The sequence below is a fragment of the Sphingomonas sp. LM7 genome, assembly GCF_002002925.1.
Lineage (GTDB): Bacteria > Pseudomonadota > Alphaproteobacteria > Sphingomonadales > Sphingomonadaceae > Sphingomonas.
This window is the reverse complement of record NZ_CP019511.1, coordinates 1,533,164-1,763,849: the sequence shown is the minus strand read 5'-3', so window position 1 is coordinate 1,763,849 and position 230,686 is coordinate 1,533,164. Positions and strand designations below refer to the sequence as shown.

The window sequence follows — 230,686 nt, the reverse complement described above, 5'->3', positions numbered from 1 at the left end:
CCGCGTGCCAGGCCATGCGGATGAAGAAGGGGCCGTAATGCCCGTAATCGGCCGGCCACCAGGGCTGGCTGTCCGTCATCAGCGCAGTCAGGTCCGCCTTGAGCGCCTGGTAGTCGAGACCCTTGAATGCCTCGCGATAGGCGAAGTCTTCGCCATGCGGATCCGGCGACACGCCGTTCTGGGTGAGAATCTCGAGGCTGAGCAGCTCGGGCCACCAGTCGCGATTGGTGCGGCCGAGCAACCTGCGCAGAGCCGCGGGCTGCTTCTGCGGATCGTTGATCGGGCTGCCTGTGGTCGGTGCGTCCATGGCTCGAATCCTTCCTGCAATGAGATTTGCAGGGAGGTAGGTCCGGATGCTGGACGACGAAAACGATTAAAACCGCTTGCTGCAAGCGCGAAAATCAATGACGCGCTGCGGTATCACCGCTTGGTCTTGGCGATCTTCATCACATAGCTGATCACTTCTGCGACGGCGGCATAGTGCTCAACCGGTATCGGGTGATCGATCTCGGCCGAGGCATAGAGTGCGCGGGCGAGGGGACGGTTTTCGACCATCGGGATGCCGTGCTCGCCGGCGACTTCGCGGATCTTCAGCGCGAGCGCATCGACGCCCTTGGCGACGACCACCGGCGCATTCATCGCGCCGTGATCGTACTGGAGCGCGATGGCATAGTGGGTCGGGTTGGTGATGACGACGCTCGCCTTGGGAACGTTGGACATCATGCGGCTGCGCGAGCGCTGCATCTGGAGCTGGCGGATCTTGCCCTTGATCTTGGGATCGCCTTCGCTCTGCTTATACTCGTCCTTGATCTCCTGCTTGGTCATCCGCATCTTCTTCATGAAGGCGAAGCGCTGGTAGACGAAGTCGAACAGGGCGAGCGCGCCGACCAGCATCGTGATCGGCATGAGCATGGCATAGACGATGTCGTTCGCCGCGGCGCCCATCGACACCAGATCGGCGCCGACCAGCTTGTCGATCCCCGAGGCATGCGGCCAGGCGATCCACGCGCCGATGCCGACGACGAGGCAGAGCTTGGCCAGCGTCTTGGCGAATTCGACCAGCGACTGCTTGCTGAAGGTGCGCATGAACCCGCTGACCGGGTTGAGCTTCGACCATTTGGGCTTGATGCGGCTCGCCGACAGCATCGGCCGGCCCTGCAGGAACCCGCCGAGCAGTGCGAAGCCGAACAATGCGGCGAGGATCGGGAAAAGCGTCGAGGCGATCGCGCCCATCAGCCCGGTGGCAAAGTCCTGCGCGCCGACCGGCTCCATGCGGAAATCGTCGGCGCTGCCCCATAGCCGGATGAACAGCGATCCCATCGTCTGCATCGTGTAGGTGCCCAGACCGCCCATAACGACCAGCGCCGCGACGAACATTGCGGCGTGCTTCATCTCGGGGGCCATCGGCACTTCGCCGCGTTCGCGGGCGTCCTCTAGCTTCTTGTCTGTGGGATCTTCTGTTTTATCTTCCTGATCCGTATCGCCCGACATCACCAGCCTCCCTGCATCGCGTCACCCATTGCGGTGGCGAAAACGGTGAGCATGGTGCCGACGGTGGCGGCGAAGATGCTGAGGCCGAGCAGGATGTTGAGCGGCTGGGCGATGAAGAAGACCTGGATCGCCGGGGCGATGCGCGCCGACAGGCCCAGCGCGACGTTGAAGACGATACCGTAGACGATCAGCGGCGCGGCCAGACTGATGCCGAGCGTCATCGAGCGGCCGACCGTGGCGATCGCGAGCTGGGCGAAATCCTGCATCGGCGGCAGGCCGCCGATCGGGAAGCTGTGATAGCTGTTGATGATCGCGCCGAGCCACAAGTGATGGACCTGCATGCCCATGCACACCAGGGCCGCGGCGATGCCGACATATTTGGAGATCAGCGGCGCCTGGCTCGACTGGGCGGGATCGAAGATCACCGCCGACGAAAGGCCGATCTGCATGCTGACGATCGAGCCTGCCATCGAGATCGCGAAGAACAGGATCTTGACGATCATGCCCATGGCGAGGCCGGTCATCAATTCGGTGATCAGCACCGCGGGCAGCACCGCACCGCCCTGCAGCGCGACGCGCGCCGGCTCGCCGAGCGCGCCATAGAGCGCCGCCGACATCGCAAAGGCGATCATCAGCCGGATGCGGCCCGGGATCGAATCCTCGCCGAACACCGGCAGCAGCATCAGCACCGCGCCCACGCGGGCGAACACGATGAAGAAGGCCGAGACCTGAAATTCGAGATCGGCAGGCAGGATCATCCGGTGATGATCAGGTCACTGATCTTGGACATGAAGCCCGACAGCGCCTGCCCCATGGTCGGTAGCATCAGCAGGAACACCACGCCCATCGCGAGCAGCTTGGGAACGAAGGTGAGCGTGGTCTCCTGGATCTGCGTCAGCGCCTGAAGCAGGCCGATGACGGTGCCGACGATCAGCGACGTCAGCAGCAGCGGGCCCACCACGGTGAGCACGAGCAGCAGCGACGCTTCGACCAGCTGGATGACCTGGCTCGGGCTCATCGTTCAGATCTGCATCCGCATGATGTCGGTATAGGCGCTGACGACGCGGTCGCGGACGGCGACCATCGTGTCGAGTGCAGTCTCCGCGGCGCCGATCGCCGTGACGACGTCGATCAGATCGCCCTTGCCGGCGACCTGCATGGCCGAGGCATGCTCGGCGGCGCGCATCTGCTGCGCGGTGCCGGTGACGAGATCCTCGACCATCGAGCCGAAGCCGCCGGCGCCGTCGGCCTTGCCGGCCGAGGGCGTGCCGAGGGCGCTGCCGATCCCTGCGACCTTGCCATAGGCAGAAGTCGCATCAAGTGCTCCGATTGACATGCAATTTTTCCCTTACTTGAGAAGGTCGATGGTGCGCATCGTCAGGCTCTTCGCCGCTTCGATGGCATTGAGATTGGCTTCGTAGCTGCGCTGTGCGGCCTTCATGTCGGCGCTCTCGACGAGGCCGTTGACATTGGGCTTGAGCACATAGCCTTCGCCGTCCGCGGCCGGGTGGCCCGGCTGGTAGACGCGCGTGAAATCCGACTTGTCGTTCTGGATCGACTGGACCTTGACCTCGGTGGCGCCGGTCGTGCGATCGACCTCCGCCTTGAAGCTCGCGACGCGGCGGCGATAGGGATCGCCGCCCGGGGTCTGCGCAACCGAGTCCTGGTTGGCCAGATTCTCTGCGATCACGCGCATCCGCAGCGACTGGGCGCGGAGCCCTGATGCCGAGACGCCGAGCGATGCTTTCAAGTCCATGGGTACGAAGCTCCAGATCGGCCGTGCGGCCATTTCCTCCATTGTAGGCAATTCTTGCCGGGGGTGGGTTCGGGACAGGGAAAAAACGTACCTAGGCAATTTTTGCCGGGTCCGGCGCCGGGGGAGCGGAAACGCTTCCTATAAGTCACTCAGAAAGGTGACACGCCCAATGTCCGTACTCGACGAAATCATGATCGACATGTCGATCGTCCTCGGCTCGGCCGAGGTTCCGATCCGGCAGATGCTCAAGATGAGCCGCGGGGCAATGATCCCGCTCGATTGCGGCCAGGACGATCCCAGCCTGGTCTATGTCAACGGCGAGCTGGTGGCCAAGGGCCGCATCCTCGTCGACGGCGACCAGATGTCGCTCGAAATCTCCGAACTCGTGAAGAAGCAGCGCCACTGATGGATATCCTGTCGATGATGCGTACCTTCGGTGCGCTCGGTCTGGTGCTTGGCATGCTCGCCGGTGCGCTCTGGCTGGTCCGCCGGTACGACATCAAGCTGCCCGGTCGCGTCTCGGGCGGCGGGCGCAAGCGCGTCGAGCTGGTCGAGCGGCTGGCAGTCGACGCCAAGCGCTCGATCGCGCTGATCCGCCGCGACGGTTGCGAACATCTGATCCTGATGGGCCCGGAAGGCCATATAACGCTGGAGACCGGCATCGCCGCGCCCGCGCCGGCGGTTGCAGCAGCCGAGGCGCCTGCGCCCGTCGCCGACTTCCAGGCCGATCTCGCCAGCTTCACCAATGGCTTCGGCAAGCTCGTCGATCTTTCGCGCGCCAAGATCGCCGCGGTGCGTGGCGCCAATGACGACGAAGCCGAGGTCGAACTCGAAGGCGAAGTCAATGCCGGCGACGAAGGCGACGACGACGACGGCGACATGGTCGAAGCGACCGACGCCGCGCCGGTCGCCGACCTGCCCAACGCCGCACCGCGCATCAAGCGCACCCGCCGTCCGCGCGATACCAAGCGTTGGAACCGTGCGGCGGTGCGCGAGGCGCTCAATGCGTAAATTCCTGATCGCGGCCGCCGCTGCGCTCGTGCTGCTGCCGGTGGCGGCGCACGCGCAGGCGGCCGGCGGCACGACCATCAACCTGGGCGGCGCCGGTGGCGCCGGCGACGGCCAGCTTTCGGCCAAGGCCATCCAGATGGTGCTGATGCTGACCGTGCTCAGCCTCGCGCCCGGCCTGCTGATGACGGTCACCAGCTTCACTCGCATGGTAGTGGCGCTGTCGCTGCTGCGCACCGGCATCGGCGCGCCCGGCGTGCCGCCCAACCCGGTGATCATCAGCCTTGCGCTGTTCCTGTCGTTCTTCGTGATGGCGCCGACGTTCGAGAAGTCGTGGAACGAAGGCGTCGATCCCTATACCAAGGGCAAGATCACCGAGGAGGTCGCGTTCAAGCGGACTGCCGAGCCGTTCCGCGTGTTCATGCTCAGCCAGGTGCGCGACAGCGACCTCAAGCTGTTCGCCGACCTGGCGAACAAGCAGATCGCGACGCGCGCCGAGACGCCGCTGACCACGCTGGCCCCGGCCTTCATGATCTCCGAACTGCGTCGCGCATTCGAGATCGGCTTCCTGCTGCTGCTGCCGTTCCTGATCATCGATCTCGCGGTCTCCGCGGTGCTGATGGCGATGGGTATGATGATGCTGCCGCCACCGACGATATCCCTGCCGATGAAGATCATCTTCTTCGTGCTGGTCGACGGCTGGGCGCTGGTGGCGGGGTCGCTGGTGAAGAGCTTCGCGACGTAGCGAGTCCCTCCGTTCAAAACGCAGAGGGCCCCGGTGTAAGCCGGGGCCCTTTTTACGTTCTAGCCCTCTCCCGCTTGCGGGAGAGGGTTGGGTGAGGGTGAAGCGTGTGCACCGGGAAGCGCCGTCAGCTGTTCGGAAACAGCGAGCAGAACGCCATTGAGATTCTCGATCAGCTCATTGTTCCAAAAGCGTTTTATTACATAGCCCCGGCTCTCCAGAAACGCGGAGCGTCGCCGATCGATATCCGGCGTATGCTGACCTCCGTCGAGTTCGACGATCAGTCGTTTTTCCGCACAGAGAAAATCTACGACGTAAGGGCCGATGCTTGCCTGGAAACGGAACTTACAACCATTGAGTCGCCGGTTGCGCACGGCCGACCAGAACTTGCGTTCGACATCCGTCGCTTCGCGACGAAGGCGCCTTGCATGGGGATTGGTTGGGCGAATTCGCGGCACCAGTATTGCGTAGCGCAGCACACACCCTCACCCAACCCTCTCCCGCAAGCGGGAGAGGGCTTTTGATCCGTTGCCGACCAATCAGCTATCGAGCGTGCAATGCTCTAGCCATGGGCCGAGATCGTTGTACGAGATCGGCTCGAGGAAGATCAGGCCGGCCTTGTCGTCGGCTGACCAGCGCGTCGTGCAGCGGCGCGAGGGGAGGCCGGGGACCGAGAGGATGATCTCGGTATCCTCGCGCGGGGGGCGGGGCAGGCGGATGCGTGCGCCGCTCTGCGAGACGTTTTCGAGCGTCACGTCGATATGGCGGCCAAAGCAGCTGATCCGCGCGGCGCATTCGACGTCGAAGCGCGGTGCGCGCGGCGCGGGGCCGCAAAATCCTTCGGGGCCTGCCTTTACCTGGGCGAGGATGTGATCGACGTCGATCGCCGCGGCGAACTCGACGCCGGCGCGGCCTTCGCTGGTCCAGACGACGTTGCCCTCCAGCCGATCGCCGCTGCGCAGCTCGACTGCCACCCCGCTGCCGAAGCCGAGCGGGTGGTGGGTTTCGAGCATCATGCCCGACATCGAGATGTTACGGATGCGGCAGAGGTGCTCGACCGTGCCGCGGCACAGGAGCTTGCCGACGAGCAGCGTGGTGACGGTGCGCGGCGCGCGATCGGCGGCCAGATCGGCTTCCGTGGTCTGGATCGGCGTCAGGTACATGACTGTCCCTCGTAGTCGAAGCGAACCCCTCGCCACCCAGTATAGGCATGACGAGGGTAGCGTTGTGGTCTCCGTAAAGTTCCGCTCCGGATCATGCCGGATTGGCCTGCGTCACTGCGACCTTCTTGAGCACGCCGGCGCCGAACGCTTCGGGCGCGGCCTGCATGACGACCTTGCGGAAGGTCTCGAGGTCGGGGATCAGCCCGTCCGGACCCGCGGCCATCGGGGTGCGATAGGTGCGCATGTTGATCGCGTGGAGCAGCAGCGGCATCCGCGCAGTGACGAACTCGGCCTTGTCGGTGGGCACTTCGAGCTGGATCTGGAACTGGACGTATCCCGACAGCCGGCCGTCGGCGAACACCAGGGGCGCGAGGATCTTGCCGGCGTCTACAAAGCTCGGCTCGACATCATCGTCATGCGCGCCGGCGGCCTTGGGTGCCTTGGGCCCGAGCATCAGCACGGTGGCATAGGCAGCGCCGCCGCCCAGGCCGAGACCGGCGAGGAGAACACCGAGCAGAAACAGGATCTTCTTCATGGTCTCTGCCTCAGAACTTGAAGCTCGAGTCGCTCGGCAGTGCCGACGCCTCGGCCTTGAGCACCACGGTGATACGGCGGTTCTCGGGACGATTGGGCTGGTCGGGATAGACCGGCTTGGTGGCGCCCATCGCGACGACTTCGGCGAAGCGGTCCGGCGTCATGCCCGATCCGATCAGCGCCTGGCGGGCGGCGAGCGCGCGCTCACCCGAGAGGCGCCAATTGGCGTCGCTCTGGACGCCGCCGGCGCCGTCGGTATGGCCCTCGATCGCGATCTGCGCGCCCGAGGTGCCGAGCTTCGCCGCGACCTTGGCGAGCATTGCCCGCGCATAGGGATTGAGCTCGGCGGTGTTGGCGCGGAACATCGATTGCTGATCGGTATCCATCAGCGTGATGCGCAGGCCGTCGCGGCTCGGATCGATCTGGACGTTCTTCTTCTGCCCTGAATCCTGCGACGAGGAATCGAGCGCGATCTGCAGCTCGGAAGCGAGCACGCGCATCGACGCGTCGGGGACGCTGGCGGTACCGCCGCGCGCCGCGCCGGCAACGGCGGCCTCGCTGGTCGGGGTGCCGTTAGCGGTGGTCCGGTCGGTCGAGTTCTTGCGCGAACGGCCGCCGGCGCCTTCGGACATGCCCTGCAATGGCGTGCTCGGCGCAGTTTCGCTGATCGTCGGCGAGAAATACTGGGCGAGGCCCTTCAACCGCTCCTTGTCAGGATTGGAGATCAGCCATAGCAGCATGAAGAACGCCATCATCGCGGTCACGAAGTCGGCGTACGCGACTTTCCAGGCGCCGCCGTGATGTCCGCCGGCAACCTTCTTGACCTTCTTGATGATGATCGGGCGTTCATTAGTCAGTGAAGCCATGCCATTTCCCCCCGATGTCCGGATTTCCAGTCAGCGCCTCACGAAGCCGGTTCTGAACTTCGGCGAGGCGGACATGGTTGACTGCGCTCATCGAGTCTTCGCCGCCGGCGATCCGCTCGAGCAGGTTCGCGCACTCGTCGGTATGCTGGATCAGATAGTCGAACGACTGCAGCTGCTCGATATGGGCATACGCGAACTGCTCATCGGCAACGAGCACTTCGGCGAGCTTTTCGAGCATGTCGCGCATCTCGCGCAGCTCGCTCGCAATCACGCTGTGGAGCGTGCCTGCGAACGGATCGTAGCCGGGAAGCGGCTCGACCGAAAGCGGCTGGGCGGGAACGGGCAGGCACGACATCAGAACAGCTCCAGGTCTCCGCCGACGGGCGGCAGGGCAACGGGGACAGGCGGGCGATCGGGAACGCGGTCGGCCACCTTGGTGCAGCGGCTCTTGCCCTCGTGCGGCAGGAACTCGATCTTGCGCGCCGACGTGCCGCCGAGATCGGCATGCGCCACCTCGATGCCTTCGTCCGCCATGAAACGGTGGGCGAAGGCGGCATTGGAGGACCCGATCGAGCCGAGGCCCGAGACGATGTTGGCGCCGCCATACAGGTGGGCGCGCAGCCGGGTGCGCACCGCGCCCCTGGCCATCATCCCGTTGATCAGCAATTCCATGGCGTGAATGCCGTAGCGCTGCATGTCGCCGGCCGAGACGCGGTGGTCCGCGCTCGGTTCGCCGAGGAGGAAGTGGTTCATCCCACCCACCTTGGCGACCGGATCGTAGAGACATGCGGCCACGCAGCTGCCGAGCAGCGTCGATATGACGACGTCCGGCTCCGCTAGAATTGCATTCTCGCCCTGGACGATCGAGACCCGTCGCATCAGGTGAGCTCGCCGAAAACGCGCTCGATCTTTTCCTTCAGCGCTGCGGGCGCGAAAGGCTTTACGACATAGTTGTTGACCCCGAGGGCCGCGGCCTTCTGGACGATCTCCTTGTCGGCCGAACCCGTGAGCATGATGAACACGGTCTTGCCGATCACCGGATCGTTGCGCACGGCTTCCAGGAACTGGAGACCGTCCATCTCGGGCATGTTGAAGTCCGAGATGACCAGATGGACGCGATCGCTCTTGATCGCCGACAGCGCCTCCTGGGCGCCGGGCTTGTCGCGGACGTCCTTGAAACCGAGATCCTGCAGCGCGCGACGGATCATCGCACGCATGCTGGTCTGGTCGTCCACGACCATCACCTTGATTGCTGCAGCAGCAGGCATCAGACGCTCCCAATCTTTTCACGGCATGCCTTGAGGATCGCCTCAGGCATGGCAGACAAACCAATTTCCTTCTCGACCGCGCCGAGTTCCATCGCCGCGCGGGGCATGCCCCACACCACGCAGGTCTCCTTGCTCTGGCCCAGCGTACGGGCACCTGCGCGGCGCATCGCCAGCAGGCCTTCCGCACCGTCCTGACCCATTCCCGTCAGGATCGCGCCGACCGCAGCGGCACCCAGCGGCGCCACCGAACGGAACAGCACATCGACCGACGGGCGATGGCCGGTGACGAGGTCGCCCTGGCGAAGCTTGATGTGCCCGGCGATGCCGCCGGCAAGCTCCATGTGCGTCTCGCCCCCAGGTGCAATATAGACGGTTCCCGGACGAATCTGTGCGCCTTCAGTCGCTTCCATCACGCGAACGCGACATTCCGAGTCCAGGCGCTGTGCGAAGCTCGCCGTGAAGCTCGCCGGCATGTGCTGGACGATCAGCACCGGCGGGCAATCGGCGGGCAGCGCCGGCAGCAGCGAAAACAACGCTTCGACACCCCCGGTGGACGAGCCGATCGCGATCAGCTTGCCCGCGCCGCCCCCGGCGACGCTAGGCTGCTGGGGCAGGCGGGTCGGTCCGGCACGCGCCACCGAGCGGGCGGCGGTCTTGACCTTCTCGCACAGCAGCGTCGCGTCGCGCTCGATGTCCTCGGGCGTGCCGCTCGGCTTGGTGACATAGTCGACCGCGCCGAGGCGCAGCGCCTCGATCGTCACTTCGGCGCCGCGCGCCGTCAGCGTCGAGCACATCACCACCGGCATGGGCCGGAGGCGCATGATGCGCTCGAGGAACGACAGTCCGTCCATCCCCGGCATCTCGACGTCGAGCGTCAGCACGTCGGGGTTGAGCGTCTTGATCATGTCGCGCGCCGCGAACGGCTCTGGTGCCATGCCGACGACTTCGATCTCGGGATCGGCTGAAAGCATGCGCTTCAGCGTCGCCCGCATCGATGCGCTGTCATCGACGATAAGAGTACGTACCGGTCGCATCATTGAGTCTCCGGCTTGGCGTAGATGGTGTGGCCGCACGACGTCATCCGGGTGGCCGCCGGACCGATCAGCCGCTCGGAATGGCCGATGTAGAGATGACCGCCGCTGGCGAGCTGGTTGACGAAGCGCTCTTCCAGCTCCTCCTTCGCGGGATCACCGAAATAGATCATCACGTTGCGGCAGAAGATCACGTCGTACTGGGCCTTTAGCGGCCACTTCTCGAACAGGTTCAGCACCCGCGCGGTGACCAGTTGGCGAGCCTCGTCGGCGACGGTGAAGCCGCCAGGCGCCGGGCGCATCCAGGCGCTGCGATACGGCTCGGGAACCCCCGCCGCGATGTTGTCCGCATAGAAGCCGCGTTGGACCGATTCCACCACATGCGGCGCGATGTCGGTCGCGAGCAGGCGGACATCGGCATGGCGCAGCCACTGGGCGGACGTGCGGTCCGGCCCGAGCAGGCACATGGCGATCGTATAGACTTCCTCGCCCGACGAGCACCCCGCCGACCAGATCCGGATCGGGCCCTGCTTGCGCTTGAGCACCGGCAGGACGTGCTGGCGGAAATGATCGAAGTGATGCGGTTCGCGGAAGAAATGCGTGTGGTTGGTGGTCAGCGCGACCACCATCGCATGCCGTTCCTGCGCGTCCGACTGGACCATCGCGACATATTCCGAGAAGCGGGCGAGGCCATGTTCGCGCAGCCGCCGCGCAAGGCGGGACTGGACGAGCGTGGTCTTGGCTTCGCTCAGCTCGATCCGGGCGTCGCTGTGCATGATCGCGGCGATCGCGGCGAAATCACGGGGCATCAGCTCCGCATTCGCTGCCATCATCGCGTTGCCGCCGGCGAGCGCCGCGGCGCCCCCGGCGGGGCTCACGCTGCGAGGTCCAGATGCTTGGTCAGGCTCAGCGCCTCGAGATCGAGCAGCAGCACCATGGTGCCGTTCTCGTCGCGGGTGCCGTCCTTGGCGCGCGTGGTGATGCGCACCAGACCGTCGATCACGCTCGATTCGATCGTCTCGACCTCGGGGGCCGGCTGGATCTCGCTGCGGCTGATCCCGACGATGTCGTTGACTTCGTCGACCAGGAAGCCGGCCTGCTTGCCGCCGATGCTGACGACCAGGATGCACGAGCGGGCATGGATCGCGCTCGGCTCCCAGCCCAGACGCTCGGCGAGGCCGACGACCGGGATCACGTTGCCGCGCAGGTTGCTCACGCCCTTGATGAAGGTCGGAACATTGGGGAGCGGGGTGGGCTCGTCCCATTCGCGGATCTCGATGAGCGCACCCATGTCGATCCCGAAAGTCTGCTTGCCGAGCGTGAAGGTGACGATCTTGCAGTCGCTCGCGGATTCAGTGTTGGTGGTCATGCGGCCAGTCCTTTGGGGGTGTAGCGGTTGGTCGAGGCGACGAGCGCTTCGATGTCGAGGATGAGCGCGATCGAGCCGTCACCAAGGATGGTGGCGCCGCCCAGCCCGCGGATCGGGTGGAGGTTCTGGTCGAGGCTCTTGATCACCACTTCGCGGCGGTCATCGATGGTATCGACGACCAGGCCGACCTTGCCGTGCTCGCTCTCTACGATCACGACCAGCGAGTCCTCGATCAGGCGATCGTCGTTGAGTCCGAAGATCTCGGTCGCACGCTTCACGGGGACATATTCGCCGCGCATGTCGATCACTTCGGTGTCGGGCGAAGTGCGCTTGACCTGGCCCGGCTCGGGCTGGACGGTTTCGAGCACATGCGCGAGCGGCAGGACGAAGCGCTGGCTGGCGAGGCGGACGATCATGCCGTCCAGGATCGCAAGGGTCAGCGGCAGGATCATCGTGAAGGTCGTGCCCTCGCCGGGAACGGAGTGGATCTCGACGCGGCCGCCCAGGGCTTCCACGTTCGAGCGGACCACGTCCATGCCGACGCCGCGACCCGAGATGTTCGAAATCGTCTCGGCAGTCGAGAAGCCCGGTGCGCAGATCAGCTGATCGATCTCTTCGTTCGACAGCTGTGCATCGGCGGGGATGATGCCCTTCTCGATTGCCTTGGCCTTGACGCGCTCGCGGTTGATGCCGCGGCCATTGTCCTGGACGCGAACGAAGATGCGCGCCCCCTTCTGCTCGGCCGACAGCTTGATCGTGCCCGCGGGCGACTTGCCAGCGGCGATGCGCTCTTCGGTGCTTTCAAGGCCATGGTCCGCAGCGTTGCGGATCATGTGCGTCAGCGGATCACCGATCTTCTCGATCACGCCCTTGTCGACTTCGGTCGTCTCGCCGACGGTTTCGAGCTCGATCTGCTTGCCGGTCTCGACCGAAAGGTCGCGCAGCATGCGCGGCACGCGGCTGAAGGCCTGCTTGATCGGCTGCGCACGCAGCGACATGACATTGTCCTGGATCTGGCGCGTCAGGCGGGCCAGCTCCGGGAGTTCGACGCGCTGGCGGTCGGCAGGCGACAGCCGGTCGGCGAGGATCGAGTTGCGGATCACCAGCTCGCCGACGAGGTTGAGCAGAAGATCGAGCTTCGACAAGTCGACGCGGATCGTCTGCGCGGCCTCGGTAGCCGGCTTGGGCGCCGCGCTTTCGACGACCGCCGGCGCGGGCGTCGGCGTCATTGGCGTGGCGGCGAGATCCGCCACCACCTGCTGGACCTGCGCAGTGAGATCATCGATCGAAGCCATCACCGGCACGAACGGGATAAGATCTTCCGCAGCCATTTCGGGTTCGGGCGCCGGAATGGGCTCGAACGCCGGGGCAGGGGCCTCGACTTCGTTGCGCGTCACTTCGACCAGCGAGTCCGGCGCGACGAAATCGAAGCAATCGTCGATGTCGCGCTGGGCGACGTCGCCTGGCATGCTGAGCACCCAGACGAGATAGGCGTCCTCGGGATCGAGGTCGCGCAGCGGCGGAACGTCCGATACGTCGACCGACAGGACCTTGGCGCCGAGCGTCTCGAGCTCACGGATGATGAGCAGCGGCTCGCCGGCGTTGGCGAGCGCGGCGCGCGACGGCTTGAAGCGGATCGTCCAGGTCGAAGCCGATGCCACGGGCGCGGCCGGCGCGTCGAAATCGTCGAGCGCGAAGGCGACCGGCGTGAAGCCGAATTCGTCCTCGGCCGGGGCGGCCGGAGCGGCAACGACCGGAGCGGGCGCAGGCGCAGGTACAGGTGCGGCAGCGGCGGGAGCGGCGCCGTCCTCGGGAACACCCCGGTCGGCGAGCACCTTTTCGAGCGCTGCGAGCGATGCGGCGTCGTTGGGACGCGGCGCGAGGCCCTTGGCGGTCTCGACGTGATCCGAAAGCACGTCGAACGAGCTCAGCATCACCTTGATGACGCCCGGAGTCGGCGCGATCTTGCCGCCGCGCACTTCGTCGAGGACGTTCTCGAACTTGTGTGCGAACGCCGTCAGATCGGCATGGCCGAACGCGCCGGCGCCGCCCTTGATCGAGTGCACCGCACGGAACACGCCCGCGATCGTCTCGGCGGAAACGTCGCCGCCCTGCATGGCCGAAAGGCCCTGCTCCGCGGTGGTGAGACCCTCAGTGCATTCTTCGAAGAAGATTGCCTGGATTTCGTCGAGTTCGTCGCTCACGGGCACACGCGGCGGATCGCCGCCCCCAGCTTGGTTGCCTCGAACGGCTTGGTGATCCAGCCGGTGGCACCGGCGGAGCGGGCGCGCTGCTTCTTCTCGTCCGAGAATTCGGTCGAGAGCACCAGGATCGGCGTGCCGCGGAACTGGCCTTCGGCGCGAACCGCCTCGATCAGCTCGAAGCCGTCCATCTTGGGCATGTTGATGTCGGTGATGAGCAGGTCGGGCTTCACCTCGTGCATGCGCTCGAGACCGTGCTCGCCATCGTTGGCGCTCTCGATGCGATAGCCCTGGGCGGTAAGCGACGTCTTGAGCAGCATGCGCATGCTCGCCGAGTCATCGACGGTAAGGATCAACTTGCTCACTGGACGTCTCCGGTTTCGAGGCCGATCGCGTCCGCCATACGGCAGCTGGTCACGCGCTCGACAAAAGCTTGGCTGGGATTTGCGATGCGGAAGCCCTGGCCGTTGGCCACCGCCTCGGCGCGCGCGGCGACGAGGAGCTGGAGCACGGCCTGGCCGACGCTCTCGACCTGCGACGCATCGACTTCGATCGTATCGTCGAGGTCGGCGGCGAGGACGAAGCGGACGCGCAGGTCTTCCGCAGTGACGGTGGTGCCGTGCGCAGGCAAACGCAGCGCGCGGTCATCCGCCTCAGGCAGTGGCAGGGTTAAGTCCATTTTTCGCCTCGTCGAGTGCAGTTTCGAGTTGTTGGAAGGTCGGCGCATAGGCCGACGGCGTCATGCGGCGGGCGATCTCGATCGCGACCTGAACCGGCTGGTTCTGGGCGTATGCGACGATCGCGGTCTTCACGATGAAGAAGGGCTTGGCGTCCTCCTCGATCGTTTCGAGCAGCTTGGCGGCAAGCGGGCCGACCACGCAGTAGCTGAGCAGAATTCCCAGGAAGGTGCCGACGAGCGCGCCGCCGATCATGCCGCCGAGGATCTCGGTCGGCTGGTCGATCGAGCCCATCGTCTTGATGACGCCGAGCACCGCGGCGACGATCCCGACGGCGGGAAGGCCGTCGGCCATGATCTGGAGCGCGTGCTGCGGATGGCCTTCTTCGTGGTGATGCTTCTCGATGTCCGCGTCCATCGCGGCATCGAGCTGGTGCGGATCCTCGAAGTTGACCGTCATCATGCGCAGGTAGTCGCAGGTGAATTCGATCAGGTGGTGATCCTTGAGCAGCCGCGGATAGGGCTGGAAGAGCGGGCTCTCCTCCGGGCTGTCGAGATGCGGCTCGAGTGCAGTGGCGCCGCCCTTCTTGAAGGTCGACAGCACGCCGAACATCAAGGTGAGCAGGTCCTTATAGTCCTGCGCCTTCCACTTGCTGCCCTTGAACGAGCGCATCAGGCCCTTGCCGGCCTTCTTCACCGTCGCCATCGAATTGGAGACGACGAAGGCGCCGAGCGACGCCCCCGCGATCGCCATCATTTCGTGCGGCAGCGCGTGGAGGATGATGTCCATCTTGCCGCCAGCCATGATGAAGCTGCCGAAGACGCATCCAAGGATGATGAGGAAACCAACGCCGTTCAGCATGGTGGGGCCGCTATTCTTTCTCTGGTGTTTCCAGAATTATAGGAAGATTTTGGCGGGCCGCGGTGTGCCGCGGCCCGAATTGTTCAGGCGGCCTGGCGATCCTGCCAGTCGATCACCGTCAGATAGTTGCGCAGGCGGTTGAGCTCGAGCGACGCCATCAGCGGATTGTCGTGATAGGGGTGGACGATCTGCGCGACATCGGCCGCCCAGGGCGCCGAGGAATCGAACACCACGCCGAGGCCGAACACCGCGGGGACATGTGCGAAGGCCAGCGGCCGTTCGTCGCTGCGGTTTGCGGCGAGGAAGTCCTCGACTGCCGTGAGCACGCCGTTGCGCGGGCCGCCCTCATGCGTGGCGAAGGCGAAATTGCCCATGCCGCGGAAGCCGCGATGCGGACGCAGTTCGGACTGGCCGATGAACGCACCGCCTTCGAAGCTGTGCGGGTGGCGCCATTCGGCCGGGATCCGCTCGGGCGCGTAATACATGTCGCGGCGGCCGGTGGGCCAGCTCACATCGTGCAGGAAGGCGAGCAGCGGGCGGCCGTCGCGCAGCGCCAGTTCGTTGGCGATGCGCAGCTCGTTCGACACCGTGTAGTAATTATGGTCGCCGTCGATCACCCAGGCGTCGACATCGGCGAGCGCGGGCATTGCTTCGAGGCTCGGCTGGGCGACGTGCGTCACCGTCGGGCAATTCTGTGCCCAGGTGATGAATTCGGCCTGCGGGGCGGGGTCGATGCTGGTCAAATGACCCTGCTTGACCTGTGCATAGGCGGCGAGCTGCTGCGACATGCCGCCGAACTCGGCGCCGACCTCGACAAGGTTGGACGCGCCGGCGGCGTGCATGCAGCCGAGGATGATGTCGGAGAATTCGGACATCGAATGGATCAACAGGCTCATGCGGAAGCTCCGGTGGCGAGGAGGGCGTTGTGCGGCGCGGCCGGCTTGGCCTCGCGCTTGGCGATCGGGCGGAAGACGACGGCGAGCATCATCTGGCGGTCGCCCTGCTTCGGCGGCGGGGGGACCATCATGAAGGCGAATTCGTCGGCGCACTTGAAGAGGTTGGGAGCGGCCTGCTCCATGCCTTCGAGCGAAGGCGTGGCCTCGATCTCGCGGTCACCCTGCAGCCCCTTGTCGCTCAGGAAGCGATCGACCGGCATGAAAGTCGCGCTCTCGACCTGGACATAGTCGAACAGCTGGCCGAACTGGATGCCGACCGAGAAGCGGCAATCGCCCACCGGGATCGGTGCGATGTAATAGCCGTCATGCGTCGGCGTCGCAGTGACGTTACCGGTCGAGACCTCACGGCCGTCCGCCACGATCAGCGGCAGCGAGATCGTCTGGTCGATGAAGTCGGCGTACTTGAGCGCCAGCCCGAAGCGCTTGTGCGCGAGCAGGCTGAGCTTGAGCGCAAGGCCCTCGCCCTGCAGCTCGGCGGGCAAGTACATGCGGTCGGCGCCCTTCATGTAGAACAGGCCGCGCTGGCGCAGGCCCTTCCGCGCGACTTCGCTGTCGAACAGTGCGACGGTGTTGTCGACGCCGAGGTTCACGTCGTGCTCGAACTGGCCGAGCACGGCGAGTTCCGCCGCAACCGGCATGTACATCAGCCGGCCCATCACTGCGGCGGCGCCGCGGCGCCACATCGCGGCGTCGTTGGCCGAGGCATTGCGGATCGTCACATCGGCCTGGGTACGGGCGAAGCGGATGGCGCCGGCCTGGATCCGCTCGCGGATCGCCGACTGGCGCGACTTGATGCTGTTGCCCTTGCGGATCGACGCGCCATCGGCGGCATAGTCGACCACCGAGCCCTGCGCGGCGGTGCACAGCTGCTCGAGCACGGCGACGTTGGTGCAGAGCGCCTCCAGCGTATAGCCGTCATAGTGATCGTGGCCGATAAAGCCCTTCTTGTCGTAGCCGGCGCGGAACTGCTCGCGGAGCAGCAAGTAGCGGCCGGCGACACGGACGCCGAAGCTGCGAACGAGCAGCGCTTCGATCTCGTTCTGGACCGAGCCGTTATAGCCCAGGTCGACCAGCATCAGCGTGTCGCCCGGCTGCGGATCGACCGTGCGGCGGACATGCGCGACCAGGCGCTCGGCAAAGGCAGTCGACGCCTTGACGATGCGGCGCATCCGTGACGGGGTGGTCATCGCGGTGGCGAAGGCACGGCCACGCGTTTCGGCGTCGGCGCGCGGCAGCTTGGCGAGAACAGCCGCGATCTCGTCCTTGGGCAGCAGCATCTGCTTGGCGACCACCGCGGGATCGCCTTCGACTTCGAGTTCGAGATAGCGGCGGACCGCTTCCTCATCGACGAAAGTCGAGGCAGTGGCGGTGAAGCGGCTGATCTCCAGCGCGTGACCGGCCTGGCCGCTGCGCGCCTGGTACATCAGCTGGGGCAGGTAGCCGTCGCGCATCAGGAAGACGTGGTGGACCTTGCCGCCATGCTGGGCCTGGAGCGCCTCGGACTCCTGCGCGAGCCAGCGGTCGTAGCCGTGAAGGACAGGACCCAGTGACGTGAAGCCGAATGCCTCGGCGCTGTCGGCGATGACCGGCTCTTCGAACGAGAGCGCAGCGCGATGTGGCTGGTGGCTATGGGCGATCTCGTCCGCCGCCGGATGAAGCATCGTGCCGACCGCGGCTTCGAGGCGCAGGCGCTGCTCGGTGCTTTCGGTGAATTGCTTGAGGTGGAGCGTGTGGACGCCGAACGGCGCGACACCGCCGACATCGGCCCGCTTGTTGTCGCCGATGTGAAGGATCTCGTGCGGCTGGACCGAGAGTTCCTTGAGGATGAACTCATAAAGCCCCTCGCTCTTCGCCTTGCCATAGGTGGCCGAGCAGAAGACGCGGTCGATCAGTCCGGCGACGTCCTCACCCGCAGCGGCGGCGATCAGGCCGCGCAACTGGTCGGGGTTGAGATAGGTGTCGGAGACGATGATGATTTCCATCCCGCGGCGCTTGGCGTCGCGCATCAGCTCGACGGTCGGGCGGAAGGCGAAGCAATGCGCCGCCTCGGCGTCGATCTCGTTCCGGACGCCGCCGGCGCGCGAGACCGCGCAGCCATTGGGCAGCAGTTCGCGATAGATTTCCTCGATGCTGACTTCGCCGCGCTTCTCGCGCAGCTCGGCGGCGAGGCGCGCGCGTTCTTCGGCCCATTGGCGCTGCGTCACCGTAGTTTCGGGCAGCGCGCCGAACAGGTCCTTGGGCGCATGCGTGTCGCGCCAGAGCAAGGTATCGAAACAGTCGAGCGAAAGCAGCTTGATGCCATCGCGGCCATTGAGCGCGCCAGCAAGCGCGTGCGGAAGTATTGTGTCGGTCAATGCAGTTTTCCCTGGAAATGCGTCCGCATCGAGTGACGCACAATTTCTTATAGGAAGGCCGCGGACCAACCCGGCAAAATCTTCCTAGAATGAGGGGTCTGCAAAGGAGCCCGCATGACTGTCACTGCCTACCAGACCGCCCGAAGCCGGGCGGAAACGCCGCGCTCGGCCGAATTCCGGCTGATAAGCGAGATCACCGGCGAGATGATGGATGCCGAAACCGCCGGAATGAAGGGTGCGATGCTGATGCCGTCGCTCCATCGCAACCGCCAGATGTGGTCGGCCTTCACCACCGATTGCGGTGCGACCGGCAACGGCCTGCCCAAGGAATTGCGCGCGCAGATCATCTCGATCGGCCTGTGGGTCGAGCGCTTCACCAGCGACGTCGTCGCCGGGCGCGAGCCGATCGGCGAACTGATCGCCATCAACCGCACGATCATGGAAGGCCTGCGCGGCCAGCGTCTGGCCGCCTGAACGTTCTTCCTCCCAATATCGAAAAGGGCGCCGCGGTCTGACCGCGGCGCCCTTTTTTCGTGCCCCGCGGCCAGGCTTGGTAATCGGGCTATCGGCAGATCGCCTCCAGCGTGGGACGGAGATTGCCCGGCCTTGCCGGTCGGCTGCTACCTAGCGTTCGGGATGACTAGTACCATCAGCCCGCTCGGTCAGGCTGTCGTGCCTCGTCGGGCCATTACGGAAGGCCGGGTCCGGCATATCGTAATCGATACCTGGATCCTTCACCGCTCAACGGAAGGTTCGGAAACGAAAAGGGGCGCCGCGGTGATGCCGCGACGCCCCATTTTTTCGTGCGACGAGAGGCTTAGAAGGAAGCCCAGTCATCCCCGCCGCTTGCCATCGCGGCGACCGGCAGCGCCTTGACCGGCGAGACATAGCCATGGGCCTTGGCCGGCGCCTTGACGGGCGTGGCCGGAGCGGTCGGACGCGTCGTCATGACACGCGCGCCGTTGCCGACGCTGAACCGCGAGGCCTGCTCGCTCAGCGCAGCGACTTCGCTGGTCAGGTTGCGCGCGGCGGCGGAGGTTTGCTCGACCATCGCGGCGTTCTGCTGAGTGGACTGGTCCATCGTCCCGATCGCGATGCTGATCTCGGTGATCGCAGTCGACTGGGCCTGATTGTCGCTCGCCATCTGGCCGAGCAGGCTGTGGACTTCGCCCACGTCGCCCGAGATGTCGGCCAGTGCGCTGTCGACCTTCTGGACCATTTCCACGGCCGCGACGATGTCCGTCTGGGTGGCTGTCAGCTGGTCGCGGGCGCGGGCTGCTTCCTCTTCCGAGCGCATGGCGAGTGCCGAGACGAGATCGGCGACGACCGCGAAGCCGCGGCCTGCTTCACCGGCGCGGCCGGCTTCGACCGCGGCGTTCATCGCGAGAACCCGCGTCTGGAACGCGATCTTGTCGAGACCCTCGATGACGCTGTCGATGCCCTTGGCGCCGTCGGCGACGCGGCTCATTGCCTGCACTGCGTCGTCGGCGATCGCACGACCACCGGAGACCGTGGCGATGGCGCCGTCGGCACGCTCGACGGTGCGGCCAGCCGAAGCCGCCGTCGCCTTGAGGCGGCCGTCCATCTGCGTAACCGCTGCCGAGGTCTCTTCGAGGCTTGCGGCATTGGCTTCGGTACGGCGCGCCAGATCCTCGGAGGCCTGGGCGATTTCGCCCGAGCCGGTGCGGATCGTCGATGCGCTCTCCATCACGGTGCCGATCAGGCTGCGCAGTTCGGCGACCGCGCCGTTGAAGTTGACCTTCACCGATTCATAGGTGGGCGAGAAGGCTTCGTTGATTTCGCTGGTCAGGTCGCCCTGCGCCAGCTTGCTCAGGTTCGATTCGAGCGTAGCGACCACGCGCTGCTGCTCGGCATCGGCGATCTTCTTGGCCGCATCGGCCTGTTCCTTCTGAACCGCGGCCTCGCGGAACACCAGGACGGTCCTGGCCATCGCGCCGACTTCGTCACCCCGATCGGTGCCGGGTACGTCGGCGGCGTTGTCACCCTCGGCGAGCTTCTGCATCCGCGTCTGGAGGTTGACCAGCGGCACGGTGATGCCGAGCCGCGAGACGAGCAGGCCGACGCCGATCGCGATCGCGATCGCGACGACGCTGACGACCAGCATCGTGGTCGATGTGCTGCTGGCTGAAGCGGTGAGCTCGTTCGACAGCGCCTGGGCGCTGGCAACGTCCTCGTTGTTTGCCTTGGCGAGTTCCTGCGACAAGAGCTCGAGGGTAGAATCGACTTCGGCGAGGATCGCGCGCGCCGCATCGTTCTCGTCGCGCATGCCATGGCTGATCGCCTCCTGGGCGCGCTTGTGGATCGAATCGACCTTGCTGCGATAGGAATCGACCTCGGCTTTCATCTCAGGATCGATCTGCGCGATCTCCTCGAGCACCTTAACCGCGTTGTCGTAGGACTGGCGCTCCTGCTCGGCGGCTACGCGCCCGCTGGCCGATCCACCCGGATACGCCATCACACGGTAGCTCGCGTACAGCATCTGGGTGACGAAGCGATTTGCCCGGGCAAGCTTGGTGGTGATCGGAAGCCTCTTGTCGACCAGCTGTTCGTACGCTGCATCGGCGCCGACGAGGGCGCGCGAGCCGTAGAACGCCACGCTGAGGGTGATCACGCCGAGCATCAGCAACAGGCCCATGATCTTTACGGGAATTTTGATGCGGGCGAGGAGGTCCGCCATGACAGATACCTTTTCGGGTCAGGCACGACAGGATCGCTGCCGTGCTAATGGATTCAGTATCTTATAGTAAATGCTGCGATACGGATTGGTCTTGGCCCGTTGAGCGAGGCCTCCGGACTTTTACGTAGCGGCGGATTTTCGGGTGAATTTGAGCCGTGGCCCCGAGGGCCAATTCCGGAATATCCACTAGGTACAAGACCTAACTGCTTCGGCGCTGCGCACCGGCCTAGCCTCTGTTGCCCGCGAACTGTTCGCGGGGCCTGGTCGGAGGGGCATGTGCCCGGGATCGATCCGCTTCTCGTGCTGATCCTGCGGGAGGCTGCCATCCGCAGCACGCTGGTCGCGCGCCTGGCGATGGGCGGTGCCGATACTTGCACCGCGCAATATTTCGACGAAAAGCGCCCGGCATCGGCGCGCGGCGCGGCGGCGGTGCTGGTCACCGACCAGGAGGCCGTAGATGGCCACCCGGGCGGAACCGCTGCACTGCTCCGCGATCCGCAATGGCGCATGGTCATCGTTCTCGCGCCCGCCGCCGCGCCAGGCGGCGGCGATCCGCGGCTGATCCACCTTGCCCGCGGCGATGCCGCAGTCGGGCTCACACGCTTGCTCGCCGAGTGGCGGAGCGCGGCAGAACTGGCCTAGTTCTTCGGGAACAATCCGGCTGCGAACGCGATCCTGAGCGCTTCGGACAGACTGCGCACCTCCAGCTTCTCCATCAGGTTCGCGCGATAGATTTCCACCGTGCGCGGGCTGATGTCGAGCTCATAGGCGATGATCTTGTTCGAACGGCCTTCGATCAGCCCCTTGAGGACATCGGTCTCGCGCGGGCTGAGCTTGGCGATCTTCGCCTCGGCCGCGCCGACGCGATTGGCGGCCTCATTATCCTCCTCCAGCCGGGAAAAGGCATTGTCGATCAGCTGGAGCAGCGTATCGGCTTCATAGGGCTTTTCGACGAAGTCGAGTGCGCCGGCCTTCATCGCCTGCACCGCGAGCCCGACATTGCCCTGGCCGGTGAGCACGATCGGCACGAAGCGCGGACTGTCGTCCAGCGCGATCAGCACGTCGAGGCCGGTGGCGCCGGGCATGTGGAAATCGAGCAGCAGCACGCCGGGATCGAGTTCTTTCACGTCCTGGAGGAAGGCATCGCCCGAGCGGAAGCCGCGGACGATCAGATCCTGACGTACCGACAGCAAGCTATGGAGCGACGCACGGACGGCGTCATCATCGTCCACAATGTAGATCGTCCTGCTCATCCTATTCTACACCCTCCTCTACGGCGGGTAGGGTGAAGCGGAAGCTCGCTCCTCCCTCGGGCCGGTTTACAGCACTCAATGTCCCACCATGGGCCTCGATGATACGCTTGCTGATCGAAAGACCAATACCCATTCCGCCTCCGTTACCTTTTGTGGAGGTAAATCGGGTGAATAGTTGGTCCAACACATGAACGGGAATTCCGGGTCCAGAATCGCTCACCGCCATTTCGATCATCTGATCATTCAAAGGATGCGAAGATATAGTGATGTGTCGGTCCTGGGTTCCCGAAGTCCGCAAAGCTTCCATGGAGTTGCGGAGAAGGTTAACGAGTACTTGCTGTACTTGAATCCGGTCGGCGAAAATAAAGGGCGCTTCCGGATCAAGGTCGTAGCTCACCCGGATGTGGAACTGTCCGGTGCCGACGAGCACGAGATCAACCGCGTCACGCACCGTCCTGTCGACTGACTCGGTGCGCATCTCGACTTCGCCGCGTGCCATAAAGGCACGCATCCGGCGGATGATTTCGCCGGCGCGCTGCGTCTGTTCCGATCCCATCCGGAGCAGATCGAGGATTCGATCGGTGCCTTCGCCGCGTTCGATCAGCATCCTCGCCGCGGCGAGGAAGTTGGACGTGGCGCTGAGCGGTTGGTTGAGCTCGTGCGCCAAGTCGGCGGCGAGCTCGCTCATCGCGCTCTGGCGCGAGACATGGGCGATCTCTGCGCTCAGCTCGCTCAGCCGCTCCTCGGTGGCAAGCTTCTCGGAGAGGTTGCGCACGAAAATGGTCAGCAGGATCTGGCCGTCGCTGCGCGCCACGCCCGTGCGGATCTCGATCGGGAATTTGCGGCCGTCCGCGGCCTCGGCGGTGCTGGTCAGCACTTCGCCGATGATGCCGGTGCCGGTCTTGAGGAAGTGGTTCATCGTTGAGAGATGCGCCGCCCGTCGTTCCGCGGGCACCAGCATCGTCGCCGAACGGCCGAGAACGTCGGCGGCGCGATAGCCCCACAACGCCTCGGCGGCGGCGCTGAACTGGAGGATCACGCTGTTCTGGTCGATCACCACCATCGCGTCGGGGACCGTCTCGAGCACCGAGCGGAGCTGCGCCTCGCGCCGCCGCAAGGCCGCTTCGCGCTCCTCGCGCTCGGTAACGTCGAGGATGACGCCCACGGTGCGCATCAGATTGCCGTCGGCGTCGTAAAAGGCGCGCGACGACCCTTCGACGGCGCGAACGCCGCCCTGCGGCTGGAGGAAGCGATAGCGGAAGCTGAACTTGTCGGCGCGGTCGCGGACGGTGCGCGCGATCGTATCGAGGATGTGCTGGACGTCCTCGGGCTCGACTTGCGCGCGCCAGGCTTCGAAGTCGGTGATCGTGCCCGACGTCAGGCCGAGCCGCTGCTCGGTTCCCGGCGACCATTCCAGCTTGCCGGTCCGCACGTCCCATTCGAACACGCCGAGCTCGTGCGCAGAGGTCGCCAGCGCGAGCCGTTCCTCGCTCACCTTGAGTGCCTCGATCGCCGCGACGCGCTGGGTGATGTCGGTGACCTTGAGCACCTGCACCGGGCGCCGGCCGGGGCTCCTTACCTGCTCGATCTGCTCCAGCACCGAAAGCTCCCGGCCGTCGCGGGTGAGCTCTATCAGTTCCAGCCCGTTCTCGCTGCGCACGCCGCGGGCGCCCTGCGCGAGCTGGCATTGCGATCGGAGCAGCATGTATTTATTCTGCCCAAGCGCTTCTTGTGCGCTCCAGCCATAGAGCTGCTCGCACCCGCACGACCAATGAGTGATCTCGCCCTCGGGATTGGTGAGGACGACGGTGGTCTGGTCGAGCGCCTCGCTGAGTTCGACCATCGTCGCCTGGCCGCGGGCGACCCGGATCACGGCCCAGGCGGCGATCAGCACGGCAATCAGGATGTTGGCGAGCGTCACCAGCGCCTGGATCGTCATCGGCGGCAGCGTGGCGTGCTCGGCGGCCATGCGCTCCAGCACCGCGGGAATGATCGGCAGGATCACCGCGGCAGGCAGCAGGATGCGGATGGTGCGCCAGTCGCCGCTGCGCATGGTGAGCGAGCGCACCCATTCCAGCCGGCTATGCATGACCAGATAGGCCAGCGCCACCGACGATGCCGCGATCGCCGCGGGCAGCGACACCGAGAACAGCCGCGTCCCGATCCGCCCCGGCAGCGAGAAGATCGTCAGGACGACGGCGACGGCAACGAGCGCCAGCGAGGCCGCAGCGAACAGGCTGCTGGCTTCGCCCGACAGCCATTTGCGCACGCGCGCGCCATAGCCGGCCATCGCGAGTAGGAGGAAGATCGTGCTCGAGCTGAAGCTGGTTCTGCCGGGAAAGGACGCCTCATAGCCGGAAACCAGCTTGCCGAAGAATAGAAGGTCGATGCCCAGGTCGATCGACAGCAGATTCTGTGAGAGCGAGGCGACCGCCAATGCGACCGGGACCAGCCACAGAAGCGAAGCGATCGCGTCCTTGTCGCGGATCGACGCGAGATAGCCGAGCGATAGAAAAGCATAGCCGATCGCAGTGAGCGGCCAGATCGGCGATTTGTCGATTCCGAAGCCACGCAGCGCAGGGATGTCGAGCACCCATCCGGCGAAAGACGCCAGGCTGCACAACACCGCCAGCGCAACAAGAGCTGTCGCGACGTTTCTTTTGGGGGGTGGCTGCCTCTCGGCTGGCGCACCCAAACGGTTACTCACTCGCAAAATACCTGCCCCTGTACAGGGTAAAGTGCAGCGCCCCTGCCTTAACACCGAATAATTCGTTGTGGAAAGCTCCGTACATCCACTGTGAGCGGTAATTGTGGCCTTCCAATTTTTCCGTGGTATTTCAATGGCGAAGCTGGCGCTTGCTAAATTTTCTGTTTGCCACGATCAAGGCGCGGCGCCGCGAGCGCAACGAACAGGGAAGGAATCGCGCTTGTTTCGACCGGTCTTGATCCTCGGCGCCGCGCTGGCGCTGGCGGGATGCGCGGAGAATGCCAGCAGGGCGCAGACCAGTTCCGCCGAGCCGGCGGCGTCGGGTCCGGGCAAGGGCAGGGGCTATTCGCACGATCCCTTCCCCTCGACCTATCGCACTTATCCCGGCGCACCGACGCTGGTGAACAACGTCACGGTCTTCGACGGCGAAGGCGGGCGGATCGACGGCGGATCCGTGCTGTTCCGCGACGGCAAGATCGTCGAGGTCGGCCAGACGATCGAGGCGGGGGCAGGCGTCACCGTGATCGACGGCCGCGGCAAGTACGTCACCCCCGGCGTGATCGACATCCATAGCCATCTGGGCGACTATCCTTCGCCCGGCGTGGAAGCGCTGTCCGACGGCAACGAGATGACCGGGCCGGTCACTGCCGAAGTCTGGGCCGAGCATAGCGTCTGGCCGCAGGATCCGGGTTTCGCGCGCGCACTGACCAATGGCGGCGTCACCACGCTGCAGATCCTGCCGGGCTCGGCAAACCTGTTCGGCGGGCGATCGGTGACGGTGAAGAACGTCTATGCCCGCACGATGCAGGGGATGAAGTTCCCCGGCGCGCCCTATGGCCTGAAGATGGCGTGCGGCGAAAACCCCAAGCGCGTCTATGGCAGCAAGGGCCGGTCGCCGGCGACGCGGATGGGCAACATCGCCGTCGATCGCCAGACCTGGGCCAAGGCAGTCGAATATAAGCGCCGCTGGGACAAATATGAGGACAAGGGCGGCGAACCGCCGACCCGCGATATCGCGATGGACACGCTTCGCGGCGTGCTGGAAGGCGAGATCCTCGTCCAGAACCATTGCTACCGCGCCGACGAGATGGCCGTGGTCATGGATATGGCCAAGGAGTTCGGGTACAAGGTGACGGCGTTCCATCACGCCGTCGAGGCGTACAAGATCGCCGACCTCCTCAAGGCCAACAACACCTGCGCCGCAGTGTGGGCCGACTGGTACGGCTTCAAGATGGAAGCCTATGACGCAGTCAACGAGAACCTCGCTATCCTGGAAAAGGAAGGCGCGTGCGCGATGATCCATTCGGACGACCAGAACGGCATCCAGCGGCTCAACCAGGAAGTCGCCAAGGCGCGCTCGGCAGGGCGCAAGGCCGGCTTCGACATCTCCGAGGCGGCGGCATGGCGCTGGCTGGCGATCAACCCGGCCAGGGCGCTGGGCATCGCCGACAAGACCGGCAGCCTCAAGCCCGGCAAGATGGCGGACCTCGTGCTGTGGAACGGCAATCCGTTCAGCGTCTACACGCGGCCTCAGATGGTGTGGGTCGACGGCGCGTTGCTCTACGACGCCAGCAACCCGAAGCTACGGCCGGTATCCGATTTCGAGCTGGGCCAGCCCGGCGAGGGAGACGTGAAGTGATCAGGACGCTGCTCCTCTCGGCGAGCGCGATGCTCGCCATCGCCTCGCCTGCCGCCGCGCAGACCGTGGTCATCACCAATGCCAAGCTCGTGATCGGCGACGGCACCGGACCGTCCGAGGGCGGCACGGTGGTGATCCGCGACGGCCGCGTCGTTGCTTCAGGTGCCGGGGTTGCCGCGCCGGCGGGCGCGCGCATCGTCGATGCCGGCGGGCGCTGGGTCACGCCCGGCATCTTCGCCGGCTTCACCCGGATGGGCATCGTCGAAGTCGATGCCGTTTCGGGGACCAACGATACCGCCGCGGGAAGCTCGCCGTTCAACGCCGCGCTCGACGTGGCGCCGGCAGTCAGTCCGAAGAGCAGCCCGCTGGCGATCAACCGGCTCGAAGGCGTCACCCGCGCCGTCGTGGCGCCGGACAACAGCAACGGCTCGATCTTCGCCGGGCAGGGTGCAATCATCGATCTGGGCGCCGACATGGGCGCAGTCGCCAGACCGCGCGCTTTCCAGTTCATGGAATATGGCGAGGCCGGCGCACGCGCCGCGGGCGGGAGCCGCGCCGCGGCCTATGCGATGCTCAAGAACGCGCTGTTCGAAGTGCGCGACTATGTCCGCAGCCCGGCGAGCTTCGCCGATCGCGGCAAGGACGCGCTGCTGACCCGCGCCGATGCCGAGGCGCTGGTGCCAGTGGTGCAGGGGCGGATGCCGCTGCTCGTCCATGTCGAGCGCGCTTCGGACATCCTGGCGATGCTGGCGCTCAAGCGCGAGGTGCCGACGCTGCGGATGGTGCTGGTGGGCGCGGCCGAGGGCTGGACGGTGGCGCGCGAGATCGCCGCGGCAGGCGTGCCGGTGATCGCCTCGGCGCTCGCCGACTTGCCCGAGAGCTTCGAGCAATTGGCAGCCACTCAATCGAACATCGGCCGGATGAAGGCCGCGGGCGTGCTGGTCGGCATCGGCACGATCAACCAGGACGAGGCTCGCCAGGCACGCTGGGAGAAGCAGTTCGCCGGCAACCTCGTCGCGCTGGGCAAGATGCCCGGGGCGAGCGGGCTCAGCTGGGGCGAGGCGTTCGCGACGATCACCTCGCGGCCGGCCGAGGCGTTGGGGATGGGCGACGCATTCGGCTCGCTTAAGCCCGGCCGGCATGGCGACGTGGTGATCTGGGACGGCGATCCGCTCGAGATCGGCAGCTCGGCGGTCAGCGTGTTCATCGACGGCGTCGAGCAGCCGATGACCAGCCGCCAGACCCGGCTGCGCGACCGCTACTGGGATCCCAAGGAGGGGCCGCTGCCCAAGGCTTATCAGCACTGAGCGACATTTCGTTGCGGAACCTTCACGACCGGTTCGGCATTGCCAGTGCAGCGACATGAATCCGGTGCGCCCCGCGGCGCCCGGCAGCCTGGAGAGATGCGGATGAAGATGGTCATGTTCTTGCCGACGATCGCAGCGCTGGCGCTTGCCGGGTGCGGACCCGCCGCGGAGCGGAACGAGACGGCGAACAGCGCCGTCGCCGAGCCCGGCAATGCCGGTGCGGAGGCGAATGCGACCGGCAACGATGCTGCGGCGGGCAATGCGCTGGAGGCAGTGCTCGCCATGTCCGACCGTCAGCGCAACGTGGTCTTTATCCGCGCGCTGATGGACGCAGGGATCGACTGCCAGTCGGTCAACTCGTCGGTGCGGCTGCCCGATCAGGACGGCAAGCCGCTGTGGCGGGCCAATTGCCCGGGCGGCGTGGCGCACATGATCAGCATCACGCCCGACGGCACGGCGAATATCGTGAGCCGCACCGACCGGTAGTTTGGAAGCCCGACACGCTTTTTTTCAGTCACGCCGGCTTTGAGTCGGGATTCCCACTTCTTCTTCCTGATCGTTGAAGGCAGCGGGCCCCTGGCTCAAAGCCGGGGTAACGAAGGAAGGAATGGTCGTCAGGCTGAGCACCTTCATGACAATAGCAAGCCGGAAGCTGAGCCCCTTCGCCAGTCTGCACCTGATTGGAAGCGCTGGCTGGTCGAGGCGAGAGCTGCGCAGCGGGGGCATTGCGAAACCAAAGGTCACACTAGGGTCACACTATCGCGCACGTTCCAGCGGCAGCGGAGCCACGCGGAAAATTGCAAAGACTGAGCCCAACGCGCGTTTGCGTTCTGGCCGGGACCGACGTCGTCAAAGAGCGAGGGCCAAGTGCCCAAGCGTCGATTTCAGCAGGCGAAATCCTACACTCAAGCCGTTGTCACGCCGCAGCCAGGCGCGCCTCGGGGGCCAGCTGCATCCGACCCAATTGGATTAGACCTTGGGCTGCCGACTGCGCAAAGAAAAGGGGAGGCCCCTTGCGAGACCTCCCCCAAGTCGGGCGGGAAGGTTCAGAGGGCGACGACGCCGCCGTCATTCTTGGTGATCACGGCGACGGCCGAGCGCGGACGGACGCTGGCGCCCGCCGTGCCGGTCGCCTGGCTGTCGGGCCAGTGGCCGCCCGGCGCGGCGACGGTGCCGCCGTCACCTGGGTGCTGGATCCCGACGAACAGCGTGCGGCCGTCCGGCGTGGTGTCGACGCCGGTGATCTCGCAATCGACCGGGCCGACGAGGAAGCGCTTGAGCGTCGCGGCGGTTGCCGTGGCGCCAACGCGGGTGGCCTGGGTGGCCGTCGCACCGCCGACCGCAGTGTTGGTGATCGTGCGCGCGCCGCCGTCGCCCACCGATCCCGGCATTGCCGCCAGCATCATGCAGTTGGTGACGTCGGTATAGGCGCCGTCGTCGGTCTGCAGCCACAACAGCGGCTTGCCCTGGCCCGAGGCGTTGCTCGACCGGCCGAACCACAGGCCGTCGGGGCTCGAGAAGTCGTTGTCCGCGGTGAGGCCGGAGAGGTTGATGTTCGCCGCGTCGAGATCGACGCCGGCACCGAACAGATAGATGTCCCAAGTGAAGGCAGTCGCTTCGGTGGTGTTGCCGGTCTCACGCAGGCGGATGACGTGGCCGTTGGGATTGCCGGTCTGCGCCGCGGCGCCCTTGGGATCGTTATAGTGGCGCGGATTGGCGGCGTCGGTGGTGGTGATCGAGCGGCTGCTGTTGTTGGTCAGCGTCAGATAGACTTCGCCGGTCACCGGATTGACTGCAGTCCATTCCGGCCGGTCCATCGGCGTCGCGCCGACGACGTCGGCGGCGAGGCGAGGATGGACCAGCACATCGGCCTGATCGGCGAAGGCGTAGGTCGGGTTCGCCGCTGTGATGCCGTTCTGGCCGAACACCAGCGGGATCCAGCTGCCGCTGCCATCGGCGTTGAACTTGGCGACGTAGAGCGTGCCGTTGTCGAGATACTTGTCGCCCATCGCGAGGCGATCGGTGGCGTTGGCGTCGGCAGCGACCCAAGGCGTCGCCGAGACGAACTTGTACATATATTCGCGCTGCGAATCGTCACCCATGTACCAGGCGGGCTTGCGGCCGGCGACGAGCAGGCCGGGCCAGGCGCCCTCATGGCCGAGGCGGCCGAGCGCCGTGCGCTTCCGCGGCGCCGCGGAAGGGCTGTACGGATCGATCTCGACTACCCAGCCGAACTGGTTGGGTTCGTTGCGGAAATCGTCGGTTGCCGAGGCGCCCGTCGCGCGCGCATCCCAGCGGCGGAAGCGCGTGTCGGCACCATCGGCGGCAACCACGGTGGCCCAGCCATAGCTGCCGCCCGCGGTTGCCGAGACGCCGTAACGGCTGAGCGCGGTGGTTTCCTTGGGCGTGCGGGCGACGTCGCCGCTGCGGCGGAAATAGCCGGCCCAATTCTCTTCGCAGGTCAGGTTGGTCGCCCAGGGGGTGACGCCGTTGGCGCAATTGTTGATCGTGCCGCGGCCGGCGGTGCCGGCAGGCGAGTAGACCGTCTTGAGATAGTCGGTGCCCCGGACCGGGCCGTTGAACACCATCGGGGTGTTCGGAGTGATGCGGCGGTTGAAGCTGCTTGCCTGCACCACGGTCCAGGCGCGGTTGGCGCCTTCGTTCAGCTCGGTGACGCTCACCCCGTGGCACTCGATCTCCTTGATCGCCTCGGCTTCCGGACGCGGGCTGCCCGAGGCGCCGGCGGCGTGAAGATATTTCTGAGTGATGTTCTCGTGGTTCTGGACGAGCAGGCCGCGCGTCGAGCCGAGATCGTCGCGGGCGCCGGCGGCGCTGAGGCCGAACCAGCACAGGGCATCGCCATGATCGCCGATGCGCTGGGCGAAATTGGTGTCGGTGCCGTCGTTCTTGTAGGCCGCGACGCCGGCAGCGATCGGATCGCCGAGGCGGTTGACCACCTGCACGCTATAGCCTGCGGGGACGCTGACCACGTCGAGCTTGTTCTTGGCGACGGCAGTGAAGCCGAGCTGGGCGGGGTTCACCGTCACGGTGGTGGTGGCGCTTGCCGCGGTCTTGCCGTCCGACGCCGCGAACTGGAAGGTGAGCACGGTCGCGCTGGTGACGCTGGGTGCGAGGAAGGTCACGGTGTTGCCGGTCGGGCCATTGAGCGCGACTGCGGTGCCGCCGGTCTGCGTCCATGCAACCGCGCCGCTCGAGCTGGCGGTGCCGGTCAGCGTCACGACGCGGCCGGAGCTGGTGGTGCCTGCGGCGCCGGCGCTCACGGTTGGGGCGGGATCGGTCTCGACGGCGTTCGAATCGCAGGCGGCGAGGAGCGAGCCGCCCAGCGTCGCGGCGACGATCGCCGATCCGCCGCGCAGCGTCTGGCGGCGCGACAGGCGCTGTGCGGCCAGTTCGTTGAGCGTGACGGTGCTGCTGTGGTTGGTGTCGACATCGCCGTCGGTATAGCCGAAGGCCGTGGGCGTCAGATCGTTCATGGAAATCCCCCAGGATCATCCGGGTCCTTGGCGACCCGGGTCGCACTGCCCTTTGCGAGGGGCGCTTTACGGCGTGATGCCATTGGGGTTGCGGGACGATGACTCTTCGCGGACGCGATTGTGACGCTTTGCCCTTGGGCGCCGCAGCGGCTAATCGGCAGGCGTCATGCAACTCGGCAGCCCAGATCCCGAACCGACCGCGCCGGCGCCGAGCCTGGCGCACCGGCTGGTCGCGTTCGCGAAGCGCCGGCCGGCGGTTGCCGCCGTGCCGGAGGGTGTAGCGAAATGGCCCGAGGGTAGCGTGGCGGCGCTGGTTGCGGTGCTGATCGCGGCGGGGCCGTTGACTACGATCGCGGGAGCGAAGCTGCTCGCGGCGCAGCAGCGCGCGGCGGCCGCCGATCTCGCAGGGGACGCGTCGCCGCGGATCGAGGCGGCGCGTACCGCCGATGAAGCGCGGGGGCAAATCGACGCAGTGCTGCGCCGGATGCCGCTGGGCGCGACGCTGGAAGCGCTGGCGCGTGCGCTGCCGACGGATGCGACTCTGGTGCGGGTCCAGCGATCGGCGCAAGGGGTTCTCGAGATCGATGTCGCCGCGGCCGATCCGGACCGGCTGCGTGCCGCGATGCGCCGGGCGCCTGCGCTCGCCCGGCTGCGTAACACCGGCCAGCGCCAGGCCGATGCGCGGATGATCGTCACTTTTGCGGGGACCACGCAATGAGGGTGCCGCGGCTTGTTCCTGGCGTCGGGGCCGGGCTGCTGGCAGTCGCGCTGCTGGCCCCCGCGACGGGGAAGGCGCTGGGGCAGTTGGCCGCGGTGCGGGCCGAGCGGGAGCGTTTGGCGCAGGCCGCGGCGATGCCCGAGCGGCGCGTGCCGATCCTTACGGAGGAGCTAACGCTCGGCGTCGGCGAGGCCGCGGCGGGGCGTGCGGCGATGATGGCGCGCGTCCAGCGGCTCGCCAAGGCGGGCGGGGTGCTCGTCGAGGAGACCAGCGCCATCGAGGCGTCCGAAGGACTGGCGGCGTTGCGGATCCGTGCCTCGGGCGCCGAGAAGGCAGTGCTGGCGCTCGCCGACGCGTTCGAGCGCGAACGGCCGCTGATGCGCTTGCGGCGCTGGTCGGTCGAGCCGGTGGCGGGGGGCGTCCGGCTTACCGGCGAAGCGGTGGCGGTGCCATGACCGTGCGGGCGAACCGGATCGCGATCGGGCTGGCCGGCGGCTTCGCCGTGCTAATGCCGCTGGCGCTGCTGATGCCGCGGGGAAGCGGGGGGAAGACGGAGCGGGCTGCGCCGCCTGCGATGCCGCTTGCCGCTCCCTCGCCTTTCGCGCCGCTCGCCGCAATGTACGAGCGGCCGTTGTTCGGCGTGGCGGGAGAGGAGGCCGAGGCAGCACTTCCCGGGGATGCGCCGGCGCTGGTCGGGATCGTCGGGCGGCTCGGCGCCGATGCCGTCGCGCTGGTCCGCACTGCCGATGGCACGCGCGCGCTCCAGATCGGCGAAAGCGTAGAGGGTTGGCAGCTCGCGAGCCTAGCGATCGACGCAGCCTTTTTCACGCGCGGCGCGCAGCGCGTCCGGGTGCCGCTGCCTACGGACTAATAGATCCCGTCGATCTCAACGGTCAGCCGCGGCGTCGGCGGGGCGAGCAATAGGCTGGAGCGGCGGGTGTTGGCGATTTCCTCTGCGCGAAGCCGGGCGTATTTGTCCTTGGCCGCGGCGGCGGCATCGGCGGGATCGCGCAGGATCGTCGGCTTGAGGAAAATGAACAGGGTGCGCTTCTGGCGGGTTTCGCGGCGGCTCTTGAACAGTTCGCCGACGATCGGGATGTCGCCGAGGATCGGCACTTGCTGGCGGGTATCCTCGCGATCGTCGGTGATCAGGCCGCCGAGCACGATCGTCTGGCCGTTGTCGGCGAGCACCGTGGTGTTGATCGCGCGGCGATTGGTGACGAGGTCCGACGCGGCGCTGGTCTGCGCGGCGGCGATCGACGAGGCCTCCTGATTGACCTGCAGCCGGATCGTGTCGCCGGCATTGATCCGCGGGAGGACGCGCAGGGTGATGCCCACGTCCTTGCGCTCGATCGTGGTGTAGGGCGCGACCGAGGTTGAATCGGTCAGCACCGATCCGGTGACGAACGGCACGTTCTGCCCAGACACGAACTCGCCCGCGACATTGTCGAGCACGGTGATCTGCGGAGTCGAGAGCAGGTTCGCGCGCGTCGAGGTGCCCAGCGCCTGAACAAGGATCGAGAAATTGTCGCCGATCGCGAGGTTGCCGGTGAAGCCGTTGCCGATCAGCGCGCCCGCGGGCACGCCCAGCGCCTTCAGGATGCCGCCCAGCGAGGCGCCCGCCTGATCGAACGACGTGCCGGCACCCTCGACTTGAGTCAGCGCAGCGCCGCTGGTGCCGAGCTGGACGCCGAGTGCCTCGGCATCGTCGCCGGTGATTTCGGCGATCGCGGCCTCGATCAGCACCTGCGGGCGGCGCACGTCGAGATCGGTGATCAGGCCCTCGATCGACGCGATCGCGGTGGGCGTGCCGCGTACCACCACGGCGTTGAGTTCGGGCGCGGGCTGGACGGTGATGTCGGGCGTCGAGAAGCCCTGCGGAGTCTGCGCCGGCTGGTTCTGCATTACCGGCTGGGTGGCTGCGTTCGCCGCCTGCATGGCATTGCCGAGCCCACCGCCTGTGGAAGCGGCGCTGTTCGAAAGCGCCGAAATGCCCTGCGTCGAATTGCTCAGCCGCGCGAAAGGGTTACTGGCCGAGCCCGACAGGCTGCGGGCGACCGGATTGTCGGCGCTCTCGCCCTGGCCGAGCACGCCGCGCAGCACTTCGGTCACGGTCTCGGCGTCGGCATAGTTGAGGCGGAACATCCGGGTGATCGGCGTGGCGCCGCCGGGCTGGTCGAGCGATGCGGCGATGCGACGCGCCTCGGCGACCGCGGCCGGTGTACCGCGGATGATGACGGTGTTGCTGCGCGCATCGGCGGCGACGCGCGCGCCGGTGCCGCCCTGCTGATCGCCGAGCACGGTGGTGAGCGACTGGGCGACATCGGCGGCATTGCCGTTGCGCAGCGTGATCGTCGCGAAGCTGGCGCCGCTGCCCCCGTCGAGCTGGCGGGCGATCGCCTCGACGCGGCGGACATTGTCGGCATAGTCGGTAATGACGACGGCGTTGGGGCTGGTCAGCGGCTCGACGCTGCCGAAGGTCGCGACCAGCGGGCGGACGACGCGGGCGACATCCGCTGAAGGCACGTTGGCGAGCCGGACCATCCGCGTGACGAGTTCCTGGCCGCCCGCCGCGCGGCTGGGCACGCCGCCGTCGCGCACGGCATTGGCGGCCGGGACGATCCGCCACGCGCGGCCCGAGCGCACTGCGGAAAAGCCATTGGCGCGCAGCACCGACTGGAACAGCTCCCACACGCCCGAAGGCGAGAGCGGCGTCGCCGAAGTGACGGTGACTACGCCCTTCACCGCGGGATCGAGGATCAGCGTGCGGCCGGTGATCCGCGAGATCTGGTCAGCGACGTCGGCAAGCTCGACTCCGCGCATGTTGATCACGATGTCGCCCGGCTGGGCCTGCTCGGCGGTCTGCGCGAAGGCGACGGCATCGAGCGCGATGCCGGCGAGCGCGAGAGCAGCGAAGGTGGCGCGAATCTGGTTCACTATGGTCTCTTTAGCGAAGCGGCACGGTAAGCGTCAGCCGCTTCCCGTCGCGGAGGATCTGGATCTGGGCGGAGCCGCTGGCCTGGGCGGAGGCGAAGGCGGCGTTGGCGGCGTTGGGATCGCCGAGCGAGGTGCCGTTGACCGACTGGATGACATCGCCCGCGACCATGCCGGGCGGGCCGTTGTCGCCGATGCGGAAGCCGCCGCTGACCGGGCTCGCGTCGAACCGCTGGAGCAGCGCCGCTGCCGCCGCCGCGGGCGGCGCGGAGGGGGGCGGGGGGGCTCCGGGGGCGGGCGCCGTGACCGGCTGCTGCGTGGTGGCCTGTGCAGCCTGATTCTGTGCCGCCTGGCGCTGCTCGGGCGAGAGAGTGGGGTCGGGGAAGGCGAGGTATTCGCTGCGCCCATTGGCTGAGAGGATCACCCGATCGCGCAGGATCGACTGGATCGTGGCGCCGTTGACCACCTCACCGACATGGAAGGGCGCCGCGGCTGCACCGCCGACCGCAATGAAGGCCGTGGAAAGCTCGGCGGGCACTGCGGCGATCACGCCCTTGAGCTCAAGCGGCAGGCTGGTCGGCTGTGCGGCATCGGCCGTGGCGACCTTGCCGAACGGCGCCAGCGCGATCACCGGGGCGATATCGGGCGCGACGGCCGGTCCGCTACGGCCCGACGGAATGGTGATCGCGCCGGTGCCGGCATGCCCCGCCAGCCGCCAGGTCAGCCCGGCCAGCGCCACTGCGACCGAGATCACGACGAGCCCGGTGAGCAGGTCTAGCCCGGTGCGCGCCTGGCGCGGCGTGAGGGAAAGCAAAGCCGTCATCCCCTGCGTCCGTCCACGAAGCCGTCGAGCGATGCAAGGGGCGTGGTCTCCTGCGCCGGATATACCTTGATTCGCACGCGCTGGATCTCGGGATCGTCGGTGCCGCGGCGGACGACTGCGATTCGCCATATCTGGCCGAGCATCTCGACTTGTTCGGCGTCGGCGGCGGGCGCCCTGGCTTCGAGTTCGGCGAGTTTGTTCTCGGCGACCCACATCGCGGCGGTGCGCCGTTCGAGGCCACGGGTGGAATCGATATGCGATTCGACGGTGCGCATCAGGCCGACGGTGGCGATGGCGAGGACTGCGAGCGCGACGAGGGCTTCGATGAGGGAGAAGCCGTCTTCTCCCGCTCGCCGGGCACGGGATGGGGAGGACTTCATGCCTTGGGCACCGGCGCCGGGGCCGCGCGCGCGGTCAGGCCGTCATAGGTGACGACCCAGCGTTGCGTGCCGCTTTCGACCACCGCGGAGAGCGGCCGGCCGGCGCCGTCGACCCCGAGGATCACCGGCGGGCGCACGCTCAACGTCACCACCATCCCGCCGGGCAGGCGGTGGAAGCCGAAGGCGTCGTCGGTTCGCGCGACCATCTGGCCACTCGCGCCGATCGTAGCAAAGCCATAGCCGTGCTTCTCGACGGTGAAGGCCATCATCCGGTCGCCGAGCATCGCATCGTCGGCAGCCGCCTGGAGCCGGGTGGCGAGGCGTCGCGCTTCGGTCTCGACGCTGGGCGCGCGGGTGACACTGCCGATGCCGAGCGTCACGGCGCCCGCCATCACGGCGATGACGACGAGCACGATCATCATTTCGAGCAGGGTGAAGCCTGCTTCGCGATTTCGTTCGTGCCGTGGTGCCCCCCGCACCCGCGTCAGCCCTTGCCGTCGATATCGGCGTCGACTCCTTCGCCACCCGGCTTGCCGTCGCGACCGAGCGAGCGGATCGTGAAGGTCATGCCATCCGACTGATAGTCGTACGGCTTTTGCCAGGCGTCGAGCGCGGGTGCCGAGAGATAGCCTCCCTGCGCCCAGCTGCCTGGGACCGGTGCCGTCGTCGGCCGCTCGACCAGCGCCTTCAGCCCTTGCTCGGTCGTCGGGTAACTACCGCTGTCGAGGCGGTACATCTTGAGCGCCGCGCCGATGCTGCTGATGCTCGATTTGGTGGTGGTCGCCTTGGCCTCGTCGGGCCGGCCCATCACGTTGACGGTGATCAGCCCGGCGATCACGGCTATGATCACCAGCACGATCATCATCTCCAGCAACGTGAAGCCTGCTTCGCCGTTGGGAGTTGTGCGGCGCTTGCGGTTCTGCCTAAGCAGTGCGATGTCACTAAACTGTTTCAAAACTATGCGCATCCCCGCCCCATGCGTCCTTCCCATGAAGCAAATGTGACAGCCTCCGGTCGTGCCATAGGAGCGCCCGACGCGCCGGAACCACTCGCCGCGGGTGTGTGGACGCTGGCGGGCGGCAGGCTGATCATAGCCGAGCCGGGAGGCCCTGCAACCGTGCTTGTGCCGACCGAGCAGGTACGGCTGCTCGCAGTCGACTTGCCGCTGCCGAATCGCACCAAGCGTCTGGAAGCATTGCCCTTTGCGATCGAGGACCAGATCGCCGAGCCGGTCGAGAGCGTCCACCTTGCATTGGGCGCCGAGATCGCGCCGAAACGCTATCTGGTGGCCGTGGTGCGGCACGACGTGATGGCCGGCTGGATCGACACCGCCGATGCCGCCGGGCTCGGCCATGCCGCGATGGTCCCCGATGCGCTCGCGCTGCCGCGTCCGGATGCGGGCACATGGGCAGTCGATCTCGCGGCTGACCGCGCAGTGGTGCGCGCCGGCGACGGCACCGGTTTCGCGGTTTCGCCGGCGATCCTGCAGGCAGCGTGGCAGGGGGCAGGGCGCCCGCCGGCGCTGGCATATGGCGCGCCGCTTCCGGCGGAAATGGCGGCCGGCGGCTCGACGCTGGCGCCCGCGGCACTGTCCGAGCGACTGCTCGCGCCTGCGCTCGACTTGCGCCAGGGCCTGTACACACGCCGCCGTACGGCGTTGCCGAACATCTGGCGGCGGCTCGGCTGGATCGTCGCGCTGGGCGCGGCGGCGCATGTCGTAATCGCAGCTGCGGACACAGTGATGCTGCGGACGATCGCCGATCGCCGTGAAGCCGATACCCGCGCGCTGGTCGCAGTCGCTGCACCGGGCGCCAATTTGAGCGGCGACCTGGCGGCGAGCGTCGCCGATCTGTTGCCCACGGGCGGCAGCGCGCCGCCCGATATCTTCCTGCCGCTGCTGACGCGCATCTCGGGCGCGCTCGGGCCGCTTACGGGTGCGATCACCATCCGCGCGATCAATTATCAGGCCAATGCGCTGACGCTCGACCTGGACGGCAGCGATCCCGCGCTCGTCAGCCGTATCGAAGCGGCGCTGCGCGAATCGCGCGTGCCGGGAAGCGTGACTCGCTCGCCCGACGGCAGCATTCGCATTACGGCGAGCAACGCATGAGAATCCTGATCACCCGGATGCCCGCGCTGGATGCCGCCTTGCTCCGCTTCGACACCTGGTGGGGCGGGCTCAGCCGGCGCGAGCGCGTGCTGGTTTCGGTGCTCGGTACACTGCTGACCGTTGCGGTGCTTGTCTTCGGCGTGATCAAGCCGCTCCAGGCCGCGCGCGCCGACGCGCTCGCCGACATCCGCACCTATGAGACGCTGAGCGCGCGGGTTCGTGCCGCGGGCACGCTGACTACCGCGCAGGCGCCGCGCCGCCAGGGCCCGGCGGCGCAGGTTGTGACCAGCTCGGCTACGACATTCGGGCTGGTCGTGGCGCCCGAGGCGATCCCCGGCGGCATCCGCGTCACCCTAACCGATGCGAGCTATGACTCGCTGATGGCGTGGCTCGCCGACCTCAGCGCGTCGAGCGACTTGCGGGTGCGCCGCCTCTCGATCCAGCGCCGCCCGAGCCCGGGCCGCGTCTCCGCGAGCGTGGATTTCTAGATATGGAAGAGACGCTGATCCTCGTCGACGACGCTCCGGCGACCTTGCCCTACAGCTTCGCGCGGCGGAATGGCGTGCTGCTGCGCGCTGGCGCGGAAGGTGTCGAATGCGTCCACCGCACGGGCGTTGCGCTCGACGCCTTGCTGGAGGTGCAGCGCATCGCCCCGGGCGCCAGCTTTGTCGAACTGAGCGACGAGGGTTTCGACGCGGCATTGAGCGCCGTCTATAGCGGCGGGGCAGGGGCCGCGGCCGATTTCGACCTGGGCGACATGGACCTGGCTGCGCTTGCCGACAGCGCCGCGTCGATCGACGATTTGCTCGACACGCGCGACGACGCCCCCGTTATCCGGCTGATCAATGCGCTGCTGCTCGAAGCGGTCAAGGAAGGCGCGTCGGACGTTCATATCGAGACGCAGGAGAAGCGGCTGGTGGTGCGCTTCCGCGTCGATGGCGTGCTGCGCGACATGATCGAGCCGCCGCGCGCGCTGGCGCCGTTGCTGGTCAGCCGCATCAAGGTGATGGCCAAGCTGGACATCGCCGAGCGGCGGGTGCCGCAGGACGGGCGCGTGACGCTGCGCATCGGCGGCCACGATGTCGACGCGCGCGTCTCGACGATCCCGACCCAGCATGGCGAGCGCGTGGTGATGCGTCTGCTCGAAAAGGGCTCGCTGCGGCTCGACATGGAAGTGCTGGGCATGAGCAAGCGCGACCGCGACGTGTTCAATCGGCTGCTCGAGCGCCCGCACGGCATGCTGCTCGTCACCGGGCCGACCGGGTCGGGCAAGACCACATCGCTCTATGCGGCGCTCAATCGCTTGAACGACCGCAAGCGCAATATCATGACGGTGGAAGATCCCATCGAATATGAGCTTGCCGGCATCGGCCAGACCCAGGTCAATCCGCGCACCGACATGACCTTTGCGCGGGGGCTGCGCGCGATCCTGCGCCAGGACCCCGACGTCATCATGGTCGGCGAGATCCGCGACCAGGAGACCGCTCAGGTCGCGGTGCGATCGGCGATGACCGGACATTTCGTGCTCTCGACGCTGCACACCAACAGCGCGATCGGATCGGTGACCCGGCTAATCGACATGGGGGTGGAGCGCTATCTGCTCGCGCCGATGCTGGTCGGGCTCGCGGCGCAGCGGCTGGTGCGGAAGCTATGCCCGAGTTGCCGGCGCGAAGACCGGGCGACCGACGCGGACTCGATCCTGCTTGGCGGCGAGATCCGGGCGGGCGAGACCTTGTGGCGTGCTGAGGGCTGCGCCGATTGCCACCAGGAAGGCTATCGCGGTCGCGCCGGGCTGTACGAAGTCGTCGCGCTGGATGACCGGCTGCAGAAGATGATCCATGACGGGGTTTCGGAGGCCGAACTCGAAGCGCAGGCGCGCAAGGACAATCCAAGTTTGCTCGACGACGGGATCGCCAAGGTTCGGGCCGGAGTGACGACGGTGGACGAAGTCGCGCGCGTCGTGAGGGACGAGGCGTGATCCTTCCCAGGCCGCGGAGGAGCTAGTGCCCGCTTATTCCTACCGCGCCGCCGACCGCACCGGCGCCAAGCGCAAGGGCGTCATCGAGGCGTCCTCGCCCGCCGCCGCTCGTGCGTTGCTTCGCGAGCAGGCGTTATTGCCGCTATCGGTCGAGTCGGCAGGCGAGCGAGGGCGATCGATCGGCAGCATCGAATTGCCCAGGCTGCGGCGCGCGGGCATCTCGCCAAAGGCGCTGGCCACGGTGACGCGCCAGATCGCCACACTGGCCGGATCCGATATCGCGATCGAGGAATCGCTGCGTCTCGTCGCCGCGCAATCCGAACAGGCGCAGGTCAGTTCGGTGCTGCTCGACGTCCGCGGAGCGATCCTCGACGGGCGCAGCTTCGCCACGGCATTGTCGCAGCATCCCAAGACATTCCCCGAATTCTATCGCGCCTCGGTGTCGGCGGGCGAGGCGTCGGGGCGGCTGCCCGACGTGCTCAATCACCTCGCCGAGTTCGTCGAGAACCGTCAGGCCAATGGCCAGAAGCTCCAGTTGGCGCTGCTCTATCCGGCGCTGCTCGCGCTGGTGTCGGTGGGGATGATGGTGCTGCTGCTGGTCTATGTCGTGCCCGACATCGTCCGCGTTTTCGTGTCGCGCGGCGCCGATCTGCCGCTGCTGACGCGGATGCTGATCGCGATCAGCTGGTTCCTGCAGAATTTCGGGCTGTATCTGCTGCTTGCCCTGGCGATTGGCGCGTTGTTCGCGCTGCGCTGGACGCGCGTGCCGGCGAACCGGCTGCGGCTCGACCGCATGTTCACCGAGCGCCGCCCGTTCCGCCGCTTCAGCCGCCAGATCAACGCCGCCCGCTTCGCCGGGAGCCTAGCGACGCTGGTCGGGAGCGCAGTGCCGCTGGTCGAGGCGCTGCACGCTGCCGCGGCAGTGACGCCCAATCGCTGGGTGCAGCAAAAAGCGCTCGGCGTCGCCCAGCGCGTGCGCGAAGGCATCTCGCTGCGCGCGGCGATGCACGAGGCGGCGGTGTTCCCGACGATGCTGGTCGCGATCGTCGCCAGCGGCGAATCGAGCGGGCGGCTGGCGCCGGCGCTCGGCCGCGCGGCGCACGAACTCGAACGCGAGCTCGATGCGCTGGTCTCGACGCTCGTTGCGCTCGTCGAGCCGCTGGTGCTGCTGGTGATGGGCGGACTGGTGCTGCTCATGGTGCTCGCGATCCTGCTGCCGATCATCAACCTAAACAACCTTGTTACACTTTGAAGCCGATCGAAGCGCAATGACCCCTGCCGCGCGACTGAGAAGCGGGGAGAGCTTGGGCGACCGTGTCATGAAGGTCGATCACGCCGGCGAGCATGGCGCAATCTGCATCTATCGGGCGCAACGCTGGTTCGCGCGATGGCGCGCGCCTGAAATGGTCGCCGAGCTCGATCACTTCCTCGAGCATGAGCGCCGGCACCGGGCACGCTTCGGTGCTGAACTTGCGCGCCGAAACCGTCGTCGTTGCCGTAGCTATTTCTGGTGCGGCGCCGGTGGGTTCGCCCTTGGCGCGGTCACTGGCCTTGCCGGACGGCAGGCGATCGCGGCCACTACCGTCGCGATCGAGAGCGTAGTCCTGCGCCACATGCAGCAGCAAGTCGAAGCGCTCGATGCAATCGACCAGGAGGCCGTCGCCGCCTTGCGGGAGATAATCGCGGAGGAGCAGGAACATCACGACCTGTCGATGGCTCGCGTGCCAAAAAAGGGCTTCTGGCCGGCGCTGATGAGCCCCGTGGTATCTACGTCGACCGAAGCGGTCATCTGGCTTGGAATGCGTCTCTAGCAAGAGCGCTCGTAATCACCTCGCCGCTACATCTGCCCCTGGATCCGCGCGCCTGCCGGTAGCCCGAGGAACGGCATCATCGTTGCGCCGTCGGGGGTTATCGACAAGTCGAGCGTGCCGTTTTCCTCCAGCTCCAGCGTCACCAGCGTGCGGCGGCGCTGCGCCATCGGGGCGATGCGGATCAGGGTGCGCGTGCCGATATGCTCGGCAGTGAAGATCAGCGCAGGGAGGGCGGAGGCCGCGCCGCCGGTCTTCGGGCGGCAGCTGCCGGGATCGCTGGTCGCGTTGCCGCTCAGCATGCGGTCTCCGCCGCCAAACGCGATGCGCTCCATTTCGATTTGCATCGTCAGGTCGCAGGTGAAGGGAAGGTTGGGCTGGAGGCCCTGGAGCAGGCTGCCGTCGGCCGACCCGCTGACCTTGTCGAGCACCGTCCGTCCGCTGAGATGCGCGAGGATGCGGCCGCCGAGATCGGTATTCGGCCCCGTCGCCTTCCAGTCCGCGGCATAAGCAAGGCTGGTCAGCGCGCGTAGCGGGGCCATCTGCCATTCGAACCGGGCGCCGCCGGCGACGCCGACCTCGCCGTTCCACACCGTCCCGGCCACGCCGGTGCGCCATGGCCGGTTCTGGAGCACTGCGCTGGCGGGCAGCGTGACCAGCAGCGCGATCAGATAAGCCGCTATGCCGAGCCCAGTGAAGACGATAATAGGCCGGCGTGCCACACCCCCCCACTCCGGAGTCGGCAATGGACCGGCGGTCCCTGCTGCGGTTGCTGCAATCAGGCCTGGTCGCGTCAGCGGCATCGGTCGTGCTTCCCTCGCATGCTCTTGCAACAGCCGAGAAGAAGGACAAGCGCCCGATCGCCCTGCTGGTGCCGCTCACGGGACCGCGAGCGCGGCTGGGTCTTAGCATGCGGCAAGCGGCGTTGCTCGCCGAAAACAGCCAATACGTGCTGAGCTTCGACACTGGCGGAACTGCCGCAGGCGCCGCCGCTGCTGCCGGGCAGGCGCTGCGCCGCAAGCCCGCGTTGATCCTGGGACCGCTGCTGGCCGAGGAAGTCCCCGCGGTGAGCGGCAGCGTTGCCGGGCGGGTGCCGATCATCGCGTTCAGCAACGACGCGGTGCTGCGCACGCCGGGCACCTATATCTTCGGAATCACGGCGCGGCAGCTGACCAGCGCGGTCCTGCGCTACGCCCGGTCGCGCGGCATCAAGAACGTCGCGGTGATCGACGACGGCACGCCGTGGAGCGCCGCGGCGTCGCTGGCGGCGGGGCAGATGGAAGCCGAGCTCGGACTGCGCCTGCGCGTGATCGAAGTGAAGACCGGCCAGCCGCTTCCCGCGGCGGGCGATGCGCCGGACGCTGTGCTGCTGCCCGGCAGCGGCCCCGCAGTACTCGCGGCGGCGCGCGGGCTCAAGGATACCGGCATCCAGCTGCTCTGCACGCTGCAGGGAATCGACAACCGGCCCGAGGCGCTGGAAGCGCTGGACGGGGCATGGATCGCCAGCCCCGATCCGGCCGCGTTCGGCACGTTCGCGAGCGAGTTCGCTGCGCGTAATGGCGGCGATGCGGGCACGATCACGGCGCTTGCCTATGACGCCGCGGGGATCGCCAACACGTTGCGCGCCGCCAACACGCTGAACGGGCAGGGCCTGCTGGACGGCAAGGGCTTTCGCGGCGTGACCGGCCCGGTGCGCTTCCGCACCGATGGTTCGGTCGCACGCGACTTCGCGATCCTTGTGGCGCGGCCGCACGGCTATGAACCGGTGGCGGTGAGCTCGGGGTCGTGAAGCGCGGCCCCGGAGCCGGCGAGACCGGCTTCACGCTGATCGAGCTGATGATCTCGATGGGGCTGTTCGCATTGATCGCCGTGGCCGGGCTGGCGCTGGTCGACGGCATCATCAACGTCCAGGGACGTACCGAGAAGCGCTTCGATAGGCTTGCCGACCTGCAGCGCACGATGTTCATCGTCTCCAGCGATATCGAGCAGATCGCCGGTGGCCCGATCTCGGGAAGCGGCGCCACTCTGAGCTTCACCCGCGCGGCACCCGGGATGGGCGGCGCGGCGATCAAACTGCGCTATGGCGTCGCCGGTGGTGCGCTGGTGCGCTCCGTCGGGCCCGCGCCGCAGCTGGTGCTCGCGGGCGTGGCCAATGCGCGCTGGCGCTTCTGGGACGGGGCGTGGGTCGATCGCTGGCCGGTGAACGACGAGGGCAAGGAGCGCTGGCCGCGCGCCGTGGCGATCGAGATGCAGGTCGCCGGGCCGGGCGGCACGCCGGGCTCGCTGCGCCGGGTGATCGCGCTTCCTGCGCGGCCCGAGGAGCCCGGGCAATGAAGCGCGGCGAAGAGGGCATGATCCTGGTCAACGTGCTGATGTTCGTCGCGATCGCCGCGGGGCTGGTCGTTCTGATGATCAACCGCGAGGAACTGGCGCTCGACCGTGGCCTGCGCACCCGCGAGGCGGCGCGCGCGCAGGCAATCGTGCGCGGCGGCGAACTCTCTGCGCTGATCGCGCTGCGCCGCGATTCCGAACAATCGCCCGAAACAGATCATGCCGGCGAGGCCTGGGCAAAGCTTTCCGAAAAGGGCGCGCCGATCGAAGGCGGCACCTTCGACCTTGCGATCGCCGATGCCGAGGGACGCTTCAACATCAATTCGGTGCGCACGGGTGAAGTCGCTTCGACAATCCTGTTCCAGTCGATCGGCAACGAAGTGGGCCTCAAGCCCGAGCAGATGGTCGCCGCGGTGGAATATGTCCGGCTGAACGGGCCAGTGACCGACCTGCGCCCGCTGCGGCTTGCCGGGGTCGAGCCCAAGGTCGCGGATCGGCTGGAGAAGCTGGTGACGGCGCTGCCGGGCAAGACCGGGCTCAATCTCAACGCGGCCGGGCAGGAGATGCTGATGCTGCTGTTCCGCGATCCGGTGGTTGCCCAGCGGCTGATCGCCGTGCGCGAGCGGCAGGGGTTCCTGACCGTCAAGGACCTGACCGACCAGAATGTGACGTTGCCCTGGGGCACGTCCTTCCGCTCGAACACCTTCTGGGTGCGGACGCGCGCGACGATCGGCGGCACCAGCCAGCAGGCGGCGACGCTGATCCAGCGGCGACGGCTGCCGGACGGCAAGGTCGAAGTCGTGCCCGTCGAGCGCTGGCGTAATGCCGCCGTGCCGCCGGGGGCACCGCCGTTGCCTAGCGGCACCTAATTCCTCCCTCGCGCAGCGCGGGAGGGAGGCCGGCGAAGCTGGTAGAGGTGATCTCTCCACGAGCGAGGTACCAGCGGACAGGCCCCCTCCGTCGCCTTCGGCGCCACGAGGGAGGAATTGCGGGTCTCTACAACACGATCCGGAACAGCGCGCCGCCGGCGGGCGCATCGGTGACGTCGATCGCGCCGCCATGCGCGATGACGATCTGGCGGGCGAGGTTGAGGCCGACGCCGGTGCCGGCCGCCCGGGTGGTGAAGAAGGGCAGGAACACGTCCTGGCGCAGGCTGTCGGGAACGCCAGGGCCGTTGTCCTCGACTTCGATCAGTGTGGCCTGCGCATCGCCGAGCAGCCGGAGCGTGAGGCGCGGCCGTTCGATCGCATCCACCGCCTGCGCGGCGTTCTGCATCAGGTTGATCACCACCTGTGCAAGCAGATCCGGATCGGCATCAAGCGCGAGGCTTTCTGGAACCACATCTACGTGCAGCGGCACGCCGGCCGCCTTCGTCGCGAAGATGCGCGCGAGTTCGCCTGCCCACGGACGCGCGGCGAAGTGCCGGCGCTTGATCTCGGGAGTCTGCGCCACGGCGCGATAGGCTTCGATGAAATTGCTCAGTCCCTGTGCGCGGCGGGCGAGCGTCTCGACGGCAATGCGGGCGTCGCCGATCCGCGGATCGGCGGAGAGACCGGCGTCGCCGAGCAAGTCGGCGGCAGTCGATGCTAGTGACGTGACCGGGGTGAGAGAATTTAGGATTTCATGCGTGAGCACGCGGACAAGATCGGTCTGCGCAGCCATCTCTACTGCGTCGAGCGTGCCCTGAATCGGCTGGATGCTGACTGCGCGGGTACGCCGGCCGAGGCGCTCCAGCGTGGCGGTGCGAACCAGCACCCGCTGGGGACGGCCGTTGATAGTGAGTATCAATAACTCTTCGTTCTGCGAATCGCTCGCAAGACGACGGGCGAAGGTCGCGCCATATCCGACGAAGTCCTCGGCGAGGGTGCCGTGCTCGCCGTTGAACAGGCGCCGTGCCGCCTTGTTGGCGAGCGTGACATGGCCCTCGGCATCGACGGTGAGCACCGCGACGGGCATGTCGTCGATCAGCGCGTCGAGATATCGCAACTCGCCCGCGACGCGATCCTGCTCGGCGCGAAACCGGGCGAGCACCTGGTTGAGCGACACTCCCAGTTCGCCGAAGCCCGCGCCGCCCTGTGCATCGAACTGGATCGCAGTGTCGCCGAACTTGAGCGCTTCGATGAACCGCGCGACGGTGCGGTTGGTGCGAGTGATGTGCCGCCACAGTCCGGCGAAGGTGGCGGCGGCGATGCCGACCGCGACGATGCGCGCGGCGCCGAGCCCCGGCGTCAGGAACGCGGCAATGCACGCCAGCAGCGCGGCCACCAGCGTGACGATCCAGGCGACCAGCCCGATCGTGAAGCGCTGGTCAAAGGCCATGCTTCTCCATGCGCCGATAGAGCGCGGCGCGCGACAGCCCGAGTTCGTTTGCCGCGAGCGAGATGTTGTAGCCGTGCTTCTTCAGGGCTTCCTCAACCAGCCGGCGCTCGACGCGTTCGAGATTGAGATCGTCGGCCGGCCGCGGCGCGACCACTGCCGAGGACGCGATCCGCGGCGCCATGGAGACCAGCGCGAAGTCCTCGGGTTCGAGCGGTTCTTCGCGCGCAAGGATCACGGCGCGTTCCAGCGCATGGCGCAGGGCGCGGACATTGCCCGGCCAGTCATGGCTGAGCAGCGCCGCGCGTGCCGCGGCGCTGAGCTGCGGCAGCGGACGGCCGTAGCGACGGGCATAGTGATCGAGATAATGCTCGATCAGTTCGGGCACGTCTTCCAGCCGCTCGCGCATCGGCGGCAAGTCGATCTCGACGGTGTTGAGCCGGAATAGCAGGTCCTGGCGGAAATGGCCTTCGTCGCGCAGCTTATCGGGCGGCAAATTGGTTGCGGCGACGACGCGGATGTTGACCGGCACCGGCTTGTTGGCACCCACCGGGGTGACTTGGCGCTGTTCGAGCACGGTCAGCAGCTTGGGCTGGAGGCGCAGCGGCAGGTTGCCTATCTCGTCGAGGAACAAGGTGCCGCCGTCCGCCGCCTGGATGCGCCCGACGCGATCGGCGCGCGCATCGGTGAAGGCACCCCTCACATGGCCGAACAGCTCGGAATCGATCAGATCCTCGGAAACCGCACCGAGATCGACGGTGAGCATAACCTCGTTCGCGCGCAGCGACTGGCGGTGCAGCTCGCGCGCCACCAGCTCCTTGCCGGTGCCGTTCTCGCCGAGGACCAGGACGTTGGCATCGGTCGGCGCGGCGCGGGCGATCAGCGAATGGACGCGCGCCATCGCTGGCGACTTGCCGAGCAGCGCCGACCCGGCGACCACCGATGCAGCCGGAACGGGTGCCGCGCCCTTCGCCACCGCCGCCGTTCGCGAACGGCGCAGTGAGGCGGCGGTGCGCACGGTGGCGAGCAGCTTTTCGTTGGACCAGGGCTTGGAGACGAAATCGGTGGCGCCGCGCTTCATCGCCGCCACTGCCACCTGCACTCCGGCATGTGCCGTGATCATCACCACCACCATCTCGGGATCGAGCCCGAGCAGCTTCTCCAGCCAGGCAAGGCCCTCGGCAGCGTCGGTAGCTCCGCGTGCGAAATTGGCGTCGAGCAGCACCACGTCGGGCGTGCGCGCCTGGATCAGCGGAAACGCCTCGTCGGGGCTCCGCGCCGTCGCGACATCGCCGAATAGCCGGCGCAGCAACAGCCGCGACGCCATCAGGATGTCGTCGTCGTCGTCGATCACGACGCAATAGTCGAATTCGGGCCCACTCCCCATGCCGTCCACTCCCGTACAGCGCCTGTACGTTTCCGGACAATCAATTTGCGTGCCAAGCCGATCTTGTCTTCGCCTCGCCGACGAAGGGATGCCCTGGTCCCCGTTCGTGCTGAGCCTGTCGTTCTTGACTTCTCTCCGAGACAAGAGCGGCCTTTTCGACGGGCTCAGGCCGGACGGGGGAAGCCGGCAATCACCGCAATAATCCCGTTTGGCATGCCTTGTGCTCATGCTTCTCCGGATTGTTCGGAGCGGGGATCACGCGAGTGTCTGGGAACAGGGCCGGAAAATTGGTGCGAAATGCCGTCCTGCTGGGTGCGTTCGCCTGCGTGGTCCTCGCCTTCTCGGGCAAACCGCAGGCCGTGCTCGACATCGCGGTGCGCGGGCAGCGCGGGCACGCGCTGCTGCAGCTGGGTTCGGCCTCGATCCGCGTGGCGTTCGATTTCGGACAGAAGTGTTCGAAACCGGACGCTTGTGTGGGGGCAATCCTGTGATCAGTCTCGCTGCCGTCTGGAGTGCCCGCCTTGGCACGGGGGTTGCTCGGGCATGACCATGGGTGTCGTTCGGATGCAGAAAAATGGGGGAGACCGTCCGGTCACCGGCAGCGGGATGGACGCAGTCGTCGAGACGCGGAAGCTGTCGACCAGGATCAAGGCCGCGATCGGCGCGGCGGTGGTGCTGCTCGCCGCGGCGCTGTTCTGGTGGTTCGCGCCATCGGGTTCGAGCCAGACGGTGGGTGCCGACCATGTGACGGTGTCGAGCGTGACCCGGGGCACCTTCGACGACTTCATTCCGCTGCGCGCCCGTGTCACGCCGTTGCTCACCGTCTATATCGACGCCGTGGAGGGCGGCCGGGTCGAGAAGATGCTGGTCGAGGACGGCGCCACCGTCGCGCAGGGCCAGCCGATTGCACTGCTGTCCAACGCGGAGCTTCAGCTCTCGACGCTGGCGCGCCAGACCGAAGTCGAGCAGCAGATCAACAACATGCGCAGCCAGGAACTGGCGCTTGCCCAGACACGGCTTTCGAACGAGCGCGCAGTGCTCGAGGCGGGACTCGCGCTCGACAAGACGCGGCGTCAGTATGAGCGCGAAAAGCCGCTCGCCGCGCGCGGCTTCGTTACTGCCAAGCAGTTCGACGATACTCAGGCCGATTACGAATATCGTCAGCGCAACTATGCGGCGCTCCGGCGCAGCCAATCGACCGATGCGCGGCTCCAGACCAGCCAGCTCTCGCAGCAACAGGCGGCAGCACAATCGATGCAGTCCGGCCTGTCGATCGCCCGTGCGAACCTCGACGCGCTTCAGCTCCGTGCGCCGGTGGCAGGGCAGCTTTCGGGCTTCTCCGTGCAGGTCGGCCAGTCGCTCCAGCGCGGCGAGCGGGTGGGGCAGATCGACAGCCCGGGCCGCAACAAGTTGATCGCCGGGGTCGATGAATTCTATCTTGGCCGCGTCCAGCTCCAGCAGCGTGCCAGCCTCGATTTCGGCGGCAAGCGCTACGACGCCAAGGTCACCAAGATCTACCCGCAGGTCCAGAACGGCCAGTTCCAGGTCGATCTGCAGTTCGTCGGGCCCGAACCGGCCAACATCCAGCGCGGGCAGACGATGCAGGCGCGGCTGACGCTTGGCGATCCGGCGCCGGCGCTGCTGGTGCCCACCGGCGCCTTCTACAACGAGACCGGCGGCAACTGGATCTTCGTGGTGACCCCCGACGGCGGCAGCGCAGTTAAGCGCAACGTCCGTCTAGGCCGCCGCAACGCCGAGTTTATCGAAGTGCTCGAGGGGCTTCAGGCCGGCGAGAAGGTGCTGACCTCGCCCTACACCGGATACACCGACAAGACTCGGCTGGACTTGTCCAAATAATTAAAAGGAAAGGGAATTTCATGCTGACGATGCGCGAACTCTCCAAGGTCTATCGCACCGACACGGTCCAGACGACGGCGCTCGACGCGATCGATCTCGACATCGCCGAGGGCGAGTTCGTCGCGATCATGGGGCCTTCGGGGTGCGGCAAATCGACTTTGCTCAACATGATCGGGATGCTCGATAGCCCGTCCAGCGGCAGCTATGTGTTCAACGGCAAGGAAGTCGCCGGGCTTTCCGAGAGCAAGCTCGCAGATGTGCGCAAAGAGAGCATCGGCTTCATCTTCCAGAGCTTCAATCTGGTCGATGAGCTGAGCGTGCGCGACAATGTCGAGCTCGCCTTGCTCTACCACAATGTCTCCGCATCCGAGCGCAAGCGCCGGGTGGACGAAGTGATGGACAAGGTCGGGATCGCGCACCGCGCCAAGCATCGTCCGAGCCAGCTCTCGGGCGGCCAGCAGCAGCGCGTCGCCGTGGCCCGCGCGCTGGTCGCCAACCCCAAGCTGATCCTCGCAGACGAGCCGACCGGCAATCTCGACACGCATCATGGCGAGGAAGTGATGCGGATGCTCCAGACGCTCAACGGCGAGGGCTCGACGATCGTGATGGTCACCCACTCGCCCGCGCACGCCGATTATGCCGGGCGGATCGTGTCGATGCTCGACGGCCGCATCCTGCAGGAACGCCGCCGCGCGGCCTGATCGGTAAGGAGGGGGATCGGCCGCATGTGGCGTAACTATCTGACGATCGCGCTGCGGCTGCTGGCGCGTAACCGCGTCTATGCCGCAATCAACATCGGTGGGCTGGCGCTCGGGCTCGCCGGGTGCCTGCTGATCCTCAACTATGTCCGCTACGAGCGCGCATATGATAGCTGGATGCCCGACAGCAGCCGCGTCTATCAGGTCCAGTCGACGCTCCATCCGCCGGCCCAGCCCGCGGTGCAGCTCCAGTCGAGTTCGTACCCGCTCTACGAGCGGCTGCCCGCCGGCTTCCCGCAAATCGAGGCGATGACTTCGCTGGCCGCTGGGAAGACCGTCACCGAGCGCGACGGCCAGCCGGTGTTCCTCGACGCGACTACAGTGGATGCGGGCTTCTTCACGGTGTTCGCGCTGCCGTTCGCACAGGGCTCGGCAGCGACTGCGCTTCCCGACACCAATTCGATCGTGCTGACGCAGCGCGAGGCGATCCGCCACTTCGGCACCGCCGAAGCGCTGGGCAAGCAACTGAGCCTCGGCGCCGGTTCGGGCAAGCGCGACTACCGCGTCACCGGCGTGCTGCGCGATCTGCCACGCAACACCAGCCTGCGCCTCGCCATCCTGTTCCGCCGCGATCCCAACCAAACTCCCGCCGAGCTTCGCGGCTGGGGCAATTTCAACCAGCACCATTATATCAAGCTGCGCGCCAATGCCGACGTGGCCGCGATCAATGCCGCGCTGCCTGGCTGGGAGAAGCGCGCGATCCCCACCGAAGTGATCGACGGCAAGCCGGCGGCGATGTCCGACTTGATCGACCTCCATCTGGTGTCGCTGACCGATCTCCACCTCGGCGGCACGCAGGAAGGCGCGCTGGCGCCCGGCGGCGATCCGCGCACGCTAGCCACCTTTGCGATCGTCGCGCTGCTGACGCTCGGCATGGCAGTGATGAACTTCGTCAACCTATCGACTGCGCGAGCCGCCCAGCGGGCGCGCGAAGTGGCGCTGCGCAAGGTGCTCGGCGCCTCGCGCAGACAGCTGATTGTACAGTTCCTCGGCGAAAGCCTGGTGATGGCGGGAGCGGCGATGCTGATCGCGCTGTCGATCGTCGAGCTGGCCACGCCCTGGCTCGGCGCCTGGATCGGCGCGGACATCCGCATCGCCTATACCGGCCCGGGCGGGATGCTGTGGCCGGCGCTCGGGCTGTTCGCCGCGACCGGGCTGCTCGGCGGGCTCTATCCGGCTTTCTATCTCAGCCGCTTTCAGCCGGCCGAAGTGCTTCGCGCCAATCGCGCCTCGGTCGAGACGCCAGGTAATGGCCGCTTCCGTACTGCGCTGGTCGTGGTCCAGTTCGCCATCGCGATCGGGCTGATCGCCAGCACCATCGTCATCGTGTCGCAGACCCGCTTCGTCGAGCGCGTCGATCCCGGCTATCGGCGCGATGGGCTGGTCCAGATCGACAATGCCTGGCGCTTCACCCAAGGCTCCGAATATGAAGCGGCGCGCGCCGCGATGCTGGCGATTCCGGGGGTTGCCGGGGTGGGCCGCACCGAACTCGGGCTGGGATCGACGCAGAAGACGCTTCGGCTGATGCAGCTGCCCGGCGCCACCGACTATATCTCGATGGGGCTGTACGGCATCGACGCGGACCTGCTTCGGACGATGGACGTGAATCTCCTCGCCGGGCGCCGGCTAGGCGATCGCTTTGCCGCCGATCGGGTCGGCGGGTCGGAGGCGGATCTGGTCTCGCGCGGCATCAACGTGGTGGTCAACCGGGCCGGCGCGGCCAGGCTCGGCTATCGCACGCCCCAGGCGGCGATCGGACAGAGCGTGCGCGTCGCCGCCTATGGCCTCGTGCTGGTGCCGTCCATGATCGTCGGCGTCGTCGAGGATACCCGGTTCCGCACCGCACGCGACGCGATCGAGCCGATCGTCTATGTCTATGCCCCCGAACGCACGAGCCAGGTGCTGGTCCGCTACGCCGCCGCGCGTCCGGCCGAAGTGATGGCGGCGCTGAACAAGGTCTGGCGCCGCTTCGAGCCCGAAATTCCGTTCGAGGCGCGTTTCGCCGACGATATCGTGCGCGAGATCTATGCCGCCGATCGCGCCCGAGGTGCGCTGTTCGCGAGCTTCTCCGGGCTCGCCGTGCTAATCGCCTGCCTCGGGCTCTACAGCCTCGCCGCCTTCGCGACCGAGCGGCGGACCAAGGAGATCGGCATTCGCAAGGTGCTCGGCGCGAAGGTGCGCCACATCGTGCGGCTGCTGGTTTGGCAGTTCTCCAGGCCGGTGGTGCTTGCCAATCTGTTCGCCTGGCCAATTGCCTGGTGGGCGATGCGCGCATGGCTCAACGGCTTCGACGTCCGCGTGCCGCTCGGCCCGACGCCCTTCGCCGTTGCCGGGCTGCTGGCGCTCGCCATCGCAGTCGCCACCGTCGCCGGCCATGCCATGCGCGCCGCCCGCGCCAATCCCGTCCACGCGCTTCGCTACGAATAGGAACCAGACCATGTGGCGCAATTACGTGACCGTCGGCCTGCGGGCCCTGGCCAAGAACAAGGTTTATGCCTTCATCAACATCTTCGGGCTGTCACTCGGCATCGCCGCGTGCCTGCTGATTCTCACCTATGTGCGCTACGAGTCCAGCTATGACGACTGGATGCCCGAGGCCGAGCAGGCATATCAGCTCCAGGATTTCTACAAGCCCACGGCTGATGGCGGCGAGGAATATAAGCTGCAGATGTCGAGCTTCGCCTCGGGCATCGCGCTGCAGAAGGATTTCCCCCAGATTCTCAAGCGCGTCTACCTCGCCGATCGCGGCATCAACGTCGTCTACAAGGGACAGGCATTCCGTCCGCGCGACAGCTATTTCGCCGACGGCAACATCTTCGAAATCCTGCCGATCTCCTTCGTCCGCGGCGATCGCGCGCATGCGCTGGACGACCCGCATGGCGTGGTGCTGAGCGAGAGCGAGGCGAAGAAGTATTTCGGCAATGCCGATCCGGTCGGGCAGACAGTGACGCTGATAAGCGACGAACTGCGCGAGGATTACCGCGTCACCGGGGTTTTCGCGGACCTGCCGAAGAATAGCCATTTGCGCCTCGACATCGTCGCGCGGTTCGATCCGCAGACCTATTACCGCAACAACACCAGCATGCTGACGTCGTGGAACGCGCAAGGCGGCTATGTCTATGTGAAGGTCCGCCCGGGCACCGACGTGGCGCAGATGGAGGCGCAGTTCCCCGCCTGGGAGAAGCGCAACATCCCAAACGATCCTGCCGATGGCGGACCCGTCACCAATCCGGGCACCGACCAGGATTTCCGGCTGACCAACGTCCGCGACGTGCATCTGGGCGAGGCACAGCAATCGGGCTTCTCGCCCGGTAGCGACAAGCGGACCATCTTCACCTTCGCTGTGGTGGCGCTGATGATCCTGGGGATGGCATGCATCAACTTCACCAATCTCGCCACGGCACGGGCATCGCAGCGCGCGCGCGAAGTGGCGCTGCGCAAGGTGCTGGGCGCGACCCGCAAGCAATTGATCGTTCAGTTCATCGGCGAATCCGTGCTGGTGGCGGGGATTGCAACCCTGGTCGCGCTTGCCTTCGCGGAACTGGCGCTGCCGCCGCTCAACACCTTTCTGGATGCGACGATGCAGATCCGCTATTTCGGTGCGCACGGCATTCTGCTGCCAGTCGTGCTTCTGGCGGTGATCGTCGGGATCGCAGGGGGCGCCTATCCGGCGCTGTATCTATCGCGCTTCCAGCCCGCCGTCGTGCTCAAGGCCAACAAGTCGGCCGCCGATGCCGAGGGCAATGGACGACTGCGCAACCTGCTCGTGGTGGGGCAGTTCGCCGTCTCGATCGGTCTGCTCATCTGCACCGCGATAGTTTATTCGCAGACGATCTACGCGCGAACGATGGATGCGGGATATCGCCGCGACGGGCTGTTGCAGGTGCTGCGTCTCAACACGCCGCAGGCGGAAGCGGTGTCGCGTGCCTTTATCGAGGAGGTCCGGCAAGTGCCCGGCGTCTCTTCGGTCGCGCGCACCTCCATCGGGGTCAATCCCGGCAACAACTCGATGACCTCGGTGCGCCTGCCGGGCCAGACGCGCAACGCGCAACTCGGCATCTACGGCATAGACCCCGGGGTGATCGACACGCTGGGGATGAAGCTGCTCGCCGGACGCACCTTTTCGGAAGCGGTGGCGATGGACGATGCCACGACGCCCTCGCCGGTCGATATAGATGCCGAGCGGGCGCTGGCGGCGCGCGGCATAAACGTGATCCTGTCCGAGATGGCGGCCAAGCGGCTCGGCTTCGCGACGCCACAGGCAGCGATCGGCAAGCAGCTACAGGCTGGCCTGACCATCAGCGAGGCCGGTACCTGGGTGCCGGCGACGATCGTCGGCGTGGTCAGCGACGTGCGGTATCGCAGCGTCCGCGAGCCGCTCCAGCCAATCCTCTATTTCTATCAGACGCGCGGCTATTCGACATTGCTTGTCCGGCATGCTGGCGAAGCGAGGCCGGTGCGCGACAAGGTCGAGGCGATCTGGAAGCGCATGCTGCCCGAGATCCCGTTCGAGGCGCGTTCGGTGACCGACATCGTACACAACCTGTACCGTCGTGACGAAACCCGCGCCCAGCTGTTCGGGATGTTCGCGATCCTCGCCGCGGTGATCGGCTGTCTCGGGCTGTTCGGTCTCGCGGCCTTCACTGCCGAGCGCCGTACCAAGGAAATCGGCATCCGCAAGGTGCTCGGCGCGCGGACCCGCGACATCGTGCAGCTCCTCGTCTGGCAGTTCAGTCGCCCCGTGCTGATCGCCAATCTGATCGCGTGGCCGGTGGCGTGGTGGGTGATGCGCGACTGGCTCAACCAGTTCGACGTCCGCATCGGCCTGACGCCCACGCCCTTCGTGGCGGCGGGGCTGCTTGCGCTGCTGATCGCCGTCGCGACGATCGGCGCGCATGCCTTCCGCGTCGCGCGCACCAATCCGGTCAATGCCCTGCGCTACGAGTAGGCGCGTCAGTTCAGGGCCGGGCGGGCGGGCGAGGGGTGAGCAGGTGATCTGCGTAACCTCTCGCCCGTTTCGCTCAAGTAATGGCGACGAAAAAGGCTATCCTCGTCTGGAGCTCAGAATCGCATGTTGGGGCCGCTTTCATTGGCCTACGCTGAAATACTTGCTTGCGGGACGATGGTCTGCCAGCTTTCCGGTCGATCGTCGCAGCGGGGCAGGTCGTGGCGGAAGAACAGGAAGTTGTTCGCCAGTACCGTGCGTTTCTAAGCTACAGCCACAAGGATGCGGCGGTGGCGCGCCTGGTGCACAAGCGGCTCGAATCCTTTCATATGCCACGCCGGCTGATCGGCAAACGCGCAACGGGGGCGCTCCCGGCAAGGCTGGCGCCGATCTTCCTCGATCGGGAAGAACTGTCCGCTGGACATGATCTCAGCGCAAAGGTGCGGTCGGCGCTGGCGGGATCGCAGAGCCTTGTCGTCCTATGCTCCCCGGACAGCGCCGCCTCGATCTGGGTGCGCAAGGAAATCGAGACGTTTCGCGAACTGCACCCCGACCGGCCCGTGCTGGCCGCGATCGTCCGCGGCGATCCGGTCCTGTGTTTTCCGGAGGCGCTTTCGGCCGGGGGTGTCGAGCCGCTCGCCGCCGATCTGAGAAAGGAGGGCGACGGCCACCGCCTCGGCCTGCTCAAGCTGGTCGCCGGGCTGTCGGAAGTCGATCTCGATGCCCTTGTCCAGCGCGACGCGCAGCGCCGCATCCGACGCGTGATGGCGGTCACGGCGGGCGCGCTCGCCGCGATGCTAGTCATGACGGTGTTGACGAGCTTTGCCCTGACCGCCCGGCGCGAAGCCGAGCGCCAGCGCGCCGAGGCGGAAGGGCTGGTGGAGTTCATGCTGACGGATCTGCGTGACCGGTTGCGGAAGGTGGGGCGGCTCGACACGATGACCGCCGTCAACGCCCGCGCGCTGCGATATTATGGCGGGCGGAACGACGTGTCGGGGCTTCCGGACGAGTCGCTGGTGCGGCGCGCGCGCATCCTTCAAGCGGTTGGCGACGACTTGCTTGTCGAGGGCAGGGCCCGGAGCGCACTCGCCGCGTTCGACGAGGCGCGACAGACCACGGCCGAGCAGGTCCAGCGCGGAGCGGGCGATCAATATCTGCTCGCGCACACCAAGAGCTTGATGGGAATCGGCCGCGTGTACGAGGAGATGCGCGATTGGCCGCGGGCGCAGGCGCAATACGCCGCTGCCGCTGCGACGGCCGACCGTCTGGCCAGGGCGACGCCGACCGAGCCCGAGCCTCTGATGAAAGCGGCTTCGGCTTCGATCAATCTCGGCAATGTCCAACTCTACGGCACGCGGGACTATCGGGCTGCGCAGCGTTCCTACGACCGCGCGCTGCTGATGCTGGCCCGCGCGTTGCGGCTCGCGCCCGGTGACGAACATATCCTGCTGAGCCTGGCCAACGCTTATGGCTATCTCGCCGACAGCTTCTACATGCGCGGGCTCTGGGCGCGCTCGCGCGACGCGCGCCTGCGGCAGCATGCCATCATCGCGCCACTCGATCGGCCCGACAATCTGGATGTCCGGTTCCGGCTGGCGGCAGCGCGCCGAGGCCTGGCACTTTCCCTGTTCAGAAGCGACGACAAGGCCGGCGCGCGTGCGCGGCTCAAGCAAGCCCGCGAGGCGGTCGATTTCCTGACATCGCGAGACCCGCAGAACAGCGACTGGTTGGCGCTGAAGCGTAAGCTGCAGAGCGATCAGCAGGGATGGGGACGGAGAAGCCCGTTGCTAGAGCCGCGGAGTGACGATGGCCGCCGTTCGGCGTGTGAAGGAGAGTGAATAGCGTAAGCCACTATGTCGAGGGAGGGTAAGATGAGCGCAGGTTCGGAGCCACGCGACAGCGGAAACGCGGTAGTCGTGGACGAGGCAGGGGAACAGACGCGCGCCGGTTCGGCGCCCTATGCCTATTTCTACTATGTGACACCGGGCCAGACGATGCACGGTTATCACGGCAAGGTAGAAGCTTTTTTGATACATGCGGGTGATGTCAATTCATCCGCCAAAATTGAAGACCTGATTCCGATCTGGACGAGTGAGATTAAGAGCGGGGCCAGAAAGCCGGTGGGTTGGGGACTTGGCGATTTGAAGTGGCGCTGGAAGAGCTATCTCGTGGTGGTCCTGGACGCGCCGGGATATAAATTCGGTTCCGCGGAGGGCCTCGTAATTACGGGCGGGCGCCACACGTTCACAGGCAAGACATTGACCCAATTTACCACGACGGACGGCTCGAAGGTGCAGGCAATATATTGCATCAACCATGTCAAGAAGAAGAATGGAAAGCCGTGGAAGGATGCGGAACTCGAGACGTTCTATCCCCTGAAGCTGGATGTGCTGCGCGGCCCCTCGGTCCACCCGTTTTTCTCGCACGATGACACCGGCACCAATACCGGGCCGCCACCACCGTGATGGCCGATAAACGCATCGAGCGTCACAAAGATAACCGACGCGGAGTTGCACCATGAGCAGTTCGTCTCCCGCTGCCATCATCGCGCTGGCTCGTGCCGGGGCGATTGATGAGGCGCTTCGCCGCTTTGCCGCGGCGGACGCTTCGCCCGACGACGTGGCGATGCTGATCGTCAAGGGGCGGTTGCTGAAGGATCTCGCGCTCCGTTCGTCTGCGCAGGAGCGGCAGCTTCTCTATCGCGAGGCTGCCGCCGCCTACAGGCGCTCGGCGGAATTGCAGCCGGCGACATATCCGCTGATCAACGCGGCGACATTGGCGGCGCTGGGCGGCAGCGTCGACGAGGCGGAGAGCCTGGCGCTGGAGGTGCTCGGCAGCATCGATGCGCATCCCGACGAGCCCGAAACGCCCTATTATCGCGCCGCTACCCGCGCCGAGGCGCTTCTGCTGCTGAACCGGCACGACGAGGCGCGCGCGGCGTTCGCCGAAGCCATCGCGCTGGCGCCAAAGGCTTGGGAAGATCATGCCACCACGCTGCGCCAGTTCAGGCTGGTTCTCACGGCGCAGGGGCGGGACGCGTCCTGGCTCGACGCGCATCGGCCCCCGCGCTCGCTCCATTTCGGCGGACACATGTCGTTCGATTCCGACGCCGTCGGCCGCAAGGATCTGGACCGGGAAATCCTGGCCTTGCTGGAAGAAGAGAGGATCGGCTTCGGCTATGGCGCGCTGGCAGCGGGCGCCGACATCCTCATCGCAGAGGCGCTCCTCGCGCGCGGAGCGCAGCTGCACGCCGTGCTCCCCGGGGGAGCAGCAGCCTTTGCATCGGTATCGGTGGACCCGTTCGGTGCGGCGTGGCGGCGGCGGTTCGACGCCCTAGTCGATCAGGCGGAGACGGTGCGGGCCGTCCGCCCGTTCGGATCGCCGCCGGGAACGGTGACGATCGGGCTTGCCGACGAGATCGCCATGGGCGCGGCAGTGCTCAACGCACGCCAGCTGGAAAGCGAGGCGACCCAGCTGCTCGTGGTCGCCGGCGACGATGCTGCCGCGTCCGGCGCCAGCGCGACGCTCCAGGCGCAAGACATCTGGGCGGCGAGCAATCGGCGCCAGCGGATCGTGCAGGCGCCACGCGAGACCGCGGGTGCGTCCCAGGTTGCGGAGACGCTGGAGGCGGAAGCACGCGCGGCGCTCGCGGTGATCGCGATCATGCCTGCCCAGTCCGCAAAGGCCGACACGATCGAACGATGGCTGGCAACGGTCGGCGAAGCCATTACGAGGGTATCCGTTCCCGTCGTCGCGCCGTATCTGTCGGGCGAGCGGGTGCTGCTCGCACACAAGAATTTGCAGGATGCGGCTGACCTGATCCTCGCACTGGCTCGCGACGGTCATCGCGTGGGGGGTGATTTTTGCGCAGTCGTGCCCTTCGAGGACCCCTTCTCGAACGCGCTGCGGTTGCCGGCAGAAGCGACCAGCCCTGCGGAAGCGGCGGCGGCATCGACGCCCGCGGGCTCCGCCTGCGTCACCCAGGACTTTGCGGCGGCGCTGGCGGCAAGGGGGAGCGACGGCGTTCGCGCCGATTATGTCGGCGAACTCGAACCGCACGCAGCAGAGCCGCCGATCGGGCTCTACGCGCTCAAATGATCAGCGCCTCCAGCCGGTGCGGCGCCACCACCGTCAGCGAATATGCGTCGCGGCGGATGATGCCCCGGCGATCCAGCGCATTCACGGCGCGGGAGGCCGTCTCGCGCGTCGTCGCCACCCGAAGCGCAAGTTCCGACAATATCGGCGCAGGGCTGATCCGGAGATCGGGTGCTCGCCGTGCCTCTCGCAACAGCTCGGCATAGACACGGCCTACCGCCGACAACGCGGCGCGCTCATAGATCCGCCCGGTCATCTGGCGAAGGCGCGCCATCAGCATGCGCGACAGGGCTAGGCCGATGGCGCCGTGCTGTTCCGCCAGCCGGGCGAGTTCGGCCGCTTCGAGCACGAACGTCTCTACCGGGTCCAGCGCGACCACATCGGCGTCCTGGCGAACCGAGTCGATCTCACCGATCGCGCCGAACAGGTCTCCGGACCGGAAGTCGTGGAGCAAGATGATCTGCCCGTCGGCGCCGTACAACAGCGCCTGTGCCCGGCCCGAGATCAGCAGATAGGCGAGCGTGAGCCAGTCGCCCTGCCGCAGGATGATCGCCCGGTCCCCGAAATGGCGCAGGCGCCCGCGCCGCACGACCTGTGCGGCGATGTCGGCCGAGCAGGCAAACGCCTTCGCCACGAAGGGGAGGGGATATCCGTCCTCCTGCTGCTCTGCGGGCGCCATCGGGGTCACTCGCGAAGTGAACCCCAATGACGGATATTTGACAACTGCCACCGCGCGGCCTCCGCTGCGCTAATCAGCGCGGCAGCTTCTCGATCAGCTTCACGGCGACCGCCTGAGCGATGGCGCGCTTCTCTTCCTTCCTGATCAGCGGATAGCCGCTGTGATTCGCCGGATCGTGCATCAGCGGCGGCGTCACCTCGACGAACGCATCGCCTTTGCGCACCGACAGTGTGTCGTTTGGCCCCCACACGGCTTCGTCGCCGAGCGCCGGGACGGCGCCCGTGTCCTTCTTGAGCATCTCGGCGACATCCGCGCCAGCACCGCCCTTGTCAGCGACTGTGCCGCCCATGCCGCCCAGCAGCTCGGCGGAACGGTGCACCACTTCCATCGCCTTGGCGCCGCCGGTGGCGCGGACGGTGATCTGGACGCCGTCATTGGGCTCGCTTCGATAGGTGCAGGACACGCCGTCGCGATTGGTGCCGGTCACCTTGTCGGTGGTGATCGCAGTCATTTCCCGGGGCGTGATCAGCGTGCAGGGGTCGATGTCGTGACCGCCCCCAGCCGCACCGCCGCCGGCAACGGCAGTTTCGCCGTTCTCCGCAGTCTGGCGGCCGCCGCAGCCGGCCAGCGCCAACCCCGCAACCACCACTGCCGTGCACATCGTCATCGCGTGTCGCATGATCATCCTCCCTTTTGAACCCCATTGCCGGGCTAGACGGCGGCGGCGGATCGAAGCGGACATGCAGCGCCCGGCTCACGAGAAATTTGCCGGCGATGTCCGTTTGCGCCGCAAACCGCCGTCTTGTCCTGAGCAGCGACAGGGAGGTGGGCGATGCGTGAACGGGCTTTGGGAATTTCGGGTCTTCGAAGGAACCGCGCGCGCTGGGGCTGCGCGCTGGCGACGCTGGCGCTGGGCGCCTGTGCGTCGCAGCCTGACGAAACCGCGAACGGCATCGCCGCCAATGTCATCGAGAACGCTACCGTGATTGCGAATGTCGGCGCGCCAGCCGGCGCAGTCGCGGCGGCGCCGGCTGGCTTCGATCCGGCCAGCGCGCCGATGGGCAGCGCACCGGGTGGTGCTTGGCCCTATTTCAGCCTGATGGAAGGCTATGAGCCGCTGTCGCTCAAGAACCGGCCGGGCGATTCCTCGCGGGAGCTCCAGCATGACGTCGCCTATGACCGCTACGAATTCTTTGACGGGAAGAAGGTGATCCCCGTCGAGGGGCAGCTCTACACGAGGCGCGCGCTCGGCAAGGGCGTGTCGATCTTCCAGGCGCAGAAGACCTATGAGAAGCTCGTCAAGGATCTGGGCGGGGGCACGGTCTGGGAGGGCTCCGGCAAGGAGATCACCGACGCCAAGCTGAAGTTCGCCGACAACCGCCACCGCGGCCTCTACAATCTGGGTGCCGAGAAGGGCGGCACCTATATGGTCCGTACGCCGGCCGGTGAGATCTGGGTCGAGGTGTGGAAGCGCTGGCAGGACGAGGACGACAGCTACTGGCTGACCATCGTCGAGAAGAAAGCGCTGGAGATGAAGGCGAAGCTGCTCGACGCGGAGCAAATGAAGGCCGCGCTCGACGCGCAGGGCCATGTGGCTCTGTACATCAACTTCGATACCGACGCGACGGCTATCAAGCCGGATTCGCAGCCGATCCTCGCCGAGATCATCAAGCTGCTCAAAGCGCATCCCCAACTCAGGCTCGAGGTTCAGGGCCATACCGACAATTCGGGGGCCGCCGCGCACAACCAGCAGCTGTCCACCGGTCGTGCCAGCGCCGTGCTCGGCGCGCTGCTGGCACAGGGCATCGCAATCGATCGGCTGACCGCCAAAGGCTATGGCCAGACCAAGCCGGTCGCCGACAACGCCACCGACGACGGCAAGGCGAAGAACCGGCGTGTAGAACTGGTAAAGCGCTGATCTGCTGGCATTGCGTGCAGTATGGCTGGCGATTTGATGGCCTTGTGATGTGCCGCGTGTCGAGTTCGCACTTGCGTTCGTCGGGCCTGCCCGGGATGCTGTAGCGATGCAGTCGTCCGAGGAACTGATTCGAGTCCTGTACGACGAGCTGCATCATATCGCGCAGCGCGAGCATCGTCGCGCCGGCAGCCCGAACACGATCCAGGCCACTGCGCTGATCAGCGAAGCCTATCTCAAGATCCGCCAGCGCGAGGATTGGGACAGCGACCGCCATTTCCTCGGCTGCGCGGCGACGGCGATGCGCCACATCATGATCGACGCGGCGCGCGCGCGGCTGGCCGGCAAGCGCGCGGCGGAAGTCCATGGCTATACTCGCGCCATCGAATCCCAGGCCGCCACCGCGGCGGACGATGAGGAGCTTGCCGGGCTGGGTGACGCGATGCGCCGGCTGGCCTTGGCCGATCCGCGGCTGGCGCAAGTGGTCGATTGCCGCTTCTTCGCCGGGCTCGACGAGCGCGAGACCGGGTTCGTGCTGGGCGTCACCGATCGCACCGTGCGCCGGCTATGGGTGCAGGCGCGTGCAATACTCTATAGCGGACTAGCGATCGCCGACTGACGCTCAGGGAAGCGCCGCGATCCGCCGCTCGATCGTGGCGATCGACGTCAGGCCGAAGCTGCCCGCCGGCCCCATCGCCGCAAACGCGGACCGCGCGCGCGCTGCCGCTGCCTGCGCCTGCGGCTTGTTGCCGGCCTTGAGTGCCACCACCGCTTGCGTCATCGCATATTGGCCGGTGAGCGGATTGGGCGTGGGCAGCGGCGCCATTGCCTTTGCCGCCTCGGCGAGCGTCGCGGTTGCCGCCGCCACATCGCCGCGTTCCGCGCGGGTCTGCGCCAGCGCGAGCTTGATGACGATGGTAGGCAGGGCCACCGGCCCGAGGAAGCGCACCGCGAGCGTTTCGGACTCGCCCAGCGCCGTCTCGGCACCGACGAAGTCGCGCTTGGCGATCCGCGCCTTGCCGAGCTGCATCAGATCGGTTGCCAGGCCCGCGCTCTCGCCGAACAGGCGACGGCGGCGCTCGGCGGCGGCGGTGACTGTCTGCTCGGCAGCCGCCGGATTGCCCTGACGCAACTGCCAGGTTGCGCGCAACTGATCGATGTTGAACGCCTGGATCACGTCGCGCGCGCCAGGATGGGCGAGCGTCCGGTCGATCCGTTCGAGCAGCGGCGGGATCTCATCGCCGCGATTGGACTCGATCAGATACACCAGCATGTTGTTGTAGCGCGTGAGCAGCGCGCTGTCGTTCGCCGCGAGCGCGCGTTCGGCACCGGGAAGGTCGGCCATCAGTATCCCGATCGCAGTGTCGTAATCGCCCTTGCGCCGGGCGATCGCCGCGCGGGAAAGCAGGGTCTGCTGGAGATCGACGGCGTAGCGCTGCGGGTCGGTGCGGAATACCTGGTCCGCCTCGTCGAGCAGCTTCGGAGCGATCTCCCCCTGGCCGACCGATATCCCGGTGTCGGCGAGGCCGGCGCGCAGGCGGGCGGTCCAGATCGAGCTGTCGCGGCCGATGCCGCGGTCGAGCGCGCCCCTGTAGAGCACGAAGGCGCCCTTTGGGTCTTGGATGTTGACGAACAGGTCGCCCATCGCGGCGATGGTCTGTCCCGAGCGTTCGGAGCCGTCGAGCCGCGCGAGCATCCGCGCTGCCGACTGGTCGAGCGCCTGTTTCAGCGTCAGGTCTGCCGAACTCGGAGTGGTGCCCAGCATCAGCGTCAGCGTCTGGACGATGGAATCCGATCGGCGCGCCTCGGCGCGGGCGAGATCGCGCTCGACTCCGGTGCGCTGTGCCTGAATCGCGAACGCCACCGCGCCGAGCAGCACCGCGACGATCACTGCAGCGACCGCCGCGATCGGAACGCGGTTGCGCCGCACGAACCTGCCAAAGGCATAGCGCCGTGATCCCTGGCGAGCCTGAACCGGACGAAAGCTCTGGGCGCGTTCGATGTCCTCGCTCAGCGCCTCGACCGTCGCATAGCGCTGGAGCGGCTCCTTGCGCATCGCCTTGAGCACGATCGCATCGAGATCACCCTTGAGCCGCACGGGCGGCACGGGCGCATGGGCGAGAGTGGCGGCGACCTTGCTCGGCAGCGGCGGTTCCTCTGTCACCACGCGGCGGACGATCGTCGGCAGCGATCCGCCTGATTGCCAGGGCCGCCGTCCGGTCAGCAGCTCGAACAGCAAGGCCCCGAGCGCGTGCACGTCGGTGGCCGTCGTCACCGGGCCGGAATCGAACTGTTCGGGGGCGGCATAGTCGGGGGTGATCAGCGCCTGGGTCTGGGCGAGCGCGTCGCCGCCGTCCGCGAGCAGCTTGGCGACGCCGAAATCGAGCAGATGCGCGCGGCCGCTGGCATCGATCATCACGTTCGACGGCTTGAGGTCGCGATGGACGATCAGATTGGCATGCGCATGGGAAACGGCTTCGCAAATCTGCGCGAAGATGCGCAGCCGCGTTTCGAGCGTCGGCGTGTTGGCTTCGCACCAGCGATCCAGCGGCTCGCCGTCGATATAGTCCATCGCCATCCAGGGACGGCCTTCGGGCGTGATCCCGCCGTCGATCAGCCGCGCGATATTGGGATGGTCTACCTGGGCAAGCAGCCGACGTTCGCGCGCGAAGATCTCGGCGCTGAGCATCGAATCGATGCGCAGCAGCTTGATCGCCACGCGCTGGGTAAAGCCGGCGTCCTGGCGCTCGGCGAGATAGACTTCACCCATGCCCCCCATGCCGATCGACGCAATGATCTCGAACGGGCCGACGCGCGCGCCGGGGACGAAAGAGGAGCCCGGCGCGGGCGCCGTTGCGGCCTCGAATTCGGGCGTCGGACCGTCCAGCACGCCGCGCCGTGCGGCGCCTTCCAGCAGCGCGCGGACCTGTATGGCAACTTCGGGAGGCGTGTCGGCAAGCCGGGTCTCGCGCCGGTTTGAGTCCAGCGGCTCGAGTTCCTCGAACAGCCTCACGGCAACCATCAAACTGCTGTCCAACACGCCCACCCCCCGGTTTCGTCGAGCACACCATATCTGCGCCCGCGCGCAGGTGAAGTGGTTTTCCGCGATGTAGGGTGGATCGCGTTTATTGCGCCTTGAGCTCCGGCCGGTTCAGATCGAGCGCTGCGATCGGGATCACTTCCAGCTGCGGATAGCGTTCGCGCAGCTTGTCGACGAACAGCTTGGCGTCGCCGACGATGACGATCGTCGCGCCGTCCGCGGGGATCGTCCGGCGCGCGGCCGCAGAGGCGGCGTCCGGGGTCACCGCGCCGATCCGCGTGCGCAGCTTCGCCGCCTCGCCAGGCTCGACGCCCTGCAGGACGAGGCCCGCCAGCGCATTGGCGAACCCAGCGCTGGTCTCCGACTGGCGCGACACGCCGCCCTGGAGGAAGGCGACGCGCTGCGCCACGGTATCTGAATCGAGCGGCTCGCCGGCCAGCCGCGCGAGCTCGGCGGCGAAGATTGCGGCGACATCGGGTGCGCTTTCGTTCTTGGTCTGAGCGGTGGCACTCATCGTTCCCGCATCGGCACGCGCCGACAGCGCACTATACGCACCATAGGACAATGCCCGCTTGACGCGGACTTCCTGGAACAGGCGACCATTCGATCCGGCGCCGAGCACGGCATTGGCGATCATCAGGTCGGGATAGGCGGCGTCGCGCCGCGCGGGGATGCGCAGCCCCGCCGCGACTGCGGCCTGGCCGGCACCAGGCATGTCGATCACGATCACCCGCGGTTTGCCCGCGTTGCCCGCCGCATCGGTGGGAGCCGCTGGTGCCGGTCCGCTTGCCCGCCAATCGGCGAACAGTGTGTCGCCGATCCGCCGTGCCTCGGCGGGCGTGATGCCGCCGGTAACGATCAGCGCGGCATCGTCGGGCCGCCACCAACGGCCGCGCTGCGCCACCAGCGCATCGCGACCGATCGCGCCCAGCGAAGCCGGCGTGCCAACTCCGCCATAGGGCGCAGCGCCGTAGATCGCGCGCTGCATCACCATGGTGGCAAGCGGGCCGGGGGTCTTCATCGACACTTGCAGCCGGTCGATCGTGCGACGGCGTTCCTGCTCGAACTCATCGGCGGGGAAAGATGCATTGCGCGCCACATCGGCGAGCACTGCACCCGCCGCCGCCAGCGCGGCCACGGGCGCGGTGACGCTCAACACCGTCCCGTCGGGCGCTGCATCGGCGGAGATCGTCGCGCCCAACGCCTCGAGCTCGGCCGCGATCTGCTTTGCCGAGCGCGTCGCCGTGCCCTTGGTGGCAATCAGCGCGGTCATTTCGGCGAGGCCGGCACGGCCGTGCGGATCGGTGGCGCTGCCGCCCTTGAACACCAGGGTCAGCGTGGCGATCGGTACGCTGCCGGTGCGCGCGGTCACGAATCGCATGCCGTTGGCGAGCCGCGCTTCTGCGATCACCGGATCGGTGACCGCCACAGCGGCAGAAGGTGCGGGCGGCTGTTCGCGTTCGCCTTCGGGGGCCAGGGTCAGCGGCGCACGGGTTGCGGGGGGCACCGTCGCCCAATGCGGCATCGGCACTGGATTCCGCCAATCGTCCTTCGTGTCGGCAGGGCGCTTGGATTCGTCGAGATAGCGGAAGTCCACGCGCGATTCGGGCTTCAGGTACAGCTGTGCCACACGCCGGACGTCGGCAGCGGTGACCCGGTTGATCGCCGCGAGCCGCTTGTCCGCCGCCTTGGGATCGCCGGTGCGCACCAGCGCCTCACCCAGCGCGAAAGCCCGGCCTGACGCGGTTTCGCGCCCGGCCAGTGCCTCGGCCATCAGTTCGTTGCGCGCCTCGGCCAGCTCCGCCGCGCTCACCGGTGCGTCGCGCAGCCGCGCGATCTCGGCAGCGAGCGCCGTCTCGGCCTGCTCTACCGTCGCTCCGGTGGCGAGCGTCACCACGGGTGCGAGAAAGCCATTGCCCTCGACATCGTTGAGATTGGTACTTGCGGCGCTGGCGATCGGCCGGTCGAGCACCAGCGCACGCTGGAGCCGCGAATTGTCGCCATTGGCGAGGATCGCGTCGAGCACCACCAATGGCGCCATGTCTGGATGCGCCGATCCCGGGATGCGCCAGCTGCTCGCGATCAGCGGCAGCGGCACGTTGGGCGCATAGACCGTCACCGTCCGCGGCGCAGTGCGAGGCTTTTCGCGCGCCGTGATCGCCAGCGGCAGCGCCGATTTGCGGCGCGGGACCGCGGCGAAATAGCGATCGACCAGCGTGTCGAGCCGCGCGGGATCGAAATTGCCCGCGACGATCAGCGTCGCGGTGTCGGGCCCGTAATAGGCTTCATGAAAGGCAAGCGCGTCCTCCAGCGTCGCGGCGTCGAGTTGCTCGAGGCTGCCGATGCCTGCGCGCCGCTCGGGCACGCTGTCATGGCTGTTCTCGTCGAGCGCCAGCCGCAGCCGGCCGTAGGCGGGAGCGAGGATGCGCTGGCGGAACTCCTCCTTCACGACATTGCGTTCGGTGTTGAACACTTCCGCGTCGATCACCGGGCGCGCCATGCGCTCGGCATGCGTCCACAGCATCGTCTCGAGATATTGAGCAGGGACGGTTTCGTAATAATTGGTGCGATCGAACCAGGTTGAGGCATTGCGCACCCCGCCGACATTCTCGGTCAGCCGGTTGATCATGTTGTAGGGCATGTTGCGTGTCTTGCGCGACAGGATGTGCTCGAACAGATGCGCGAAGCCCGAGCGGCCGTCCGGATCGTGCTTCGACCCGACATCATACCAAACCTGCACGCTCACGCTGGGCGTGGCGGTGTCGCGGATCGCGATCACGCGGAGCCCGTTGGGCAGGGTGCGTTCGGTGAAGGCGATCGGCGGGACGGCGATGCTGCGCGGCGCGGCAGGCGTCTGCGCCTTTACGGCGGCGGGGGCGGCAACGCCGGCGAGCAGGGTTGCGGCGATCAGACGGCGAGCCAGTTTAGCGTGCAAAAATGGTATCCTTCGCAACGAGGTGCGGCAGGATGTAGACCTATCCGTTGCCCGACAGCAATGCGCGGCCGACGCCATTTTCCGTTCGCGGATGCGGCGTTCTATTCGAGGTTGCGAATGTTCTGGCGGCCGGCAGCTTGGCAAGCCTCCGCGTCATCGCCGCGTCACAACAAGAGCGTTGCGCATTATTTGCGCGATACTGTCCCAACTCGATCCACTTCGGCTTGAAAACTTCACGGAGTCGAAGATAGGTTGTCCATATTCGGTGTTTGGGGCGGACACGAATGGCCGGGGGACAGCAATCGAAGCGCGGCGGAAATCGCCGGAAGATCGCGGCGGACCTCGCCGCGACCCCGCTTGGCCGCGCGCTGTGGCTGGTCTGGGCGATGAGCGTGCTGTGGGTCGCCTGCTTCGACCCGTTCGGTCTCGACTCGCGTGTCGAATCGATGACCGATTCGGTTGCGCAGCGATTGTTCGCCGGGCGCTATCCCGACGCGGCGGCGCGCCATATCGCGCTGATACAAGTGGGGGCCGCAGATCTCGACCATCCGAGCCTGGAGCTAGGCTTCCCGCTCTCCTCGCAAGTCCAGGCCCAGATCGTGCGGGTGCTCATCGCGGCGCGTGCGCGGGCGATCTTCATCGATAGCGAGTTCCGCAATCCCGCCCGCCCGCCGCGCGACAGCGCCGAGGATCTCTTCGCAGAACCGGATGCGAGCGTGCCGGCTTCGGGCGGCCATGATGCGTTGGTGGAGGCGATCGCCGCGGCGCGCAGTGCCGGAATCCCGGTGGTCACGGGCCCGATCGGCAGCCGCGCTGATCTTTCCTCGCTGAAGCGGGTTGCGATCGAGGCTGGGGTCAGTTGGAACGCGGACCATCCCGGCGACTATTCGCTGCGCAGCGATGACCGCGATATTGCGGCGGCGTCGCTCTATCGGCTCGTCTGCGCCGGCACGGCGCCGCTGCCGGGCTGCGCATCCGGGCTGTTGCAACGCATCGAGCGCGGTGACGCGCGGCCGATGGTATTGCGCTTCGGCGGCAGCTACCCCGCGGAGCAATGGCGCTTCTCCGGCTCGGCAGAGGGCGTCGGGTGCCGAACCCGCACCATGCTCGCCACCTTGCGGCGCGAATTGCTTGGCAGGGACGCGGAGCCGCCCTGCACCCACCATCTCGTTATTCCTGTATCGTGGATGCTGCTCGCGCAGAACCAGTTCGGCGAACTCGCTGCTATGCTCGAGGGGCGGGTGGTGATGATCGGGGCGGGCGCCGGCATGGGTGACGATCATGTCGTGCCCGGTGTCGGCAAGCTGCCCGGCGTCGCGATCCATGCAATGGCGCTGGATAATCTGCTCAGCTGGGGCGGCGCCTATCCGCGCTGGCCGGAAGACTTTGCCGACGGACCGAAGATCGGCCTCGACGAGTTGCTCAAGCTGTTCGCGCTGCTCGTCCTGCCCTGGCTGCTGTCACGCGCCGCGGCGCACCTGTGCCGCACGCGGGCGACGCACCGTGAGATCGCGCTGCGCACCGCCGCGGTGGCGTTCGCAGGATCAGTCATGCTGGTCGCGGTGGCGATGCTCTGCGTCGTGGCGTTCGCCTGGCCGATCTCCGTGGCGCTCACGCTCGCGGGCTTGTCGACGGTGGTTGCCGGCATCCTCTCCGGCCCAGACTTCCACCACGCGCTCCAGCCCTTTTCCGGGCGCCGCAGTGCGATAGCGCTGCTTGCCGTGCTGGGAGTTGCGGGAATCGCGCTCATCGCCCCGTATCTGCTCCTGCTGCTGCCGCTCGCCGCGCTCGTGCTGGGGGCGCTTCAACTTCACCGCTGGCTCGCCTTCCGCGCGGCAGCCCCCCTCGACGATCAACCGGAGAATGCGACATGACGCCGTTGTTGCTGCTGCTCGGCCTTGCCGGAGCAGAACTCGATTGCGGGGGTGCAGTGGTGAGCGGCACCGGCTCCATCGTGTCGCTGTACGATAACACGGGCGCCAAGGTCGTGGACCTCAAGGTCAAGGACAACAGTCTTGCCGAGCCGCTGCCGATCATCCGCTGCTCGGCGACAATGATGCTCGTCAACTACAAGGGCCGGCAGCTGCGCGCGGACCGCTATCAGGTCGTCACACGCGATGCCATCGAAGGGCCGCCCTGTACCCGCAGTGGCGGGGATCTGGAAAGCCGGTCGAGTGCGCGGACCATGAACGGGCTCGCGCGGCTTTCTTGCCCCGACACCAAGCCGACGCCCGCCGCTGCGCCTGCTCGCAAGCCCGCACGAAAGGGCAAGCGATGATCCAGGCGACAATCAGCGCGCTCGCCGCACTTTCGCTCTTGCTGGCACCCGCCTCCGCGGTGCCGGCGCCGCGCACAGCGGCGTTCGAGACCGGACAGGACTCCCGCGCCGCCGAAAAGGCACGCAAGAAGGAGGAAAAGGATCGCCAGAAGCGGGTCAAGAACATGTCGTTCGAGCAAAAGCTCGATGCCGGCGAGGTCGAATTCGCCTCGGATCCGCTCAAGCCGCTCACGCCCGAGCAGCTTGTTGAATTCGACATCATTCGCGACCCGCTCATGGAAACCGCGGCAATCGATATCCTTCGGGAATTGATTGCCAAGATGCCGAACATTCCTTCGGCGCTGTCCTTCTATGTGATCGACGGCGACGACATCAATTGCTCGACGCTGGCCACCGGGGCGGCGATATTGTGCACTCGCGGAGTATTCGACCAGCTCGTCGCTGCGGGAGATCGCGGCCGCGATCAACTGGCATTCCTGCTCGCGCACGAACTCGCGCATGTCACGATCGCCGATCACCGCAAGCGGTTCGGCAAGAGCGACAAGCTCAAAAAGGATCTTCTGACGCTTGGCGTCGGCGCGTCGCTGATCGGCCTGGCGGTGTTCAGCGACTGGAAGAAAAAGGGCAACAGCTGGGAGATGGAGGCGAACAACAAGTCGCGCAACGTCTTCTTCGTCGCGCTCGGCACCGGGCTCAACCTGAGCGAATTCGCCAACGGCCTCGTTGCGCCGTCCTGGGCCAAGGAGGATGAGGAAGAGGCCGACGCGTTCGCGCTGATATTGATGCACAAGGCCGGGTTCGACATCCACCAAGGCCCGCAGTTCCTCGACAGCGTCGATCGCATCCTGCGCAAGAACAACATGCGCACCACCGCGATGGGCGCGATCCTGAAGGGGGCCGGCACGCACGGCCTGTTCCAGGGACTGGTCAGCGAGGGCGACACCGCCAGCGTGCTGATCGGCGCGATCGGCGGCGCCTTTTCAGGCTGGGCGCAGGAAGGCACCAAGGCGCATTATCACCGCCGCCCGGACAAGCGCGCCGAAGTCGCCGCGGAATACGTCAAGGCCAGGGATCAGGCGCTGCGCCTCGCCTCTGCCACAAACGAATCCGACTTGCTGTTCAACCCGCCGGCACCGCCCGTCGCGGTTGCCGCAGCGCCCACGCCCGCGCCCAAACGGGGCCGGGGACGGGCGCCGAAGGTGCTGGCCGCCGTAGCCGCGACGCCGCTCAACAGCTGGCAGCGCTTCCTAGCTTCGCCGGGACCTGTGGCGCAGGCGATACTCGCCAACCATGTCCGCGATCTGATCGCCGACGGCCAGGGCGAGCAGGCTGCCGGCCTGTGCCCGATACGCCCAACGCTCCAGCGCCTCGCGCTCGCCTGCGGCATGGCCTATGCCGTCGCAGGTTATACCGACGATGCGGAGCCGCTCCTGGCTCAGGGGCTTCAGGACCCAGAGGCGACATCCGAGACGTATCGCCGCGTCGCGCACACCCAGGCATCGATGGGCCGGATCGAGGCGGCGTTGTTCACCACATCGGCAGGACTCCAGCGCTTTCCCGAGGGCGCGCTGTATCCCGACGACATGATGATCCGCGCCGTGAGCGGGGACATGCCGGGCGCGCAGAAAACCGCGCAGACCTGTCAGGTCAAGGCGATCCAGGAGTTCAAGAACGCGTGCCGAAACGGCTGGGCTTCGCTCCAGACCCAAAACGCAACTACATAAGCTGCGCTGGTGATGCGAAAATGGTCGGGAAGAGAGGATTCGAACCTCCGGCCCCTGCCTCCCGAAGACAGTGCTCTACCAGGCTGAGCTACTCCCCGACGGAGTATCGGTCCGGCGCCGCGAGTGGGCGAACCGATGCTGGAGCGGGGCCTATAGCCACGCGAATCGAGTCGCGCAAGCGTCCGCGATCAGGGATTTTTGGCGGCCAGCATCGCCTCGACGCTGGTGAATTTCTCGCGCGGCGCGCCCGTCCGCGCCGCCGCGATTTCGGCAGCCTCGATCTTCTGCCAGTCGCGGAAAGTCACGACATCGACGCCGCGGCCGGCGAGCAGTGCGTCGAGCCCGGCGCGGCCCTGCTTGTCCGAACCTTCGCCCAGGTCGGCGGCGATCTTCTCGGCGATCGCGAAGCCGTCGGGACGGTTGGTGCCGATCGTCCCGGTCGGGCCGCGGCGGGCCCAGCCGACGGCGTATAGACCCGGCAGCACGCGCCCGTCCTCGTTGGCGAAGCGTCCCGAGCGGTCGTCATAGGGCACGCCTTCGATCGGCGGGGTGCGATAGCCGATACAACTGACCACCAGGCTGGCGGGCAACTCGTAGCGTTCGCCAGTGCCGCTGGCATTGCCGTCAGAGTCGAGCGCGGTCCGCTCGACGACGACGCGCTCGACCTTGCCGTCGCCCTCGATCGCGACGGGCATCGCGAAGAAATCGAAGACGATCCGGATCGGCTTGTCCGAGCCTTGGGCTACCGCAAAGTTGCGCAAATGCGTGACCGACTTGCGCTGACCGGGATCGAGCGCGGCATCGAATTCCGTGCGCGGCAGGTCGCCGGGATCGACGATCGGCACCGCGCGCTCGAGTTCGCCGAGTTCGCCGAGTTCCTTGGGCGTCATCGCGATCTGGTGCGGCCCGCGGCGGCCCAGGATAGTGATCGTGTCGATATGCGCGTCCTGCAGCGCAGTCAGCGCATGGCCAACGATGTCCGACGCGCCGAATTCCGCCTCGGACTTGGCGAGGATCCGCGCCACGTCGATCGCGACATTGCCGTTGCCGATCACCACGGCGCCGGGGCCGTCCAGCGGCGGAGCAAGCTCGGCATAATCGGGATGGCCATTATACCAGCCGACGAATGCGGCCGATCCCACTACGCCGGGCAGCGTCGCCCCAGGCACGTCGAGCGCGCGGTCATGCGGGGCGCCGGTGGCAAGCACAACGGCGTCGTACAGGGTGCGAAGCTCGTCGATCGACACGTCCTGGCCGATCGTGACGTTGCCCACGAAGCGGACCGTGTCGGTCAGAGCGACGGCGGCGTAGCGCCGCGACACGCCCTTGATCGACTGATGATCGGGCGCGACGCCGGTGCGGATCAGCCCGAACGGGACCGGCAGCCGATCGATGATATCGACGCGAACGCCTTCGCCGAAAACCTTCTGACATGCCTCCGCCGTATAATAGCCGGCTGGGCCTGAACCGATCACCGCGACATGGCGCATTGCTGTCCTCTCGCATTTTGGGACAGCGTAGCGCGACAATTCCGCAGGGCAAGCCACTCGACCCCTGTGCAATGTTGCTGCTAGGCGTCTGCGGGTGAGCCCGATCGAAGCCGCCGCCACCCTGTTCGGGCTGATCAACGTGACGCTGGTGGCCCGGCGGAGCATGTGGAACTACCCGTTCGCCCTCGTAATGGTGTCGCTCTACGCGTGGATATTCTTTCACGAGAAGCTCTACAGCGATGCGCTGCTCCAGTTCTTCTTCATCGCTGTGAACCTCTATGGCTGGTGGAACTGGGCGCGCGCCCGCGCCGAGACCGGCGAAGTCCGGGTGGAGCAACTCGGGCATGCAGCACGGCTCGGGTGGCTCGCGGGCGTGGTTGCCGCATCGGTGGCATGGGGTGCGCTGATGCATCGCTACACCGATGCTGCGTTTCCGTGGTGGGACGGCAGCATTGCGATGACCAGCATCGCTGCGCAGATCCTCCAGTCGCGGCGCCGCTGGGAAAGCTGGGTGCTGTGGATCGCCGTCGATCTAGCCGCGGTGCCATTGTTCGCCATAAAGGGGCTCTGGCTCACCGCCGGGCTCTATCTCATATTCCTTGCCCTGTCCGTCTGGGGCCTGATCCATTGGACCAAAGCCAAAGCATGAATCCGCGTACCATCTGCCTCCACGGCCCCGAGAGCGTGGGCAAGACCACGATCGCCAAGCGCCTCGCCGAGCATTTCGGCGGCGAGGTGCTCGACGAATATGGTCGCGATTATGCCGAGACCCACGGGATCATGTTCACGATGCGCGATCTGATCGAGATCGCGCAGAATCATGACGCAGGCACCAGGATGATGCTTGCCGAGGGCGCGGATCCACTGATCCTCGACACCGATCCGCTGATGACCGCAGTGTGGGCCGACATGTTGTTCGGCAAGCGCGATCCGTGGTTCGATGCCTGGACGGGCACCGCCGACTTCTATCTGCTGTTCGATATCGACTTGCCCTGGGTGGCGGACGGCACGCGCATCTTCGGCACCGCCCAGCTGCGCCAGCGCTTCTTCGATCTGTCGAAGGCCGAGCTCGAGCGTCGCGGCGTGCGCTGGGCGCTGATATCGGGGCAGGGCGACGCGCGGTTCGAAGCCGCGGTCGCCGCGATCGAGGCGGCGGGGGCGGACTAGGCCGCGCGAAGGTCGCCGAGCAGCCGCTCCATATTCTCGCTGAGCGCCTTGGCGCGGTCGTCGAGCAGCCGTGCCAGCTCGGACGCGTGCGCCGCGAGATCGCGGTTCTGATCGACTGCATCGCCGATGATCCGGCTGCGCGCATCGGTGTCGCTGACATCCGCCATCACCGCGTCGATCGCTTCCGAGATCGCCTCGATCGCGCGACGCTGTTCGTCGACCGCTGCCGATACGGCCCGCGCCGATCCGCTCGCCGCGCCCATCCGCGACGTGGTGCCCGAGACGATGTCGCCGAAGGTGCGCGCCGCCGTGCCGATCAGGTCGAGCTTTTCGGCGATCTGGCTGGTCGCCGATGCGGTGCGCGCGGCCATTTGCTTCATTTCGTGCGCGACCACACCGAAGCCGAGCCCGGCTTCGCCGCTGCGCGCGGCCTCGATCGTGGCGTTGAGGGCGAGCAGATTGCTCTGCGCGGCGATCTCCGAGACGAGGTCGAGGATGCTGCGCGCGCCGTCGATCTGGCGAGTCAGCTCGATCATGCGGGGTTCGAGCGCCTCGACGGTCAAGCTGGTCTCATTGACGAGCGCGTTGGCGCGCTCGGCATTGTCGCCCGCCTGATAGGCTGCCTGGCTCAGTTGCGTCGCGCCGGCGGCGACGAGCGAGGCATGGGTCAGCGACTTGTCGCTGGCGACGCGCAGATGGGCATATTCGTTGGACAGGCGGCGGGCGATGCCGTCGAGCGCGTTCTCCTGCCCCGAAAGCGTAGCGGCGGCGGCGCGGAGTTCGGTCGCCAGAGCGCGCACCCGCTCCTCGATGTCCGCCGAGATTGCGGCGCGGCGGCCGTCGAGCGATTCGGCCAGCGCGCGTTCCGCGGCCTTGCGCTCGTGCAGCCGCTGCTGGCTGAGTGCTTGTGCGCCCCGCAGGTCATGGAGCGCGGTCTGCGCTTCCTGCCGTGCCGTCTCGGCCTCGCGCCGTGCGGAATCGGCGATTTCGCGGGCCTTGTGGCTGCGCAGGATCAGGTGCTGGATGCGCTCGGTCGTGAAGATCAGGATCGCGGCCTCGCCGACCACCAGCCCGCCATGGAGCAGCACGCGGCCGATCGAGCCCGATCCCGGGAACACCCATTCGGGCAGCGCCCACGAGAAGATCAGGTGATGCGCTGCGGTGATCGCGGCGAAGGCGACCATCGGGCGCCAGTCGCACAGCAGCAGCAACATCGACATGCTGACGAAGAAATACATGTGCAGGTCCATCTGCCACGGACGGCCCGCCGACAGCGCGACGAACAACGCGGGGAAGACGGATGCGGCGATGCCGAGTGCGCAGCGCGCCGCGGCGTCGTGCGAGCCGCGGCGGAAGTTGATGCTTGGCACGATCAGCACGGCAAGGCCGGCGATCAGCGAGATGGCGAGATTGGCGCTGCCCAGCATCAGCGCGACCGGAGTCAGCATCAGCCAGTTGAGCCATAGCAGCGCGAGCAGCGCACGCACGCCACCTGCACGGAATGGAGCGAAGATCGAATCCTGGTTCATCGGCCGGCTCCGCACGCGGCGGGTGGGGCCGCGACGATCAGCGTGGCATGGCGCAGTGCGGCGGCAGCCAGCGTCGCAGTTTTTCCCTGTACCGTGAGCGATCCGGGCAGCGGCCCGCGTCCCACGATTCGCGCACCCAGCGCGGTTGCCCATACGGTGGCGCTATCGGCATTCTGGCCCGCGAGCGGCACCAGCAGCAATTCACCCTCGGCTGGCGGCGCGAAGGCGATGGCGGACAGGGCCGTGCTCGCACCAAGCAGCTGGAGGGGCAATCCGGAAAAAGTGCGCGACATTGCGGGTGCCTTGTCGCGTGCACGGTGAAGATCGCGTTAAGCCCTGCTTCCGCACTTCCCGCTCGCGCCCTCTTCGCATCGCGCGCTGCCCCTGCTAACGCCGCGCGATCATGGCCACCGAACTATCCAAGATCCGCAACTTCTCGATCATCGCGCATATCGATCACGGCAAGTCGACTCTCGCCGATCGGTTGATCCAGCGCACCGGGGGACTCACCGAGCGCGAGATGTCGAGCCAGGTGCTCGACAATATGGATATCGAGAAGGAGCGCGGCATCACCATCAAGGCGCAGACCGTGCGCCTCGACTGGAAGGGTCACATCCTTAACCTCATGGACACGCCAGGGCATGTCGACTTCGCCTATGAAGTCAGCCGCAGCCTCGCTGCGTGCGAAGGCGCGCTGCTCGTGGTCGACGCGGCGCAGGGCGTCGAGGCGCAGACCCTCGCCAACGTCTATCAGTCGATCGAACACGATCACGAGATCATTCCGGTGATCAACAAGATCGATCTCCCCAGCGCCGAGCCTGAAAAGGTGCGGCACGAGATCGAGGAGATCATCGGCATCGACGCCTCGAACGCAGTGCTGGCCAGCGCCAAGTCCGGCATCGGTATCGAGGAAATCCTCGACGCGATCGTCGAGCGTATCCCGGCGCCTAAGGGCGACGCCGATGCCCCGCTCAAGGCGATGCTCGTCGACAGCTGGTACGATCCGTATCTCGGCGTGGTCATCCTCGTCCGGGTGATCGACGGGACGATCAAAAAGGGCCAGCAGATCAAGTTCATGGCCGCGGGCACGACGCATCTGATCGACCGTGTCGGCGCGTTCCGCCCCAAGATCGAGCAACTGCCGGACCTCGGCCCCGGCGAAATCGGCTTCATCACCGCGCAGATCAAGGAAGTCGCGCAGGCGCGCGTCGGCGACACGCTCACCGACGCCAAGCGGCCGACCGCGCAGGCGCTGGAAGGCTTCAAGGAAGTCCAGCCGGTGGTGTTCTGCGGGCTGTTCCCGGTCGATGCCGCCGATTTCGAGAAGCTGCGCGAGAGCATCTCCAAGCTGCGGCTCAACGATGCGTCGTTCAGCTTCGAGATGGAAACCAGCGCGGCACTCGGTTTCGGCTTCCGTTGCGGGTTCCTCGGGCTCCTCCATCTCGAGATCATCCAGGAGCGTCTGACACGCGAATATGATCTCGATCTGATCACCACCGCGCCTTCGGTGGTCTACAAGATCAAGCTCACCCACAATGGTGGCGAGATCGAGCTGCACAACCCGGCTGATATGCCCGATCCCAGCAAGATCGAGGAGATCGAGGAGCCGTGGATCCAGGCGGTGATCTACGTGCCCGACGAATATCTCGGCTCGATCCTCAAGCTGTGCCAGGAACGGCGCGGCATCCAGAAGAACCTGACCTATGTCGGTGGCCGCGCGCAGGCGACCTACGAGCTGCCGCTCAACGAAGTCGTGTTCGACTTTTACGACCGGCTGAAGTCGCTTTCGAAGGGCTATGCCAGCTTCGACTACGAACAGATCGGCCACCGCCCGGGCGATCTGGTGAAGATGGGCATCCTGGTCAACGAGGAGCCGGTGGATGCGCTGAGCATGATCGTCCACCGCGCCACCGCCGAAGTGCGCGGACGCGGCATGGTCGAGCGGCTGAAGGAACTCATCCCGCGGCATCTGTTCAAGATCCCGATCCAGGCGGCGATCGGCGGCAAGGTGATCGCCCGCGAGACGATCAGCGCGATGCGCAAGGACGTCACCGCGAAATGCTATGGCGGCGACGCAACCCGCAAGCGCAAGCTGCTGGAAAAGCAGAAGAAGGGTAAGGCGAAGATGCGCGAATACGGCAGCGTCAGCATCCCGCAGGAGGCCTTCATTGCCGCGCTTCGGATGGGCGACGATAGCTGAGCGCAGCCCTCCGTCGTGGGAGGAAGCGGTCGCGCCACGCGGGTGGGTCGACCGCTATGCTTCCCGCCACTCGCCTGGCGGAACGTCGTCGAGTGACCATTCGCCGATCCGCCAGCGCACCAGCCGCAAGGTAGGGTGCCCCACGGCCGCAGTCATGCGGCGCACCTGGCGGTTGCGGCCTTCGCGAATCGTCAGTGTCAGCCAGCAATCGGGCACCGTCTTGCGGAAACGCACCGGCGGGTCGCGCGGCCACAGGTCGGGCGCGTCGATACGCTCGGCTTTGGCGGGGCGCGTGGGGCCATCCTTGAGCTGCACCCCCGATCGCAGCGCCGCCAGCGCCGCTGTATCGGGTTCGCCTTCGACCTGCACCAGATAGGTCTTCGGCATCTTGAATTTGGGGTCGGCGATCCGCGCCTGCAGCCGGCCGTCGTCGGTGAGCAGCAACAGCCCCTCGCTGTCGAGATCGAGCCGTCCGGCGGGATAGACGCCAGGCACGTCGACGAAATCCGCCAGCGTCGGGCGGCCCGACCCTTCGTCGGTGAACTGGCAGAGCACGCCGTAGGGTTTGTTGAAGCGGATCAGCGTCATCGCACGTGCGACCGCGCCAGCGCGATCCCCGCGAGGTTTTGCGAGCGCTTGATATAACGGACACGCGCCGGGCTCCCGGCCAGCGCGCGGAAGCGTTTCAGATATACGCGGCCGGCATCCCGGCACTTCACCGCGCCGTTCGCCTTCCCGATGATGTCCGCGGAGTCGCCGAGCAGCACGAAATCGGTGCCGAGCGTCAGGGCGATCGTCAGCGCGTGGATCAACGCCAGCCACTCGGCATCGCTGCTCGTTCCTTGCCCCAGGTCGCGCAGGATCGTGGTTTGCCCTGCCGCGACCACCGCAACTTCCATCGTGCCCGGATTGGGCCGACATCCGCCGTCGAAATAGATCTTCACCCGCGTCGCCACGCTAGCGGCCAAGGCTCAGCGCCACGGCTTCGGCGACCTTGATCCCGTCCACCGATGCCGAGAGGATGCCGCCGGCATAGCCTGCGCCTTCGCCGGCGGGGAACAGCCCGGCGGTGTTGAGGCTCTGGAAATCGTCGCCGCGCGTGAAGCGCACCGGCGAGGACGTGCGCGTCTCGACTCCGGTCATCACGACATCGGGATGATCGTAGCCCGGAATCTGCCGCCCGAAGACCGGCAGCGCCTCGCGCATCGCCTCGACGACAAAATTAGGCAGGCACTGCGTTAGGTCAGTCGGGGTCACCCCCGGCCGATAGGAGGGCATGATCGAGCCCAGCGCGGTCGAAGGCTGCATGGCAAGGAAATCGCCGACGCGCTGCGCGGGCGCCCGATAGTCTGATCCGCCCGCAATGAAGGCCGCCGATTCAAGCCGGCGCTGCAGCGCGATCCCGGCGAGCGGATCGCCGGGATAATCGCGCTCCGGGTCGATCGCGACGACGAACCCGGAATTGGCGTTGCGTTCGTTGCGCGAATATTGGCTCATGCCGTTGGTCGCGACGCGTCCCTCCTCAGAGGTTGCCGCCACCACGGTGCCGCCTGGGCACATGCAGAAGCTGTAGACGGTGCGGCCGTTCTTGCAGTGGTGCGAAATGTGATATTCGGCCGCGCCCAGGATCGGATTGCCCGCGTCGGCACCGAACCGGGCCTTGTCGATCCACGATTGCGGATGCTCGATCCGCACGCCGATCGAAAAGGGCTTGGCCTCGACATGCACGCCTGCCTCGACCAGCATCGCGAAGGTATCGCGCGCGCTGTGCCCGATCGCCAGCACGACATGATCGGCCTCGAGATATCCGCCGCCGTTCAGGTGCAGCCCGCGGATCTTCCGCTTGCCCTGCGCATCGGCGGCAACGTCGAGCCCGTCGACGCGGGTGGAGAAGCGATATTCGCCGCCCAGACCCTCGATCGTCTCGCGCATGCTCTCGACCATCGTGACGAGCCGGAAGGTGCCGATATGCGGATGCGCTTCGGTCAGTATCTCGGGCGGGGCGCCGGCCTTGACGAACTCGGTCAGCACCTTGCGGTCGAGGTGGCGATTGTCCTTGATTCGGCTGTAGAGCTTGCCGTCGGAAAAGGTGCCCGCGCCGCCCTCACCGAACTGAACGTTGCTCTCCGGGTTGAGCACGCTGCGCCGCCACAGGCCCCAAGTGTCCTTGGTCCGTTCGCGCACCACCTTGCCGCGGTCGAGGATGATCGGGCGGAGACCCATCTGTGCGAGGATCAAGCCAGCGAACAGCCCGCACGGCCCGGCACCGATCACCACGGGGCGCGGTGATCCGCCCGGCAGCGTCTGCGGCACGATCTTGTAATGGGTGTTGGGCGTGCGCTGGACATTGCGGTCCTTGCGGAAGCGGGTGAGCACCGCATCCTCATCCTTGACGTTGACGTCGACCGAATAGACCAGCCGGATGTCGGTCTTGTCGCGCGCATCCGCGGCGCGCCGCGCGACGACGCAGCGGACCAGTTCGCGCGGGCTGATGCGCAGCCGCTTGCAGACCGCGGCGGGCAGCGCTTCCTCCGGATGATGGAGAGGCAGCGTCAGTTCGGTGAGGCGCAACATGCTGGCAGCTCTTCAGGCGATCGCGGCGCGGAGCTCGGCCATGCGCGCGTCGATCGGGTCCAATCGGCGCTGGTCCTCGGCGCTGAACAGCGGCAGCACGTCCATCCCCGGTTCCCAATAGGTTCGGGTAATGTCGCCGCGCTGGGCGACCAGCGCGATATATTCGCGCACGTCCGCGCTGTCGCCGTCGGGTGCCATGATGTTGGGGCGGAACGTGCTGGGATCGTAGGGTGCGCTGGGATCGGGCAGGAACAGCACGCGGACGGGATCGCCGGCCTGCGGCGTGACGTCGAGCAGGTCGCCATCGGGGCTGCGCCACACGGCGTGGTGCTCGGCCTCGAACCACCGGCCCGGCCAGTGCCAGATCGCCCAGCCATAAACCGCTTCGCCGCCATTCGCTTGTGCATAGGTGACTGAGTTGTCGAAGCAATATGCGGGTTTGGATGCCGGTGCGGGCCGAACCGGCACATAGAACGGGGTTTCGGGCGAGATGGTCGCGCAAAAGGCGCGAGTGGCCGAATCGATCTGTTCTGGTGGGCCGAGAATCATCGTTCCGCGCTAGCCTGTGCGTGGCCCCGCGTCCATGCGGGCGCCGTCGCGGATAGCTTTACGAAATGGAAGGTTCGGCGCGGCTAGGTTCGTCCGACGAGTGCCGGTGCGTCCGGCCGGGACCGAAGCTGGAGAGAGTTTATGGATCGGCTGCCGCTGATCGCGCCGTGCCCGCCAAAGCTGAGCCAGATGGGCGATGCGCTGGCGCAGATCGAGGCGCGCGGCGTCTATTCGAATGGCGGGCCGGTGGTGCGCGGCTTCGAGGCCGCGGCGACTGCGAAGCTGTTCGGCGGGGTAGGGGACTGCCTTGCGGTAGGCAACGCCACGCTGGGGCTGATGATGGCGACCCGCCATGCCGCGGGGCCGCGCGCGGGCAAGGGTAATTTCGCGCTGATCCCGGGCTTCACCTTCGCCGCAACCGCGCATGCCGCGGAATGGGCAGGGCTGACGCCGTTGCTGTGTGACATCGACCCCGAGGATTGGGCGGCAAGCGCCGAGGCCGAGGCGCGGGCATTCGAGAAATATGGCGATCGCATCGCCGCGGTGGTCCCTTATGCCACGTTCGGCGCGGGCATCGATCTGGCGCGCTACCGCGGCTATGCCGAGCGCGGCGTGGGCGTGGTGATCGACGCCGCGGCTTCGCTCGGCGCGCTGGATGCGGACCGCGGCCAGTTCGGTGCCGGCGCGCCCTTCGCGATCGTCTATTCGATGCATGCGACCAAGGTGTTCGCCACGGCAGAGGGCGGCCTCGTCCATTCGGGCGACGCCGATCTGATCGCGGCGCTGCGCCGGATGAGCAATTTCGGCTTTGCAGGCGGGCGCTCGGCCGAGGGCCCTGGGTTCAATGCCAAGCTTCCCGAAGTGCTCGGCCTTGCGGCGCGCGCCAAGCTCGAGGAAATCGAGGGCATTGCGGCGCACCGGATGCAGCTCGACGCCGTCTATCGCGAGATGCTGGGCGGGTTCGCCGCCGAGAAAGGGTTCGAGTTCCAGGAGTTGCGCGGATCGCGCCCGGCGCTGCAATTCCAGTCGCTGCTGTTGCCGCGCGCCTTTGCCGGGCACCGTCGTGCGATCATCGATACGCTCGCCGAGCAGGGCATCGGCGCGGCCAGTTACTTCAGCCCGCATCTGGGCGAGCAGCCCTGGTTCCGCGCGCACGGCGTCAGCGAGCCGATGCCGGTATGCGACGATGTCGGCGCGCGCATCCTGTCGCTGCCGGTCACGGACGGGATGTCGCAGAGCGATGTCGAGCGGGTGTGCGGGGCGCTGATCGATGCCTGCGCAGCCTCGGGGCTCAAGGGGCTGGTCGGGTCGGAGCGGCGCGGCAGCCATCTCCATTCGGCGCTGATCGTCGGCGGCGGTCCCGCGGGAACCGCGCTGCTCACGGCGGCGAGCAAGAGCGATGCGCTGGTCCGGCTGGCCAATTCGGGACTGGCCGTGGTTGAGCGCGATGCGGTGCTCGGCCGCGGCGAGATCGGCACCTATGCGATCACGTCGGACAGTACGGCGGAGACGTTCCTGACGGCGGTCAAGGGCAATGCCAATGACGGCATCGCTGCGCTCGAAGTGCATAGCGCGGGCCAGGAAATCGCCATGCATGTCGGTAAGCTGGGCGTGCCGCTGGCACGCGCCACGCCGTTCCTCGAAGCGACCGGCGCGCAACTCGCGACGATCGTAGCGGGGCAGGGCGGCACGGTGGTGACCCGCAGCGACGTGGTCGAGGCGCGGCGCACCGCCGACGGCGCCTGGGCAGCACGAGTGCGTAACCTCGTCACTGGCGAAGTGCGGGTGATGCGCGCGGAGAAGCTCGTGATCGCGACCGGCGGCTATCAGACCCGCGCCAATGTCTATGCCGAACCGGTCGCCGGGGTGGCGCTGGGCACGCTGGCCGGCGAGCGGCTGATGGCGGGCGACGAATTCCTCCGCATCGGCGGGCTCGACGCATTGCGCGCGCGGATCGCGGGCGTGCCCGCGCCGCGCATCGCGATCGTCGGCGGATCGACCAGCGCGCTTGCCGCGGCGGCGCTGCTGCTAAAGGCGGCACCGGCATTGGCGCTGGGGGCGGGGGCACTGGCGCTCTATCATCGCCGGCCGCTACGGCCCTTCTATCCGTCGGTCGAGGCGGCGCGTGCCGACGGCTTCACCGACTTCGGCGCGCAGGATATCTGCCCGGTCAGCGGGTTCGTCTATCGGCTCGCCGGCTTCCGGCTGGAGGCGCGCGAGCTCGTGCTTCGCATGCTCGGCGTCGGCGGCCGCGCGCCCGATCCGCGCATGGCGCTGCGCCGGATCGGCACGATTGAGGATTCCGCGGTCCGCGCCGAGATCGAAGCGGCGGATATCGTCATCGGCGCGCTCGGCTATCGCCCGCGCGCGCTGCCGCTGTACGATCTCGACGGCAATCGCATCGCGCTCGCTGCCGACGCACCAGGGCGGCCGCGCCTCGTTGACCAGCAATGCCGGGTGATCGATATCGAGGGCCGGCCGGTGCCCGGCGTTTTCGGGATCGGCCTCGCCTCGGGGCATGTTCCCGATGGTCGGCTGGGCGGAGAAGCGAGCTTCAGCGGCAAGGCCAACGGCCTGTGGCTGTGGCAGAACGACATCGGCCACATGATCGTGGACCAACTGCTCGACCTGCAGGCACAGGCAGTCGCATGAGTGCGGCGCCGACCGTCTCCGTCATCATGGCGGTATACAACGGCGCGGTGCTGCTGCCCGCAACGCTGGCAAGCCTGCGCGCGCAGACGCTGACGCACTGGGAGTTGATCGCCGTCGACGATTGTTCGAAGGACGACAGCGTCGCAGTGCTCGAACGGCTCGACGATCCGCGGGTCCGGGTCATCCGCGCAGAGGTCAATGGCGGCCCGGTGGTGGCGCGCAACATCGCCTTCGCCGCGGCGCGCGGACGCTATGTCGCGGGGCTCGACCAGGACGATATCAGCCTGCCTGAGCGCTTCGCGCAGCAGGTCGCCTATCTCGATGCCCATCAGGACGTCGCGCTGGTCAGCAGCGCGACCGACTATCTGATCGACAACAAGCGCCACCCCGGCAATTGGCCACGTCCGTTGACCCCGGTGCTGATCGACTGGCTGATGCTGGTGCAGAACCCGATCGCGTGGTCCTCGGTGATGTTCCGCGCCGATGCTGCGCGGCGGCTCGATCCGTTCGAGCGGCCCGAGATGCGTTATGTCGAGGATTTCGACCTATATCAGCGACTGCGCCCGCACGGCCGCGTCGCGCAGATCGACGAAGTGCTGATGCTCTATCGCTGCCATGCCGGCGGCGCGTCGCAAGTGTTCAACGGCACGATGCGCGCCCACGCCGAACTGCTGCTGCGCGAGCGGCACCAGTCGCTGCTCGGCGACGGCGCCCCGGATATCGCCGCGCTGCTGGTCCGCCACGTCATGGCGCGCGAGCCGGTGCCCGATATCGAGACGCTCAACCGGCTGTTCAGCGGCATCGCCGTGCTGCGGCAGGAATTCGGCGCACAGCATCGGGAGGATCTCACGGCGGTGGACAGCGAGATTTCGCAGCTCTGGTGGCGGGTTTGCCGTGCCAGTGTGCGTTCGGGCTCGCTGCTGCTGCATCGCACGCTCGGCAGCCAGCCGATGCCGCTCGGCGCGGCGGCGGACCTGCTCACCAGCCAGGTGATCGGCGGGATGCGTGCCGTGAAGCGCGGCCTCTCGCGCCTCGGCTGACCGCGGAGTCCTTGCCCTGGATGCTGCGCCTGCGTCATAGCGGACCGGCAGGAGACGAGGCATGCGGTTGGACCGGCGCGAATTTCTGATCGGTGCGGCCGCGGCGTCGCTGCCGTCCGCGCGTGCGCTGGCGGCGCAACGCCCGCCGCTGGTGCTGGCCGCCGCCAGCCTGCAGGAATCGATGAACGCTGCGGCGGATGTCTGGGCGCGGCTCGGCCATGTCCGGCCGGTGCTGTCCTTTGCCGCTTCCTCCGCACTCGCGCGACAGGTTGCGGCGGGTGGGGCGGCGGACCTGTTCTTCTCGGCCGACGAACCGTGGATGGACGATGTCCAGCGCCGCGGGCTGATCGTCCCGGGCACCCGAGCCAATCTGCTCGGCAACCGCCTGGTGGTCGTACAGCCCGTCACCGCGCGCGCCGCGACCGCAAACATCCCGCTGTCGCGGTTGCTGGCGAGCGGCCGGGTGGCGCTGGCCGATCCGGCTTCGGTTCCCGCCGGCCGCTATGCGCAGGCGTCGCTGCAGAAACTGGGCTTGTGGAACGCAGTCGCGCAGCGCGTGGTGCGCGCCGAGAATGTCCGCGCGGCGCTGGCGCTGGTCGAGCGCGGCGCGGCGGAATGGGGCGTGGTCTATGTTACCGATGCGCGCGCCTCGCGCCAGGTGCGCGCGGTGCGGATGCTCCCGGCAAGCAGCCACCCACCGATCCGCTATCCGCTCGCGCGGCTCAAGGCGTCGACCAGCCCCGACGCCGAGGGACTGCGCCGCTTCCTGCTGTCGCCTGCGGGCAAGGCGATCTTCGTGCGGTTCGGCTTCCAGGCGCTGTGAGATGCTGACGCCCGAGGAATGGGGCATCGTCGCCTTGTCGCTCAAGGTCGGCGGCGTCGCGGTGCTGGCAAGCCTGCCGCTGGCGTTCGCGCTGGCCTATCTGCTCGCCCGCGCGCGTTTTCCCGGCAAGGTGCTGGTGGACGCGCTGGTGCATCTGCCGCTGGTCGTGCCGCCGGTGGTGACCGGCTGGCTGCTGCTGCTCGCCTTCGCCCCGGCAGGGCCGATCGGGGCGTGGCTCGAAAGCTGGTTCGAAGTCAGCGTGCTGTTTCGCTGGACCGGTGCGGCGGTGGCGGCGGGCGTGATGGCGCTGCCGCTGATGGTCCGCGCGATCCGGCTGTCAATTGAGGGCGTCGATCTGCGGCTCGAACAGGCGGCGCGAACGCTGGGAGCAAGCCGCTGGCGCACCTTTCGCACCGTGACGCTGCCGCTCAGCCTGCCCGGAGTTATCGCCGGGGTGGTGCTCGGCTTCGCCCGCGCGCTCGGCGAGTTCGGCGCGACGATCACCTTCGTCTCGAATGTTCCCGGCGAAACCCAGACGCTGCCACTGGCGATCTATGCCGCGCTGCAGACCCCGGGCGGCGAGGCGCTGGTATTGCGGCTGGCGGGGGTATCGGTGCTGCTGTCGCTCGTCGCGCTTATAGCCTCGGAGATGATCGCGCGGCGCGCGGGGCGGGGGCTGCATGTCCTTTGACATCGATGTCGCCAAGCGGCTGGGCGACACCGAGATCGCCTGCCGGATCGCGGGCGGCGACGGCCTGACCGTGCTGTTCGGTCCCTCGGGAGCAGGCAAGACCAGCGTGCTCGGCATGGTCGCGGGGCTGGTCGAGCCCGATCGCGGGCATGTCCGCATCGGCGACGAGACCCTGTTCGACGCCGCCCTCGGCCTCGACGTGCCGCCCGAGCGCCGCCGCGCCGGCTATGTCTTCCAGGAGCCGCGGCTGTTTCCGCACAAGCGCGTGCAGGCCAATCTTCTATATGGCTGGCGCAGCGGCGAAGGCGCCGTCGATGTCGACGAGACGATCGCACTGCTTGGGCTTGCCGGGCTGCTCGATCGCTGGCCGCGCACGCTTTCGGGCGGCGAGGCGCGGCGTGTGGCGATCGGGCGCGCGCTGCTCTCCAACCCGCGCTTCCTGCTTCTGGACGAGCCCTTGTCCTCGCTCGACCGCGCTCGGCGCGAAGAGATCATGGGCCTGATCGAGCGGCTGCGCGACGCGCTGCGCCTGCCGATCCTGATGGTCACCCACGACCGCGCCGAAGCCGAACGGCTCGGCAGCCGGATCGTGGAACTGTAAGATATTCCCCGCAGGGGGGCTATTTTTGGCTCGCCGCCAGCAGCGCCGCCATCGCCGCGTTCAACGGCGTCGCGATCCCGTGCTTCGCACCCAGCCGGACGATCACGCCATTGCGCGCATCCAGCTCCATCGGGCGCCCGGCGACGAAATCGGCATGGAGCGAATTGACTGAGTCCGGATGCGCCTTGCGCGTCCATTCGACGACCTGGTCGGCGAGCTTGTCCGGCAGCGTCGCGCCTTCGGAGCGGCCGACTGCGATGCACTCGCGCACCAGCTCGCGCATCACCTCGGCGACGGCTTCGTCGTTGGCGACTTCGGCGGCGCGCCGCGTGATTGCGCTGACGATTCCCGAGCAGTTGATCGCCAGTTTGCGCCACGCGGCAGTGACGAAGTCGGGCGTGGTCTTCGCGTCGATCACCGTATCGGCGAACAGCGCCACCAGCGCCGCGCCCGTCTCGCCGTCGGGGACCAGGATCGTGCCGTCGCGGCGCTGGACGATCCGGCCTGGCGCAGTGCGCTCGGCCGGCAAGTCGATGATCACCGGCACCGTGCGTTCGGCGGCCACCATCGGAAAGCGATCGCGCTGTTCGACGCCGTTCTGGATCACCGCCAGCCGCGTCTCGGGTCCCATCAGCCCCGGCAGCCACGCCGCGGCGGCGGCGCAGTCATAGGTCTTGGTCGTCGCCAGTACCCAGTCGACCGGCGTGGCTTCGGCCGGATCATTGAGGATGCGCGGAGCGGCGCGGATCGTCCGTTCGGGGGTCACGATCTCGAGATCGGCGAGCGGCGCGCGCGCGCACACCGTGACGTCATGCGCCTGCGCGAGCCAGGCGGCAAGCGTGCCGCCGATCGCGCCGGCGCCGATGACTGCGATCCGGGTCAACCGATGCCGCCCAGATAGTCCATCTTGCCGAGTGGCACGCCGTTGTGGCGCAGGATCCCATAGGCGGTGGTGAGGTGGAAATAGAAATTGGGCAGGGCGAAGCCGAGCAGATAACCGCGGCCCTTGAACTGGAAGCTGCGCGAAGGGGTCTTGAGTTCGACATCGGCATCCTCGCGCCCGTCGATGGCGTCGCGCGGGATGCTTTCCAGAAACGCCACCGTCGCGGCGATCCGCGCTTTCAGTTCGTTAAAGCTCGCTTCGGTGTCTGGTATGGCCGGCGCCTCGATTCCCGCAAGCCGCGCGCCGGCGAACTTGGCCGCGTCGCTCGCGCGCTGCACCTGCGAGGTGAGCGTAGCCATGTCTTCATAGAGCCGCGCCGTCAGCAGATCGACATGCGGAATTCCTTTGGCATCGGCATGCGCGCGCGCCTTTTCGAGGAACGCTGCCATTGCCTTGAAGCCGCGGAGGAAGGCGGGGACCGTGAGGTCGTAGAGTTCGGTGGCCATGGCGCCCGAATAGGGCGCGCGGCGGGGCTTGGCTAGCGCAAGCCCGCAAGTCGGCGCCGCCCGCAAAAGGAATTGTCGGACCACGATCCGCTTGGTCGCGCGACCGTCTATAATTGAGCTGGGGATCAGCATCGAAGAAGGCGTGCGACATGCGGGTCCCCCCGGCGAAACTATCGGCTATCCTGTTGGCGACCGCGTTGCTCGCGCCCGCGGCGCATGCGCAGGACGGTGTCGATCTGTCTGCCTCTTATGTGATGGACATGATCGCAATCGGCGCCGGGGGGCGGCCCGCCAAGGTCTATTGGCTCGACAATCTCGATCTCACTGCCGATCTCGAACTCGAAAAGCTTGCCGGGTGGAACGGCGCGACGATGCATGTCGACGTGCTGGTCAATATGGGCGGGATGCCCAACGATCGCGCCGGCACGCTGCAGGGCGTGGACAATATCGAAGTCGCAAGCCACCGGCTACGGCTGCTCGAAGCGTGGATCGAACAGAAGATCGGCGAGCGCAGCACGCTGCGCGCCGGCCTCTATGATCTCAACAGCGAATTCTACAGCAACGATTCCGCCGGGCTGCTGCTCGCGCCGGCGTTCGGCGTCGGCTCCGAAATCGCCGCGACCGGACCCAACGGACCGTCGATCTTCCCGTCTACGGCGCTGGCGGTCCGCATCGACCATCAGTTCGGCAGCGGCGGCTTCGTCCGGGGTGCGGTGCTCAACGCCGCGGCCCGCACGCTGGGCGATCCCGGCGGCGTCAACCTGACCTTCGACGATGGCGCGCTTCTCGTCACGGAGGCCGGGGTCGCCGGTAGCGGCGGCAAGGTCGCCATCGGCGCCTGGGGCTATACCCAGCGCCAGGACGATGTGTTCGCTCTCGATGCCTCCGGCGATCCGCTGCAGCGCCACGCCCGCGGGGCCTATTTCGTCGCGGAGCGGCCGTTCACCGATCCCGAAGGACCCCGCGCAGTCGCTGGCTTCGTCCGCGCCGGCCTGTCGGACGGCAAGACCACCCCGTTCAAGGGCGGCTGGCAGGCAGGCGTCCTCGTCGGCAAGCTCTGGGAGGGCCGCGACGACAGCCAGGTCTCGATCGGTTTCAACCAGGCCCTGCTGTCCGATGGCTATCGCCAGGTCCTGCGCGGCGACGGCACGCGTGCGGCCGCAGCGGAAAGCGCGATCGAAGTCACGTATTCGGATCGTATCGGCCCGCTGACGCTCCAGCCGGATCTACAGCTGGTGTTCGACGCCGGCGGCAATGCCGATGCGAAGCAGGTGATTGTCGGAGGGCTACGCGTCTCGCTGGAATTCTGACGCAGACGCTTCGGTGAACTTTCGCCCCGGAAGGACGGGCGCTGCGCGGCCCATCCCGGTTGCGCGGCATGATACGCAACCGGGTCTAGGCCAGATGCTGAGACGCTAGTCCATAGCGATCCATCGATCCCGGACGAGGCGCGCCGTTGGCGTACCCAGGCATTTCAGACGGGTATTTCGATCGTCCCGGTCCTCGAACGACGTCCTGGCCCTGTACTGATAGGTGATCTGATACGCCTGCTTATCGGTGACGAGCGGCGAATGGCACCGGTGATGCGGTCCGCCGCTGGTCTTACGAACATCGAACCCGATCGACTCCGGGTCGAACCGCCAGCCCTCGTTCGTCAGCGCTTCGCTCAGCTGCGCCGTGTGGGTCACCGTGACGGTATGCTGCTCCCGGAACAGACTACGGTACGCATTGTCACTGGCGCTGAAAATATGTGGCCGGGAGGATACGGCGTGCCGGAGGCGCTGGGGCAGATAGGCATGCGCGCCGACCCCGCGATCAGTGTTCAGCGAAACCGCGAGCGTACGCGTGGCGCTATCGAGTTGCAGATTCACCTCACACGTGCCCTCCGTGATGCGATTGGACGCGAGCAGGCAGTGCTGCCCGCTCATCACGGTAACACCGGCGGGAAGGACGATGTTGTCCCGAAGATGGGCATCAGGAAATCCCGTCGTTGGGTTTCCCACGCGGCCCGGCCGCCACGAGATGAGCAATAACGCCTCTTTAGCGCTATGGACAACGAAACGCGCAGTCAGCCCGCCCGGACCATTGTCCATACAGCGCGACCACGCACTGACGATCGTCGGATCGCCCGAGCTCAGCAGAGCCGAAAACTCGCGGTCCTCGGAAATCCAGTCGAAGCGCGATGTGTCCGACGTACTCGCGTTGGTGGTGCGATAATTGCCGGTTCCGCTGGCGTTGAACGGAACACCTTCGATCGGGATGCCTACGTCCGCCGACGTCTCGACATCTTCGGTCCGCCGACGGGTTCGCTGTTCTCGCGATGCACGGATTTGCTGAAAGTAGCGATTGTCCTGGATCTGCGTGGTTTGCAGCGTTCCATTGCGCAGGATGTCGCTGCAAGTATCGCTTCCCGATTGAGCAGCTGCGGGCATTGCCCAGACCGCGGCGGCAATACCGGCGCTCGCGATAGCGATAATCCATTTCATCAAGCTCTCCCCCTAAAAGCAAGACAAGGTTACCGAAAACAAAGGCACGATCAACAGCTAGTCCCGGCCGCGAATTTGCCACCGGTCTCGTTATGGTATCGGGGCCAGGGCCCCTAGATGCCTTTAGTTATGAGCCGCGCCAATCACCGCTCGACAAACAGCTGTAGACCGGCACCGCACCCACCGAACGCGCAAAGAAAAAGCCGCCGTCCGGTATCCCGGACGGCGGCTTTTCATTTGTCAGCGCCGGAGCGCCTGAACGCGAGCGATTACTCGCTCTTGTTCAGGTAATCGCCGGCGTCCGCATCGGTGCCGTGGCCCGAGGGGACCACGCTGGCCAGCGCGTCGTCGCCGGTGCCGCCGGCGTCGCGCGTGGAGCGGGCCAGTTCGGCGTCATGCTCTTCCTTTGCCGAGTTCGGCGCGATCAGCGTGGCTTCGTTCATGCGGCGCTGGGCCACCCGAAGCGCCGCATCACGCGACGAGGCCGCGACACGCAGGCGGTTCATGCCTGCGCCGGTGCCCGCCGGGATCAGACGACCGACGATCACATTCTCCTTGAGGCCGAGCAGGGTGTCCTGCTTGCCCTGCACGGCTGCTTCCGTGAGAACGCGGGTGGTCTCCTGGAACGACGCCGCCGAGATGAAGCTGCGGGTCTGCAGCGACGCCTTGGTGATGCCGAGAAGGATCGGCTTGCCCTGTGCGGGGGTCTGACCCTTTTCGAGCTTGGCGTTCTGCTCGTCCATCTCGTCGCGGTCGAGCTGCTCGCCCACCAGCAGGGTGGTGTCGCCGGACTCGATGATCTCGACCTTCTGCAGCATCTGGCGAACGATCACCTCGATGTGCTTGTCGTTGATCTTCACGCCCTGGAGACGATAGACCTCCTGGATTTCCGACACGAGATATTCCGCGAGCGGCTCGATGCCGAGCACTTCGAGGATGTCGTGCGGATCGGGCGAGCCGCCGATCAAATTGTCGCCACGCTTGACGTAGTCGCCTTCCTGGACGTCGATCACCTTCGACTTCGGCACCAGATACTCCACGACCTCGCCGCCGTCCTCGGGCATGATCCCGATCTTGCGCTTGGCCTTGTAGTCCTTGCCGAAGACGACGCGGCCCGAGACCTTCGCGATGATCGCGTTTTCCTTGGGCTTGCGGGCTTCGAACAGCTCGGCGACGCGCGGCAGACCGCCGGTGATGTCGCGGGTCTTGGCGGACTCGCGGCTGACACGGGCGAGAACGTCACCCGCCGACACCTGCGCACCATCCTCGACCGAGAGCACTGCGCCCGGTGCGAGCATGTAGCGGCCTGCCTCCTCGGCGCTTTCGCCGGTGAGGGTCAGGCGCGGACGAAGGTCTTCCTTCTTGGCGGAGATGCCACGGTTCTCGGTGATGACGCGCTGGGCGATGCCCGTCGCTTCGTCGACCTGCTCGGTCATCGTCTTGCCTTCGATGACCTCGACATACTTCACGATGCCGGGGTTCTCGGTGATCACCGGCATGGTGAACGGATCCCACTCCGCCATGCGGTCGCCCTGCGAGACGATGTGGCCATCGTCGAACAGCACATAGGCGCCGTACGGGATGCGGTGCACCGCGAGCTCGCGGCCGTCCATGTCGACGATCGCCAGTTCGGCCGAACGCGAAGTCACCACGCGGCGGCCACGCTGATCGACGATCATGCGGACGTCGCGGAATTCGACCTTGCCGTCCGACGGCGCTTCTAGGTTCGACTGCTCGTTGAGCTGCGCCGCGCCGCCGATGTGGAAGGTCCGCATCGTCAGCTGGGTGCCCGGCTCGCCGATCGACTGCGCCGCGATGACGCCGACCGCTTCACCGATGTTCACCGGAGTGCCGCGCGCGAGGTCACGCCCGTAGCACTTGCCGCAAACGCCGATCCGCGCCTCGCAGACCAGCGGCGAGCGGATCTTCATCCCCTGGATGCCGATGGCTTCGATCTGCGTGATCATCGCCTCGTCGAGCAACGTGCCCGACGGGATGACGACGTCGTTGGTCTTTGCATCGACAACGTCTTCCGCAGTCGTACGACCCAGAATACGCTCGCCGAGCGACGCGATGGTCGAGCCGCCCTGAACGATCGCACGCATTTCCAGGGCGCGCTCGGTGCCGCAATCCTCCTCCATGATGACGCAGTCCTGCGACACGTCGACGAGGCGGCGGGTGAGGTAGCCCGAGTTGGCGGTCTTCAGCGCGGTATCCGCGAGGCCCTTGCGGGCGCCGTGGGTCGAGTTGAAGTATTCGAGGACGGTCAGGCCTTCCTTGAAGTTCGAGATGATCGGCGTCTCGATGATCTCGCCCGACGGCTTGGCCATCAGGCCGCGCATGCCGGCAAGCTGCTTGATCTGCGCCTGCGAACCACGAGCACCCGAATGGGCCATCATGTAGATCGAGTTGATCGGAGCTTCACGGCCGTTGGGCAGCCGCTTCACCGCCTTGATCTCGTCCATCATGGCGCCTGCCACCTGGTCGCCGCAACGGCTCCAGGCGTCGATCACCTTGTTGTACTTCTCCTGCTGCGTGATCAGACCGTCCTGATACTGCTGCTCGTAATCCTTCACGAGTGCCTTGGTCTCGTCGACCATGCCGACCTTGGCGTCCGGGATGATCATGTCGTCCTTGCCGAACGAAATGCCCGCCTTGAACGCGTGACGGAAGCCCAGTGCCATGATCGCGTCGGCGAACAGCACGGTCTCCTTTTGGCCGGTGTGGCGATAGACCTCGTCGATCACGTCGCCCACGTCCTTCTTGGTGAGGAGGCGGTTGACGGTCTCGAACGGCACCTTGTGCGACTGCGGGAGCGTCTCGCCGAGCAGCATGCGGCCCGGCGTCGTCTCGTAGCGCTTGAGGTACTGCTTGCCCTCTTCGTCGGTCTGCGGAACGCGGCTGGTGATCTTGGTGTGCAAGGTCACCGCACCGGCGTTGAGCGCCTGGTGGACTTCGGACATGTCGCCTAGCAGCATGCCTTCGCCCGGCTCGCCGGTCTTCTCCATCGAGAGATAGTAGAGACCCAGCACCATGTCCTGCGACGGCACGATGATCGGCTTGCCATTCGCGGGGCTGAGGATGTTGTTGGTCGACATCATCAGGACGCGCGCTTCCAACTGCGCTTCAAGCGACAGCGGGACGTGGACGGCCATCTGGTCACCGTCGAAGTCGGCGTTGAATGCCGAGCAGACCAGCGGGTGGAGCTGAATCGCCTTGCCTTCGATCAGGACCGGCTCGAACGCCTGGATGCCAAGACGGTGAAGCGTCGGCGCGCGGTTCAGCAGAACCGGGTGCTCGCGGATCACTTCGTCCAGGATGTCCCAGACTTCCTTGCGCTCCTTCTCGACCCACTTCTTCGCCTGCTTGAGGGTCATCGAGAGACCCTTGGCGTCGAGGCGGGCGTAGATGAACGGCTTGAACAGCTCGAGCGCCATCTTCTTGGGCAGGCCGCACTGGTGCAGCTTGAGCTCCGGACCGGTGACGATGACCGAACGGCCCGAATAGTCGACGCGCTTGCCCAGAAGGTTCTGGCGGAAGCGGCCCTGCTTGCCCTTGAGCATGTCGGACAGCGACTTGAGTGGACGCTTGTTGGCGCCCGTGATCGTGCGACCGCGGCGGCCGTTGTCGAACAGTGCGTCGACGGCCTCCTGAAGCATGCGCTTCTCGTTGCGCACGATGATGTCCGGCGCACGCAGCTCCATCAGCCGCTTGAGGCGGTTGTTGCGGTTGATCACGCGGCGATACAGATCGTTGAGATCCGAAGTCGCGAAGCGGCCGCCGTCCAGCGGCACCAGCGGGCGCAGCTCGGGCGGGATGACCGGAACGACATCGAGGATCATCCACTCGGGACGGTTGCCCGAATCGATGAAGCTCTCGACGACCTTCAGCCGCTTGATGATCTTCTTGGGCTTGAGCTCGGACTTGGTGACCGCGAGCTCGTCGAGCAGCTCCTTGCGCTCGCCCTCGAGGTCGAGATCCATGAGCATGATCTTGACGGCTTCGGCGCCGATGCCGGCAGTGAAGGCGTCCTCGCCATATTCATCCTGCGCGTCGAGCAGTTCGTCCTCGGTGAGGAGCTGGAACTTTTCCAGCGGAGTCAGGCCCGGCTCGGTGACGATGTAGCTCTCGAAGTAGAGCACGCGCTCGAGCTGCTTGAGCTGCATGTCGAGCAGCAGGCCGATGCGCGACGGCAGCGACTTGAGGAACCAGATGTGCGCGACCGGGGCGGCGAGTTCGATGTGGCCCATCCGCTCGCGGCGAACCTTCGAGACGGTCACCTCGACGCCGCACTTCTCGCAGACGATGCCCTTGTACTTCATGCGCTTGTACTTGCCGCACAGGCACTCGTAGTCCTTGATCGGACCGAAGATGCGCGCGCAGAACAGGCCGTCACGCTCGGGCTTGAACGTGCGATAATTGATGGTTTCCGGCTTCTTGATCTCGCCGAACGACCACGAGCGGATACGGTCCGGGGACGCGATGCCGATCTGGATCTGGTCGAAGGTCTCCGGCTTGGCCACCGGATTTGCGAAGTTGGTCAGTTCATTCATGTCGTTTTCCCTCAGGAGGGTAAAATCTTGTCGTCGGAGGGGAGGGCGCTACCCGACGGCAGCGCCCGAACCCTTTATTCCGCCGCGATCTGGACGCCGTCGTCGTCGAAGCCCGGCTCGTCGTTCTTGAGTTCGACGTTGAGGCCCAGCGAGCGCATTTCCTTGACGAGAACGTTGAAGCTCTCCGGGATGCCGGCCTCGAAGGTGTCGTCGCCCTTGACGATCGCTTCGTAGACCTTGGTGCGGCCGACCACGTCGTCCGACTTCACCGTCAGCATCTCCTGCAGGGTATAGGCTGCGCCGTACGCCTGCAGTGCCCAGACCTCCATCTCACCGAAGCGCTGGCCACCGAACTGCGCCTTACCACCCAGCGGCTGCTGAGTGACGAGCGAGTAAGGCCCGATCGAACGCGCGTGGATCTTGTCGTCGACGAGATGGTGAAGCTTGAGCATATAGATGATGCCCACGGTTACCTTGCGGTCGAACATGTCGCCCGTGCGTCCGTCGAACAGGTCCGACTGGCCCGACGTATCGAGACCGGCCAGTGCCAGCATTTCGGAAACGTCGGCTTCGCGTGCGCCGTCGAACACCGGAGTCGCCATTGGCACGCCGGGCTTCAGGTTGCCGGCCAGTTCGATGATCTGGTCGGACGTGCGCGCTTCGATCTCGGCGAGATAGTGATCGCCATAGACTTCCTTGAGCCGCGTCTTGACCGCATCGGGCATGTCGCCGCCGACCGCGTCGGGATTGGCATGACGCCAATCTTCCAGCGCGACGCCGATCTGCTGGCCGAGCTGACGCGCAGCCCAGCCGAGATGGGTCTCGAAAATCTGCCCGACGTTCATGCGCGAAGGCACGCCCAGCGGATTGAGCACGAGATCGACCGGCGTACCGTCGGCGAGGAACGGCATGTCCTCCGCCGGCAGGATGCGCGAGATGACGCCCTTGTTGCCGTGACGGCCGGCCATCTTGTCGCCCGGCTGCAGCTTGCGCTTCACCGCGACGAAGACTTTGACCATCTTGAGCACGCCCGGCGGCAGCTCGTCGCCGCGCTCCAGCTTCTCGCGGCGGTCGTCGAACTTCTCCTTGATGCGCTTCACTGCCTCGTCATACTGGGCCTTCACCGCTTCAAGGTTCGACTGCATCGCGTCGTCCTGGACCGAGAACCTCCACCATTCGTGACGATCAACGCTGTCGAGCAGGTCGGCGTCGATGGTGGCGCCCTTCTTGAGGCCCTTCGGCGTCGCAGTCGCAACCTGGCCGAGGAGCATTTCCTTTAGGCGCGACCAGGTCGCACGGTTGAGGATGTTGCGCTCGTCGTCCGAGTCCTTCTTCAGGCGCTCGATTTCCTCGCGCTCGATCGCCATCGCGCGCTCGTCCTTATCGATGCCATGGCGATTGAAGACGCGGACGTCGACGATCGTGCCGGCAACGCCCGGGGGCAAGCGCAGCGAGGTGTCGCGCACGTCCGAGGCCTTTTCGCCGAAGATCGCGCGAAGCAGCTTCTCTTCCGGCGTCATCGGGCTCTCGCCCTTCGGCGTGATCTTGCCGACGAGGATATCGCCCGGCTCGACCTCTGCACCGATGTACACGATGCCCGCTTCGTCGAGATTACGGAGCGCTTCCTCGCCGACGTTCGGGATGTCGCGCGTGATGTCCTCCGGTCCCAGCTTGGTGTCGCGGGCCATCACTTCGAACTCGTCGATATGGATCGACGTGAACACGTCGTCCTTCACGATCCGCTCGCTGATGAGGATCGAATCCTCATAGTTGTAGCCGTTCCACGGCATGAACGCGACGAGCGCGTTGCGGCCGAGTGCCAACTCGCCGAACTCGGTCGATGGGCCGTCGGCGATGATGTCGCCGGCGTTGACCACGTCGCCCACCTTCACCAGCGGACGCTGGTTGATGCAGGTCGACTGATTCGAGCGCTGGAACTTCATCAGCGTGTAGATGTCGACCCCGCTGGCGGTTGCCTCGACGTCGCCCGATGCGCGGATGACGATACGCGTCGCGTCGACCTGATCGACAATGCCCGAACGGCGTGCGCCGATCGCTGCACCCGAATCGCGGGCGACGGTCTCTTCCATGCCGGTGCCGACGAACGGCGCTTCGGCCTTCACCAGCGGAACGGCCTGGCGCTGCATGTTCGAGCCCATCAGCGCGCGATTGGCGTCATCGTTTTCCAGGAACGGAATGAGCGATGCGGCGACCGAGACGAGCTGCTTGGGGCTGACGTCCATCAGCGTGATCTGCTCGGGCAGCGCCATCAGGAATTCGCCTGCCTGACGCGACGAGACGAGGTCCTCGGTGAAGCGGCTCTCGCCGTCGAGCTCTGCCGACGCCTGCGCGATCGTGTGCTTGGCCTCTTCCATCGCCGACAGATAGACAACGTCGTTGGTCACCTTGCCGTCGATGATGCGGCGATAGGGCGTCTCGATGAAGCCGTACTTGTTGACGCGCGAGAAGCTCGCCAGCGAGTTGATCAGGCCGATGTTCGGGCCTTCCGGCGTTTCGATCGGGCAGATGCGGCCATAGTGCGTCGGATGAACGTCGCGGACTTCGAAGCCCGCGCGCTCACGCGTGAGACCACCCGGCCCGAGCGCCGAAACGCGACGCTTGTGCGTCACTTCGGAGAGCGGGTTGGTCTGATCCATGAACTGGCTGAGCTGCGACGAACCGAAGAATTCGCGAACCGCGGCAACCGCCGGCTTGGCGTTGATAAGGTCGTTTGGCATCACGGTCGAGACGTCGACCGAGCTCATGCGCTCCTTCACGGCGCGCTCCATGCGGAGCAGGCCGACGCGATACTGGTTCTCCAGCAGCTCGCCCACCGAACGCACGCGGCGATTGCCGAGATTGTCGATGTCGTCGACTTCGCCCTTGCCGTCCTTGAGGTCGACGAGGGTCTTGACCACCGCGAGGATGTCCTCGGTGCGCAGCGTCGTGACGGTGTCCTCGGCGTCGAGGTCGAGGCGCATGTTGAGCTTGACGCGGCCCACGGCCGACAGGTCGTAGCGCTCCGGATCGAAGAACAGGCCGGCGAACAGCGATTCCGCGGTCTCGAGCGTCGGCGGCTCGCCGGGGCGCATGACGCGGTAGATGTCGGACAGCGCCTGCTCGCGCTCTTCGGCCTTGTCGACCTTGAGCGTGTTGCGGATCCACGGACCCGTCGAGATGTGATCGATGTCGAGCAGCTCGAGCTTCTCGATGCCCGCCTTGTCGAGCAATTCGAGATTCTCGGCCGACACTTCGTCGCCGGCTTCGATGTAGATCTCGCCGGTCGACTCGTTGATCAGGTCATAGGCGCTATAGCGGCCGAAGATTTCCTCGGTCGGGATCAGCAGCGTCTCGAGACCGTCCTTGGCCGACTTGTTTGCGGCACGCGGGCTGATCTTCTGGCCGGCGGGGAATACGATCTCGCCCGACTTGGCGTCGACGATGTCGAACATCGGCTTGGCACCGCGCCAGTTCTCGGCGGCAAACGGAATCTGCCAGCCGCCCGGACCGCGGACATAGGTCACGCGGTTGTAGAAGTAATTGAGGATGTCCTCGCTGTTCATGCCCAGGGCATAGAGCAGCGACGTCACCGGCAGCTTGCGCTTGCGGTCGATGCGGACGTTGACGATGTCCTTGGCGTCGAACTCGAAATCGAGCCAAGAGCCGCGATACGGGATCACGCGGGCGGCGAAGAGATACTTGCCCGACGCGTGCGTCTTGCCGCGGTCATGATCGAACAGGACACCCGGCGAGCGGTGCATCTGGCTGACGATGACGCGCTCGGTGCCGTTGATGAAGAAGGTGCCGTTGCCCGTCATCAGGGGCATGTCGCCCATGTAGACGTCCTGCTCCTTGATATCGAGGACCGAACGGGCTTCCGTATCGGGATCCACCTCGAACACGATCAGGCGAAGGGTAACGCGCATCGGCGCTGCGTAGGTGATGCCGCGCTGACGGCATTCCTCGACGTCGAACTTGGGGTTCTCGAGTTCGTAGTTGACGAAGTCCAGCTCGGCGGTGCCGGCGAAGTCGCGGATCGGGAACACCGACCGGAGCGTCTTCTCGAGGCCCGAGACATAGCCGATCGAAGGATCGCTGCGGAGAAACTGCTCGTAGGATTCGCGCTGAACCTCGATCAGGTTCGGCATCTGCACCACTTCGTGGATGTTGCCGAACACCTTGCGGATGCGGCGCTTCATCGTGCCGCCTTCGATCGCTTTGGTTGCCATGGGTGAAATTTGCCTCGTCAGCCGTAATTGCGTGCCCCTGATCCGGGGCCGGGACGTGCGAAAGGACGCGAAAAGGCCGCACGACTCCCTTTCGGGTTTCGGCAGCTTTCAGCGTCCTATGAACCCCACAACGCCAATTCGCACGATGCACTGCGCGACGGTGCATCATTTCCCGGTGCTGTGGTGTGAAGGCGATATAGGAGCCGGGTAGCCTCGTGTCAATTTCGGCGAGAACCTTTTCCGCTTTGGCAAGTGCGGAAGTGTCCGTTCCGCACTCTCAACGCCGCACAAGCAGTACCCCACCGACGATCAGGGCAAGGCCGATCACCCGAGTCAGCGTGACGGCATTCTTGTCGAGGCCCAGCACGCCGAAATGATCGAAGATCACAGCCGCGGTCAGCTGCGCGGCGATGGTCAGCGTCAGGGTGACCGCCAGCCCGAGCCGCGGTGTGGCGAACGACACCGCCGCCACGAAGAACGCGCCATACAGCCCGCCCGCCCAGGCCCAGGGCGGCGCCTGGCGCGCCGCGGCGAGCGGCGTCCGGTCGAGCAGCGCCCAGATCGTCAGGATCGCCGCGGTGCCGCCGACAAAGGAGATCGAGGCGGCGAGCCATAGCGATCCCGATGTCCGGGCAAGCGTCGCGTTGGTCGGCGCCTGCACCGCGACGCACAGTCCGGCGATCAGCGCGACGAGTATCGGAAGCACGGCCTGCATCTGGGATTTCCTAATTCGACGGGAGCAGGATGCTCGACGCGGCGCTCATATTCCTTCGAGCCGTTTGCGCCAGTCCTCGACGGTTCCCGAGCGAAGTCGCCGTGCCGCGGTTTCGCGCCAGCGCTCCGGAAGCAGGGGCAGGGCGGCGATCGCCGCCAGGCTCTCGCGGTCCATCACGTCGACATAGAGGACGTGGCGCAGCCGATCGATCGTCCATTCGGGTATCGGCCGCTCGAGGACTTGCAGCGCATCGCCGGGGCCGACATCGCCTTCCTCGATCACGCGATAATACCAGCCGGTGCGTCCGCTCCGCTGCGTGCGCAGCGCCATGTCGGCAACCTCGAAGCGGAGATTCAGCCGAAAGCAGGGCTGGCGGCCTTGCGACACTTCGATCACTGCTTCACCCAACCGGAATCGATCGCCGATCGCGACGTCGGCTTCGGTGAGGCCGGTCATGGCAATATTCTCGCCGAACGCGCCGGGGTGGTCGAGCAGCGGATGCGCGCCAAGCTCGGCCCGCCACGCCGCATAATGATCGATCGGATAGTGGTGCACGGCCTTGTCCGGGCCGCCATGATGCCGCGTATCGCCCTGCTTGTCGCCGGCGAACCCCGTGCGCGACAGGCGCAGCGGCCGATCGTGCGGGTGCTTGGCGATGCCGCTTGGCACCTGCCGGGGTCCTAGCGGCCGCACTGTGCCGGTTAGCAATGCCTCGACCACGAGGCTCACAGGGTGTCCAGCGGAAGCGGGGTGGGGCGGAGCGTCGATGCGACAGCGGCCAGTTCGGCGAGCTGCGTCTCGATCGGCATCTCGCTCCACGGCGCCTCGGGCGTCGCCTCCAGCATCGCATAGGTTATCGACACCGCCGGCGCTGCCGCATCGACCACGAATGCGCCCGCAGCGACTCTCGCGACCAACATTCCGGTGAACAGGTCGCCGGTTCCCGCAGGTCGCACCGACAGCCGCGGCGTCGTGAACGCCCAGCCGCTCAAGCCCTCAAGAACCAGCTTTCGAAGCGCGTCGCCGCTCGATTGCCCGCCAGTGATCACGATATCCGCAGGCCCGATCCGGCGCAGGGCGAGGAGAAGTGCGGCCGGCTCCGCCGCCGCGAGCCCGGTGATCGCCGCTGTTTCCCGCGCATCGTCGGATAATGCGGATGGTTCGAAAGAAGGGTGGTCGGGATTTCGGTCACCTGCGCGCCGAACAGCCGCATCGCCGGCTCCGCGCCGAATTGCCGACATGCCCGTGCAGCACTGGCTCTGGATCGAGAGGATGCGGGGCGCGTCCACGCTGGTCAGGCCTCCAGCGCGGCGAGCCACGGCGTCAGCACCCGGTCGGCGACCTGCGTCAGGGACGCGGCGTGCAGCTTGGCACCCTGTCTCAGGGTTTCGGGATCCAGTCCGGCACTGGCGATCTCCCCGGCATGGCCAGTGAGCCACCGCTCGATCCCGGCGCCGGCCTCTAGATGGAATTGCAGCGCCAGCACGTTCGCGCCGATCGCAAAGGCCTGGTTCGCATAGGCATCCGTCGATGCGAGCAACGTCGCGCCCTCGGGCAAGTCAAACGTGTCGCCATGCCAGTGGAGGACTGGCTGGTCCGGTGCGACGTACCCGAGCGGCGAAGCGGCGCCTTCTGACGTGAGGGAGATTGGCGCGAAACCGATTTCCTTGGCCGGCCCCGGATAAACCCGCCCGCCCGCCGCCCGCGCGATCAACTGAGCGCCCAGGCAGATGCCCAGGATCGGCTTTCCCGCGGCGATCCGCGTCGCGATGAGTTGCAACTCCTGGGTCAGGAAGGGATGGATATCTTCCTCATAGACACCCATCGGTCCGCCCAGCACAACGAGCAGCGGCGTCGCCAGCGGGTCAATCGTCGCCAGGTCGTCCGTGCCGGCATCGTAATAGCGCACTGTATAGCCCGCGCGCAGCAACGGCGCTTCGAAGAAGCCGAGATCCTCGAATGCGATATGGCGGATCGCCGCCACAGTCTTCAGCATGATCCGGCTCCTACTTCGCAGCGATCTCCCGGCGCTTCTGTCGCCGGCTCCTGCGCCGCAGGGGCGGCCTCGCCGGCATCGCGGAGCAGCGCCATGATTTCGGCGCCCAGCTCTAGGTCGGGCATATGGCCGAAGACCTGCTGGCGCAGATTGCCCGCGGCGTCGATCAGCATCAGCGTCGGCGTCCCCTGAAACCGGTAGCGCCGCATCGTGACAGGCAGGGGATCGCCAGCCACGTGCCGGTCGACGCCGACCGGGAAGCGGACACGATATTCGTGGAGGAATGCCTTCAGGCTGGGTTCGCGCATCGCGTCATGGTGCTCGAAGACGCTGTGCAGGCCAAGCACCATCACGTCCTTGCCGAAGCGCTCGTGGACCTTGAGGAGCTGCGGGATCGTGTGCGCCACGCAGCCGGGGCAGAGCATCTGGAATGCAGCTGCAACGATCGGCTTGCCGCGCAGCGCGGCGAGCGAGAGCGGCGCGGGTGTGTTCAGCCAGCTGGAGCAATCCCATTCGGGGGCAGGGTGAAATGAGGCCATGACCAAAGTCTCCTTGCGATTACTGTCATAGGACATTAATTCCGCATTCATGAGACATAGATATTTGTGCGGCGCGAGCGCAGTCAAGATCGCCGAGGCAGTCGAAGGTGCAATTCGTGAAGGAAAATTGGCCGAGGGCGAGCGGATCGAGAGCGTACGGGCGGCTGCGGAGCTGCTAGGGGTCAACCGCAACACTGTCGCGCGCGCCTATCAAAGCCTGCGCGATCGCGGGCTGCTCGTTGCATCGGGCGGCCGCGGCGGGATGCATGTCGCGCGGACGGGCACGCTGGAGGCCCGGGCAACGCGCTTCCCCGCCGGGATCTGCGATCTCGCATCGGGTAACGTCGATCCCGGCTTCCTGCCCGATATCACTCCTGCACTCCAGTCGATCGGGCGTCCGCCTTCAGGCTATGACGATGCTGGCGACGATCCGGCGTTCTTGGCCTTTGCCCGGGCGCGGCTTGCCGAGGAGGGGCTGGACGTCCGCCATCCATGCCTGGTGTCGGGTGCGCTGGATGCCGTCGAGCGGGCAATGCGCGCGCAGGTCCGTCCGGGCGCCACTGTGCTGGTCGAGGATCCCGGCTACCCCCCGCTGTTCGATCTCTTGCGCTCGCTGGGTCTGCGACTGCGCCCGCTGGCGCTCGACGATGGCGGCCCGAGTGCCGATGCGCTGGAGCAGGGCTTGGCCGCGGGCGCGCAGGCCGTCGTGCTGACGCCGCGCGCGCAGAACCCGTTCGGCTGCGATATCGGCCGCCGGCGCGCTCGCGAATTGGGCGACGTGCTGGAACGCTATCCAGATGCCTTCCTCGTCCTCGATGATCATTGGGGGCCATTGGCGCAGGGGCCACTGGAGATGAAACCCGGGGGCCGGCGGCGCTGGCTATTCGTACGGTCGGTCTCCAAATTCCTCGGGCCCGATCTCCGCCTCGCGGTCGCGCTGGGCGACGACGTCACGATCGGCCGGATGAAGCGCCAGCTCGGGCTTGGGCCGCGCTGGGTGAGCGGGATACTCCAGCGGCTGGCGCATGCATTATGGGAATCGGGCGGGACCGATCGCCTGTTGGACGCCGCACGCCGCCGCTACAGTGAACGCAGGAACGCGCTGGTCGAAGCTCTCGTCCGGCGCAACATCGTGGTGCACGGGCGCTCGGGGATTCATTTATGGCTTCCGGTTCGCAGTGAGGCCGATGTGGCGCAGGCGCTGCTTGCGCGTGGCTGGGCGGTCCAGCCGGGCGAGCCTTTTCGACTGGCGGCCGGACCTGGCATCCGCCTGTCGATCGGCATGCTGGACGAGGACCGGGCCGAGGCGCTGGCACAGGACATCGCCGAATGCGTCCGCCATACCCGGGCGCGCATCGCCTGAGCGAGTGGGAGCAGTCGCTGTAGTGCGGCCCAAAGGGCAACTTGCTTGCGGTGCGGGGGCGGACGCCCCTATCTAGCCGCATGCATGTGACATCCGATACGCTGGGCCTGATCGGCAACACTCCGCTGGTGCGGCTCAAGGGGCCAAGCGAGGCGACCGGCTGCGACATTTTCGGCAAGTGCGAGTTCGCCAATCCGGGCGCGTCGGTCAAGGACCGCGCCGCGCTGTTCATCGTCCAGGACGCCGAGGAGCGCGGCCTGATCGCGCCGGGCGGGACGATCGTGGAGGGAACCGCGGGCAATACCGGCATCGGCCTCGCACTGGTCGCCAATGCCAAGGGCTACAAGACGATCATCGTCATGCCCGAGACGCAGAGCCGCGAGAAGATGGACACGCTGCGCGCGCTCGGCGCCGAATTGGTGCTGGTGCCCGCCGCACCCTATTCGAACCCCGGCCATTTCGTGCACACGTCGCGCCGCATCGCCGAAGAGACGCCCAACGCGATCTGGGCCAACCAGTTCGACAATATCGCCAATCGTCGCGCGCACATCGTCGGCACCGCCGAGGAGATCTGGAGCCAGATGGACGGTCGGATCGACGGCTTCACCTGCTCGGTGGGCACCGGCGGCACGCTGGCGGGCGTCGGATTGGGGCTCAAGGCCAAGGACGAACAGGTCTGCATCGCGCTCAGCGATCCGCACGGCGCCGCGCTCTATGATTATTATGCGCATGGTGAGCTCCGCTCCGAAGGCTCCTCGGTCGCCGAGGGGATCGGGCAGGGGCGGATCACCAACAATCTCGAAGGTGCGCCGGTCGACACTCAGTTCCGCATCTCCGACGAGGAGGGCCTCGAATGGGTCCGCCGCCTGCTCGCCGAGGAAGGGCTGTGCCTCGGGCTGTCGTCGGGCATCAACGTTGCCGGCGCAGTCCGGCTGGCGCAGCAGCTGGGGCCGGGCAAGCGCATCGCGACGATCCTGTGCGATACGGGCTTTCGCTACCTCTCGACGCTCTACAATGGCGCCTGGCTGCGCGACAAAGGGCTCCCCGTTCCCGAGTGGCTGGACGCTGCCTGACACCGTGCCTCGACAAAGTCCCGTCAAGGCGTTACATTTATGCCACAGCTTATGAAGCCGGGATCGCAAGACTCAGAACAAGCGATGCAGCGTGTCCGGGTCGGTATGACCGGGCTGGCGATGGTGCTGGTCCTGATCGGACTGGCCAGCGCGATCTTTTCCTCGGCCAATCGCGACGAGCCGGTTTCGGCGATCGGTGCGCCGAATGCCTCGGTGGTCGCCAACATGACCAGCGCGCCGGGCAATACCGCCGTCGACAAGGGCAAGGACGAGCCGCTCGCCGAGCTGGGCGTGGCGCCGAGCACCTCTTCGACCGGCAGCCCCTCCGGCGGGCCGCAAGGCGACACGCCGCAGCAATAAAGCTCTGACGGGACGCGCCGGGAAATCGCTTGCGCACCGTCCAATCTGAATCTTGCTGTTCCGCGGCGAGGGCCGGGGCCAGTTGCGATGTGGTTCGATAGGGCTGTCTCAACGCGCCGGGTTCGTCGAGCCGGGCCCCGGCCTTCGCCGGGGAGCAAATCACCTCAAACTGCTCGCCTGCGTTTGGTGTGAACCTGCCGCCAAACCCCGAGGCAACCACAAATCGGGTTGGTAACGCTCGGCTTTGCCCGGCTCTGCACCCGCGCGCTTGGCGGCTGGTGGAACTTATCTGGAACGTATCATGACTCAAAGTAAAACGTCATGAATTTGACGTGGAAAGTGGGGCAAATTCCCGCGTGATCCCCACTTTACCCGTTGTATCCCGGCAGAGTTTGTGATCAAACAAGATGCTTAAGGGGGCACGAACCCTTTCACCGTGAGATCAAGCGCCGGGAAGTGGCCGGGAAACCGCGATTCCGGAGACGGGGAAGGCGTGCCCAAAAGGGGTTTGGGCGTGGCGGACAGGGAGCTCTTCGAGGGATTTGCGCTCCAGGCGGTGGACCAGAAGGGCCGCGTCGCCATTCCCGCAGACCTGCGCGCCGCCGCCGAGCGCAATTCCGATATCCGCCAGATCGTCGTCGGCCTCCACCGGGAGGATCCGTGCCTCTCCGCGCATGACCTGAGCTGGTCGAAGGAAAAATACGATCGTCTCGACCGCAAGGAGCAGGCTGCCGAGGAGCGCGGCTCAGACGTCGACAGCCGTGCCAAGCGCCGCGCCTTCGGCCTGGTCGAGAAGGCGCCGTTCGATGACAGCGGCCGCTTCGTGATTCCGCCCTTCTTCCGGATGAAGGCGAGAATCGGCAAATGGGCATTCTTCAACGGCAGCGGCGAGACGTTCGACGTCTGGGCGCCCGAAGTGCTGCTCGCCGACGACAACGCCGATCCCGGCCTGCGCGAGATCTGTGCGTTTCTCTGCGAGTCCAAGGGCGTGAAGCTGTGAACGCCCCCCATATCCCCGTGCTGCTCGATGAAGTGATCGACGGCCTCGCCATCGTGCCCGGCGAGCGTCATGTCGACGCTACTTTCGGAGCAGGCGGCTACACCAACGCCATCCTCGAGCGGGGTGCCGAGGTGGCCGCTTTCGATCGCGATCCCAATGCGATCGAAGGCGGCCAAACTCTCGTGGCGGAATCGGGTGGGCGGCTGACCTTGATCGAAGCGCCGTTCAGCCAGCTGGAAGGCGAACTGACGCGCCGCGGGCTCGTGGCGGTCGACGGCGTGACCATGGATATCGGCGTTTCGTCGATGCAGCTCGATGAGGCCGATCGCGGTTTCTCGTTCCAGAACGACGGTCCGCTCGACATGCGGATGAGCCAGTCGGGGGTCACCGCCGAGGAGTGGCTGAACACCGCAGACGAGGAAGAAATCGCTAACGTTTTATTTAACTTTGGCGAGGAGCCGAAGTCACGCCGAGTCGCCCGCGCGATCGTCTCCGCACGACCCCTTAAGCGGACTTCCGAACTCGCCAACGTGGTTAGAAAATCCTTAAACCATAAACACTACGACAAGAAGGACCCGGCCACCCGGACCTTTCAGGCGATCCGCATCCACTTGAACCGCGAGCTCGATGAACTCGCGGAAGGGCTGGCTGCGGCCGAGCGCGTGCTCAAGCCCGGAGGCAGGTTGGCGGTGGTCACGTTCCACTCGCTCGAGGACCGCATGGTGAAGCGGTTCCTGCGCGAACGGAGCGGCAGCGAACCGGCAGGCTCGCGGCATCGTCCGATGGCAGGCCCCCGGGCCGAGCCGAGTTTCGAGACCCCCGCCAAGGCCGTCCGGCCCGGCGAGGAAGAAGTAGCGCGTAATCCTCGCGCCCGGTCTGCGACGCTGCGTGTGGCGCGTCGAACGGCTGCGGCGCCCTGGGGCAGTGAGGGAGTGAACTGATGGCAGTGCAGGGCTTCAAGGGACTGGGATGGTTCCTGTGCGGCGTTGTCGTGGCGCCGGCATGCTACCTCGTCAATTCACACGGCGCCGCCGAACAGGCGCGCCTCAATTCTACCAAGTCGGCGATCCTTCAGGCGAAGCGCGACATCCGCAGCCTCGAGACCGAGTTCAACACGCGCGCCAACCTCGCCCAGCTCGAGCGCTGGAATGGCGACGTGCTTGCGCTCGCCGCGCCCGCGCCGCAGCAATATCTCGCCAACGAGATGGCGCTGGCCAGCCTCGGCCAGCCGACCGCCGACATTCAGGTTGCCGCTCTGATCGTTCCGACTGGCGCAACCCCGAGCCAGGCCGCTGCGGCGGTTGTGGCGCCCGCTGCCGATCCAGTGCAGGCCGCGCCGCGTGCCGCTGCGCCCGTCAAGAGCGTGGCACAGCAGGACGTGGAGCTGCGCAAGCTGATGAAGAAGGCCGACCGCCAGGCGATCGCTTCGATCGACAAGGGCGTGCTGAGCGCCTCGACGATCGACGACCTGCAGAAGCTGGCGAAGCGCGAGAAGCTCGCACTCCGGTGATCGTCGTCGTCGCCCCATCGGCTCGCAAGGGCCGCTCGGGTGGGACCCGCCAGGCACTCGTCGCCGTCGCCCAGGTACGGCTGATGATCCTGTCGCTGCTGTTCGGCGCCGGCATGCTGGTGGTGATCGGCAAGCTCGCCTTGCTGGCACTGTGGGCCGAGCCCGCCACGGCGCGCGACATCGCATCGGTGCTGGTGCCGCCGCGCGGCGATATCGTCGACCGCAACGGCGCGCCGCTTGCGCGCAGTATCGACGCCTGGTCGATCGCGGTGCATCCCAACCAGGTGATCGGCGACAAGGCCGCGCTCGCGCAGAAGCTTGCCGAGCTGATCCCCGAGCAGACCGCAGACCGCTATCTCACTATTCTCAATTCGGGCGGCAGCTTCGCCTACCTGAAGCGCCGGGCGATGCCCGAGCTGGTGACCGCAGTGAATGCGCTCGGCGAGCCGGGCATGGAATTCCAGCGCGAGCCCGACCGGCTCTATCCGCAATCGACCATGGCGGCGCACATCCTGGGCTTCCTCGATGCCAAGGGCGTTGGCGTTTCGGGCATGGAGAAAGTGCTGGAACCGCATCTGAGCGATCCCGCGCGGCGCGGCGCGCCCGTGGCGCTGTCGATCGACACGCGCGTCCAGGCCGCGCTCGAGAACGAACTGGGCCGGGCTATGATCGACCTGCAGGCGCGCGGCGCCGCGGGAGTGATCCTCGACGTGCGCACCGGCGAGATCCTGGCGATGACGTCGCTGCCGAGCTTCAATCCCAATGCGCTGCCCGGTGCTGCGCCGCCCAACAACGTCACCCAGAGCGTCTATGAGCTGGGCTCGACCTTCAAGCCGCTCGCGGTCGCCGCCGCGATCGATACCGGCGCGATCAGCAACATGGCGCGCCGCTTCGACGCTACCAAGCCGCTCCAGGTCGGCCGCTTCAAGATCAGCGACGATCCCGGCGACGAGCAGTTCCGCTGGCTCAACATTCCCGAGACGCTGATCTACTCTTCGAACATCGCCACCGCGCGCATCGCCGACGAGCTCGGCGCAGAGCGCATGCAGGACCTGTTCCGCCGGCTCGGCTTCGACAAGCGGCCGGCGATCGAGCTGGGCGGCGCCAAGCCCCTCTGGCCGGCCTATTGGGGCCGGGTGACGGTGATGACCACTGCCTATGGCCATGGCATCGCAGTGACGCCGCTGCATCTCGCCAATGCCTATGCGGTGATGGTCAATGGCGGCATCCTGCGCCCGACGACGTTGCTCAAGGTCGATCCGAACCATGTTCCCCAGGGCCAGCGCGCGTTCAAGGAATCGACCAGCGCGCGAATGCGTCAGCTGCTCCGCCTGATCGTGCTCAAGGGCACCGGCAGGAAAGCAGACGCGCCGGGCTTCCGTCTCGGCGGCAAGACCGGCACCGCCGAGGCCGCTTCGGCGGGCGGATACGACAAGCATCGCAACGTTTCGACCTTCGCGGCGGCTTTCCCAATCGACGCGCCGCGTTATGTGGTGGTCGCCATGCTCGATTCCCCCAAGGCCAATGCGAACACGCCTCGCACCACCGCCGGCTGGACCGCCGCTCCCATCGTCGGGCGCGTCGTCAGCCGCACCGGCGCGCTGCTCGGCGTCACCCCCGACAATAATCGCGACATCGACGAGAGCGACTTGCTCCCGCTGATCTGGGCTGGGCCGGAAGCGCCGAAGGCAGGCCGGTGAAGCTGGGCGCGCTGACCGGCGGGGACGAGGCCGCTGCGATCACCGGCTTCGCGATCGATCACCGCAAAGTGGCGCCGGGAACGGTGTTCGGTGCCTTTGAGGGCGCACGGGTCAATGGCGAGGACTTCATTCCCGCCGCCGTGCAGGCGGGTGCCGTCGCGATCGTCGCGCGGCCCGAGGCCGTGGTCGAAGGCGCGCTGCACATCGCCGATTCCAATCCGCGCGAGTGCTTCGCCCGGCTCGCCGCGAAGTTCTTCGCGCCGTTCCCGGAGACGGCGATCGCGGTGACCGGCACCAACGGCAAGACCTCCACGGTTGAGATGACGCGCCAGCTGTGGCGCATGGCCGGGCATCACGCTGCGTCGATCGGCACGCTGGGCGTGACCACGTCCGACGACACGGTCTCGACCGGTCTGACCACCCCCGATGTCGTCACGTTCCTCGCCAATGTCGCCGGGCTTGCCCGAGAAGGCGTGACTCACGTCGCGTTCGAGGCCTCGTCGCACGGCCTGTCGCAATACCGGACCGAGGGGCTGCCGGTGCGGGCGGCTGCGTTCACCAACCTCAGCCGCGATCATCTCGATTATCATGGCGACATGGCGGCCTATTTCCACGCCAAGCTCCGCCTGTTCGCCGACGTGCTCGACATGGACGGCGCCGCAGTGGTCTGGGCCGACGATCCGCACGCGATGCGCGTCGAGGAACTCGCCCGGATGCGCGGCAACAAGCTGATCACCGTCGGCGAGCATGGCGAGACGCTCAAGCTGACCGAGCGCGATCCGACCTTGCTGGGGCAGGGGCTCACCATCGAAGCGGGGGGCAGGACGCACAAGGTGATGCTGCCGCTGATCGGCGCATATCAGGCCGCGAATGCGCTGACCGCGGCGGGGCTGGTGATTGCGACCGGCGGCGATGTCGCCGCGACGATCGCCAATCTGGCGCGGCTCCAGCCCGTGCGCGGCCGGCTCGAACGCGCAGTGATCACGCGCAGCGGCGCGCCGGTCTATGTCGATTACGCCCATACCCCCGATGCGCTGAAAGCGGCGATCGCGGCGCTCAAGCCGCACACCAGCGGCAGGCTGATCCTCGTCTTCGGCGCAGGCGGCGACCGCGACACCGGCAAGCGCGAGCCGATGGGGCAGGCCGCCGCGGCGGGTGCGGACGTGGTGATCGTCACCGACGACAATCCGCGCGGCGAGGATCCGGCGGCGATCCGTGCCGAAGTGCTCAAGGGCGCCCCCGAGGCCACCGAGATCGGCGGCCGCCGCGAGGCGATCGCCGCCGCGGTCACGATGGCGCAGGCGGAGGACATCGTCCTGATCGCCGGCAAGGGCCATGAGCAGGGCCAGATCGTCGGCGACCGCGTGCTTCCTTTCGACGATGTCAGCGTTGCCCGGGAATGCGCTGCGTGACGTTCGACTATCTTCTGTTCCCCTTCCGCTTGCGGGAGGGGCTAGGGGAGGGGATGTCCTCACCTAGCGCTTGCTCCGATCCGCTCCTCCTGCAAGCGGAAGGGGAGCGATGAAATCGTTGTGGACTTCGGATGAGATCGCACAGGCGACCAACGGCAGTGCGTCGGCCGATTTCGGCGTCACCGGCGTCACCTTCGACTCGCGAGAAGTCGGGCCGGGCGACCTGTTCCTCGCACTGACGGGTGAAACTACCGACGGCCATCGCTTCCTCGGCCAGGCGTTCGCGCAGGGTGCGGCGGGCGCCATCGTCTCGAGCGAAACCGGGCACCCCAACGTCCATGTCGCCGACACCACCGCCGCCCTCGACGCACTCGGCAAAGCGTCGCGCGTGCGGATGCACGGCAAGGTGATCGGCGTCACCGGCTCGGTCGGCAAGACCGGCACCAAAGAAGCGCTGTTCGCCGCGCTCGATCGCGTCGATCCCGGCTGCGCGCACCGCTCGGTCAAGAGCTACAACAACCATACCGGCGTGCCGCTCAGCCTCGCTCGCATGCCCCGCGACACGCGTTTCGGCGTGTTCGAGATGGGCATGAACCACGCCGGCGAACTCGCCCAGCTCACCCGGCTGGTCCGCCCGCACGTCGCGCTCGTCACCACGATCGCGCCCGCGCATATGGGCTTCTTCGCCAGCGAAGCGGCGATCGCCGATGCCAAGGGCGAGATCTTCCAGGGCCTCGAGCCCGGCGGCACGGCTATCATCCCGTTCGACAGCCCGTACCGTGACCGGCTTATCGCCGCGGCCAAGCCGCACGCAGCGAAAATCCTCACCTTCGGACTTCACGACGGCGCCGATTTCCGCGCAGTCGAGCGGATGCGCACCCGCACCGGCGGCACCTTCATCACGGCACGCTTCGATGCGCGCGAGCTGAGCTTCACCATTTCGCAGCCGGGCGAGCATTGGGTGTCCAATGCGATGGCGATCATCGCCGCAGTCGATGCTGTCGGCGGCGACCTTGAAATGGCCGGACTCGCGCTTGCCGAGATGGGCGGCCTTGCAGGGCGCGGCGCGCGCTTCATGGCCGAGCTGCCGAACGGCGAGGCGCTGGTCATCGACGAGAGCTACAACGCCAATCCCGCCTCGATGCGCGCGACGCTGGCGGTGCTTGCCAACGAGCATGGCCGCAAGATCGCCGTGCTCGGCGAGATGCGCGAACTGGGCGACCATTCCGACAGCTTCCACGCCGACCTCGCCGAGCCGATCGAGGCGGCCGGCGTCAGCCACGCGATCCTCGTCGGAGAAGCGATGCGGCCCCTCGCAAAGGCGCTTGAGGGCAGAGTCGAATTCGTCCATGTGCCCGACGCCGCAACCGCGCGCGAACGGCTATCCGCCGTGCTGGCGCCGGGCGATGCGGTCCTCGTAAAAGGCTCTAACGGCGTGCGTCTGTCGACGGTCGTGGCGGCATTGGCGGAAAGGGCGATGGCCTAATGCTCTACTGGATCGCGGAACAGCTGGGCTTTCCCGGCATCCTCAATCTCTTTCGCTATCTGTCGTTCCGCACCGGCGCGGCGGTGGCGACGGCGCTGCTGCTCGGGCTGATCATCGGGCCGAGGTTCATCGGCTGGTTGCGCGTTCGCCAGGGCAAGGGCCAGCCGATCCGCAGCGACGGCCCGCAGACGCATCTCGCCAAGCGCGGCACGCCAACGATGGGCGGGCTGATGATCCTTACGTCGCTGATGGTCTCGCTGTTCCTGTGGATGAACCTCGCCAACCCGCTGGTGTGGGCGTGCATGTTCGTCACCTTCGGCTTCGGCGCGATTGGCTTCCTCGACGATTACGACAAGGTGAAGAAGGCGAGCACCGCCGGAGTATCGGGCAAGGTCCGCCTGCTCGCCGAGTTCGCCATCGCCGGCATCGCCAGTTGGGTGATCATCTCGCAGACCGGCACCTTGCTCTACGTGCCGTTCTTCGCGTGGATCCACCCGGATCTCGGCTGGTTCTACATTCCCTTCGCCGCCTTCACGATCGTCGCGTTCGGCAACGCCGTGAACCTCACCGACGGGCTCGACGGGCTCGCGACGATGCCGGTAGTGATCGCCAGCATGGCGTTCATGCTGATTGCCTATGTCGCGGGCAACAAGGTGTTCGCGACCTATCTCGGCATCCCCCACGTCCCCGGCGCAGGCGACCTCGCGATCTTCTGCGGCGCGATCGTCGGCGCAGGGCTCGCCTTCCTGTGGTTCAACGCGCCCCCGGCGGCGGTGTTCATGGGCGATACCGGTAGTCTGGCCCTTGGCGGCGCGCTCGGCGCGATCGCGGTGTCGTCGCAGCATGAGCTGGTGCTGGGCATTATCGGCGGACTGTTCGTGGTCGAAGCGCTGAGCGTCATCATCCAGGTGTTCTTCTTCAAACGCACCGGCAAGCGCGTCTTCAAGATGGCGCCGATCCACCACCATTTCGAACAGCTCGGCTGGTCGGAGCCGACGGTGGTGATCCGCTTCTGGATCATCGCGTTCGTGCTGGCGCTGGCAGGGCTCTCCACGCTGAAGCTGCGGTGATCACGGGTATTGCCTGGCGCGGCAAACGCTATGCGGTGCTCGGGCTTGCGCGGTCGGGGCTGGCGACGGTGCACGCCTTGCTGGCTTCGGGTGCGCGCGTGGTAGCGTGGGACTCCAACGAAACGGCTCGGGCGGCGCTGGGCGAGCGGCAGGGTGAGGAACTCGCGCTCGTCGACCCGCTGGAGATTGACCTAAACGCCTTCGAAGCCATCCTGGTCTCCCCAGGCGTACCCCTCAACAAGCACCCGATCGCGGCCAAGGCGCGCGAAGCCGACGTCCCCGTCATTGGCGACATTGAGCTCTTCGCCCAGGCACGTGCCGACCTCCCGCGCCACAAGGTCGTCGGCATCACCGGCACCAACGGCAAATCCACCACCACCGCGCTGATCGACCACATCGTCCGCACCGCAGGGCTCCCCAGCCTCGCTGGCGGTAATATCGGCCACCCGATCCTCGGCAGCGATCCGCTTCCCGAGGGCGGGGTCTATGTGCTCGAACTGTCGAGCTACCAGATCGACCTGACCCTCAGCCTCGATTGCGACGTCGCGGTTCTGCTCAACATCACTCCCGACCATCTCGACCGTTACGACGGCTTCGAAGGCTATGCCGCCTCGAAGGCGCGCCTGTTCGAAATGCAGTCCACCGGCCATGCCGCGGTAATCGGCATCGGCGACGCGACTTCCGCAGCCATCGCGCGGCAAGTCGCCGTGTCAGGACGTAGCGAGGACCTTCACAAGATCGCTCCCGGCATCTGCATGGACCAGACGCGCTGGCCCGCGCTGCAGGGGCCGCACAACGCCCAGAACGCGCTCGCCGCGATCGCTGCGTGCGAGGCGCTCGGCATCGATACCGCAGCGATCGACCAGGGCCTCGAAACCTTCCCCGGCCTGCCGCACCGCATGGAGCGCATCGCCACCAAGAATGGCGTGCTGTTCGTCAACGACAGCAAGGCCACCAACGCCGATTCGACCACCCCCGCGCTCTCAGCCTATCCGCGTGTCCACTGGATCCTCGGCGGGCTCGCCAAGACCGACAGCCTCGAAGCATGCCGTCCCGGCTTCGGCCATATCGTCAAGGCCTACACGATCGGCGACGCCGGTGCGCTGTTCGCATCCCTGCTCGAAGGCGAGATGCCGGTCGAGCGTTCGGGCACGCTCGAAGCCGCAGTGAAGAGCGCCGCCGCCAACGCAAAGCCCGGCGAGGCCGTGCTGCTTTCCCCCGCCTGCGCCTCGTTCGACCAGTTCAAGGATTACGAGGCGCGCGGCCAGGCGTTCCGCGATGCCGTGGAGGCGCTCGGGTGAGCGACGCCACCGAAACCGAGAATGCGAATGGCGATGTCCGCCGCCGGGTGAGCAAGCAGCTTGGCCGCGCCAACACGACGCGCGCCGGCATGTGGTTCTGGGAAGTCGATCGCGTGCTGCTGCTGCTCGCGATGCTGCTGATCGCGATCGGCCTCGTCGCCGTCGCCGCCGCATCGCCCGCGACCGCAAAGCGCTATTCGGACGCGACGCATATCATGCCCGCGATGCACTATTTCTGGCGCCAGCTCGTCTGGGCGTGCCTGTCGGTGCCTGTACTGATCGGCGTCTCGATGCTGCCGATCACCGCCGCGCGGCGCTTTGCCCTGTTCGGCGCGGCATTCTTCCTGCTGCTGCTCGCGCTCGTGCCGCTGGTCGGCTCGGAAACCAACGGCGCGCGGCGCTGGCTCGATCTCGGCATTTCCGATCTCCAGCCCTCGGAATTCCTCAAACCCTTCTTCATCGTCTCGACCGCGTGGATGCTGTCGTTCCGCGCCAAGGATCCCGAGCTTCCGGTGCTGTTCATCACCGGCGGGGTGACTGCGGTGATCGCAGTGTTACTGATGCTCCAGCCCGATTTCGGCCAGACCATGGTGTTCGCGATCGTCTGGCTGATCCTGCTGACCATTTCGGGCATCTCGACCGTGGCGATCGGCGGATTGTTCGGCGTCGCAGTCGGGGGCGTCGTCGCCGCCTACATCTTCTACGGCACTGCGCGCACCCGCATCGACAATTTCCTGTTCCCCACCAAGGAAGCCGCGCTCGCCGACCGCTACCAGGTCGATATGGCGCACCAGACGCTGAGCGCGGGCGGCCTCACCGGCGCGGGCCCCGGCAGCGGCCAGATCAAGTTCAAGCTGCCCGAGGCGCACACCGACTATATCTTCTCGGTGATCGGCGAGGAATTCGGGCTGATCTCGTGCGCGGTGATCGTCGTCCTCTATGCTGCGATCGTCATCCGGGTGTTCATGAAGATGCTCGACGAGGAGGACGCCTTCCGCCTGCTCGCCGCCTCGGGCCTCGCCGCGCAGTTCGGCGTCCAGGCGCTCATCAACATGGCGGTCAATACCGGCATCGCGCCGTCCAAGGGCATGACCTTGCCCTTCATCAGCTATGGCGGATCGTCGATGATCGCGCTTTCGGTCGGATACGGGTTGCTGCTCGCCTTCACGCGCCGAAACCCGTATCTGAAGCGCTCGCCATATACGGGTCGGTGGAGCAAGGGATGACGAAGTCGCGGAGCTATGTTCTGGCAGCAGGCGGGACCGGGGGGCACATGGTCCCTGCAGCGGCGCTGGCGGCCGAGCTGGCCAAACGGGGGCACAAGGTCGCGCTGGTCAGCGACGATCGCGGCGTGCGCTTCCCCGGATTGTTCGAGGGAATCGATACGCATGTGCTGCCCGCCGGACGGCTGGGCGGCGGACCGCTCGGCTATATCCGCGCGGCCGGTCGTATCATGGCGGGACGATCGATGGCGCTGCGGCTGTTCAGGGAGCTGCGTCCCGCGGCGGTGATCGGCTTTGGCGGCTATCCCGCGCTGCCGACCCTGCTCGCGGCGTTCCGCGCCGGCGTGCCCACCGTGATCCACGAGCAGAATGCCGTGCTCGGCCGGGTCAATCGCTTCGTTGCGGGGCGGGTGAGCGCAATCGCCACTTCCTATGACGCGGTCGAGCGGATGAAGCCGCGTTGGGAGGCCAAGACCCATCTGATCGGCAATCCGGTCCGCGAGGCGGTGCTGACGCTGCGAGATCGGCCCTATCCCGTGCTCGACGAAGACGGCATCTTCCGCGTCCTCGTTACCGGCGGCAGTCAGGGTGCGACCGTGCTGAGCAAGGTGGTGCCCGACGGGCTGGCGCTGCTCCCGGTGCACTTCCGCCGCCGGCTTCAGGTGACGCACCAGGCGCGCATCGAAGATATCGACGCCGTCCGCGCCAAATACCAGGCGCACGGTATTCCGGCGGACGTCTCAACCTACATTACCGACATGCCCGAGGCGCTGGCTTGGGCGCATATCGTCATTGCCCGCGCCGGCGCCTCGACGATCGCCGAGCTGACTGCGGCGGGCCGTCCCGCAATCCTCGTGCCGCTGCCCAGCGCGACCGACGATCACCAGACCGCCAATGCCCGCGAGATCACCAATGCCGGTGGCGCGCGCACGATTTCGCAGCGCGCGTTCAACGCCACCGAGCTCGCCAAGCAGATCCAGAAGCTCGGGCTTGACGGCCAGGCGCTGGAGAATGCGGCGGCGCGTGCGAAGAGCGTCGGCCGTCCGCACGCGGCGACCGACCTCGCCGATCTCGTAGAATCGATTCACGCTCCCACGGCACCGATCAAGGTGCGCCGTGCGGCCATCCAGGGAAGGCTCGTCCACGCATGAAGGGAGTCGCAACCGACATCGGCACGATCCATTTCGTCGGGATCGGCGGCATCGGCATGTCGGGCATCGCCGAGGTGATGCACAATCTCGGCTACAAGGTGCAGGGCTCGGACGTCGCCGAGGGCTATGTCGTCCAGGGACTGCGCGACCGCGGCATCCCGATCGAGATCGGGCACAAGGCCGAGAATATCGGCAACGCGGCGGTGGTGGTGGTCTCCACCGCGATCGTCCGGACCAACCCCGAAGTCGAGGCTGCCTATGCAAACCGCGTGCCGGTGGTGCGCCGCGCCGAGATGCTCGCCGAGCTGATGCGGCTGAAGTCGACCGTCGCAGTGGCGGGCACGCACGGCAAGACCACGACCACGTCGATGGTCGCTGCGTTGCTCGACGCGGGCGGAGTCGATCCCACCGTGATCAACGGCGGCATCATCAACCAATATGGTTCCAACGCGCGGCTGGGCGACAGCGACTGGATGGTCGTCGAGGCTGATGAGAGCGACGGCAGCTTCCTGCGCTTGGACGGCACGATCGCGGTGGTCACCAACATCGATCCCGAGCATCTCGATCACTACGGCTCGTTCGATCGCGCCAAGGACGCCTATGTCGAGTTCGTCGAGAACGTGCCTTTCTATGGCGCGGCGTTGCTCTGCCTCGATCATCCCGAAGTCCAGGCGATCATCCCGCGCGTCCGCGACCGCCGGATTATCACCTATGGCTTCGCTGCCAGTGCCGATGTGCGCGGCGTCAACGTCACCCCGCATTCGGGTGGCAACCGCTTCGAGGCGATCATCCGCAACCGCGACGGCACCGTGCGTTCGATCGAGAACATCGAGCTGCCGATGCCCGGCCGGCACAATGTCCAGAACGCGCTCGCCGCGATCGGCGTCGCGCTCGAGCTCGGCATTCCCGACGTGACGATCCAGAAGGGCTTTGCGCGCTTCGGCGGGGTCAAGCGACGCTTTACCAAGGTCGGCGAGACCCAGGGCGTTACTGTGATCGATGATTATGGCCATCACCCGGTCGAGATCCGTGCGGTGCTCGCCGCCGCGCGCGAGAGCGCCGAGGGCAGGGTGATCGCAGTGGTCCAGCCGCACCGCTATTCGCGGCTTGGCAACCTGATGGACGACTTCGCCCAGGCCTTCAACGACGCCGACATGGTGCTGGTCACGCCGGTCTATGCCGCGGGCGAGGAGCCGCGCGAGGGCGTCAATGCCGAGTCGCTGGTCGACGGGATCCGCCGCCGCGGGCATCGTTCGGCCGACGCCATAGCCGACGCCGAGGCGCTCGCGCGCCGCCTCGCCGAAGTGACCGTGCCGGGCGACATGGTCGTCTGCCTCGGTGCCGGAGACATCACCAAATGGGCCGCGGGCCTCGCCCCGGCGATCGAGGCCGCGCGGCAGGGCGTGCCGGCATGAGCGACTGGTTCTCCACCGCCGTCGAGATGCAGCGCGAGATCCTCCGCGCACAGAAGGCGCAGATGGATGCCGCGCAGAAGATGCTCGACGCTGGCAAACAGATGACTGCGCTCCAGGAAGCCGGGCAGAAGGCCGCCGAGGCGAACCTCGAAGCGTGGAAACAATGGTCCAAGCTTTGGGGCTGGAAGTGAGCGCGGTCTGCTACGCTCTCCCTCCCGTTCGCGGTAAACTGACCCACGGCGCGCCGCTCGCTCCGCTCGTTTGGTTCAAGAGCGGCGGCGCGGCGGAATGGCTGTTCGAGCCTGCCGATGCCGACGATCTCGCCACCTTTCTCTACGCGCTCGATCCCGCAGTGCCCGTCATGGGTCTCGGTCTGGGCTCGAACCTGATCGTCCGCGATGGCGGCGTGCCCGGCGTCGTGGTGCGCCTCGGCAAGGCGTTCGCCAGCGTTGAGCAAGTCGATAGCACCACGCTGCGCTGTGGCGGCGGCGCCTCGGGCATCCTCGTCTCCTCCAGGGCGCGCGATGCGGGGATCGGCGGCGTCGAGTTCCTGCGCTCGATCCCGGGAACGGTCGGCGGGTTCGTGCGAATGAATGGCGGCGCTTATGGCCGCGAGACCAAGGACGTCCTGGTTGAGTGCGAGGTCGTCCTGCGCAATGGCGAGCGCAAGACGCTGCAACTTGCCGAGCTTGGTTATACCTATCGCCACAGCGAATTGCCCGCGGGCGCGATCGTCGTCAGCGCGACCTTTTGCGGCCAGCCCGGCGATCCCGCCGCGATCCAGGCCGAGATGGACCGCATCGCCGCGGCGCGCGAGGAATCGCAACCGTTGCGCTCCAAGACTGGCGGCTCGACCTTCAAGAACCCGGACCGACACAAGGCCTGGGCGTTGATCGACGCCGCAGGCTGCCGTGGATTGCGACGGGGCGATGCGCAGGTCAGCGAAAAACACTGCAATTTCCTGCTCAATCTGGGCAATGCTGCATCCGCCGACATCGAGGCGCTGGGCGAAGACGTCCGCACCAAGGTGAAGGCGCAATCCGGGGTCCAGCTGGAATGGGAAATTCAGCGCGTAGGGGTGAGTAAGTGAGCAAGTTGCACGTCGCCGTTCTGATGGGCGGGTGGTCCGCCGAACGCGAGGTATCGCTGTCGTCCGGCGAAGGCATCGCCGACGCGCTCGAAAGCCTGGGCCACCAGGTCAGCCGCATCGACATGGAGCGCGACGTCGCGGTCAAGCTCGCGGCGCTCCAGCCCGACATTGTGTTCAACGCACTCCACGGCACCCCAGGCGAGGACGGCACCGTGCAGGGCACGCTCGACCTGCTCGGCCTGAAATACACCCACTCGGGCCTAGTCACTTCGGTGATCGCGATCGACAAGCAGCTCACCAAGCAGGCGCTGGTGCCGCACGGCATCCCGATGCCCGGCGGCCGCATGGTTCGCACCGAGGAACTGCACGCGCGCGATCCGCTGCCGCGGCCCTATGTGCTCAAGCCCGTCAACGAAGGTTCGTCGGTGGGCGTGGCGATCGTCACCGACGAAGGCAATATGGGCAACCCGATCAGCGCCGACGTGGCGGGCCCGTGGCAGGAATTCGACGAGCTGCTCGCCGAGCCGTTCATCCGCGGGCGCGAACTGACCACTGCGGTGCTCGGCGACCAGGCGCTTGGCGTCACCGAGCTGATCGTCCGCAACGGCTTCTACGATTACGACGCCAAATATACCGACGGCCTGACCGAGCACGTATTCCCCGCCGACATTCCCGAAGACGTCGCCGAGGCCTGCAAGCGCATCGCGCTCGACGCGCACCGGCTGCTCGGCTGCAAGGGCTGTTCGCGCTCGGACTTCCGCTGGGACGACAGCCAGGGCGCCGACGGCCTCTTCCTGCTCGAAGTGAACACCCAGCCGGGGATGACTCCGCTCAGCCTCGTTCCCGAACAGGCGCGCCATCTCGGTATCTCCTATCCAGAACTGGTCCAGCGCATCGTGGACGAAGCGCTTTGAGCCGAAGGCCCACCCAGCGCACTGCGACCAGACGCGGCGCGGCGCCCAAGAAGAAGGCGAACGGGCGTCGCCCGAAGCGGCCGAGCCTGCTCGACCAGGCCGTCGCCGCGCTGCCGTTCAGCCAGGCGACGCTTACCCAGATCGCGACCTGGACGATCGTCGGCTCGGTCGGCGCCGTCGCGCTCGCGGTGGCGACTTGGTTTGGCGTGCCGGCGATGGCCGGCGTCGCGGTCGCCGATGTCGTGGGCGAGGCCGGGCTCAAGGTCGATGAAATCCAGATCGATGGCATCAAGCGCATGGACAAGATGACCGTCTATACCCAAGCGCTCGACCAGGATTCGCGCGCGATGCCGCTGGTCGATCTCGCGCTGGTCCGCGAGCGGCTGCTTAAATATCCCTGGGTCAAGGACGCGCGCGTCTCGCGCCGCCTGCCCAACACGCTGCGCATCTTCATTATCGAGCGCGAGCCCGCGGCGATCTGGCAGAGCCATGGCCAGCTGCTGCTGGTCGATCCCACCGGGGTTCCGCTCGAACCGGTATCGACCGATGCGATGCCCGATCTGCCGCTGCTGATCGGCGAGGGCGCCAACGCGCAGGAGCCCGCGCGGCGCACACTGATCGACGCGGCGCCGTCACTCAAGCATCTGGTCAAGGCGGCGACCTGGATCGGCAACCGCCGCTGGGACCTCACTTTCGCCAGCGGCGAAAAGCTCCAGCTTCCCGAAGGCGAGGAAGAAGCGGCTAAGTCCTTACGCAAATTCGCAGAGTTGGATGCGGCCCAAGGTCTGCTACGTAAGGGCACGATACGCTTCGACATGCGCGTGCCCGGGAATATGGTGATGCAGCGGCCGATGGGGCAATCGGCGACGACCAGCGTTGAGACAGGGGAATAAGACGATGGCCAAGGCAGTACCCGAAGGACTGATCACCGCGCTCGATGTGGGATCGTCCAAGGTCTCGGCGCTGATCGCGCAGCGCTCGGATGACGGGCAGCTCGTCGTGCTCGGTACCGGCCAGCGCGAGAGCCGCGGCGTCAAGCGTGGCTATGTCGCCGACATGCATGCCACCGAGCTTGCGATCCGCGAGGCGGTCGAGCAGGCCGAACGCATCGCCGGCACCAATATCGAAGACGTCTGGGTCAGCTTCTCGGCAGGCGGCCTACTGTCCGACGTCGTCAAGCTCGAAGCCGATCTCGGCGGTCACCGGGTCGAACAGGCCGATATCGACGAATTGCTCAAGGCCGGCCGCGACGCGATCGATCCGCAGGGCAAGATGGTGCTCCACGCCCAGCCGACCTGCTACACGATCGACGGCCTTGCCGGGGTCAAGCGCCCGCTCGGGCTCCATGCCGACCGTCTCGGCATCGACATCCACGTCGTCTCGACCGAAGGCTCGCCGGTCCGCAATCTCGATCTCTGCGTGCGCTCGGCGCATCTCGAGGTCCGCTCGATCATCGCGGCGCCGGTCGCTACCGGTCTCGCCTGCCTCACTGACGAGGAGCGCGAGCTTGGCGTCGCTTTGGTCGAGATCGGCGCAGGCGTGACCAACGTCTCGGTGTTCGCCGGCGGCGTGCTTGCGGGACTCGCCTCGATCCCGATGGGGTCGGCCGACATCACCGACGACATCGCCTCGGCCTTCGGCACCGCGCGCACCTGGGCCGAGCGCACCAAATGCTTCCACGGCTCGGCGAACCTGTCCCCGCGCGACAATCACGAGATGATCGACGTCCAGCCGGCAATCCCCGACGAAGGCGCCGAGGGGCCGCGCATCACCAAGGCGCAGCTCAACGCGACGATCCGCCAGCGCCTCGAACGGCTGATGACCGAGATCCAGAAGGAGCTGAAGAAGCTCGGCTTCCAGGACCCGATCGGTCGCCAGATCGTCCTCACCGGCGGCGGCGCCGAGCTGAAGGGCATCGCCGATTATGCGCAGCAGTCGCTGGGCAATGCCGTCCGCGTCGGCCGTCCCAAGGGGCTGATCGCGCTGCCGGAAGCGCATGCCGGCCCGGCCTTCGCGACGCTCGCCGGTCTCGCGCGCTTCGCCGCGATGGACCCGATCGATCTGCGCGCGCTGGAAACCTCGAGCCACCAGATGGTCACCAAGACCAGCCCCGGTGCGCTTCTTCAGCGGCTGATGACGGCGTTTCGGTCGAATTATTAAAGAAATACGACCGGCAGGTCTGTTTACACTAGAGTCGGTCGGGCCCTTGGTGCATCACGGGGCTCAAGGGTGCCGCCCCCGGAGCGTGGCGGCGCCAGGGAGAATATGGAATGAGCATCGAATTTCTTCCGGCTGACGTCGACGAGCTGACGCCCAAGATCACCGTGATCGGTGTGGGTGGCGCTGGCGGCAACGCGATCGCGAACATGATCCGCGCCGACGTCCAGGGGGTCGAGTTCCTCGTCGCCAACACCGACGCACAGGCACTCAAGCAGTCTTCGGCCGGGCATCGCATCCAGCTGGGCGCGAAGATCACGCAAGGCCTGGGCGCAGGTTCGCGTCCCGAGATCGGCCGCGCTGCTGCCGAAGAGACGATCGATCAGGTGCAGAAGGCGCTTGAGGGCGCGCATATGTGCTTCATCGCAGCCGGCATGGGCGGCGGAACCGGCACCGGTGCGGCACCCGTCATCGCCAAGGCGGCGCGTGACATGGGCATCCTGACCGTCGGCGTCGTCACCAAGCCGTTCGCCTTCGAGGGCCGCCGCCGCGCACAATCGGCGGAATCGGGCATCGAAGAGCTGCAGAAATATGTCGATACGCTGATCGTCATCCCCAACCAGAACCTGTTCCTGATCGCCAACGCCAACACGACGTTCAAGCAGGCGTTCGAGATGGCCGACGAGGTGCTCCAGCAGGGCGTCCGCGGCATCACCGACCTGATGGTCATGCCCGGCCTGATCAACCTCGACTTCGCCGACGTCCGTTCGGTGATGCAGGAGATGGGCAAGGCGATGATGGGCACCGGCGAGGCGGACGGCGACGATCGCGCGCTGATCGCGGCGCAGAAGGCGATCGCCAATCCGCTGCTCGACGGCGTCTCGATGAACGGCGCCAAGGGCGTGATCGTCTCGATCACCGGCGGCGAGGACATGCGCCTGCTCGAAGTCGACGAAGCCGCGAACCATATCCGCGAGCTGGTCGATCCCGATGCGAACATCATCTGGGGTTCGGCGTTCAATCCCGATCTCGAGGGCAAGATCCGTGTGTCGGTCGTCGCGACCGGTATCGATGCCGATGCTCAGGCCCGCATCGTGCCGGCGCCCGAGCAGACCCGTGTCTTCTCCTTCTCCACGCCGCGCCGCAGCGCCGCTGCCGAGCCGGTCGCACCCGCTGCCGAGCCGGGCTTCTCCGAGCCGAGCTACGAGACCGAGGAAGCGCAGGAAGCCGAGCCCGCCGTGGTTCTCGAGGCGCCCGACGCCGTCGAGCCCGAGCCGCAGGCAGAGCCCGTGACCAGCTATGACGAGCCCGGCGAATCCGACGAGCTGCTGCTCGGCGAAGGTAGCGCGATCGAGGAGCCTGCTCCCGAGCCCGAACCGGCGCCCGCACCCGAACTGACCAGCCGTCGCCGCTGGCTGACCGGCGGTGCGGACGAAGAGCCCGCACCTGAGCCCAAGCCAGCCGGACGTCGTGCCGGCGGCACCTTGTTCGAGCGCATGGCTTCGCGCGGCGCGTCGAAGACGACCGACGACGACGACAAGGATCCGCTCGATATCCCGCGGTTCCTGCGCAGCCAGAACAACCAGTAAAGGCGTTCGTCGCCGGCGGATCTCGCTTTGGCGAGCCGCCGGCGATGCGTCATTGGCGGTTCAGCCAATCGCGCCTCTAGCTGATCCCGAATGAAGCAGATTCGCTCCCTCGGTGGCATTGCGCTGGCATTGGCCGTTGCCGCCGGCGCCGGTGCATCGCCGGTCCCCGCATTCGCCCAGACCGGACTGATGCCGGCGCCAAATCCGCTTGCCGACCAGCTTGCGCAGGAAATGCGCGTGCTCGCCGCCAATCCGCGCGACGTGCGCGCGCTGCTCGAAGCCGGCAATCTTAGCGCGCGGCTGGGCGATACCGCTGCGGCGCTCGCCTTCTTCGCGCGTGCCGAGACGATCGACGTCACCAATCCCGGCATCCTCGCCGGGCGCGGATCGGCGTTGGTGCGGATGGAGCGCCCGGGCGAGGCGCTGCGGCTGTTCCAGACTGCCGAGGCACGCGGCCTGCCGGCGCGCGACTACGCCGCCGATCGCGGCTTCGCCTATGATCTGCTCGGTCAGCCGCTGCTCGCCCAGGCAGATTACAAGCTCGCATTGCAGCGCGAACAGGACGACGAAATCGTCCGGCGATACGCGCTGTCCCTCGGTATCAGCGGCAATGTCGATGAATCGATGCGCCAGCTCGATCCGCTGCTGCGCAAGAGCGACCGGGCGGCATGGCGCGCGCGTGCCTTCGTCCTCGCGATGAACGACGACATGCCCGGCGCCGAGCGGATCGCGGCGAGCATGATGCCCGGCAATATGGGTTCCTCGCTCGCGCCGTTCTTCCGCCGCTTGGCCAATCTCGCGCCCGCCGACCGCGCCTTCGCCGTGCATTTCGGCCAGATCTCGCCGACCGCGGCGCGCCTTGCCGATGCGCGCCAGGCGCCTGTGCTGCCGCGCTACGTCCCAGCGACGCGACCGGTGCAGGTCGCGCAGGCACAGCCTGTCCGCTCCCCGGCAGCCGCCGCACCGAAGGGCAGGGACCGCCGCTCGCGCCGCGAGCGCGAGCGCGAGCGCGACGAGCGCCAGCTCGCTCCGGCCGCGCGCCGCACCGCGCCGATGCAGACCGCCGCCGCGGCGCCGCTGCCCGCGCCACCGCCGCTACCCGCTCCGCCGCCGCAGGTGACGATGCGCGAGGCAAGTCCGATCGTGCAGCCGCTGCCTGCGCCCAAGTCGGAGGAAATCGACGGGCCGGTGCGTGAGGCCGCTGCGCCCGTCCAACTGGCAATCCGCGAAGCGCCGCCGCCCGAGCGCAGCGCGATCGCTCCGCCCACGCAGGGCCCTGCAGCTGCGGCTGTCGGCGACACCGCTCGAACCGCGCCGACGCCGGCGCCGCAACCGACGACACTGCCCGCCAGTGCCCGTCCGGATGCGACGCCCACGCAGCCCGAAGCTGTAGCCGCCAAGCCTGAGCCGACGCCGCCCGGCCCTGTCCGCGTGGGGCAGGAGGATTCGGTCCTTGCCTCGATCGTCGCCGGCATCACCATTCCCGCCGAGGAACTTCAGGTCGTCACTGCGGTCCCGGTCGATCCGGTACCCGAGCCGGTCCGCGTCGCTGCCGCTGAGACGCCGCGGCCTGCGCCGAACCCCGAAGCGGTAAAGCCTGCGCCGCCAAAAACGGCAGCCAAGTCCAAGCCCGAACCAACCAATTCCCAGCCTGCCAAGGGCAAGAAGGCCGAGCCTGCCAAGTCCGATCCAAAGGCGAAGAAGCTCGAACCCAAGCCCAAGGGTGAGGCCGCCCGAATTTGGGTCCAGGTCGCCGGCGGTGCCAATGAAGCGAGCTTGCCCAAGGCGTGGAAGGCCGTGACTGCCAAGGCGCCGGCCGCGTTCAAGGGCAAGTCCGGTTGGTGGACGCCGCTCCGTGCCACGAATCGCGTCCTCGCCGGGCCGTTCAAGACCTCAGCCGAGGCGCAGACCTTCGTCAATTCGCTCGGCAAGTCCGGCGTATCGGGCTTCGTCTTCACCAGCGAGGCCGGCCAGAAGGTCACCAAGCTCGCGGATTAAGTCTCGCGCGTCGGATATGGCTATCCTGAATTCATTGCCGCAGCGGCGACGGTTGCAACTACGATTATTTCGTAGAGATGCAGCCCGTTGTCGTCGGTGACCTGAACGCGCCAATCCTTATCATATACTTCGCCGTCGATCTTGGCGAGCATTTCGCTGGCGAACTTGACGCTTTCTTTCCGCGCTGCGTGTAGATTTTCCAGATCAAGAGATTCGCCTTGCCCTTGCGCGCCATCTTCCTGAACGTAGAAATAGAAGCGCGTCATGGAATTTCTCCTGTGGCTCGGAATCGCAACGTGCCTAGAGGGCGGACGATCCGGCCATACCGCGATCTTTAAGATATGTTTTTGCTCGCGTGTCCCGGTCCTAAGCCTTCGACAAGCGCGCCACGACCCGCTAGGGGGGCCGGTGTGAGAGCGACTTCCTCCTGGGCGAGCACACCGGAACGGAGCCGCGGCCGCTTTCACGAAGAACAAAGCGGGACTGCCCGCGGACCGCGCGACGCCTTTCAGCGCGATCGTGACCGGATCATCCACTCGATCAGCTTCCGCCGCCTTCGCCACAAGACCCAGGTCTTCATGGCGCCCGATGGCGATCATTTCCGCGTGCGGCTCACCCACAGCCTCGAAGTCGCGCAGATCGGCCGGACGATCGCGCGCACCCTCGGCCTCAACGAGGACCTCACCGAGGCGCTCTGCCTGGCGCATGATATCGGCCATCCGCCCTTTGGTCATGCCGGCGAGGATGCGCTGGAGGCGGCGCTAGTGGGCCAGGGCGGGTTCGATCACAACGGCCACACGCTGCGTACCCTTACCGAGCTCGAAAAGCCCTATCCGGCGTGGAGCGGGCTCAACCTGACCTGGGAAACGCTCGAAGGGCTCGCCAAGCACAATGGTCCGATCGCAGCCCCGCAATGGGCGCTCTTGGCTGCCGACAGGCAATTCCCGCTCGAACTCGGCCACTGGCCCTCGCTCGAAGCACAGGTCGCCGCGCTTGCGGACGACATCGCCTATGACAATCACGACATCGACGACGGCCTCCGCGCCGGACTGCTCAGCCTCGACCAGTTGATGGCGTTGCCGATGGTGGCGCGGGGCTGGGCGCGGGTGGAAGCCAAATTCCCCGGCGTGCCGGCCAAGCGGCTGGTTGGCGAGCTCATCCGGTCGCAGATCGGCGAGATGGTCAACGATCTCATCGCCTCCACGCAGGCGCAGCTGGGCGAGGGGCGAATCGAGACGGCGGAGGACGTGCGCGCCGCGGGCCGCTGCTTGGTCACCTTCTCGGAAGAGATGCGCGAGGCCGAACGCGGTCTCAAGCGCTTCATGTACGCCAATCTCTATCACCATCCGAGCCAGATGGCGGCGGCCGAGGCGGCGCATGGCGTGGTGGCGGGGCTGTTCGCGGCCTATGCCGCCGATCCTGCACTGATGCCCCTGGAATGGCGCGAGGCTCTACCCGCCGAAGATCCGTGGCGCAGCCGCCACATCGCCGATTTCATCGCCGGCATGACCGATCGCTACGCGATCACGCGCTACGAGCAAGTGGTCGGCCCGATCAGTCTGCCCGAAGGCTTCTGATACGAGAAAGGGGCCTCCGTAGGGAAGCCCCTCTAACTACTCAGCGCTGTGCGACGAGGATCGCCCCGGCTTCTTCGCGCTTGGGTGCGCGGAACGAGACACGGGCGCCGCCGGCATAGCCGTTCACCCAGTCGCCCTTGACCACGAGGCGGAACTTGCCGCCCTTCGAGGCCGAACCTTCGAGGACGAGCTGGTCGCCGACGGGCTTGGCGGTGTAGGCATAGGTCACGCCCTCGTGCGTGAAGATACGCTCCTTGGCGATGGCGGGGGCAGCGAAAGCGATGGTGGCGGCAGCGGCCGCAATGAGAAGCTTGGTCACGATCTACTCCTTCAAGAATTCGAAAGAGCCAGACCGGCATCCTGTGTCTTGTTCTGTTCTTGAAGCAAGATTGCTGCAGCGCAACAAATTCCACAATCGCAAAGCGCGTCAAAGGCAGTTGCAATCCGTGCATCAATCGCGCCGAACCGATCGAGCGACAAACTTCTGCGACAAGTCGGGCGTATAGACAGGGCAGGAAGGATCACCGCCATGGCCAAGGCAAGTGTCGCGCTCAATCGGTTCGGTCTCGGCGCCCGCCCGGGAGACGCGCCGGGCGCGGATTCGGCGAGCTTGCCGACTATCAACGCGCCCTCCGCAAGGCCCGGCGCGACCAGCGCGCCGGCCCCGCCCCGAAACCCGAAGTCGATACCGAACCCGCGATGCGCGGTTCGACGATGCAGCCGATGCCAGAGCAGCAGGTGCCCGAAACGCCGGTCGAACAGGTCCGCCGCGCCGCACGCCTCCAGGTGCGCGATCACTATGCGGCCGCGGTCTCGGCGCGGGCGCTGACTGCAATCAATTCACCGGCGCCCTTTGCCGAGCGGCTGGTCCATTTCTGGGCCAATCACTTTGCGGTTTCGGCGGACAAGCTTGAGATGATCGGTCTCGCCGGCAGTCTCGAATTCGAAGCGGTGCGCCCGCATGTGCTCGGCAGCTTCGGCGACATGCTTCACGCCATCGAGCGCCATCCGGCAATGCTGGTCTATCTCGATCAGGCCCAATCGGTCGGCTAGAACAGTGCGCTCGGCCAGGCGACCGCTCGCCGCGGACAAAAGGCCGGGCTCAACGAAAATCTCGCGCGCGAAATCCTCGAGCTCCACACGCTCGGGGTGCGCACCGGCTACAGCCAGGCCGACGTCACCGAATTCGCTCGATGGCGCTGCGCGGACCGGTCGAAGTGGCGAGCTATGCGCCTTCGGCGTTGCCCGATGCCTCGGACGATCTGCTCGCGCGGATTTCGGCGATGTACCGCGAAGACCCCCAGCTCCACGCGATCTGGGAACAGGCGATAGCGACGCGGACGCTGACCAGCGATCTCGCGGGGGACAATGGCCGCAACGCCGCCGCGACGGGCGCGCTCGCCGCGCGGCTGCTGACGGCGGAGAGCGGCGCCCGGATCGCGATGATCGAGACCGGCGGCTGGGACACCCACGCCCAGCAGCGCGGCCGTCTGGCCGGGCTGCTCAAGGGGCTCGCCGCGATGATCGGCTCGATCCGGCAGGGGCTGGGGCCACTCTGGGCCGACACGATGGTCGTGGTCGCGACCGAGTTCGGGCGGACGGTCAAGGTCAACGGCACGCAGGGCACCGATCACGGCACCGGTTCGCTGGCGATGCTGATGGGCGGCGCGGTCAATGGCGGCCGGGTGGTGGCCGACTGGCCGGGGCTGGGCGATGCCGCGCTCTACGAGGGGCGCGACCTCCGGCCCACGACAGGGCTCGACACCTTGCTGAGCAGCGCGGTCGCCGCGCATTTCGACCTGACCGCGGCGCGGACCGCGCAGAAGCTGTTCCCCGAAATGAAGCGCGCGGGCATGGTCAAGGATCTGGTGCGCGCCTGAATCGGGGCGGCCAGACGTTGCCTGCTTTACTCGGCTACGCCCGGATTGTGCCGACAGGTTTCGCCTTGGTAGCGATCGTTCGGCGAGATGATCGCCGATCGGCCCCGAAGGCACCTTCCAATGGTTCAGCAGCGACCAACAGGAGTACCCCCGAATGCACGAGGTCCAACGCGGCACCGGCCGCAAGCTGCTACTTGTTCACGGCCTCGGCGGAAGCTGGCAATCGTGGAACACCATCATAGGGGCCCTCAGCGCCGAGCGGACCGTGATCGCGATCGACCTTCCCGGACATGGCGCCACTCCGGCGGAGCACGATAGCGGCACCTTTGACGGCCTTGTCGGCAGCGTCGAGCGTTATATCGCGGAGAAGGGAATCGACGGGATCGACGTCGTCGGCAGCTCGATGGGTGCCCGGATCGTGCTGGAACTTGCCCGGCGCGGCCGCGTCGGCAACGTCGTGGCGCTTGATCCCGGCGGCTTCTGGCGCGGTTGGGAGCGCACCTTCTTCAAGGCGACCATTGGCATTTCGGGGCGGCTGGTTCGAGCAATCCGGCCTTTCTTGCCGACGCTCAGCAAGAACGCCGCAACCCGCACCGCGTTGCTGGCGCAGCTGTCCGCGCGTCCCTGGGCGCTCGATCCGAAAGTCGTTGCCACGGAGCTGGCAAGTCTCAGCGCGACACCGACCTTCGACGCATTGGTTCGCGACCTTGCGGGCGGGCCTGAGCAAGCGGGTCCGGCCGCCGGCGCCGCGCGTCGGATTGTGATCGGTTGGGGCCGCCATGATCGGCTGTGTCTGCCGAGGCAGGCAGCGCGGGCAAAAGTCGCCTTCCCGTCCGCCAATCTGCACTGGTTCGAGGCCAGCGGTCATTTTCCTATGTGGGACCAGCCGGACGAGACCGTTGCCGTGATCCTGGCCGCAACCCAGTGAGGTGTTCGCCACGCAGACCAAATTGGCAAAAAGGGATAACGGCTCAGTGCCGGAAGGGGCAATCCCGGCCCCCAGTGCCAATTGTCCCCACGCGCCCCATCCGCTAAGGCGCGCGCTCTCGTTCACTGTTGGAAGCCCGATGACTCTCTACGTCCGTTTTGCCGCGCACCTTGATGCCGCTCTCGACGCGCTCGTCGCCGCCGGCGACTTGCCTGCCGGGCTGGAGCGACGCGCGGTAACGGTCGAGCCGCCGCGCGACGTGACCCATGGCGATCTGGCGACCAATGCGGCAATGGTGCTCGCCAAGCCGGCGGGGACCAATCCGCGCGCGCTCGCCGAGAAGATAGCCGTCGAGCTGGAGAAGATCGATGCGGTATCCGCCGTCTCCGTGGCCGGTCCCGGGTTCATCAACCTGACCTTGACTGACGACACCTGGCGCGGCGAACTGACCGACATCCTCTCGGCAGAGGGCGACTATGGCCGCTCGACGATCGGCGAAGGCGCGACGGTCAATGTCGAATATGTCTCCGCCAACCCGACTGGCCCGATGCATATGGGCCATTGCCGTGGCGCAGTGGTTGGCGACGCGCTCGCCTCGCTGCTCGAATTCGCCGGGCACAAGGTCGTGCGCGAATATTATGTCAACGACGCTGGCGGGCAGGTCGATGTCCTCGCCCGCTCGGCGCACCTGCGCTATCGCGAGGCGCTCGGCGAGACCATCGAAATCCCCGAGGGGCTGTATCCGGGCGAGTATCTCAAGCCGGTCGGCGAGAAGCTCGCCGCCGAACATGGTGATGCGTTCGTCGACAAGCCCGAGAGCGAATGGCTCGACCTGTTCCGCAAGGAAGCCGTCGCGTCGATGCTGGTGATGATCAAGGCCGATCTCGCCTTGCTCGGCATCCATCACGACCTGTTCTCGTCCGAGGCCGAGCTGCAGGCGGCAGGCAAGCCTGAGGCTGCCGAGGTATGGCTGCGCGAGCGCGGCTACGTCTATGATGGCGTGCTCGAAGCGCCCAAGGGCGAGACGCCCGAGGATTGGGAGCCGGTCGAGCTGCCGCTGTTCCGTTCGACGCAGTTCGGTGACGACCAGGATCGCCCGATCAAGAAGTCGAATGGGCAATGGACATATTTCGGCGCGGACCTCGCCTATCACTTCCAGAAGGCGCAGTCGGCTGACCAGTTGATCGACATCTGGGGCGCCGATCATGCCGGCACGGTCAAGCGGATCGTCGCCGCAGTGCAGGCGCTGACCGACGGCAAGACCAAGTTCGACGTCAAGCTGGTCCAGATGGTGCGGCTGCTGCGCGCGGGCGAGCCAGTGAAAATGTCCAAGCGTTCGGGCAACTTCGTCACGCTTGCGGATGTCGTGAATGAAGTCGGCAAGGATGTTGTCCGTTTCACCATGCTGACGCGCAAGGCCGATGCCCAGATGGACTTCGACTTCGCCAAGGTCGTCGAGGCGTCGAAGGACAATCCGGTCTTCTATGTGAACTACGCGCATGCCCGGATCGCGTCGCTCCACCGCAAGGCGGCGGAGGCAGCCATTTCGTGCCTAAGCGCCGATCTGTCCCTGCTTGATACGGAAGAGCTGGCGCTGGTGAAGCTCGCAGCGCAGTTTCCGCGGGTCGTGGAGGGTGCTGCGCTGGCCCGAGAGCCACATCGAATTGCGTTCTATCTCTATGACTTGGCAGCGTCTCTCCATGCCCTCTGGAATGTCGGGAATGACCGTCCCGATCGCCGCTTCCTGCTCCCCGATCAGCCGGGGCTGACCTGTGCGCGGCTTTTCTTGGCGCGCGGCGTTGGACAGATTATTCGTAACGGATTGGGTCTCATGGGTGTCGAGGCCGTGCAGGAGATGCACTGAGATGAACTTGGGCCAGGGCTATGATGAGCAGGATCGCCTGCCCTGGCTGGAGACAGTCGAGGAGGACTATCCGCAGGACCATTCGGTCGCGCGCTTCATGCTGCTCGCGGTGCTGGCGCTCGCGGTGGTCGGCACCGCCGCGCTCGGCTGGTTCTGGTATCAGCGCCAGGCCAATCCGGTCAGCGGCAATGGCGAACTGATCAAGGCGCCCGCCGGCGACTATAAGGTCAAGCCCGACGAGCCGGGCGGCATGAAAGTCGAAGGCGAGGGTGATACCGTGTTCGCGACCAGCCAGGGCTCGGCGAGCAATTCGAGCATCAATGTCGGCGCGATCGCCGAGGCCCCGGTGCAGGGCACCCGCGCGGCCGAGCCAGGCAGCAAGGTGCCGGGCACCAAGAACGCCAAACTCGCGATTCCAGGGCCCACAATCGTCGGATCGAACGCACCCGTTGCCGGCCCGAAGCCTGCGCCGGCGCGTCCGGGCTCGGGTTCGCTGATCCAGCTGGGCGCGTTCCCGAACGAAGCCGGGGCCAATACCGCCTGGGCGCGCCTTTCCAAGCGCTTCTCCTATCTCGCTTCGCTCGGCAAATCGGTCGAGCGCGGCGAGGTGAACGGCCGCGCCGTGTGGCGGCTGCGCGTCAATGCCGGCAGCAATCCGCAGGCACGCGAGCTTTGCGGACGGCTGAAGGTCGCGGGCGAGAACTGCTTCATCGCGAATTGAGGTCGGGGGCCTTTCCGCCCGGACGGTGGCTGGGCTAAAGCGGTGGGATGAAACCCGTCATCTTCGGCGTCTCCGGCCACGAACTGATCTCCGACGAGCGCGCCTTCTTCAAGGATGCCGATCCGCTCGGCTATATCCTGTTCAAGCGCAATTGCGGCGATGTTGCGCAGATGAGGGCGCTGACCGACAGTCTGCGCGATCTTTCCGGGCGCGCCGACGTGCCGATCCTGATCGATCAGGAAGGCGGACGCGTTGCGCGGATGCTGCCCCCGGTCTGGCCAGCTTTTCCGGCGGGCGCGGCGTTCGATGCACTCTACGAAATCGCGCCGATCTCGGCGATCGAGGCGACGCGGGCGAGTGCCCAGGCGCTGGCGATGATGCTCGCCGAGGTGGGCGTGACGGTGAATTGCGCGCCGTTGCTCGACGTACGCCAGCCCGAAGTGACGCCGGCGATCGGCGACCGTGCGTTCGGCGGCGATCCGATGCGTGTCGCGGCGCTGGGGCAGGCAATGCTCGAAGGCATGCGCCGCGGCGGCGTGGTCGGTGTGGTCAAGCACATGCCCGGCCATGGCCGCGCGCTGGTCGACAGCCATTATGACTTGCCGCACATCAAGGCGGACGATGCGGCGCTGGAGATCGACCTGGAGCCGTTCACGCGCCTCAACGACGCGCCGATGGGGATGACGTGCCACGTCGTGTTCGAGGCATGGGATGCCGAGCGTCCGGCGACGCTGTCGCCAGTGGTTATTCGCGACGTGATTCGTGGCCGGATCGGATTCGACGGGCTGCTGATGACCGACGATATCGACATGAAGGCGCTGTCGGGCACCGCGGGGCAGAAGGCATCGCAGGCGCTCGCGGCGGGATGCGACGTGGTGCTCGATTGCTGGGCGCGGATGGACGAGATGGTCGAGATCGCCGAATTGATCGGTGAGGCTACGCCGGAATGTGTCGCGCGACTGGAGCGGGCGATGGCAACGATCGCGCAGGGTAGCCAAACTGCCGATTATGAAGGGCTGATCGCCAAGCGGGACGAACTGCTGGCGCTCGTCTGAGGGCTCTGCTTAACTCGCCACGATGAGCGAGGATGCGACACTCCAGATCGATATCGAGGGATGGGAAGGGCCGCTCGACCTGTTGCTCGCGCTCGCGCGGAACCAGAAAGTCGATCTGCGGCAGCTCTCGATCCTCGATCTGGTCGAGCAGTATCTGACCTTCATCAACCAGGCCCGTGAACTCCGGCTGGAGCTGGCGGCCGATTATCTGGTGATGGCGGCGTGGCTGGCCTATCTCAAATCGGCGCTGCTGCTGCCGCGCAATCCCGAGGAGACGCCGAGCCCCGAGGAACTCGCGCTCAGGCTGCAGCTGCGGCTCGAACGGCTCAATGCGATGCGTGAGGCGGGCGCGCGGCTGGTGGCGCGCGATCGGCTGGGGCGCGACGTGTTCCTGCGCGGCGTGCCCGAGGGTCTGCGCGTTGTCCGGCAGGCCCGCTACTCGGCCGAAATCTACGACCTTATCGCCGCCTATGGGCGAATAAGCGCGCGTACCCGCCCGGTGATGCACGTCGTCGCGCAGCGCGACGTGATGACGCTGGAGGAGGCGATCGACCGCGTCTCGGCGCTGATCGGCGCGCGGATCGACTGGAGCACGCTTCAGACTTTCCTTCCCGACGGCGCCACCGGCACCTATCGCAAGTCGGCGCTGGCCTCTTCGTTCGTCGCGGCGCTCGAACTGGCGCGGCAAGGGCGGCTGGAGCTCCGCCAGCATTCGGCATTCGCGCCGCTGTATCTCAAGGCGAGCGCGTGATTCGCCAGGACGATCTCGGCCGCGCCGTGGAGGCAGTGCTGTTCGCCTCCGAACAGCCGATGAGCGTCGAGGAGATCAAGGCGCATGTCGGCGCGCAGGCCGATGTCCGCGGGGCCCTCGCGGCCCTGGAGACCCTTTATGCAGGTCGCGGCATCGAGCTGGTCCGCCGCGGCGAGCGCTGGCATTTCCAGACTGCTGCCGATCTCGCGCACCTGCTTCGCCGCGACCGCGAGGAATCGCGCAAGCTCAGCCGCGCGGGTATCGAGACGCTGGCGATCATCGCCTATCACGAGCCGGTGACGCGCGCCGAGATCGAGGCGATCCGCGGCGTCCAGATTTCCAAGGGAACGATCGACGTGCTGATGGAAGCAGGCTGGGTGCGCCCCGCCGGGCGGCGCGAAGTGCCGGGCCGTCCGCTCACCTACGCGACTACCTCAGGGTTCCTCAGCCAGTTCGGCCTCGCTAGCCGGCGCGACCTGCCGGGGATCGACGATCTCAAGGCTGCCGGGCTGCTCGATCCGGTCGATCTAGCTTTCGAGGCGGAGGCGAGCGAAACTGTCATGGAAGACGAATAGGGCCACAATCCATCAGGGTACGGTGCAAGCCGTTGCCCCGGGCGCGCGCCGCGCCTAGATAGACCCCGATACGAGGAGAGTTCCCATGGGTAGCATGAGCCTGATGCACTGGCTGATCGTCGGTGTCCTGGTCATTTTGTTGTTCGGCGGCAGCCGTTTCTCCAACATGATGGGCGACGTCGCCAAGGGCATCAAGCAGTTCAAGAAGGGCATGGCCGAGGACGACGAGGCGGAGACGCCCGCCAAGCCGACGCGCATTGAGGGCAAGCCCGCGCCGACGCCCGACGCGAGCTTCCAGACCGAAGCCGAGCGTACCCGCGAAGAGCGCTGAGCTCCGATTCATCCACCGTTGTTCCGCGCCTCCTGGTGAGGCGCGCCCGAGGCAGTGCCGAATGTTAGACGTAGCGCCGACCGAGTTGCTGCTTGTGGCCGTGGTGGCGCTGCTGGTGATCGGACCCAAGGATCTTCCCAAGGCGATGCGCTTTGTCGGCAAATGGGTCGGCAAGGCGCGTGGCGTGGCGCGACAATTCCGCTCGGGCTTCGACACGATGATCCGCGAATCCGAGCTTGCCGAGATGGAGAAGCAATGGGCCGCGGAGAACGAGCGCATCATGCGCGAGCATCCGCCCACCGCCGCGCTTCCCGCGCCGCAGCCCGATTCCTTCGCGCATGATCCGGCAATCGCTGCCGATATTGATGCCGATCCGGTGATGGTCGAGCAGCCCGCACTGTTCCCGGCGCAGGACGCGGCCGAGCCCGACGCCGCGGCGAAGCCCAAGCGGACCCGCAAGCCCAAGGCCTCAGCCCCGGACGAGCCGCAATCGTGAACGAAATCGACGACACCCAAGCGCCGCTGCTCGACCACCTGATCGAGCTCAGGCGCCGTCTTCTCTGGTCGCTCGCCGCGCTGGTAGTGGCGTTTGCGGGATGCCTGTATTTCGCGCGGCCGATCCTCGCCGTCCTCGTCGCACCGCTCAAGGCGGCGGGGCAGGTGACGATAATCAACACCGCAGTGACCGGCGGGTTCATCGTCGAGCTGAAGGTCGCGTTCTTCGCGGCGCTGATGCTCGCATTCCCGGTGATCGCCAACCAGCTGTGGCAGTTCGTCGCGCCGGGGCTCTACCGCAAGGAAAAGCGCGCGCTGTTGCCATTCCTGCTCGCGACGCCGGTGCTGTTCATCGCCGGCGCCTCGATGGCATATTTCATCGCGATTCCCGTGGCGCTCAAATTCCTGCTCGGCTTCCAGGGCGAGCTTGCCGGCGTGCAGCAGACGGCGATGCCCGAAGTGAACGAGTATCTGAAGTTCGTGATGCAGTTCATCTTCGGCTTCGGGATCTCGTTCCTGTTGCCAGTGCTACTGATGCTGCTCGAACATGCCGGGATCGTGACCTTCGAGCAGCTGCGCGGTGCATGGCGCTATGCCGTGGTCGGGGCGTTCGCCCTGTCGGCAGTGCTGACGCCGCCCGACGTGGGATCGCAGCTGCTGCTGGCAGTGCCGCTATGTGCGCTGTATTTCCTGGCGCTGGTCGCAATCTGGTTCACCCGGAAGCGGCGCCAGCGCGCCGAAAACGAAAGCGAAGTCGCTTCCTGATACGAAAAACCCCTCCCGGGACGGGGAGGGGCTTCGCAGACAATCGACCGAAATTCGGTCGGCGATTACTTCGCGTCGTCTGCAGTCTTCGCGACAGTGTCGCCAGCCGACGAAACGTCACGGCCAACGCCTTCAACGGTGTTGCAGGCCGAGACCAGGATCGCGCTCGCGAGCGCGGCACAGGTGAAAATCTTGCGCATTGAAACTCTCCAGCTTGGGACGAGGAAGAAATGCCCGGACAGCCGAAATCGTTCCGCGGCGGGCATGAAGCTGCCGGAGGCGGGATCGGATCTTTCGATGTCGGGAGAAAGTGTTAGGCCCGGAAGCATCACCGGGGGGGGGAGGGTTGATGCTTCCGGGCCCATGTCTTGGATAGCGAGAGCGGGGGGGCAAAAGGTCACTATCCGAATATCAAAACGAGCATTTCGGAACAGGGTTCCCGCCTCGGCACATTTTTTTTGAAATTATTTTGAAGAGGGTAAATTAGCCGGTGGGGCCACAAAAGCCCTTTCCCTGGGGCAGAGGACTGTCACGATTCCGAAGCCCGCGTAGCGGGTGGTGGAGGGCGCGTAGCTTGCGACCAAAGCACCTCAGGCCTGCCTGCACTCCCTGCGGAATGGGGAGGAGCTTGTAAATCCAGCTAGGGGCGTCCGGTGATCGCGATCGAGGCTTCATAGGCGCCGACCAGCGGGTCGTGGTGAAGCCGGGTACGCAGCTGCCGGGCGAGCCCGGCGATGATGCGGCCGTAGCGATTCTCGAGCAGCGCTTCCATTTCGGCGCTCTCCACCAGCGAAGGCGAATTGACGCGCAGGATCGCACGGTCGGGCTCGTCGCCACCCTTGATCGAGATGCGCACCTGTGCAGAAGGATTGCCGTTGACGGCGAGCTCGACGATCTCGGTGATCAGGAAGGCGACGGCGATCGCAACATCCTGGTTGACCAGCAGCGGCTCGATCTCGAGCGTGATGCCCAGCCCGGCGGCGCGCTCGGGCGCGGTGGCGCGGATATTGGCGGCAAGCTCGCCGATGATCGAGCGCAGATCGAGCCCGCGATTCTCCTCCAGCTCGGCATAGTGGTGGCGATGGACCACCGCGAGCGCATCGACTCGGCGCTGGATCGAAGAATAGGCCTCGGTCGCCTCGGCGCTCTTGGCGCCGCGCGCGTGGAAGTTGATCAGGCTGGAAATGACCTGCAGGTTGTTCTTCACCCGGTGATGGACTTCGCGGGTGAGCTTGGTCTGGCGCACCAGCCCCTCGGCCAGGTCCGATTCGTGCGCCTGCACCGTGCGGGTGATCTGCTGGAAGGTCTCGCCCAGCTCGCGGATTTCCTGCGCCGGGATCGCGCCGAAGCGCTTCATGTCGAGCACTTCGCCCGGCTGGTACTTGCCGACGCTGGTGCGCAGCCGGCGCAGCGGGCGGATCAGCAGGATGTCGACGACGAACCAGCTGATCGCCGCGGCGACGATCCACATCAGCACGAGCAGCACGGTGGTGAGGATCAGCGGCGAAGTGATCGGCGCTCCCGGCATCGACATTTCCAGCCCGAGCCGGTCGAGCGCGAGATCGCTGCGCGCGGTCTCGCGGCGGCCGAGAGGACCGGCAGTGCCGATCTGGCGCAACACCAGCCGCTGGTCGTTGCGGACCAGCGCGGCGCCGTAGTCGGGGACGAAGCCGCTCGGTCGGGCAAGCGCCGACAAGGCCGAGACAGGATACCATGCAGTCGCAGTCATGCCGCCATTGCCGCCGACGCGTATGGCAAGGCCGTCGGTGAGAATCGACACGCGTACTTCCGCCGGGCGAAGCGCGCCCGTCACCGGCAGCGTAAAGCGCTGGCCGCACAATACGCGGCCGCGGGAATCGACGATAGCGAAGCGCACACCACCCTGCGTCGCGAATCCGCCGGCGAGGCGGGTGCAGCTGTCGGCGTCGTGCGGATCGCGCTCCAGCGCACCGAGCGTGCCGCGCAGCTCGCTCGCTTCGTTGGTGAGAGCGTTCTCGACCACGCCCGAACTCTCGTCGGTGATCGCGCTGAGCCGCGCGCGTGCCTCGGTGTCAGCGGTGCGGGTGGTCTGGATCGTGATGAACAGGGCGATCAGCGCCAGTGGAAGCAGCGCGCCCACGAGGATCAGGAACAGCTTCGCGCCTGTCGGCATACGCGTCAGCGCCGCCGCGACACCCTTGGCACGCGGCTCCAGATCCGTACTGTCCATGATGCTTGGCTAGTCGAGCTTCTTCAGAAGGTCGAGAAGATCGTCGGGCACGGTCTCGCGAACGGCCTCGTCATAGGCTTGGCGCAGCGCATCGCCCAGGTTGCGGCTGGGCTTGCTGCTCTCCGTCCCGCCCTTTGACTTGGGCGACCCCTTTTTTTCATCCTTTGCCGAACGCACCAATTTCCCCCGTAAGGACCCGAGATGTCCGGGACCCGGACTGTTGAATACGCATGAGCACTCAGGTGCCCGATTAACGTCATGACGCCAGAGCGCAAGCATCCCGTTTATCGAGTGCGCGAGCGCCCTTGTGGCGCGCAAAACACCACATGGCTTGGGCGATGAAACCAAATAGCGCGTCGATTGTTCCACAGGCGATGCGAAATCCGGGGAGGGGCTCCTTCGGACAGCAGAAACGATTGCAATGCAGGCGTCGGGGCGCGAAAAGCGGCCCGCGCACTCGATGGAGAAAATTTCCCTTATGTCGCTTGGACAGCAACTCGCGCCGCACCTTCCCTTGCTTCGCCGCTATGCGCGCGCACTCACCGGCAGCCAGGCCGAAGGCGACCGTTATGTACGGGCCGCACTTGAAGCCATCGTCGCCGCGCCGGACCAGTTTCCCCGCGAAGTCGATCCGCGGCTCGGCCTCTATCGGACCTTCCAGGCGATCTGGCAGTCCACCCATCTCGAGGAAGAGGACATCATCGAGGATTCGTCGAACGAAGCCGAGATGATTGCCCGCAAGCGCCTCGCCCGCCTTACGCCACTGTCGCGCCAGGCGCTGCTACTGACCACGGTCGAGGGCTTCAGCATCGAGGATGCCGGCTATCTTATCGAAGAGGATCCCGCGCAGGTGTCGCAGCTCGTCGCCGATGCAGTCGCTGAGATCGAGCGTCAGACGCGTACCCGCGTGATGATCATCGAAGACGAGCCGCTGATCGCGATGGACCTCGAGCAGATCGTCCGCGATCTCGGCCATGAAGTCACTGGCGTCGCCGTCACGCGCGACGAAGCGGTGGCATTGGCGATGGAGGACCGTCCGGGCCTCGTCCTCGCCGACATCCAGTTGGCCGACGACAGTTCTGGTATCGATGCGGTCAAGGACATTCTGGCCGAGTTCAGCGTGCCAGTGATCTTCATCACGGCGTTCCCGGAGCGCCTGCTGACCGGCGAGCGGCCCGAGCCGACCTTCCTAATCACCAAGCCCTTCCAGCGAGAGACGGTGAAGACGACGATCAGCCAGGCGCTGTTCTTCGATCAGGCGACCGTGCCCGCTACGGCCTGAAAAAATCCGGCGCGGGTTCCACACGATACGGACCCAAAACGGTTTTCGTGGGTTGAGACTGTATGGCTGAGAACGACGAAACCATCCATGTCTCCACCGATCGCGCCCGCGCCGGTACAACGCCGCACATGACTCGCTATGTGCTGGGCTTCGGCCTGGCGCTGGTGATCATCGCCTTCGCTATCATTCTCTGGTCCTGACCTTTCTGGGCCGTTTCTGAAAATGCTGGCAATCGCGCCCGCGGCGCCTATCTCCAATACACGCGGCCTTTCCGCACGCGTAATTGAACGGGATCGAATGACTGAGTCCGAACAGCCTGACGATCGCGACGACGACGCGGCAGCCGAGCCGCCTTACGTCCACGTCGCGCTCTCCGATCCGGAGTTCAAGAAGCAACTGGCGACGGTAATTCCGCATCTGCGCGCCTTCGGGCGTTCGCTGTCGGGAAGCCGCGATCTCGCCGATGATCTGGTGCAAGAGACGTTGCTCAAGGCCTGGGCGGCGCGTCAGCGCTTCCAGGCGGGCACCAATATGCGCGCCTGGACCTTTATCATCCTGCGCAATCTCTATCTCTCGCAGATGCGCCGCGCGCGCTTCAAGGGCGAGTGGGACGATCTGGTCGCCGATCGGCTGCTGGCTGCGCCCGCCAGCCAGGATCGCCATGTCGAACTGAACGACATGCAGCGCGCCTTGCTGCACTTGCCACAGCCCCAGCGCGAGGCGCTGATCCTCGTCGGTGCGGGCGGCTTCGCCTATGAAGAGGCGGCCGAAATCTGCAATGTGGCAGTCGGCACGATCAAGAGCCGCGTTGCGCGTGGCCGCGTCGCGCTCGAATCGTTGCTCACCGAGGGGCAATTGCCGTCGCGCCGCGACAGCCTGCCCAATCCCGGTGGCAAGAGCGCGCTCGACACGATCATGGGCGAAGTCGACGACCTCAGCCGCGACCGCTGAACTTCCCCTAATTGCGATGTCGCAGAAGCGCGCTTTGCTCGCGCGACGAATTCCGCGTGGTCAGATCAATACCGGACCGAAATCTCGTGGCGGTTGAGGCGGTGCAGCAGTGCCGCCATATCGTCGGGCACGCCGGCTTGGCGGTCAAACGCATCGCGTAGCGACAGCCCAATGGCATCGCTGGCGCGAGGGCCCTCGACGCGATAAGCGCGGAGAGGAGCCTCGGGGGCGGAGCAGGATGAAGAGCGGGTCACGATACAAAAACGCCTCAGAAACACATTTGTTGCTTGACATTGCTGAATGTGTTGTTCGCGATGCGTATCGACAAGGGGTTTCGCTGTGATTTCCCGAGACTTGCAGGATGCGGTCGATCGCGCACGCGGGCATTCTACATTCCTCGCAATGTTGCTGGAACGCGAGTCGCATCTGCTCGGCGACCTGGAGCAGGCACTAGACGATCCGCTGGCGGCTGCGCGTAGTTTCGATGCCGAAACCGCTGAATCGCGCAAGCTGCGGCTGTCTCGGCGGCGGCTGGCGCTACTCGTCGCGCTGGGCGATCTCGCGGGCCGGTTCGATCTGACCAAGGTCACCGGCCTGTTGAGCGACTTTGCCGACGATGCGCTGGACCGGGCGATTCGCGCGGCGATCGGCGAGCGGACGCCCGATGCCGAGCCGGTCGGGTTCGCAGCGATCGCGCTGGGCAAGCAGGGCAGCCGCGAGCTCAATTACTCGTCGGATATAGATCCGATCCTGATCTTCGATCCGGCGACGCTGCCCTGCCGACCACGCGAAGCGCCCGAGGATGCGGCGGTGCGGATCGGCCGGCGGGTGATCGAATTGCTCCAGTCGCGCGATGCTGACGGCTATGTCATGCGCGTCGACTTGCGGCTGCGGCCCTCGCCCGAAGTCACGCCGATTGCGTTGCCGGTAGAGGCGGCGATCTCATACTATGAATCGCAGGCGCTGCCCTGGGAGCGCGCGGCATTCATCCGCGCACGGGCCTGCGCCGGCGATGCCGGGCTGGGCGAATATTTCCTCTCGGCGATCCGGCCGTTCGTGTGGCGTCGCGCCGTCGATTACGGCACGATCCGCGAGATCCGCGACATTTCGCGCCGGATCCGCGATCATTACGCCCAGGCCCAGGCGTTCGGCCCCGGCTATGATCTCAAGCGCGGCCGCGGCGGCATCCGCGAGATCGAGTTCTTCGCGCAGATACACCAGCTGATCCATGGCGGGCGCGATCCTGCACTGCGCGTGCCGGCGACGCGCGACGCGCTGGCAGCGCTCGCCGCCGACGGGCGGATCGATGCTGGGGATGCCGCGGCGCTGACCGCCGCCTATGTCGAGTTCCGCACCATCGAGCACCGGCTGCAGATGGTCGATGACCTACAGACCCACACGCTGCCGTCGAACCCGCAAGCACTCGACAATGTCGCGGCGCTGCACGGACTGGCGAACGGCGCCGCGTTGATCGAGCAACTGCGCCCGCATGTCGAGCGCGTCGGCACGCGCTATGACTCGCTCGCCGGCGACGAAGAGCCGCGGCTGCCTTCCGATTCCGAAACGCTGGAGGCGCGGCTGGCGGCGGCGGGGTTCGCGAATGCCGCCGGCGCGCTGCGCATTGTCGAGGGCTGGCGCGGCGGCGGCTATCCGGCGTTGCGCAGCCCCCAAGCGCGCGAGGCGCTGGAGGCGCTACTGCCCGGGCTGGTCGATGCCTTCGCCCAGGCGCCCGACAGCACGCATGCGATCACTCGTTTCGATGCGATGCTGTCGCGCCTGCCGAGCGCGATCAACTTCTTCCGCCTGCTCGAAGCGCAGCCTGGGCTGCGCCAGTTGATGAGCACGATCCTGTGCCACGCGCCGACGCTGGCCGAGCAATTGGGCCGCCGCGCCGAGCTGCTCGACGGCCTGATCGACGCCAGCGCGCTCGATCCCGTTGCCGAGATTCCGGCGCTGATCGCCGAGATGGCCGCATGCGAGCGCGGCGCCGACTATCAATGGCAGCTCGAGCATGTCCGGCGGCTGGTGGGCGAGAAGCGTTTTGCGCTCGGCGCGCAGATTATCGCCGGGGCCAGCGATCCGCTCGACGTGTCGCACGGCTATGCGCGGATCGCCGAAGCCGCGATCGAGGTCCTCGCCGCCGCGACTGTGGCGGAGTTCGAGCGCGCGCATGGCCGGGTGCAGGACAGCGAGCTCGTCATCCTCGCGCTCGGGCGGATGGGCGGGCAGGCGCTCACCCATGCCTCCGATCTCGACCTCGTCTATCTGTTCACCGGCGACTATGCGGCGGAGTCCGACGGCCCCAAGCCGCTGGGCGCGGTGATCTATTATAACCGCCTCGCGCAGCGGGTGACCGCCGCGCTGTCGGTCGCCACCGCCGCGGGCCCCCTCTACGACGTCGATACCCGGCTGCGGCCCTCGGGCGCGCAGGGGCCGCTCTCGGTCTCGCTCGATGCGTTCGCGCGCTACCAGCACGAGGACGCCTGGACCTGGGAGCATATGGCGCTCACCCGCGCGCGGCCGGTATTCGGCTCGATCGCGGCGCGGGCGGCAGTGCAGGCTATCGTCGATGATGTGCTGCAAGGCGCGCGGCCGGAGCGCGACATCCTCGCCGACGCGACCAAGATGCGTGAGGAGATGGCGTCGCACAAACCGCCTGCGGGGCCGCTCGACGCCAAGCTGCTGCCCGGTGGGCTCGTCGATCTCGAATTCGCGGTCCATGTCCTCCAGCTCCAGCACCGCACTGCGTTCGATCCGCGGCTTGGCAAGGCGATCGACATGCTGGTGGCGCAGGGGCTGCTCTCGCCGGCGATGCCTAGCGCCTATGGCTTGCTCTCGCGCTTGCTGGTGACGTTGCGGCTGGTCGCGCCCGATGCGCAACCGCCCGGCGAGGCGAGCCAGGCGCTGATCGCTCGCGCCGTGGGGCTCGAATCCTGGGGCGGCGTGGTTGCCTCGCTCGAAGCGACCCGTCAGGAGGTAGGCGCGTGCTGGGCGGCGATCCGCGCCGGCGACGGACGGAGACCAGGATGATCAATCAGGGCGACAGACTTCCCGCAGTCGAGCTGGAAGGGGCCGACGGGCCGTTCCGGCTCGCAGACCATCAGGGCCCGTTGGTCCTCTATTTCTATCCCAAGGACGACACGGCCGGCTGCACTCGCGAGGCGCAGGACTTCTCGGCGCTGCTGCCCGAATTCGCCGCGCTCGGCGTCGAACTGCTCGGGGTGTCGAAGGACAGTGCTGCCAAACACGGGAAATTCGCGGTCAAATACGACCTGACCGTGCCGCTCGCCACCGATGCCGAGGGCGTGGCCATGGAGGCGTTCGGCGTGTGGGTGGAGAAGCAGCTCTACGGCCGCCGCTATATGGGCGTCGATCGTTCGACCTTCCTGTTTGCGGCCGACGGCACGCTGTTCCGCGCATGGCGCAAGGTGCGCGTTCCCGGCCATGCCGAGGCAGTGCTCGCGGCGGCGAAAGCGATGCTCGCCGCGTGACCCGCAGCGTCGCCGAAGCAGTGCGCGCCGTATCGGATGCGCGCGCGCCGCTGGCGAAGATCAAGGCGGCGCGGGCGGCGGCGCGGGATTGGCGGCTGGGCCGGCTCGACCATCGCTTCGATGTGGCGATGCCTGATCGACCGGCGCGGCCGGAACATCCCGAGCTGCTGCCGCCGAACCGCATGCCAAAGCGCCGCAAGGGCGGCTCCGAGCGTGGCCGGATCGCGATGATCCATGCGCTGGCGCATATCGAATTCGCCGCGATCGATCTGGCATTCGACGCCGTCGGGCGGTTCGGCGGTCAGTTTCCGCGCGGCTTCACCGATGACTGGATGCAGGTCGGTGCCGACGAGGCGATGCATTTCGCGCTGCTCGACCGGCGGCTCAAGCAGCTCGGCAGCCATTATGGCGCGCTGCCGGCGCATGACGGATTGTGGGACGCCGCGGCTGCAACCGCGCACGATGCGCTGGCGCGGCTGGCAGTGGTTCCGATGGTGTTGGAGGCGCGCGGCCTAGACGTCACGCCGGCCGCGATCGGGCGGTTCGAAGCCGTCGGTGATACCGCTACCGCGCGCATTTTAACACGCATTTTCAACGACGAAATCCGCCATGTCGGAGCCGGCACGCGCTGGTTCGAATCGCGGTGTGATGAACAAGGTTTTAACCCCGAAACGACGTGGCACGACCTCGTCCGCACCCATTATCGGGGTCTGATTAAACCTCCATTCAACGACTCGGCGCGCGACTCAGCCGGTCTGACGCGTGGTTACTACGCGCCTATTGCAGTGCCCTGATTTCTCAGGCCAAACCCCACAACGTCCAAAATGCGGAGGGGCTGCTGCTTGGACATCGTTATTTTTGGAAGCCGATCACCGGGTCGCATCGGTGCGTGCTTGCCTGACTTGCCGGGGACTCATGGCTGACGCTTCGAACAAGAATAATGCGAACCTGAGCCAACGGTTCCGCAAGTTTTTCACCACCCGCGATTTTATTTTCCATGACGGTCGCGATCTGCGCCGCTTCAGCGTCGCCGGCCGCACCCAGGCGCTGTTCGCCGGCGCTGCCGCGATCACCGTGCTGTTCTCCGGCTATGGCGTGTCGCAGGCGATGGCCGGCGCGATCGCCGTCAGTGGGGTCACCGCAGTGCCCGGCTCGCCCGAGGCGCAGGTCGCTCAGATGCGCGCGCAGGTGAACCGCATGCAGGCCGAAGTCGCTGCCGCCAAGGAAGCCGCCAAGCTCCATGCCGCCCGGGTCGAGCAGCGCCAGGCGCTGATCTCCGCGGTGCTCTCGGGCAAGACCGATCCTGGTGCGCTCGATCACGCGCTTCCCGCTGTCGCCGGCAAGACGAGCGGCGTTGCTGCCGAGATGCTCGCTCCCTTGCGCGAAGTCGAGCAGCGCCAGGTCGCGCTGGCCGGCAAGGCCCGCGCTGCCGGTGAGGCCCGCTACCAGCAGACTGCCGTACAGTTCCGCCGCCTCGGCCTCGCGCCCGAGCGCTATGTCCGCATCGTCAGCGGCGCGATGGGCGGCCCGTTCGAGCCGCTTGACGCCAACGACACTGCCGCTGGTTCGGATTCGGCCGAGAGCGCCGACGCCCAGTTCCGCGCGCTGTTCTTGACCTGGAAGAAGCTCGACGCGCTCGAGCAGACGGTGATTTCGATCCCGTCGATGCAGCCGGTCGACAAGCTGCTCTTCACCTCCAGCTTCGGCGTCCGCTCGGATCCGTTCCGCGGCACCGCGGCGATGCACGCTGGCGTCGATATCCCCGGTGCGATCGGCACGCCGATCTATGCCACTGCCGATGGCGTGATCAGCCATGCCGGCCGCCAGGGCGGCTACGGCAATCTCGTCCAGATCAACCATGGCCGCGGCATCGAGACGCGCTACGGCCATCTCTCCAAGATCCTGGTGGCCGACAACACCCGCGTTCGCCGCGGCCAGATGATCGGCCTGATGGGCTCGACCGGCCGCTCGACCGGCAGCCATCTCCATTATGAAGTTCGCGTCGACGGGAAGGCAGTCAATCCGATCCCGTTCCTGCAGAGCGGCGAGTATCTCGCCTCTGCCCAGGATCGCGCGGCGGGCGGCGTAGGCGGCCCCGCCAAGTAAGAGGCAGGAGAGGAGAGGGGCCGTCCGTGAGGCGGCCCCCACCCTCACGCCTCTTTTCTGCGAGAGCCGACAGGTATATCCTGCTGCCATGGCCAAGCTTTCCCCATCGCGTCGGAATTCGTCACGACCGGAGGCCGACGCGTATGACGCCTGGTTCCGCGCCAAGGTTAAGAAGGCGATGAACTCTAGCGAGCCGTCAATTACCCATGATGAGGTGATGCGCGAGATGCGCGCTATCATTGATAGCTATCGCAATGCCTCCGATACGCTGGCGTCCTGAGGCGCGCGCCCAGCTTTCCGCCATCACGCATTATATCGCTCGGCGAAGTCCCGCACCGGCAGGGCCTCTGTCTGCTGCGATTGCACATATCGCGTCGCAACTGCCTGCGCACCCTCATATATATCGGCCCGGTCACATCGCTACAGCGTCGGGGACACGATCGAGTTTCTATCCGTTCTCCACGCCCGCCAGCAATATTCCTGAATCCCGCGCTTGCATTGCCCTTCGTCGCGCTGCGCCCTATCTCGGCCACATGGCAACCATTACCCAGCCTGACATCGCACTCACGCCCGCCGCTGCGGCGCGCGTCGCTGCGATTGCCGCGAAACAGTCCAAGCCGGCGATCCTGCGGCTTTCGGTCGAGGGTGGGGGTTGTTCGGGCTTCCAATACAAGTTCGGCATGGCCGAGGCGCCCGAGCAGGACGACCTTGTCGCCGAGACCGACGGCGTCCTGCTGGTGGTCGATTCGATCAGTCTCGATCTCGTCCGCGGTGCGCAGGTTGATTTCGTCGACAATCTCGGCGGCGCGCATTTCGCGGTGACCAATCCCAACGCGGCGTCGGGCTGCGGCTGCGGCACCAGCTTTTCGGTCTGACTGCTTTGAAAATCGTCAGCTACAACGTCAACGGGATCAAGGCGCGCATGGAGCGCCTGCTCGAATATCTGGACGAGCAGAGGCCCGACGTGGTGTGTCTTCAGGAGCTCAAGGGCGCTGACGAGACACTGCCGGTCAAGGACTTCGAGGCCGCGGGCTATGGCGCGGTGTGGCATGGGCAGAAGGGCTTCAACGGCGTCGCCGTGCTGGCGCGCGATGCCCAGCCGATCGAGCGCCAGCGCGGCCTCGCGGGCGATCCCGAAGATGCGCATAGCCGCTATATCGAAGTCGAGATCGGCGATCTGGTGGTCGCCTCCATCTATCTGCCCAACGGCAACCCGCAGCCCGGTCCCAAGTTCGACTACAAGCTCAAATGGATGGACCGGTTGGCTGACCGTGCGCGGGCGTTGCTTGCCGAGGAGCGGCCGGTAGTGCTGGCGGGCGACTATAACGTCATCCCCAATGACGACGATACGTTCTCGGTACGCGCGATGGCGAGCGACGCGCTGATGCAGCCCGAATCGCGTGCACGCTATCGCAGCTTGCTCGCCCAGGGCTGGACCGATGCGCTGCGCACGCGCTTCCCCGCCGGCGGAATCTGGACCTTCTGGGACTATCAGGCCGGCGCGTGGCAGCGCGACGCGGGTTTCCGCATCGATCACCTGTTGCTGAGCCCGCAGGCAGCCGATCGGCTGGCTGGTGCCGGCGTCGACAAGGACTATCGCGGCCGCGAGCGCGCCAGCGATCATGCTCCGACCTGGGTAACGCTGCGCTGAGCTGCGCGGGGCCGGACGCCGAATTCGGCTCTGACCGCTTCCGGACAGTCGCCACTGTCCCTTTCCGAACACCGTTTGGGGCAGGACGCCAATTCTTGGCGTGTATTGCCGTGTTATGGCGGTGACTTGTGAGTGTCACAATGCCAAGTGTTTGAGACTGCACGATAGTTCATTTTGGCACGGTGGGTGCAATGCTTGGGAGGCAGGCGGAACGAGGGAGCGCCTGGTGTCCACAAGTACAAGGAGTAGAGGGAAATGACTTTCAATCGCACCACCGGCCGCGTCTCCAGCGTTGCCGCCGCCATGATCGCTGCAGCCGTTCTCGTCGCGGGCGCCACCGCACCGGCTTATGCCGCGGATCCGACCACCGGCGCCGGCTCGGCCGCACCAGCCAAGGTCGAGAAGTCCGAGCGCTACTGCGTCGTCGAGACGCCCACCGGTAGCCATCGCCGCCAGAAGATCTGCCGCACCCGCGCCGAATGGATCGCGCGCACCGGCCACGATCCGGTCAACGAAGTCCGCAAGTAAGCAGTAAGGGCCCGCGGCGGCAGCGCTCCCGCCGCGGGCCTGATTCTCAGAGCGCTTTCTGGTAGATCACATATTCGCGGTTGATGCGGCTCTCGATGGTTTCGGCGATGGCGATCATCCCCTGATTGTCGTCGAGCACCCAGCCGATCTCGCCGCGGCTCGCCCCATAGATCGGGACCGCGGCGCGGCGGATATATTCGATCATCATGAAGGCCAGCTGGCTCGCCATCCGCGAGCTCTGCAGCCGTTTCACCACGCCCATCAGCGGCACACGCATCGTCCGCACCTTCGGCTTGCGCAGCCATAGCAGCAGCTTGGCCCAGCCGAAGGGGAACAGGCTGCCCTTGAGGGGCTGGAGCGCCTCGTTGAAGTCGGGGAGGGTGATCATGAACGCCACCGGCTCGCCATCGAGCTCTGAGATCATGATCAGATCCTCGAACACCAGCGGCTTGAGCTTCTTACCGACGTCGTCGATCTCAGGCTGGGTCAGCGGCACGAAGCCCCAATTGTCCGACCATGCATCGTTGAGGATGCCTAGGATGATCGCGGCTTCCTCGTCGAAGCGCGACTTGTCCACCTTGCGCACCCGGATCCGCGCATTCTTTTCGCCTGCGGCGATGATGCGCTGGACGATCGGCGGGAATTGCTGGGTTATGTCGAGGTCGTAGGTCAGCAGCTTCTTGGCGGGCGCATAGCCCAGCGCCTCGATCCAGCCCTGATACCGCGCGGGATGATGCCCCATCAGCACCGTTGGCGCGTGATCCTGTCCCTTCACCAGCAGCCCGGGCTCTTCCCAGATCGACAGGCTGACGGGACCGAGCGCGCGAGTCATCCCTTTGTTGCGCAGCCATTGCTCGGCCTGCGCGATTAGGGCGACAGCAGTCGCTTCGTCTGCGGCCTCAAACAATCCCCAGAAACCGGTGCCGGGTCCGAAGCCCTGCTCGGGCGGCATTTCCAGCGCAAGGCGATCGATATGTGCCGAAATCCGCCCCACCGGCTTGCCATTGCGCTCGGCGAGGAAAAGCTGCGCCTCGGCATGGCTGAACCAGCCGTTCTTGCCGGGAGAAATCGTCGCCTTCACTTCGCTGCGTAGTGGCGCGACCCAGTGCGGATCGTCGCCGTTCAGCTGATACGCGAGTTCGACGAAAGCGTTGATGTCCGCCTTGTTGACGACGGGGCGGATCGCGGGTGCGGGCATGAAAACGGGCCTTTGCGAGAGTTGCGCCGAAGTCCCGCTAGAGGGCCGTGCTTGTCAAGCACAACCTGCCGCGCCGCGGCATCCCCCTGTTATTGCCCATATCTAGCCACTATCTCAGGGCAATGGACATACCCATGAACAGCTCTATCGCACTGGATTTGCGCGAGTCCGCCGCGCCGGCCGCGCGCGTCGCGGAGCGCATCGCCGACGACAAGGCAATGCTGCGCGCCGCCGCCGAGATCGCGCGTGACCTGCACAAGCCCAACAAGGCGATCTTCTGGGCCGACATGCTCGGCTCGGCCGCGCTCGGCTATGCCGCGCTCGCCGCGACCATTCTCGCGCCGTCGCTCGGCTGGGCGCTGGTCGCCGGTTTGGTCGCCGTGCTTGCGCTGTACCGCGCGCTGCTTTTCATCCACGAGATCAGCCATCTCAAGCACAGCAATCTGCCGGGTTTCCGCCTCGCGTGGAACGCGCTGGTCGGCGTGCCGCTGATGGTGCCGTCGTTCATGTACGAGGGTGTCCACAACCTCCACCACAACCGTACCCGCTACGGCACGGCCGAGGATCCTGAATATCTCCCGCTGGCGCTGATGAAGCCCTGGTCGCTGCCGCTGTTCGTGCTGATCTCGGTACTCGCGCCGATCGGGTTGCTGCTGCGCTATGGTGTGCTTTCGCCGCTGTCGCTGGTGGTGCCGCCGCTGCGCACCATCGTGCGAGAGCGCTTCTCGGGGCTGGTGATCAACCCGTCCTTCCGCCGCCGCCCGGCCGAGGGCGCCGATCGCACCCGCTGGCTGGCGCAGGAAGTCGCCGCCAGTGTCTGGGCGATCGCGCTGATGGGTCTGACCGCCGCCGGCGTGATCCCGCTCAAGGCGTTCCTGATCTTCCTCGGCGTGATCAGCGCAGTGACGGTGATCAACCAGATCCGCACACTGGTCGCGCATCTCTGGGAGAATGAAGGCGAGGCGATGACGGTGACCGCGCAGTATCTCGACAGCGTCAACGTGCCCCCGCCGAGCCTGCTGCCTGCGCTATGGGCGCCGGTAGGCTTGCGCTACCACGCGCTGCACCATCTGTTGCCGAGCGTACCCTATCACAACCTCGCCGAGGCGCACCGGCGCCTGACCGCGCTGGTCGATCCGGAATCGCCCTATCACAAGGCGAGCTATGCCGGGCTACCTGGCCTGGTGACGCAGCTAGCGCGCAGCACGATGGGCGTGCGCCGCTAAAAAACGATCCGCTCCATTGCAACAATATCGGGCCGGTCCTTCGCGGGGCTGGCCCTTTCATTTTGAGGGCGTGCTTAGCCGGGAGGGGTTGAGGAGGGAAGGTGGGACGGTGTCGCAGGCGAGGCGTCTCAGTGAAGCCCGCAGGCCCCGCTTTCACCATCGAGAAACAGCAGGCCAATCCAACCAAAAGATTGGCATCGTCGGAACCACTGGCAACAGCCTGACCTACTCCTCGGTTCGCAGCAGCACGGCCTCGCCGATCATCAGGAAAAGCAGGAACGGCGCCCAGGCCGCGAGGAACGGCGGGTACGCGCCGAGATTGCCCATCGCCAGCGCGAAATTGTCGGCGACGAAGAACAGGAAGCCGAGCGCCATGCCCATCACCGCGCGGACGAACAATTTGCCCGATCGCGCGATGCCGAAGGCAGCGACTGCGCCGAGCAGCGGCATCAGCACCGAAGAGAGCGGCCCCGACAGCTTGTGCCACAGCGAGCCTTCAAGCGCCTTGGTCGGGCGACCGGCGAGCTTGAGATCGTCGATCACTTCGCTGAGCGCCCCGAACGACAGCCCATCGGCATTGATGTGGCTGAGCGTGAACTGGTCGGGGCGCACCCCATCGGCGATGCGGCGCGGCGGCAGCGGCAGGATTGTGCCCGCGCCGACGTCGAAGCGCTGCACGCCGTCGATGCGCCAGCCCTGGCCATCGCGCGCGCCGTGCTTGGCGGTTATGATCCCACGCAGCGACTGGCCGGTACGCTCGTAGACCGTGACGTTATAGAGCTGGGCCGCGTCGCCCTTGCCGCGAATCTGGTCGACCACGATCAGATTGTCGCCGTCCTTTACCCAGACGTTGGAACGGTCGCCGCGATCGATGGGCAAAGGGCCGTAATCGACTTTCTTCCATTGCTCTAGCGTCGAGGTGGCGCGCGCAACGATGCGGTCGTTGAACGCGAACGACAGGGCCGCGACGCCGAACGCCGTAAGCAGCAGCGGCGCCAGCACCTGATGCGCCGACAGGCCAGACGCCTTCATTGCGATGACTTCGCTGTTCTGGTTGAGCTGCGACAGCGCCAGGATCGTGCCGAGCAGCACTGCGAAGGGCAGGAAGGTCGCGATGATCTGGGGCGTGCGCAGGCCGACATAGCGCAAGACCTCGGCATCGCCATTGCCGGCATAGGCCATGATCTTCCCCGATTCGCTCAGCAGGTCCAGCGACTGCAGGATGAGCACCAGCCCCGCCAATATGGCGAAGGTGCGCACCAGGAACATCTTGCCCATGTAGAGCGACATCGTCCGCGACGGGAAGAAGTTGACGAGATTCATGCCGGAATCTCGGTGGTCTTGCGGCGCCGGCCGGGCAGGCGCTTGCGGATCGCCGTCCAGATCTTGGCGAACATCTTCTCCAGCCCGCCGATCGGCTGGCCGCCTGGGACATAGGCGACCGTATAGTACATCCACAGCACCAGGCCCGCGAAGAACGCGAATGGCACCCACAGCGCCAGGATAGGATCGATCCGGCCAAGGCTGCCGATCGCCTGCCCATATTCGTTGATCTTGTGATAGGTCACGATCATCACGATCGACAGGAACACGCCGAGCGCCGATGTCGATCGCTTGGGCGGGATGCCGAGCGCGGCGGCGAGCATCGGCAGCAGGAACATCGATATGACTTCGGCGAGGCGGAAGTGGAACGCTGCGCGGCTGGTGGCGCGCAACTCGTCGGGGATCGCATGATCCTTGCCGAGCACCGCAAGCTCGGGGAGCGTACGCTCGAGGCTCTTGTCGCCGCGCTTGCGGAACTGCTCATACTTCGGGAGCGGGATCGGCAGATTGTGCGTGTCGAAGGTCAGCACCCGCGGCACCGCCGAACCCTGGGCAGTGTGGACCAATGTGCCCTTGGTCAGCCGGAAGATGATGGTGTTGGGATCGTCGGCGCGCAGGAACTGGCCCTTCTCGGCGGTCACCGCCACCGGGCCGTCCTTGGTCGTCATCCGCACGAAGATGCCAGAGAGATCGCGGCCCTCGTTGGCGCTGCTTTCGATCCGCAGCGTCATCTGGCTGCCGAAATTGGTGAACTCGCCCACCTTGATCGACGCGCCGAGCGCGCCCGAGCGCAGCTCGAAGCGCAGCTGCTCGTAATTGTAGCGCGCGCGTGGCTGGACATAGCCGACGATTACGAAGTTCAGGATCGCCAGCCCGATCGCGTACATGAAGGGCACGCGGAGCAGCCGGGTATAGCTGATCCCGACGGCGCGAAGCACGTCGAGCTCGGACGAGGTGGCAAGTCGGCGAAAGGCGAGCAGGCAGCCGAGCATCAGCCCGATCGGGATGCCGAGACCCAGATATTCGGGAAGCAGATTGGCGAGCATCCGCCAGACGACGCTGACCGGGCCGCCTTCGGTCGCGACGAAGTCGAACAGCCGCAGCATGCGGTCGAGCACAAGCAGCATCGCCGCGATCAACAACGTCGAGATCAACGGAACCGCGATCAGCCGCGCCATGTAGCGATCGATCGAATTCATGAAGGTGGCGAGTGCCTGCTCCGTCGTGGCCGACGCGAGACGCGCCGCTCAGTAAAGCAAGAGCCTATACCCGTGGTTCCGCCATGCGCCACCCCCAAACGACGGAGCGCCCGAGATGGGGTGACGGATTGGCGGTAACGTCTATATGACGCCCCATGCATTTTCTGGATCAGGCGAAGATTTTCGTGCGCTCGGGCGCCGGTGGACCCGGTGCGGTAAGCTTCCGGCGCGAAAAGTTCATCGAATATGGCGGCCCCGACGGCGGCAATGGCGGCAAGGGCGGCGACATCATCTTCGAGGCGGTGGCAGGGCTCAATACCCTGATCGACTTCCGCTACACCCAGCATTTCCGCGCGCCGCGCGGGCATGGCGGCTCGGGCTCGAACCGGACCGGTGGTGGCGGCGACGATCTGGTGATCAAGGTGCCGATCGGCACCCAGGTCCTCAGCGACGACGATGACCGCACGCTGCTCGCCGATCTCACCAAGGAAGGCGAACGCATCGTCTTCCTGCGCGGTGGCGACGGCGGCCGCGGCAATGCCAGCTACAAGACCTCGACCAACCGCGCGCCGCGCCAGCACGGCACTGGCTGGCCGCATGAAGAGGCATGGGTGTGGCTCCGCCTCAAGCTGCTCGCCGATGCGGGCCTTGTCGGGCTGCCCAATGCCGGCAAGTCGACCTTCATCAACGGGGTCACCAATGCGCAGGCCAAGGTCGGCGCCTATGCCTTCACCACCACCCGGCCACAGCTGGGAGTCGTGCGGTACAAGCAGCGCGAATTCGTCGTCGCCGACATTCCCGGGCTGATCGAAGGCGCGGCGGAAGGGGCGGGGATCGGCGATCGCTTCCTCGGCCATATCGAACGCTGCCGGGTGCTGCTCCATCTGGTCGACGCTAATGATCCCGACGTCGCCGAAAGCTATCGCATCGTCCGCGACGAGCTGGAGAATTACGGCGCCGGGCTCACCGACAAGCATGTCGTCGTCGCGCTCAACAAGATCGACACGCTCGACGACGAGCTGATCGCAGCGCTTTCGGCCGAGCTCGAGGAAGCCAGCGGCGCGCAGGTGATCCCGATCTCCGGCGCGAGCGGCGTGGGCGTCGACTGGGCGCTCGACAAGCTGCTCGAAGCGATCGGCCCCGAGGCGTCCAGAGTAAGCGACGACGACGAGGGCGAAGACACGATCGAGTGGTCGCCGGTCTGAGATGCATGCGGCGCTGTTCCCGCCCACCTCCTGTCCGCGGCTGATCGTCAAGATTGGCTCGGCGCTGCTCGTCGATCCTGATGGCAGCGTGCGGCGGACGTGGCTGGCGGGGATCGCCGCGGACATCGCCGATCGCACGCGGGCGGGGCAGCAGGTCGCGGTGGTCTCCTCCGGTGCGATCGCGTTGGGCGCGCGCCGGCTTGGGCTGGCCAAGGGCGGGCGCGCCAGCCTGGAGGACGCGCAGGCCGCTGCTGCGACCGGGCAGATCGCGCTGTCGCAGGTCTGGGCCGAGATGCTTGGCGCCAATGGCATGACCGCGGCGCAGATGCTGGTGACGCTCGACGATCTCGAGGACCGGCGCCGCTATCTGAATGCCGCCGCGACGCTCGATCGGCTGCTCGGACTCGGCGTGGTGCCGGTGCTTAACGAGAATGACAGCGTCGCAACCGAGGAAATCCGCTTCGGCGATAATGATAGGCTGGCGGCGCGCGTGGCGCAGGCGGCGGGCGCGCAGGGCGTGGTCCTGCTGTCCGACGTCGATGGCCTGTATGACCGCAATCCCGCGCTGCCGGGTGCGCAGCATATCGATCGCGTCGAGCGGATCGATGCGGCGATCGAGGCGATGGCGGACAAGGGCTCGGCATCGGGCATGGGATCGGGCGGAATGGTTTCGAAGATCGCCGCCGCACGCATCGCCAATGCGGCCGGCGCGCATCTCGCTATCGCTTCGGGCCGAGTCGAGCGGCCGCTTTCCGCCGATGCGCGGCACACGCTGTTCGTCGCCGAGAAGTCGGCGCCTGCGCGCAAGGCGTGGCTCGCGGGCGGGCTGACGGCAAAAGGTACGATCCATGTCGATGCCGGTGCCGCGAAGGCGCTCACAGCGGGCAAGAGCCTGCTCGCTGCCGGCGCAGCGCGCGTCGAGGGCGATTTCGCGCGGGGCGACCTTGTGGTGATCGCCGGACCCGACGGCAGGGCGTTCGCGCGTGGACTGGCCGAATATCCGGTCGATGATGCCGCGCGTCTGGTCGGGCGGCGTAGCGACGAGCATGCCGAGATCCTCGGTTACGCCCCGCGCTCGGCGCTGGTGCATCGCAGCCATATGGCGCTGCTGTGAGCGTTCTCGCGATCACCGGGGGCACCGGGTTCGTCGGGTCGCGGCTGATCGCGCTCGCCACCGCAGCGGGGCACCACGTTCGCGCGCTCACCCGGCGCGAGCAGGCGGCGCGCGCGCATATCGACTGGATCGCCGGCGATCTCGGCGACACGGTGGCACTGGCGCGGCTTTGCCAGGGCGCCGATGCGGTGATCCATGTCGCGGGGGTCGTGAACGCGCCTGACCGCGCCGGCTTCGCGGCCGGCAATATCGAGGGTACGCGCAACATGCTCACCGCTGCCGAGGGTGCGGGAGTGCAGCGATTCGTCCATGTCTCGTCGCTCGCCGCGCGTGAGCCCGATATGTCCGCCTATGGCTGGTCCAAGGCCGAAGCCGAGCAACTGGTCGCGCATTCGCTGCTCGACACCAGCATCGTGCGGCCGCCGGCAATCTATGGCCCGGGTGACATGGAGATGCTCGAACTGTTCCGTCTGGCGAGAAACGGCATCGCGCTGCTGCCCCCCGGCGGACGGCTGTCCGTGATCGAAGTCGGTGACCTCGGCCGGCTGTTGCTCGCGCTCGCCAATGGCGGGAACGGCGGGCGCAGCTATGATTGCGACGACGGCCGTGAAAATGGCTGGAGCCACAGGGAATTCGGACGCGCGATCGGCACTGCGACCGGCAAGCGCGTTGCCGCGATCGCGCTACCGCGGCCGCTGATGATGGCAGGCGCGCATCTCGACCGGCTGGTGCGCGGCAAGCGAGCCAAGCTGACGCCTGACCGCGTCGCCTATTTCTGCCATGAGGATTGGGTGATCGACGCGTCCCGCCGCCCGCCCGCCGATCTCTGGCGCCCGCAAGTCGAGACGCATGCCGGGCTCGCTGCGACCGCCGCCTGGTATCGCGAGCAGGGGCTGCTCTAGTGCTTCCGCCCGGAGAGCGCGCGCACGTCCTACAATAAGGGGATGTGGACGGCACCGATCAAGCTCATCATCTGGGACCTCGACGATACGTTGTGGCGCGGCACACTCGCCGACGGCGATGCGGTCGCGCTGCACGCGCATCGTGCCGAATTCGTCCGCGCGTTCAACGCGAAGGGCGTGGTCTCCTCGATCTGCTCGAAGAACGATTTCGAAACGGCGAAGGCGATGCTTGTCGGGCTTGGCCTGTGGGACGAGTTCGTGTTCCCGCATATCGCCTTCGCGCCCAAGCCCGCAGCGATCCAGGCGATCGTCGAGGACATGCAGCTGCGCCCCGCCAATGTGCTGTTCGTCGACGACAACGCGCTGAACCTCGCCGAAGTCCGCCACTTTCTGCCCGAGATCCAGACGCTCGACATTACCCGCGCCGATGCCGACGACCAGCTCGCCGGCCTGCTCGCGCTCCAGACCGGCACGCGCAGCCGGCTCGACGACTATCGCATGCTTGAACGAAAAAAACGCGACCGTGCCGCCGCGACCACTCTGTCCAACGAGGATTTCCTGCGGTCGTGCGGCATCCGCGCCTGTGCGCCGCACATGATGGACAATCTCGATTTCGCGCCGCGTATTGCCGAACTGATCAACCGATCGAACCAGCTCAACTATACTGGCTTGCGCGTCGAGCAGGCCGCGCTCGAGCGCGACATCATCGACCTGGTCGGCTTCGACAGCTGGTCGATCTTCGCCTGGGATAACTACGGCCGCTACGGGCTGGTCGGCTTCGTGATGGTCGATCGCAGGGCCGGGCGGCTTGTCCATTTCACCTTCTCGTGCCGCGTGATGCACATGGGGATCGAGGAATATGCCCTGGCCAAGGTGCGCGCGAACTGGCCAGAAATCGATACCAGCGCCTGGGACGGCCGCTTCAGCCGCACCGCGCCCGACTGGATCGAGGATTGCAGCTTCCACGACGCGCAGATCCGCGCCCAGTTGCTTGCCGAGCAGCTGCCCGTCGCCGCGGAACCGGCGATCCGAGTCATGTTTGATTGCCAATCCGGCGGGATCGCGCATTTCAGCCGCTTCCGGGCGGTGACCGAATTCGACAATGATCCCCGGCTGTTCGCGCTGCGGATGATGATGGACGGCAGCTATGCCGAGCAGCATTTCCCGCCGTTCCTGGTTTACGGCGCGACGGTCGATTATCTCGACGTGCGCTGGCCGGGCCAATGGCATTTGCTCGAACGCGGCGTCTACCAGACCTGCGTGATCCGGACCTGCACCCTGCTGATCGAGCGCGGGCTGCGCATGCTGGTGGTGTTGCCGCCCGAGGATGCGCCCGAGGACAAATATCGCCCCGGGCTCAACCACACCCGCGAGCGCACGCATTTCTTCAACGCGCTTTGGCGCCGCGCGGCGCGCGAAAATCCGGAGCATCTCTGGGTGCTCGACCTCGCGCACCTGATCGAGCGTGACGACGAGATGGCCGACGTCACCCATTATCATGCCGGCCTGCTCAGCAAGATCGCCGGGCAGGTCGATTGCTGGGTCGAGCAGGTGGCGCTGGGCGGCGGGGTGGAGGCCGAAGCCGCCTGAACCTGCCCTACACGGCGCGGTTCTTGCGGAGGATCGCGTAGAGGATGATCAGGAACGCGACCAGCCGGACCAGATAGACCCAGCTGCGCTGCTCGTCGGGAATGCCGCCCAGCGCCAGGATCGCCTGGCCGAAGCCGAGCAGCAGGAAGGCGGCAGCGAAGGCCAGGAACAGCTCGTCGCGCGTGTCGCGCCAGAAGCGCAGGAAGAACAGCGCCGCAGTCGCGAAGCCCAGCGTGATCGCGCCCGAAAGGAAGGCAGTGAGCGTCACGCGTCCTGCTCCATGTCCCAGATAAAACCGAGCAGCAGCACGGCCACCGCCGCCAGCGACAGGAACTGGCGCACCAGCCCGAAATCGATCGAACGGATCAGCAGCAGGTCGACGATCACGAACAGGTTGTTCGCGGCGAGCAGGCCAAAGCACGAGGCGCTCCACAGCAGCAATCGCATGCCGCTGCGGCGATAGCTGCGCGCGAGCAGCAGCGTACACGCCGCACTGGTCGCAAAGCAGAGCAGATAGACGACCGGCGCGAACCAGGCAGTCAATTCAGTCCCTCCACAGCTTGAACGCGTCGGCGAAGCTGGTGAGGCCCGATGGCGTGGCCGCGACGATCATGCGCCGCACTGCGTCGGGCCGCGCCGCGTAGAGCGATTCCGTAGCGGTCGCGAGCTTGTCGACCGCCTCGGACGTCGGCTGATAGCGCACCAGCTCGCCGGCTTCGATCACCACCAGCCCCGCGGCGAGCAGCGACTCGACGCTTTGCGACACGACCAGATCGCTGCCCCGAAGTGCTGTGACCAGTTCGGCCTGCGACCATGCCCGATCGTGGTTCGTCTTTAGGAAGCACAGCAGTTCGAGCGCCCAGACCGAGCGGAATGTGGCGCGAATGAAACTGGAGAGCTCTTGTTTGCCCGGCATCCTGCGCGCCGTCTGTCATCCGGTTGTTTCCCCCACGTTTCGCGCCATTCCTACCGTTTCGGTGAAATGCCGCAATCGCTTCAAAACCATGCGCGCGTTCACTTTTCCTACAGCGCTGCTGTTGCTATGCTGGCGTCAGGCCGGGGGGCCGTTCAGCATTTCTCGGGGCGGGGGAACACATACCAGGAGTGCCAGGTGAACGCCGAACTGCCTCGCGACACGCTCGATCGCCGTCAACTCGTAGCCGCACTCCGCAGCTTTCGCCGGGGTGATTTCTCTGTCCGATTGCCCGACGACCTGCACGGGACCGATGGCGAGATAGCGTCGCTGTTCAACGAAGTCGTCGCCATGGAAGAGGCGATGACCAGCGAATATGAGCGCCTGTCGCGCGTCGTCGGCAAGGAAGGCAAGATCACCCAGCGGGGCCATGTCCGCGGCGCCACCGGGGGCTGGGAAGCCAAGCTCCGCTCGGTCAACGAGCTGATCGAGGACATGGTCCAGCCGACCGCCGAAGTCGCGCGCGTCATCGGCGCGGTGGCCAAGGGCGACCTGTCGCAATCGATGACGGTCGAGATCGACGGCCGGCCTCTCCGCGGCGAATTCCTTCGCATCGGCAAGGTCGTCAACACGATGGTCGAGCAGCTCGCTTCGTTCGCGTCCGAAGTGACGCGCGTGGCGCGCGAAGTCGGCACCGAGGGCAAGCTGGGCGGGCAGGCCAAGGTGAAGGGCGTCGCCGGCACGTGGAAGGATTTGACCGACAACGTCAACGCGATGGCGACCAACCTTACGGGGCAGGTGCGCAACATCGCCGAGGTGACGACTGCAGTGGCATCGGGCGACTTGTCGAAGAAGATCACCGTTGAAGTTAAGGGCGAGATCCTCGAGCTGAAGAACACCATCAATACCATGGTGGATCAGCTCAATTCGTTCGCATCGGAAGTGACGCGCGTGGCGCGCGAGGTCGGCACCGAGGGCAAGCTCGGCGGTCAGGCGCGCGTGGAAGGCGTCGCCGGCACGTGGAAGGATCTCACCGACAACGTCAACCTGATGGCCGACAACCTCACCGGTCAGGTGCGCAACATCGCCGAAGTGACCACCGCGGTGGCGTCGGGCGACTTGTCCAAGAAGATCACCGTCGACGTGAAGGGCGAGATTCTGGAGCTCAAGAACACCATCAACGTGATGGTGGACCAGCTCAACGGCTTCGCATCCGAAGTGACCCGCGTGGCGCGCGAAGTGGGCACCGAGGGCAAGCTCGGCGGACAGGCGCAGGTGCCGGGCGTCGCGGGCACGTGGAAGGATCTCACCGACAACGTCAACCTGATGGCCGACAATCTGACTGGCCAGGTGCGCAACATCGCTGAAGTGACCACCGCGGTGGCATCGGGCGACTTGTCGAAGAAGATCACCGTCGACGTGAAGGGCGAGATCCTTGAGCTCAAGAACACCATCAACGTGATGGTCGACCAGCTCAACGGTTTCGCCTCGGAAGTGACGCGCGTGGCGCGCGAGGTCGGCACCGAGGGCAAGCTCGGCGGACAGGCGCAGGTGCCGGGCGTCGGCGGCACGTGGAAGGACCTTACCGACAACGTCAATCTGATGGCGGCGAACCTCACCGGCCAGGTCCGCAACATCGCCGACGTGACCACCGCGGTCGCGAAAGGCGACTTGTCGAGGAAGATCACCGTTGAGGTGCGCGGCGAGATTCTTGAGCTCAAGAACACGATCAACGTGATGGTGGACCAGCTCAACGGCTTCGCCTCCGAAGTGACGCGCGTGGCGCGCGAAGTAGGCTCGGAGGGCAAACTCGGCGGACAGGCACAGGTCGAGGGCGTCGCCGGCACGTGGAAGGATCTCACTGACAACGTCAACCTGATGGCGGGCAATCTGACCGGCCAAGTCCGTAACATCGCCGAGGTGACCACCGCGGTGGCGAAGGGCGACTTGTCGAAGAAGATCACCGTCGACGTGAAGGGCGAGATTCTCGAGCTCAAGAACACGATCAACACGATGGTCGATCAGCTCAATTCCTTCGCGTCGGAAGTGACGCGCGTGGCGCGCGAAGTGGGCTCGGAAGGCAAGCTCGGCGGGCAGGCCAAGGTCGAGGGCGTCGGCGGCACTTGGAAGGATCTGACCGACAACGTCAACGATCTCGCCGCGAACCTCACCGGCCAGGTCCGCAACATCGCCGAAGTGACCACCGCGGTGGCGCTGGGCGATTTGTCCAAGAAGATCACCGTCGACGTGAAGGGCGAGATTCTTGAGCTCAAGAACACCATCAATACGATGGTGGACCAGCTCAACGGCTTCGCATCGGAAGTGACGCGCGTGGCGCGCGAAGTGGGCACGGAGGGCAAGCTCGGCGGACAGGCGCAGGTGCGTGGCGTCGCGGGCACCTGGGCCGATCTCACCGACAATGTGAACTTGATGGCGGCGAACCTCACCGGTCAGGTCCGCAATATCGCCGACGTGACGACCGCAGTGGCGAAGGGCGACCTTTCCAAGAAGATCACCGTCGACGTGAAGGGCGAAATTCTGGAGCTCAAGGACACCATCAACACGATGGTGGACCAGCTCAACGGCTTCGCGTCGGAAGTGACGCGCGTGGCGCGCGAGGTGGGCACCGAGGGCAAGCTCGGCGGACAGGCGCAGGTGCCGGGCGTCGGCGGCACGTGGAAGGATCTCACCGACAACGTCAACCTGATGGCGACCAACCTGACCAATCAGGTGCGCGGTATCGCGGACGTGGTCACCGCGGTGGCGCAGGGCAATCTCAAGCGCAAGCTGACCGTGGACGCCAAGGGCGAGATCGCGGCGCTGGCCGAGACGATCAACTTCATGATCGATACGCTCTCGACCTTCGGCGACCAGGTGACCAACATGGCCCGCGAAGTGGGCATCGAGGGCCGGCTGGGCGGGCAGGCGCGCGTGCCGGGGGCTGCCGGCCTGTGGCGCGATCTCACCGATAACGTCAATCAGCTCGCGGCGAACCTGACCAATCAGGTGCGCTCGATCGCAGACGTGGCGACCGCGGTGACCAAGGGCGATCTCACCCGCTCGATCGCAGTGGAGGCCTCGGGCGAGATGGCCGCGCTCAAGGACAACATCAACGAGATGATCCGCAACCTCAAGGATCAGACCTTGAAGAATGCGGAGCAGGACTGGCTCAAGACCAATCTCGCGCGCTTCAGCCGGATGCTGCAGGGCGAGCGCGATCTCACCACTGTCTCGAACCTTATCATGTCCGAGCTCGCGCCGCTGGTGAATGCGCAATATGGCGTGTTCTACGTCACCACCCGCGAAGCGGATGACACCGTCCTGGAGCTGGCGGCGAGCTATGGCGCCGAGAGCAAGGACGCGCTCAAGGCTAAGTTCGCGTTACGTGAGGGGCTGGTCGGGCAGGCGGCGGCGGACAAGCGCCCGATCCTGCTCGAAAACGTCCCCGGCGATTTCCTCCGGATCGGCTCGGGGCTGGGCCAGGCCGCGCCGGCCAATGTTACGATCCTGCCCGCCTTGTTCGAGGATGAAGTGAAGGCGGTGATCGAACTCGCCTCGTTCAGTGAGTTCAACGAGACCCATCAAAGCTTCCTCGATCAGCTGATGGAATCGGTCGGCATCGTGCTCAATACGATTGCCGCGACGATGCGCACCGAGGGTCTGCTCAAACAGTCTCAGCTGCTGACCCAGGAGCTGCAGGCACGCCAGACCGAGCTGACCACCAAGCAGGAAGAGCTGCACAACACCAACGAGGAGCTGCAGGAGAAGGCGCAGCTGCTCGAGAACGAGAAGAAGCAGGTCGAGGCCAAGAACCTCGAAATCGAAATGGCGCGTCGCGCGTTGGAGGAGAAGGCCGAGCAGCTCGCGCTCACCTCCAAATACAAGTCCGAATTCCTCGCCAACATGTCGCACGAGCTGCGTACGCCGCTCAATTCGCTGCTGATCCTGTCGAAGCTGCTGTCGGACAATCCGCAGGGCAACCTCAACGACAAGCAGGTCGAATTCGCGCGGACGATCAATTCGGCCGGCTCGGACCTGCTCAACCTGATCAACGACATTCTCGATCTGTCGAAGATCGAGTCGGGCACGGTGTCGATCGAAGTCGGCGAGATGCCGATGCAGGCGCTGCGCCAGCACATGGATCGCACCTTCCGCCAGCTCGCGACCGACAAGAGCCTCGCCTTCAACGTCGAGTTCGACGTGGGCCTGCCGGCTGCGATCCGTACCGACGAGAAGCGCCTGCAGCAGATCGTGCTCAATCTGCTCTCGAACGCATTCAAATTCACTGCCCATGGCAGCGTCACCCTCGCCGTGCGGACCGCGACGAAGGGGTGGAGCACCAACCATCCGGTGCTGCGTGGCGTCGATACCGCAGTCGAGATCGCAGTCACCGATACCGGAATCGGCATCCCGCAGGACAAGCAGAAGCTGATCTTCGAGGCGTTCCAGCAGGCCGACGGCACCACCAGCCGCAAGTACGGCGGCACGGGTCTCGGCTTGTCGATCAGCCGCGAGATCGCGCGGCTGCTCGGCGGCGAGCTCCAGGTTCGCTCGAAGCCGGGCGAGGGCTCGACCTTCACCTTGTTCGTCCCGCTCCAGGCGATCGCGCCGACGCAGATCGGCCAGCTCGGCACGCCCGCACGCTACGACAATAGCGGGGCGATGGTGCCCAGCGCATTGCCAAGCGCAGGCGCGTTCGACCTGAGCGACGATCGCGACAATCTCGCCGGCGAGACCTTCGTGCTGATCGTCGAGGACGACCCCACCTTCGCTTCGATCCTGCTCGATATCGCGCGCGGGGCGGGGCTCAAGGGTGTGGTCTCGGGCGCCGGCGCGGGCACGCTGGCGATGGTGCGCAAGCTCCAGCCGCACGCGATCACGCTCGATCTCGGGCTCTCCGACATCGACGGTTTCGTGCTGCTCGATCTGCTCAAGCACGACCCGCAGACCCGCCATGTCCCGATCCACGTCATCTCGGGCGCGGACAAGGTCGCGCAGGCACTCGATCTCGGCGCGTTTGGAGTGACCGAGAAGCCCGCGGACAAGGATGCGCTGGCCGCCGTGTTCCAGGAATTGGCCGATCGCATCGCCGCGCACCCCGCAGTTGTCGATCTCGTGCCGGAACAGACCGATCAGGTCATCCAGGCCGCCCGCGCAGTGCCCGAGCTTGCCGATGCCAAGATCCTCATCGTCGACGACGACATCCGTAACATCTATTCGCTGACCAGCGTGCTGGAGAGCTATGGCGTCGAGGTACTCCATGCTGAGGGCGGCCGTGACGGCATCGTGATCTTGGAGCAGACGCCGGGGATCGACATCGCGCTGATCGACATCATGATGCCTGAGATGGACGGCTATGAGACGATGCAGCAAATCCGCCGGCGCGCCCAGCTCGCCGATCTGCCGCTGATCGCCGTGACGGCGAAGGCGATGAAGGGCGATCGGCAGAAATGCCTCGACGCAGGCGCATCGGACTATATCGCCAAGCCGGTGGACATCGATTTGCTGCTAGCCTTGCTGCGTGTCTGGATCGCCCGGTCGCGCGACGCCTCGCAAGGCGGCGGACTGATCGTGGCCGAGCGGAACTGAGGTGCGGATGCGTGCGAAGATCCCGTCGACCCGAACCGCGACGATAGCCGAGGCGATATTGGTGGCAGACGCAGAAATCATCGAGGATCGCGCCAAGGTGCTCGTCGTCGATGATGACGAGCGCAACCTGCTCGCGATCGCCAACGTGCTCGAGGACGTCGCCGAAGTCGTCGTCGCCAATTCGGGCGAGGAAGCGCTGCGCCAGCTGCTCCGTACCGAATTCGCAGTGATCCTGCTCGACGTCTACATGCCCGGCATCGACGGTTATGAGACCGCGCAGATGATCCGATCGCGCGAGCAGACCAAGCGCGTGCCGATCGTCTTCCTCTCCGCCGTAAACAAGGAGAGCGAGCATCTCCTGCGCGGCTATTCGATGGGTGCCGTGGACTATGTGTTCAAGCCGGTCGAGCCGGTGGTCATCCGCTCGAAGGTGGCAGTGTTCGTCGACCTGTTCCTGATGACGCGCGAAATCCAGCGCAAGGCGCGGCAGGAGCAGGCACTGCTCGACGCGAACCTGCGCGCCAATGCCGAGCGGCTGCGCGTCGAGCAGGAATTGCGCCTCGCCGAGCAGCGCCAGGCGGCGATCATCGAGTCGCTTCCGATCGTGCTCTACCTTGAGGAAGTCGACGCCGATCCACGCATCCCGAAGTTCGTCAGCGGCAATTTCCAAGCGGTCACCGGCTATGCGTTCGAGGAGATCCAGAATGCCCCGGCGCTCTGGGCCGACCGGCTGCATCCCGAGGACCGCGAACGTGCGCTCGAAGCGCTCGGCGCACGCCGGTCGGGCGAGGCGCTCGCCGTCGAGTATCGCTGGCAATGCGCCGATGGCCAATACAAGCATTTCCTCGACCAGGCGGTGCTGTTGCGCGATTCCTTCGGCAATCCGGTCGAGTTTGCCGGCACGCTGCTTGACGTCACCGAACGCAAGGAACTGGAAAGCCAGCTCACCCAGGCACGCAAGATGGACGCGATCGGCCAGCTGACTGGTGGCATCGCGCACGACTTCAACAACTTGCTCGCCGCGGTGCTCGGCGGACTCGGCATGATCCAGCGGCGCGTGCCGCTGAGCGATGACCAGGCCAAGATCGTCGGCATGACCAAGCACGCGGCCGAGCAGGGCGCCGAGCTGGTCAAGCATCTGCTCGCCTTCGCCCGCCGCCAGAAGCTAGAGCCGGCATCGATCCAGATCCCGCGGCTCGCCCAGTCCGTCACCAGCCTGCTCGCACACACCCTGGGCGGGATGGTCGAACTCGGCTGGAAGCTCTCGGACGATCTCTCGCCGGTCTACGCCGACGCCGCGCAACTCGAACTCGCGCTGATGAACCTGATCATCAACGCGCGCGATGCGATGCCCGAAGGCGGCGTCGTCACCGTCGCCGCCGAGGATCGCGAGATCGTCGAGCAGGTCGGCCGCACTGGCCTCAAGCCCGGCCATTATGTCGTGATCGGCGTCGGCGACACCGGTTGCGGGATCGCGCCCGAGCTGATCGAGCAGGTGCTCGAACCCTTCTTCACCACCAAGCCGGTGGGCAAGGGCACCGGGCTGGGGCTCAGCATGGTCTATGGCTTCGCGCAGCAATCGGGCGGCGAGGTTCGCGTCGACAGCGAGCTCGGCAGCGGCACCTGTGTCGAGATCTGGCTACCCCGCGCACCCGATCCCGAACCCGGCGCGGCGCCGGCCATCGCCGAGGATCTGGCGGACGTCGCAGTCGCGGCGATGCGGATCCTGCTGGTCGACGACCATGACGGCGTCCGCACCGTCACTGCGGCGCTGCTCGAGGATCTCGGCCACACGGTGCAGCACGTGACCGAGGGCGCGCAGGCGCTCGACTTGTTCCGCAAGGATCCCGCGGGCTTCGACTTGCTGATCACCGACTATGCGATGCCGCGCATGTCGGGTGCCGAGCTTGTGCGTCAGGTCCGCAACGAGCGCACCGATTTCCCCGCGCTCATCATCACCGGCTATGCCCAGGCCGACCTCAATGCCTCGGAAAGCGCAGGCGTCCGCATCCTCGACAAGCCCTTCACGCCAGAACAGCTCAAGGCGGCGTTGCGCGAGCGCCGCTGATCCAGGTGCCGATCACTGCGAAGGTCGCATCCAGCGCGACCAGATCGGCGCGGTAGCCCGGGGCGATCGTGCCGACACTACCCTGCAGACCGAGAAACGCCGCGGGTGCCTGCGCGGCCATGCACGCCGCGGCTTCGATCGAGACCCCCAGCATCGCGACGCTGTTGGCGACTGCGGCGGCCATGTCGAGATGCGATCCGGCCAGCGTTCCGTCGGCATCCCTGCAGATCCCGTCGCGGACATCGATGCGGCGGCCCTGCAGCATGAAGCTGTCGGCATCGCTGCCCACCGACGGCATCGCGTCGGTCACCAGCATCAGCCCCTCGGGCGCCTTGCAGCACAGTGCGATCTTGAGCGTGGTCGGGTTGACATGATGCCCGTCGACGATGATCCCGCAAATGAGTTCGGGCCGCTCCAGCGCCGCACCGGTGAGGCCGGGCGCGCGCGAGGTGAGCGGCGACATCGCATTGAACAAATGGGTGATGCCGGTGACTCCGGCCTCCACTGCGGCGATAGACTGCGCATAGCTGGCGTTGCTGTGACCCGCCGCGACGATCAGCCCGGCATCGACCAGCCGGCGAATCGTCGCGGGGGTGGTCCGCTCGGGCGCCAGCGTCACCAGCGTCCGCCCGCGCCGAAGCGAGGTCAGCACCGCGAAGCCTTCGTCGTCGAGCGATCGGATCTTGTCCGAACGATGGATGCCGCGTCGCTCGACGTTGAGGAACGGGCCCTCGATATGGATGCCCAGCACGCCCGGTACGCCCGCATCGATCGCCGCATCCACGGCGGCGATCGCGCGCCGGATCACGTCGAGATCGTCGCTGATCAGCGTCGGGAGGAAGCCGGTGGTGCCGAAGCGGCGATGCGCCGCGCCGATCGCGGCGATCCCCTCGACAGTCGGCGAATCGTTGAACAGCACGCCGCCGCCGCCGTTGACCTGGGTGTCGATGAAGCCGGGAAGCAGCATCGCACCCTTAAGATCGTGGCGCGCCGCACCCACCGGCACTTCCTCCAACGGCACGATGGCGGCGATCCGCTCGCCCTCCAGCAGCACCGCCTCGCCATCGCGAAGGGCGCCGTCGCGAAGCACGCGGCCATTGACCAGCGCTGCGACCATCAGACGGTTTCGGTGACCTTGGCGAGCAGGGGTGGCCGGTCGGGGTCGAAGCCACGGCGCAGCGAGAGTGCGTTGACGGCACGGTAGAATGCCTGGACCTGCAGCATCGGCTCGATCGCCGGATGCGCAGTCGGATGCGGTAGCTGCACCGCGCCGGGCACGTCGCCGCCGCTCACCAGCACGTCGCCGCCGCGGGCGAGCACTTCTGCGACCAGCTCGTCGACTCCATCGGCAGTCTCGTCGCCCTGGCGGAACACGAGCAGCGGAAAATCGCGCCCGACCAGCGCCATCGGCCCGTGGCGGACTTCGGCGGCGCTGAACGCTTCGGCATGGAGTCCACAGGTCTCCTTGAACTTGAGCGCTGCCTCCTGGGCGATGCCGAAGCCCAGGCCACGGCCGATGACGTACAGCCCCTGCGCCCGCTCCAGCCGCTCGACCATCGGCGACCAGTCCGCCGTCCATGCCTGTTCGAGCAGGGCAGGGGCGCCGTGAAGCGCTTCGAGCAGCTCGCCGTCACCGGCCCATTCGCCGGCCAGGTGCAGCAAGGCGGCCAGGCTGGCGATGTAGGATTTGCTTGCCGCGACGCTGAGTTCCGCGCCGGCATGGAGCGGCAGGAAGGTGTCGACTTCATTCGCCAGCGGCGAATCGGCGGTGTTGACCAATGCCACCGTGCGGGCGCCGCCTGCCTTGGCCGCGCGCATCGCCGAGAGAATATCGGGGCTCTTGCCCGATTGCGAGATGCCTATCGCCAACATGCCGGCAAGCTTGGCCGACGCGCCGTAGACCGACGAGATCGAAGGCGCTGCCGAAGTGGTCAGCACGCCCAGCCGCGTCTCGATCAGATATTTGCCGAACGTCGCGGCATGGTCAGAGCTGCCGCGCGCACAGGTGAGAACACCGCGCGGCGATTCGGCGCGAAGCTGCGCGGCGAGCGCGGTGACTGCGCTCTGGTTGGCGGTCAGCTGGCGGCGCACCACCGCCGCGGCCTCGCCGGCTTCTTGGAACATCTTCGTCGTTTCAGGGCTCGTCACTGGATCAGCCTCGCGTGTCGAGTTCGGCGACGAAGTCATAGGCGTCGCCGCGATACCAGCTCTGCGTCGCTTCGATCACCCGGCCATCGGCCAGGAAGCCGCGGCGCTCGATATACAGCCCCGGCGCGCCCGCCTCGATCCCCAGCAATTCGGCCTGCGCCGCGTCGAACAGCACGGCGCGCAGCCGCTGGAGTGCGCGTACCGGCCGATTGCCGCTCGCTTCCAGCGCGGCGTAGAGCGATGCGCCCACGCCTTCCTCGCCGTCCAGCCCGAAGCCGGGAATGGTCGAATATTCGATCGCCATCGGCGTATCGTCGGCAAAGCGGATGCGGTTGAAGCGATAGACCGGGGTGCCCGGGCTCAGGCCCAGCGTAAGCGACTCGTCGGGCGTCACCGCGCCCGAGGAGCGGCCGAGCCATTCGCTGCGCACCGTCCGTCCGCGTGCGGCCATGTCCTCGGAGAAGGAGGAGAGCTTGGCGAACTGCTTCTCGACGCGCCCGGCGACGAAAGTGCCTGCGCCCTGGCGGCGGACCAGCAGGCCTTCGTTGACCAGTGTGTCGAGCGCCTTGCGCAACGTGATGCGCGAGACCGAGAGGTCGGCGGCCAGATCGCGTTCCGCGGGCAACGCCTCGTTAGGCTTGAGCACCTGATCGCGCAGCGCATCGCGCAGGGCGTCTTCCAGCCGGCGGTACAGCGGCCCGCCACCGGCTCCATCAAGAGGACGTATCTTTTCGGCCAGCAGCGGCATCTTGGCTCCCACCATTGGGCTTGTGTGCGACAGAAGCAACACTAATACCAATATCATACCACACGCCAGCCATAAAATGCCTCTTCTCGTCACATTTGTGAAAGATTCCCTCTTGACGGTCGCAATGGCGTGGCAGATGGTCTGCTCAATGGTATGCAACTGGTATAAAAAAGGCATGCCACAATAAATCATCTTAAGGGGATGAGACATGCGGATTCGGGCTCTTCTTGTCGGCACCGCCAGCGCGTTCGCGCTGCTCACGGGCGCCGCGCACGCACAGACTGCAGACGATGCGCCGGCTACGGCCGAAGCGCAGGAAGGTGAGGACATCGTCGTCACCGGCTATCGCGCCTCACTCGCCGCGGCGATCGAGAACAAGCGCAACGCTAATTCGATCATCGACTCCGTATCGGCCGAGGACGTCGGCAAATTCCCCAATACCAACGTCGCCGAAGCGCTGACGCTGGTTCCGGGCGTCACCGTCGATCGACAGTTCGGCCAGGGTGAGAAGGTCTCGATCCTCGGCACCGACCCGGCGCTCAACCGCACGCTGCTCAATGGCCAGACCGTCGCGTCGGCCGACTGGTTCATCCTCGATTCGCCGGGCCGAACCTTCAACTACGCGCTGCTCGCGCCGCAGCTGGTCAGCCGGGTCGACGTGTACAAGTCGGCCGAAGCGCGGATCGATGAAGGTTCGATCGGCGGCACGGTCAACGTCATCACGCGCAAGCCGCTCGACCTCAAGCCGTTCACTGTCGCCGGCACGCTTGGCTACCTCTATAACGATCGCTCGGAAAAGGGCGACGTGCAGGGCTCTGCGTTGGTCAGCTGGCGCAACGAAGCGGGTACGATCGGCCTGCTCGCCTCGTTCCAGCGTGCCAAGGACCGGCTCCGCCGCGACGGTCTCGAAGCCTATGGCACGATCACCGCGGACTTCTGGAACGGGCAAAACGACGCCGGCACCAGCTCGATCACCACAGGCAATTGCACCGGCACCTGCGCGACCACGCTCGCCGCCAATCCCGATGCGGTGTTCCCCAACGCATTCGGCACGTCGTATTTCGAGCAGGGCCGCGAACGGCTGACCTATTCGGCGGCGGCGCAGTGGAAGCCGGTGCCCGAGCTCACGGTCGGCGTCGATTATCTCCGCATCGATGCGACCTATGACAACCTCAACCAGTCGATGTACGCCTTCCCGGGCAACACCTGGAATAGCGCCGGCGCGCTGAACGGCTTGCAGGTGCAGGATGGCATCGTCACCCAGGCGTCGTTCACCAACGCGCTCTCGGTGCTCGACGCGCAGTATCGCGTCGCCGAGATGCATTCCGAGACGTGGCACGGCCAGATCGGCTGGGAAGGCGTGAACTGGAACCTGAATGTCGAAGGCGGCATGTCCGACGCCGATGGCGGCACCAAGAAGCAGGTGTTCCTCGAATTCCTGAACTGGGCCAATTACACCGTCGATATCAGCGGCGCGCCCGGCAGCCCTGGAACGATCAGCTACAGCACCAACGTGCTCGGCAATCCCGCGGCCTTTGCGACCGATCCGGGCTGGAGCGGCAATCTCGTCGAGAAGCCGACCACCGACAAGGAGCGCTACGGTCAGGCCGACCTCAAGTTCAAGTTCGACGGCAGCCTCAAGAGCCTGCAGCTCGGCTATAAATACCGCCGCCACGAGACTGGTCAGCGTTATGCCGGCGTCACCGTCGCAGGCGTCAATGCTGCCGCATCGCTGTTTGATACCAGCCAGGTGAGCGACAATTATCTGCGCGGCTTCAATGGCGTGAACGACCAGATGACCGGCCGCTTCAAGATCAACGGCGAGTCGATGGTCGATTACGTCCAGGGCGGCAGCTGGGTGCCCGGTGGCGGGGCGGTGCCGACGCCGTCGCAATTCGCCGCGGCTGAGTTCACCGCGGGCAATTGGGACGTGACCGAGGACATCCACGCCGCCTATGCCCAGATCGATTTCGAACAGGGTGCGCTGCACGGCAATATCGGCGCGCGCTATGTGCACACCGCCAGCGAGAGCGCGGGTTATGTCTGCATTCCGGGCACGACGTGCAGCACGCAGGCCAACTGGACCTGGGAGAGCACCAGCAAGACCTATGAGAAGGTCTTGCCGACGATCAACATCGCGATCGGTCTCAAGCAGGACCTTATCTTCCGCTTCGCCGCGACGCAGGTGATCTCGCGGCCCAACTATGCCGACATGACCAATTATTTCTGGCTGTCGGACCAGATCCTCACCGGCGGCGGGGGCAATCCCGATCTCGATCCGTATGAATCGGACAATTTCAATGCCTCGCTTGAATGGTATTTCGCGCCGCGCGCTATCCTCGCCGCCGAGCTGTTCTACAAGAACGTCACCAATTACATCCTCCAGCGCACTGGGGTTGAAAGCCATTTCAACACGTCGCTCGGGATCGTCACCAACTACGACATCAGCCGTCCGTTCAATGCCGGTTCGGCGCAGGTGAAGGGCTTCGCAATCGCCTATCAGCAGAACCTTCCCTACGGCTTCGGCCTCCTCGCAAACTACACCTACTCCGACGGCAAAGCCGATAGTGGGGCAGACTTGCCGTTCAATTCGCGGCATCAAGCTAGTCTGAGCCCGTTCTTCGAGGCTGGCCCGGTCTCGATCCGCGGGACTTATACCTGGCGGTCGAAATACTTCACTGGCATTGATCGCGGTGACCAGATGTACGTCCGCGATACCGCGAACGTCGATGTCTCGGCGACCTACAACATCACCCAGAATATCGGCCTGACCATCTCTGGGATGAACCTCACCGACAGCGAATATTACGCCTATGCCAACACGCCGCGCCTGCCGCGCGGGGTCTATCGCACTGGCCGCCGGGCACTCGCCTCGGTCAACGTCAACTTCTGACGCTGCAGTAGGGCGGTTCGGGTGGCGGAGACACGCGTTTCTCCGCCGCCCGTTCCCGCCTGAGCGAGTGGAAAGCAGCCGATTGAGCCGGGCGCGAAACCGCCTAAGCTCGTCGGATCATCGTCGGGAGCCGCGCTTGATTTTCTTTCCTCGATCGTTCCTGGCGCTCAGCGCCGCATGCGCAGCCGGGGAGTCTGCCCAGTGAGCGGCGTGATTGCAGGCACGATCACGCTGGTCGCGCCGTTAGCCGGTTGGCTTGCATCGCTCGACGCCGTGCCCGACGCGGTATTCGCCGAGCGGATGATGGGTGACGGCTTCGCGGTCGATCCCGTCGAGGGCGTGCTCCGCGCACCTGCGGCGGGCGAAATCCTCTCGATCCCCGCTACCGCGCACGCCGTGACGCTGCGGCTGGACAATGGCGCCGAGCTGCTCCTCCACATTGGCCTCGAAACGGTCGCGCTCGGTGGCGAGGGCTTCGAAGCCAAAGTTCGCGTGGGCCAACGCGTCGCCCCCGGCGACCCGCTGATCGCGTTCGATTTCGATGCCGTCGCTGAGGGTGCGAAGGCCCTGATCACACCGGTGGTACTCGCCAGCGACGGCTATGTCCTAACGCTGGAGGCGACTGGCCGCCGGGTCGAGGCCGGCACACCGGTCGCGTACATTTCAGGCGGCACGCGGCACGAGGCGAGTCGCAAGGCTGCTATCGAGGAGCGCTTCGAACGCGAGGTAACCGTCACCGCGCCGCACGGCATCCATGCGCGCCCGGCAGCACGGATCGCTGCGGCATTGCGGCCATTCGTCGCCGCAACCGAACTTGCATCAGGCGACAAGCGGGCGAATGCGCGCAGCACCGTCGCACTGCTCGGGCTCGGCATCGCCTCGGGGAGCAAGGTCCGCATCATCGGCACTGGTGCCGATGCACGTGCCGCGGTCGACACGGTCGCCGATCTGATCCTGTCAGGTCTCGGCGAAGCGGTTTCGGCAGCGCCGGCAGCACCCGTCGTCCGCGCGCACGGGCCGGTCTGCGCATCGCCCGGCCTCGCCATCGGTCAGGCGCTGCAACTAAGGGCCCTCGATCAGGACGTGCCGCAGGACGGCACCGGCGCTTATGCAGAACGCGCGTCGCTGGATGCGGCGCTCGACGAACTTTCCAGTGGACTGGCGGGCGCTCGCGGCGCTGCCGCCGAGATCGCCGAGGCGCATCGCGCGCTGCTCGCCGATCCCGAACTGCTGCGCGCAGCAGGTGAGCAAATCGCCGCCGGACGCAGCGCGGCCTTCGCGTGGCGCGCCGCGACCGCGCAGGCCGCCACTGCTATCCGCGCGACCGGCGATGCGCTGCTGATGGAGCGCGTCGCCGATCTGGTCGATCTCGAACGCCAGGTCGTCGCCGCGTTGCTCGGTACGTCAGGCGCCAGCGTCCCCACGCTGCGCCCCGGCACGATCCTGATCGCCGAGGATCTGCTGCCCTCGCAATTCCTCGCGCTCGACACCGCCAATCTCGCCGGGGTCTGCACCGCCGCGGGTGGCCCGACATCGCATGTCGCGATCCTCGCTGCCTCGGCCGGCATTCCGATGGTGGTGGCGGCGGGCGAGGAGGTGTTGTCGATCGCCGAGGGGACGCCGGTCATTCTCGACGCCGATGTTGCCACGATCATGGTCGATCCGAGTCCGGATGCGCTCTCGCACGCCAGCAAAAAGCTGTTTGCCACGCGCGAGCGCCGGGCACGCGACTCCGCCGACGCACATACACCCTGCCGCATGGCCGACGGAACGCGCATCGAAATATTCGCCAACCTCGGCTCGGTGACCGACGCCGCCGCCGCCGTCGCTGCCGGCGCCGAAGGATGCGGCCTGCTGCGCACCGAATTCCTGTTCCTCGACCGCGACATCGCGCCCGACGAGGAGGAGCAGCGCGAGACCTATTCACGGATCGCGGCCACGCTGGGCGAGCGCCCGCTGATCGTCCGCACGCTCGACATCGGCGGCGACAAGCCGGTGCCCTATCTGCCGCTGGGCGGCGAGGAGAACCCGGCGCTGGGCCTGCGCGGCGTGCGCCTCAGCCTCGCCCGGCCCGACCTGATGCGGCTCCAGCTCCGCGCGATCCTGCGCGGCGTACCTGCCAGCCAGTGTCGGATCATGCTGCCGATGGTCGCCGATCTGGGCGATTATCGCCCGGTCCGCGCGATACTCGACGAAGTGCGTGCCGTGCTGGGCATCGTCGAGCCGGTGCCACTAGGAGTGATGATCGAGACGCCCGCTGCAGCGATGCTCGCCGGCCAGATCGCGCGCGAGGCCGATTTCCTCTCGATCGGGACCAACGACCTGACTCAGTACACGCTCGCGGCCGATCGCGGGAACGCCGCTGTGTCGCAGCGGATCGACGCGCTGCACCCCGCAGTGCTCCGCCTGATCCGCGAAGTTGGCAGGGGCGCCCGTGAAGCGGGGCGCTGGGCCGGCGTGTGCGGCAGCCTTGCCTCCGATCCGCTCGCCGCGCCGATCCTGATCGGTCTTGGCATCACCGAGCTTTCGGCGACTCCGGCGGCGATACCCGGGCTCAAGGCAGTCGTCCGTCGGCTCGACATCGCATCCTGCACTGCGCTGGCGGAGAAAGCGTGCGATGCCTCGTCTCCCGCCGAAGTCCGCACGCTCGCCCGCGAGGCGCTGGCATGACTTTCCGACCCGCTTCGCTCCTCGCCAAGGCGCAGCCGCTCGGCCGCGCGCTGATGCTGCCGATCGCGGTGCTGCCGATTGCTGCGCTTTTGCTGCGGCTGGGGCAGGCCGATATGCTTGGTATCCCATTCGTCGCGGCGGCGGGCGAGGCGATCTTCTCCAATCTCGGATTGCTGTTCGCGGCCGGCGTCGCGGTCGGCCTGGCGCGCGAGAACCACGGTGCCGCCTCGCTTGCGGGCGTGGTCGCCTATCTCGTCGCAGTCGAGGGCGCGAAGGTGCTGCTGCATCTTCCGCCCGAGGTTCTTTCGGCCTCCGCCGTCGAGCAGGCTGCGTGGCGGGCCAAGGAGATCGGCAAGCTCAGCGTCGCCGCCGGCATCTGCGCGGGCATCGTCGCGGGCGTGCTCTACAATCGCTTCTCCAACATCCGGCTGCCCGATTATCTCGCCTTCTTCGCCGGCCGCCGCTTCGTGCCGATCGTCGCGGGGCTTGCCGGGCTGGCCGGCGCAGTGCTCTTCGGCGTCGGCTTCCCGTGGTTCGAGGCGGGTGTCGATACGCTCAGCCGCTGGGTGCTCGGCGCCGGGCCGTTCGGGCTGTTCCTCTATGGCCTGCTCAACCGGCTGCTGCTGATCACCGGGCTGCACCACATCATCAACAACATCGCCTGGTTCCTGCTCGGCGACTTCAACGGCGCGACCGGCGACATCAAGCGCTTCTTCGCCGGCGACCCGACTGCGGGTGCGTTCATGTCGGGCTTCTTCCCGGTGATGATGTTCGGCCTGCCCGCCGCATGCCTTGCGATGTACCGCAATGCACTGCCCGAACGGCGCAAGGCCGTGGGTGGCCTGCTGCTCAGCCTTGCGCTCACGTCGTTCCTCACCGGCGTCACCGAGCCTATCGAATTCACCTTCATCTTCCTCGCACCCATACTCTACCTCGTCCACGCGGTGCTCACCGGCATCGCGATGGTGCTGATGGACGCACTGGGAGTGAAGCTGGGCTTCGGGTTCTCAGCCGGGCTATTCGACTATGTGCTCAATTTCGGGCTCGCCACGAATCCGCTGTGGCTGCTCCCGGTCGGCGCGCTCTATTTCTGGCTTTACTATGCTGCGTTCAGCTGGTGCATCCGCCGCTGGGACCTGAAGACCCCCGGCCGAGACGCCGAAGTGACCCCTGCCGCGCAGCAGGCGGCGTCGGGCGAACGCGGCCCCGCAATCCTGGCCGCGCTGGGCAGCGGCAGCAACGTCCGCAGCGTCGACGCGTGCACCACGCGGCTCCGGCTGGTCGTGGCCGACCATGCGGCGATCGACGAGAACGCCTTGCGTGCGCTTGGCGCCCGCGGCGTGCTCAAGCTCGACAAGGGCGGCCTGCAAGTCGTGTTCGGCCCGATGGCGGACCAGATCGCCGGCGAAGTGCGCGCGGCACTGGCTGCAGGTCCCATCGCCGCACCGACCGGGCCCGCTTTCGATGCGGCGGCGATCGTCCGCGCGCTGGGCAGTGGAAACATCCGTGCAGTGCGTGCACGCGGCACACGCCTGCTGGTCGATCTGGAAGATCTGTCGAAGATCGACGAACCGGCGCTCGCGCGCGGCGGCATCCTGGCGACCGTGATTCCGGGCGATGCGTGCCAGCCGGTCCACCTCATTGCCGGCAGCGCGACGGCGCAGCTGGCGGCGGCGCTTCAGCCGGTCAAGTAGCGCGCTGGATCAATCCGGCGCGGTCGGCCTCGACGACGTCGGCATAGGAAACCCTGCCGGTCGCGCTCTCGATCCAGCATTCGGCATCGCCATAGCCGCCCTGGCGCACCAGCACGAAGGCGCAGTCGCCGAACGGGCCGAACAGCGCCGTGACCGGTCCGCCGCGCGCGGAGGGACGATGCACATATACTTCAGCAAAGGCGCTCATCGGCGGCAGATTCACGGCAGCGCCGCACATCGTGTCCATAACCCCTCCCAGGTCTCGTCCTATTGTCCGACTGCGCCGGCTTCTATGGCCGAGTCCTGAATCGGTTGGACAGGTTTGGAGTATGCCGCACCATTTCGGCACGTCAATTGCCAAATATGCACGGAAACACCCGAAATCTGTCTAACCAATATGTCCGACATGGGCTTGGCAAGACGCCCGGGTTGCGGCTAGCTTGAGGCAAGGGGAGAGTGTTTTTGGCAACCAGCATGGCGCATGCGGGCGAGGGGCGGCTGGCCGACCGCGCCTATATGCAGATCGTCGAGATCATCAACGGCGGCGATCTTGGGATCGGCGACCGGCTGCCGTCCGAGCCGCGGCTGGCGGAACGGTTCGGCATGTCGCGCACAGTCGTGCGCGAGGCGCTGGTCCGCCTCGCCGCCGACGGGATCACCGAGGCGCGGCGCGGGGCGGGCTCGTACATCATGCGGCGGCCGTCCGAGCGGCTGGGCGCACACATGCCGATGGCCGAGCTGTCGGCGACTCTCGGCACCTATGAAGTCCGCTTCGTGCTGGAGGCCGAGGCATGCCGGCTCGCGGCGATGCGCCGATCGCCCGAGCAGATGGAAGTGATCCAGGCCGCGATGGAAGCGCTGCGCGGCGCGTTGCAGTCCAACGGCCCTGCACATGAAGAGGACTGGGTGCTCCACCGCTCGATCTTCGAGGCCACTGCCAACCCCGCCTTCGTCGCCGCGTTCGACCATCTCGAGGAAGGCATCTACCGGATTCTGCGCGCCGGCGTAGAAATCTCGCGCGAACGGCCGGTCGAGGCGATCGGCGCGATGATCACCGAGCACGAGATGGTGGTCGAAGCGATCCGCGCCCAGGACGCCGACGGCGCGGCGCTGGCGATGCGCTGGCATTTGTCGCAGGGGCGCAAGCGGTTGATGCCTTGAGCGTCAAATCCACCCTCGCGAAGCGGGGGAGGAGATTTTTAGCGCCAACCGCCACCCAGCGCCTTGTATAGCGCCACGGCTGCCTGGCCCTTTGCCGCGCGCGCCTGATCCGCGCGGCGCTCTGTCGCGAGCAGCGACTGGTGGGCGCGGGCCAGCGTCAGCCGGTCGTCTTCGCCGCTGTTCGCGCGTTTCTCCGCCAGCGCAAACGCCGAACGTTCGCGGCCCAATGCGGCACTGGCCTCGACCTCCGCGGTGCGCGCGCCGAGGAAACGGTTGATCGCCGCCTCGCTGTCGGCAAGCGCGCCGAGCACGGCCTTTTCGTAACGGGCTGCGGCGCCTTGCGCGCGGGCGTCGGCGGCGCGAATTTGTGCGCGGATCGTGCCGCCCGAGAAGATCGGCCAAGAGACGCTGGGGCCGATCTGGAGCCGGGTGCTCTCGCCTGCGAACAGGTCGCCGGGGGTGCGGGCCTGCTGGCCCAGGCTGCCGAACAGGCTGAAGCGCGGAAACAGGTCTGCCGTGGCGACGCCGATATCGGCAGTGGCGGCGGCGAGTTCGCGCTCGGCGCGGCGGATGTCGGGGCGGCGTTCGAGCAGTTCGGAGCGCACACCAACAAGGATCGCGTCCGGGCTGGCGGGGAGAGGCGCCGGCTTGCGCAGCCCGGGAGCGACTTCCTCGGGCGCCGCACCGACCAGCGCCGCGATCCGATACGCCGCAGCCGCAGCCCGCGCCTCCGAATCGGGGACGCCGGCCGCGCTCGTCCGCGCCGCACTCTCGGCGCGTTCGAGTTCGAGCCGCGATGACTCGCCGGCGTTGAAGCGCAGCCGGGTCAGGTGCGCGAGTTCAACGTCCGATCGGGCGAGCGCCTGCGCACTTCCCATGTCGGCCTGCGCCGCGCGAAGATCGAAATAGTTGCGGGCGACTTCGCCGATCAGCGTCAGCATCACGTCGCGCTGGCCGTAAAGTGCCGCCTCGGCGCGGGCGTTCGCCGCTTCGCCCTGGCGGGTGCGGCGGCCCCAGAAATCGAGTTCCCAGCTCGCGTCGAAGCCCAAGTCGAACAGGCGGAACTGGCGGTCGACACCGGGGATGTTGCCGATCGGGAGCTGGCCGTTTTCGCTCAGCCGGTTCTCGGTGACCGAGCCCTTGGCTTCGAGGCTCGGCAACCGTCCGCCGACCACGGCATCGCGATTGGCGCGCGCTTCGGCGAGGCGGGCTTCGGCTTCGCGCAGGTCCGGCGCGGCCGCCAGCGCGCGATTGACCAGCGCCGAGAGCTGCGGGTCGCCGAACGCGTCCCACCAGGCGAGGTCGACTGCGCCGGGGGTGCCAGGCTCGAGCCAAGGCGCCTGGTTGGCCGCGCTGGGCGCGGGGCGCTGGTAATCGGGGCCGACGGTGCAGCCGGCGAGGGCGAGCAGGGCGAGGAGGGGCAGGCGAGGCATGACGGTCACTCCATGCGCGCGCGGAACAGCCAGGCCGACGCGGCAAGCGTCGCGCAGGCGATCAGCGCGAGCGGCCAGAGCTGGTGGAACACGGCGGCGGCGGGCATCGCCTTGAGGAACAATCCCTGGACGATGACGAGGAAATAGCGGGCGGGATCGAGATAGGTCACGATCTGGAGCCAGGGCGGCATGTTGTCGATCGGGCTGGCATAGCCCGAGAGCAGGATCAGCGGGGTGGTGATCAGGAACACGCCGAGGAACGCCTGTTGCTGCGTCTTGGCGATCGCCGAGACCAGCATGCCCAGCCCGATCAGCGCGAGCATGTACATCGCCAGGCTCAGGAAGAAGAGGACGAACGAGCCGGTGAACGGCACGCCGAATACCAGCGGCGCGATGATCAGATACAGGCTGCCGTTGATCATCCCGATGATGAAGGGCGGGACCATCTTGCCGATCAGGATCTCGTGGATGCGCAAGGGCGAGACCATCAGCTGGTCGAAAGTGCCGAGTTCGCGCTCACGCGCCACCGATTGCGAGGTGATCGCAAGCCCGGCGACCGAAGTGATGATCGCCACCAGCGAGGGGAGGGTGAACCAGATATAGTCGAGCGACGGGTTGTACCAATTGGTCACTACGCTCCCCGGCGGCTCGGCAGGCCCGGAGCGTGGATCGAGATCGGCGCCAACGCTGCCGACGATCTGGGCGAGATAGCCGTTGACGATCTGCGCGGCGTTCGAGCGGCGGCCATCGAGCACCACGCCGATGATCGCCGGCTTGCCCGCGGTGATGCGCCGGTCGAAATCCTCGTCGATCATCAGTGCAGCGATCACCTGCTGGTTGTCGATCGCGTCGCGCAATTCGCGCGTGCTGCGCAGGGGTAGTATCTCGCGGAAATTGGGGCTGCCGGCGATGCGGCTGACAATCTCTGCCGAATGTACGCCGGAGCTGCGATCGAGGATCGCGACATCGACATTCTTGACGTCGAGCGTGGTCGCGAAGGTGAAGATGAACAGCTGCATCAGCGGCGGAATGAACAGCACGATCCGCGACTTGGGATCGCGCAGCACCGCCCACATCTCCTTGACGATCATGGCATAGAGGCGGCGCATCTAGTCGAGGCTCCGACGGGTGACGCGGAAGGAGAGCAGGAAGAACACCAGCCCGAAGCCGAGCATGATGCCGATATTGGGGAGCAGCAGCGCCCATTGGTCGCCGGCGAGGAACACCGATTCCAGCGCCGGGATCAGGTAACGCGCCGGGACGAGGTAGGTCAGCGCCTGGATCGGCCAGGGCATCGAGCTGATCTCGTAGATAAACCCCGAGAGCAGGAAGGTGGGCAGGAAGGCCGAGAGCAAGGCGATCTGGCTCGCGACGAACTGGTTCTTGGTCGCCGAGGAAATGAACAGGCCGAGCCCCAGTGCCGGCATCAGGAACGCCGATCCGACGACGAACAGCGCGAACACCGATCCGCGGAACGGCACGCCGAATACGAACACGCCGATCACTGTGCACAAGGCCATCGAGGCGAGCGCGAGCAGGTAATAAGGAATGACCTTGCTGGCGATGAACTCGGCCATCGAGATCGGCGTGGCCATCATCGCTTCCATCGTCCCGCGCTCCCATTCGCGCGCGACCACCAGCGCGGTTAGCAGCGTGCCGATCATCGTCATGACGTTGGCGATCGATCCCGGGACGAGGAAATAACGGCTCTTGAGCTCGGGATTGTACCAGAAGCGCGACGACAGGCTGACCGGTGGCTCGGCCGCTTTGGGGTTGCGCTCGAGGCCTTCGTTTGCGGCCCATTGCGCGCGGACGCCTTCGCCATAGGCTGCGGCGAAATTGGCGGTGTTGGGCTGCGACCCGTCGGCGATAATCTGGATGGCTGGCATCCGGCCACGCTTCACGCCCTCGCCGAAATCGAGCGGAATGACGATGATCGCGCGCAGGTCGCCCGACACCATCTTCTCGCGCATCGGCTGGATCGTCCGCGCCATCTCGACTTCGAAATAGCGCGAGGTCTGATAGGCCTGGGCGAGGCGCAGGGCAGGGGCGCTCGAATCCTGCAGCACCACGCCGATCCGCGTTCGGCTGCTGTCGAGCGACACCGCATAGCCGAACAGGAACAGCAGGATCATCGGCAGTACGAAGGCGATGAGGAAGGTGGAAGGATCGCGCAGGATCTGCGCGCCTTCTTTCCGGACCAGCGCGGCGAGGCGGCGGGCGGAGAAGCTACTCACGCCGCTTCCTTAGCTTCGCGCTTGCGATCGAATTCCTCGATCAGCGCGATGAAGGCGTCTTCCATCGTCGGGTCGTCGATATCGGCGAGCTTGCCCGCCTGTGCCTTGAGCTCGTCGGGTGTGCCGGTGGCGATCTGCTCGGCGCGGTAGATCAGGGTGACGCGGTCGCAATATTCGGCCTCGTCCATGAAGTGGGTGGTGACCAGCACGGTCACGCCCTTCTCGACCAGCCCGTTGATGTGGGTCCAGAATTCGCGGCGCGTCACCGGATCGACGCCCGAGGTAGGCTCGTCGAGAAACAGGACGGGCGGCTCGTGCATCACGGCGCAGGCCAAAGCGAGCCGCTGCTTGAAGCCGAGCGGCAGAGTGCCGGCGTTGACGTCGAGCTTTCCCTTGAGCTCGAAGATCTCGATCATCGCCTCGATCGCGCGCTCGGCCGATTTGCGGTCGAGATCATAGGCGCCGGCGAAGAAGTCGAGATTCTGGCGGACGCTCAGATCGCCATAGAGCGAGAATTTCTGCGCCATATAGCCGAGCGACGCGCGGGCATCGGCCCGCGAGCGGCGCAAATCATGCCCCGCCACCGCGCCACTGCCGCTGGTCGGGGTGAGCAGGCCGCACAGCATCTTGAAGGTGGTCGATTTGCCCGCGCCGTTCGGGCCGAGCAGCCCGAAAATCTGCCCGCGCGGGATCGCGAAGTTCATGTCGCTCGCCGCGGTGAAATCGCCGAAGCGCTTGGTCAGCCCCTTGGCCTCGATCGCGCACTCGCTGTTCTGGGGAATCTCGCAATAGCGTTCGGCGAGCGCGCTGGTGCCCTTGGGTCCGCCGCCCAGCCGCTCGATGAAGCCGTCCTCGAAGCGCGGTGGCGCGGCTTCGACTTCGCTACCCGCAGCGTCGAGCGATTCCGGCGTCGGCGCGGGTGCGTCCTCGGCCATCAACAGCCGCACCGAACGCCCCTGGATCGTCCCGTCAATCACTTCGTCGCGGTCGAGCGTACGGGTGAGGAAACGGCGGCGGCGGTCCTTGAAGCCGGTGACGCGGAACACCCGGTCCTCGACCTTGCCCGTAAGGTCGCCCGGCGGACCGTCGAACAGCAATTTGCCTTCGTTGAGCAGATAGACGGTGTCGCACTTCTCGGCCTCGTCGAGATAGGCGGTGGACCACAGCACCCCGATGCCTTGATCGGTCAGGTCACCGACCATCGCCCACAGCTCGCGGCGCGAGATCGGGTCAACGCCGACCCCGGGCTCGTCGAGCAGCAGCAGCTTTGGCGTCTTGACCAAGGCGCAGGCGAGCCCGAGCTTCTGCTTCATGCCCCCTGAGAGCTTGCCCGCGAGCCGATCCTGGAAGCGCGCGAGATCGGTGAAGTCGAGTAGCCGATCGAAGCTTTCCTTGTGCTCGGACTTGGGCAGTCCGCGGACCTCGGCATAGAGATTGAGGTTCTCGATGACGGTGAGGTCTTCGTACAGCCCGAAGCGCTGGGGCATGTAGCCGAGATCGTCGAGCTTCTGCCCCGCCGCCGCGCCCAGCACCTCGACCTCGCCTTCGCTCGGCGCCATCAGGCCAGCGAGGATGCGGATCAGCGTGGTCTTGCCTGCGCCGTCGGGGCCGACCAGCCCGGTGACCTTGCCCGGCGCGATCGCCATCGACACGCCGTCGAGCGCGGTCAGCGCGTCGAAGCGCTTTACCAAGTTGGTGGTGGAAGCGACGCTTTCCATCAAGCACGCCCCTCCCTGAAAGGGAGGGGATGGGGGTGGGTGCGCGTCCCGTAGGGGCGCGCTCCGCCGTTAGCGAGAGCTCGCTTCGCTCGCACCCACCCCCGGCCCCTCCCTTTCAGGGAGGGGAGAAAAGTTGCCTCAATCCTCATGTCGCGCCCGTGCGCCGATCACCGCGATCGTCACTGGCTGGCCCTGGCGGAGCGCGTCGTCGGGATCATCGACGATCACACGGACCTGATAGACGAGATCGGTGCGCAGGTTCTCGGTCTCGACCGACTTGGGAGTGAATTCGGCGCGGGGGGCGATGTAGCCGATCGTGCCGCGATACGCCTTGGCATTGCCGTCGGCCTTGACCTGCACCTTCATGCCCGGGCTGACTCGGCTGAGATCGGTCTCGGCGACATAGGCGCGCACCCGCATCGGCCGGTCGATCGACAAGGTGAGCACGGTCTCGCCCGGCTGGACGATCGCACCGGGCTCTCGCGCGCGCGTCACCACGGTGCCCGCGGTTGCCGCGACGAGCCGGGTGTCCGATTGGTCGGTGCCGACGCTTGCGCGCGCTGCTTGGGCGGATTTGAGCTCGGCGGCTGCCGCGGCGACGTCCTCGGGCCGTGTACCCGCCCGCAACAACGACAGCCCCTGCCGCGCCTCGGCAAGTTGGGCGGCCGCGCGGTCGCGCTCGCTGCGGGTTTGCTCCCAGAGGTCGCGGCTGATCGCGCCGGGCTCGACCAGCGCCTGACGCCGGACAAAATCGCGCTGGGTATTGTCATAGACCGCCTGCGCCGCCGCGACCCGCGCGCGTGCCTGACCGACATCCTGCACCCGCGCGCCGTTGCGTGCCTTGTCGTAATTGGCCTGGGCCTGGGCCACGCGTGCGTCGGACTCGGCGATCCGGCTGTCGATCGTCGCGGTGTCGAGCGTCGCGAGCAACTGGCCCTGCCTCACCCTGGCGCCTTCATCGACGCCGATCCCGGCGATCCGCCCGCCGACACGAAAGCCCATATCGACTTCGCGGATATCGACATTGCCGAACAGGCTGAGCTCGGTATCGGGCCGAGCCGGCAGCAGCCCGAAGCCGCGCGTCGCGAACGCCGCCACGGCAAGCGCCACCACCAGGGCAAGCACGATCAGGCGGCGTCGGTTCATTGCGGCTTCTCCGAAAGGATGCAGAGCACATTGGCGCGCAGGCGGTCGCGCAGCAGCATGGCCGTCGCGTCGTCGATCTGGCCCACACCGAGCGCGCGACACACCGCGGCACGCCCGGATCGCAGCACCATCGCCTGACCGAACAACAGGATTGCCATCGCCACCGCGCCCTTGCGATCGAGGTCGGCGCGCGCCCGCCCGATCAGCGCGACGAACGCGTCGAGGATCGGCTGCATCGCCTTCGAAAACAGGATGTCGAACGCCTCGGTCGGGAATTGCTGCTCGCGGATGATGATCCGCGACCACGCCTCGGTCTCCGGCCGCAGCATCATCTCGGCAAGGCTGTCGAGGATCGTCGCAAGCGCTTGCGTGGCGGCCGCGTCCGATTCCAGCCCTTCGGCCACGGCCCGCGCGACGGTCTCTCCCTGCAGGGTGCGAATCGAAGCCGCGATATGCTCGGCCGCGGCGAGGTACAGCCCGTGTTTCCCGCCGAAATGGTAGGTGATCGACGACATCGCGGTGCCCGAGGCGCGGGCGATCTCGCGCGTGCTGGCGCCTTCGAAGCCCAGCCGGCCGAACTGGTCGATCGCCGTGTCGAGGAGCGTTGCAGAGACCATTCACCGCCTTCGTTCGTTCGAACGAACAGTGCATAAGGTTGCATAATCGCACGGGCAACCCTCTTTGTGCGGCCACGGTTGGGCCTCATTGTCCGCCTACGCGTTAATACTAGTGATTTTTCCACACTTTGTGATTATATACCGATCATTATGAAACTAGCGATCTGCAATGCTCCCAAAGGACGCCCGCGCGAATTCTGCGTCGATGAGGCGCTCGCCCAGGCACTTCGCGTGTTCTGGAGCAAGGGATATGAAGGCGCCTCGCTCACCGACCTGACCGATGCGATGGGGATCACGCGCCCTAGCCTCTATGCCGCGTTCGGCAACAAGGAGGCGCTGTTCCGCAAGGCACTCGACCTCTACGAGCGCGAGAAGCTCTGCTACATGTCGCAGGCGCTCGACGCGCCGACCGCGCGCGGCGTCGCCGACCGGTTGCTGCGCGGCGCGCTGGCGATGCAGGCCAGCGATTGCGAACCCCGCGGCTGCCTGCGCGTGATCAGCTCGGTCGCTTGCGGTGTAGAGGCCGAGTCGATCCGCGAAGAAGTCATCACTCGTCGCAAATCGTCGATGGACGCGCTGATCGCGCGCTTCGACAAGGCCAAGGCGGATGGCGAGCTTCCCGAGCATATGACTGCCGAGGATCTCGCCGGCTATCTCGGCGCACTGCTCCAGGGGCTGTCGCTCCAGGCTGGGGCAGGGGCGAGCCACGAAGAGCTCGAACGGCTCGTCGAAACCAGCCTCGCGGTCTGGCCGACGAAGTGAAGCGTTAGCGATTGCGTCAAATAACCCTTCTCCCTTGATGGGAGAAGGAGGGGCCCGCGCGCATCGGCGCGTTGGAGGATGAGGGTGACCGTGTCGCAAGCTGAGCGCTATCGTTTCTGCGACCCCTTCGGGGTTGGCGAGGATATCGTTGTTCCAGAACCGCAGCACGCGATAGCCATCGGCTTCGATAGTCGCGGTTCGGTCGGCATCGGTTTCCGGGCTATGTTGTCCGCCATCCGCTTCGATCACCAACTTCTCGCGATGGCTGGCAAAATCGGCGCGATACTGGCGGAAATTGACCTCGCGACGGAAGTGGGGGTCTGGGAAGCCCCTACGGAGCAGCGTCCATAGTGCCTGTTCTGCGTCGGTTGGTTGCTTGCGGGCGGCGCGTGCGCGGGCCGTACTGCCGAGAGGTGGAACCCGCTTCACAGCGCGCAGCCTAGCGGAGAGGTCACCCCCACCCAACCCTCCCCCATCAAGGGGGAGGGCTATGGCATCCAGAATGGAGAGGGTTCGGCCTCACATTTCTCCCCTCGACAATAAAAATACCGCCCAGTATAGAAAGCCCTTGACGCACCGCAGCGCGATTTCTATACCAGTCGGTATGGAAGTGAGAAGTCACCTTCGCAACCGGGACCAGACGAAGGAGCCGCCTATGCGTCAGCTCGCAAGCAAACGAGAACGGGCCACGGCCTGAACCATCGGCGCCCCGCGCGTCGATCCACATTTTGAGGCTTGGCCATCCTGCCGCGCGAGCATCGCTCGGGCGAGGAAGACCTGCGCCTTCGCGACAAACAATCGCCGGTGATCCCGTGGCCGATGCGCCGCGGGCAGGGGAGCGGCACGTCCGCCGCCGGCCAGAAGGGAGACTATCATGGCCTATCTCAATTTCAGCGCGCTCGAAGGCAGCCCGATCACGGCGCCCGCCGACGTCGTCGCCACCGCGCCGCGCACCCACACCGGCTTCTCCGCGCTGGAATGGCAAGTCGTCGCGATCGCCCAGAACGATCGCCTTTCTTCGCTCCACAAGCCGGGCAAGCTCGCCACCGCGCTGACCATGGTGTTCGGCGGCCAGCGGCCCAATCCCGAGCTCGCCGACTCGCGGCTCGAGGCGCTTCGCCGTCTGGCGGTTCATGCGTGGCACAAGGGCTACACCGTGCCGCGCGCCGCGATCCGCGCCTTCCACGAAGTCGGCTTCACCACCGAACAATATGAAACGCTGCTCGCCAGCATCAGCCGGGGCCGGGCAGCCCTCAATCAGGGAAATCGCTAATGAACATGATCACGCGTATCGATGCGGTCGAGCCCGATCAGGCGCCGCCCGGCCCGAGCCCTAAGCGCCGGCCGCTCTGGCACAAGGGCGCGTTCGTCGCGCTGCCGATCGTCCTGGTTGCCGGCGGGCTCGGCCTCGCCAACCGTCAGGCGCCCGCGATCGCCGCGCCGCCGCCGCCCACCGTCACCGTCGCCCAGCCCCTGGTCCGCCAGGTCAATGAATGGGATGATTATGTCGGCCGCTTCGAAGCGAGCCGCAGCGTCGAGGTGCGTCCGCGCGTCTCGGGGCAGGTCGTCGGCATCCACTTCACCGATGGCGCGATTGTCCAGAAGGGCCAGTTGCTCTTTTCGCTCGACAGCCGCCCGTTCGCCGCGGCGCTGGCAGAGGCCCGCGCCGGTGTCGCGACCGCGCAAAGCGACCTCGCGCTCGCCGAATCCGATCTGGGCCGCGCCGAGCGGCTGGTCGCCGTGGAAGCGGTATCGAAGAGCGATGTCGAGCGGCTCCAGGCCCGCGTCCGCGCAGCCCGCGCGTCAGTCGCCGCTGCGCAGGCCCGGGTCCGTGCCCGTTCGCTCGATGTCGAGTTCACCCAGGTCCGCGCTCCGATCGCCGGCCGCATCTCGGACCGCAAGGTCGATGCCGGCAATCTGGTCGCGGCCGGGGAAGGGGCAGGCAGTTCGCTGCTCACCACGATCAATTCGCTCGATCCGATCTATTTCAGCTTCGACGGGTCGGAGGCGTTGTTCCTCAAGGCCAAGCGCGCGGCAGAGGCGGGTGGCGCCGAGTCTCCCGTCGAGATCCGTCTGCAGGACGAGCCCGACTATCGCTGGAAGGGCAGGCTCGACTTCACCGACAACGGGCTCGATCCCAAGTCGGGGACGATGCGCGGCCGCGCGGTGCTGACCAATCCGGGGATGTTCCTCACCCCGGGCATGTTCGGCAACATGCGGCTCTCGGCCGGCGGCACCTCCAGCGCGCTGATGGTCCCTGATGTCGCGGTCAGCACCGATCAGGCGCGGAAAATCGTGATGGTGGTCGGCAAGCAGGGCACGCTTGAGCCGCGGCAGGTCCAGGTCGGGCCCGTCGTCAACGGCCTGCGCGTCATCCGCACCGGGCTCACCCCGCAGGACCGCGTCGTCATCGCCGGGGCCCAGCTGGTCCAGCAGCCCGGCGTCAAGGTTCAGATCCGACAGGGCAAGGTCGAGCCGCTCAAGGCGGCGGAGACTCCGGTCATCTCGGCTCCGGTCACGGGCGAAGCAACCTTCGCCCGCTGACCGACCTGCCGCCGGGCGGTCCCCAATGGCCCGGCGGCAGGACCCAAACCACCCGTTCGCCCTGAGCTTGTCGAAGGGCGGCCCGCTACGCGCACGTCGCACGTGGCCGGTCTTCGACAAGCCTAGCCCGAGCGGGAATTCGCATCCCTCCAGCGAGGAGTAGGCCCATGCGCCTCTCGCGTTTCTTCATCACGCGCCCGATCTTTGCGGCGGTCATATCGGTGGTCATCACGATCATCGGCGCGATCGCCTATCTCGCGCTTCCCATTTCGCAATATCCCGACATCGTCCCGCCGACGGTGACGGTCAGCGCCTCCTATCCCGGCGCCTCGGCCGAGACCGTCGCCGAGACCGTCGCCGCGCCGATCGAGCAGGAGATCAACGGCGTCGACGACATGCTCTACCAGTCGTCGCAATCGACCGGCGACGGCAATGTCACGATCACGGTGACGTTCAAGTCGGGCACCGATCTCGATAACGCACAGGTGCTGGTGCAGAACCGCGTCGCGGTCGCAACGCCGCGCCTGCCACAGGAAGTCCAGCGGCTCGGCGTGGTGACGCGCAAGACCACTCCGGACTTCCTGATGGTGGTCAACCTTATCTCGCCCGACAATTCGGTCGATCGTAGCTTCATCTCGAACTACGCGCTCACCCAGGTCAAGGATCGCCTCGCGCGTATCGAAGGCGTGGGCGACGTGCGGATGTTCGGCGCGCGCGATTATGCGATGCGGATCTGGATCGATCCGGGCCGCGCCGCCGCGCTCAATCTCACTGCAGGCGACATCGTCTCGGCACTGCGCGCGCAGAACATCCAGGTCGCCGCGGGCACGCTCGGACAGCCGGGCTCCACGCCGGCGGGCAATGCCTATCAGGTCAATATCGAGACCCAGGGCCGCCTCAAGGACCCCAGCGAATTCGGCCAGGTCGTGATCCGCTCGGACGCCGATGGCCGCCAAGTCCGCGTCAGCGACGTCGCGCGCGTTGAGCTCGGTGCCGCGGATTATTCCTCCAACACCTATCTCTCGAACCAGCCCACCGTGATCCTCGGCGTGTTCCAGCGCCCGGGCTCGAACGCGCTCGCCTCGGCGCAGGCCATCGAGCACGAGCTCGAGACGATGTCGAAGACCTTCCCCAAGGGTCTCGAATATCGCGTCATCTACAACCCGACCGAGTTCATCGCCCAGTCGATCGACGCCGTCTATCACACGCTGGGCGAGGCGATCCTGCTCGTCGTGCTCGTCGTGATCGTCTTCCTGCAGAAGTGGCGTGCGGCGATCATTCCGGTGGTCGCGATCCCGGTCTCGCTGATCGGCACGATGGCAGTGCTGCTGCCGCTCGGTTACTCACTCAACAACCTCTCGCTGTTCGGCCTGGTGTTGGCGATCGGTATCGTCGTCGATGACGCGATCGTCGTGGTCGAGAATGTCGAGCGTAATCTCGCGCGGGGGATGACTCCGCTCAAGGCGGCGCAGACCTCGATGGACGAAGTGTCGGGCGCGCTGGTCGCAATCGTGCTGGTGCTGCTCGCGGTGTTCCTGCCGACCTTGTTCCTCAACGGTCTGTCGGGCGCCTTCTACAAGCAGTTCGCCGTGACGATCTCGGCCGCAACCGCGATCTCGCTGCTTGTCTCGCTCACGCTCTCTCCTGCGCTCGCGGCGCTGCTGCTGCGCGGCCATGAAGGCGAGCCCAGGGGGAGGATCGGTCGGGTCACCCAGCGTGGCGCCGACTGGTTCAACCGCGGCTTCGAGCGGATGAGCAACGGCTATGCCAGCCTGACGCGCAAGCTGGTGACGCGTCCCAAGCGGATGATGGTCACTTATGTCGGCCTGATCGCTGCCACGGTGGGCATGTTCTGGGTGACGCCGGTCGGCTTCATCCCGGCGCAGGACCAGGGCTATTTCCTCACCGTGATCCAGCTGCCGCCGGGCTCGTCGCTCGAACGCACCGATGAGGTGATGCGCAAGGTCGTTGCGCGCATCCTGCCGATCCCGGGCGTCAAGGGTTCGGTGATGCTTGCGGGCTTCGACGGTCCGTCCCAGACGCTCGCGCCGAACTCGGCCGCTGCCTATGTCCCGCTGCTGTCGTTCGAGGAGCGCGCGAAGCTCGGCGTCAGCTATGCCGGGATCATGAACGAGGCGCGGAAACGCACCGCCGACATCAACGAGGCGATGCTGCTCGTGGTGCCGCCGCCGCTCATCCAGGGCATCGGCTCGGCCGGCGGCTATCGGATGATGGTCCAGGACCGCGCCGAGCACGGCTATGAAGCGCTCGGAAAGACCGCGTACGGGCTGATCGGCCAGGCCAACCAGACCCCGGGCCTCCAGCAGATCTACACCTTCTTCAACACCGCCACCCCGCGCGTTTTCGCCGATATCGACCGGCGCAAGGCCGACATGCTCGGCGTGCCACCCGAACGCGTGTTCGAGGCGCTCAACGTCTATCTCGGCTCGGCCTTCGTCAACGACTTCAACATGCTCGGTCGCACCTATCGCGTCACCGCGCAGGCCGACACGCCGTTCCGCGCAACCGAGGCGGACATCGCCAACCTCAAGACTCGCTCGAACTCGGGCCAGATGGTGCCGATCGGGTCGGTCTCGACCTTCGAGAACAAGACCGGGCCGTATCGCGTGACGCGCTACAATCTGTTCCCCGCGGTCGAAGTCGATGGCGACACCGCGCCGGGCTACAGCTCGGGAGCGTCGCTCGACACGATGGAGAAGATCGCGAGCGAGCTGCCCGCCGGCTACAGCGCCGAATGGACCGGCATCGCCTTCCAGCAGAAGATGGCGGGAAGCACGGCAGGTCTCGTGTTCGGGCTGGCGGTGCTGTTCGTCTTCCTCGTGCTCGCGGCGCAATATGAGAGCCTGACGATGCCGCTCGCGATCATCCTGATCGTGCCGATGTGCCTGCTCGCGGCGATGGCCGGCGTGAACCTGCGGGGAATGGACAACAACGTCCTCACCCAGATCGGCCTCGTCGTGCTGATCGCGCTGGCTGCCAAGAACGCGATCCTCGTGGTCGAGTTCGCCAAGCAGGCCGAGGAAGAGGATGGCCTGTCGCCGGTCGAAGCCGCGGTGCGTGCCGCGCGCGATCGCCTGCGGCCGATCCTGATGACCTCGTTCGCGTTCATCCTCGGCGCCGTGCCGCTCCTGATCGCAAGCGGGGCAGGGGCCGAGCTCCGCCAGGCGCTCGGCACTGCGGTGTTCTTCGGAATGATGGGCGTGACCGCGTTCGGCCTGCTCTTCACCCCGACCTTCTACGTCGTCTGCCGCGGGCTTGGACAGCGTCTCGCGCGCAGGCGGCGTGGATCGGGCGGACACGCCGAACCCGTGCTGCAGCCGGCTGAGTAACCGATGCTGCCCTCATCCTTCCGGCGCTCCGCGCCTCCCTCCCTCTCCCGATGGGAGAGGGAAGGGGCCCGCCGCGAAGCGGTGGGAAGGGTGAGGGCAGAGAAATCAAAGGACGCTATCATGCGCAATTTCCTGATCACCGCCTCGGCACTGGCACTAGCCGCCTGCGCCGCCGGCCCGAACTACACCGCCCCGGTCCATCCCCAGACCGCCGCCGGTAACTTCGTCGCCACCAGCGCGGCCGTCACCCCCGAGCCCGTCAAGGGCGACTGGTGGCGGCTCTACAACGATCCGGTGCTCGACCAGCTCGTCACCGACGCGCTGGCCGCCAATACCGATGTCCGCGTCGCCGTCGCGCGCATCGCCCGTGCGCGCGCGGCGCTGCGCGGGGCCAATGCCAACCGGCTGCCCCAGGCCAATATCGCTGCCGGCGGCAACTATGTCCGCCTCCCCGAAATGCAGGCGCCGCCCGGCGCGTCGCGCGAGGACTGGCAGGTCGATGCCGGCCTCAACGTCTCGTACGAAGTCGATCTGTTCGGCCGCGTCTCGCGCGGCGTAGAAGCCGGCCAGGGCGACTTGGCGGCTGCCGAGGCCGATGCCGACGCGGTCCGCGTGATCGTCGCCGCCGAGACTGCGCGCGCCTATGCCGATGCGACTTCCTCCGCCGAGCGGCTCGCGGTCGCCGAGCGCATCGTCAAGCTGCTCGACCAGTCGATCGACCTGACCGAGCGCCGTCGCGGCGTCGGCCTCGCCACCCGGCTCGACACCGCGCGGATCGGCGCGCTGCGCAACCAGCGCCAGGCCGAAGTCCCCGCGTTTGCCGCCCAGCGCGACGCGGCGCTGTTCCGCCTCGCCACGCTCACCGGCCGCAAGCCGGCCGACCTGCCCGATACCGCCCGCGCGCGCACGACGACGCTCCGCCTCGCCCAACCGATCCCGGTCGGCGACGGCGCCGCCCTGCTTGCCCGCCGTCCCGACATCCGCGCCGCCGAGCGCCGCCTCGCCGCCAACACCGCGCGGATCGGCGTCGCCACCGCCGATCTCTATCCGCGGATCACGCTGGGCGGTTCGGTCGGCTCGACCGGCAGCGATATTGGCGAGATCTTCACCGGCGGGCCGCTGCGCTTCCTGCTGGGCGGGCTGCTCAACTGGGCGATCAACCCCGAGCCGGCGCGCGCGCGCGTCCAGGCAGCCGAAGCCGATACCCAGGCCGCGCTCGCGACCTTCGACGGAGTGGTGCTCGGCGCGTTGCAGGAAACCGAGACCGCGCTGTCGGCCTATGCCCATGCGCTCGAACGCCGCGCCGCGCTCCAGGCGGCGCAGACCGAGGCACAGGCGGCTGTGAACATCTCGCGCACCCGCCAGCGCGAAGGCGATATCGACAGCCTCGCGCTGCTCGACGCCGAACGCACCTTCGCCGACGCCGAGGCCGCTCTGGCGGCTGCGGATGCGCAGATCGCCACGACGCAGGTCGATCTGTTCAAGGCGCTTGGGGGAGGGTGGCAGACGAGCTGAGCCCAACCCTGCACCCGCAACCGTCACCCCGGCCTTGTGCCGGGGTCCACGGCGCCACTAGCGAGAAATTGGCGGCGCTTTTGCAAACGCTCGCCACGAAACCGCTAATCCTTCCATTTCCTGCCCGGTAGACCCCGGCACAAGGCCGGGGTGACGAGTAGGGGAGTGATTACCGCCCCTTCTTCGCCTCCGCGGTCCGCAGCAGCCGCAGCACGTTGCCGCTCCACATCTTCTCGATGTCCGCCGCCGAATAGCCGGCCGCGACCAGCCGTTCGGTGACCTTGGGCAGCGCGTCGATATCCTCGAAGCCCTTGACCCCGCCGCCGCCGTCCCAGTCTGCGCCGAAGCAGACATGATCGACTCCGGCGACTTTGATCAGGTGCAGCACCAGCCGCATATAGGTCTCGAAATCGGCGTCCTGCACCGGCGATGTCGCGTCGAGCGCGCGGATTTTCCGGACCAGTTCGGCCTGCTCGGCAGGAGATAGCTTGCCCATCTCCTCGGCCTGGTCCGAAAGCGCGCTGCGCTCGGGAGTCGATCGCATCGTGTTGAGATAGGCGGCATTGGCGCAGATCGCTCCGCCCGACGCCGCCAGCTTGCGGATCCGCGCATCGTCGAGGTTGCGCGGATGATCGAAGATGCCCTTCGCGCCCGAATGCGACAGGATCACCGGCGTCTTGGACAATGCGATCATCTGGTCGAGCACGTCGTCCGAGGCATGGCTGGCATCCAGCACCATCCCCAGCCGGTTCATCTCGGCGACCCATTGCTTGCCCAACGGGCTCAACCCGTTCCACTTCGGCTTGTCGGTCGCCGAGTCCGCGAACTGATTGTTGCGGAAATGCACCGGTGACGCCATCCGCACGCCGCGCTTGTAGAACTCGCCGAGCAGGGAAAGGTCTTCGCCGATCGGATAGCTGTTCTCGATGCTGATATAGCCGAAGCGCTTGCCGGCCTTGTCGAGCCGCGCGGCGTCGCTCGCCTGCGTCGCCAGCCCGATCCGGTCGGGGAATTTGGCCAGGGTCGCGTGGATCTCGTCCGAACGGTTGAGCGCGAACGCCTTCGCCGCGGCATAGCCTTCGGCGGTCAGCGGGCCTTGCGACGTATAGATGACGAAGAACCCGCCATCCAAGTCGCCTTCGTCCATCCGCCCGAGATCGACCTGGACCAGATCGTCTTCATATTTGTGCCGATCACCGAAGCTCCAGCCGGGCCGGCTGAAATAGACCGGCGTGTCGAGATGCGTGTCGAGCGTCAGCAGCCGCTGGTGGAGTGTTTCGCCGCCGCCGGTTGCGGCATGCGGCGTGGCGCAGGCGCTGGTGGTGAGCAGGGCAAGCAGGACGAGCTTCTTCATTCGGGCACCTCGGCTGAGACAATAGTCCCCAGCATGGCGCGGGCCGCGACGCCAGTACACCCCACCGAGAACGCCAGCCTCATAGCTCCCCGGAATACCTGTCCTGCGAGCCTCGTGCGTAAGGACGATCAAATACTCACCAGTGCAATCTGTACTTGTATGTGAAAATTGTTAGCGCTAATAAACATGACGGCGACCCTGCCCGATCAGAGGCGGGGAGCGTGCGGACAAAGGGACGAGGGCACGGCATGCGGCCGAACTCGCCTTTCCGCGGATGAGGAGGGGGAGTTTGATGACTGAGGTTCGTTCCGGTCCCGGCGCATCGCGCGCACTATCGATTCGCCGCGGTGTTTCCACGCTGGCGCTGATAGCCACCGGCTGGATCGCGCCGGCCTTGGCCGCCGATGATCCGCCCGCCGTTCCGCCCGTGCAGGACCAGACCCAGGCCCAGGCCGATGCGCCCGCCGCGGAGACGCAGGATCAGGAAACGATCGTCGTCACCGGCATTCGCGCCTCGCTCACCAGCGCGCGCAACATCAAGCGCAACGCCGATCAGATCGTCGACTCGATCACGGCGCAGGACATCGGCGCGCTGCCCGACCGCTCTGTCTCCGAAGCGCTCCAGCGCATCCCTGGCATCACCCTGCAGCGCACCAACGAGAATCGCGACCCCGCGCGTCTCGCCGCGGAAGGCGGCGGCGTCTTTATCCGCGGGCTTTCCTGGGTCCGCTCCGAAACCAATGGCCGCGACATCTTCTCGGCGAACAACGGCCGCGGGCTGAGCTTCGAGGACGTCTCGCCCGATCTCCTCGCCGGCGTCGACGTCTACAAGAACCCGTCGGCCGAGATGGTCGAAGGCGGCGTGGGCGGCATCGTCAACCTGCGCACGCGCAAGCCGTTCGATCAGGAGGGCCAGCTCCTCGCGATCTCGGGCGACTACAACTATGCCGATATGCGCGAGAAGGGCTATTGGTCGGGCAACGCGCTCTACAGCAATCGCTGGGACGTCGGCATCGGCGAAGTCGGTATCCTGCTCTCGGGCAGCATCAACAATATCGGCAACCGCACCGACAGCATCCAGCTCGGCACCTATACGGTGCGCGCCAATAGCGGCGCTCCGGCGGCATTCCAGAACATCCTCGTCCCCTCGTCGCTCGGCTGGCGCCGGATCGACTGGGAGCAGAAGCGCACGTCGTTCAACGGCTCGGTCCAGCTGCGTCCCGAACCCGACATGACCTTCACCTTCGAAGGCTTCATCTCCTCGGCCGATCCCAAGGACGTCGAGCATGCCGAGGGCGTCTACCAGCTGCCGGATTACGACAGCACCTATCAGGTCAACAGCGACGGCGTGCTCCAGGCCGGCACCTATCGCAACGCCAACATGGACCTCGACACCCGCTACGGTGAATCGCACAAGGTCACGCGCGACTATTCGATCAACTGGAAATGGACCCCCGGCGACCGCTGGGCGATCAGCGCCGACGTCCAGCGCATCCACTCGACGTCGGACGTGGTCAGCTTCACTGCGTTCACCGAATTCGGTGTCGCCGGTTCCGATCTATCCAATCCCGGCTTCGATCCGCGTCGCCCGGACATCAGCTTCAATCTAAGCGGCAACACGCCCAGCGTGACCACGCGCGAGAACGGCGCCTCGCTCGCCGCCCAGAATAATTACTGGTGGGCCGCGGCGATGGACCATCTCGAACAGAACACCGCCGGCGAATGGGCCGAACGGCTCGATGTCGAGTATAAGTTCGACGACAACAGCTTCTTGAAGTCGTTCCGCGCCGGCGTCCGCGCCACCGATCGCGAGGCGGTCACGCGCCAGACGGGCTATAATTGGGGCCTGTTGTCGATGCAGTATTGGATGGCGGGCGGGAATCCCGTCTATCTCAACCAGACCGGATCGCCGGCCAATTCCGGGCTGCCGCAACAGACCGAACAATATAATTATGATGACTTCTTCCGCGGCAGCGTTGCGGTACCGGGCGTGGGCTGGTTCCCGACCGTAGACCTGCTCGCCAACGGCAACACCAAGGCATATGAATATCTGCGCTCCACCCAGACCGCGGGCTGGGGCTGGTCGCCGCTGACCGACAACAGCTTCGATGCCGCCAATCCGGGATCGGACAACGTCCTCGGCGGCGTCGCGACCCAGAACGAGAAGACGCTCGCCGGCTATGGCATGCTGCGCTTCGGCGCCGGTATCGTCGACGGCAACATCGGCGTCCGCGTCGTTCGTACCAAAAATGAGGCCACCGGCTATCTGAGCGTCGGCACGATCACGTCGAATTGCACGCTCACGCCTACGGCGCCGGCCTGTTCGGCGCTTACTTCCGCGCTGGCGTTCTCGAACAACGGTGCGGGCGGGCGGCTGTCGAACGCGACCTATCAGAACATTTATACCGACGTGCTGCCGACTCTCAATCTGCGGTTCAAGGTGACCGACGATCTCCAGCTGCGCTTCGCTGCCGGCCGCGCGATGGTGCGCCCCAATTTTTCGCAGCTGCGGCCCTATGCCTCGTTGAGCTTCACGCTGGATCCGGTCCTGCCGGTGCTGCTGCCGCAGCCGCTCGGCCTGACCGGCCAGGCGGGCAATCCGTACCTGAAGCCGACCAAGTCGGACCAGTTCGACTTCAGCGCCGAATATTATTTCGGCCGCTCGAACAGCATCACCTTCGCGGCCTTTTACAAGGATATCCGCAACTACATCATCTCGGGCAATTCCAACGAAACCTATACCAACAACGGCCAGGAACTGACCTTCAACGTCACTCGCGCAGTCAATGGCGAGAAGGGCAAGATCAAGGGCTTCGAGCTTGCCTACACCCAGTTCTTCGACATGCTGCCCGGCGCGCTGGGCGGGTTCGGCTTCCAGGGCAATCTGACCTACGTCGACAGCACCGGCGGCGCCAACCAGCCGATCAACACGCTCGATCCCAACCAGATCGGCAACGCCAACGACACCACGCTGCCGCTCGAGGGCATGTCGAAATGGAGCTACAACGTCGCGGCGATCTACGAGAAATACGGCGTCTCGGCCCGGCTCGCCTATAACTGGCGCTCCGAATATCTGCTGACCACCTCGGCAGCGAACCTCAACGCGCCGGTATGGTCGGAGGATTATGGCCAGCTCGACGGCTCGATCCTCTTCAACGTCACGAACAACATCAAGATCGGCGTGCAGGCGACCAATCTGCTCAACACGCGCACGTTCCTGGATGTCGGAGGTGCGGTCCTCCATCCGCGCTACAGCTGGACGGATACCGACAGGCGCATCGCCGGTATTATCCGGGCCAGTTTCTGATCCCAGAAACTAGGCGGCGTTCCCTCGGGGACGCCGCCACTCTTTCTTCCGGTTTCCTTCGCGCCTAACCTCGGGGCGTTCATGTCCGATACGGTCATCCGATCCATCATCATCGTCGGCGGCGGCACCGCCGGCTGGATCAGCGCGGCCGTGCTCTCGCGCTTCCTCGATCCCAAGCGCTGCAGCATCACCCTGATCGAGTCCGAAGAGATCGGCACCGTCGGCGTCGGTGAGGCGACCGTCCCGCTGATGCAGCATCTCAACGGCCTGCTCGGCATCGACGAGCGCGAATTCGTCAAGGCGACGCAGGGCAGCTTCAAGCTCGGCATCGAGTTCCGCGACTGGGGCAGCATCGGCAACACCCATTTCCACGGCTTTGGCGATTATGGCGACGCGATCGAAGGCATCGCCCCGCACCATCACTGGCTCAAGCTGCGTGGCGAGGGCGACTCCACTCCGATCGACGAATACAGCCTGCCCTCGGCGATGGCCCGCCGCGGCCGCTTCGCGCCGCCGTCGCCCGATCCGGCGAGCCAGACCTCGTTCTATCGCTACGCCTTCCACTTCGACGCTATCCTGTATGCCCGCTTCCTGCGGACCTATTGCGAGCAGCGCGGCATCCGACGGGTCGAGGGGAGGGTGGTGAATGCCGAGCTCGAAGGCGAAACCGGCCGCATCGCCGCGGTGCTCACCGCCGACGGACAACGCCATGCGGCGGACCTTTTCATCGATTGCTCGGGCTTCCGCGGGCTGCTGATCGAGGAAACGCTCGGCACCGGATATGAGGACTGGCGCCACTGGCTCCCGTGCGACAGCGCAGTCGTCGCCCCCAGCGCGCCGGTGGGCCCGCCGGCGCCGTACACGCTCTCCACCGCGCGCGAAGCCGGCTGGCAATGGCGCATCCCACTCCAGCACCGCATGGGCAACGGCTATGTCTATTCGACGCGCTTCACCGATGACGCGCGCGCCCGCGATCTGTTCACCGCCAATGTCCAGGGCAAGCTCCTCGCCGATCCGCGCGTGCTACGCTTCACCACCGGCCGCCGCCGCAAATTCTGGAACGGCAATTGCGTGGCTATCGGGCTCGCCGGCGGGTTCATGGAGCCGCTCGAATCGACCAGCATCCAGCTGATCCAGACCGCGATTGCGCGGCTGATCGATTATTTCCCCGATCGCAACTGGGACCCGCGCATCGCCGATGAATATAACCGCGTCACGACGAGCGAGTTCGAGCGGATCCGCGACTTCCTGATCCTGCATTACTGCCTCACGCGCCGCGAGGATGCTCCGCTCTGGGACTATTGCCGGACGATGGAACTGCCCGACACGCTCGCGCACAAGATCGAGACGTTCCGCGCCGCCGGCCGGGTGCCGTTGCTTGCCGAGGAATCCTATCAGGAACCGAGCTGGGTCGCGATCTTCGCGGGCAATGGCTTCCTGCCCGATCGCTACGATCCGCTGGTCGACCGGATCGACTCCGAGAAGCTGCGCGCCGGGCTGGCCCAGCGCCGCCGGCTGCTCGTCCGCGCCGCCGAGGCGATGCCCCCGCACGAAGTGTTCATCCAGCGCTGCTGTCCGGCCGAGGCGGCGTGAGCGCCGATCCGATCCGCTCGATCCTGATTGCCGGTGGCGGCACCGCGGGGTGGATGGCGGCGGCGGCGCTCTCGGCGGCGTTCAAGCCGCACCAATGCCGCATCACGCTGGTCGAATCCGACGAGATCGGCACCGTCGGGGTCGGCGAGGCGACGATCCCAACGATCCAGCTTTTCAACAAGCTGCTCGGCATCGACGAGCGCGACTTCGTCCGCGAGACGCAGGGGACGTTCAAGCTCGGCATCGAATTCGTCGGCTGGCTGCGTGAAGGCGAGCGCTACTTCCACCCCTTCGGCCGCTACGGCGACGATTTCGGCTTCGCGCCCTTCCATCAGCAATGGCTGCGTGCCCGGGCGCTCGGCAACTCGCTCCCGCTCGATGCCTGGTCGCTCAATCACCAGGCGGCCTATCGCGGCAAGTTCGAGATCCCTACGCCGCAATCGCCCCGCGTCTTCTCGACCTGGTCCTACGCCTATCATTTCGATGCCGCGCTCTACGCCCGGTATCTCCGCAGCTTGGCGGAGAGCCGGGGCGTCGCGCGCCTCGAAGGCAAGATCGCCGAGGTGATCCTCCGCCCGGAGAACGGGTTCGTCGAGCGCCTTACTCTCGCCGACGGCCGCAGCCTCGAAGCCGATCTATTTCTGGACTGCACCGGCTTTCGCGGCCTGATCACCGAAGCGCTGGGCACCGGCTATGACGACTGGACCCAATGGTTGCCCTGCGACCGCGCGTTGGCGGTCCCCTGCACCCGCGTCGCCGACCCCGAGCCCTACACCCGCTCCACCGCCCGCAAGGCCGGCTGGCAATGGCGCATCCCGCTTCAGCACCGCACCGGCAACGGCCAAGTCTATTGCAGCGGCGCGATCGCGGATGACGAGGTCCATGCCGATTTGCTCGCCAGCCTCGACGGCGCTCCCGAAGCCGATCCGCGCATGCTGCGCTTCACCACCGGCCGCCGCCGAAAGGCGTGGAACCGCAACGTCGTCGCGCTCGGCCTCGCCTCGGGCTTTCTCGAGCCGCTGGAGTCGACCAGCATCCACTTGATCCAGACGGGGATCTCCAAGCTGCTATCGTGGTTCCCCGATCGTAATTTCGATCCGCTGCTCGCGACCGAGTATAACCGCCTCGTCGACGCGGAGATGGAATCGATCCGCGATTTCCTGGTCCTCCACTACCATGCCAACGCGCGCGAAGAGCCGTTCTGGCGCCAGTGCCGAGCCATGCCGATCCCGGACACGCTCGCGGAGAAGATGGCGATGTTCCGTGCCAATGGCCGGCTGATCGAGCGCCAATATGATCTCTTCCACCCGCCGAGCTGGCTTGCGGTGCTGCTGGGGCAGGGGGTGCACCCCGCCGCGCACGATCCGCTCGCCGACACCGTCCCGCCGCAGGAACTCGCCGCGATCCTCGCCGGCATGCGCCAGGTGATCGACCAGACTGCCGACCGCATGCCCAGCCACCAGCAATATATCGACCGGCATTGCCGCGCCGCCCCGCGCACGACGATGCCGCTCGCATTCCAGGAGGCCCTATGAAGCTGCGTATTCTCCTCCCCTTGATGCTAGCGAGCGTTCCCGCCGCGGCGCAGGACATCCAGGCGGGCATCACGTCGGCCAAGACCGCCGGCACGGTAATCGTCAGCGCCGATCCTGCGCTGTCCCACGGACGGCTGGTGCTCCGCATCGCTGCGCAGAACCGCACTCAAGCCCCGGCGCCGTTCGGACCCGCATCGGTGAGGATTGCGACTGCTGCCGGCGAACCCGTGCCGATCCGCCCGCTCGGCGCGCTGATCGCCGATGTCCGCGGGGAAGGCGGTGAAACCCGCGGCGCGGTTGCCGGCGTGGTCGAGGCCCCGGCGATCGGCACCAATAATGCCGGCCAGCGCGACGTCGGCGGCTATACCGGCAGCATGGGCACCGCGGTCGCGCAGGGCAGCCGCAAGCGCAAGGCAAAGCCCGATCCCGCCGCCGAGGCGCAGGTGGCGGCGTTACGGGCCGGCATCCTCACGGACGGCACGATCGCGCCGGGCGCGGTCGTCGCGGGCCAGCTGGTCAGCGAGAAGATCAAGTTCCGCAACAAACGCGAACGCGGCCTGGTGGTGACCGTGACGCTGGCCGGGGAGGCACACAGCTTCGCGTTCGACGCGCCGGAGTAAGCTGCGTTCTCGGCCGCTATGCCGATCTTCCCTGCATTACCGTCGGCTTGATGTCGGTGAACTTGGCGATGTCGGCCCGCACATCGGCGATTGCCGGATTGGCCAGCCCGGCCCGCAACGCTTCGGGCGAGGCGAACTGGAAATGCGCGATCATCACATAGGCGGGTGGGGCACTGCCCATCGCCACGCCCTCGATCAGGATGACATTGGCGGCACCCATGACTTTCATCGCCAGCGGGATGTGGGTGGCGCGATAGTAAGCGAGATCGAAGCGCGCGCCCTCCTTGCTCGGGTACAGGACGTTCAGGCTCGCCATCGGTGCCGAAGCACCTAGAGCTGCCTCGGGGGATAGGATCGTCACTGCACCAACACTCGCGGCCATGCCTCGGCCGAAATCGCGCCTGTTCAGCATCACGTCGCTCCTTGTCAGTTCACGGCCACGTCGCCAGCTTCACCTTGAGCACCTGCGGCTGCCCGGTGAAGTTCAGCCCGTAATCGGTCTGGTCACCGTTCCACACTCGCTCGAACACCCATTTGCCGTCGGCGAAATGGCCTTCCTCGACGCGGTCGAACATCAGATTATGATTGCCCGGCTTCGTCAACGCGAATTCGATCCGCGCATCGAAGCCAGTGACCAGGAATTCATCCGGCCCCAGCCGCGCGACCGCCATCCCGCCGAGCGGCTCGGCATTGCCCGTGGGGGCTTCAAACCCGAACTGGTGCCGCCCGAACGTAACGGTTGCCTTGTACGCGCCGAGGTCGAGCGTCTGGCTGTGCTTTGCCTCGGGATCGGTTGGTTCGGCGACGCCCCAGACTTCGCTTTCGAACGCCAGCCGGGCCCATTCGCGCTGCATCGGCCGGAACAGCCGGTAGTTCCGCGCGAACAAGTCGATCGTCGCCGCGTCGAGCTTCGGCGCGCCCAGCGGGAAGTTCGAATAGCCGCTCGCGTCCATCCCGAACACCGACCAGCCGATCGCGCCGCGCCCGATCGTCGGGAAGAAGTACCGCGCATAGCTCCGCGCATTCCCCGTCTCGGGCACGAACAGCGCATTGTCCGCCCGCGCATAGGCGTCGAGAAAGCCTAGATATGCCTTGTGATCGGGATTGTAGATGTCGGGCCCGACCAGCTCGAGATGCGGCGCCGCGGCCTTGTACACGTCGATCACCGTGTGCGCCGGGCCGCCGCTGGCATAGGTGTTGGGATCCTGCCAGCCGAACGGGCTGCCCGTCAGCGCGGCATTGGCGTACATCGGCAGCGGCTTGACTGCCTTGCCCGCCGCGGCGATCGCATCGATGTAGCTGGCGACATGCCAGCTGTGGAAGAACAGCTCGGCATCGCGGCCATAGACCTGCGCCCAACTTCCCGGCCGCTTCCCGGTCTGTTTCAACAAAGCCGCCGGCACCGGGCCCGCGAACAGCGTGTCCGCCGCCGCCGAATGATCGCGCGCGCTGCTATAGGTGCCCGGCTCATTCTGCACCTGCATCATGATCACGGTGTTCTGCGGATCGGTCTCGCGCAGGCGCCGCATCAGGGCGACGAACGCCTTCTTGTCCGCCTCCAGCGTCGATTTCGCCAGCGGGGTGAAGGCATAATGCGCCTTGCCCTCGCGGCCGATCATCCGCGGAAAGCGCTTGTTGTCCTTCTTCACCCAGCCCGGCGCATAGGCCGTCCCGGTGTTCTTCCATGTCGCGAACCACAACAGCACCAGCCGCACGTCATGCTCGCGTGCCTGCGCCAGCAGCGTATCGACGAACGAGAAGTCGAACCTGCCTTCCACCGGCTCGATCTGCTCCCACGCGATCGGCACCTGGAGCGTGTTGGCCTGAAGCTGGTCGATCACCGGCCACACCTTGGGCAAGGCGGCGGGATAGTTGCTCGAATTGTTGACCTGGGCGGCGAGCATCAGGAACGGCGCGCCATCGACGATCAGCGCATGCCGCCCGCCCTTCGAGACGATGCTCGGCACGTCCTGCGCCGCCGCGGGGAGGGCGAGCAGCAGCGCTGCCAGCAACCCGACCACTCGCTTCATATATCCTCCTATTCGGCTGCGTCCGCCGCCAACATCTGCTTGCGATAGCCGAAAGTCGCGAGGCTCGATGCCTTCATCTCGATCGAAAAGCCCGGCGCGGTCGGCGCGCGATAGGCGCCGCGCTCCACTAGGCATGGCTCGATGAAATGCTCGTGGAGATGGTCGACATATTCGATCACGCGCCCGTCCATCGTGCCCGCAAAGGCGAGATAGTCGATCATCGCGAGATGCTGGACATACTCGCACAGGCCCACGCCACCGGCATGCGGGCACACCGGCAGATCGTATTTCGCCGCCATCAGCAGCACGGCTAGCACTTCGTTGACTCCGCCCAGCCGACACGCGTCGATCTGCACCACATCGATCGCGCCGCGCATGATGAACTGTTTGAAGACCACCCGGTTCTGGCACATCTCGCCGGTCGCGACACGCAGCGGGCGGACCGCCTCGCGGATCGCGCGATGCCCCTCGACATCGTCGGGGCTGGTCGGCTCCTCGATGAACCACGGGTCGGCAAAGGCGAGCGCATGAAGATGGCGGATCGCCTGATCGACTTCCCAGACCTGGTTGGCGTCGATCATCAGTTTCCGCTCGGGGCCGAGCACTTCGCGGGCGATCGTCGCGCGACGGATATCGTCGTCCACCGAGCGCCCTACCTTCAATTTCACATGCTCGAAGCCCTGCGCCACCGCCTCGCGGCACAGCCGTTCGAGCTTGGCATCCGAATAGCCGAGCCACCCCGCCGACGTGGTGTAGGCCGGATAGCCGTCGGCGCGTAGCGTCGCGAAGCGCTCGGCCTTGCCCGCCGCGCGCGTCTCCAGCAGTGCGAGACCCTCTTCGGGCGTGATGCAATCGGTGATATAGCGAAAGTCGATCAGCCCGATCAGCTCGGCGGGCGACATCTCGCCGATCAGCTGCCACAACGGCTTGTCCGCTGCCTTGGCCAGCAGGTCCCACACGGCATTGACCACGGCGCCGGTGGCGAGGTGGATCACCCCTTTTTCCGGCCCGATCCAGCGCAGCTGGCTGTCCCCGGTTACGTGCCGCCAGAAACGCGCGCCGTCGTCGCGGATCCAGTCGAGATCGAGCCCTTCGACCAGCGGCGCCAGCGCCTCAATCGCCGCGCAGACGATATCGTTGCCGCGTCCGATCGTGAAGGTCAGCCCATGGCCTTCCAATCCCGGTTCGTCGGTTTCCAGCACGCAATAGGCTGCCGAATAATCGGGGTCCGGGTTCATCGCGTCCGAGCCGTCGAGCAGTTGCGACGTCGGGAAGCGGACGTCGAGCACGCGCAAAGTACGGATGATCGTCACGCGGCGTCAGCGGCCTCCCGACCCGCATTTCGGCTTTTCGCACGCGCCTTCTCAGCCATCGATCCCGCTGCCCCCTCCCGCACGGTCCAATCGTCCGGACCTTGCACTGCATGTTTGCAGATGATTATGATTTTCATAGGTGGGAATTGCGTGTGGCGCAAGTTTCCTGTTGTGATAAGTGGCGCCAAGCGAGCGGTGAACCGCAGGCAAGGGGAGGGGCAATGGTACGGCGGCAATGTTTCGCGCTCGATTTGGTCGATGATGCCGCGCTGATTGCCGAGTATGAGGCGCGGCATGCCCCCAATGCGGTCTGGCCGGCGGTGCTGGCGTTTCTGCGCGCGCAGGGCGTCGAGGCGATGGAAATCTGGCGCACCGGCGATCGCATGGTGATGATCGCCGAGGTGGCGGACGATTATCCCCGCGCCGTCGAAACCCCGCCCGAGATCGACGAATGGGAGGCGTTGATGTGGCGCTTCCAGCGTGCGCTTCCCCATGCCGGCCCGGACGAGAAATGGGTGCCGATGCAGCGCATCTTCACTTTCGGAGCCGGCGAATGATCGCGTCGCGTCGGTTGGGAAACACGAGCCTGCACTTGCCGGAACTCGGCTTCGGCACGGCGCCGCTGGGCAACCTGTTTCGGGCGGTATCCGATGCCGATGCCGCGGCCACGATCGCCGCCGCGCTCGCCGCGGGCATGCGCTTCGCCGACACGGCGCCCTATTACGGTTTTGGCCTTGCCGAGGCGCGGCTCGGCGTCGGGCTGCGCGGCGAACACGCGATCGTCTCGACCAAAGTCGGCCGCCTGCTCGAACCGGTCGCCGACGCCGCGCTGCCCGAGGAACGCCACGGCTTCCGCTCGTCCGAACCCTATGCGCCGGTCTACGACTATTCCTATGAAGGCGTGCTCCGCGCGCACGAGGCGAGTCTCACTCGGCTCGGCGTCGATCGGGTCGATATCCTGCTGGTCCACGATATCGGCCGGCTGACTCATGGCGATCGCCATCCGGCGATGCTGGCGCAACTGGTCGAAGGCGGCGGCCTTCGCGCACTCGCCCGGCTGCGCGATCAGGGCGCAATCGCTGCGTTCGGCATCGGGGTCAACGAATGCGAAGTCGCGCTCGAGCTGCTGGACCGCGGTCCGCTCGACCTTATCCTCCTCGCCGGGCGCTACACCTTGCTCGAACAAGGCGCGCTCGACGCGCTGCTGCCGCGCTGCGAAGCCTCGGGCACGGGGATCGTGATCGGCGGTCCATACAATAGCGGGATATTGGCGGGGCAGGGGCCAGACGCCGACGCGCGGTATGACTATGCGGCCGCGCCCGCGCCGGTGATCGACAAGGCGCGCCGCCTCGAAGCGGTCTGCGCGCGGCACCAAGTCGCGCTGGGCGCCGCCGCGCTCCAGTTCGTGCTCGCGCATCCCGCGGTCGCCAGTGTCGTGCCCGGGCTGGCGAGCGCCGCCGAGGTCGCCGATACGATCGCGCGCTACACCGCGCCGATCCCCGCCCAGCTCTGGGCCGAACTCAAGCTCGAAGGACTGTTGCGCGCCGATGCGCCGGTCCCGACCCGGTTCAACTCTCAAGAGGTTCGTACGGCATGACGGGACGGCTCGCGGGCAAGACGGCGATGATCACCGGTGCGGCGCACGGCATCGGCCGCGCCACCGCCGAACGCTTCCTCCTCGAAGGCGCGCAGGTCTGGGCAGTAGATCGCGACGCCGAGGCACTCGCCATGCTGAACGGCTGCGTGCCGCGGCGCGTCGATATCTGCGACGCGCAGGCAGTCGAGGCGCTGATCGCCGAGGCGCCGCCGCTCGACATCCTCTTCAATTGCGCCGGCATGGTCGCCGCGGGCACGATCCTCGATTGCAGCGAGCAGGACTGGCAGGCCTCGTTCGACCTCAACGTAACCGCGATGTACCGCCTTATCCGCGCCGCGCTGCCGAAGATGCTGGCCAATGGGGGCAGCTCGATCGTCAACATGGCGTCGGTCGCCAGCACGATCACCGGCGTGCCCAATCGCTTCGCCTATGGCGCCTCCAAGGCCGCGGTGATCGGCCTCACCAAGGCCGTCGCCGCGGACTACGTCGCGCAGGGCATCCGCTGCAACGCGATCTGCCCCGGCACCGTCGATACCCCCGCGCTCCACGAGCGCCTGCGCGCCACCGGCGACTACGACAACGCGTTGCGCGCGTTCAACGCCCGCCAGCCGATGGGCCGGCTCGGCAAGGCGGACGAGATCGCCGCATTGGCGCTCTATCTCGGCTCGGACGACTCCGCCTTCACCACCGGCCAGATCCACGTCATCGACGGCGGCTGGACGGTTTAGGTCCTGGATGCACGTATCGCGGATGGCTGGAGTGGTGGTTAGCTGCCGCTCGCCTTCTGCGTGCCCACTTCATCGTCACCCCGGCCCTGTGCCGGGGTCCACTGTGCGGCACGCGGGCGCCTCTCACCTCTTGCTTCTCGCCCACTGCTTGGTGGACCCCGGCACAAGGCCGGGGTGACAGGTGGGGAATGGCGACTGCTTAGGAGGAGCGGCGATTCCCGCTGGCAATCCAAATTAATGAGCTTCCGCAACTGGAGCGAAAGCGGGCGCCTGCGTTCCGGCGCTAGATCCGGCTGTCGCCTTCGACCAACTGCTCGGAAATCTGCGTCGCCGCCAGCCGGACCAGATCCCCAGTCTCCTTGGGCGAAATCGAAGGCTGGAGCTTCTTGAGATACGGCACGGTCAGCGCCGCCGCCGCCATCCCGCCGCGCATCACCGGCGCCGAGATGTCGGTCACGCCCGCGACGAACTTGCTCGGCGTCATCTCGACCTGGCGCTCGCGAATCTCGTCGGCATGCGCGCGGAATTCGGCGAGTTCGGCGTCCGAAAGCTGGGGGGCGAGCAGGCTTTCCCAGCGCCGCCGGACATCCTCGGGCTGGAAGGCGTAGAGCACCAGCCCCGACGCCGCCTGCACCAGCGGCCGGCGATAGCCGACGCGCACCGAGAAGCCGAGCTGCTCGCTCGATTCCATCCGTGCCACCACCACCATCTCGCCCTGGGTGTGCAGTGCGAGGTGGCACGACTGCCCGACGCTCGACGCGAGCTGGCGCATCACCGGCAGCGCTGCCTCGATCAAATTGCGCGTGCGCGGCTGCTGCATGCCCAGCGAGAACAGCCGGTCGGTGAGGCGATACCCTTCGTTCGAAGCGTCCTGCTCGATATAGCCGCGGAATTCGAGCACCTGGACCATGCGGAACAGTTCGCCATGCGAGCGCGCCAGCCGGTTGACGATCGCCGTAAGCGTCATCGGCCGCGCCTCGCTCGCCAGCAGCTCGAGAATGTCGAGCCCCTTTTCGAGCGCAGGTGCCCGGTAGCGCGAATCGATCTCGCTCTTGTCGTCAGCGGCCTTCTTCACGGCACCCCCTCATGGCGTTCTTCTCCGCACCGTGTATCTGTTGCCGGCCCCGGAATGAAGATGGGCACGCAGGCGATAGTGGCACAGCATTGCATTCGCATGTGAAGAATGTTTTTATATGCGCAAGCTCCGCAGAGAGCCGCGCAGGGGAGGACGTCATGGAAGCCCGAACGCCGTTTGCTGCGCCCGTGGATGTGCCTCAACGCCGCCGCGGCACCGCCGGGCTGCTCCCGATCGCGCTGATCGTCGCTTTGTTCTTCCTGTGGGGCGTGGCGAACAACCTCAACGACGTGCTGATCCCGCATTTCCGCAAGCTGTTCACACTCGGCGATTTCCAGGCCGGGCTTGTGCAGTCGGCATTCTATCTCGGCTATTTCTGCCTCGCGATCCCCGCGGCGCTGTTCATGCGGGCATGGGGGTATCGCGCCGCGGTGCTGACCGGGCTTGGGCTCTACGGGCTTGGCGCGTTGCTGTTCTGGCCGGCCGCGGGTGCGCAGAGCTATCCCTTCTTCCTCGCCGCGCTGTTCGTCATCGCCAGCGGGCTCGCTTTTCTGGAGACCTCCGCAAACCCGCTCATCGCCCGGCTCGGCTCGGAGGAAACCGCGGCGCAGCGGCTCAACCTCGCCCAGGCGTTCAACCCGCTCGGCTCGATCGCCGGCGTGGTGCTGGGCAGCCAGCTCATCCTGTCGGGCGTTACCGTCACCCCCGAACAGATGGCGGCGATGACCCCCGCCGCGCTCGCGGCATGGCGTGCCGACGAAGCCGCGGCGCTCCAGCTTCCTTATCTGCTCATCGCCTTCGTGGTGATCGGCTGGGCCGTGCTGATCCGCACCGTCCGTTTTCCTCCCGTGGCGACCGAGCGCGACGTGGAGGAAGGCGTCGGCGCGCTCGATGATTTCCGCGCGGTGCTGCGCGAGCGCCGCCTGCGCTTCGGCGTCGCCGCGCAATTCTTCTATGTCGGCGCGCAGGTTGGGATCTGGAGCTATCTCATCCGCTATGCGCAAGTCGCGGTGCCCGGCACCGGCGAGCATCGCGCCGCGGGCTGGCTCACCCTGTCGCTCGCGCTGTTCATGGCCGGCCGCTTCGCCGGTGCGGCGCTGATGGGCCGCGTCGCCGCGCTGCCGCTGCTCGCGGGCTTTGCCGGCATCGCTGCCTTGCTCTGCCTCGTCGCAACCGCGATCGGCGGGAGCATCGGCGTCGCCGCGCTGATCGCGACCAGCTTCTTCATGTCGATCATGTACCCGACGATCTTCGCCGAATCAGTGGCGGGGCTCGGCCGGCGCACCAAGTCTGCCGCCGCATTGCTGGTGATGGCGATCATCGGCGGCGCCGTGCTCACCGCGCTGATGGGCTATGTCTCGGATAGCAGCGGGTCGATCCTCTGGGCGATGCTGGTGCCCGCGGGCTGCTTCCTCGTCGTCCTGGCGTTCGCGCTGCGCGTGGGGACCCTGCGGGCTTGATCGACGCGCATGTGCATGTCTGGCGGATCGGCGCGCATGGCTGCTCGTGGCCCGGCTCCGATCTTCCCGCCCTCTACCGTGATTTCACGCTATCCGACTATCGACGCGCTACAGGGCAGGTCGAAGGCGTGTTGCTCGTCCAGAGCCAGCCCGCCGCTGCCGACACGCAATGGCTGCTCGGTCTCGAAGATCCGCTGATCGCCGGTATCGTCGGCTGGGCCGATCTCGCCGCGCCCGACGCATTGCAACAGGTCGCGGCGCTGGCGGCGCAGCCATGCCTCAAGGGCTTGCGACCGATGGTCCAGGATCTCGCCGCGGACTGGTATGATCACGCCAACGATGCCGCGCTGGCCGCAATGGCGGCGCAGGGCCTGGTGCTGGACGCGCTGATCCGTCCGCAGCACCTCGATGCGCTCGCCCGGCTGGCGGTGCGGCATCCCGACCTGGCCATCGTCATCGATCACGCCGCCAAGCCCGATTCCGCCGGTTTCGACTCATGGAAACGCGCCATCGACTCGATCGCCCGCCACGCGAACGTGCATTGCAAGCTGTCGGGACTGGTGACGGAAAGCGCGGAGATCGCCGCAGTAGCCGAATTGCTGTGGCACGCTTTCGGACCCGGGCGTCTGCTCTGGGGGAGCGACTGGCCGGTTATCACCCTGGCCGCAAGCTTAAGCGACTGGCTGGAAATGTCGCGATCGCTGATCCCCGCGGAGCATCACGACGCAGTGTTCGGCGCCAATGCGCGGCGGCTCTATCGACTGTAGCGCAGGACGGCCGGACGGCGGAAAAGGGAGTTAAACGCCGCCCGACCGCACCCCTTAGGGGGGAACCCTGCGGAGCCCAACCTTCATACTCCTGAATAGGTCTGCCGAACAGTACGCATTACACCGGATTGGGACAGTCAGGGCAGCGGCGTGATTCCTTCGGCGCGCACTTTCCAGCCCTGCCGCGGAAAGCCCGGCGCGGGTCCCTGCGACCCGTCCCAGCCCTGTGCCATCATGCCCACCGCAAGCAGCAAAGAGCCATTGGACGGGAAGTAGGTTTCCGCTGCGCGGGCATAGCCAGGACCGTCCGGCCCCGGCCCCGCATTCCCGGCGGCAGGCCCGACCAGCTGCTTTTCTTCCTCCAGATGCACCCGCGGCGTCATCCCGCTCACCCCCCAGCGATTATTGGGCACGTCGCGGAACAGCCAGTCGACGGCCTTGTCCGGATCGCCGAGCCGCGCCGCAGTCATCGCCATGACGGGAAAGTCCCAGCCCCAGGTCTGGCGCAGATCCCAGTGCGCTTCGGTTGCCGCCAGCGTGCGGCCCATCGTCGCGGGATCGACGCGCCCCGGGATCAGCCCATGGGCCATCAGAAACGAAGGATGGTCGCGGTTGAGGCATCGCGGCGGCGTGGCATGGCGGCTGCACGCGGCCGAAGCGCTGGTCTTCCAGAAATCGGGCGCCGTCTCGACCGGCAGATACAGCCCGTCGCGCTCGGGAAGCGGGGCGAGCCGGGCGATCACGCGATCCCATTCCGCATTGCGCGCAAGGCCGCGGCGTTCCCGCCAGCGCTGCGCCGTGCCGAGCGCCCAGCGATAATATTCCAGCTCGAACGCCGGATTGCGCGTGGTCAGCGGCGGATGATTTTCCTGCACCGGGATGATCGGGGGCCCGAGCACGAGGCGGTCGCCGTCGGCCGTCGGCCAGCTAGCAAGCAATTGCGCCGTCTGCTCGACCATCTCGCCATAGCGCGCCAGCACCGCGCGGTCCTCGTCGCGCGCGCGCCATGCCAGTTCGGCGAGATAGATCGGATGCGGCTGCTGCCACATGATGAAGGGGTTTACCGTGCTCGGGCTGTTCCACCCGTTCGGCCCGGTCATCTTGCTCCACCACGCGCCCTGCACTCCGTGACGCTTCGCGAGCGCCTGCGCCGGGGGCAGCATCTTCACATACCAGCCAAGGCTGCGCTCGAGCAGCGCCGGGCGCCCCCAGCTCGCCCAATGCGCGGCATGGAAGATCGGCATCTCCAGGTGAAACTTGCCGTTCCAGCTGTTCGAGAACAGCCCTTCCTCCTGCGGCGGCAGGTCGCCTGCCTGGTTGATCGCCGCAAGATATTGCGAGAGCACTACGCGGCGTTCCAGCTCGGACGCGCGCGGATCGCTGCTGCCGCTGAAATCGATCGCGCCGCCCTGCATCCAATAGTCGCGCCAGTGCCGCGCGACCGCCGCGGTATCCTCAGTCCCTGGCGTACGACGCTCCCGTTCGAAGCTGACGGTGACGTCCAGCCGCTCGCCACCGCGCCGCAACACGCGAAAGCCATGCGCTCCGGTGCGAGTGACTGCGCCGCCCTGCGCCAGGATCGCCGAGAAATAGCGTGTGGTGTCGAGCGTCCGCTCGGCCACCAGCCGGTCCGCCCGCTGTTCGACGATGCGGGTGCGGTGCGTGCCGTCCTGCGCCCAGTCCGACGGATCGGGATTGAGCTTCTTCGAAACCCCCGGATAGCGCACATCGACGCCGACACGACCCGCGGCGACCAGTGGCGAGCGGATCGACACCATCACCATGTCGCGCGTCGGATGCACGCGAGTCTCGACGCGTACCGGCTGGCCATCGAACACGAAGCTGCTGGTCAGCGATCCCGACCACATGTCGAGCTCTTGCTGCGTCGCGCTCAGGTCGGAAAACACTGCCTGCGTGCCGTCGCGCCGGAGAAGCGTCAGGCTTATCCTGCCGAGCGAAAACCGATGCGGGTTCTCGCGCAGCCATTGCAGCGCCGGCCGCGTGTCGAGTTCGGCCCAGTCGCGGATCCACGGATAGGGCTGCATGCCGCGCCCGGGCACCGGCACCATCACCAGCCCGTCGCGCTCGGTATATCCCTTGGGATTGGGGAAGCTGTGCCACGCCCATTGCGCCATCGTCAGCAACGGCGCGGTTGGCGAATATTGCTCGGGAAAGGTCTGCAGCCCGGTGATGTCGGCCGTGAAGCCCAGATTGCCGTTGCCCAGCATCAGCGGCGCGTGTGCGTCGACCCGGGTCAGCGTCACATTGTGCCGCGTCACCAGCGCCTGCCGGTCGATCGGCTGGGCGAGGGCGGGGGCGGCGAGCGCGACGATGAAACACATCGTCACCCCTGCGACAGCCGGGACCCATCTCCATTGGCGAATAGTGGAGTTGGGCCCCCGCGTTTGCGGAGATGACGAAGGAAGGGCGGGGGCGTCGGCCAACCTAGGCTTTCTGCATCCGCGGCGGTTGCGCCACCGGGTCCTTGTGTCCCGGCATCTTGGCATAGGTCGGCCAGTCGAGCCCGGTGACCAGCTCGCCGATCTTTACCGGCTGCCCGGTCTCGAAGCATTTGTTCGCCGCGACGCCGACCAGGATCGATGCCGCCCCGCTGCGCTCGTCCGCCGCGCGCAGCAGCGGGTCCTTGGGCGCTCCGGGATCGAAGATGTCGGCGAGCATCACTGCATCGCCGCCGCCATGCCCGCCCGCGGCGCCGGTCTGCGGCACGATGTCGCGCGGGTTGCCGCGCATCGGCACGATCCGCGTCTTGATCCGGTCGTCCTTGCTGTGCCCGTCCGCCCCGGCGACGCCGGCCTGCTCGACCACGCTATGCTCCAGCCGGCCCTTCGTCCCGTTGAAGGCGATGTGATAGCCTTCCCAGGCGTTGAACGCGTTGAGGCTGTAGCTGAGCGTCGTGCCGCCGGAATAGCCGACCACGACGTTCATCGTGTCCTCGATGTCGATCTCGGGCCGCCACACGCACTGGTCGCGGAAATAGCCGTCATATTTCTCGTTATCGAGATACAACGCCTTCAATCCCGGATCGGCCGCCATGTCGAAGAAGAAGCTGCACTCGGCCTTTTCGGGGCAGGTGCGGCAGCGCTGGTGGGCGCCGTCCAACCCGAAGCGCTTGGCCATTTCAGGCGTGTAGAATTCGCGCTTGCCAGTGGCGTTGACGCTCACCGGCATATCGGAGAGCCACCAGTTGACCAGGTCGAAATGGTGTGTCGCCTTGTGGACCATCAGCCCGCCTGAGATTGCCTTGTTCGAATGCCAGCGGCGGAAATAGTCGGCGCCGTGGACGGTGTTGAGCAGCCACTGGAAATCGACCGACAGGATGTCGCCGATCTCGCCCGACATCAGCAGTTCCTTCACCTGGCTGCGGAACGGCGAATAGCGATAGTTGAAGGTGACGCGGATATGCCGCCCGCTGCGCTTGACCGCGTCGAGGATGCGCTGCGCCTTGGCGGCGGTGGTGGTCATCGGCTTTTCGGTGATGACGTCGCAGCCGGCGTCGAGCGCGCGGACGACATAGTCGTCATGGAATGCGTCGGGCGTCGTGACGATCACCGCGTCGGGCTTGAGCTCGCGCAGCATCTTGTCGAAATCGGCGGCGAGATAGGGCTTGGGCGGCTTGGCCCCGGCCTTGATCGCCTGCTGCGCGACATAATCGAGCCGGCCGGGATTGGTGTCGCACGCGGCGATGAGTTCGCCATGCGCCTTGTGCGGGCCCCATAGAGCCTGCTGGAACATCCGGTTGCGGCTGCCGACGCCGACCACGACATAGCGTTTGCGCTGGTCGACCGTCGCTGCGCTTGCATCGAGTGCCGCTGCCAGCGCGGTCCCCGCTGCAAGTCCGCCGAGCACGTCACGCCGCCGGACGGCGGGTCCTTCCGTACGATCCATGGTGTATCCTCTCATGTCGGGCTTTGCGCCCGTTATAGTCTTCGACGTTCAACGGTATTGCGTGCTCACCAGTGCGTCGCGGGTGATCTTGTCGATGCTGGTGCAGCCGGTCAGCGCCATTGCGACGCGCATCTCGGCATCGACCAGCTTGAGCATATGGCTGACCCCGGCTTCACCGCGCGCAGCGAGTGCAAACGCCCAGGCGCGGCCGAGCAGCACCCCCTTGGCGCCCAATGCGAGCATCCGCACCACGTCGAGCCCCGATCGCACGCCGCCATCGGCAAGCACGGTCAGCTTGTCGCCCACAGCATCGGCAATCGCGGGCAGCGCGTGCGCAGTCGATGGTACGCCGTCGAGTTGGCGACCGCCATGGTTGGAGACGACGATCCCGTCGGCGCCCAGCTCGGCTGCGGCACGCGCATCCTCGGCGTCGAGGATGCCCTTGATGATCAACGGCCCGTTCCAGCGCTCACGGATGAAGTCCAGATCGCGCCAGCTCACCGTCGGGTCGAAATTGTTGCGCATCCACGCGAAGAAATCCTCGAGCCCGGTATTCTTGCCGAGCACCGGCGCGACATTGCCGAGCTGGTGCGGCCGCCCGTGCAGACCGACGTCCCACGCCCATGCCGGGCGCTTCACTGCCTGCCACATCCGCCGCAGCCCGCCGGACATGCCGCGCGCGCCGGCAAGCCCCGAGCGATAGTCGCGATAGCGCGATCCGGGGACGGGCATGTCGACGGTGAACACCAACGCGTTGCACCCCGCCGCGGTCGCGGTGTCGAGCAATTCGCGCATGAAGCCGCGGTCGCGGATCATGTAGAGCTGGAACCAGAAGGGGGCTGTGGTATCGCGCGCCACTTCGCTCAGCGGGCATGCCGAAACGGTGGAAAGGCAGAAGGGGATGCCGGCCTTTTCCGCCGCCCGCGCCGCTTGCACTTCGCCGCGCCGCGCGTTCATCCCCGCCAGCCCGATCGGCGCCAGCGCCACCGGCATCGCCAGTTTCTGCCCGAACAGCTCGGTGGAAAGGTCGAGCGACGATACGTCCCGGAGAATCCGCTGGCGCAGCGCGATCGCCGCGAGATCGTCGATGTTCCGCCTGAGCGTCACTTCGGCGTACGAGCCGCCGTCGATATATTCGAACAGGAAATGCGGGAGGCGCCGGCGAGCAAGCTCGCGGTAATCGAGGGTGGAAGCTGCTCGTCTCATTGCCTGATATGTTGTGCCATAAGATGGAACCCGCTGTCGAGCCAGCTTCGGCGCTCGTCACGATGTGCGCAAGGCTTGGCGGTGGCCAGCGGTAAATGATAGCGCTCCCACCCGATAAGCAGGGGAGGCGCGTATGTGGAAGTTCTTGGGCGTGGGTCTGGCGCTTGCGGCGGCGCCGGCTGCCGCGCAGCCCCAGGCGAGCTTCACCAATCCGATCCTCTATGCCGATTATTCCGATCCCGACGTGATCCGCGTCGGCAGCGACTATTACATGGTCGCCTCCAGCTTCCATTTCTCCCCCGGCATCCCGGTGCTCAAGTCGCGCGACCTCGTCCACTGGAGCATCCTCGGCCATGTCCTGCCCAGGCTCCCCTTCGGCCCGCTCTACGACATGCCGGGGCCGCACACGCTGACCGACAAGATCTCCAAGCCGATCGGCGGCACCAAATATGCCAGCGGCGTCTGGGCGCCGAGCATCCGCCACCACGCCGGCAAGTTCTGGGTCTATTGGGCGACCCCCGACGAAGGCGTGTTCATGTCGACTGCGACCGACCCCGCCGGCCCGTGGACCGCGCCCGTCGCAGTCATCGGCAAGCCCGGGCTCGAAGACCCATGCCCGTTCTGGGACGAAGACGGCAGCGCGTGGCTGGTCCATGGCAAGGTCGGCGCCGGCCCGCTGATCCTACACCGCATGGCCCCCGACGGCGCAAGCGTGCTCGACGACGGCAAGGTGATCGCCGAGGACAAGGACAAGCTCCCCGTCCTCGAGGGCCCCAAGCTCTACAAGCGGAACGGCTGGTACTATATCTGGGCGCCGATCGGCGGAGTCGGCACCGGCCCGCAGGCGGTCGGCCGCGCCCGCGACATTCGCGGTCCCTATGAATGGCGCACCGTGCTCGAACCCGGCACGACGCCGGTCCAGGGCCCGCACCAGGGCGGCTATGTCGAGACGCCCTCGGGCCAGGGCTGGTTCGCGCATTTCAATTCGACCGGCGCGTTCGGCCGCATCGTCCACCTCCAGCCGGTGCGCTGGACCGGTGACTGGCCGCTGGTCGGCCAGCCGATCCCCGACAAGCAATCGGGCCAGCCGGTGCTCAGCCACGCGATGCCCGACACCGGCAACGCCCCGACCGCCGATCGCCTCCAGGATACCGACGAGTTCGGCGCGCCCGGGCTCGGCCTGCAATGGTCGTGGAACCACAACCCGCTCGACAGCGCGTGGAGTCTCGCGCGCCGCCCCGGCTGGCTCCGCCTCACCGCGCTCCCCGCCGAGCATCTCGCCGGCGCGCGCAACACGCTCACCCAGATTCTCCAGGGGCCGAGCACGCGAATCACCACGCGAATCGACATCAGCCGCATGGCCGAGGGCCAGCGCGCCGGGCTCACCCTGTTCGGCGTGCGGCCGAGCTGGATCGGCGTGGTCCGCAGCGACGGGATCAATCGACTCACGGTCGCGATCGAAGGTGACGAGGCGTCCGGGCCGCGGCTCGCCGGCGCCACCGTCATCCTCGCCGCCGATGTCAGCGAAGGCCAGATCGTCCGCTATTCGTACAGCCTCGACGGCCGCCGATTCGTGCCCCTGGGTAAACCGTCCTGGCTTGCGCGCTTCTCGTGGTGGAAGGGGTCGCGCCCTGGTCTCTTCACCTTTACCCGCGGCACGTTGGGTAGCGCGGGGTCGATCGACATCGACTGGTTCCGGGTGACTCGCGCCACGCCCTGAGCGCCGCCGCCAAACGCCCGACCGCGTGCCGCAAACGCACCGCCGCAAATGATACGCGGAACACTGTGCCTTTTTTGCCGCAGCCGGAGGATTTCGTTTCTGCTGCGCCGCACCAATTGTCGTCAAGTATTTGACAAGTAATCGATATCGCCATCAGAGCTGCAACGCATAAGTTACGCATAGACCGGTTGACAACGTGAGACAATTTGGTAGCGTTAACATCGAGTGGCGACCAAGCCAGCTCACATAAAAAACCATGCGGCGCGCCGATGCGCGCTGACGAGGAGGGGACAGATGAAAAGCATTCGGCTCACGCCAGCGCTCGCGCGCTCGGCTTCCGCAATCGCCATCACGGCATGCCTGATGATGCCCGGACTGGCGCAGGCACAGGACGCCGCCGCGCAGGCGGACGCGACTGCCACGGCAACTCAGGACGAAGCGCAAGGCGAGGACATCGTCGTCACCGGCATCCGCGCCGCGCTGGATCAGGCGATTGCGATCAAGCGCAATTCCGCCGGCGTCGTCGATGCGATCTCCGCCGAGGATATCGGCAAGTTCCCCGACACCAACCTCGCCGAGTCGCTCCAGCGGATCACCGGCGTGTCGATCACCCGCGCCAATGGCGAAGGTTCGCAGGTCGCGGTTCGCGGCTTCAGCGGCGGCTTCAACCTGGTGACGCTGAACGGCCGCCAGCTGCCGTCGACCAGCATCGACACCAGCACCGGCAACGCCTTTGCGCGCGGCACCGGCCGTTCGTTCGACTTCCAGAACCTTGCTTCGGAAGGCGTCGCGTCGCTTGAAGTCTACAAGACCGGCCGCGCCAACATCCCGTCGGGCGGCATCGGCGCGTCGATCAACGTCGTCACCCGCCGTCCGCTCGATTCGCGCGAGGACGGCTTCTCGGGCTCGATCGGCGCCAAGGCGCTGTACGACCTCACGGTAGAGGATGCCGAGGGCGACCTGAGCAAGATCACCCCGGAAGTGTCGGGCCTGATCAACTGGAAGAACCCGAGCGAGACCTTCGGCGTCACGGTGTTCGGCAGCTACCAGCTGCGCGAATCGACTTCGATCCAGTCGAACCCGAACTATTGGAACATCGTGCCGCTGGCTGCCTTCCTGGCCCGGGACGGTGTCTACACCACGCCGACCACGAACATCACCAATGCGCCGACGACGCCCTATGTCCAGATCCCCAACGACAGCCGCTATCAGTTCTCCGAGAACCGCCGCGAGCGTCTGAACGGCCAGGCGGTCGTCCAGTTCAAGCCTTCGGAGGCCTTGGAGATCACGGTTGACGGTCTTTATGCCCGCAACAAGCTGAGCGACGAGCGCAGCGAGCAGACCAACTGGTTCCAGCGCCCGTTCTCCGACGTCACGTTCGACGACAACAAGCAGATGCAGACCGCCATCATCCTCGCCGAGGCCAAGCAGGCGGATAAGGGCTACGAGCAGCAGCGCTTTGCGACCGACACCGAATTGTATTCGATCGGCGGCAACCTCAAATGGAACTTCACCGACGCGCTGTCGCTGACGTTCGACGCGAACCACTCGAAGTCGACGACCAATCCGGATAACTCGAACGGCTCGTCCGCGACGACGATTTCGATCGGCGCGCCGGTCCGTGCGACGCATCGCGTCGACTTCAGCAGCGGCTTCCCGCAGCAGTCGGAAACGATCAACGATTGCAACGCGACCAACGGTGGCCGCGGCGGCAACTGCAACAACCAGCTCGATATCGGCGATATGGGAACGCAGATTTCGCGCGTCATCGTCTCGGAGCAGGAAGCCCGGATCAACCAGTTCGGCGGCGAATTCGCCTGGGATCTGGGCGAGGGGAGCCGTTTCACCTTCGGCGGCGACTATGTCGATGCCAAGATGCGCTCGGCTACCTCCAACACCCAGCAGATGCTGGGCGACTGGGGCATCACCGACACCGGGCTGGTCAGTCAGCTGGCCGGCGATCTCGTCAAGACCTTCTGCATGACCTGCAAGTTCGACAAATATGATCCGGCTTCGACCGGGTCGGCGCTGGTCGCGTTCCGCGGCAACGCTGTCGATCTGAACAATATCTTCTCGCCTTATTATACCAACAGCGGGATCTCGGGCAGAGGCGTCATGCCGCAGGGCTCGGCGGACGACACGGTCGGCGAAAAGACCTGGGCGGTGTTCGGCCAGATGGCCTGGAGCGGTGAAATCGGTGGACGCCGTGCAAATGCGTTGATCGGCGTTCGCTACGAACAGACCCGGGTCAATTCGATCAGTCTCCAGTCGGTGCCGTCGGCGATGCGCTGGACGTCGGACAACGACTTCAATGTCGATGGCGGACCTGCCGGTGATGCCATCAACGTAAAGGCGAAGTACGATAACCTGTTGCCGTCGCTGGACTTCAACATCGAAGTGCTCGACAATGTGATGGCGCGTGCTTCGTTCAGCCAGACGCTGGCCCGTCCGGACTATGGCAATCTGTTTGCATCGGTCACTGCCGGCGCGCCGAACCGCCCGACGGCGCTTGGTGCGGCACTCCCGACCGCGACGAGGCAGGATCCGGCACTGCTGCCGCTGGAATCTGACAATTTCGACGTGTCGCTGGAGTGGTACTATAAGCCCTCGAGCTTCGTCTCGGTCGGCTTCTTCAACAAGAACGTGCGCAACTTCATCGGCACTCAGGTCACCAACGGCAATCTTTTCGGCCTGCGGGATCCGGGCTCGGGCGCTGCAGGCTCACGTTCCGGCATCGCGCTGGAGTACCTGCGGACCAACGGAATTCCGCTGAGCGACATCAACCTGTTCGCCTACACTGCGCTTCTGGTGCAGAACAACGGCAACCAGGCGGCCGCGACGGCGCAGTTCCAGGCAAATTACGCCAACGGTGCTCTCGGCACGACCTTCTACAATAACCTTGCCGCAGCAATCGATGTTCTCGGCAATTCGACCGATCCGCTGGTCAATTTCGGGATCAGCGGCCCGGTGAACAATCGTGAGGGCAACATCCACGGCTTCGAAGTCGCCTGGACCCACTTCTTCGGGCAGACCGGCTTCGGCTTCGCGGCGTCGTACACCAAGGTCGATGGCGACGTGAACGTGGATCCCTATGCGGATCCGAACGTCAACATCTTCGCGCTGACTGGCCTGGGCGACAGTGCGAACCTGACCGCGATCTACGACAAGGGCGGATTCTCGGCCCGTGTCTCGTACAATTGGCGCGACAAGTATCTGTCGGGGACGAACCAGGGCGGCAATCGCAACCCGCTGTTCACCGACACCTTCGGCACGCTGGATGCGAACATCAGCTACGACATCACGCCGAACTTCTCGCTCTCGCTCGAAGCGGTCAACCTGACCAGCGAGCCGTTCCGTCAGTATGCCCGCAACGAGACCAACCTGGTCTATGTGCAGGAACTCAAGCCGCGCTTCTGGCTCGGTGGCCGTTTCCGCTTTTAACCGAACCCGGGAGTGGGCCTGCGCCCACTCCCGATAAAAGGGGGAAAAGGCCGCGGCTTCCAAGCAGCGGCCTTTTTCTTTTGTCTGGCACCCGCGCGTCGCTAGACTGGGTGCAAACAGGACCGGAGCGGATGAACCCCGTACAGATCAACAATATCGACCACGCAAATCTGCGGGTCAGTCCCAGTGCGGGCGCCGCGTTCGGCGACGCCGCCAATCAGGCGCTGGTGTTCCCCGCCGAGTTCGAGGAGCTGCAGCGCGAGTTCCCGATCATCTTCCGCCACCGCGAAAATGGCGTGCAGGCCTATGCGTTGCTCGGGCTGGACCGCGACGAGAATCTGTTCCTGTCGGGTGATCGCTGGGCGAGCCGCTACGTGCCAGCGACCCACCAGCGCGGCCCTTTCTCCATCGGCATTGCACGCGATTCCGCCGACCCAAATTCGGGCGAGCCGATGGTCCATGTCGATATGGACGATCCGCGGGTTGGCGAAAGCGAGGGCCTGCCGCTGTTCCTCGAACATGGCGGCAACACGCCCTATCTTAATCGTGTCTCGGGCGTGTTGCGGCTGCTCTACCAGCAGATGGAAAGCGCGCCGGCCGCCTATGCCGCGCTCGACGATGCCGGGCTGCTCGCCCCGGTCACGCTCACCATCGATGTCAGCGAGGATCGCCGTTACACGGTGCCCGACGTGCTCGTGGTGGACGTCGAGCGGCTGGCCGGCGTGACCGGCGAGCCGCTGGAGCGGCTGTACGGCTCGGGTATCCTGCGCCTAGCCATCCTGGCCGCGGCGTCGCTCGGCAACGTCCAGCAGCTTATTGCCCGCAAGCAGGCGCTGCTGGACCCAGCGGTCTGACCGTCATGCCGGCCATCACTCGCCGCACGCGCGTGATCGAGGGCGTGGACGCACACAGCCTGCCGGTAGCCGATCTGATCGCCGATGGCCGGCCCGCGATCCTGCGCGGGATCGCGCGTCACCTCCCGCTGGTCGCTGCCGGGCTGGAAAGCGCGGAATCGGCAATCGCCTGGCTCAAGCAGTTCGACGGCGGTCGCCCGGTAACGGCCTATGTCGGCGATCCGGCGATCGGCGGCCGTTTCGGTTACACCGAAGGTTGCACGGCGCTCAATTTCGCGCGGGAGAGCGGATCGCTCTCGGGCTATCTCGACCGGCTTCGCGCGGGCGTCGGCGATCCCGATGCGCAGGCCATCTATATCGGCTCCACCGACATCGATTTGTACCTGCCGGGTCTTCGCGCACAGGCGGCACTGCCGTTCGGCGATCCGCAGCTGGTGCAGCATCCGCCATTGGTCAGCATCTGGATCGGAAACAGGACCACTGCATCCGCACATTACGACATGTCGAACAACATCGCCGTCACCCTGGTCGGGCGCCGGCGCTTCACGCTGTTCCCGCCCGATCAGGCGGCCAATCTCTATCCCGGTCCGCTCGAACTGACTCCCGCGGGCCAGGTCGTCTCGATGGTCGATTTCGACGCACCCGATTTCGCGCGGCATCCCGGCTTCGTGCAGGCGCTCGCCGCAGCCGAAGTGGCCGAGATGGAGCCGGGCGACGCGCTGATCTACCCCGCTCTGTGGTGGCATCAGGTCGAGGCGCTCGATCCGTTCAACGCGATGATCAATTATTGGTGGAACACGTCGCCCGGGTTCATCGATACGCCGCAGGTGACTTTGCTCCACGCGCTGCTCAGCCTGCGCGACCGCCCGGAGCATGAGAAGGCCGGGTGGAAGGCGCTGTTCGACTATTATGTCTTCGGCCCTGCCGACCGCGCCGGCGCGCATCTCCCCGAACCTGCCCGCGGCAATCTGGCGCCGCTCGACGACATCAAGGCGCGGCGGCTGCGCGCGGAACTCCTGAGGAAGCTGAATCGATGAGCGAACAGGTTGTAAAGCGCGTCGTCATCGCCGGCGGCGGCACTGCCGGCTGGGTAGCCGCGGCGGCCTTGGTCAAGCAACTCGGGCCGCTGATCGACATCACGCTGGTCGAATCGGACGAGATCGGCACCGTCGGGGTAGGGGAGTCGACCATCCCCACCTCGCGCAACTTCCACCAGCTGCTTGGGATCGACGAACAGGCGTTCATGCGCGCCACCCAAGCGACCTTCAAACTGGGCATCTCGTTCGAGAATTGGGGCCGGATCGGCGACCGCTACATCCACAGCTTCGGCGAGAACGGCAAGCGTTCGACCTGGATGGCCGAGTTCCACCATTTCTGGCTGGAAGCGCGCGCGCAGGGCTTTGGCGGCAGCCTGTCCGACTATTGCTTCGAGCTCCAGGCAGCCGATGCAGGCAAGTTCGCCAAGGCCGACGGCCTCGACATCAACTACGCCTATCATCTCGATGCGACGCTCTATGCCCGCTTCCTCCGCGCCCTCGCCGAGCCGGCCGGCGTCAAGCGCGTGGAGGGCAAGATCGCCCGGGTCGAGCAGCACGCCGAGACCGGCTTTATCACGGCGCTGGTACTCGAATCCGGGGTGCGCGTCGAAGGCGATTTGTTCGTCGACTGCACCGGTTTCCGCGCATTGCTGATCGAACAGACGCTTGAGACCGGGTTTGAAGACTGGACTCGATATCTCGGCACCAACAGCGCTTTTGCGGTACAGACGCGCTCGACCGGTCCGGCGATCCCGCTCACCCGTGCGATCGCGCACGAAGCCGGGTGGCGCTGGCGGATCCCGCTCCAGCACCGTGTCGGCAACGGCATCGTCTATTGCAGCGATTTCATGAGCGATGAGGATGCCCGGGCGAAGCTTCTCAACGACATAGAGGGCGAGCCTCTGACCGAGCCACGCCTGATCCGCTATCGCACCGGCGCCCGGCGCAAGGTGTGGAACAAGAACTGCGTCGCACTGGGCCTCGCCAGCGGCTTCATCGAACCGCTCGAATCGACGAGCATCCACCTCGTCAAGGTCGCTGTGACCCGGCTGATCCAGTCCTTCCCGTTCGGCGGCTGCCACGAAGCCGCGGCCGATCGCTTCAACGCCCAGTCGCGCCAGGAAATCGAAGGCATCCGCGACTTCATCACGCTCCATTATCACCTGACCCAGCGCGACGATTCGCCGTTCTGGGACCGCTGCCGGACGATGGAGATCCCCGACAGCCTCGCGCAGCGGCTCGCGCTGTTCCGCGGCGACGCGCACGCATGGCAGGACGGGATCGACTTGTTCCGCGTCGATTCCTGGGTGCAGGTCCTGCTCGGCCAGGGGCTTGCGCCGGAAAGCCATCACCGGCTGGCGAAGATGATGAACCCCAGCGAACTTCGCCAGGCGCTCGGCGCGCTCAAGGCGAACATCGACGGCGCCGTGGCGCGATTGCCCGCGCATCAGGATTTCCTCGCGCGCTATTGTCCCGCCGGCGACGCCTGAGGCCATCGCCGGCAGGGCAGGTCTTATTGCGCCGGCTGGCCCTCGTTGCCGCCTTCGTCGCGCGAAACCCGCGCAGTCATCCCCGTCGCGTCGGCATCGTCCTGCGTCTGCTCGTCCGCGCTGAGCGTAGTCGGCACCGTCTCGGGCTCCGCGGCCGTGACGACATTGTCGAGCGGCGGCGCGGCGGGCGCCTCCGTCGGCACGATTGCGGTGTTCTCGACTTGGATCGGCGTCATGTTCTCGACATTGCTCGGCGCCGCAGCCTCGTCGCTACCGCCCGAGCAGGCACCGAGCGCCAGCGCGCCGGCAACGGACGCCAGCATGGCGATACGCTTGATGGTCATCGGATATTTCCCTTTCAACGTGCGGCGACGGCAGTGATCGCCGAGCGCCTTTCGATCTTCGCCGCGAGCGTCTTGTCCCAGCCATAGGGGTCGCTGCGGAAATTCATCTGGCCGTTCGCGCTGGCGAATGCCGTCCAGTAGAGCAGATAGACCTGGACCTTGTCCTGCTCCTGCAACTGGACGCGCAGCGTCTTGCCCTTGCCCAGCGCTTCCTGGATCGCCTCGGGCTGCCAGGCCGGATCGTTGCGCAGCAGCAGCTGGGCGAGCGGACCCGGCTTCTCCAGCCGCACGCAGCCATGGCTGTCGAGCCGGTCGAAGCTCGCGAACTTCGCCTGCGCGGGTGTATCGTGGAGATACACGGCATAAGGATTGTCGAAATCGAACTTGTAGAGCCCGAGCGCGCTCTTGGGCCCCGGCTGCTGCTGGATGCGGCGGCCGGCACCGGTGCCGATGATCTTGTAGTTGTTGCGCGCCAGATACGCCGCGCCCTTGGGGAACAGCTCCTTGGCGGCGATCCCGGCGGGGACGTTCCACGGCGGATTGAGCACGATCGAATGGATCCGCGACTGGAGCATCGGCGTCTCGTTGCCCGGACGCCCGGTGACGGCCTTCATCGACGCGATCGGCGCATCGCCTTCGAACACCGTCAGCACCGCCGCGGCGATATTGACCTGGATCCGCTTGGCGGGGAGTTCGGCGGGCAGCCAGCGCCAGCGCTCCATGTTCGCCATGATCTGGCGAACCCGGTCGCCGGCCGGCACGTTGAGCGCGCCCAGCGTTCCGGTCGAGACCAGACCGGTCGGGTTGAGCCCGTAGCGCCGCTGTGCGCGGACCACTGCGTCCTTGAGCTCGGCATCGAACTTGGTGCCGGTGGCGACGACGTCGCTATCCTCGACGGCGAGCCGCTTGCGCAGCGCCGCGACGCGCGGGCCGCTCGCGCCGACCGTCATGTCGGGACCGGCGGGAAGCGCGGTCCAGCCGCCGTTCGCCTCGATCTTGCGATAGATTTCGAGGCCCTTTTGCAGCCCGTCATAGCCCGCATAGGGCGGCGGCAGCGATCGGAACCACGCGGCGATGCGGTCGCGCTTTACGGCGTCGGCAAAGGCGGGCAGGGGATCATAGGCCGCGGGCCGCAGCCCCCAGTCCTTCTGGAAATCGCTGGTGTCGAGCCGGCCCGAATGCACGGCGCGAGCATAATCGAGCGCGGCGCGGGCCACCGCCTCGTTGCTCCCCGCGCGCGGCGTTGCGGTGCCGTCGTGGCGAAGCCCGTGCGCGAAGCCGGCATCGGCGAGCAATTTGCCCAGCTGGGCGGCTTGGTCGGCGCTCAGCGTGGGCGGCGGCACCACCTGCACCGGCGCAACCGCGGGCACGGGCTGCACCAGCGGCGTGGCGGGCGGCGTCTGCTGCTGCGCGAACCCGGGGGCACTCGCCATGCCGACGACCACGGCCATGGCAGTGCCCAGTCGCACGGATCGGCCAAACGTCGCTCGCAATATCACACTCATTACTCCTGCCCGACTGTTCCGCCCCCCGGCTGATCAGTTGAATCGAGGTGCTAATAGGCGAATTCCGGGTGCAAGTGCGAGCAACTATTGACCCGCGGCCGAGATATCCCGGCCGCGGGTCAAACAGGGGCGCGGATCGCTGTCCGAACCCAAGCCCGGCATCCGCGCCCGCTCCGGGCTCTTTCTCAAGAACGGCAGCCAGCGTGCGAGCTTGCCTGCTTTCTTCGCGCCGCTAAGCTCGCCCGAAATGCGGCAAAGTCCGCCCAAACGCGAACGCAGGAGCTGTCACCATGTCGATCGTCCGCCGCGGCTTCCTGGCCGGCGCGCTCGCGCTGCCCATCGCCGCGCATGCCCAGGCACAGGAAAGCCGCGAGGAGCGGCGCCAGCGCCAGCTCCGCGAGGATTGGCCGTGGCTCGGCCGCTATGCCGAGGAGAACCGCGCGCTGCTTGCATCGGGCGCCAAGACTAACATCGTCTTCATGGGCGATTCGATCACCGAGGGCTGGCGCGGCCAGCGTCCCGCATTCTTCAAGCCCGGTCGCGTGGGTCGCGGGATCAGCGGCCAGACCACGCCGCAGATGGTGCTGCGGATGATGGCCGATGTCGTCGCGCTCAAGCCGCGCTACGTCCACATCATGGCGGCGACCAACGACGTCGCCGGCAATACCGGACCGATCACCCCGGCGCAGACCTTCGACAATTTCCGGATGATGACCGCCATCGCCCAGGCCAATCGCATCCAGGTCCTCCTCGCCTCGGTGCCCCCCGCCGACCATTTCCCGTGGCGGCAGGGGCTCGAGACGGTCAAGCCGATCCGCACGATCAACGCCTGGCTCAAAAGCTATGCGAAGACTGCCGGCGCGACATGGATCGACTATTGGCCGGTGCTCGCCGATGCCCATGGCGCAATGAAGCCCGGCATGGCGACCGACGGCGTCCATCCCACGCCGCAAGGCTATGACAGCATGGCCACGGTGATCGACCCGTTCCTGCGGGCAAGAAAGATATGAAGTCGCACACTCTCCCCTCCCTGCAAGGGAGGGGACCAAGGGGTGGGTATTGATTGCGAGGTCAGCGCGGCGGCGCTGTGGCAATATTCTCAGACAAATAGGTTCCAAGCCCGGTATTTTTGGGTAAGCTGACGATCAAGACCGGTATCGTGCTCCCGCGAAAGCAGGGCGCCCAGGATAACAAGCGAACCGGTCTGCAACGCTGCTCCTTGCTTTTGCAGGAGCACGGACAAGGAGGAGGATGCGATGCGGATTACGCCGAGGGACGGGATCGTCGCGGGTTTGGCAGTGTTGGCCACCTTTGCGGTGGCCGCAGCCGCGCAGACCACCCCCGCCAAGCTTGGCCCTGCGGTATTCGATTGGGCGAAGATGGACGTGAAGGCCACCGATGTCGGTGCGATCCGCAACCTCGTCCGCCAGCCCACCGCGACGCTCGACGAGCTGGAGATGCACGTCACCACGCTCAACCCCGGCCTCGCCTCGCATCCCCCGCACACCCATCCCAACGAAGAGCTGGTGATCGTCCGCGAGGGCACCGTCGAGGTACTCAGCGGTGGCGTGTGGAAGCGGCTGGGCCCGGGCTCGGTGATCTTCAACGCGTCCAATTCGCCCCACGCGCTGCGCAATGTCGGTGCGACTCCGGCGACCTATCACGTCATCAACTGGAAGACCCCGGCGACGCCCGCAAACTGAGGAGACACGCATGCACCGCCGCACGATGCTCACCGGCGCCGGACTGGCAGGTCTCGGCGCTGCCTTGCCCCCCGAACTGCTCGCCGCCCAGTCGCAGACCCAGGGCAATGCCGTCTCCGCCGACGCCGCGCCCGCCGCACCCGAGCCCACCGCGAAGCACCGCATCAAGTTCGGCATCATCGGCCTCGATCACGCGCACATTTACGGGATGACCGACGCGATGATCCGCGGCGGCGGCACCCCGGTCGCGTTCTTCGCCACCGATCCCAAGCAGATCGAGACCTTCGCCAAGCGCTATGGCAATGGCGTCAAGCTCGCCAGGAGCGAGGACGAGATTCTCGGCGACAAGGCGATCCAGCTGATCATCGGCGCGCCGATCCCCGATCTCCGCGCCCCACTCGGCATCCGCGCGATGCGCGCGGGCAAGGACTATCTCGGCGACAAGCCCGCGATCACCAGCCTTGAGCAGCTCGCCGACGTCCGCCGCGCGGTCAGGGAAACCGGCAAGAAGTTCGCGATCATGTATTCCGAGCGGCTCGAAGTGCGCTCGGCGGTTC

General features: G+C 66.4%; 203 protein-coding genes, 1 tRNA gene and 2 pseudogenes (2 of these 206 cut by a window edge). 118 read left to right on the top strand and 88 right to left on the bottom strand.

Annotated elements, in window-relative coordinates; translation table 11 throughout:
• From katG to flgC, 6 genes are all read right to left on the bottom strand, one after another.
• Positions 1-307, bottom strand: partial view of a catalase/peroxidase HPI gene (gene katG, locus BXU08_RS07980; RefSeq protein WP_077509569.1) — the 5' portion only. It extends 1,892 nt beyond the left edge of the window; 307 of the gene's 2,199 nt are visible here — the first part of the coding sequence; the start codon lies at positions 305-307; the stop codon falls past the left edge of the window.
• A 113-nt stretch (positions 308-420) separates the two neighbouring features.
• The gene (gene flhB / locus BXU08_RS07975; RefSeq protein ID WP_077512165.1) at positions 421-1,491 is read right to left on the bottom strand and encodes a flagellar biosynthesis protein FlhB; all 1,071 of its coding nucleotides are present in this window, start codon (positions 1,489-1,491) and stop codon (positions 421-423) included.
• Positions 1,491-2,249, bottom strand: coding sequence for a flagellar biosynthetic protein FliR (gene fliR / locus BXU08_RS07970; RefSeq protein ID WP_077509568.1), 759 nt, complete (start codon positions 2,247-2,249; stop codon positions 1,491-1,493). The genes flhB and fliR overlap by 1 nt, the downstream gene beginning before the upstream one ends.
• Positions 2,246-2,509 carry a flagellar biosynthetic protein FliQ gene (locus BXU08_RS07965; RefSeq protein ID WP_077509567.1) on the bottom strand — a complete coding sequence of 88 codons (264 nt, stop codon included), beginning with the start codon at positions 2,507-2,509 and terminating at the stop codon, positions 2,246-2,248. The genes fliR and BXU08_RS07965 overlap by 4 nt, the downstream gene beginning before the upstream one ends.
• Positions 2,510-2,512: 3 nt before the next feature.
• Complete coding sequence (locus BXU08_RS07960) at positions 2,513-2,827, bottom strand: flagellar hook-basal body complex protein FliE (RefSeq protein ID WP_077509566.1); 315 nt, start codon at positions 2,825-2,827, stop codon at positions 2,513-2,515.
• Positions 2,828-2,839: 12 nt separating this feature from the next.
• Positions 2,840-3,247: a flagellar basal body rod protein FlgC gene (gene flgC, locus BXU08_RS07955; protein WP_077512163.1), complete on the bottom strand. Its 408-nt coding sequence runs from the start codon at positions 3,245-3,247 to the stop codon at positions 2,840-2,842.
• A gap of 169 nt (positions 3,248-3,416) precedes the next feature.
• Here flgC and BXU08_RS07950 point away from each other — a divergent pair, with 169 nt between their 5' ends.
• Genes BXU08_RS07950 through fliP form a run of 3 tightly spaced genes read left to right on the top strand, consistent with a single transcriptional unit; the run spans position 3,417 to position 5,000 of the window.
• A complete protein-coding gene (locus BXU08_RS07950) occupies positions 3,417-3,653 on the top strand; it encodes a FliM/FliN family flagellar motor switch protein (RefSeq protein ID WP_077509565.1) in 237 nt (78 codons plus the stop codon).
• Positions 3,653-4,258 carry a flagellar biosynthetic protein FliO gene (locus tag BXU08_RS20195; RefSeq protein WP_077509564.1) on the top strand — a complete coding sequence of 202 codons (606 nt, stop codon included), beginning with the start codon at positions 3,653-3,655 and terminating at the stop codon, positions 4,256-4,258. The genes BXU08_RS07950 and BXU08_RS20195 overlap by 1 nt, the downstream gene beginning before the upstream one ends.
• Positions 4,251-5,000: a flagellar type III secretion system pore protein FliP gene (gene fliP / locus BXU08_RS07940; protein WP_077509563.1), complete on the top strand. Its 750-nt coding sequence runs from the start codon at positions 4,251-4,253 to the stop codon at positions 4,998-5,000. The genes BXU08_RS20195 and fliP overlap by 8 nt, the downstream gene beginning before the upstream one ends.
• Before the next feature lie 59 nt (positions 5,001-5,059).
• On the opposite strand, the gene BXU08_RS07935 is transcribed toward fliP, so the two are convergent.
• From BXU08_RS07935 to BXU08_RS07860, 16 genes are all read right to left on the bottom strand, one after another.
• Positions 5,060-5,476, bottom strand: coding sequence for an endonuclease domain-containing protein (locus BXU08_RS07935; RefSeq protein WP_253190550.1), 417 nt, complete (start codon positions 5,474-5,476; stop codon positions 5,060-5,062).
• Between the two features lie 60 nt (positions 5,477-5,536).
• Positions 5,537-6,160, bottom strand: coding sequence for a PilZ domain-containing protein (locus tag BXU08_RS07930; RefSeq protein ID WP_077509562.1), 624 nt, complete (start codon positions 6,158-6,160; stop codon positions 5,537-5,539).
• Positions 6,161-6,251: 91 nt separating this feature from the next.
• Positions 6,252-6,695 carry a hypothetical protein gene (locus BXU08_RS07925; RefSeq protein ID WP_077509561.1) on the bottom strand — a complete coding sequence of 148 codons (444 nt, stop codon included), beginning with the start codon at positions 6,693-6,695 and terminating at the stop codon, positions 6,252-6,254.
• Positions 6,696-6,705: 10 nt separating this feature from the next.
• On the bottom strand, positions 6,706-7,560 hold the full coding sequence (locus tag BXU08_RS07920; RefSeq protein WP_077509560.1) for a flagellar motor protein MotB: 855 nt from the start codon (positions 7,558-7,560) through the stop codon (positions 6,706-6,708).
• Positions 7,544-7,915, bottom strand: a complete 372-nt coding sequence (locus BXU08_RS07915) for a hypothetical protein (RefSeq protein ID WP_077509559.1) — start codon at positions 7,913-7,915, stop codon at positions 7,544-7,546. Before BXU08_RS07915 ends, BXU08_RS07920 begins: the two co-directional genes overlap by 17 nt.
• Complete coding sequence (locus BXU08_RS07910; protein ID WP_077509558.1) at positions 7,915-8,439, bottom strand: chemotaxis protein CheD; 525 nt, start codon at positions 8,437-8,439, stop codon at positions 7,915-7,917. The genes BXU08_RS07915 and BXU08_RS07910 overlap by 1 nt, the downstream gene beginning before the upstream one ends.
• A complete protein-coding gene (locus tag BXU08_RS07905; protein ID WP_171982460.1) occupies positions 8,439-8,828 on the bottom strand; it encodes a response regulator in 390 nt (129 codons plus the stop codon). Before BXU08_RS07905 ends, BXU08_RS07910 begins: the two co-directional genes overlap by 1 nt.
• Positions 8,828-9,862, bottom strand: coding sequence for a chemotaxis response regulator protein-glutamate methylesterase (locus BXU08_RS07900; RefSeq protein ID WP_077512153.1), 1,035 nt, complete (start codon positions 9,860-9,862; stop codon positions 8,828-8,830). Before BXU08_RS07900 ends, BXU08_RS07905 begins: the two co-directional genes overlap by 1 nt.
• Complete coding sequence (locus tag BXU08_RS07895) at positions 9,862-10,737, bottom strand: protein-glutamate O-methyltransferase CheR (RefSeq protein ID WP_253190549.1); 876 nt, start codon at positions 10,735-10,737, stop codon at positions 9,862-9,864. The genes BXU08_RS07900 and BXU08_RS07895 overlap by 1 nt, the downstream gene beginning before the upstream one ends.
• The gene (locus tag BXU08_RS07890; protein WP_077509557.1) at positions 10,734-11,228 is read right to left on the bottom strand and encodes a chemotaxis protein CheW; all 495 of its coding nucleotides are present in this window, start codon (positions 11,226-11,228) and stop codon (positions 10,734-10,736) included. Before BXU08_RS07890 ends, BXU08_RS07895 begins: the two co-directional genes overlap by 4 nt.
• Entirely contained in the window at positions 11,225-13,432 is a 2,208-nt protein-coding gene (locus BXU08_RS07885) for a chemotaxis protein CheA (protein WP_077512155.1), read from the bottom strand. The genes BXU08_RS07890 and BXU08_RS07885 overlap by 4 nt, the downstream gene beginning before the upstream one ends.
• On the bottom strand, positions 13,429-13,794 hold the full coding sequence (locus BXU08_RS07880; protein ID WP_077509556.1) for a response regulator: 366 nt from the start codon (positions 13,792-13,794) through the stop codon (positions 13,429-13,431). Before BXU08_RS07880 ends, BXU08_RS07885 begins: the two co-directional genes overlap by 4 nt.
• A complete protein-coding gene (locus BXU08_RS07875; protein WP_077509555.1) occupies positions 13,791-14,108 on the bottom strand; it encodes an STAS domain-containing protein in 318 nt (105 codons plus the stop codon). Before BXU08_RS07875 ends, BXU08_RS07880 begins: the two co-directional genes overlap by 4 nt.
• Positions 14,083-14,967 carry a flagellar motor stator protein MotA gene (motA, locus tag BXU08_RS07870; protein WP_077509554.1) on the bottom strand — a complete coding sequence of 295 codons (885 nt, stop codon included), beginning with the start codon at positions 14,965-14,967 and terminating at the stop codon, positions 14,083-14,085. The genes BXU08_RS07875 and motA overlap by 26 nt, the downstream gene beginning before the upstream one ends.
• A gap of 83 nt (positions 14,968-15,050) precedes the next feature.
• Positions 15,051-15,863, bottom strand: coding sequence for a class I SAM-dependent methyltransferase (locus BXU08_RS07865; RefSeq protein WP_077509553.1), 813 nt, complete (start codon positions 15,861-15,863; stop codon positions 15,051-15,053).
• Positions 15,860-18,277, bottom strand: coding sequence for an HAD family hydrolase (locus tag BXU08_RS07860; protein ID WP_077509552.1), 2,418 nt, complete (start codon positions 18,275-18,277; stop codon positions 15,860-15,862). The genes BXU08_RS07865 and BXU08_RS07860 overlap by 4 nt, the downstream gene beginning before the upstream one ends.
• Before the next feature lie 114 nt (positions 18,278-18,391).
• On the opposite strand from BXU08_RS07860, the gene flaF reads away from it, so the two are divergent.
• The gene (gene flaF, locus BXU08_RS07855) at positions 18,392-18,751 is read left to right on the top strand and encodes a flagellar biosynthesis regulator FlaF (RefSeq protein ID WP_077509551.1); all 360 of its coding nucleotides are present in this window, start codon (positions 18,392-18,394) and stop codon (positions 18,749-18,751) included.
• Between the two features lie 343 nt (positions 18,752-19,094).
• On the opposite strand, the gene BXU08_RS07850 is transcribed toward flaF, so the two are convergent.
• A complete protein-coding gene (locus BXU08_RS07850) occupies positions 19,095-20,975 on the bottom strand; it encodes a methyl-accepting chemotaxis protein (RefSeq protein WP_077509550.1) in 1,881 nt (626 codons plus the stop codon).
• A gap of 276 nt (positions 20,976-21,251) precedes the next feature.
• On the opposite strand from BXU08_RS07850, the gene BXU08_RS07845 reads away from it, so the two are divergent.
• Positions 21,252-21,617, top strand: a complete 366-nt coding sequence (locus BXU08_RS07845; RefSeq protein ID WP_077509549.1) for a hypothetical protein — start codon at positions 21,252-21,254, stop codon at positions 21,615-21,617.
• Here BXU08_RS07845 and BXU08_RS07840 read toward each other — a convergent pair.
• Entirely contained in the window at positions 21,614-22,228 is a 615-nt protein-coding gene (locus BXU08_RS07840; protein WP_077509548.1) for a response regulator transcription factor, read from the bottom strand. The genes BXU08_RS07845 and BXU08_RS07840 overlap by 4 nt on opposite strands.
• 1 nt (position 22,229) lies before the next feature.
• Positions 22,230-24,821 carry a PAS domain S-box protein gene (locus tag BXU08_RS07835; RefSeq protein ID WP_253190548.1) on the bottom strand — a complete coding sequence of 864 codons (2,592 nt, stop codon included), beginning with the start codon at positions 24,819-24,821 and terminating at the stop codon, positions 22,230-22,232.
• Positions 24,822-25,155: 334 nt separating this feature from the next.
• Here BXU08_RS07835 and BXU08_RS07830 point away from each other — a divergent pair, with 334 nt between their 5' ends.
• The 3 genes from BXU08_RS07830 (at position 25,156) to BXU08_RS07820 (ending at position 28,367) form a co-directional block, all read left to right on the top strand.
• Positions 25,156-26,574 (top strand): amidohydrolase, encoded by a 1,419-nt coding sequence (locus BXU08_RS07830; protein WP_253190547.1) that lies wholly within the window; start codon positions 25,156-25,158, stop codon positions 26,572-26,574.
• The gene (locus BXU08_RS07825) at positions 26,574-27,881 is read left to right on the top strand and encodes an amidohydrolase family protein (RefSeq protein WP_376787778.1); all 1,308 of its coding nucleotides are present in this window, start codon (positions 26,574-26,576) and stop codon (positions 27,879-27,881) included. Before BXU08_RS07830 ends, BXU08_RS07825 begins: the two co-directional genes overlap by 1 nt.
• A gap of 102 nt (positions 27,882-27,983) precedes the next feature.
• Complete coding sequence (locus BXU08_RS07820) at positions 27,984-28,367, top strand: hypothetical protein (protein WP_077512151.1); 384 nt, start codon at positions 27,984-27,986, stop codon at positions 28,365-28,367.
• Between the two features lie 560 nt (positions 28,368-28,927).
• On the opposite strand, the gene BXU08_RS07810 is transcribed toward BXU08_RS07820, so the two are convergent.
• Positions 28,928-31,375, bottom strand: a complete 2,448-nt coding sequence (locus tag BXU08_RS07810) for a PhoX family phosphatase (RefSeq protein ID WP_077509543.1) — start codon at positions 31,373-31,375, stop codon at positions 28,928-28,930.
• Between the two features lie 166 nt (positions 31,376-31,541).
• On the opposite strand from BXU08_RS07810, the gene BXU08_RS07800 reads away from it, so the two are divergent.
• Genes BXU08_RS07800 through BXU08_RS07790 form a run of 3 tightly spaced genes read left to right on the top strand, consistent with a single transcriptional unit; the run spans position 31,542 to position 32,964 of the window.
• Complete coding sequence (locus tag BXU08_RS07800; protein WP_150125464.1) at positions 31,542-32,093, top strand: hypothetical protein; 552 nt, start codon at positions 31,542-31,544, stop codon at positions 32,091-32,093.
• Positions 32,090-32,548, top strand: coding sequence for a hypothetical protein (locus BXU08_RS07795; protein ID WP_150125463.1), 459 nt, complete (start codon positions 32,090-32,092; stop codon positions 32,546-32,548). The genes BXU08_RS07800 and BXU08_RS07795 overlap by 4 nt, the downstream gene beginning before the upstream one ends.
• Positions 32,545-32,964, top strand: a complete 420-nt coding sequence (locus tag BXU08_RS07790; protein WP_077509539.1) for a hypothetical protein — start codon at positions 32,545-32,547, stop codon at positions 32,962-32,964. The genes BXU08_RS07795 and BXU08_RS07790 overlap by 4 nt, the downstream gene beginning before the upstream one ends.
• Here the strand turns inward: BXU08_RS07790 and gspD are convergent.
• From gspD to gspG, 5 genes are read right to left on the bottom strand one after another with little or no spacing between them, the layout of a single operon-like run.
• Positions 32,961-35,030, bottom strand: a complete 2,070-nt coding sequence (gspD, locus tag BXU08_RS07785; RefSeq protein WP_171982459.1) for a type II secretion system secretin GspD — start codon at positions 35,028-35,030, stop codon at positions 32,961-32,963. The two genes, BXU08_RS07790 and gspD, sit on opposite strands and share 4 nt — an antisense overlap.
• Positions 35,031-35,040: 10 nt before the next feature.
• Positions 35,041-35,850 carry a type II secretion system protein N gene (locus BXU08_RS07780; protein WP_077509538.1) on the bottom strand — a complete coding sequence of 270 codons (810 nt, stop codon included), beginning with the start codon at positions 35,848-35,850 and terminating at the stop codon, positions 35,041-35,043.
• Positions 35,847-36,230, bottom strand: a complete 384-nt coding sequence (gspI, locus tag BXU08_RS07775) for a type II secretion system minor pseudopilin GspI (protein WP_077509537.1) — start codon at positions 36,228-36,230, stop codon at positions 35,847-35,849. The genes BXU08_RS07780 and gspI overlap by 4 nt, the downstream gene beginning before the upstream one ends.
• Positions 36,227-36,709, bottom strand: coding sequence for a prepilin-type N-terminal cleavage/methylation domain-containing protein (locus tag BXU08_RS07770; protein WP_253190546.1), 483 nt, complete (start codon positions 36,707-36,709; stop codon positions 36,227-36,229). Before BXU08_RS07770 ends, gspI begins: the two co-directional genes overlap by 4 nt.
• A 5-nt stretch (positions 36,710-36,714) precedes the next feature.
• Complete coding sequence (gspG, locus tag BXU08_RS07765) at positions 36,715-37,185, bottom strand: type II secretion system major pseudopilin GspG (protein ID WP_253190545.1); 471 nt, start codon at positions 37,183-37,185, stop codon at positions 36,715-36,717.
• Positions 37,186-37,206: 21 nt separating this feature from the next.
• On the opposite strand from gspG, the gene gspL reads away from it, so the two are divergent.
• The 5 genes from gspL (at position 37,207) to BXU08_RS07740 (ending at position 42,129) form a co-directional block, all read left to right on the top strand.
• Positions 37,207-38,340, top strand: coding sequence for a type II secretion system protein GspL (gene gspL / locus BXU08_RS07760; RefSeq protein WP_077509534.1), 1,134 nt, complete (start codon positions 37,207-37,209; stop codon positions 38,338-38,340).
• Complete coding sequence (gene gspM / locus BXU08_RS07755) at positions 38,337-38,828, top strand: type II secretion system protein GspM (protein ID WP_077509533.1); 492 nt, start codon at positions 38,337-38,339, stop codon at positions 38,826-38,828. The genes gspL and gspM overlap by 4 nt, the downstream gene beginning before the upstream one ends.
• Positions 38,829-38,830: 2 nt before the next feature.
• The gene (gene gspE / locus BXU08_RS07750) at positions 38,831-40,318 is read left to right on the top strand and encodes a type II secretion system ATPase GspE (protein ID WP_077509532.1); all 1,488 of its coding nucleotides are present in this window, start codon (positions 38,831-38,833) and stop codon (positions 40,316-40,318) included.
• A 25-nt stretch (positions 40,319-40,343) separates the two neighbouring features.
• Positions 40,344-41,570 (top strand): type II secretion system F family protein, encoded by a 1,227-nt coding sequence (locus BXU08_RS07745; RefSeq protein WP_077509531.1) that lies wholly within the window; start codon positions 40,344-40,346, stop codon positions 41,568-41,570.
• A gap of 67 nt (positions 41,571-41,637) precedes the next feature.
• Positions 41,638-42,129, top strand: a complete 492-nt coding sequence (locus BXU08_RS07740; protein ID WP_216352911.1) for a demethoxyubiquinone hydroxylase family protein — start codon at positions 41,638-41,640, stop codon at positions 42,127-42,129.
• A 26-nt stretch (positions 42,130-42,155) separates the two neighbouring features.
• On the opposite strand, the gene BXU08_RS07735 is transcribed toward BXU08_RS07740, so the two are convergent.
• Positions 42,156-42,848 (bottom strand): hypothetical protein, encoded by a 693-nt coding sequence (locus BXU08_RS07735; RefSeq protein ID WP_253190543.1) that lies wholly within the window; start codon positions 42,846-42,848, stop codon positions 42,156-42,158.
• A 23-nt stretch (positions 42,849-42,871) separates the two neighbouring features.
• Between BXU08_RS07735 and BXU08_RS07730 the strand changes: the two genes are divergently transcribed.
• Genes BXU08_RS07730 through BXU08_RS07720 form a run of 3 tightly spaced genes read left to right on the top strand, consistent with a single transcriptional unit; the run spans position 42,872 to position 45,326 of the window.
• Positions 42,872-43,915 (top strand): penicillin-binding protein activator, encoded by a 1,044-nt coding sequence (locus BXU08_RS07730; protein ID WP_077509529.1) that lies wholly within the window; start codon positions 42,872-42,874, stop codon positions 43,913-43,915.
• The gene (locus BXU08_RS07725; RefSeq protein WP_253190542.1) at positions 43,912-44,460 is read left to right on the top strand and encodes a type II secretion system protein GspJ; all 549 of its coding nucleotides are present in this window, start codon (positions 43,912-43,914) and stop codon (positions 44,458-44,460) included. The genes BXU08_RS07730 and BXU08_RS07725 overlap by 4 nt, the downstream gene beginning before the upstream one ends.
• Complete coding sequence (locus BXU08_RS07720) at positions 44,457-45,326, top strand: general secretion pathway protein GspK (RefSeq protein WP_077509528.1); 870 nt, start codon at positions 44,457-44,459, stop codon at positions 45,324-45,326. Before BXU08_RS07725 ends, BXU08_RS07720 begins: the two co-directional genes overlap by 4 nt.
• A gap of 127 nt (positions 45,327-45,453) precedes the next feature.
• Here the strand turns inward: BXU08_RS07720 and BXU08_RS07715 are convergent, their stop codons facing one another.
• Complete coding sequence (locus BXU08_RS07715) at positions 45,454-46,776, bottom strand: PAS domain-containing sensor histidine kinase (protein ID WP_077509527.1); 1,323 nt, start codon at positions 46,774-46,776, stop codon at positions 45,454-45,456.
• Positions 46,766-48,160: a sigma-54 dependent transcriptional regulator gene (locus BXU08_RS07710; protein ID WP_077512143.1), complete on the bottom strand. Its 1,395-nt coding sequence runs from the start codon at positions 48,158-48,160 to the stop codon at positions 46,766-46,768. The genes BXU08_RS07715 and BXU08_RS07710 overlap by 11 nt, the downstream gene beginning before the upstream one ends.
• A 290-nt stretch (positions 48,161-48,450) precedes the next feature.
• Here BXU08_RS07710 and BXU08_RS07705 point away from each other — a divergent pair, with 290 nt between their 5' ends.
• From BXU08_RS07705 to BXU08_RS07670, 8 genes are all read left to right on the top strand, one after another.
• Complete coding sequence (locus tag BXU08_RS07705) at positions 48,451-48,651, top strand: hypothetical protein (RefSeq protein ID WP_150125462.1); 201 nt, start codon at positions 48,451-48,453, stop codon at positions 48,649-48,651.
• A 52-nt stretch (positions 48,652-48,703) separates the two neighbouring features.
• Entirely contained in the window at positions 48,704-50,017 is a 1,314-nt protein-coding gene (locus BXU08_RS07700; protein WP_253190541.1) for an efflux RND transporter periplasmic adaptor subunit, read from the top strand.
• A gap of 20 nt (positions 50,018-50,037) precedes the next feature.
• Positions 50,038-50,718, top strand: a complete 681-nt coding sequence (locus BXU08_RS07695) for an ABC transporter ATP-binding protein (RefSeq protein WP_077509525.1) — start codon at positions 50,038-50,040, stop codon at positions 50,716-50,718.
• Positions 50,719-50,742: 24 nt separating this feature from the next.
• A complete protein-coding gene (locus tag BXU08_RS07690) occupies positions 50,743-53,202 on the top strand; it encodes an FtsX-like permease family protein (RefSeq protein ID WP_077509524.1) in 2,460 nt (819 codons plus the stop codon).
• 10 nt (positions 53,203-53,212) lie between these two features.
• A complete protein-coding gene (locus BXU08_RS07685) occupies positions 53,213-55,723 on the top strand; it encodes an ABC transporter permease (RefSeq protein ID WP_077509523.1) in 2,511 nt (836 codons plus the stop codon).
• Between the two features lie 218 nt (positions 55,724-55,941).
• Positions 55,942-57,558 (top strand): toll/interleukin-1 receptor domain-containing protein, encoded by a 1,617-nt coding sequence (locus tag BXU08_RS07680; protein WP_171982458.1) that lies wholly within the window; start codon positions 55,942-55,944, stop codon positions 57,556-57,558.
• 33 nt (positions 57,559-57,591) lie between these two features.
• Positions 57,592-58,185, top strand: a complete 594-nt coding sequence (locus BXU08_RS07675) for a hypothetical protein (RefSeq protein ID WP_077509521.1) — start codon at positions 57,592-57,594, stop codon at positions 58,183-58,185.
• A gap of 52 nt (positions 58,186-58,237) precedes the next feature.
• Positions 58,238-59,818, top strand: coding sequence for a TRAFs-binding domain-containing protein (locus tag BXU08_RS07670; protein ID WP_077509520.1), 1,581 nt, complete (start codon positions 58,238-58,240; stop codon positions 59,816-59,818).
• Here BXU08_RS07670 and BXU08_RS07665 read toward each other — a convergent pair.
• Both BXU08_RS07665 and BXU08_RS07660 read right to left on the bottom strand, forming a co-directional pair.
• Positions 59,811-60,545, bottom strand: a complete 735-nt coding sequence (locus BXU08_RS07665; RefSeq protein WP_150125461.1) for a Crp/Fnr family transcriptional regulator — start codon at positions 60,543-60,545, stop codon at positions 59,811-59,813. The genes BXU08_RS07670 and BXU08_RS07665 overlap by 8 nt on opposite strands.
• A 22-nt stretch (positions 60,546-60,567) precedes the next feature.
• A complete protein-coding gene (locus BXU08_RS07660; protein WP_077509518.1) occupies positions 60,568-61,179 on the bottom strand; it encodes a DUF3558 domain-containing protein in 612 nt (203 codons plus the stop codon).
• 147 nt (positions 61,180-61,326) lie between these two features.
• Between BXU08_RS07660 and BXU08_RS07655 the strand changes: the two genes are divergently transcribed.
• Both BXU08_RS07655 and BXU08_RS07650 read left to right on the top strand, forming a co-directional pair.
• Complete coding sequence (locus tag BXU08_RS07655) at positions 61,327-62,412, top strand: OmpA family protein (RefSeq protein WP_077509517.1); 1,086 nt, start codon at positions 61,327-61,329, stop codon at positions 62,410-62,412.
• A gap of 106 nt (positions 62,413-62,518) precedes the next feature.
• Positions 62,519-63,028 carry an ECF-type sigma factor gene (locus BXU08_RS07650; protein ID WP_077509516.1) on the top strand — a complete coding sequence of 170 codons (510 nt, stop codon included), beginning with the start codon at positions 62,519-62,521 and terminating at the stop codon, positions 63,026-63,028.
• Positions 63,029-63,031: 3 nt separating this feature from the next.
• Here BXU08_RS07650 and BXU08_RS07645 read toward each other — a convergent pair whose 3' ends face one another.
• The gene (locus BXU08_RS07645; RefSeq protein WP_077509515.1) at positions 63,032-65,431 is read right to left on the bottom strand and encodes a serine/threonine-protein kinase; all 2,400 of its coding nucleotides are present in this window, start codon (positions 65,429-65,431) and stop codon (positions 63,032-63,034) included.
• A 103-nt stretch (positions 65,432-65,534) separates the two neighbouring features.
• Positions 65,535-68,384: a pitrilysin family protein gene (locus BXU08_RS07640; protein WP_253190540.1), complete on the bottom strand. Its 2,850-nt coding sequence runs from the start codon at positions 68,382-68,384 to the stop codon at positions 65,535-65,537.
• Between the two features lie 284 nt (positions 68,385-68,668).
• Between BXU08_RS07640 and BXU08_RS07635 the strand changes: the two genes are divergently transcribed.
• Genes BXU08_RS07635 through BXU08_RS07625 form a run of 3 tightly spaced genes read left to right on the top strand, consistent with a single transcriptional unit; the run spans position 68,669 to position 72,386 of the window.
• On the top strand, positions 68,669-70,258 hold the full coding sequence (locus tag BXU08_RS07635) for a CHASE2 domain-containing protein (protein WP_077509513.1): 1,590 nt from the start codon (positions 68,669-68,671) through the stop codon (positions 70,256-70,258).
• Positions 70,255-70,662 carry a hypothetical protein gene (locus tag BXU08_RS07630; protein ID WP_077509512.1) on the top strand — a complete coding sequence of 136 codons (408 nt, stop codon included), beginning with the start codon at positions 70,255-70,257 and terminating at the stop codon, positions 70,660-70,662. Before BXU08_RS07635 ends, BXU08_RS07630 begins: the two co-directional genes overlap by 4 nt.
• Positions 70,659-72,386 (top strand): M48 family metalloprotease, encoded by a 1,728-nt coding sequence (locus BXU08_RS07625; RefSeq protein ID WP_077509511.1) that lies wholly within the window; start codon positions 70,659-70,661, stop codon positions 72,384-72,386. The genes BXU08_RS07630 and BXU08_RS07625 overlap by 4 nt, the downstream gene beginning before the upstream one ends.
• 21 nt (positions 72,387-72,407) lie before the next feature.
• Here the strand turns inward: BXU08_RS07625 and BXU08_RS07620 are convergent.
• A tRNA-Pro gene (locus BXU08_RS07620) sits at positions 72,408-72,484 on the bottom strand.
• 90 nt (positions 72,485-72,574) lie between these two features.
• A complete protein-coding gene (locus BXU08_RS07615) occupies positions 72,575-73,876 on the bottom strand; it encodes an FAD-dependent oxidoreductase (RefSeq protein WP_077509510.1) in 1,302 nt (433 codons plus the stop codon).
• 94 nt (positions 73,877-73,970) lie between these two features.
• On the opposite strand from BXU08_RS07615, the gene pnuC reads away from it, so the two are divergent.
• Positions 73,971-74,525, top strand: a complete 555-nt coding sequence (pnuC, locus tag BXU08_RS07610) for a nicotinamide riboside transporter PnuC (protein ID WP_077509509.1) — start codon at positions 73,971-73,973, stop codon at positions 74,523-74,525.
• Complete coding sequence (locus BXU08_RS07605) at positions 74,522-75,043, top strand: AAA family ATPase (RefSeq protein ID WP_077509508.1); 522 nt, start codon at positions 74,522-74,524, stop codon at positions 75,041-75,043. Before pnuC ends, BXU08_RS07605 begins: the two co-directional genes overlap by 4 nt.
• Here BXU08_RS07605 and BXU08_RS07600 read toward each other — a convergent pair.
• Together BXU08_RS07600 and BXU08_RS20310 are read right to left on the bottom strand one after the other, a co-directional pair.
• Positions 75,040-76,572 carry a methyl-accepting chemotaxis protein gene (locus tag BXU08_RS07600; protein ID WP_171982457.1) on the bottom strand — a complete coding sequence of 511 codons (1,533 nt, stop codon included), beginning with the start codon at positions 76,570-76,572 and terminating at the stop codon, positions 75,040-75,042. The two genes, BXU08_RS07605 and BXU08_RS07600, sit on opposite strands and share 4 nt — an antisense overlap.
• Positions 76,569-76,865, bottom strand: a complete 297-nt coding sequence (locus tag BXU08_RS20310; RefSeq protein ID WP_171982456.1) for a hypothetical protein — start codon at positions 76,863-76,865, stop codon at positions 76,569-76,571. Before BXU08_RS20310 ends, BXU08_RS07600 begins: the two co-directional genes overlap by 4 nt.
• Before the next feature lie 110 nt (positions 76,866-76,975).
• Between BXU08_RS20310 and lepA the strand changes: the two genes are divergently transcribed.
• On the top strand, positions 76,976-78,772 hold the full coding sequence (lepA, locus tag BXU08_RS07595; RefSeq protein ID WP_077509506.1) for a translation elongation factor 4: 1,797 nt from the start codon (positions 76,976-76,978) through the stop codon (positions 78,770-78,772).
• A 54-nt stretch (positions 78,773-78,826) separates the two neighbouring features.
• On the opposite strand, the gene BXU08_RS07590 is transcribed toward lepA, so the two are convergent.
• The 4 genes from BXU08_RS07590 to BXU08_RS07575 are packed head-to-tail and all read right to left on the bottom strand — an operon-like array spanning position 78,827 to position 81,895.
• Positions 78,827-79,360 (bottom strand): rRNA large subunit pseudouridine synthase E, encoded by a 534-nt coding sequence (locus tag BXU08_RS07590; RefSeq protein ID WP_077509505.1) that lies wholly within the window; start codon positions 79,358-79,360, stop codon positions 78,827-78,829.
• Positions 79,357-79,716: an RNase H family protein gene (locus BXU08_RS07585; RefSeq protein WP_077512139.1), complete on the bottom strand. Its 360-nt coding sequence runs from the start codon at positions 79,714-79,716 to the stop codon at positions 79,357-79,359. Before BXU08_RS07585 ends, BXU08_RS07590 begins: the two co-directional genes overlap by 4 nt.
• 13 nt (positions 79,717-79,729) lie before the next feature.
• A complete protein-coding gene (locus BXU08_RS07580; RefSeq protein ID WP_077509504.1) occupies positions 79,730-81,346 on the bottom strand; it encodes an NAD(P)/FAD-dependent oxidoreductase in 1,617 nt (538 codons plus the stop codon).
• Between the two features lie 12 nt (positions 81,347-81,358).
• Positions 81,359-81,895, bottom strand: a complete 537-nt coding sequence (locus BXU08_RS07575) for a hypothetical protein (protein WP_077509503.1) — start codon at positions 81,893-81,895, stop codon at positions 81,359-81,361.
• Between the two features lie 141 nt (positions 81,896-82,036).
• On the opposite strand from BXU08_RS07575, the gene BXU08_RS07570 reads away from it, so the two are divergent.
• The 5 genes from BXU08_RS07570 (at position 82,037) to BXU08_RS07550 (ending at position 87,702) form a co-directional block, all read left to right on the top strand.
• On the top strand, positions 82,037-84,547 hold the full coding sequence (locus tag BXU08_RS07570) for a DegT/DnrJ/EryC1/StrS family aminotransferase (RefSeq protein ID WP_077509502.1): 2,511 nt from the start codon (positions 82,037-82,039) through the stop codon (positions 84,545-84,547).
• Entirely contained in the window at positions 84,544-85,587 is a 1,044-nt protein-coding gene (locus tag BXU08_RS07565; RefSeq protein ID WP_077509501.1) for a glycosyltransferase, read from the top strand. The genes BXU08_RS07570 and BXU08_RS07565 overlap by 4 nt, the downstream gene beginning before the upstream one ends.
• 61 nt (positions 85,588-85,648) lie before the next feature.
• The gene (modA, locus tag BXU08_RS07560) at positions 85,649-86,410 is read left to right on the top strand and encodes a molybdate ABC transporter substrate-binding protein (protein WP_077509500.1); all 762 of its coding nucleotides are present in this window, start codon (positions 85,649-85,651) and stop codon (positions 86,408-86,410) included.
• A gap of 1 nt (position 86,411) precedes the next feature.
• Positions 86,412-87,101: a molybdate ABC transporter permease subunit gene (gene modB / locus BXU08_RS07555; protein WP_077509499.1), complete on the top strand. Its 690-nt coding sequence runs from the start codon at positions 86,412-86,414 to the stop codon at positions 87,099-87,101.
• Positions 87,091-87,702 carry an ATP-binding cassette domain-containing protein gene (locus tag BXU08_RS07550; protein WP_077509498.1) on the top strand — a complete coding sequence of 204 codons (612 nt, stop codon included), beginning with the start codon at positions 87,091-87,093 and terminating at the stop codon, positions 87,700-87,702. The genes modB and BXU08_RS07550 overlap by 11 nt, the downstream gene beginning before the upstream one ends.
• A 19-nt stretch (positions 87,703-87,721) precedes the next feature.
• Here the strand turns inward: BXU08_RS07550 and BXU08_RS07545 are convergent, their stop codons facing one another.
• Positions 87,722-88,585 carry a 2-dehydropantoate 2-reductase gene (locus BXU08_RS07545; protein WP_077509497.1) on the bottom strand — a complete coding sequence of 288 codons (864 nt, stop codon included), beginning with the start codon at positions 88,583-88,585 and terminating at the stop codon, positions 87,722-87,724.
• On the bottom strand, positions 88,582-89,091 hold the full coding sequence (locus BXU08_RS07540; RefSeq protein ID WP_077512137.1) for a DUF1993 family protein: 510 nt from the start codon (positions 89,089-89,091) through the stop codon (positions 88,582-88,584). Before BXU08_RS07540 ends, BXU08_RS07545 begins: the two co-directional genes overlap by 4 nt.
• A gap of 149 nt (positions 89,092-89,240) precedes the next feature.
• On the opposite strand from BXU08_RS07540, the gene BXU08_RS07535 reads away from it, so the two are divergent.
• On the top strand, positions 89,241-90,401 hold the full coding sequence (locus tag BXU08_RS07535) for a carbohydrate porin (RefSeq protein ID WP_077509496.1): 1,161 nt from the start codon (positions 89,241-89,243) through the stop codon (positions 90,399-90,401).
• A gap of 105 nt (positions 90,402-90,506) precedes the next feature.
• Here BXU08_RS07535 and BXU08_RS07530 read toward each other — a convergent pair whose 3' ends face one another.
• The 8 genes from BXU08_RS07530 to BXU08_RS07495 form a co-directional block, all read right to left on the bottom strand.
• Positions 90,507-91,577 (bottom strand): hypothetical protein, encoded by a 1,071-nt coding sequence (locus BXU08_RS07530; RefSeq protein WP_077509495.1) that lies wholly within the window; start codon positions 91,575-91,577, stop codon positions 90,507-90,509.
• Between the two features lie 269 nt (positions 91,578-91,846).
• Positions 91,847-96,130: a DNA-directed RNA polymerase subunit beta' gene (gene rpoC, locus BXU08_RS07525; RefSeq protein ID WP_077509494.1), complete on the bottom strand. Its 4,284-nt coding sequence runs from the start codon at positions 96,128-96,130 to the stop codon at positions 91,847-91,849.
• Between the two features lie 74 nt (positions 96,131-96,204).
• Positions 96,205-100,359, bottom strand: coding sequence for a DNA-directed RNA polymerase subunit beta (rpoB, locus tag BXU08_RS07520; protein ID WP_077509493.1), 4,155 nt, complete (start codon positions 100,357-100,359; stop codon positions 96,205-96,207).
• 277 nt (positions 100,360-100,636) lie between these two features.
• The gene (locus tag BXU08_RS07515; protein WP_077509492.1) at positions 100,637-101,074 is read right to left on the bottom strand and encodes a DMT family transporter; all 438 of its coding nucleotides are present in this window, start codon (positions 101,072-101,074) and stop codon (positions 100,637-100,639) included.
• A gap of 45 nt (positions 101,075-101,119) precedes the next feature.
• Entirely contained in the window at positions 101,120-101,803 is a 684-nt protein-coding gene (locus BXU08_RS07510; RefSeq protein WP_077509491.1) for an MOSC domain-containing protein, read from the bottom strand.
• Complete coding sequence (locus BXU08_RS07505; protein ID WP_150125458.1) at positions 101,800-102,363, bottom strand: hypothetical protein; 564 nt, start codon at positions 102,361-102,363, stop codon at positions 101,800-101,802. Before BXU08_RS07505 ends, BXU08_RS07510 begins: the two co-directional genes overlap by 4 nt.
• Before the next feature lie 5 nt (positions 102,364-102,368).
• On the bottom strand, positions 102,369-103,070 hold the full coding sequence (locus BXU08_RS07500) for a glutamine amidotransferase (protein WP_150125457.1): 702 nt from the start codon (positions 103,068-103,070) through the stop codon (positions 102,369-102,371).
• Positions 103,064-103,609 (bottom strand): redoxin domain-containing protein, encoded by a 546-nt coding sequence (locus BXU08_RS07495; RefSeq protein WP_077512133.1) that lies wholly within the window; start codon positions 103,607-103,609, stop codon positions 103,064-103,066. The genes BXU08_RS07500 and BXU08_RS07495 overlap by 7 nt, the downstream gene beginning before the upstream one ends.
• A gap of 49 nt (positions 103,610-103,658) precedes the next feature.
• Here BXU08_RS07495 and BXU08_RS07490 point away from each other — a divergent pair, with 49 nt between their 5' ends.
• The 21 genes from BXU08_RS07490 (at position 103,659) to BXU08_RS07395 (ending at position 127,421) form a co-directional block, all read left to right on the top strand.
• On the top strand, positions 103,659-104,972 hold the full coding sequence (locus BXU08_RS07490; protein WP_077509489.1) for an aminotransferase class I/II-fold pyridoxal phosphate-dependent enzyme: 1,314 nt from the start codon (positions 103,659-103,661) through the stop codon (positions 104,970-104,972).
• An 80-nt stretch (positions 104,973-105,052) separates the two neighbouring features.
• A complete protein-coding gene (locus BXU08_RS07485) occupies positions 105,053-106,045 on the top strand; it encodes a cysteine synthase A (RefSeq protein WP_077509488.1) in 993 nt (330 codons plus the stop codon).
• A gap of 84 nt (positions 106,046-106,129) precedes the next feature.
• A complete protein-coding gene (locus BXU08_RS07480; RefSeq protein WP_077509487.1) occupies positions 106,130-106,405 on the top strand; it encodes a hypothetical protein in 276 nt (91 codons plus the stop codon).
• A 514-nt stretch (positions 106,406-106,919) separates the two neighbouring features.
• Positions 106,920-107,405 (top strand): division/cell wall cluster transcriptional repressor MraZ, encoded by a 486-nt coding sequence (locus BXU08_RS19545; protein ID WP_150125456.1) that lies wholly within the window; start codon positions 106,920-106,922, stop codon positions 107,403-107,405.
• A complete protein-coding gene (gene rsmH / locus BXU08_RS07475; protein WP_150125455.1) occupies positions 107,402-108,346 on the top strand; it encodes a 16S rRNA (cytosine(1402)-N(4))-methyltransferase RsmH in 945 nt (314 codons plus the stop codon). The genes BXU08_RS19545 and rsmH overlap by 4 nt, the downstream gene beginning before the upstream one ends.
• A complete protein-coding gene (locus BXU08_RS07470) occupies positions 108,346-108,915 on the top strand; it encodes a hypothetical protein (RefSeq protein ID WP_077509485.1) in 570 nt (189 codons plus the stop codon). Before rsmH ends, BXU08_RS07470 begins: the two co-directional genes overlap by 1 nt.
• Positions 108,912-110,615, top strand: a complete 1,704-nt coding sequence (locus BXU08_RS07465; protein ID WP_077509484.1) for a penicillin-binding protein 2 — start codon at positions 108,912-108,914, stop codon at positions 110,613-110,615. Before BXU08_RS07470 ends, BXU08_RS07465 begins: the two co-directional genes overlap by 4 nt.
• Entirely contained in the window at positions 110,612-112,027 is a 1,416-nt protein-coding gene (locus BXU08_RS07460) for a UDP-N-acetylmuramoyl-L-alanyl-D-glutamate--2,6-diaminopimelate ligase (protein ID WP_077509483.1), read from the top strand. Before BXU08_RS07465 ends, BXU08_RS07460 begins: the two co-directional genes overlap by 4 nt.
• A gap of 109 nt (positions 112,028-112,136) precedes the next feature.
• The gene (murF, locus tag BXU08_RS07455) at positions 112,137-113,513 is read left to right on the top strand and encodes a UDP-N-acetylmuramoyl-tripeptide--D-alanyl-D-alanine ligase (protein ID WP_077509482.1); all 1,377 of its coding nucleotides are present in this window, start codon (positions 112,137-112,139) and stop codon (positions 113,511-113,513) included.
• Positions 113,513-114,583 carry a phospho-N-acetylmuramoyl-pentapeptide-transferase gene (mraY, locus tag BXU08_RS07450; RefSeq protein ID WP_077509481.1) on the top strand — a complete coding sequence of 357 codons (1,071 nt, stop codon included), beginning with the start codon at positions 113,513-113,515 and terminating at the stop codon, positions 114,581-114,583. The genes murF and mraY overlap by 1 nt, the downstream gene beginning before the upstream one ends.
• Positions 114,580-115,884 carry a UDP-N-acetylmuramoyl-L-alanine--D-glutamate ligase gene (gene murD / locus BXU08_RS07445; RefSeq protein WP_077509480.1) on the top strand — a complete coding sequence of 435 codons (1,305 nt, stop codon included), beginning with the start codon at positions 114,580-114,582 and terminating at the stop codon, positions 115,882-115,884. Before mraY ends, murD begins: the two co-directional genes overlap by 4 nt.
• Before the next feature lie 89 nt (positions 115,885-115,973).
• On the top strand, positions 115,974-117,110 hold the full coding sequence (locus tag BXU08_RS07440; RefSeq protein WP_150125626.1) for an FtsW/RodA/SpoVE family cell cycle protein: 1,137 nt from the start codon (positions 115,974-115,976) through the stop codon (positions 117,108-117,110).
• Positions 117,107-118,258 (top strand): undecaprenyldiphospho-muramoylpentapeptide beta-N-acetylglucosaminyltransferase, encoded by a 1,152-nt coding sequence (gene murG / locus BXU08_RS07435; protein WP_077509478.1) that lies wholly within the window; start codon positions 117,107-117,109, stop codon positions 118,256-118,258. The genes BXU08_RS07440 and murG overlap by 4 nt, the downstream gene beginning before the upstream one ends.
• Complete coding sequence (murC, locus tag BXU08_RS07430) at positions 118,255-119,673, top strand: UDP-N-acetylmuramate--L-alanine ligase (RefSeq protein ID WP_077509477.1); 1,419 nt, start codon at positions 118,255-118,257, stop codon at positions 119,671-119,673. Before murG ends, murC begins: the two co-directional genes overlap by 4 nt.
• On the top strand, positions 119,670-119,864 hold the full coding sequence (locus BXU08_RS07425) for a hypothetical protein (RefSeq protein ID WP_077509476.1): 195 nt from the start codon (positions 119,670-119,672) through the stop codon (positions 119,862-119,864). The genes murC and BXU08_RS07425 overlap by 4 nt, the downstream gene beginning before the upstream one ends.
• Positions 119,837-120,763 carry a UDP-N-acetylmuramate dehydrogenase gene (gene murB / locus BXU08_RS07420; protein ID WP_077509475.1) on the top strand — a complete coding sequence of 309 codons (927 nt, stop codon included), beginning with the start codon at positions 119,837-119,839 and terminating at the stop codon, positions 120,761-120,763. The genes BXU08_RS07425 and murB overlap by 28 nt, the downstream gene beginning before the upstream one ends.
• A gap of 5 nt (positions 120,764-120,768) precedes the next feature.
• Entirely contained in the window at positions 120,769-121,677 is a 909-nt protein-coding gene (locus tag BXU08_RS07415; RefSeq protein WP_077512131.1) for a D-alanine--D-alanine ligase, read from the top strand.
• Positions 121,674-122,570 (top strand): cell division protein FtsQ/DivIB, encoded by an 897-nt coding sequence (locus BXU08_RS07410; RefSeq protein WP_077509474.1) that lies wholly within the window; start codon positions 121,674-121,676, stop codon positions 122,568-122,570. The genes BXU08_RS07415 and BXU08_RS07410 overlap by 4 nt, the downstream gene beginning before the upstream one ends.
• 4 nt (positions 122,571-122,574) lie before the next feature.
• On the top strand, positions 122,575-123,837 hold the full coding sequence (ftsA, locus tag BXU08_RS07405; RefSeq protein ID WP_077509473.1) for a cell division protein FtsA: 1,263 nt from the start codon (positions 122,575-122,577) through the stop codon (positions 123,835-123,837).
• A 110-nt stretch (positions 123,838-123,947) separates the two neighbouring features.
• Entirely contained in the window at positions 123,948-125,423 is a 1,476-nt protein-coding gene (gene ftsZ / locus BXU08_RS07400; RefSeq protein WP_077509472.1) for a cell division protein FtsZ, read from the top strand.
• A 90-nt stretch (positions 125,424-125,513) separates the two neighbouring features.
• Positions 125,514-127,421, top strand: coding sequence for an SPOR domain-containing protein (locus tag BXU08_RS07395; protein WP_077509471.1), 1,908 nt, complete (start codon positions 125,514-125,516; stop codon positions 127,419-127,421).
• Between the two features lie 20 nt (positions 127,422-127,441).
• On the opposite strand, the gene BXU08_RS07390 is transcribed toward BXU08_RS07395, so the two are convergent.
• Positions 127,442-127,687: a DUF6894 family protein gene (locus BXU08_RS07390; protein WP_077509470.1), complete on the bottom strand. Its 246-nt coding sequence runs from the start codon at positions 127,685-127,687 to the stop codon at positions 127,442-127,444.
• Between the two features lie 144 nt (positions 127,688-127,831).
• Here BXU08_RS07390 and BXU08_RS07385 point away from each other — a divergent pair, with 144 nt between their 5' ends.
• Positions 127,832-128,998, top strand: a complete 1,167-nt coding sequence (locus BXU08_RS07385) for a deoxyguanosinetriphosphate triphosphohydrolase (protein WP_077509469.1) — start codon at positions 127,832-127,834, stop codon at positions 128,996-128,998.
• Between the two features lie 40 nt (positions 128,999-129,038).
• On the opposite strand, the gene BXU08_RS07380 is transcribed toward BXU08_RS07385, so the two are convergent.
• The gene (locus BXU08_RS07380) at positions 129,039-129,317 is read right to left on the bottom strand and encodes a hypothetical protein (RefSeq protein ID WP_077509468.1); all 279 of its coding nucleotides are present in this window, start codon (positions 129,315-129,317) and stop codon (positions 129,039-129,041) included.
• Positions 129,318-129,697: 380 nt separating this feature from the next.
• Between BXU08_RS07380 and BXU08_RS07375 the strand changes: the two are divergent.
• The 11 genes and pseudogenes from BXU08_RS07375 to tatC all read left to right on the top strand — a co-directional run.
• Positions 129,698-130,132, top strand: a pseudogene (locus tag BXU08_RS07375) (DUF1800 family protein); the annotation flags it as partial.
• Positions 130,133-130,191: 59 nt separating this feature from the next.
• Positions 130,192-130,878 carry a DUF1501 domain-containing protein gene (locus BXU08_RS07370; RefSeq protein WP_077509467.1) on the top strand — a complete coding sequence of 229 codons (687 nt, stop codon included), beginning with the start codon at positions 130,192-130,194 and terminating at the stop codon, positions 130,876-130,878.
• Positions 130,879-131,032: 154 nt separating this feature from the next.
• A complete protein-coding gene (locus BXU08_RS07365) occupies positions 131,033-131,806 on the top strand; it encodes an alpha/beta fold hydrolase (protein WP_077509466.1) in 774 nt (257 codons plus the stop codon).
• Between the two features lie 139 nt (positions 131,807-131,945).
• A complete protein-coding gene (argS, locus tag BXU08_RS07360; RefSeq protein ID WP_077509465.1) occupies positions 131,946-133,670 on the top strand; it encodes an arginine--tRNA ligase in 1,725 nt (574 codons plus the stop codon).
• A gap of 1 nt (position 133,671) precedes the next feature.
• Positions 133,672-134,391, top strand: a complete 720-nt coding sequence (locus BXU08_RS07355) for an SPOR domain-containing protein (protein WP_077509464.1) — start codon at positions 133,672-133,674, stop codon at positions 134,389-134,391.
• A gap of 47 nt (positions 134,392-134,438) precedes the next feature.
• Positions 134,439-135,446, top strand: a complete 1,008-nt coding sequence (nagZ, locus tag BXU08_RS07350) for a beta-N-acetylhexosaminidase (protein ID WP_077509463.1) — start codon at positions 134,439-134,441, stop codon at positions 135,444-135,446.
• Between the two features lie 22 nt (positions 135,447-135,468).
• Positions 135,469-136,197, top strand: a complete 729-nt coding sequence (locus BXU08_RS07345; protein ID WP_077509462.1) for a ScpA family protein — start codon at positions 135,469-135,471, stop codon at positions 136,195-136,197.
• Positions 136,194-136,772, top strand: a complete 579-nt coding sequence (scpB, locus tag BXU08_RS07340; protein ID WP_077509461.1) for an SMC-Scp complex subunit ScpB — start codon at positions 136,194-136,196, stop codon at positions 136,770-136,772. The genes BXU08_RS07345 and scpB overlap by 4 nt, the downstream gene beginning before the upstream one ends.
• Positions 136,773-136,857: 85 nt before the next feature.
• Positions 136,858-137,103 carry a twin-arginine translocase TatA/TatE family subunit gene (locus BXU08_RS07335; RefSeq protein WP_077509460.1) on the top strand — a complete coding sequence of 82 codons (246 nt, stop codon included), beginning with the start codon at positions 136,858-136,860 and terminating at the stop codon, positions 137,101-137,103.
• 61 nt (positions 137,104-137,164) lie between these two features.
• Positions 137,165-137,599, top strand: a complete 435-nt coding sequence (gene tatB / locus BXU08_RS07330; RefSeq protein WP_077509459.1) for a Sec-independent protein translocase protein TatB — start codon at positions 137,165-137,167, stop codon at positions 137,597-137,599.
• Positions 137,596-138,363, top strand: coding sequence for a twin-arginine translocase subunit TatC (gene tatC, locus BXU08_RS07325; protein ID WP_077509458.1), 768 nt, complete (start codon positions 137,596-137,598; stop codon positions 138,361-138,363). Before tatB ends, tatC begins: the two co-directional genes overlap by 4 nt.
• A gap of 65 nt (positions 138,364-138,428) precedes the next feature.
• On the opposite strand, the gene BXU08_RS07320 is transcribed toward tatC, so the two are convergent.
• The 3 genes from BXU08_RS07320 to BXU08_RS20305 form a co-directional block, all read right to left on the bottom strand.
• Positions 138,429-138,563, bottom strand: coding sequence for an entericidin A/B family lipoprotein (locus tag BXU08_RS07320; RefSeq protein WP_077509457.1), 135 nt, complete (start codon positions 138,561-138,563; stop codon positions 138,429-138,431).
• Positions 138,564-139,003: 440 nt separating this feature from the next.
• Positions 139,004-140,572: a sensor histidine kinase gene (locus BXU08_RS07315; RefSeq protein WP_253190539.1), complete on the bottom strand. Its 1,569-nt coding sequence runs from the start codon at positions 140,570-140,572 to the stop codon at positions 139,004-139,006.
• Between the two features lie 9 nt (positions 140,573-140,581).
• Positions 140,582-140,749, bottom strand: a complete 168-nt coding sequence (locus BXU08_RS20305) for a NepR family anti-sigma factor (RefSeq protein ID WP_253190538.1) — start codon at positions 140,747-140,749, stop codon at positions 140,582-140,584.
• 301 nt (positions 140,750-141,050) lie between these two features.
• Between BXU08_RS20305 and BXU08_RS07310 the strand changes: the two genes are divergently transcribed.
• The 11 genes from BXU08_RS07310 (at position 141,051) to BXU08_RS07265 (ending at position 150,581) form a co-directional block, all read left to right on the top strand.
• Positions 141,051-141,854, top strand: coding sequence for a response regulator (locus tag BXU08_RS07310; RefSeq protein WP_077509456.1), 804 nt, complete (start codon positions 141,051-141,053; stop codon positions 141,852-141,854).
• Positions 141,855-141,916: 62 nt separating this feature from the next.
• Positions 141,917-142,054: a hypothetical protein gene (locus tag BXU08_RS20005; protein WP_171982454.1), complete on the top strand. Its 138-nt coding sequence runs from the start codon at positions 141,917-141,919 to the stop codon at positions 142,052-142,054.
• A gap of 97 nt (positions 142,055-142,151) precedes the next feature.
• Complete coding sequence (locus BXU08_RS07305) at positions 142,152-142,805, top strand: sigma-70 family RNA polymerase sigma factor (protein WP_077509455.1); 654 nt, start codon at positions 142,152-142,154, stop codon at positions 142,803-142,805.
• 300 nt (positions 142,806-143,105) lie between these two features.
• Positions 143,106-145,835, top strand: coding sequence for a bifunctional [glutamine synthetase] adenylyltransferase/[glutamine synthetase]-adenylyl-L-tyrosine phosphorylase (locus BXU08_RS07300; RefSeq protein WP_376787772.1), 2,730 nt, complete (start codon positions 143,106-143,108; stop codon positions 145,833-145,835).
• A complete protein-coding gene (locus tag BXU08_RS07295; protein WP_077512125.1) occupies positions 145,832-146,296 on the top strand; it encodes a peroxiredoxin in 465 nt (154 codons plus the stop codon). The genes BXU08_RS07300 and BXU08_RS07295 overlap by 4 nt, the downstream gene beginning before the upstream one ends.
• Positions 146,293-147,090, top strand: coding sequence for a ferritin-like domain-containing protein (locus tag BXU08_RS07290; protein WP_253190537.1), 798 nt, complete (start codon positions 146,293-146,295; stop codon positions 147,088-147,090). The genes BXU08_RS07295 and BXU08_RS07290 overlap by 4 nt, the downstream gene beginning before the upstream one ends.
• Before the next feature lie 121 nt (positions 147,091-147,211).
• A complete protein-coding gene (locus tag BXU08_RS07285) occupies positions 147,212-148,402 on the top strand; it encodes a M23 family metallopeptidase (RefSeq protein ID WP_077509453.1) in 1,191 nt (396 codons plus the stop codon).
• A gap of 88 nt (positions 148,403-148,490) precedes the next feature.
• Entirely contained in the window at positions 148,491-148,682 is a 192-nt protein-coding gene (locus tag BXU08_RS07280; RefSeq protein WP_077509452.1) for a hypothetical protein, read from the top strand.
• 253 nt (positions 148,683-148,935) lie between these two features.
• Complete coding sequence (gene erpA, locus BXU08_RS20300) at positions 148,936-149,277, top strand: iron-sulfur cluster insertion protein ErpA (RefSeq protein ID WP_077509451.1); 342 nt, start codon at positions 148,936-148,938, stop codon at positions 149,275-149,277.
• 5 nt (positions 149,278-149,282) lie between these two features.
• Positions 149,283-150,053, top strand: a complete 771-nt coding sequence (gene xth, locus BXU08_RS07270; protein WP_077509450.1) for an exodeoxyribonuclease III — start codon at positions 149,283-149,285, stop codon at positions 150,051-150,053.
• Positions 150,054-150,308: 255 nt separating this feature from the next.
• Positions 150,309-150,581, top strand: a complete 273-nt coding sequence (locus BXU08_RS07265; protein ID WP_253190536.1) for a hypothetical protein — start codon at positions 150,309-150,311, stop codon at positions 150,579-150,581.
• 46 nt (positions 150,582-150,627) lie between these two features.
• On the opposite strand, the gene BXU08_RS07260 is transcribed toward BXU08_RS07265, so the two are convergent.
• Positions 150,628-151,779: an N-acetyltransferase gene (locus BXU08_RS07260; protein ID WP_077509449.1), complete on the bottom strand. Its 1,152-nt coding sequence runs from the start codon at positions 151,777-151,779 to the stop codon at positions 150,628-150,630.
• 134 nt (positions 151,780-151,913) lie between these two features.
• Between BXU08_RS07260 and BXU08_RS07255 the strand changes: the two genes are divergently transcribed.
• Positions 151,914-153,005, top strand: a complete 1,092-nt coding sequence (locus tag BXU08_RS07255) for a fatty acid desaturase (protein WP_077512121.1) — start codon at positions 151,914-151,916, stop codon at positions 153,003-153,005.
• Between the two features lie 225 nt (positions 153,006-153,230).
• Here the strand turns inward: BXU08_RS07255 and lptG are convergent, their stop codons facing one another.
• Positions 153,231-154,328 carry an LPS export ABC transporter permease LptG gene (gene lptG / locus BXU08_RS07250; RefSeq protein WP_077509448.1) on the bottom strand — a complete coding sequence of 366 codons (1,098 nt, stop codon included), beginning with the start codon at positions 154,326-154,328 and terminating at the stop codon, positions 153,231-153,233.
• Entirely contained in the window at positions 154,325-155,527 is a 1,203-nt protein-coding gene (gene lptF / locus BXU08_RS07245; RefSeq protein WP_171982453.1) for an LPS export ABC transporter permease LptF, read from the bottom strand. The genes lptG and lptF overlap by 4 nt, the downstream gene beginning before the upstream one ends.
• A gap of 155 nt (positions 155,528-155,682) precedes the next feature.
• On the opposite strand from lptF, the gene obgE reads away from it, so the two are divergent.
• From obgE to BXU08_RS07225, 4 genes are read left to right on the top strand one after another with little or no spacing between them, the layout of a single operon-like run.
• On the top strand, positions 155,683-156,732 hold the full coding sequence (gene obgE, locus BXU08_RS07240; RefSeq protein WP_077509447.1) for a GTPase ObgE: 1,050 nt from the start codon (positions 155,683-155,685) through the stop codon (positions 156,730-156,732).
• Position 156,733: 1 nt separating this feature from the next.
• Positions 156,734-157,846: a glutamate 5-kinase gene (gene proB, locus BXU08_RS07235; RefSeq protein ID WP_077509446.1), complete on the top strand. Its 1,113-nt coding sequence runs from the start codon at positions 156,734-156,736 to the stop codon at positions 157,844-157,846.
• Positions 157,843-158,748, top strand: coding sequence for an NAD(P)-dependent oxidoreductase (locus BXU08_RS07230; RefSeq protein ID WP_077509445.1), 906 nt, complete (start codon positions 157,843-157,845; stop codon positions 158,746-158,748). Before proB ends, BXU08_RS07230 begins: the two co-directional genes overlap by 4 nt.
• Before the next feature lie 42 nt (positions 158,749-158,790).
• On the top strand, positions 158,791-160,338 hold the full coding sequence (locus BXU08_RS07225) for a hypothetical protein (RefSeq protein WP_077509444.1): 1,548 nt from the start codon (positions 158,791-158,793) through the stop codon (positions 160,336-160,338).
• Between the two features lie 7 nt (positions 160,339-160,345).
• Here BXU08_RS07225 and BXU08_RS07220 read toward each other — a convergent pair whose 3' ends face one another.
• Genes BXU08_RS07220 through BXU08_RS07210 form a run of 3 tightly spaced genes read right to left on the bottom strand, consistent with a single transcriptional unit; the run spans position 160,346 to position 161,254 of the window.
• Positions 160,346-160,606, bottom strand: a complete 261-nt coding sequence (locus BXU08_RS07220) for a DUF5985 family protein (RefSeq protein WP_077509443.1) — start codon at positions 160,604-160,606, stop codon at positions 160,346-160,348.
• Positions 160,603-160,881: a DUF5985 family protein gene (locus BXU08_RS07215; protein ID WP_077509442.1), complete on the bottom strand. Its 279-nt coding sequence runs from the start codon at positions 160,879-160,881 to the stop codon at positions 160,603-160,605. Before BXU08_RS07215 ends, BXU08_RS07220 begins: the two co-directional genes overlap by 4 nt.
• Position 160,882: 1 nt before the next feature.
• Positions 160,883-161,254 carry a hypothetical protein gene (locus tag BXU08_RS07210; protein ID WP_077509441.1) on the bottom strand — a complete coding sequence of 124 codons (372 nt, stop codon included), beginning with the start codon at positions 161,252-161,254 and terminating at the stop codon, positions 160,883-160,885.
• A 195-nt stretch (positions 161,255-161,449) separates the two neighbouring features.
• On the opposite strand from BXU08_RS07210, the gene BXU08_RS07205 reads away from it, so the two are divergent.
• Both BXU08_RS07205 and BXU08_RS07200 read left to right on the top strand, forming a co-directional pair.
• A complete protein-coding gene (locus tag BXU08_RS07205) occupies positions 161,450-166,840 on the top strand; it encodes a HAMP domain-containing protein (RefSeq protein WP_253190535.1) in 5,391 nt (1,796 codons plus the stop codon).
• Between the two features lie 61 nt (positions 166,841-166,901).
• Positions 166,902-168,908, top strand: coding sequence for a response regulator (locus BXU08_RS07200; RefSeq protein ID WP_216352910.1), 2,007 nt, complete (start codon positions 166,902-166,904; stop codon positions 168,906-168,908).
• Here BXU08_RS07200 and nagA read toward each other — a convergent pair.
• From nagA to BXU08_RS07185, 3 genes are read right to left on the bottom strand one after another with little or no spacing between them, the layout of a single operon-like run.
• Positions 168,880-170,025 (bottom strand): N-acetylglucosamine-6-phosphate deacetylase, encoded by a 1,146-nt coding sequence (nagA, locus tag BXU08_RS07195; protein ID WP_077509439.1) that lies wholly within the window; start codon positions 170,023-170,025, stop codon positions 168,880-168,882. The two genes, BXU08_RS07200 and nagA, sit on opposite strands and share 29 nt — an antisense overlap.
• Positions 170,025-171,032, bottom strand: a complete 1,008-nt coding sequence (locus BXU08_RS07190; RefSeq protein WP_150125625.1) for an SIS domain-containing protein — start codon at positions 171,030-171,032, stop codon at positions 170,025-170,027. Before BXU08_RS07190 ends, nagA begins: the two co-directional genes overlap by 1 nt.
• A 28-nt stretch (positions 171,033-171,060) precedes the next feature.
• On the bottom strand, positions 171,061-171,804 hold the full coding sequence (locus BXU08_RS07185) for a GntR family transcriptional regulator (RefSeq protein ID WP_077512115.1): 744 nt from the start codon (positions 171,802-171,804) through the stop codon (positions 171,061-171,063).
• A 208-nt stretch (positions 171,805-172,012) separates the two neighbouring features.
• Here BXU08_RS07185 and BXU08_RS07180 point away from each other — a divergent pair, with 208 nt between their 5' ends.
• From BXU08_RS07180 to nagE, 3 genes are all read left to right on the top strand, one after another.
• Positions 172,013-174,697, top strand: coding sequence for a TonB-dependent receptor (locus tag BXU08_RS07180; protein ID WP_077509437.1), 2,685 nt, complete (start codon positions 172,013-172,015; stop codon positions 174,695-174,697).
• A gap of 201 nt (positions 174,698-174,898) precedes the next feature.
• On the top strand, positions 174,899-177,367 hold the full coding sequence (gene ptsP / locus BXU08_RS07175; protein WP_077509436.1) for a phosphoenolpyruvate--protein phosphotransferase: 2,469 nt from the start codon (positions 174,899-174,901) through the stop codon (positions 177,365-177,367).
• Positions 177,364-179,061 (top strand): N-acetylglucosamine-specific PTS transporter subunit IIBC, encoded by a 1,698-nt coding sequence (gene nagE / locus BXU08_RS07170; RefSeq protein WP_077509435.1) that lies wholly within the window; start codon positions 177,364-177,366, stop codon positions 179,059-179,061. Before ptsP ends, nagE begins: the two co-directional genes overlap by 4 nt.
• Here the strand turns inward: nagE and BXU08_RS07165 are convergent.
• Positions 179,054-179,308, bottom strand: coding sequence for a hypothetical protein (locus BXU08_RS07165; protein WP_077509434.1), 255 nt, complete (start codon positions 179,306-179,308; stop codon positions 179,054-179,056). The two genes, nagE and BXU08_RS07165, sit on opposite strands and share 8 nt — an antisense overlap.
• 227 nt (positions 179,309-179,535) lie before the next feature.
• Here BXU08_RS07165 and BXU08_RS07160 point away from each other — a divergent pair, with 227 nt between their 5' ends.
• Complete coding sequence (locus BXU08_RS07160; RefSeq protein ID WP_077509433.1) at positions 179,536-180,222, top strand: FadR/GntR family transcriptional regulator; 687 nt, start codon at positions 179,536-179,538, stop codon at positions 180,220-180,222.
• Positions 180,223-180,260: 38 nt separating this feature from the next.
• Here BXU08_RS07160 and BXU08_RS07155 read toward each other — a convergent pair whose 3' ends face one another.
• The 6 genes from BXU08_RS07155 to BXU08_RS07130 form a co-directional block, all read right to left on the bottom strand.
• Positions 180,261-181,655 carry an efflux transporter outer membrane subunit gene (locus BXU08_RS07155; protein WP_077512113.1) on the bottom strand — a complete coding sequence of 465 codons (1,395 nt, stop codon included), beginning with the start codon at positions 181,653-181,655 and terminating at the stop codon, positions 180,261-180,263.
• Between the two features lie 5 nt (positions 181,656-181,660).
• Positions 181,661-182,764, bottom strand: a complete 1,104-nt coding sequence (locus BXU08_RS07150) for an ABC transporter permease (RefSeq protein ID WP_077509432.1) — start codon at positions 182,762-182,764, stop codon at positions 181,661-181,663.
• Positions 182,765-183,892 (bottom strand): ABC transporter permease, encoded by a 1,128-nt coding sequence (locus tag BXU08_RS07145; RefSeq protein WP_077509431.1) that lies wholly within the window; start codon positions 183,890-183,892, stop codon positions 182,765-182,767.
• Positions 183,889-185,610, bottom strand: a complete 1,722-nt coding sequence (locus tag BXU08_RS07140) for an ATP-binding cassette domain-containing protein (protein WP_077509430.1) — start codon at positions 185,608-185,610, stop codon at positions 183,889-183,891. Before BXU08_RS07140 ends, BXU08_RS07145 begins: the two co-directional genes overlap by 4 nt.
• A 138-nt stretch (positions 185,611-185,748) precedes the next feature.
• Positions 185,749-186,756 (bottom strand): HlyD family efflux transporter periplasmic adaptor subunit, encoded by a 1,008-nt coding sequence (locus BXU08_RS07135; RefSeq protein WP_077509429.1) that lies wholly within the window; start codon positions 186,754-186,756, stop codon positions 185,749-185,751.
• A complete protein-coding gene (locus BXU08_RS07130; protein ID WP_077509428.1) occupies positions 186,753-187,373 on the bottom strand; it encodes a CerR family C-terminal domain-containing protein in 621 nt (206 codons plus the stop codon). Before BXU08_RS07130 ends, BXU08_RS07135 begins: the two co-directional genes overlap by 4 nt.
• Before the next feature lie 150 nt (positions 187,374-187,523).
• Here BXU08_RS07130 and BXU08_RS07125 point away from each other — a divergent pair, with 150 nt between their 5' ends.
• Positions 187,524-188,135 carry a TetR/AcrR family transcriptional regulator gene (locus tag BXU08_RS07125; protein ID WP_077509427.1) on the top strand — a complete coding sequence of 204 codons (612 nt, stop codon included), beginning with the start codon at positions 187,524-187,526 and terminating at the stop codon, positions 188,133-188,135.
• Between the two features lie 156 nt (positions 188,136-188,291).
• On the opposite strand, the pseudogene BXU08_RS07120 reads toward BXU08_RS07125, so the two are convergent.
• A pseudogene (locus tag BXU08_RS07120) lies at positions 188,292-188,564 on the bottom strand (endonuclease domain-containing protein); the annotation flags it as partial.
• A 445-nt stretch (positions 188,565-189,009) separates the two neighbouring features.
• On the opposite strand from BXU08_RS07120, the gene BXU08_RS07115 reads away from it, so the two are divergent.
• From BXU08_RS07115 to BXU08_RS07100, 4 genes are all read left to right on the top strand, one after another.
• Complete coding sequence (locus BXU08_RS07115) at positions 189,010-189,408, top strand: hypothetical protein (RefSeq protein WP_077509426.1); 399 nt, start codon at positions 189,010-189,012, stop codon at positions 189,406-189,408.
• Positions 189,408-190,679, top strand: coding sequence for an efflux RND transporter periplasmic adaptor subunit (locus tag BXU08_RS07110; protein ID WP_077509425.1), 1,272 nt, complete (start codon positions 189,408-189,410; stop codon positions 190,677-190,679). Before BXU08_RS07115 ends, BXU08_RS07110 begins: the two co-directional genes overlap by 1 nt.
• Positions 190,680-190,846: 167 nt before the next feature.
• Complete coding sequence (locus tag BXU08_RS07105; protein ID WP_077509424.1) at positions 190,847-194,029, top strand: efflux RND transporter permease subunit; 3,183 nt, start codon at positions 190,847-190,849, stop codon at positions 194,027-194,029.
• A 120-nt stretch (positions 194,030-194,149) separates the two neighbouring features.
• A complete protein-coding gene (locus tag BXU08_RS07100; RefSeq protein ID WP_077509423.1) occupies positions 194,150-195,544 on the top strand; it encodes an efflux transporter outer membrane subunit in 1,395 nt (464 codons plus the stop codon).
• Positions 195,545-195,713: 169 nt separating this feature from the next.
• Here the strand turns inward: BXU08_RS07100 and BXU08_RS07095 are convergent, their stop codons facing one another.
• Positions 195,714-196,898 carry a dipeptidase gene (locus BXU08_RS07095; RefSeq protein WP_077509422.1) on the bottom strand — a complete coding sequence of 395 codons (1,185 nt, stop codon included), beginning with the start codon at positions 196,896-196,898 and terminating at the stop codon, positions 195,714-195,716.
• 292 nt (positions 196,899-197,190) lie between these two features.
• Here BXU08_RS07095 and BXU08_RS07090 point away from each other — a divergent pair, with 292 nt between their 5' ends.
• The 4 genes from BXU08_RS07090 to BXU08_RS07075 all read left to right on the top strand — a co-directional run bounded on the left by BXU08_RS07090 (position 197,191) and on the right by BXU08_RS07075 (position 203,953).
• A complete protein-coding gene (locus BXU08_RS07090; protein ID WP_077509421.1) occupies positions 197,191-200,205 on the top strand; it encodes a TonB-dependent receptor in 3,015 nt (1,004 codons plus the stop codon).
• Between the two features lie 81 nt (positions 200,206-200,286).
• On the top strand, positions 200,287-201,798 hold the full coding sequence (locus tag BXU08_RS07085) for a tryptophan halogenase family protein (RefSeq protein WP_077509420.1): 1,512 nt from the start codon (positions 200,287-200,289) through the stop codon (positions 201,796-201,798).
• A complete protein-coding gene (locus tag BXU08_RS07080) occupies positions 201,795-203,333 on the top strand; it encodes a tryptophan halogenase family protein (protein ID WP_150125451.1) in 1,539 nt (512 codons plus the stop codon). The genes BXU08_RS07085 and BXU08_RS07080 overlap by 4 nt, the downstream gene beginning before the upstream one ends.
• Entirely contained in the window at positions 203,330-203,953 is a 624-nt protein-coding gene (locus tag BXU08_RS07075) for a hypothetical protein (protein WP_077509419.1), read from the top strand. The genes BXU08_RS07080 and BXU08_RS07075 overlap by 4 nt, the downstream gene beginning before the upstream one ends.
• Before the next feature lie 16 nt (positions 203,954-203,969).
• Here BXU08_RS07075 and BXU08_RS07070 read toward each other — a convergent pair whose 3' ends face one another.
• Genes BXU08_RS07070 through BXU08_RS07060 form a run of 3 tightly spaced genes read right to left on the bottom strand, consistent with a single transcriptional unit; the run spans position 203,970 to position 207,296 of the window.
• Positions 203,970-204,365 (bottom strand): EthD family reductase, encoded by a 396-nt coding sequence (locus BXU08_RS07070; RefSeq protein WP_216352908.1) that lies wholly within the window; start codon positions 204,363-204,365, stop codon positions 203,970-203,972.
• A gap of 19 nt (positions 204,366-204,384) precedes the next feature.
• On the bottom strand, positions 204,385-205,983 hold the full coding sequence (locus tag BXU08_RS07065) for a DUF5597 domain-containing protein (RefSeq protein WP_077509417.1): 1,599 nt from the start codon (positions 205,981-205,983) through the stop codon (positions 204,385-204,387).
• A gap of 8 nt (positions 205,984-205,991) precedes the next feature.
• Complete coding sequence (locus BXU08_RS07060) at positions 205,992-207,296, bottom strand: L-fuconate dehydratase (RefSeq protein ID WP_077509416.1); 1,305 nt, start codon at positions 207,294-207,296, stop codon at positions 205,992-205,994.
• Between the two features lie 221 nt (positions 207,297-207,517).
• On the opposite strand from BXU08_RS07060, the gene BXU08_RS07055 reads away from it, so the two are divergent.
• From BXU08_RS07055 to BXU08_RS07045, 3 genes are read left to right on the top strand one after another with little or no spacing between them, the layout of a single operon-like run.
• The gene (locus tag BXU08_RS07055) at positions 207,518-207,853 is read left to right on the top strand and encodes an L-rhamnose mutarotase (RefSeq protein WP_077509415.1); all 336 of its coding nucleotides are present in this window, start codon (positions 207,518-207,520) and stop codon (positions 207,851-207,853) included.
• Positions 207,850-208,893, top strand: a complete 1,044-nt coding sequence (locus BXU08_RS07050) for an aldo/keto reductase (protein ID WP_077509414.1) — start codon at positions 207,850-207,852, stop codon at positions 208,891-208,893. Before BXU08_RS07055 ends, BXU08_RS07050 begins: the two co-directional genes overlap by 4 nt.
• Positions 208,890-209,621 carry an SDR family oxidoreductase gene (locus tag BXU08_RS07045; RefSeq protein WP_077509413.1) on the top strand — a complete coding sequence of 244 codons (732 nt, stop codon included), beginning with the start codon at positions 208,890-208,892 and terminating at the stop codon, positions 209,619-209,621. The genes BXU08_RS07050 and BXU08_RS07045 overlap by 4 nt, the downstream gene beginning before the upstream one ends.
• Positions 209,622-209,904: 283 nt before the next feature.
• Here the strand turns inward: BXU08_RS07045 and BXU08_RS07040 are convergent, their stop codons facing one another.
• Complete coding sequence (locus BXU08_RS07040; protein WP_077509412.1) at positions 209,905-210,696, bottom strand: IclR family transcriptional regulator; 792 nt, start codon at positions 210,694-210,696, stop codon at positions 209,905-209,907.
• Positions 210,697-210,854: 158 nt separating this feature from the next.
• On the opposite strand from BXU08_RS07040, the gene fucP reads away from it, so the two are divergent.
• Positions 210,855-212,156, top strand: a complete 1,302-nt coding sequence (gene fucP, locus BXU08_RS07035; RefSeq protein WP_077509411.1) for an L-fucose:H+ symporter permease — start codon at positions 210,855-210,857, stop codon at positions 212,154-212,156.
• Complete coding sequence (locus tag BXU08_RS07030) at positions 212,153-212,923, top strand: amidohydrolase (RefSeq protein ID WP_077509410.1); 771 nt, start codon at positions 212,153-212,155, stop codon at positions 212,921-212,923. The genes fucP and BXU08_RS07030 overlap by 4 nt, the downstream gene beginning before the upstream one ends.
• 137 nt (positions 212,924-213,060) lie before the next feature.
• Here BXU08_RS07030 and BXU08_RS07025 read toward each other — a convergent pair whose 3' ends face one another.
• The 3 genes from BXU08_RS07025 to lldD form a co-directional block, all read right to left on the bottom strand.
• Positions 213,061-215,265, bottom strand: coding sequence for a hypothetical protein (locus tag BXU08_RS07025; RefSeq protein ID WP_077512109.1), 2,205 nt, complete (start codon positions 215,263-215,265; stop codon positions 213,061-213,063).
• Between the two features lie 103 nt (positions 215,266-215,368).
• The gene (locus BXU08_RS07020) at positions 215,369-216,829 is read right to left on the bottom strand and encodes a Gfo/Idh/MocA family protein (protein WP_077509409.1); all 1,461 of its coding nucleotides are present in this window, start codon (positions 216,827-216,829) and stop codon (positions 215,369-215,371) included.
• A 48-nt stretch (positions 216,830-216,877) separates the two neighbouring features.
• Entirely contained in the window at positions 216,878-218,035 is a 1,158-nt protein-coding gene (lldD, locus tag BXU08_RS07015; RefSeq protein WP_077509408.1) for an FMN-dependent L-lactate dehydrogenase LldD, read from the bottom strand.
• A 133-nt stretch (positions 218,036-218,168) separates the two neighbouring features.
• Between lldD and BXU08_RS07010 the strand changes: the two genes are divergently transcribed.
• From BXU08_RS07010 to BXU08_RS06990, 5 genes are all read left to right on the top strand, one after another.
• Positions 218,169-219,755, top strand: coding sequence for a glycoside hydrolase 43 family protein (locus BXU08_RS07010; RefSeq protein ID WP_077509407.1), 1,587 nt, complete (start codon positions 218,169-218,171; stop codon positions 219,753-219,755).
• A 294-nt stretch (positions 219,756-220,049) separates the two neighbouring features.
• The gene (locus BXU08_RS07005; RefSeq protein WP_077509406.1) at positions 220,050-223,196 is read left to right on the top strand and encodes a TonB-dependent receptor; all 3,147 of its coding nucleotides are present in this window, start codon (positions 220,050-220,052) and stop codon (positions 223,194-223,196) included.
• Positions 223,197-223,327: 131 nt separating this feature from the next.
• Positions 223,328-224,050: a SapC family protein gene (locus BXU08_RS07000; protein ID WP_077509405.1), complete on the top strand. Its 723-nt coding sequence runs from the start codon at positions 223,328-223,330 to the stop codon at positions 224,048-224,050.
• 5 nt (positions 224,051-224,055) lie between these two features.
• Positions 224,056-225,087 carry a cupin-like domain-containing protein gene (locus tag BXU08_RS06995; RefSeq protein ID WP_077509404.1) on the top strand — a complete coding sequence of 344 codons (1,032 nt, stop codon included), beginning with the start codon at positions 224,056-224,058 and terminating at the stop codon, positions 225,085-225,087.
• Positions 225,084-226,577 carry a tryptophan halogenase family protein gene (locus BXU08_RS06990; protein ID WP_077509403.1) on the top strand — a complete coding sequence of 498 codons (1,494 nt, stop codon included), beginning with the start codon at positions 225,084-225,086 and terminating at the stop codon, positions 226,575-226,577. Before BXU08_RS06995 ends, BXU08_RS06990 begins: the two co-directional genes overlap by 4 nt.
• Before the next feature lie 23 nt (positions 226,578-226,600).
• On the opposite strand, the gene BXU08_RS06985 is transcribed toward BXU08_RS06990, so the two are convergent.
• Positions 226,601-226,921: a hypothetical protein gene (locus BXU08_RS06985; RefSeq protein ID WP_077509402.1), complete on the bottom strand. Its 321-nt coding sequence runs from the start codon at positions 226,919-226,921 to the stop codon at positions 226,601-226,603.
• 14 nt (positions 226,922-226,935) lie between these two features.
• Positions 226,936-228,372 carry a murein L,D-transpeptidase gene (locus BXU08_RS06980; RefSeq protein WP_077509401.1) on the bottom strand — a complete coding sequence of 479 codons (1,437 nt, stop codon included), beginning with the start codon at positions 228,370-228,372 and terminating at the stop codon, positions 226,936-226,938.
• Between the two features lie 344 nt (positions 228,373-228,716).
• Here BXU08_RS06980 and BXU08_RS06975 point away from each other — a divergent pair, with 344 nt between their 5' ends.
• From BXU08_RS06975 to BXU08_RS06965, 3 genes are all read left to right on the top strand, one after another.
• Positions 228,717-229,436, top strand: coding sequence for a GDSL-type esterase/lipase family protein (locus BXU08_RS06975; protein ID WP_077509400.1), 720 nt, complete (start codon positions 228,717-228,719; stop codon positions 229,434-229,436).
• Between the two features lie 246 nt (positions 229,437-229,682).
• Positions 229,683-230,129, top strand: a complete 447-nt coding sequence (locus BXU08_RS06970; RefSeq protein ID WP_077509399.1) for a dimethylsulfonioproprionate lyase family protein — start codon at positions 229,683-229,685, stop codon at positions 230,127-230,129.
• A gap of 10 nt (positions 230,130-230,139) precedes the next feature.
• A protein-coding gene (locus BXU08_RS06965; RefSeq protein ID WP_077509398.1) for a Gfo/Idh/MocA family protein crosses the window boundary here: on the top strand, positions 230,140-230,686 show its start. The gene runs 614 nt beyond the window's last position; 547 of the gene's 1,161 nt are visible here — the first part of the coding sequence; the start codon lies at positions 230,140-230,142; the stop codon falls past the right edge of the window.

Excerpts from the sequence above, each read along its gene's own strand:
- flhB (WP_077512165.1), bottom strand. The coding sequence starts at position 1,491 with ATGTCGGGCGATACGGATCAGGAAGATAAAACAGAAGATCCCACAGAC.
- fliR (WP_077509568.1), bottom strand. The coding sequence starts at position 2,249 with ATGATCCTGCCTGCCGATCTCGAATTTCAGGTCTCGGCCTTCTTCATC.
- BXU08_RS07965 (WP_077509567.1), bottom strand. The coding sequence starts at position 2,509 with ATGAGCCCGAGCCAGGTCATCCAGCTGGTCGAAGCGTCGCTGCTGCTC.
- BXU08_RS07960 (WP_077509566.1), bottom strand. The coding sequence starts at position 2,827 with ATGTCAATCGGAGCACTTGATGCGACTTCTGCCTATGGCAAGGTCGCA.
- flgC (WP_077512163.1), bottom strand. The coding sequence starts at position 3,247 with ATGGACTTGAAAGCATCGCTCGGCGTCTCGGCATCAGGGCTCCGCGCC.
- BXU08_RS07950 (WP_077509565.1), top strand. The coding sequence starts at position 3,417 with ATGTCCGTACTCGACGAAATCATGATCGACATGTCGATCGTCCTCGGC.
- BXU08_RS20195 (WP_077509564.1), top strand. The coding sequence starts at position 3,653 with ATGGATATCCTGTCGATGATGCGTACCTTCGGTGCGCTCGGTCTGGTG.
- fliP (WP_077509563.1), top strand. The coding sequence starts at position 4,251 with ATGCGTAAATTCCTGATCGCGGCCGCCGCTGCGCTCGTGCTGCTGCCG.
- BXU08_RS07930 (WP_077509562.1), bottom strand. The coding sequence starts at position 6,160 with ATGTACCTGACGCCGATCCAGACCACGGAAGCCGATCTGGCCGCCGAT.
- BXU08_RS07925 (WP_077509561.1), bottom strand. The coding sequence starts at position 6,695 with ATGAAGAAGATCCTGTTTCTGCTCGGTGTTCTCCTCGCCGGTCTCGGC.
- BXU08_RS07920 (WP_077509560.1), bottom strand. The coding sequence starts at position 7,560 with ATGGCTTCACTGACTAATGAACGCCCGATCATCATCAAGAAGGTCAAG.
- BXU08_RS07915 (WP_077509559.1), bottom strand. The coding sequence starts at position 7,915 with ATGTCGTGCCTGCCCGTTCCCGCCCAGCCGCTTTCGGTCGAGCCGCTT.
- BXU08_RS07910 (WP_077509558.1), bottom strand. The coding sequence starts at position 8,439 with ATGCGACGGGTCTCGATCGTCCAGGGCGAGAATGCAATTCTAGCGGAG.
- BXU08_RS07905 (WP_171982460.1), bottom strand. The coding sequence starts at position 8,828 with ATGCCTGCTGCTGCAGCAATCAAGGTGATGGTCGTGGACGACCAGACC.
- BXU08_RS07900 (WP_077512153.1), bottom strand. The coding sequence starts at position 9,862 with ATGCGACCGGTACGTACTCTTATCGTCGATGACAGCGCATCGATGCGG.
- BXU08_RS07890 (WP_077509557.1), bottom strand. The coding sequence starts at position 11,228 with ATGACCACCAACACTGAATCCGCGAGCGACTGCAAGATCGTCACCTTC.
- BXU08_RS07875 (WP_077509555.1), bottom strand. The coding sequence starts at position 14,108 with ATGGACTTAACCCTGCCACTGCCTGAGGCGGATGACCGCGCGCTGCGT.
- motA (WP_077509554.1), bottom strand. The coding sequence starts at position 14,967 with ATGCTGAACGGCGTTGGTTTCCTCATCATCCTTGGATGCGTCTTCGGC.
- BXU08_RS07865 (WP_077509553.1), bottom strand. The coding sequence starts at position 15,863 with ATGAGCCTGTTGATCCATTCGATGTCCGAATTCTCCGACATCATCCTC.
- flaF (WP_077509551.1), top strand. The coding sequence starts at position 18,392 with ATGACTGTCACTGCCTACCAGACCGCCCGAAGCCGGGCGGAAACGCCG.
- BXU08_RS07850 (WP_077509550.1), bottom strand. The coding sequence starts at position 20,975 with ATGGCGGACCTCCTCGCCCGCATCAAAATTCCCGTAAAGATCATGGGC.
- BXU08_RS07840 (WP_077509548.1), bottom strand. The coding sequence starts at position 22,228 with ATGAGCAGGACGATCTACATTGTGGACGATGATGACGCCGTCCGTGCG.
- BXU08_RS07820 (WP_077512151.1), top strand. The coding sequence starts at position 27,984 with ATGAAGATGGTCATGTTCTTGCCGACGATCGCAGCGCTGGCGCTTGCC.
- BXU08_RS07810 (WP_077509543.1), bottom strand. The coding sequence starts at position 31,375 with ATGAACGATCTGACGCCCACGGCCTTCGGCTATACCGACGGCGATGTC.
- BXU08_RS07800 (WP_150125464.1), top strand. The coding sequence starts at position 31,542 with ATGCAACTCGGCAGCCCAGATCCCGAACCGACCGCGCCGGCGCCGAGC.
- BXU08_RS07795 (WP_150125463.1), top strand. The coding sequence starts at position 32,090 with ATGAGGGTGCCGCGGCTTGTTCCTGGCGTCGGGGCCGGGCTGCTGGCA.
- BXU08_RS07790 (WP_077509539.1), top strand. The coding sequence starts at position 32,545 with ATGACCGTGCGGGCGAACCGGATCGCGATCGGGCTGGCCGGCGGCTTC.
- BXU08_RS07780 (WP_077509538.1), bottom strand. The coding sequence starts at position 35,850 with ATGACGGCTTTGCTTTCCCTCACGCCGCGCCAGGCGCGCACCGGGCTA.
- gspI (WP_077509537.1), bottom strand. The coding sequence starts at position 36,230 with ATGAAGTCCTCCCCATCCCGTGCCCGGCGAGCGGGAGAAGACGGCTTC.
- gspL (WP_077509534.1), top strand. The coding sequence starts at position 37,207 with ATGCGTCCTTCCCATGAAGCAAATGTGACAGCCTCCGGTCGTGCCATA.
- gspM (WP_077509533.1), top strand. The coding sequence starts at position 38,337 with ATGAGAATCCTGATCACCCGGATGCCCGCGCTGGATGCCGCCTTGCTC.
- gspE (WP_077509532.1), top strand. The coding sequence starts at position 38,831 with ATGGAAGAGACGCTGATCCTCGTCGACGACGCTCCGGCGACCTTGCCC.
- BXU08_RS07740 (WP_216352911.1), top strand. The coding sequence starts at position 41,638 with ATGAAGGTCGATCACGCCGGCGAGCATGGCGCAATCTGCATCTATCGG.
- BXU08_RS07730 (WP_077509529.1), top strand. The coding sequence starts at position 42,872 with ATGGACCGGCGGTCCCTGCTGCGGTTGCTGCAATCAGGCCTGGTCGCG.
- BXU08_RS07720 (WP_077509528.1), top strand. The coding sequence starts at position 44,457 with ATGAAGCGCGGCGAAGAGGGCATGATCCTGGTCAACGTGCTGATGTTC.
- BXU08_RS07715 (WP_077509527.1), bottom strand. The coding sequence starts at position 46,776 with ATGGCCTTTGACCAGCGCTTCACGATCGGGCTGGTCGCCTGGATCGTC.
- BXU08_RS07710 (WP_077512143.1), bottom strand. The coding sequence starts at position 48,160 with ATGGGGAGTGGGCCCGAATTCGACTATTGCGTCGTGATCGACGACGAC.
- BXU08_RS07700 (WP_253190541.1), top strand. The coding sequence starts at position 48,704 with ATGACCATGGGTGTCGTTCGGATGCAGAAAAATGGGGGAGACCGTCCG.
- BXU08_RS07695 (WP_077509525.1), top strand. The coding sequence starts at position 50,038 with ATGCTGACGATGCGCGAACTCTCCAAGGTCTATCGCACCGACACGGTC.
- BXU08_RS07690 (WP_077509524.1), top strand. The coding sequence starts at position 50,743 with ATGTGGCGTAACTATCTGACGATCGCGCTGCGGCTGCTGGCGCGTAAC.
- BXU08_RS07685 (WP_077509523.1), top strand. The coding sequence starts at position 53,213 with ATGTGGCGCAATTACGTGACCGTCGGCCTGCGGGCCCTGGCCAAGAAC.
- BXU08_RS07675 (WP_077509521.1), top strand. The coding sequence starts at position 57,592 with ATGAGCGCAGGTTCGGAGCCACGCGACAGCGGAAACGCGGTAGTCGTG.
- BXU08_RS07670 (WP_077509520.1), top strand. The coding sequence starts at position 58,238 with ATGAGCAGTTCGTCTCCCGCTGCCATCATCGCGCTGGCTCGTGCCGGG.
- BXU08_RS07660 (WP_077509518.1), bottom strand. The coding sequence starts at position 61,179 with ATGATCATGCGACACGCGATGACGATGTGCACGGCAGTGGTGGTTGCG.
- BXU08_RS07655 (WP_077509517.1), top strand. The coding sequence starts at position 61,327 with ATGCGTGAACGGGCTTTGGGAATTTCGGGTCTTCGAAGGAACCGCGCG.
- BXU08_RS07650 (WP_077509516.1), top strand. The coding sequence starts at position 62,519 with ATGCAGTCGTCCGAGGAACTGATTCGAGTCCTGTACGACGAGCTGCAT.
- BXU08_RS07645 (WP_077509515.1), bottom strand. The coding sequence starts at position 65,431 with ATGGTTGCCGTGAGGCTGTTCGAGGAACTCGAGCCGCTGGACTCAAAC.
- BXU08_RS07635 (WP_077509513.1), top strand. The coding sequence starts at position 68,669 with ATGGCCGGGGGACAGCAATCGAAGCGCGGCGGAAATCGCCGGAAGATC.
- BXU08_RS07630 (WP_077509512.1), top strand. The coding sequence starts at position 70,255 with ATGACGCCGTTGTTGCTGCTGCTCGGCCTTGCCGGAGCAGAACTCGAT.
- BXU08_RS07625 (WP_077509511.1), top strand. The coding sequence starts at position 70,659 with ATGATCCAGGCGACAATCAGCGCGCTCGCCGCACTTTCGCTCTTGCTG.
- BXU08_RS07615 (WP_077509510.1), bottom strand. The coding sequence starts at position 73,876 with ATGCGCCATGTCGCGGTGATCGGTTCAGGCCCAGCCGGCTATTATACG.
- BXU08_RS07605 (WP_077509508.1), top strand. The coding sequence starts at position 74,522 with ATGAATCCGCGTACCATCTGCCTCCACGGCCCCGAGAGCGTGGGCAAG.
- BXU08_RS07600 (WP_171982457.1), bottom strand. The coding sequence starts at position 76,572 with ATGAACCAGGATTCGATCTTCGCTCCATTCCGTGCAGGTGGCGTGCGT.
- BXU08_RS20310 (WP_171982456.1), bottom strand. The coding sequence starts at position 76,865 with ATGTCGCGCACTTTTTCCGGATTGCCCCTCCAGCTGCTTGGTGCGAGC.
- lepA (WP_077509506.1), top strand. The coding sequence starts at position 76,976 with ATGGCCACCGAACTATCCAAGATCCGCAACTTCTCGATCATCGCGCAT.
- BXU08_RS07590 (WP_077509505.1), bottom strand. The coding sequence starts at position 79,360 with ATGACGCTGATCCGCTTCAACAAACCCTACGGCGTGCTCTGCCAGTTC.
- BXU08_RS07580 (WP_077509504.1), bottom strand. The coding sequence starts at position 81,346 with ATGTTGCGCCTCACCGAACTGACGCTGCCTCTCCATCATCCGGAGGAA.
- BXU08_RS07575 (WP_077509503.1), bottom strand. The coding sequence starts at position 81,895 with ATGATTCTCGGCCCACCAGAACAGATCGATTCGGCCACTCGCGCCTTT.
- BXU08_RS07570 (WP_077509502.1), top strand. The coding sequence starts at position 82,037 with ATGGATCGGCTGCCGCTGATCGCGCCGTGCCCGCCAAAGCTGAGCCAG.
- BXU08_RS07565 (WP_077509501.1), top strand. The coding sequence starts at position 84,544 with ATGAGTGCGGCGCCGACCGTCTCCGTCATCATGGCGGTATACAACGGC.
- modA (WP_077509500.1), top strand. The coding sequence starts at position 85,649 with ATGCGGTTGGACCGGCGCGAATTTCTGATCGGTGCGGCCGCGGCGTCG.
- modB (WP_077509499.1), top strand. The coding sequence starts at position 86,412 with ATGCTGACGCCCGAGGAATGGGGCATCGTCGCCTTGTCGCTCAAGGTC.
- BXU08_RS07550 (WP_077509498.1), top strand. The coding sequence starts at position 87,091 with ATGTCCTTTGACATCGATGTCGCCAAGCGGCTGGGCGACACCGAGATC.
- BXU08_RS07540 (WP_077512137.1), bottom strand. The coding sequence starts at position 89,091 with ATGGCCACCGAACTCTACGACCTCACGGTCCCCGCCTTCCTCCGCGGC.
- BXU08_RS07535 (WP_077509496.1), top strand. The coding sequence starts at position 89,241 with ATGCGGGTCCCCCCGGCGAAACTATCGGCTATCCTGTTGGCGACCGCG.
- BXU08_RS07530 (WP_077509495.1), bottom strand. The coding sequence starts at position 91,577 with ATGAAATGGATTATCGCTATCGCGAGCGCCGGTATTGCCGCCGCGGTC.
- rpoC (WP_077509494.1), bottom strand. The coding sequence starts at position 96,130 with ATGAATGAACTGACCAACTTCGCAAATCCGGTGGCCAAGCCGGAGACC.
- rpoB (WP_077509493.1), bottom strand. The coding sequence starts at position 100,359 with ATGGCAACCAAAGCGATCGAAGGCGGCACGATGAAGCGCCGCATCCGC.
- BXU08_RS07515 (WP_077509492.1), bottom strand. The coding sequence starts at position 101,074 with ATGCAGGCCGTGCTTCCGATACTCGTCGCGCTGATCGCCGGACTGTGC.
- BXU08_RS07500 (WP_150125457.1), bottom strand. The coding sequence starts at position 103,070 with ATGCTGAAGACTGTGGCGGCGATCCGCCATATCGCATTCGAGGATCTC.
- BXU08_RS07495 (WP_077512133.1), bottom strand. The coding sequence starts at position 103,609 with ATGGCCTCATTTCACCCTGCCCCCGAATGGGATTGCTCCAGCTGGCTG.
- BXU08_RS07490 (WP_077509489.1), top strand. The coding sequence starts at position 103,659 with ATGAGACATAGATATTTGTGCGGCGCGAGCGCAGTCAAGATCGCCGAG.
- BXU08_RS07485 (WP_077509488.1), top strand. The coding sequence starts at position 105,053 with ATGCATGTGACATCCGATACGCTGGGCCTGATCGGCAACACTCCGCTG.
- BXU08_RS07480 (WP_077509487.1), top strand. The coding sequence starts at position 106,130 with ATGCAGCGTGTCCGGGTCGGTATGACCGGGCTGGCGATGGTGCTGGTC.
- BXU08_RS07470 (WP_077509485.1), top strand. The coding sequence starts at position 108,346 with ATGGCAGTGCAGGGCTTCAAGGGACTGGGATGGTTCCTGTGCGGCGTT.
- murF (WP_077509482.1), top strand. The coding sequence starts at position 112,137 with ATGAAATCGTTGTGGACTTCGGATGAGATCGCACAGGCGACCAACGGC.
- mraY (WP_077509481.1), top strand. The coding sequence starts at position 113,513 with ATGCTCTACTGGATCGCGGAACAGCTGGGCTTTCCCGGCATCCTCAAT.
- BXU08_RS07440 (WP_150125626.1), top strand. The coding sequence starts at position 115,974 with ATGTGGTTCTGGGAAGTCGATCGCGTGCTGCTGCTGCTCGCGATGCTG.
- murG (WP_077509478.1), top strand. The coding sequence starts at position 117,107 with ATGACGAAGTCGCGGAGCTATGTTCTGGCAGCAGGCGGGACCGGGGGG.
- murC (WP_077509477.1), top strand. The coding sequence starts at position 118,255 with ATGAAGGGAGTCGCAACCGACATCGGCACGATCCATTTCGTCGGGATC.
- BXU08_RS07425 (WP_077509476.1), top strand. The coding sequence starts at position 119,670 with ATGAGCGACTGGTTCTCCACCGCCGTCGAGATGCAGCGCGAGATCCTC.
- murB (WP_077509475.1), top strand. The coding sequence starts at position 119,837 with ATGGTCCAAGCTTTGGGGCTGGAAGTGAGCGCGGTCTGCTACGCTCTC.
- ftsA (WP_077509473.1), top strand. The coding sequence starts at position 122,575 with ATGGCCAAGGCAGTACCCGAAGGACTGATCACCGCGCTCGATGTGGGA.
- ftsZ (WP_077509472.1), top strand. The coding sequence starts at position 123,948 with ATGAGCATCGAATTTCTTCCGGCTGACGTCGACGAGCTGACGCCCAAG.
- BXU08_RS07395 (WP_077509471.1), top strand. The coding sequence starts at position 125,514 with ATGAAGCAGATTCGCTCCCTCGGTGGCATTGCGCTGGCATTGGCCGTT.
- BXU08_RS07390 (WP_077509470.1), bottom strand. The coding sequence starts at position 127,687 with ATGACGCGCTTCTATTTCTACGTTCAGGAAGATGGCGCGCAAGGGCAA.
- BXU08_RS07370 (WP_077509467.1), top strand. The coding sequence starts at position 130,192 with ATGGCGCTGCGCGGACCGGTCGAAGTGGCGAGCTATGCGCCTTCGGCG.
- BXU08_RS07365 (WP_077509466.1), top strand. The coding sequence starts at position 131,033 with ATGCACGAGGTCCAACGCGGCACCGGCCGCAAGCTGCTACTTGTTCAC.
- argS (WP_077509465.1), top strand. The coding sequence starts at position 131,946 with ATGACTCTCTACGTCCGTTTTGCCGCGCACCTTGATGCCGCTCTCGAC.
- BXU08_RS07355 (WP_077509464.1), top strand. The coding sequence starts at position 133,672 with ATGAACTTGGGCCAGGGCTATGATGAGCAGGATCGCCTGCCCTGGCTG.
- nagZ (WP_077509463.1), top strand. The coding sequence starts at position 134,439 with ATGAAACCCGTCATCTTCGGCGTCTCCGGCCACGAACTGATCTCCGAC.
- BXU08_RS07345 (WP_077509462.1), top strand. The coding sequence starts at position 135,469 with ATGAGCGAGGATGCGACACTCCAGATCGATATCGAGGGATGGGAAGGG.
- BXU08_RS07335 (WP_077509460.1), top strand. The coding sequence starts at position 136,858 with ATGGGTAGCATGAGCCTGATGCACTGGCTGATCGTCGGTGTCCTGGTC.
- tatB (WP_077509459.1), top strand. The coding sequence starts at position 137,165 with ATGTTAGACGTAGCGCCGACCGAGTTGCTGCTTGTGGCCGTGGTGGCG.
- BXU08_RS07320 (WP_077509457.1), bottom strand. The coding sequence starts at position 138,563 with ATGCGCAAGATTTTCACCTGTGCCGCGCTCGCGAGCGCGATCCTGGTC.
- BXU08_RS07315 (WP_253190539.1), bottom strand. The coding sequence starts at position 140,572 with ATGGACAGTACGGATCTGGAGCCGCGTGCCAAGGGTGTCGCGGCGGCG.
- BXU08_RS07310 (WP_077509456.1), top strand. The coding sequence starts at position 141,051 with ATGTCGCTTGGACAGCAACTCGCGCCGCACCTTCCCTTGCTTCGCCGC.
- BXU08_RS20005 (WP_171982454.1), top strand. The coding sequence starts at position 141,917 with ATGGCTGAGAACGACGAAACCATCCATGTCTCCACCGATCGCGCCCGC.
- BXU08_RS07305 (WP_077509455.1), top strand. The coding sequence starts at position 142,152 with ATGACTGAGTCCGAACAGCCTGACGATCGCGACGACGACGCGGCAGCC.
- BXU08_RS07300 (WP_376787772.1), top strand. The coding sequence starts at position 143,106 with ATGTGTTGTTCGCGATGCGTATCGACAAGGGGTTTCGCTGTGATTTCC.
- BXU08_RS07295 (WP_077512125.1), top strand. The coding sequence starts at position 145,832 with ATGATCAATCAGGGCGACAGACTTCCCGCAGTCGAGCTGGAAGGGGCC.
- BXU08_RS07285 (WP_077509453.1), top strand. The coding sequence starts at position 147,212 with ATGGCTGACGCTTCGAACAAGAATAATGCGAACCTGAGCCAACGGTTC.
- BXU08_RS07280 (WP_077509452.1), top strand. The coding sequence starts at position 148,491 with ATGGCCAAGCTTTCCCCATCGCGTCGGAATTCGTCACGACCGGAGGCC.
- erpA (WP_077509451.1), top strand. The coding sequence starts at position 148,936 with ATGGCAACCATTACCCAGCCTGACATCGCACTCACGCCCGCCGCTGCG.
- BXU08_RS07265 (WP_253190536.1), top strand. The coding sequence starts at position 150,309 with ATGACTTTCAATCGCACCACCGGCCGCGTCTCCAGCGTTGCCGCCGCC.
- BXU08_RS07260 (WP_077509449.1), bottom strand. The coding sequence starts at position 151,779 with ATGCCCGCACCCGCGATCCGCCCCGTCGTCAACAAGGCGGACATCAAC.
- BXU08_RS07255 (WP_077512121.1), top strand. The coding sequence starts at position 151,914 with ATGAACAGCTCTATCGCACTGGATTTGCGCGAGTCCGCCGCGCCGGCC.
- lptG (WP_077509448.1), bottom strand. The coding sequence starts at position 154,328 with ATGAATCTCGTCAACTTCTTCCCGTCGCGGACGATGTCGCTCTACATG.
- lptF (WP_171982453.1), bottom strand. The coding sequence starts at position 155,527 with ATGAATTCGATCGATCGCTACATGGCGCGGCTGATCGCGGTTCCGTTG.
- obgE (WP_077509447.1), top strand. The coding sequence starts at position 155,683 with ATGCATTTTCTGGATCAGGCGAAGATTTTCGTGCGCTCGGGCGCCGGT.
- proB (WP_077509446.1), top strand. The coding sequence starts at position 156,734 with ATGCATGCGGCGCTGTTCCCGCCCACCTCCTGTCCGCGGCTGATCGTC.
- BXU08_RS07225 (WP_077509444.1), top strand. The coding sequence starts at position 158,791 with ATGTGGACGGCACCGATCAAGCTCATCATCTGGGACCTCGACGATACG.
- BXU08_RS07210 (WP_077509441.1), bottom strand. The coding sequence starts at position 161,254 with ATGCCGGGCAAACAAGAGCTCTCCAGTTTCATTCGCGCCACATTCCGC.
- nagA (WP_077509439.1), bottom strand. The coding sequence starts at position 170,025 with ATGGTCGCAGCGCTGGTCAATGGCCGCGTGCTTCGCGACGGCGCCCTT.
- BXU08_RS07190 (WP_150125625.1), bottom strand. The coding sequence starts at position 171,032 with ATGTTCCAAGAAGCCGGCGAGGCCGCGGCGGTGGTGCGCCGCCAGCTG.
- BXU08_RS07185 (WP_077512115.1), bottom strand. The coding sequence starts at position 171,804 with ATGCCGCTGCTGGCCGAAAAGATACGTCCTCTTGATGGAGCCGGTGGC.
- BXU08_RS07180 (WP_077509437.1), top strand. The coding sequence starts at position 172,013 with ATGCGGATTCGGGCTCTTCTTGTCGGCACCGCCAGCGCGTTCGCGCTG.
- nagE (WP_077509435.1), top strand. The coding sequence starts at position 177,364 with ATGACTTTCCGACCCGCTTCGCTCCTCGCCAAGGCGCAGCCGCTCGGC.
- BXU08_RS07165 (WP_077509434.1), bottom strand. The coding sequence starts at position 179,308 with ATGGACACGATGTGCGGCGCTGCCGTGAATCTGCCGCCGATGAGCGCC.
- BXU08_RS07160 (WP_077509433.1), top strand. The coding sequence starts at position 179,536 with ATGGCGCATGCGGGCGAGGGGCGGCTGGCCGACCGCGCCTATATGCAG.
- BXU08_RS07155 (WP_077512113.1), bottom strand. The coding sequence starts at position 181,655 with ATGCCTCGCCTGCCCCTCCTCGCCCTGCTCGCCCTCGCCGGCTGCACC.
- BXU08_RS07150 (WP_077509432.1), bottom strand. The coding sequence starts at position 182,764 with ATGCGCCGCCTCTATGCCATGATCGTCAAGGAGATGTGGGCGGTGCTG.
- BXU08_RS07140 (WP_077509430.1), bottom strand. The coding sequence starts at position 185,610 with ATGGAAAGCGTCGCTTCCACCACCAACTTGGTAAAGCGCTTCGACGCG.
- BXU08_RS07135 (WP_077509429.1), bottom strand. The coding sequence starts at position 186,756 with ATGAACCGACGCCGCCTGATCGTGCTTGCCCTGGTGGTGGCGCTTGCC.
- BXU08_RS07130 (WP_077509428.1), bottom strand. The coding sequence starts at position 187,373 with ATGGTCTCTGCAACGCTCCTCGACACGGCGATCGACCAGTTCGGCCGG.
- BXU08_RS07125 (WP_077509427.1), top strand. The coding sequence starts at position 187,524 with ATGAAACTAGCGATCTGCAATGCTCCCAAAGGACGCCCGCGCGAATTC.
- BXU08_RS07115 (WP_077509426.1), top strand. The coding sequence starts at position 189,010 with ATGGCCTATCTCAATTTCAGCGCGCTCGAAGGCAGCCCGATCACGGCG.
- BXU08_RS07110 (WP_077509425.1), top strand. The coding sequence starts at position 189,408 with ATGAACATGATCACGCGTATCGATGCGGTCGAGCCCGATCAGGCGCCG.
- BXU08_RS07105 (WP_077509424.1), top strand. The coding sequence starts at position 190,847 with ATGCGCCTCTCGCGTTTCTTCATCACGCGCCCGATCTTTGCGGCGGTC.
- BXU08_RS07100 (WP_077509423.1), top strand. The coding sequence starts at position 194,150 with ATGCGCAATTTCCTGATCACCGCCTCGGCACTGGCACTAGCCGCCTGC.
- BXU08_RS07095 (WP_077509422.1), bottom strand. The coding sequence starts at position 196,898 with ATGAAGAAGCTCGTCCTGCTTGCCCTGCTCACCACCAGCGCCTGCGCC.
- BXU08_RS07090 (WP_077509421.1), top strand. The coding sequence starts at position 197,191 with ATGACTGAGGTTCGTTCCGGTCCCGGCGCATCGCGCGCACTATCGATT.
- BXU08_RS07085 (WP_077509420.1), top strand. The coding sequence starts at position 200,287 with ATGTCCGATACGGTCATCCGATCCATCATCATCGTCGGCGGCGGCACC.
- BXU08_RS07075 (WP_077509419.1), top strand. The coding sequence starts at position 203,330 with ATGAAGCTGCGTATTCTCCTCCCCTTGATGCTAGCGAGCGTTCCCGCC.
- BXU08_RS07070 (WP_216352908.1), bottom strand. The coding sequence starts at position 204,365 with ATGCTGAACAGGCGCGATTTCGGCCGAGGCATGGCCGCGAGTGTTGGT.
- BXU08_RS07065 (WP_077509417.1), bottom strand. The coding sequence starts at position 205,983 with ATGAAGCGAGTGGTCGGGTTGCTGGCAGCGCTGCTGCTCGCCCTCCCC.
- BXU08_RS07055 (WP_077509415.1), top strand. The coding sequence starts at position 207,518 with ATGGTACGGCGGCAATGTTTCGCGCTCGATTTGGTCGATGATGCCGCG.
- BXU08_RS07050 (WP_077509414.1), top strand. The coding sequence starts at position 207,850 with ATGATCGCGTCGCGTCGGTTGGGAAACACGAGCCTGCACTTGCCGGAA.
- BXU08_RS07045 (WP_077509413.1), top strand. The coding sequence starts at position 208,890 with ATGACGGGACGGCTCGCGGGCAAGACGGCGATGATCACCGGTGCGGCG.
- fucP (WP_077509411.1), top strand. The coding sequence starts at position 210,855 with ATGGAAGCCCGAACGCCGTTTGCTGCGCCCGTGGATGTGCCTCAACGC.
- BXU08_RS07025 (WP_077512109.1), bottom strand. The coding sequence starts at position 215,265 with ATGTGTTTCATCGTCGCGCTCGCCGCCCCCGCCCTCGCCCAGCCGATC.
- BXU08_RS07020 (WP_077509409.1), bottom strand. The coding sequence starts at position 216,829 with ATGGATCGTACGGAAGGACCCGCCGTCCGGCGGCGTGACGTGCTCGGC.
- lldD (WP_077509408.1), bottom strand. The coding sequence starts at position 218,035 with ATGAGACGAGCAGCTTCCACCCTCGATTACCGCGAGCTTGCTCGCCGG.
- BXU08_RS07010 (WP_077509407.1), top strand. The coding sequence starts at position 218,169 with ATGTGGAAGTTCTTGGGCGTGGGTCTGGCGCTTGCGGCGGCGCCGGCT.
- BXU08_RS07005 (WP_077509406.1), top strand. The coding sequence starts at position 220,050 with ATGAAAAGCATTCGGCTCACGCCAGCGCTCGCGCGCTCGGCTTCCGCA.
- BXU08_RS07000 (WP_077509405.1), top strand. The coding sequence starts at position 223,328 with ATGAACCCCGTACAGATCAACAATATCGACCACGCAAATCTGCGGGTC.
- BXU08_RS06995 (WP_077509404.1), top strand. The coding sequence starts at position 224,056 with ATGCCGGCCATCACTCGCCGCACGCGCGTGATCGAGGGCGTGGACGCA.
- BXU08_RS06990 (WP_077509403.1), top strand. The coding sequence starts at position 225,084 with ATGAGCGAACAGGTTGTAAAGCGCGTCGTCATCGCCGGCGGCGGCACT.
- BXU08_RS06985 (WP_077509402.1), bottom strand. The coding sequence starts at position 226,921 with ATGACCATCAAGCGTATCGCCATGCTGGCGTCCGTTGCCGGCGCGCTG.
- BXU08_RS06980 (WP_077509401.1), bottom strand. The coding sequence starts at position 228,372 with ATGGCCGTGGTCGTCGGCATGGCGAGTGCCCCCGGGTTCGCGCAGCAG.
- BXU08_RS06975 (WP_077509400.1), top strand. The coding sequence starts at position 228,717 with ATGTCGATCGTCCGCCGCGGCTTCCTGGCCGGCGCGCTCGCGCTGCCC.
- BXU08_RS06970 (WP_077509399.1), top strand. The coding sequence starts at position 229,683 with ATGCGGATTACGCCGAGGGACGGGATCGTCGCGGGTTTGGCAGTGTTG.